The organism is Streptomyces pyxinae, assembly GCF_024756275.1.
In the GTDB taxonomy this organism is placed as follows: Bacteria; Actinomycetota; Actinomycetes; order Streptomycetales; family Streptomycetaceae; genus Streptomyces; species Streptomyces pyxinae.
Window position 1 is genome coordinate 576,716 of sequence record NZ_JANUGQ010000001.1, and the last position, 166,119, is coordinate 742,834.

Sequence of the window (166,119 nt, forward strand, 5' to 3'; positions counted from 1 at the left end):
TGTACGGGTCGTCGACGGCACCGGCGGCCCCTCCTACCGGGCCGATGTGGGCCTGGCCGGGGGGAGGATCGCGGCGATCCGCCGGGCGGGCGAACGCTCCCTGGCCGGCGGGACGACGCTGGACGGCGACGGGCTCGCCCTCTCCCCCGGCTTCATCGACATGCACGCCCACAGCGACCTCGCCCTGCTGCGCGACCCGGCGCACGAGGCCAAGGCGGCCCAGGGCGTGACCCTCGAAGTGCTGGGCCAGGACGGGCTGTCGTACGCCCCGGTGGACGACGCCACCCTGGACCGGGTGCGCGGCGCCGTCGCGGGCTGGAACGGCGGCGGGCCCGGGGACGACTCGGTGGACTTCGACTGGCGGACGGTGGGCGAGTACCTGGACCGGCTGGACCGGGGCTTCGGCGGCCGGGGCATCGCGGTGAACGCCGCCTATCTGGTGCCGCAGGGCACGGTCCGGGCACACGCCGTCGGCTGGGAGGACCGCCCGGCCTCCGCCGCCGAGCTGGACCGGATGCGGCGGCTGGTCGCGGAGGGCCTGGAGCAGGGCGCGGTGGGCCTCTCCTCGGGGCTGACCTACACCCCGGGGATGTACGCGGACGACGCCGAACTCACCGAGCTGTGCCGGGTGGTGGCCCGGTACGGCGGCTACTACTGCCCGCACCACCGCTCGTACGGCGCGGGCGCGCTCCGGGCGTACGAGGAGATGGTGGCCCTCACCCGGGCGGCCGGCTGCGCCCTCCATCTGGCCCACGCCACCCTGAACTTCGGTGTCAACCGGGGCCGGGCGCCCGAGCTGCTGGCGCTGCTGGACGAGGCGCTGGCGGCGGGCGCCGACATCACCCTGGACAGCTATCCGTACACCCCCGGCTGCACCACGCTGGCCGCGCTGCTGCCGGGCTGGGCCGGCGCGGGCGGCCCGGACGCGGTGCTGGCCCGGCTGCGCGACGGGGCCACCGCCGAGCGCGTCCGGGTGGCGCTGGAGGAGACCGGCTCGGACGGCTGCCACGGGGTGCCGGTCGAGTGGGACACCATCGAGATCTCCGGGGTGACCGACCCGGCGCTCGGCTCCCATGTGGGCCGTACGGTGCGGGAGTCGGCGGCGGCACGCGGCGAGAGCCCGTGGACCACCGCCCGCCGGCTGCTGATCGCCGACCGGCTCGGTACGACGATCCTCCAGCATGTGGGCCACGAGGAGAACGTCCGGGCGGTGATGCGGCACCCGGCCCACACCGGCGGCTCCGACGGCATCCTCCAGGGCGCCAAACCGCACCCCCGCGCCCATGGCACCTTCCCGCACTATCTGGGCCGGTACGCCAGGGAGTTGGGCGTACTGACCCTGGAGGGGGCGGTCGCCCGGCTGACCGGCCGCCCGGCCGCCCGGCTGCGGCTGCCGGACCGGGGGCTGGTGCGCGAGGGGTACCGGGCCGATCTGGTGCTCTTCGACCCGGAGACGGTCGCGGCGGGCGCCACCTTCGCGGCCCCGCGCACCCTGCCGGTGGGTATCCCGCACGTCCTGATCGACGGCCGGTTCGTGGTCCGGGACGGCCGCCGCACCGACGTCCTGGCCGGCCGCGCCGTCCGCCGCACCCCCTGGCCGGGCCGGCCCCGCCCCTGACGAGCGGGAACCCGGCCGGCGCCGGGCTTGGACCGGCGGACGCCCCGCTCCTGACCGACCGTACCCCCGGGCCGCCGGGCGCCCCCGTCCCTCGTCCCTCGATAGGCCGGCCCCGACCGGCAGGCCGAGGTGAACGGACGACACTCGGGGGACGGCGGCTCAGAGCGGGCGGTCGGCTCCCGGGTTCGCCGGTTCCGCCGGGTTCGCGAGGCCCACCGGGTCAGCCGGGTTCGCGGGGTCCGCCGGATTCGCGAGGCCCACCGGTCAGCCGGCTCACCGGACCCACTGGCTCCGCCGCATTCGGGGGCCCGGCCGGGTGCTCCACCCCCAGCAGCCGGAGCACCTCGGTGACGACCACCGCCACCCCGCCGCCCGCCATCATGTGGTCGTCGTCCGCCGCGACGGCATGGCGGCCGTGCGGGGACCCGGGCCGCCCGGTGGGCGTGCGCGGCGGTGACCGCCGCCCGGACCCGCTCCCCCATGCCGGGCGAGGTACGACCGGCCGAGACGACCGTGACAGGTGTCTCCCCCAGCTCGGGCGGCGCCGCCTGAAGGGCCCGCAGATCCGGCACCGCCGAGCCCAGTTCGGCCGCCCGGGTACGCATGGCGGCGACCGTGAACCCCCACTCCCGCATATCGGCGGCCGCGTCGGGCGGCAGCGCGGCGAGCAGGCCCCGGCAGGCGAAGGCCAGCAGTCCGAGCCGGGCCGGCCAGGCGCTGACGAGCTGTCCCACCCGCTCCGCCCACCGGGTGGCCGAGGCGAACACCAGCTCGCACGCCTCGTCCGTGGGGTCCACCAGGACCAGCCCGGCGATCCGCCCGGGCCGCGCCCCGGCGGCCAGCCGCACCACCGGCCCGCCCCAGCTGTGCCCGACCAGCAGATACGGGTCCGGCCCGAGCTGGTCCAGCAGATCGCCCAGGTCCTCGGCCAGCCGGGCCGGCGGGCGGGGCGCCGGGGCGGCGGGCGGGGCGCCGGGGCGGCGGCCGAGCCCGCTGCGGTCGTAGGCCACCGCTCGCGCGTACCGGCCCACCGCCGTCTGGAGCGGCGCGGCGCAGGCGAGCGGCGCCGCGAGCCCGCCCTCGAAGACCACGGTCACCCCGGCTCGGCCGTGTCGCCACCGGCGCCGCCGCCACCGACCGGCCCGGCCAGCTCCCGGTAGAACAGCTCCCGGCCGTCCCGCGTCCGAGCCGTCCGCGCGGAGCCCTGGCTGTGCCCGCCGCCCCCGGTGTCGCGACCGGCCCGCCCGTCGCCCCGCTTCTCCGCCACCACGTCGACCTCCCCCGTCTCGCGTTTCCGCGTCTTCGCGTCTTCGTGTCTTCGCGCCGGTACGGCCGCCCCCCCCAGCCGTAAGTAAGGCCCCCTGACTCGCCCTCGCCACAGGGCCCCGGGATCCCCGCGCGTCAGTCCCCCACTCAGCAACCCCCGGCCCGAAAGGCTCCACTCAGCGGTCCTCCGCTCAGCGGTCCTCCGGAAGATCGAGCGCCGCCAGCCAGATCTGGTTCTCGAAGTCACCGTCACCGCACTGCCAGTACCACTGGAGCAGCACCGTCCGGCCGTCCACCCGCCAGGACCAGGACCGGCTGCCGTCTCCGTACCGCAGATACCCCCGGTCCTCCTCCGGCTCGCCGAACCGGGCGGTGAGCGGCGCCACCAGCTCGTCCGTCAGCGCGTGGAAACCCTCGGTGACCCACTCGGACAGGTAGTCGAAGGCGCCCCAGCGCTGCTCGGAGACGTAATAGCTGGCCGGCGTCAGCATCGCCCCGAACCAGCTGTGGTGCTCCAGGTCGTAGGCGTCCGCCTCGGACAGCTCGTACACGTCGTCCTCGCTGTCGAAGATCAGCGAGCGGGGCAGGAAGACCCGGGCCGGTTCGGCGAGCAGCCCGTCCACCAGATCCGCCGGATCGCCGTCCCATGCCTCCGGGCGGTCGGTGTACTCCTCCCGCCCGGGGGCGAGGAACGGCTCCGGCGGCGCGAAGGTGCCCGGCGCCGCCCCGCCCCGCCAGACGACGGCGCCCGAGGCGTCCCGGATGCGGAGCGCGGAGCCGTCAGGCGCGGCCGGCTCCACCCGGCAGATCTCCCGCCCGTCCGGGCCCACCCGGACGACGGAGCCGTCGTGGTCCAGGAAGGGGCAGGTGCCCCGGCCGTTGTCGAAGCCCACCGGCCAGCCCTCCCGGTCGGTGAGCGGCTCCCGGTGGTCCATGGGCAGGCAGGTGCCGTCCGGGCGCAGCACCCCCCAGGGGACGTCCTGGGCCTCGTCGCGGACCAGCGTGGCCCCGCAGGCGTCGAAGTCGTCGGCGTAGGCGTACCCGGGAGTGATCACCGAGGCCCCGGTGGTGTCCGCGAAGCCGTACACCGAGCCGGACCGCACCCGTATCAGCCCGCACCCCACGGCCTCGGAGACGTCGCGGCCGTCGGAGTCGACCATCACCCGCCCCCGCCCGTCGAGCCAGCCCTCGCGGTACCCGCCGGCCGGCGCCTCCAGGAACCACGCCAGCCCGTGGGCGCGGTACGCCGTGAGCCGGTGGAAACGGGGCTTCTCCACCCACGCGCCGGCCCGGTCGATCAGCCCCCACAGCTCGCCCGTCCGCGCCCCGGCGAGGCCGTCCGGACCGAAGGGCCGGACGCCGTCGAAACGGGCCGGCACCACCAGGCGCCCCGACCGGTCCACATAGCCGCACTTCCCGGTGGAGGCCAGCCGGACACCGGCGAGCCCGCAGGCGCTGAACCGGCCCACGGCGGCGTACGGCCCGGAGAGCGCCGGAGCGCCCGAGGGGTCGATCCAGCCGGGCCCGTCCTCGGTGCGTACCACCGCCAGGCCGTGCCTGAATACCGCCGTCTCGGTGAATCGCGCCGATATCACGGGCACCCCGGCCGCGTCGATGTACCCCCAGCGCCCGCCCTGCTGGAACCGTCCACGGCCGTGGTCGTCCAGCGGATGGGCGTACTGCCAGACCGGCGGTGCCACCCACCGCCCGGCCCGGTCCAGATACCCCCACCGCCCCTCGGTGTCGGCGGCGGGCGCGAGGGGACCGGCCGGCCCGTCCCCGGCGAAGGCCCCGACCGCCGTCAGATCCGGCTCCCTGACCAGCCGTCCCACCCCGTCCACCAGGGCGAACCGGATCCCGAACGGCGCGGCGCCCTCGACCGCCACCGGCAGCGGCGGCACGGGAGCGTCGGCCGGGGACGACGGCCCGGCGGGAGACGGGAGAACGGGAGGCCGGGAAGCGGGGGACGGGGCAGAAGGCAGCACGGCACCACTCCTGGAGCAGAGGACGACCCAGGTGTCGTCGTCACAGAATGTAACGGCGACCACTGACAGCGCCGCTCGCCGGCTCCCGCTCCGGCCGCCGCTCCGGCCGCCGGCCTCCGACAGCCCCGGCGACAACCGATGGCCCCGGCGGCCCTGGGGGCACCCCGACAGCCCCGGTGGCCCCGACAGCGCCGCCCGGCCGCGAGCTCCCGGCGCCCCCGGCGGCTCAGGTCCGGGCGTCCGCCCGGTCGGGCACCGGGCGGCGGGGGCCCGGCACCCGGGCACCGTCCGTCGCCGCGCCCTCCCGGCGTACCAGCAGCGCGGCCAGCAGACAGCCGAGCGCGGCCAGGGCGAAGCCGTACGCCGGGGTGTGACCGGACGGCTGGGTCACATAGCCGAGCCCCGCCGACAGCACGGCGAGCAGCCGCCCGCACCGGCCGTCCCAGGCGGTGGCGGCCACCACGGTCAGGCCCCAGAGCAGATACCAGGGCTGGACCATCGGGGAGAGCGCGACCAGCGCCAGCAGGGCCAGCCCCAGACCGTGGACCGGGTCCAGCCGGCCGCGCGCCGACCGCAGCGCCAGCAGGGCGATCACCACCAGGGCCGCCGCCAGGCCCAGCGACTGGACGGCCGACTTCACCGGCTCCGCATCGGTGCCGAGCAGCAGCCGGGCCAGTTGTCCGAGTCCCAGGCCCAGATCGCTGACGGCCGAGAGCGCGGTATGGATGGAGCCGGCCACGCTCTGGGTGCGCAGCCAGCCGAAGCCGGTGCCGGCCAGCAGCGTCGCCGCGCCGGCCACCGCACCCGCCACCAGGCCGGGCCCCAGCAGCCCCAGCGCCACCCGGCGGGCGAGCGGGCGTTCCGGGGCCGCCCGTCCGGCGAGCACCCCGATGAACGGCAGGGCGACCGCCGCCGGGGACTTGACCATCATGGCGAGCCCCACCAGCGCGGCCCCGGCGATCCACCGGCCCCGTCCGGCGAGCACCATTCCGGCCAGGAGCAGCCCGATCATCAGACCGTCGTTGTGGATGCCGCCCACCACATGCGTCAGCAGCAGCGGATTGAGCGCCCCCAGCCAGAGCGCCCCGCCCTCGTCGGTGCCGAGCCGCCGGGCCAGCCGCCGCAACGCCCAGACGATCAGCGCCAGCGCGGCCACCGCGACCAGCCGGAGGCCGAGCACGGCGGGCACGATCGTCCCGCCGGTCAGCCGGGTGACGCCCTCCGCGAGCAGCAGGAAGACCGGCCCGTACGGCGCCGGAGTGTCCGTCCAGTGCCCGCCGACACTCGCCGCGGCGGCCCCGCCGAGACCGTCCGGGTCGAGGACCGAGGGGCCCGCGCCGTACACGTCGTGCCCCTCCAGGACCATCGCGCCCTGGGCGATGTAGCTGTACACATCGGCGCTGTACAGCGGCGGGGCGACCAGCAGCGGGGCCGTCCAGCACACCAGGGTGGTCCGGGCGTGCCGGGCGGCGGCGCCGGTGCGGCCGTACCGCCACCAGGCGACGAGCAGCACGGTGAGCCCGAGGTACGCGAGCCCGGCGGCGGCCACCGTGAGGGCGGTGCCGTGCGGCACCCAGAGGCCCCAGGGGTCCCGGGCGGGCAGTGTCCCGGCGCCCCAGCCGCCCACGGCGACCGCGACGGCCCCCGCCGTACCCATCCGGCGGTACCCACCAGCGCTCCATGCCCACATGACCGGCCAACCTATCCGCCGCCCCCGCGCCCGCCCCAATCCGCACCCCCGGGCTCCGTCCCGTACCCCTACACCACCCCCTTCGCCTCAGCCCGCCCCCGCCCCCCTCTTCACCACCGCCACCACTCCCGTCAGCTCCTGTCCCCACCCTCATCGCCGGCCTCCGTCCGCCAGGACCCGACCGCCGCCGCGAAGCCGCTGTGCACGGCCAGCAGCCCGCCGTCCACCCGGAGCGAGGTGCCGGTGATCCAGGCGGCGTCCCGGGACGCCAGAAAGGCGACCGCCGCCGCCACGTCCTCCGGTTCACCCACCCGGCCGAGCGGATAGACCCGGTCCGCCAGCACGGCCAGCTCCCGTTCGCGCTCCGCCCAGTTCCGGGTGCGGATGGTGCCGGGGTCGACCTGGTTCACCCGTACGCCGCGCGGCGCCCCGTGGCCGGCCAGAGTGCGGGTCAGCGAGGCGAGTCCGGCCTTGGCCGCGCTGTAGGCGTGGCTGCCGAAGTCCTGGAGGCCGTTGACCGAGCCGATGTTGACGATCACGCCCCGCCCCGAGTCGGCCAGGTGGGGCAGGGCGGCGCGGGAGCACCGGAAGGCGCCGCCCAGCGTGGTGTCCAGGTCCCGCTCCCAGGTCTCGTCCGGCTCGTCCTCGAACCGGCGCCGGTCGCGGGTGCACGAGAACGCGTTGTTGACCAGCAGGTCCAGCCGGCCGAAGCCCGCCACGGCGTACGCCACCGCCGCCTCGACCGACGCCCGGTCCCGTACGTCGCAGTGCAGGCCGACCGCGCCGGGGAGGGCGGCGGCGGTCTCGCGGGCGCACGCCTCGTCCAGGTCCGCCAGCAGCACCCGGGCCCCCTCGGCGGTGAGCCGGGCGGCGATGGCGGCGCCGATGCCCCGTGCGCCGCCGGTGACGAGCACGCCGTACCCCGCGAAGCGCCCGCCGGCCGGGGCACCGTCCGGAAAACCCTCCGGAACGCCGTCCGGGAGGTCCGGCAGGGCGGCGGGTACCGGGTCGGGCGGGGGAACGGGAGTCGTCGCCATGCGGCGATCATGTCCCCGGCCGCCCCGTCCGCGCCAGGGTCCGGCAGCCGGACGATGCCGCCCACCGCTCCCCCACCCTCCGCCGGGGCCGGCGTGGCACAAAACACGAGGCGCGCCGGCAGGGGCGGCCGTAAGCTCGCGACATGCAGGTGATCCAGTCGACGAAGCTCGCCAACGTCTGTTACGAAATCCGCGGCCCGGTGCTGGAGGAGGCGATGCGGCTGGAGGCAGCGGGGCATCGCATCCTCAAGCTGAACACCGGCAACCCCGCCGCCTTCGGTTTCGAGTGCCCTCCCGCCATCCTGGAGGATGTCCTGCGGAATGTGGGCGACGCCCACGGCTACGGGGACGCGAAGGGTCTGCTGGCGGGCCGGCGGGCGGTGATGAGCCACTACGAGACCAAGGGCATCCCGCTCTCCGTCGAGGACATCTACCTGGGCAACGGCGTCTCCGAGCTGATCCAGATGTCGATGCAGGCGCTGCTGGACGACGGCGACGAGGTGCTGGTCCCGGCCCCCGACTATCCGCTGTGGACCGCCTCGGTCGCGCTCGCGGGCGGCACCGCGGTGCACTACCGCTGCGACGAGCAGGCCGACTGGATGCCGGACCTGGCGGACATCGAGCGCAAGGTCACCGACCGTACCAAGGCCATCGTCATCATCAACCCGAACAATCCCACGGGTGCGGTGTACGACGACGAGATGCTGCGCGGGCTCACCGAGATCGCCCGACGCCACAATCTGATGGTCTGCTCGGACGAGATCTACGACAAGATCCTGTACGACGGTACGACCCATACGCCGACCGCCGCGATCGCCCCCGACCTGCTGGTGCTCACCTTCAACGGCATGTCGAAGAACTACCGGGTGGCCGGCTACCGCAGCGGCTGGCTGGCGGTCTGCGGCCCCAAGGCGCACGCCTCCTCGTACATCGAGGGGCTCACCATCCTGGCGAACATGCGACTGTGCGCCAATATGCCCGCCCAGCACGCCATCGCCGCCGCCCTGCAGGGCCGGCAGTCCATCGAGGATCTGGTGCGGCCCGGCGGCCGGCTGCTGGAGCAGCGGGACGCCGCGTACGACCTGCTGACGCAGATCCCGGGCGTCTCCTGCGTGAAGCCGAAGGGCGCCCTCTACCTCTTCCCCCGGCTGGACCCGGCGGTCTACAAGATCAAGGACGACCGGCAGATGGTCCTGGACCTGCTGCGGGCGGAGAAGATCATGGTGGTCCACGGCACCGGCTTCAACTGGCACGAGCCGGACCACTTCCGGATCGTCACCCTGCCGAACGCCAAGGACCTCACGGACGCGGTGACCCGGATCGGCACCTTCCTGGACGGCTACAGCCAGCACTGACCCCGCCCCGGGACCCCGGGGCGTCCGGCCCCCGCCCGGCCCATCGTCCCGGAGCCGGCCGCCACCCCGAAACCCAGTTTGGGGATCGACTCAACTTTAGACTGAATCCAATGTAGGATGGCCTCCGGTACGAGAAGGAGGCCGTCCCGCATGTACGAACCGATCCGCACCAAGTCGGTCCACCGGATGGCCGACGACCACGACCGCTACCCCCACCGCTCGCGCGAGGAGGAGCTGGACATCCAGCTCGCCGGCCACCTCGGCGCGCTGCTCGCCGTCACCGACGAGCTGGGCGACGATCCGGCCGCCGAGCGCATCGCCCGGCAGGTGGCCCGGCTGCGCGGCACCCCGCCGGTGCGGCACGCCGGCCTCAGCGGCGCCGGCCCCGCCGCTCTGCACCACCGCGCCCATACGCTGGCCGGCCGCGCCCTGGTGGTCGCCGCCTCCCGCGCCGACACGGCCGCGGCGATCCTGGCCGCCGAGCGCATGGACGCGCACGCCGCCGCACTGGACACGCTCCGTCCGGTCGGCGCCCTCTGATCGGCCCCGGTCCGCGCCCGCGGAGGCGCGCGGACCGGGCGCCAGCCACTCCGGGCCCGCCCGTCCATGGCCCGGGCCCGCCCGCCGCACGTCCCGGGACCGCCCAAGGTCAGGGCAGGCGGAAGGCCCGGCACGGACCGGACCGGACCGGCCGAAGGTCTCGGCACCCGGCACGGTCCCGGACCGGCCGAAGGCCCCGGCGCACCCGGCACGGTCCCGGACAGGCCGAAGGCCCCCGGTGCGGACGACACCGTTGTCGTCCGCACCGGGGGCCTTCCGTGTGCACGCGGCCGGCCGGGATGACGCACAGGTCAGGGCGTGTCGGTCGGCCGGCCGCGAGTCCTCGCGCGGGTACCCGTGAGGCTCCGGGCCGGAGGGGCGCCCTCAAGGCACCCGCCTCCAGGCCCCCGGACCTCCGGGAATCCGGGCGTCAGCCCAGCCGCTCCACCAGCGCCCGGTACTCGTCCCACAGCTCCTTCGGCGTGTGGTCGCCGAAGGTGTTGAGGTGGTCCGGGATGAGGGCGGCCTCCTCGCGCCAGACCTCGGTGTCCACCTTCAGCAGGAAGTCCAGGTCCCGCTCGGGCAGGTCGAGGCCGTCGGTGTCGAGCGCCTCGCGGGTCGGCAGGATGCCGATCGGGGTCTCCACCCCCTCCGCCCTGCCGTCCAGGCGCTCCACGATCCACTTCAGGACCCGGCTGTTCTCACCGAAGCCCGGCCAGACGAACTTCCCCGCGTCGTTCTTGCGGAACCAGTTGACGTAGTAGATCCGGGGCAGCTTCGCCCGGTCCGCGCCCTGGCCGACCTTGATCCAGTGGGCCATGTAGTCGCCCATGTTGTAGCCGCAGAACGGCAGCATGGCGAACGGGTCGCGGCGCAGCTCACCGACCTTGCCCTCGGCGGCGGCGGTCTTCTCGGAGGCGACATTGGCGCCGAGGAAGACGCCGTGCTGCCAGGTGAAGGACTCGGTCACCAGCGGTACGGCCGAGGCACGGCGGCCACCGAAGAGGATGGCCGAGATCGGCACGCCCTTCGGATCCTCCCACTCGGGCGCGATGATCGGGCACTGCGAGGCGGGCACCGTGAAGCGGGCGTTGGGGTGGGCGGCCGGAGTCCCCGACTCCGGAGTCCAGTCGTTGCCCTTCCAGTCGGTGAGGTGCGCCGGGGTCTCCTCGGTCATGCCCTCCCACCAGACGTCGTTGTCGTCGGTGAGCGCGACATTGGTGAAGACCGCGTTGCCCCAGAGGGTCTTCATGGCGTTGGCGTTGGTGTGCTCGCCGGTGCCGGGGGCGACGCCGAAGAAGCCGGCCTCGGGGTTGATCGCGTACAGCCGGCCGTCCTCGCCGAACCGCATCCAGGCGATGTCGTCACCGATGGTCTCGACCGTCCAGCCGGAGACGGTCGGCTCCAGCATGGCGAGGTTGGTCTTGCCGCAGGCCGACGGGAAGGCCGCCGCGACGTACTTCGCCTCGCCCTGCGGCGGGGTGAGCTTGAGGATGAGCATGTGCTCCGCGAGCCAGCCCTCGTCCCGGGCCATCACGGAGGCGATGCGCAGGGCGTAACACTTCTTGCCGAGCAGCGCGTTGCCGCCGTAGCCGGAGCCGTACGACCAGATCTCGCGGGACTCCGGGAAGTGCGAAATGTACTTGGTGGAGTTGCAGGGCCACGGCACATCGGCCTCGCCCTCGGCCAGCGGGGCGCCCAGGGTGTGGACGGCGCGGACGAAGAAGCCGTCGGTGCCGAGCTCGTCCAGGACCGGCTGCCCCATCCGGGTCATGGTGCGCATGGAGACGGCGACGTACGCGGAGTCGGTGATCTCGACACCGATCGCGGAGAGCGGCGAGCCGAGCGGGCCCATGCAGAAGGGGACGACGTACATGGTGCGGCCGCGCATCGCGCCCCGGAAGATGCCCTGTTCACCCGTGAAGATGTCGCGCATCTCGGCGGGGGCCTTCCAGTGGTTGGTCGGGCCGGCGTCCTCCTCCCGCTCGGAGCAGATGAAGGTCCGGTCCTCGACGCGCGCCACGTCGGACGGGTCGGAGGCGGCGTAGTACGAGTGGGGGCGCGAGGTCGGGTCGAGCCTGCGGAACGTGCCCTTGGCGACCAGCTCCTCGCTCAGCCGCTCGTACTCGGCCTCGGAGCCGTCGCACCAGACGACGTCGTCCGGCTGGGTGATCGCCGCGATCTCGTCCACCCAGGCGACGAGTTCCCGGTGGCCGGTGGGGGCGGGGCCAGGGGTGGTGGGGACAGTGGGAGCCGCATTACCGCGCGCCACGATTGCTCCTCCGGTGAGGGTTTTGGTTTGTCTGCCCCGTGGGGGCCGCGACCCGGATGCTTCACTGCTTGTTCCCTCGGCGCTCATCCGGTGCCGACCGCACTCATCTGATCATCATGGTAGGGCGCCCATCTGTCCAGAGGGCCTCTCACGTGAGCATCGCCACTCAAGCCCGGCGAAACACCCGCCGCCCCCGCCCGCGCAACCCTTCACCCGGTCACCCACGTGGCCCCACCGGCCCGCCGCCCTCGCACTCCGCCCGCGCGCGATATCCGTACCTACGAGACCGTAGGTAGCATTCCGGCATGACTGCCGTCGTGTCCGAAGTGACCGAGATAGATCCCCCGCCGGTGAAGCCGAGGCTGCGCGGCTGGTTGCACGCGGGCATGTTCCCCGCGGTGCTGATCGCCGGAATCGTCCTCACCGCGCTGGCCGACTCCGCGCGCGGCCGTCTGGCCTGCGCCATCTATGTCCTGACGGCGTGCCTGCTCTTCGGGGTGAGCGCCCTCTACCACCGGGGCACCTGGGGGCCGCGCGCCACGGCGGTGCTGCGCCGACTGGACCACGCCAACATCTTCCTGATCATCGCCGGTACGTACACCCCGCTCACCCTGCTGCTCCTGCCGGACGCCACCGGCCGGGTGCTGCTGTGGGCGGTCTGGGCGGCGGCGGTCGCGGGGATCGCGTTCCGGGTCTTCTGGGTCGGCGCGCCGCGCTGGCTCTACACCCCCTGCTACATCGCCATGGGGTGGGCGGCGGTCTTCTTCCTGCCCGACTTCATGCGCACCGGCGGCATCGCGGTGCTGGTCCTGGTGATCGTGGGCGGGGTGCTCTACAGCCTGGGCGGCATGGTCTACGGCTTCAAGCGGCCGAACCCGTCACCCAGCTGGTTCGGCTTCCACGAGGTGTTCCACACCCTGACCCTGGCGGCCTTCGTCGTGCACTACGTCGGCATCTCGCTGGTGGCCTACCAGCACTCCTGATCTCTCTCCCCCCGCCGGCCGGTCGCGGTACGCGCGGGGCGCGGCGGCCGCCCAGGCCACCGCGCCCCGCGCGTCCCCTTTCACGGGTACGCGGATTTCACGGGTACCCGGCTCGGCTCACCCGTCGGGCCGGCTCACCCGTCGGGTCGGCTCACCCGTCGATCGGCTCACCCGTCGGGTCGGCTCACGCGTCGGGTCGGCCGCCGGCCAGCCCCCGGGACAGCTCGGCCGGCTCCGTCACGGGTGCCTCGCAGGCGAAGTGGCGGCAGACGTACGCGGCCGGGCGGCCGTCCACCAGCGGCCGGTCCGCGAGCAGCGGGAACTCCTCGCCCCCCGGCTCCCCGAAGGCCACCACCGCCCCCGGCGCGGCACCCAGCAGCGCGGCCCGGTGCAGCTCCCGGGCGGCCGGGTCGTCCGGGGCGCCCACCACGGCCACCTCGCGGGGCCCGTCCAGCAGCGCCTCCGCGACGGCCAGCCCCCAGCCGATGAACCGGGGCGCCCGCGGCCCGAGCGCCTTGACCACCCCGAGCGCCCCCTCGGCGGCGGTGCGGTGCGCCTCCGAGCCGGTGTGCGCGGCGTAGGAGAGCAGCGCCCCGGCGGCGGCGGTCCAGCCGGAGGGGGCCGCGTTGTCGGTGGGGTCCTGGGGGCGGCGGATCAGCGGCTCGGCGTCATGGGCGGTGTCGTACAGCGCCCCGCCCTCGCCGGTGAACCGGTCCAGCACCAGGTCCAGCAGGAATCCGGCGAACTCCAGCCAGGCACCCTCCCCGGTCACCGCGGCGAGCGCCAGGAAGCCCTCGGCCACGTCCCCGTAGTCCTCCAGGACCCCGGCGTTGGCGCCCGCCCGGCCGTCCCGGGAGGTACGGGTGAGCCGGGCGTTGTCGTCCAGGTGGACCCGGACCAGCAGATCGGCCGCCTCGGTGGCGCGCTCGATCAGGTCGGGCCGGCCGAAGCAGGCACCGGCCTCGGCGAGCGCCGCGACGGCCAGACCGTTCCAGGCGGCGACGATCTTGTCGTCCCGGCCGGGGCGGGGCCGCTCCTCCCGGGCGGCGAGCAGCCGGCGGCGGACGGACGCGATCCGCTCGGCGTCCACCGGCCCGGCGCCCTGGGGCAGCTGGAGCACCGAGGCGCCCTCCTCGAAGGTGCCCTCCTCGGTGACACCGAAGTAGTGGGCCGCGTACGCCGCGTCCTCCTCGCCCAGCACCTCCCGCAGCCGGCCGGGCGTCCACACGTAGTACGCGCCCTCCACGTGCCGGCCCGTGCCGTCGTCCGAGTCGGCGTCCAGCGCGGAGGCGAAGCCGCCCTCGGGGGTGCGCAGTTCACGGACCATGAAGTCGGCGGTCTCCAGCGCCACCCGCCGCGCCAGGTCGCTCCCGGTGGCCCGCCACAGATGCGTGTAGACCCGGCAGAGCAGCGCGTTGTCCGACAGCATCTTCTCGAAGTGCGGCACCACCCACTCCCGGTCCACGGAGTACCGGGCGAAGCCGCCACCGAGCTGGTCGTAGATCCCGCCCCGCGCCATCGCCTCGCAGGTGTCGGCGGCCATCTGGAGCGCCCCCTCGGCCCCGGCCCTGGCACCGTGGCGCAGCAGGAACTCGATCACCAGGGTCGGCGGGAACTTGGGCGCCCCGCCGAACCCGCCGTGCCGGGTGTCGTACTCCCGGGTCAGCGCCAGCAGCGCCTGCCCCGCCTCCTGCTCCCCCGGCAGCTCCCCCGCGCCCCCGCCCGCCAGCGACCGCCCGGCCAGCTCGCGCACAATGCTCCCCGCGACCTCCCCGACCTCGTCCCGCCGCTCCGCCCAGGCCCCGGCGACCCCCTGGAGCACCTGCGAGAAGGACGGCATCCCGTGCCGGGGCTCCGGCGGAAAGTACGTACCGAAGTAGAACGGCTCCGCGTCCGGCGTCAGAAAGACCGTCATCGGCCATCCCCCGTGCCCGGTGGCCGCCTGCACCGCCTCCATGTACACGGCGTCCACGTCCGGCCGCTCCTCGCGGTCCACCTTGACCGCCACGAAGTGCTCATTGAGATACGCCGCCGTGGCCTCGTCCTCGAACGACTCGTGCGCCATCACATGACACCAGTGACAACTGCTGTACCCCACACTCAGCAGCACCGGCACCCCCCGCTCCCGCGCCTCCGCAAACGCCTCCGGCGACCAGGGCCACCAGTCGACGGGGTTGTCGGCATGCTGCAACAGATAGGGGGAGGTCTCCCCCACGAGTCGATTCGGCATCCCCCCAACCTATGCCCCCGTCCGCTTCACCCCACCCGCCAGTCAGGAACGGCGTGCCGCGGTCAGGTGGGAGGGGCGTCCGTGGTCGGCGGGCTCACTGGTGGGTTGCCGAATCGGCAGGATGCTCAACAGCCCGCAGCCGTAGGACTTGCCTCTTCCGATTCCCTCCCGCATGGCTCGCCGCAGGGCGGACACGTCGTGGATCTCCGCCTCCCCGTCGAACTGTGCGAGGTGAAATCGGAGGCCCGCGCGTGCGCGGAGTCGGCTGACGAGCGGATGCCGGGGGGTCACGAGCCCGGACTGGAGACGGAGCCCCGCCTTGGCCGCTCGCAACCTCCACCACTCCTCGGCGGCCTCCCCGTGCAGGGCCACCCGCTGCCCGACCCGGCCGCCTCCCGCCGAGGGAACGGCCAACTGTTTCGAAGGATTGGCAGCGATCCGATAGCGCACCCGCATGCCCCCCGCGAGCGTGTCGAGGTACGACTTCAGGTGCAGCACCCCCGTCTCGGCGTATCCCTCGGGCAGGCGTCCGATCTCGGGCTGCACGTGACTCTGCACGAGGACCTGTACCGCGTCTCGCACGGGCTCCGTCCGGTAGAGGGCACCCACGTCGCTGCGGGGGGGTGTCGGAGAGGCGGTCGGGGAAGAGGGACATGACGCGGCGGTGCATCAAGTGGGCGTCATTCAGGTCGTTCAACACGTCCCCTCTGCGCAGATCGGGGGTCAACCGGGTCAGCCAGAGGCTCATACTGTTCCCACCTGTTCGGACATCGAGGTGGCCTCCGGCTGTCGTGGGAGCATCGGAGCGGTCAGAGGGACGTGACCGACACGTACCGCGCGCGTTCCGTGCCGCCGCCGTGCCGAGAATGAGATCGGGTGGTCGTGGCGCAACTCGGCTCCTACGAACACGGGCACGGTGTCGCGCACGGTCCGCAGGTGCAGCGGTGTACCCGCGTCCAGGCGCTCGCGTGCACGGCGCAGCCGCGCTGGACGTGTCTCCAGCCAGGGATGGCCCTCCAGCACGTCGTCCACGTGACCGTCGTGTACCGCACGGCTCTCGTCCGGGTGTACGACGGGAGTACCGGGCGGGAATGCCTTGCGGCCGAGGAACAGGGGCCATCGAGGACGTCTCAGGGCCCGGTACAGGCCACGCACCTCCTCGTCCGCTCCTTCGAGAACCACGAGGAAGAGCGCCCCTGACAGGTAGAACCGCTCGCTGACGACGGTGGCTCCCGCACCGCCTTCGGTGTTGGGTACGTTGGAAACGGTGTGGAAGTCGCGTTCCAGCTCGCCTTCGCGGTCCACCCGAACGCCCATCGACAGTGTGGCGAGTTCCCGAACGCGATCGTCGTCGTCCCTCGCCACGCCGAGGGCCGACGCGAGCAGACCGACGATGCCGGACTTCGTCGGTTCACGGGCCGTGTCCCGGCGGTCGAAGCGGGAGGAGACGCCCCAGGACTGCATGGGAGCGTCGAGGCACAGGATCAGGGTGGACGTCACCGCACCGCTCCTCAAAGACCGGCCGAGCCGATGAGCCCCTCGACGAAGGCATCGATGCCCTTCGCCTCCTGACAACCACGTGGTTGACGGTCGGCGAGCCCTCCGCTCGGATCGAGGGAGCCGTAGTGCACACCGCGCAGCTCCTCGTCCCCATAGAAGTCACGGATCTGATCGAAGTAACCCGCCATGCGCCGGGCGGACGTGTCCATCAGGTCTGCAACGTCGCCGATGGGCGAGAGGAACGCGTTAGCGAGGCTCCACGCCCCGTCCGTGCGTGCGACTCCCAACAGGACGTCGGGGACCGTCGGCGCGGCCATGGAGTTCTGCTTGCCGCGCGGGACGGCGTGGACGAAGGCCCGAAGCCAGGCTCGGACACTGCGGACCAAGAGCGCCTTGTCCTCGGCGGAGAGTTCCTCCGGGGGCACCGATTCCTCACCGAAGAGGTTGCGGAGCAGACGGTCGGTGTCCAGGTTGGCGTAGCGGTAGTGGCAAGCCGCGTTGTAGTCGATGGTGCCCATCATGTCCGCGGCGGGCTCCTCGGCCGGACGCATGTCGTCCATGGCCGTGTAGAAGTCGAACTCGTTGGCCACGGCGTGGGTGGAGATGCTGTGGGCGACCTGGCTGGCGGAGATCACGGAGAAGTCCTGGTTGTCGGCGATCATCCGGCCGAAGAGCGCGATGTCGGCGACCCGGGAGGAGTCGAAGACCTTCCGCGCTTCAATGAGCTCCTTCTGCGTCGGCTTGACCTTGGTCCGTGACGCCTTCTTCGCGTCCGCCTTGCGCTTCTCCTCCTTTTCCAGCGCCTTTTCCAGGATGTCCCAGTGCTTCTCGCAGTAGTCCGCGAGATGCTCCACGGCGGCCGGTCCCACGTACAACAGGTACTCGGACCGCCCCCGGTCCTCGGTCACCCCGAATCCGAACGCCGCCAGCGCCTCTTGGGCCACCAGCTGCGCCCTGCCCACCTCGCACTTGCCGCGCTCAGCGAGGAGAATGCCGGCCCGTTCCGGCAGTTGCTTCGTCCGCCGCCCGATGTCACCCGTTTCCAGGCCGTGTGAGGTGAAGAGCTCACGTGCCGCCCGTTTCAGCGACTGGCTGGAGATCCGGGCCCGGGTGACCCCGCCGAACCGCACTGTCTTCGGCTGTCCGATGTCGTCCCGGTTGAGGTTGCTGACCGGGAAGGACTGGAGCAGGTGGAGCTCAATGATCATTCGTCATCCTGGGTGGTCGAATCAAGGGCCTGGTCGAGCGGGGTGCCAGGGTCGCCGCCCGGCTCGTCGTCCGCCCTCCGGGGCCGGTCGACCGGGTGATGGTGATAGTCGCTGATCCAGCGCAGTCGCACGCGTTGCCGCTCCTTCACCCGGTGATCCGTCTGGTCCGTCGAGAGGAGCACGACGAGATCGTCGAGGAGCCGTCCGTAGTTCAACGGCGTGTGGCTGCCACGCAGGAGTCGCACAGCCTGGCGCACCTGGTGTTCCAGGGCCGCGCCCTCCACGGAAACGAGTTCGGTGAAGCGGCGCTCGACCGAACTCCCCTTCGCCCGTGCGAGAGCCCCGAGGGAACGGGCGAGGGTCGGTGCGTGTGGTCCGCCCAGCGAGCGGGGCAGGGGGTGCAGGGCGAAGAGACCACTCACCAGCAGCCAGACGCCCTGCTCCTCTTCCGGCGGGCCGTACGGGACGACGATCCCGTACGCCTGCGCCTGATGTCGCCCGCCGCTGAAGCCCCGGCGCAGCACGGCGAGCTCCGCACGCCCTCGGGCCACCAGATGCGTGGCGTCCGATTCCCGCGCCGTCGCGAGGGAGTGCAGGTGGGAGACGAACGCGTCACGCCGAGTCCGCCGTTCCTCACGGGCTTCGGTCCGTACCGTCATCGGGCGCTCCTCCTCGCGTCGATTCTCGTCATCCGTGTTCGACAGCTCATGAGACCTCCGTGTACTGGGCGAGGTTCTCGCGGTGACGGTCGCGGAGCCACGTGGCGGCACGGAGGTAGTCCGTGTAGCTCTCACCGGCCGCCAAAAGCTCCCGGTCCCGTCGTCCGACGTCCTCCGCCCAGCGTCGAGCGGCCCGGCCCGCAGTGCCGTGAACGACGTCCGCCCATTCGGTCGCGGCCTGTTCGATCTCGGCGTCCGAACCCACCGAGACGCCGAGACGCCGAACGAGTTCGTTGAAGGGCTCAGCCACCCTCGGCCAGAAGTCGATTTCCAGAGCCGTGCGCCGCAAGGCCGCAGACGGTTTTCCGCGACGGCCGGAGGACGGAGGGGCGAAACTCTGGCGGTAGGTCGTCTCCATCACGCGCAGGGCGTCACGGAGGTTGTCGGCATAGGCGACGGCTTCTCCGATGACGTACCCGATACGGCGATCACGAGCCCGCATCAGGGCGACGGGGGCCGGAACCTCCTCCTCGTACCACGCGACGATGTTCCCGCCGTTCTTCCCCAACTCCTGTCCGAAGACCCGCAGCGTGAACACCGTCGAGTCGGGGATGACGTGCGAACCGTCCACCCTGGACACCGCGAGAGGTCGCAACCGGGCGGGTTCGGCTCCGGGAACCAGTGAGGGAACGAGCTTGTTCTTCGACGCGAGCTTCTTCTCCCCCGCCTTGCCCTGGTACTTACGGCCGGAGCGGCTCCAGCGCGCGACCTCCGGCAACAACAACTCCTGCGTGTACTGCCACACGCCGCGTATCCCCTCCAGCCGAACGGGCACGGTGCGAGCCGGCTTGGAATCCGAGATCCACCGTTCACGGAAGGCAGCCATGGGTTCCACGTCCTGGGACAAGTCACCGTCGAGACGGGTCCCCGGAGTGCGCAGCACACCCACGACCGAAGCCCCCGCGGCCTCCCGGCCGCGGAAGAGCAGCACCCGCCGCGACGGCCAGGTCAAGGCGTCGGTGAGCCCCAGAGGGGGACGCGGCGGGCCCGGATCGGGCCGGTGCACCTCGTCGTCCTCCCAGGCGGGCCGATCCGCAGGGCCGGTACCGGTCGGACGCCCTTCGTCGGGCCGGTACGCGACGAGGTTGAGCAGAAGGGTCCTGCGGAGCGTATCCCCCTCCAGGAGGGCGCATCCGAAGTAGTTGCCCAGAGAGGTCTGTGAAGAGGCCGGGCTCTTCTCGTATCCAGTCTTCTGCCCACCGGTGTCGTACGCCTGCAACGTGACCAGCCAGCGCGCGGCCTCGGCTGGTGACAGTTCCGGCCGTTCGGTGGCGGTGGTGTGGTCGAAAAGGGTGCGGTTGTTGCCGGTGGCCCACGGCGCGACGAGGACGGCGGTGCTCTGGTGCGGTTCGGCATCCTTGGCGGGATTCCACGAGGGACGCCTCGCGAGATCCGGGCACTGCAGGAACGGCCGGTGGGCATCGAACAGATCGAACCGGGACTCCGTGCGCTCCACATAGCGATCGAGCCGACGTCGGAACTCGTCTTCCTCGTCGAGCAGATGTGCTGGGTCGGCCATCCACAGCTCGTCCCAGTCGTCGTCATCGGGGGTGAACGCCCGGTGTAGGAGGGCCAGCACGAGCCGGTGCAGCGCCGCCGTCATCGTCGGGCTGCTGCCGACGAGGCGGCGGTGACGGTGCGCGTTGAGGACGAGGTCGACCAGACTCACGTGGGTGATGTGGTCGGAATCGAGCGGAAGCACTGGAAGCCAGGGTTCGCGCAACAAATCGAACGTCACTCGACCCCTCCGTCTTCTGGAACTGCGGCGCGGGATCAGTGAAGCGAATCCCGGCGCACCGCGCACACGTTCCTCAAGAAATCGCGGCCATCTCGCGCACATTCGGCCAAGAGGCAGCGAGCTTGTCCGAAAATGACCTACCGCCCCGGCCGTGGAGTTCGGTCAGGCCCTGCGGTCCCGGTCGGCTCTATGGCCGCTCTGACGTGTGCCGGTACCAGCACGACCGAATTCCGTGAGGGTCCGCAGACCCCATCTCGTACCCGGTGACATGGGGATGCGGGCCATCAGGGCCTCGCGACCCGCCTTCGGCGTGCCCCTCTCTGCCCGGGCCGCCGCACGTTCCCACTGCTCCTGCCATCCGAGCGGGGAACGCAGTTCCTCGCCGTCGTCGTACACCCTGTCGAGTAATTCCTGTACCTCGTCGGGGCATCGGATCACGTCCCGCTCCCTCAGCACCGCCAACGTGCGAAGAAGGATCGCCTCGTCGTACACGTTCACGGCGTAACCGAAATTGACCGCCTTCCGTCCTGAGCGCGGCTCCGGCACCCGGATGAGGACGAACCGGATTTCAGGCCGTTCGGCGCCCACCCGGTGCCGCCCGATCCGTCCCATCCTCTGGATCAGGCTGTCGATCGGCGCCACCGCGCTGATCATCAGGTCGAAGTCCAGGTCGAGACTGCTCTCCAGGACCATGGTGCCGATCACGACCGATCCCCCGCTCCCAGCCGCTGCGGTCATCGAACCCCGCGGCCCGAAGCGGGCGCGCAGGCGTCCTTCCACCGCGAGCCGCTCCGCCGGACCGAGCCGCCCGTGAATCAACTCCGTCACCACGGTCTGCCCGGCCACGTCCCCCACCGCCCTCCGCAGCGACTCCCAGTCCCTCTCCGCCTCCCCGACGAGGTTGTGCACGATCGCGACGTTCCGACCCCGACGCGCCTCCCGCAAGGCGAGTTCCACGACGTCTTGCCGATCCACCCAGTGCAGCTGGACCAGCCGGTCACGGTTGACGGGGGCGGCGGTGACGCCCACCGCGGACACCGTGCCCCCGACGGAGACATCGGCGGAAAGGATCCGCGGATAGGCGGCCGTCCCCGGGACTTCGGGTTCCGGCAGCTCCCCCACCGACAGCCCCAGGGCTCCCGCCCGCCAGCTGTTCACCAAGGCGTGCTGCTGGCGAGTCGACAGGGTCGCGGACAGGAGCACCACCGGTGTCCGCAGCCCGCCCAATCGGTACAACAAGGTCTCGAACAGAACCCCCGAGTGCACGTCGTAGCCGTGCACCTCATCGAAGATGATCACCTTGCCCGAGAGCCCCGCCAGTCGCACGAAGACGTGCCCCGAGCGAACGGCAGCCTTCAACACCTGATCGACAGTGCTCACCACCAGCGGATTCAGGTGATCGGCCTTGGAGGACAGCTGAGCCTTCGCCTGCGCGTCACTGTCGCACCCGAACTGCTCCGATGCCCCGGAGCCGCCGTCCTCCGCGACGCACTCGGGACACAACGGTGGCGGACCGGCGGCGGACCGCCGGTCCAGGTACTCGCCCGCGGCGCCGTGGAACAGCTTTAGCCGACCCATTGCGTGTCCATCCCACAGCCTCAGCAGTTCGGCGGCAACCTCGTACGCCTGGTTACCGCTCGCCCTGGTCGGCATGGCCACGTGGAACCCCCGCAGATGATGCAGACGGATCATGCAAGCCGCAGCCTGCAAGGCAGCCTTCGTTTTGCCCTCACCGGTCGGCGCGGACAACAGGAACACCCCGAGTCCTCGCTCACCGGCAACCAATTGTTCCAGCCGGGTCTGGAGGTCGCGCCGTTCGGAACTCTGGGGGAACAACGATCCGAAGGAAGTGTCCTCGGGTACCGTGCACGCCTCCCACCCCAAGGACTTGACCTTCGGCTGCTCGGTCGCTGCCACTCCGGCGGCATACGCGGTCATGTCGACGCCCGCACCGGCGTGGGCCACCTCCTTCCGATCGGACGCGACCCAGTCACTGACCGAGGTGAGCGCCGCGAGGGCCAGTTCCGCAGGCCCGTCCATCGTCACCCGCGCCCAGTCGGCCGCACTCGGCTCACCTTCCGAGGTGCGACGCAACCTGCACAACTCGTCGGCCAGCGCCTCCACACGGGTGGCCCAGGTCTCCCCTCCGATCGCACCGCGCTTGTAGGAGACCTGCCGAAGATCGGCCGGGCCCGGAACGTACCCGTGGTGAGCGCCAAGCACGACCCCGATGGATTCGGCAGTCTCCGCCGAGGCGCCCCACTTCACCAGCAGTTTCCGTACGTACAGCGCGCTGATCAGCCCGTGCGCCACATCCGTCCGCGCCCCGGAACTCCTCGGGCCTTCCCGCAACCGGTCGATGGCAGCGTGATCGGACTCTGGCAGCAGCGTCTTGGCGACGTCCGCCCTCACCCCCTGGAAGGTGGGTGAACACTTGCCCAGGTCGTGCAGTCCCGCCAGCCTCGCGGCCCACTCCCGCGCGTCCCCGAGCGGCTCCAGCGCCGCTTCCAGACGGTTCTTGAGATAGGGCCCAAGGCATAGGTCGAACAACTGGTACGCCACTTCCGCGGTGTCCAGCGCATGACAGATGAGGGGGTGCGGCCGGGAACCGTTGCCCAGCTTCCCCCAGATCGGACGGACGTCGACTGGCAGGCGGAATTCACCGTTCGAGAGGGACACGACGCCCACCCAACCAAATGCCGGACGCCTACAGGCGGGAATTCCGCTCCTCACCCCCTACGAACCGCCGCTCCATCAGTCCCGCCTGCTGTTCTCGCGACGGGTCGAGAGGGCTCCCCCGCCATGTCGACCTCGGAGTACGCGGAGCACCGCAAGCCCTCGCTCCCTCACAAACCCTCTCCCTATATCGGAAGAGGCGGCCGGAGTCCGATCGCGGGCCCTGCGTGGCGGCGTGCGGCACCGCCTCACGGAGGAGCGCGAGGCGGCCTACGGCAGGGAGCGGCCGTCGTGGAAGGCGTGCCGACCGAATGCCCTTATCGGGTCTTGCCGGGCCAGTAGCCCCGATCGCGGAGAACCACCCGCTGTCCGCTCGCACGCCGGGTGAGCAGGACCACGGCTCAGCCAATGGCGGCGATGTCCCCGTCGTCAAAATAGATGGCCTGATGCAGGCGGCCTCCCAGGGCTGTGGCGAACCGAGCAAGCACATCCTGGCCCGAGAGGTGGCCGCGCTCGATCTGCGAAACACGCCCTTTGGACACGCCCATCCGGTCTGCGACCTGCTGCTGGGTGAGGCCGCGGGCCCGGCGCAGCTCAGCCAGCTTCCGCCCGGTGACTTGGGCGAGCAACTCCTCCTTGCCCGCCCGGACCGCCTCCTCTCCCCCCGCGCGGGCGACGTGTTCGGCGCGGATGTCCCGCCAGCGTGTGTAGCCGCTCATGACAGTCCTTCCTCTCCCTCGGCCCGCTCCTTGAGGTAAGTCTCGTACCTGGACTCGGCCAGCGGAATCGCCTCGCGGTACCACTCGTTCCAGCGCCCTGATTTGTCGCCGGCGACAAGCAAAATGGTCGACCGCCAGGGATCGAACGCAAACAGAATGCGCACTGTACCCGGCCGAAGTTCCTTCAGGTTGGCCAGGCATGAGCCGTTAATGGTGTCCACCAGGGGGCGGCCGAGGCCGGGCCCGCCTTCGGCCAGGGCGTCCAACGATCGCACCACGCGGGCATGCGTCGGGGCATCAAGGCTGTCGATCCAGTCGCGCACCTCGTCGACCAGGAAGATCTCCCACTCCCCATCCACCCAACGAGTATAGCGATAGCTATACCTTCCGGGGTGGCCATTTCAGGCCGGGGCTCTGGCTTCCGCGACCGCTGCGCCGGGCCGCGCGTATCGGGCCACCGAGCAGCGCGGGGACGCACGCTCCGGTGACCGGCGGACGGTACGACTCCTGGAGCGAGGAGCAGTGCGCGGGCATCGAAATCGTGGACGGGGCGATCACCCGACGCCCCGGCGCGTCCGAGCGGCACAATCGGCTGGCGAGGATGCCGGCCTATGGCCTGGTGGACTGCGCAGTCACAAATGGTCGCGGCACTGGCCTCCGCTCCACGCCGCCCGTCGTCGTGCTGACCTCCGACCGTGACGACTGGTCGAAGCTGTGCGGCGATCGCGTCGTCATCCGAGATGTGTGAGGCCGGGGCGTCGATGTCCGACCCCGCCATACATGCGACCGCGCGAACTTCGGCGTACGGCCCCATGATGTATCGCTCACCGACCGCTGCCCGGCAGGGCGCGTGTACCGGGAGGGAGAGGTGCACGCGGGAGCGGTGGAGGGGGTGGCGCCGGTCGCCGAGATCACCGGCCCGGGCCCCGGTCGCCGGGGTGGCGGCCGGGGCGGGGGCCGGGGTCAGGAGCCGGAGGGGGCGTCCTTGGTGGGGGTGGAGGGGGTGGGGTTCGGGGTCTCGTCGAAGGAGACCCGGCCCATGTGCCGGTTCATCGACTTCATCAGCATCCACACGCCCACCGCCATCGCGGCGAAGACGATGAAGCCGAGCACGCCCGGCGTCACCTTGTTCTGGTCGAGGTCCTTGGCGAGCGGGGCGAGCTGCGTCAGTGCGAGGTCGAGGTGTGCGCTCATATCAGACATTGTCGCGGATGCCCGCGAAGAGGTCGTCCTCGGGGAGGGAAGTGTCCACCAGAGACTTCGCCAGCTCGTACTCCTCGGTGGGCCACACCTCCTTCTGGATCTCCATCGGCACCCGGAACCAGCCGCCGTCCGGATCGATCTGGGTGGCGTGCGCGATCAGCGCCTTGTCCCGGATCTCGAAGAAGTCGGCGCACGGGACATGGGTGGTCAGGGTGCGCTCGGCGCGCTCGAACTCCGCCCAGCGCTTGAGCCACTCCCCGTAGGGCGACTCCAGGCCGCGGGCGAGCAGGGCCTCGTGCAGGGCGACGGTGCGCGGGCGGTTGAAGCCCTGGTTGTAGTAGAGCTTCTGCGGCTGCCAGACCGGCCCGAACTCCTCCTCCGGGTACTTCACGGTGTCGGTCGCGCCCTCGAAGGCCACCATCGTGATCTTGTGGGTCATGATGTGGTCGGGGTGCGGGTAGCCGCCGTTCTCGTCGTACGTGGTGATCACCTGCGGCCGGAACGCGCGGATCGACCGGACCAGCCGGCCGGCCGCCTCGTCCACGTCCTCCAGGGCGAAGCAGCCCTGCGGGAGCGGCGGCAGCGGGTCGCCCTCGGGGAGCCCGGAGTCCACGAAGCCGAGCCACTCCTGGCGGACGCCGAGGATCTCGCGCGCCTCGTCCATCTCCTTGCGGCGCACCTCGTGGATGTTCGCCTCGATATAGGCGTCGCCCTGGAGCTTGGGGTTGAGGATGGAGCCGCGCTCGCCCCCCGTGCAGGTGACGACCAGCACGTCCACCCCCTCGGACACATACTTCGCCATCGTCGCGGCACCCTTGCTCGACTCGTCGTCGGGGTGCGCGTGCACGGCCATCAGTCGCAACTGCTCGGTCAAGGCTCGGTCCTCAGTGATTCGGTCGTGATGTCCTGATACGACGTCCCGGCGGGCGGAACGAGGTGGGGCCACCGCGTGCGGCGCCCCCACGGGCATCACTCCGGGGCGGGGTCGGGCGGCGGGCCGGCGGCTTCTATAGTGACGGAATAGGCGGTCGGATAATTCCGTCGTCGGGCGTACGAACACCCATACGTTGTATGTACGCCCCCCGGGCGACATCCGAACGACGGCCGGACGGCGACCGGACGACGGCCGGTGGTGACCGGACGACGGCCGGGGAGACCGGGCGGCGGCCGGGGAGACCGGGCGGCGGCCGGGGAGACCGGCGGGTGACCGGCGGAGACCGGGCGATGACCGGCCGGGTCGCCGGACGGCACGTACACCGGCGGCGGCCGGCGGGAAGGGACTGACGATGGACGCGGTACGGGACCAGCTCCCCGAGGGCCGGTACGGTCGCACCGCCGACCAGCGCGCCGACCGCACCCTGCGGATCGTCGGGGCGGTGCTCGGCGCCGGGCTGCTCGCGCTCGTCGGCTGGTTCGGTTACGACTACGTGGCGGGCCAGCGGCTCAGCGGCGAGGTGATCAAGTTCGCCGTCACCGGCGACGACGAGGTCCAGGTCCACCTGGAGGTCCGGAAGGACTCCTCGGCCACCGGCTACTGCACCCTCCGCTCCCGGTCCGCCGACGGCGCCGAGGTCGGCCGCAAGGACGTCCGCTTCGACCAGCGGCGGGACCGGATCGACCAGGTCGTCACCGTCCGCACCACCGCCCGAGCCGCCAGCGCCGAGCTGGTCGACTGCACGGCGGACTGACGGCGGACCAGCCGACCGACGGGGTCGCCGCGCCGGCCGGCCGCTCCGCCGGCGGGCCGCCGCCGGGACGGCTCCGACCTGCGGCGATGCCCGGGAAGTGACGTATATCCTCCCCCTTCACCCGCAAAATTGTTAGGCTCGTGGTTTCGCCCATCCAGGGAGGACAATCCTTCTGGGTAGGGCGATGCTTTGTATTTCCAGTACCTACGAGGAGCACCTGTGACCCAGACCAGCGAGAACGTCACCTGGCTCACCCAGGAGGCGTACAACCAGCTCAGGGCCGAGCTGGAGTACCTGTCTGGTCCCGCGCGAACCGAGATCGCCGCCAAGATCGCGGCGGCGCGCGAGGAGGGCGACCTGCGGGAGAACGGCGGGTACCACGCGGCCAAGGAGGAGCAGGGCAAGCAGGAGCTCCGGGTCCGCCAGCTGACCCAGCTCCTGGAGCACGCCAAGGTCGGTGAGGCTCCGGCGGAGAGCGGTGTGGTCGCCCCGGGCATGGTGGTCACCATCGCGTTCGACGGCGACGAGGACGACACCCTGGAGTTCCTGCTCGCCTCCCGGGAGTACGCCAGCTCCGACATCGAGACGTACTCGCCGCAGTCCCCGCTGGGCGGCGGCGTCAACGGCAAGAAGGTCGGCGAGGACGCGGAGTACGAGCTGCCCAACGGCAAGAAGGCGTCGGTACGCATCCTCGACGCCAAGCCCTACCAGGGCTGAGCTCCGCCGGGGCCGGGCATCCCCGGCCCCCGCGACGACGACCCCCGGAGGCCGGGTGCTCACCGAGCGCCCGGCCTCCCGGCGTACGGGGACCCAGACGTACGGGACCGCCCCGGCGTACGGGGACCCAGACGTACGGGACCGCCCCGGCGTACGGGGACCCAGACGTACGGGACCGCCCCGGCGTACGGGGACCCCGGCGGCAAGGTCATCACAGGGGCCACCATCTGGACGCCCCGCCCCGGCATACGTGGACCCTGGCGTACGGGACCGCCCCGGCATAGGGGGCCCCGGTGTACGGGGCCTCCCCCGGCGCCGGGCCGTCAGACCGTGGCCGAGCGGTACCTGCGGACCGCCAGGGTGCGGAAGACCGCGATGATCAGCACCGACCAGATGACGGACGCCCACACCGGGTGCTGCATCGGCCAGGCCCCGGACGCGGAGACGCCCGGGTTGCCGAAGAGCTCCCGGCACGCCTGGACGGTGGCGCTGAACGGGTTCCACTCCGCGACGGGCCGCAGCCAGGAGGCCATCCGGGAGGCGTCCACAAAGGCGTTCGAGATGAAGGTGACCGGGAAGAGCCAGATCAGCCCGCCCGAGGTGGCCGCCTCCGGGGTGCGCACCGAGAGGCCGATCAGCGCCCCGATCCAGGAGAAGGCGTACCCCAGCAGAAGCAACAGCGCGAAGGCGCCGAGCGCCTTGGGGACGCCCTCGTGCACGCGCCAGCCCACCAGCAGGGCGACCACCGCCAGCACCACCATGGTGAGCGCCGTCTGCACCAGGTCCGCGAGCGTACGGCCGGTGAGCACCGCCCCGCGCGCCATGGGCAGCGAGCGGAACCGGTCGATCAGGCCCCGGTGCATGTCGTCGGCGATGCCCGCACCCGCGCCGGCCGTGGCGAAGGTGACGGTCTGGGCGAAGATCCCGGCCATCAGGAACTCGCGGTAGACGGCGGGCGAGGTGGAGGCGCCGATCTGGAGCGAGCCGCCGAAGACATAGCTGAACAGCACCACGAACATGATCGGCTGGATAAGCCCGAAAATCACCATTTCGGGGATGCGGGTCATTCTGATCAAATTCCGCTGGGCGACCACGAGCGAGTCCGCGACCGACTGACGGATTCCGCCACGCGGCACGGGGGCCAGGGACGGCGGGGCGGTGCCGGTGAGGGTGCTCATTTCACACTCTCCTTCCCCGAACTCTGCGGATCCTTCGAATCATTCGAATCCTTTGAATCATTCGGATCGCTGGGACCCTGGGGGCCGCCGCCTCCGCTCCCGCCGCCGGTCCCCGCCCGGGGCCCGGCTGCGGTTCCGGCCCCCGGCTCGGTCTCGGCCGCGTGGCCGGTGAGCGAGATGAAGACGTCGTCCAGGGTCGGCCGGCGCAGGGCCACGTCGTCGATCTCGACGCCCCGGACGTCCAGCTCCCGGATGATCTCGGCCAGCAGCCGGGCGCCGCCCGCCACCGGTACGGTCAGCCGGCGGACGTGCTCGTCCACCGTGACCTCGCCCTTGCCGAAGCCGGCCAGCACGCCGCGGGCCGGGGCGATCGTGTCCCGCTCGCGCACCACCACCTCCACCCGCTCGCCACCGGTCCGGGCCTTGAGCTGGTCGGAAGTGCCGCGTGCGATGACCCGGCCCTGGTCCACGACGCAGATCTCATGGGCCAGATGGTCGGCCTCCTCCAGGTACTGGGTGGTCAGCAGCAGCGTCGTACCGCCGGCCACCAGCTCCTGGATGACCTCCCACAGCTGCTGCCGGTTGCGCGGGTCCAGCCCGGTGGTCGGCTCGTCCATGAACATCACCGGCGGCGCGACCACCAGCGCGGCGGCGAGGTCGAGCCGCCGGCGCATGCCGCCGGAGTACGTCTTGGCCGGGCGGTCGGCGGCATCGGCCAGGTGGAACCGCTCCAGCAGTTCACCCGCCCGGATCTTGGCCGCGCGGGCGGGCATCTGGTAGAGCCGCCCCACCATCCGGAGGTTCTCCCGGCCGGTGAGGTATTCGTCCACCGCCGCGAACTGGCCGGAGAGACCGATGGACCGGCGCACGGCGTCCGGTTCCTTCAGTACGTCGATGCCCGCGACCGTCGCCGTGCCGCTGTCCGGCCGCAGCAGGGTGGTGAGGACGCGCACGGCGGTCGTCTTGCCCGCGCCGTTGGGGCCGAGGAGCCCCAGGACCGTTCCTTCGGGCACATCGAGGTCGACGCCGTCGAGTGCCCTGACGTCTCCGAAGGTCTTCACCAGACCTTCGGCGTGGATGGCGCCTGGCATAACAGTTCTCCCGAGTGGGCGGGTTACGGGCTGCCGCCCCGGACGGCGGGGTCGTCACCGAGCCCCCGGGACGGACGTCCGTACGGCTCCGGGGCCGTACGTCTCCAGACCTCAGCTTGCCGCGTGCGGGCCGGGAGCGCCCGCTCTTTAGGTGATCCGGTCCGCGTTGCCCCCTGCCGCTCCCTGGCCACTCCCGTACCTCTCCCGGGCCACCGGCTCCGCCGCCCGGCCCCGGCAGATCAGGAGGTGACCACCGTGTAACCGGCCGCTCGCAGATCCGCCGCGACCTGCCCGCAGTGCTCGGGCCCCTTGGTCTCCAGCTGGAGCTCCACCTCGACCTCGGCCAGCCCCAGCCGGGGGTCGGTCCGCACATGGGCCACATCCAGCACATTGGCGTCGGCCACCGAGAGCACCCCGAGCAGCGTCGCCAGCGCGCCCGGCCGGTCGGTGAGCCGTACCCGGAGACTCAGATAGCGGCCCGCCGCCGCCATGCCGTGACGCAGGATGCGCTGCATCAGCAACGGATCGACATTGCCGCCGGAGAGCACCGCCACCACCGGCCCCGGCTCGGCCCCCCGGCCGGCGAAGGCCCCGGGATCGCTCAGCAGCGCGGCCACCGGGCTCGCCCCGGCCGGCTCCACCACCAGCTTGGCCCGCTCCAGACAGAGCAGCAGCGCCGCCGAGAGCTCGTCCTCGGTGACCGTACGCACCTCGTCCACCAGCTCCGCGATCAGCGGAAACGGTACGTCACCGGGGCGGCCGACCTTGATCCCGTCGGCCATGGTCGCCGCGCACTCCACGCCCACCGGGCGGCCCGCCGCCAGCGAGGGCGGATAGGCGGCGGCGCTCTCCGCCTGCACACCGACGATCCGCACATCCGGCCGGAGCGCCTTGACCGCCACCGCGATCCCGGCCGCCAGACCGCCGCCGCCGATGCCGACGACAATGGTCCGGACCTCCGGGCACTGCTCCAGGATCTCCAGGCCGACCGTGCCCTGGCCAGCGATGACGTCCGGGTGGTCGAAGGGGTGGATGAAGACCGCCCCGGTCCGGTCCGCGTACTCCTGCGCGGCGGCCAGCGTCTCGTCCACCACGGTTCCGTGCAGCCGCACATCGGCGCCGTACTCCCGGGTCGCGGCCACCTTGGGCAGCGGGGCGCCGACCGGCATGAAGACGGTGGACCGCACCCCGAGCAGCGAGGAGGCGAGCGCGACGCCCTGCGCGTGGTTGCCGGCCGAGGCCGCCACCACCCCGGCCGCCCGCTCCTCGGGCCGCAGGCAGGAGATCCGTACATACGCGCCGCGCAGCTTGAACGAGCCGGTCCGCTGGAGGTTCTCGCACTTGACCAGGACGGGACCGCCGACCAGTGAGGACAGATGCCGGCTGCCCTCCAGCGGGGTCGCCCTGGCCACCCCCGCGAGCATTTTCTGGGCACCCCGGACGTCGTCCAGGATGACCGGGTGCGCGGGCTCGGGCAGGCGGAAGCTCATGTCCGCAAGTCTCGCAGCTCGCCGCGACCGGGTGGCCCGGCCCCGGGAGCCGTTCTCCGGCAGCCACTCTCCGACCGGTCGCGGGCGGGCCGCGGGCCGGGCGTGGTCGGTGGTGGGCCGGTCGTGGGCCCGACGCGGACCGGTCATGGGTCGGATGCGGATGGGCTACGGGCCGGGCGTGGGCCGGTGGCGGGCCGGGTGTCGATTCCGTGCGAAGACCTCGCATCTCCTCATGTCTCATCACGTTCGGCTCGCGTCTCATCACGTTTGCGCAGCGCCGGTACGGAGCCGCACGAGTCCGCGTACTCTGTCCCCCACCAACCGACCACCGCACGAGAGAGCCACCGCAGCCATGCCCACATCTCAGGACATGACGACTGATCTCGACCCCGGTCTCCTCGATGCCCTCCAGCACCAGGTGGCCGTCTTCGCCCGGCGGGCCGAGCAGACCCGCCTCGGCGGTACGGGACAGCTCCGCAACTCCATGGACCGCGCCGCGTATCTGCTGCTCAACCGGCTCGACCAGGAAGGGCCGATGGGTGTCAAGGCGCTCGCGGCCGGCATGGGTATCGACTCTTCCACGGTGACCCGTCAGGTGGCGCCGTTGGTCGACACCGGCCTGGTCAAGCGCACCTCGCACCCGGAGGACGGCCGCGCGGTCGTGCTCCAGCTGTCGCCCCGCGGCCTGGCCCGGCTGGAAGAGGTCCGCACCTCGCGCCGGGCGCTGATGGCGCAGGTCACGGACGGCTGGACGCAGACCGAGCGGGAGTCGTTCTGCACCCTGCTCACCCGGTTCAACTCGGCGCTCTCGGCCCGCCAGGCCGGTCTGCCGCCCGCCGACCCGGAGGCCGGCCCGGCCAGCTGAGCCCGGCAGTCCGGTCCTCCCGGAGCCGTCCGGCCCACCGGTGGGTGCCGGAGTCTTGACCCCGGCCGCCTCCCTGGTCTGCGATGAGCGGGTGGACGTACGGCGGCGGGCGGCAGGCGTACGGCGCGGCCAGGGCTTCGAGGCGTTCGTCGCCGGAGCGGCCGGCCGGCTCGGGCATGCCGCCGCCCTGCTCACCACCGAGCCGCCCGGCCGTGATCCGCGCGCCCGCGCCCTGCTGACCGCCGCGCTGGCGGTGACGTACGCGCGCTGGGACGAGCTGCGCGGCGAGGATCCGTACGACCACAGCCGCCGGGAGCTGGTCGCCAGGTTCGCCCGGTCCGCCTGGCGCCATCACCGGCCGCGCGGCGGGGTGCTCTCCCGGCTCACCCCGCGTGAGCGGCTGGTCGTGGTGCTGCGGCTGTACGAGGGGGTGCCCGAGGAACAGACCGCCGCGCTGCTCGGCCTGTCCGAGCACCGGGTGCGGGCCCATTGCACCCGGGCGGTCACGCTGCTCACCGGCCCCGCGCCCCCGGGTCGCCCGGCCACGCGGGGCCGGGCGACCGCCCGGCGACCGGTGGCCCGGTGAACGGCCGGGAGCGCCGGGAGGAGGAGGTCCGGCGGCTGCTCGCCCCGCCGGGGCTGCGGCTGCCGCCGGACGTACTGCCCGGAGCGGTGGCCCGGGGCACCCGGCTGCGGCACCGCACCAGGGCGCTGCGCCGGCTGCTCTGGCTGCTGCTGGTCGCGGTCGCCGTGGCCTTCGCCGTCTGGGCGGCGGCCACCGAGCCCTGGCACCGGCCGCCGCTGGACGTGTCCCCGGTCTTCACCGGCGGCTGAGACGGCGGCGGACGGGTGCCCATGTACGGACGGCGGCCGCCGGGACACAGGTGCCGAGTACGGGCGGCGGGACACGGGTGCCGAGTACGGGCGGCGGGGCCGGGCACCGTACCGCGCCCGGCTCCGCCGCTGTCCTGCCGTCTCGCCGTCTCGCCGTACGGGCCTATCACCGTACGGGCGTACAAGCGATCCGCCGTACCACCAATTCGCCGTACGGGCGTATCGCCGTACAGAGGTACAGGCGTACAGGCGGGCGCGTCGGTTCAGCCGAGGGCCTGGCGGAGGTCGGCCAGCAGGTCGTCGACGTTCTCGATGCCGACCGACAGGCGCACCAGGTCGCCGGGGACCTCCAGGAGCGAGCCCGCCACGCTGGCGTGGGTCATCCGGCCCGGGTGCTCGATCAGCGACTCCACGCCGCCCAGCGACTCGCCCAGGGTGAAGAGCTTCGCCCGGTCGCAGACGGCGACCGCCGCCTCCTCGCCGCCGGCCACCCGGAAGGAGACCATGCCGCCGAAGTCCTTCATCTGCTTGGCGGCGACCTCGTGGCCCGGGTGCTCCGGGAGGCCCGGGTAGAGGACCTGGGTCACCTTGGGGTGGGCGGACAGCATCTCCGCGATCCGGGCCGCGTTCTGGCTGTGCCGGTCCATCCGGACGGCCAGCGTCTTGATGCCGCGCAGCACGATCCAGGAGTCGAAGGGCCCGGCCACCGCGCCCATGGCGTTCTGGTGGAAGGCCAGCTCCTCGCCGAGCGCCTCGTCGGCGGTGACCAGCGCGCCGCCGACCACGTCGGAGTGGCCGCCCATGTACTTGGTGAGCGAGTGCACGACCACGTCCGCGCCGAGCGCCAGCGGCTGCTGGAGGTAGGGGCTGGCGAAGGTGTTGTCCACCACCAGCTTCACGCCCGCCGAGCGCGCCACGTCGGCCAGCGCCGCGATGTCGGTGATACCGAGCAGCGGGTTGGACGGGGTCTCGACCCAGATCGCCTTCGTACGGTCGGTGAGCGCGGCCCGCACCGCCGCCGGGTCGGAGGTGTCGGCGACCGACCACTCCACACCCCAGCGGGCGGCGACCTTGGCGAACAGCCGGAAGGTGCCGCCGTAGGCGTCGTTCGGGATGACCACGTGGTCGCCCGGGACCAGCAGCGCCCGCAGCAGGCAGTCCTCGGCGGCGAGCCCGGAGGCGAAGGCGAGGCCGCGCCGGCCGCCCTCCAGGGCCGCGAGGTTCTCCTCCAGGGCGGTCCGGGTCGGGTTGGCGCTGCGGCTGTACTCGTAGCCACCGCGCAGCCCGCCCACGCCGTCCTGCTTGTAGGTGGAGACCTGGTAGATCGGCGGGACGACGGCGCCGGTCAGCGGGTCGGCCGTGTTGCCCGCGTGGATGGCGCGGGTCTCGAAGTTCTGGTGAAGGTGCTCGTCGGTCATGAGGCCGAGAGTAGTCGGGCGGCGGGGGTGTCGGTGCCGTCCGGTTCAATAGGCGGTATGGAGACGTTCCTCTGGTTTCTGCTCGTCCTCGGGATGCTCGGCGTGATCGTGGTGCCCTGGGTGCTGCGCCGCCGCGGCGGCATCCGGCTGGCCGCCCCCGGCTCGCCGGACGCCGCCGACCCCGAGGCGTACGGCTTCGTGCGCCAGGAGCGGCTGGACGTACGGATGCCGGGGCCGGACCAGGATCTGCTGGACGTGCTGGACGTGGTGCAGCACACCCAGGAGTGGCGGGCCGCCGCCCAGCTGCTGGCGGGCACGCCCAAGGAGGGCGAGCTGCGCTGGCAGCGGGTGCAGGCGTTCGCGGGCGCCGCCTCGCTGGAGCTGCGGGACCGGCCGGGCGCGGGCGGGGCCTGGCTGCGGGCCTGGCGAGCCGAGGCGCCGAAGGACGCGGGCGGGGCGGCGGTGCACGCCGAGTTCCTGGTGCAACAGGCGTGGAGGTCCTCGTCGGCCGGGCGGGACGACTTCCGGATCATCCTGGAGGAGGCCCGTACGGTCTGCGGCGAGGCCGCGCTGCTGGCGCCGGGCGACCCGGTGCCGTACATCGTGGAGCTGGCCGTGGCGCGCGGCCTCGGATACGGCCATGAGCAGTTCGACCAGATGTGGGCCAAGATCATCGACCGGGCGCCGGAGCACATGGGCGCCCATCTGGCCGCCCTCCACTACTGGTGCGAGAAGTGGCACGGCTCCCGGCAGGACGCCGACCGGTTCGCGCAGTCGGCCGCCGCCCGGGCGCCCCGGGGCTCGCTGCTGGCCGCGCTGCCGCTGTTCGCGCTCTGGGAGCACCTGGACGACATCACCATGGTGCGGGACTTCTACCGGACGGCCGTGGTGTCGAAGGCCATGGACGGCGCGCTCCACGCGGTGCACTCGGCCCGGCCGGACGACCCGATGCTCGCCCACGTCCGCCATCTGCTGGTGCACTTCCTGGTGGGCGCCGAGCGCTGGGCCGAGGCGATGCACCAGCTCGTGCGGGTGGACGGCCATGTGGGGGCGCTGCCCTGGACCCTGAGCGAGGACCCGGCGGCGCGGTACGCGATATACCGGGCGCTGGCCGTCGCCGGCTACGAGGCCAACGGCGGCACCCCGGCGACCCTGCCGCACTGAGGAGACCGTCCCGGGGAGCCGCCCCGGGGTGCGGCGGGCCGTCGCGGGGTGGCCGCGGAACGCTGCGGAGTGCGGGCCGCCATGAGCGGGAGCCGCCGCGGGCGGGGCCCGTCACGAGGCGGAGCGGCCGGACGCGTTCCTCGGCGCGGAGACCGTCGCGGGGATCATCGTGAAGGCCGGCGGGCCGGCCGGTCCGCTGCCCGAGGCCCGGACCGTGCTGCTGGCCGGCGCCGGCGGCTACCTGGGCCGTTTCCTGTGCCTGGAGTGGCTGGAGCGCGTCGACGAGCGCGGCGGCACCCTGGTGAGCACCGGAGACGCCGGACGGGCACCAGGCGTGCGGGTACCGGGCGGTACGCCGAGGACGAGTACCGAGGAGGCGTCGGGGCGCGGGTACCGGGCGGTACGCCGAGGACGGGCGCCGGTTGCCGGAGAACGGCGCCGGACGGCGCGCGCCGGGGTGCGGGTACCGGAATTCCGCGTCCGCCCGAGGCGTTCCCCTCCTGTCCGCCCGCACCATGGAATTCCGCCGACGGGCCCGCGTCCCGCGTTCCGTGTCCGAGAAGGAGACCGAGTACATGCTGTTCGGCCGCACCCCCGTGCTCCCCACGCCCGACCAGGCCCTCCCCGGCCGCGAGACCCCCGGCTTCACCGCCCCCGGCCGGCACACCGTTCTGGGCAACTCCCCGGCCGGGCCGTACCCCGAGGGTCTGGCGGTCGCGGACTTCGGCCTCGGCTGCTTCTGGGGCGCGGAGCGGAAGTTCTGGCAGACCCCCGGCGTCTGGACGACCCTCGTCGGCTACCAGGGCGGCCACACCCCGAACCCCACCTATGAGGAGGTGTGCTCGGGGCTGACCGGCCACACCGAGGCGGTCCGGGTGGTCTACGACCCCGCGGTCGTCCCGTACACCACCCTGCTCAAGGTCTTCTGGGAGGCGCACGACCCGACCCAGGGCTTCCGCCAGGGCAACGACGTGGGCACCCAGTACCGCTCGGCGGTCTACACCCACTCCCCCGCCCAGGCCGCCGAGGCCGACGCCTCCCGCGCCGCCTACCAGCGGGTGCTGACCGATTCCGGCCACGGCGCCATCACCACCGAGATCGCCCCCGCCGACGGCCGCCCCTTCTACCCGGCCGAGTCGTACCACCAGCAGTACCTGGACAAGAACCCGGACGGCTACTGCGGCATCGGCGGCACCGGCGTCTCCTGCCCCATCGGCGTCGCCCGCGCCCAGGGCTGACCCCTCTTCTCCCGGCATCCCCCGCTATCCCGGCGCCCGCACCGCCGACCACACAGGGGCGCCGTTCCCCGGCCACGCCCGGTGAGCGGCGCCCCCGCGCGTGCCCGCACCCGCCGACCAGCGGTGCGGGCGCGGTCACTTCGGCGGGTCGCCCTTGACGATCTTGCCGTGTTCGTCGACCACCACCGTGCTGCGGTACTCGTCCCATGGGTCGCCGGCGACCTGGGGTTCCTTGCCCTCGGGACAGCGGACGAAGCCCTTCGGGGGCTGCTCGTCGCCGGGGACTTCGCTTCCGCCGGTCAGCCTGGTCCGCCCGGAGCGGACGCGTCTGAGTACGCGGACTCGCCCCCACCACCGGCGATCGGCATAGGTGCGATTTACACCTAGCCGTCGGGGTACCCGCCCGGACGTGGGCGTTTCCGGCCGGACCGGCGGGAAACGCACGGGCCCGGTGGCGCCGGGAGACGGCGCGCCGGACTATACGCGGGCGGAGCCGCCCGCAGGACCCCAGGGGCCCGCAGCCCCAGAAGACCACCGAGGGACCCCGGACAGCCCCCACAGACCGAAGACAGACCTCAGACACACCTCAGCGAGTGACGAGACCGCCGCGCCCGGCACCGGCCGGGCGGACCGGGCGGCTCGCCGGAATGGAGTGCCCGCATGTCGGCCTACCGCATTGTCAACCCCGCCACCGGCGAGAGCGTCAAGGAGTTCCCGACCGCGACCGACGCGGAGCTGGACCGGGCGGCCGGGCGCGCTCACCAGGCGTACCTGGGCTGGCGCGGCAGCGAGCCCGCCGAGCGGGCGGCCGCGCTGAACCGGGTGGCGGACCTGTACGAGCAGCGCAAGGACGAGCTGGCGGCGATCATCACCCAGGAGATGGGCAAGCCGGTCAAGCAGGCCCGGGGCGAGATCGACACCGTGATCTCGATCTACCGCTACTACGCCGACAAGGGCCCGGGCTTCCTGGCGGACGAGGAGCTGGAGGTCGTCGCCGGCGGCCGGGCCGTCATCCGCAAGCAGGCGGTCGGCACGCTGCTCGGGATCATGCCGTGGAACTTCCCCTACTACCAGGTCGCCCGGTTCGCCGCGCCCAACCTGATGCTCGGCAACACGATCCTGCTGAAGCACGCCCCGCAGTGCCCGCAGTCGGCGCTGGAGATGGAGCGGATCTTCCAGGACGCCGGGCTGCCGGACGGGGCGTACGTCAACATCTTCGCCACCGACGACCAGATAGCCGACCTGATCGCGGACGAGCGCGTCCAGGGCGTCTCGCTCACCGGCTCGGAGCGGGCCGGCGCCGCCGTCGCCGAGACGGCCGGGCGCAACCTCAAGAAGGTCGTTCTGGAGCTGGGCGGCTCCGACCCGTTCCTGGTGCTCGGTGCCACCGACCTGCGGCGCGTGGTGAAGCACGCCTTCAGCGGCCGGCTGGGCAACGCCGGCCAGGCGTGCAACGCGGCCAAGCGGATCATCGCCCTGGACGAGCACTACGACGCCTTCGTGGAGAAGTTCACCGAGGCCGTGCGCTCCGTGGTCCCGGGCGACCCGACCGACCCGGAGACCTTCATGGGGCCGCTCTCCTCGGAGAAGGCCGTCCAGTCGCTGGCCGAGCAGGTCGAGGACGCCGTCGCCAAGGGCGCCACCGTGCTCACCGGCGGCAAGCGCATGGACCGCCCGGGCGCCTGGTACGAGCCCACCGTGCTGACCGATGTCACCCCCGAGATGCGCGCCTACAAGGAGGAGTTGTTCGGCCCGGTGGCGGTGATCTACCGCGCCGGCTCGGAGGACGAGGCGGTCGAGTTCGCCAACAACAGCCCCTACGGCCTCAGCGCCTCGGTGCAGAGCGACGACGAGGCACAGGCCCACCGGGTCGCCCAGCGCCTGGAGACCGGCATGGTCTTCGTCAATGCCCCCTCCGGCACCGCCGCCGAGCTGCCCTTCGGCGGCGTCAAGCGCTCCGGCTTCGGCCGTGAGCTGGGCAAGTACGGCATGGAGGAGTTCGCCAACCACAAGCTGATCAGGGTGGTGAAGTAACACCGGGACCCGGGTGTCTCCCGGACCCCCGCCACCTTCCGGATCCCCGGGCGCCTTCCGGGCCCCGGCGCCTTCCGGCGAACCCCGGGCGTCTCACGAATCCCCGACACCCCCGGAGCCGCCCGCGCGCACTCACGTGCCGCGCGGGCGGCTCCGCCGTTCCGGTCCGGGCCGGCGGGGTCTGTCAGTGGGCCCGGCTACGGTTTCGGGCATGGTGACGACGGATGACGGAGAGACGGGGGGCCACCCTGCCGCAGGGGGTGACGGGACGGCGCTGGTCGGCCGGATACGGGCGCTGCGGGTCAACACGGCCTCGTCACGGCCACAGCTCTACCAGCCGATCACGCTGCTGTGGGCGATCGGCCGGGCGCTGCGCGGCGAGCCGCGGCTGCTGCCGTGGCGGGAGACGGAAGCCGCGCTGCGAGCGCTGCTGGAGCGCCACGGGCTGCGCGGCGAACGGCCGCGTCCCGACTATCCGGTGCTGGCCCTGCACCGGGCCGGGCTGTGGACGCTGCGGGGCCATCGGGCCGAGGTTCCGACGGCGCACGGGGACGGCAAGCTGCGGCAGTGGTTCGCCCAGAACTCCCCGGACGGCGGCCTGGCCACCCCGGTGCACGAGCTGATGCGGGCCTCGGGCGAGGCCAGGACCGCCGTGATCGGGGCGATCACGGACCGGTTCTTCACCGGCCTGGACGCGACTCCGCTGCTGGCGGACGTCGGTCTCACCGTCGCGACGGTGGCCGATGACGGAGGAAGTGTTCCCGGGAGCCCCGCGAGCCCCGCGCCGGAGGACCCCGCCACCCTGGCCGCCCAGTACCAGCGCTGGTGCGCGCTCGTGGAGAGCCGGGAGTCCGCGACCCGTGGGCAGCGCAGGGAGCGGCTGGTACGGGACCCGATACGGCTGGCCCAGGCCCGCCGGGCGGTGCTGGTGCGCTCGGGCGGCCGGTGCGAGAACCCCGGCTGCGCCGGGCAGCCCGGGGACCGTACGGACCGGGGAGAGCCGATCCTGGAGGTGGACCATGTGGACGGGATAGCGAGCGGCGGGCGCGACCACCCGAGCCGGATGGTCGCGCTCTGCCCCAACTGCCATGCCGTCAAGACCCGGGGCCGCAGCCGGCACGAGTTGCGGGAGCTTCTCTCGGCCGTGGCCCGGGAGCGCCACGAGAGCATGCCGGGAATGGCACCGGTCCGGGCCTGAACCTCGCGGGGGCCGGCGGCGGGGTGAACCTCCGGGGGCGGCTCGTGAGGGTCAGGCGGTGGTGGGGGTGGAGAGGGTGGCCGACTGGGCGGTGCGGATGCGGGCGGCGGTGGTGGCGGGGTCGTAGCCGGGCGGGAGGCCGTCGACGAGGAGGACGTCGCCCGCCATGTGCCGGGTGCGCAGCGGGATCAGCGCCTGGTAGGCCTCGGAGTCGTACCAGGCGCGGGCCGCGTCCAGGGACGGGAAGCCGATGATCACCAGGACGGACGGCCACGCGCCCTCCCGGACCTCCCGCTCGGGCGCTCCGTGGACCAGGAAGGTCCCGCCGAAGGGGCCCAGGGTGGCCTGGACGCGCTCCATGTAGGTGAGCACCTCCTCGGGCACATCGGTGCCGGCGGGCGGGCGCAAATTACCGAGGGCGTAGGCGGGCATGAGGGGCCTCCGTGAGGATTCGGGTGGACCGCCGGGCGGCCCGGGCGGGGCCGGGGATCCGGTGGTGGCCTCATCCTGGCCGGTGGGCGCCGGGCGGTCGATGACCTCCGGGGTAATGGACCCGCCGGAGTGACGGACACGGAGCGCGTACGACAGCGGCGGCTCCGTGGAGCACGTACGACGAGGACGGCCACACGGAGCGCATACGAGTGCGTACGAGAAAGACGGCCACGCGGAGCACGCACGACGAAGGCGGCCACGCGGAGCACGCACGACGAAGGCGGCCACGCGGAGCACGCACGACGAGGACGGCCACGCGGAGCGCGTACGACGAAGGCGGCGGCCTCCCGGGGTGGGAGGCCGCCGCCTTGAGAGCCTGCGGAGCCCATGTCGGCCGTGTCGGCCGTGCCCGCCCGGCCGGCGGGGGCGTCAGACGGCGGAGCCGGCCTTCCAGTCGGCCCACTTCATGTTCCAGCCGTTCAGGCCGTTGTCCGGCTGGACGGTCTTGTCCTTGCTGTTCTTGACCACGACCACGTCACCGACGATCGAGTTGTCGAAGAACCAGGCGGCGGGCTGGCCCGAGTCGCCGGCGCCCTTGACGTCGTTCAGGCCCACACAGCCGTGGCTGGTGTTGCTGGAGCCGAAGATCGAGTCCGGACCCCAGTAGTTGCCGTGGATGAAGGTGCCCGAGGTGGACAGCCGCATGGCGTGCGGCACGTCCTTGATGTCGTACTCGCCCTTGCCGTCGTCGTCCGTGAAGCCGACGGTGGCGCCGTTCATCCGGGTCTCCTTGAACTTCTCGGAGATCACCATCTGACCGTTGTAGGTCGGGTTGTCCGGGGAGCCGGCCGAGATCGGGATCGACTTGACCGTCTCACCGTTGTGCGTGACCGTCATGGTCTTGGTGTTCACATCGACCGTCGAGACCTGGTTGCGGCCGATCTTGAAGGTGACGGTCTTCTGCTGGACGCCTCGGACGCCGTCCGCGCCCTCCACCCCGTCCAGGTTCAGCTTCATGGTGACGGTCGAGTTCTCGGTCCAGTACTTCTCGGGGCGGAAGTCCAGCCGCTGGCCGTTGAACCAGTGGCCGACGACCTCCTGGCCGCTGCTGGACGAGACCGTGATGCCGGCCTGGACGGCCTTGCGGTTGGTGATCGCCTTGTTGAAGTTGATCGACACCGGCATCCCGACGCCGACGGTGGAGCCGTTCTCGGGGGTGAAGTTGCCGATGAAGCTGTTGGCCTCGGAGACGGTGGTGAAGGAGGAGTTCTCGTGCGCCTCGCGGCCCTCGGAGTCCTTGGCACCGGCGGCGATCTTGTAGACCGTGGCCCGGTCCAGCTGCTCGCCGGGCTTCCAGCTCTTGCCGTCGGCGGCCAGCTCGCCCTTGACGGTCTTGCCGTCCGGGCCGGTCATGGTCACCTGGGTGAGCGTGCCGTCGCTGACGGTCACCTTGGCATCGTTGTTGATGCCGGCGTCGGTCGCCCCGTTCTTCGGGGAGATCGTTATTCGGGCCTTCGAGGTCTGCTTCTCGGCGGCGGCGTCCACCTGAGCCTGTGACTTCTGCGTACCGTCGGCGCCACCGGCGTCGGCATCGTCACCGCCGTTGCAGGCCGTGAGCACCAGTACGCCGCCGAGCAGTGCGGACGCGGCCGCGAGACCCCTGCGCCGCTTACTGTCCGTCATCACACGCTTCTCCATCGTCGCCTATTTCTGCCAACATCCAGAACAACACGGATCGCTACCCACTCGGTTCCGCTTACGCGGACGATGTGGGCAACACCACTGACGGACGCGTCCTCCTCCGTACCGGTTCCCGGGCAGCCGCCGGGGAACCGGCCGGTTTCGGCCCCGTGGTGTTCCGGGGCCGCTCCGGAACCCGCGGAGGCGGTACGGGGCCCGCCGCGGCCGGGACTACGTCCGGGGGCCGCCGCCGGGGTGGCCGTACCCGGGACGGCCGGAGCCGCCGGAGCCGTCGCCGCCCCCCGTCCCACCGTACGAGCCGTCGTCCGCCTCGTCGTCCGCTTCGGCGTCCGTCCCGCCGGCCGTCTCCCCGTCCACCTCCCCGTCCGTCTCGTCGTCCACCTCGTCGTCGATCTCGTCGTACGGCTCCTCGTCGAAGTAGTCGCCGTAGTCGCCGTCGCCGTCGACGGTCTCCGCGTCGCCGAAGGGGTCGAGCTCCCAGACGGCGTCGTCGGCGTCCGCGAACGGATCGGCGCCGGCCGTCTCGCTGCCCCAGGAGGCCCGGGCCAGCTCCACCCCGGGGACGCCGGCCACCAGCTCGGACGGGTCGACCAGATAGGCCAGCGCCTCCGCCGCGTCCTCGCGCACCGCCGCCCGCGCCTGGTCCCGTGCGTACTCCTCCTCCGCCGGTTCCGCTTCGACCTGCTCCAGGGCGGCCCGGCTGAGCGCGGCGGGGTCGGTGATCTCCACCACCAGCTCGGCGCGGAGTCGTACATACCGTGATGTTTCAGAAGGGCTCATATGACGGAGCGTAAGGTGCTGCCCGCCCGCGACTTTCCCGCGACCCGCTGAGTTCATTAGCATCGGCGTACACACCAATTTCCCGTTCTCCAAGGGGATATGAATCTGTGTCCGTCGCTCGACGACCCCTTCTCACCGCCACCGCCGCAGGCACCCTGCTCTGCGCGCTCTGGTTCGTACCCTCGGCCAACGCCACCGACGAGGCGCCCGCGGGCGGCACTCCCGACCGGGCCCGGACGGCCGTGACGGATGCCGCCGGTGCCGGTTCCCGTGCCGATTCCGGTTCCGCCGCGCACCGGGCCTCGGACGTGTCGGCGCGCACGCCGGACACGCCGGACACGCCGGCGAACGGCGCCCTGTCGGCCGACGGCGCCGTGTCGGCAGACGATGCCGGCCCCGCCGATGACGACGACACCGCCGCCGCCGGACCGGTGCTGGCCGACACCGGTGCCGTGGACACCGCCCCGTATCTGATCGGCGGCACCGCCTTCCTCGGCATGGGCGCCGGTCTGGTGGCCTTCGCGGTACGCAAGGGGGCGCCGGCCGCGCACTGAGCGGCGGGCGCCCCCTGGGCGGGCCCGGTACCGGCAGCGGTACCGGGCCCGGGTATCCGGCGGTCAGGCCAGCGGGCCGGTGACCTTCTCGACCGCCTCGACCAGCTTCCCGGCCCGTACGAAGGCGTCGGCGGCGTCCAGGTCGGGGGCGAGGAACCGGTCGGGGCCGGGCCCCTGCACCCCGGCCGCGCGCAGCGCCTCGACGGCCGCGCGGGAGGCGGGGGCGGCCGACAGGCCGTGGCGCAGCTCTATGGCGCGGGTGGCGGCGTACAGTTCCACCGCGATCACCCGGTTGAGGTTCTCGACGGCGGTGCGCAGCTTGCGGGCGGCGGACCAGCCCATCGACACATGGTCCTCCTGCATGGCGGAGGACGGGATGGAGTCGGCGGAGGCCGGGACCGCCAGCCGCTTCAGCTCGCTGACGAGCGCGGCCTGGGTGTACTGGGCGATCATCAGCCCGGAGTCCACCCCGGCGTCGTCGGCCAGGAAGGCCGGCAGCCCGTGCGAGCGGTTCTTGTCGAGGAGGCGGTCGGTGCGGCGCTCGGCGATGGAGGCCAGGTCGGCGGCGGCGATGGCCAGGAAGTCGAGGACGTACGCGACCGGGGCGCCGTGGAAGTTGCCGTTCGACTCCACCCGGCCGTCCGGCAGCACCACCGGGTTGTCCACGGCGGCGGCCAGCTCCCGCTCGGCCACCAGCCGGGCGTGGGCGAGGGTGTCCCGCCCGGCGCCCGCCACCTGCGGGGCGCACCGCACCGAGTAGGCGTCCTGGACCCGGGGGGCGGCCTCCTCCTGGAAGTGACCGGTCAGCTCGGAGCCCGCCAGCACGGCCAGCATGTTGGCGGCGGCGGCCGCCTGACCGGGGTGCGGCCGGATGGCGTGCAGCTCGGGCGCGAGCACCTTCTCGCTGCCGAGCAGGGCCTCCAGGGTGAGGGCGGCGGAGATGTCGGCGGAGGTGTAGAGCCGGTCCAGGTCGGCCAGCGCCATGATCAGCATGCCGAGCATGCCGTCGGTGCCGTTGAGGAGGGCCAGGCCCTCCTTCTCGCGCAGCTCCACCGGGACGATCCCGTGCTCGGCCAGCAGCTCGCCCGCCGGGCGCACGGTGCCGTCGGGGCCCTCGGCGTCGCCCTCGCCCATCAGAGCCAGGGCGCAGTGGCTGAGCGGCGCCAGGTCGCCGGAGCAGCCGAGCGAACCGTACTCGTGCACCTGCGGGGTGATGCCGGCGTTGAGCACATCGGCCATGGTCTGGGCGACCTCGGGCCGGACGCCGGTATGGCCGGAGGCGACGGTCTTGAGCCGCAGGAACATCAGCGCCCGGACCACCTCGCGCTCGACCGGCTTGCCCATGCCGGCGGCGTGCGAGCGCACGATGTTCCGCTGGAGCTGGGTGCGCAGCTCATGGCCGATGTGGCGGGAGGCGAGCGCGCCGAAGCCGGTCGAGACGCCGTAGACGGGCTCGGGCTTGGCGGCGAGGGCGTCGACGGTCTCCCGGGCGCGGGCGAGGGCGGCGACGGCGTCCTGCGAGAGCTCGACCCGCGCGTTGTGGCGGGCCACGGCGATGACGTCCTGGGCGGTGGTGCCGGACGGTCCCACCACGACGGTCTGCTGCATACTCATATTCAGCAGCGTACGGACTGAATTCGAACCTGTCACGAGGTCGCCGTACACCAGTTTCCCGGTCGCTCGGACGTCCGGGCGGCGACCGGCCGACCGGGCGACCGGCCGAGCGGAGGCCAGGCGGCTCGGAGGTCCGGCGGCCAGGCGGCCAGGCGGCCAGGCCGGGCGTCGGACTGGCGGGCGGTCGGCGTCAAGCTGCGGGCCGGCCGGCGTCAGCCCCGTGCGGGGCGGCGGCAGATCGCCGCCCGGCCGGACGCCGGACCGAGCCCCACTCGCCGCCGGGCCGGACACCGGACCGAGCCCGGTCCGCTTCCGGAAGCCCAGCCCTGCCCGCCTCCGGGCCGGTGTCAGACCCTGCGCGGGCCGGTGTCATGACCCTGCGCGGACCGATGTCAGACCCTGTGCGGACCCGCGTCACACAGCGGGCGGGGCGTCCCGGAAGCTGCGGCGGTCCCGGGCGGTGGCCGGGGGCGCGTCGGCGAGGCGGAGCACCCCGCCGTCCCGGCCCGCCACCACCGGCTTCGGCAACCGCGCGGCCTTGGCCCGGTACTGCGCCGCGTCGGCCAGCCGGAACAGCCGCCGCGCCGAGCGGACGGGGCCGATCGGGTCGCCGGTCGAGGCGATCCCGCAGGCCACCCCCTCGCCCAGCTCCAGCCCGCCGGCCCGCCGGCACAGCTCGTCCGCGGCGGCCACCACCTCGTCCGCCTCCGGCCCCACGGCGAGCAGGCAGAACTCGTCGCCGCCCAGCCGCGCGACCAGTGCCCCCGGCAGCATCGCCCCGCAGCAGGAGAGCACCGAGCCGAACCGTTCGAGGAGCCGGTCGCCCACCGCGTGGCCGAGGGTGTCGTTGACCCGCTTCAGACCGTTCAGATCGCAGACGACCAGGGAGACGACGGTGCCGTCGGCCCGGTGGCGCTCCACCGCCTCGTCCAGCCGCATGTCCACCGCCCGCCGGTTGGCGAGCCCGGTGAGCGGGTCGGTGAAGGCCAGCTTCCTGACCTCCTCCAGCCGCTCGGTCTGGGCCAGCCCGGCCGCCGCCACCGAGGCCAGGACCCCGGCGAAGTCGGCGTCCTCCCGGCCGAAGACCGGCGCCCCGGCCGGCCGCGCCACATACAGCTCGCCCCAGGCCAGCCCGTGCAGCACGATCGGCGCCACCACACAGCACCCGCGCCCCCGGCGGCGCAGGGCCGCGACCCGCTGGTGGCCGTAGCCGCGCGCACCGGGGCCGGGGCCGTCCGCCGTCTCCACCCAGGCGTGCGGCTCGCCGCCTCCGGCGGCCCAGCGCTCGTGCAGAAACTCGGTGATCTCCGAGAACTGGTGCACCGGATACGTCTCCGCCTCCGGGAACTCCTCCTCGTCCGGCGCCCGCTCCCCGACGTTGACCAGCACCCGCAGCCGGCCGAGGTCCCGCTCCCAGAGCGAGAGCGCCGCGAAGGAGCCGCCGAGCGCGTCCCGCGCGCCCAGCGCCGCCGCCCGCCAGGACTCTCGCGGGGTGTGCGCGGACGCCATGGCCTGCGCCAGTGTCACCACGGCTCGCAGCCGGACATCCTCTCCCATTCCTCAAGCTTAGGGAGCTTCCCCGACTTTTCACCCGTGAGTGCACGGGAGTACTCACGAGTATCCGGAGTCTCCGAGCGTACGCGGAAGAGCCCGGGAGCGCGGAAGTGCGCGGGCGCCCTTCCGTATCCGCGCGCCCGAGTCCCAGCCCCGCACCCCGCGACCGGCCGGGAGAGGTACGGGACCTCACTCCCCCGGCCACTCCGGCGGGCGCTTCTCGTTGAACGCGGCCACCCCCTCGGCCCGGTCGCCGGAGAAGGCGACCGTCCGCCATGCGGCGTCCTCCACCTCGAGACCGGCCCGCAGGTCCAGTCCCTGGCCCAGCCGGAGGGCCCGCTTGGCGGCGCGCAGCCCCACCGGCGAGTTGGCCGCGATCCGCCCGGCCAGCTCCAGCGCCGCCGCCCGGGCGTCCGCCTCCACCAGCTGGTCCACCAGGCCCAGCCGCGCCGCCTCGTCGGCCGGCACCCGGCGCGCCGAGAAGACCAGCTCGGCCGCGCGCGCCGCCCCGACCCGGCGCGGCAGCAGCTGCGTACCGCCGCCACCGGGGATGACGCCCACCGAGACCTCGGGCAGCCCCACCACGGCCGTGGCGTCGGCCACGATCAGATCGGCGGCGAGCGCCAGCTCGAAGCCGCCGCCCAGCGCGAAGCCGTGCACGGCGGCGATGACCGGCATCGGCAGCTCCAGCACCCCGGTGTAGGCGCCGCGCGTGGTGGGGCGCTGGCGCAGCAGCTCGGCGTCGCTGAAGGAGTTCCGCTCCTTGAGGTCGGCGCCCACGCAGAAGGCCCGGTCGTTCGAGGAGGTCAGCACCGTCACCCGGACCGACCGGTCGGCGCCGAGCGCGGCGCAGGCGGCGGCGAGGGACTCGGCCATCGCGGTGGAGACGGCGTTCATCGCCTTCGGCCGGTCGAGCACCAGCTCGGCGATGTGCCCCTCCCCGTGGCGCCGTACCGCGACGAACTCCCCGAAGCGCTGCTCGGACATGCGTGAACCCTCCCGGCCGGCGGCACGTGTGCGCACCCGGATGACCGGCCGTGCGCGCACGCGGACGCGTTAACGATCGTTATCGGGATCGTAGGCGCCGACCGCCCGGCGACGGAAGGCCGACCGGACCACCGGGCGGACCGCTGGGCAAACCCCGGCCCCGGCCGCCGGACCACCGGGCAGACCCGGTTCGGGCCGCCGGGCCTCCGGACAGACCCGAATCGGACCGCCGGACCGCCGGGCAGGGCCGGTTCGGGCCGCCGGGCCGCGGGGCGGCCGGTCGCCGCCCCTCCGGCAGTCCCTCACCGGGGTCTCACGCCTCCCGGCGCCGCAGCTGCCAGGGTTCGATGACGCCCAGGCCACGGACCGGACGCTGCCACATCGGCTGGAGCGCGAAGCGGTACACCGGCGGGGGCTCGCCCTCCTTCTCGGCGCGCGCCGTCTCCTCGGCCACCTGTGCCTCCGAGACCGGCGCCTCGCCGCTCCGGGTCAGCTCCTCCGCGAATGCCCCGTCCACCAGCACGGTGTCCTTCTGCGCTATCGAGGTGAGCCGGCTGGCCAGGTTCACCGTCGTCCCGAATACATCACCCATCCGGGTGGTGACGGTGCCGAAGGCGATACCCACGCGCAGGGCCGGCATCGTCTCGTCATGACGCAGGGTGTCGATGAGGCGCAGCGCGATCTCCGCCGCCGTGCCCGAGTCGTCCGCCACGTACAGGACCTCGTCACCGAGCGTCTTGATCAGCCGGCCGCCGTGCGCCGCGACCAGGTCGGCGGAGGTCGTCTCGAACGCCTCCACCAGCTCGCCCAGCTCCTCTTCCTCCAGCCGGCGGGTCAGCCGGGTGAAGCCGACCAGGTCCGCGAAGCCGACCGCGAGCCGCCGGTCCACCATCTCCTCGTCGTCGGCGGCCTGCACCACCCGGCCGGTGGCGGCCGCCAGCTGCCGCCGCCAGACGTACACCAGGAACTCCTGGAGCTCCGGCAGCAACAGCTCGACCAGCGGATAGGTGACCTCGGTCCGGGTCATCCCGGGCTCGGGCGGCTCGGTCAGCCCCTCCAGGAAGGAATCGATCTGCCACTCGGCCAGCCGGGCGGTGGTCTGCCCGGTGGACCGCGCCACCTGTACGGCCATGGGCTCGCTGAGCAGTCCGGCCTCGACCAGGCCCGCCAGCCGCCGCAACGCCAGCACGTCCGCCTCGGTCAGCGCCTTGGCCTGCCCGATGTCGGCGAAGCCCATGGCCCGCCAGAACCGGGAGGCCAGATCCATGGAGACTCCGGCGGTGCGGGCCGCCTGGAAGGGGGTGTAGCGCCGGTCGGCACCGAGGATGAGCTGTTCGAGCCGGATCGCCAGAGGGTCGTCGGTCGGCTCCGCCGTGTGGTCGACGACATGGTGGGGGGTGGGATACTCGGCCCCGCTCGACCCGCCCGAGTTCGCGTCGTCGACGGTCACCGGCCGCCTCCTGCCCGTTCCCTGCGCACTGCCCTGCCGATCTGTCGGTGGATCGCCTCAACGATACGGCAGGTGTGCGCTGGCTCACGTCCGGGAGAGCCTCCCGGCACGTCCGGACCAGCGCTTTCCGCCACCCCGGGCCACCCCGGCCCCCGCACCCGATCCCTGCCCGACCCTTGCCCAGGGCCACCCCGGCCGCCGCCCCTTGACCCCTGCCCGGGGCCACCCCGGGGCCCGTACGACCACCCCGGGGCCGTACGACCTTCCGGGGCCCGTACGGCCTCCCGGCGACCACCGGGCGGGCGGCGACAGCGGCCGGTCCGGGCGACGACCACCGGCCGGTCCGGGCGGGCGACCACCAGCCGGTCCGGGCGGGCGACCACCGGCCGGCCCCGGCGGCGGCCCCGGCCTCAGTCCTCCACCCGCCGCAGGTGCACGATGTCGCCCGCGCCGACCGCCTCGCGGGTGCCGTCGGCGGTCCGGATCACCAGGCGGCCGAAGCCGTCGAGCGCCACCGCCTCGCCGGTGAGCGCCCGGTCGCCGGGCAGTTCGGCCCGTACCGTACGGCCGAGCGTGGCGCACCCGGCCGCGTACGCCTCCTGGAGCCCCGAGGCCGCGCTGTCCCCGTCGGCGGCCGTCCACCGCCCGTACCACTCCTCCAGCGAGCGCAGTACGGCCCGCAGCAGCGGGTCGCGGTCGGTGGACACGGCGTCGGCCAGCGCCAGCGAGCCGGCCGTCTCCACCGGCAGCTCGTCCTTCCGCAGGGACACATTGATGCCCAGGCCCACCACGACCGCGTCGTCCCCGGCCCGCTCGGCGAGGATGCCGCCGGTCTTGCGCTCCTCGCCGCCGACGGTCACCAGCAGGTCATTGGGCCACTTGAGGCTCACGTCCACCCCGGCCGAGCGGGCCAGCCCGGTGGCGGCGGCGACCCCGGTGAGCAGCGGCAGCCAGGGCAGCCGGGCGGCCGGCACCCGGGGCCGCAGCAGCACCGAGAGGAACAGCCCGGAGCGGGCGGGCGCCGACCAGGCGCGGTCCAGCCGGCCGCGCCCGGCCGTCTGCTCCTCCGCGATCAGCACGGCGCCCTCGGGCAGCGCGTCGGCCCCGGCGGACCGCGCGGCCCGGGCGGCCAGGTCGCTGTTGGTCGAGCCCGTCGCGGCGACCACGTCCAGCGAGGTCCAGAGCGAGCCGGGCCGGATCAGCGCGCGCCGCAGCGCGGTGGTGTTCAGCGGGGGCCGCTCCAGGTCCGTCCAGCGCCCGCCCGCGCCGGACGCGGAGCCACCGGGCGCGGAGCCACCGGGCGCGGAGCCACGGCCGGACCGGCCCGGTCCGCCACCGGACCCACCCGGTCGGTCACCGGAACCACCCGGTCGGTCACCGGAAGGGAAGGGTCCGGCGGCCGGAAAGTCATCTGAGGCCATCATGCAAGCCAGCGTAGGTGTGTTGAACACCGCACTGCCGAACGGTATCCGCGCCGATACGCTACGGCGCAGTAGCCCAGCACCCGTGACCAGGCAGGGAGCCGCATCCCCCATGTCCGAGCCGGCAGAGCCCCAGGACCCGAACCAGGATCCGCAGATCGACATTCACACCACCGCGGGCAAGATCGCTGATTTGCGGCGCCGTATCGAGGAGGCGACGCACGCGGGATCGGCGCGCGCTGTGGAGAAGCAGCACGCGAAGGGCAAGCTGACGGCGCGCGAGCGCATCGCGCTGCTGCTGGACGAGGACTCGTTCGTGGAGCTGGACGAGTTCGCCCGACACCGCTCCACCGCCTTCGGCCTGGAGGCGAACCGGCCGTACGGCGATGGCGTGGTCACCGGCTACGGCACGGTGGACGGCCGCCCGGTGGCCGTCTTCTCGCAGGACTTCACGGTCTTCGGCGGCGCGCTCGGCGAGGTCTACGGCCAGAAGATCATCAAGGTGATGGACTTCGCGCTGAAGACCGGCTGTCCGGTCATCGGCATCAACGACTCCGGCGGCGCCCGTATCCAGGAGGGCGTCAGCGCGCTGGGCATGTACGGCGAGATCTTCCGCCGCAACACCCATGCCTCCGGGGTGATTCCGCAGATCAGTCTGGTGGTCGGGCCCTGCGCCGGCGGCGCGGTGTACTCGCCGGCCATCACCGACTTCACGGTGATGGTGGACCAGACCTCGCACATGTTCATCACCGGCCCCGATGTCATCAAGACGGTCACCGGCGAGGACGTGGGCTTCGAGGAACTGGGCGGCGCCCGCACCCACAACGCCACTTCGGGCGTGGCCCACCACCTGGCGGGCGACGAGAAGGACGCGATCGAGTACGTCAAGTCGCTGCTCTCGTACCTGCCGTCGAACAACCTCTCCGAGCCGCCCGCCTTCCCGGAGGAGGCGGATCTGGCGCTCACCGACGAGGACCGGGAGCTGGACGTCCTCGTCCCGGACTCCGCCAACCAGCCGTACGACGTCCACACGATCATCGAACACGTCCTGGACGACGGCGAGTTCCTGGAGACCCAGGGGCTGTTCGCGCCGAACATCGTGACCGGTTTCGGGCGGGTCGAGGGCTTCCCGGTCGGTGTGGTCGCCAATCAGCCGATGCAGTTCGCGGGCTGCCTGGACATCAACGCCTCGGAGAAGGCGGCCCGGTTCGTCCGCACCTGCGACGCCTTCAACATCCCGGTGCTGACCTTCGTGGACGTGCCCGGCTTCCTGCCCGGCGTGGACCAGGAGTACGGCGGGATCATCCGCCGCGGCGCCAAGCTGATCTACGCGTACGCCGAGGCCACGGTGCCGCTGATCACGGTGATCACCCGCAAGGCGTTCGGCGGGGCCTACGACGTGATGGGCTCCAAGCACCTGGGCGCCGATCTGAACCTGGCCTGGCCGACCGCCCAGATCGCGGTGATGGGCGCGCAGGGCGCCGTGAACATCCTGCACCGCCGCACCATCGCGGCCGCCGGGGAGACCGGGGGCGCCGACGAGCAGGAGGCGACCCGGGCCCGGCTGGTGCAGGAGTACGAGGACACGCTCCTCAACCCGTACACGGCGGCCGAGCGCGGCTACATCGACGCGGTGGTGATGCCGTCGGACACCCGGGCACACGTGGTGAGAGGACTGCGCCAGCTGCGGACGAAGCGGGAGAACCTGCCGCCGAAGAAGCACGGCAACATCCCGCTCTAGTCCGCTCCGTCACCCGTGACACGGTTGCGAGTTCCGAGTTCCGAGGAGGGTCCGCGATGATCAAAGTGGTACGGGGCAATCCGACCCCGGAGGAGCTGGCCGCCGCGCTGGCGGTGGTACGGGCCCGCGCCGCGGCGTCGGTGACCGCCGGCTCCGGTCCGGTACGGGTGCCCCAGGGCTGGTCCGACCCGGCGCGGATCGCGGCCGGCCGGTCCCCTCGCCCGGGCCCCCGGTCCTGGGTCCGGTCCGCCTGGCCCCGGTAGTCCCGGCCCGTCCCGCCACCCCCTCCTGCCCCGCCGGACCCGCCCCCGTGCGCGCCCGGTGGCCGGCCGTCGCGCCCGAGTGAGTACGCGTACTCAGGCGCGGCGCCCGGCCCGGGCAGGAGGATCGAGGGATGCTCTGGTCCGATCCCGACGACGAACCACCCCCCGACATACGGGACATGCAGGCCAAGCTGCGCCGCGCGGGCGTGCTGCTGGCGCTCGCCATGCTGCTCGGGATGCTCGTCGCGGGCCTGCGCTGAGCGGGGCCCGCGCCCGTAGGCCGCCCCGCCCCGCCCGGAGGCCGTACCCATACCCGTACGCGGGCCCTGCGCCGACCGGCGGCTCGTATCCGTGCGCGGTCCTGCGCCGACCGGGGGCCGCACCCGTACGCGGCCTTGTGCCGACCGGCGGTCGTGCTCGCTCGTACACACCCCTGTGCCGACCGGCGGCTCGCGCCGGTTCGCGGCCCTGCGCCGACCGGGGGTCGTGCTCGTACGCGGCCCTGTGACGACCGTCGGCTCACGCACGTACGCGGGGCCCGCGCCGACCGGCGGGTGGCCCGTACCCGTGCGCGCGCTCCCACCCCCGGGCCCCGCTCCCCCGGGCCTGCGGTCACCCCCGGGGCCCCGGCCGTCGGCGGCGGGCACCCGGCCCGTCCGGCCCGCACCGGCCCCTCCGGCGCCCCGCCCCATCAGGCCCGTCCCCCGACCCGTCCGGCCTCGCCCGGCCCGCACCGCCCCTCCGGCGCCCCGCCCGGCCCGCGCCCGGGTCCGTCCGGCGCCGTCCGGTGCCCGTCCCCCTTTCCGTACGATGACCTCCATGACTGCTCAGCCGACCGCCGGGCCCCGCCGACTGGTGCTCGCCTCCGCCTCCCCCGCCCGCCTGGGCCTGCTGCGACAGGCCGGACTCGCCCCCGAGGTGCTGGTCAGCGGGGTGGACGAGGATGCCGTCACCGCGCCCGGCCCGGCCGAACTGGCCCTCGCGCTGGCCGAGGCCAAGGCGGCGACGGTGGCCGCGCTGCCCCAGGTGGCGGGCGCGCTGGTGATCGGCTGCGACTCGGTGCTGGAGCTGGACGGCCAGGCGCTCGGCAAGCCCGCCGACGCCGAGGAGGCCACCGCCCGCTGGAAGGCGATGCGCGGCCGCTCGGGCGTACTCCGTACCGGGCACTGCGTGCATGACACGGCGGCCGGCCGGCGGGTCTCCGCCACCGCCTCCACCCTGGTCCGGTTCGGGGAGCCGACCGACGCCGAGATCGCCGCCTATGTGGCGAGCGGCGAGCCGCTGCACGTGGCGGGCGCGTTCACCCTGGACGGCCGTTCGGCGCCGTTCGTGGACGGCATCGACGGGGACCCGGGCAATGTCATCGGGCTCTCCCTGCCGCTGCTGCGCCGGCTCCTGGGCGAGCTGGACGTCCGGATCACCGACCTCTGGACGCCCGCCGCCGGCTGACCCCGCCGGCGCGACCTCCGGCCGGGTCTCGCCCGCCGGGGTCTCGTCCGCCAGGGTTCTCCTTCACCGGGGGTCTCAGCCGGGCGCCGGGGCGGCGGGATCGGGGGCGTACAGCAGCAGTGAGCCCACGATCAGCCCCAGCACCACCATCAGGAACCCGAACGCCGTCCACCCCACCAGCCCGACCGCCAGCGCGCCCAGCACCCCGTGCGCGATGGCGCAGGCGACCAGGGCGATCCGGGTGGGCCGGCCGGGCACCCGGTCCCGTACGGCCATGAGCACCAGCAGCGCCGCGCAGCAGGCCAGCGCGGCGGCGAAGACCCCGCCCATCGCCCAGGTGGCGTCGGCCGTCAGCCCCGGGTCGAAGCCGCCGAACGACATGTTCTGGTTGGTCACCACCGAGGCGAGCACCGCGTGGACGAAGAGGAGCCCGGCCGCCTCCGCGAGCAGCAGGATCCCGGCCGCCAGAGCTATCGGTCTGCGCGCCACCACGGTCCGCCCCCTGCCTGCCGTCATCAGTACGCCGCCGCCCGCTGTTACCGGTGGTACGGACGACAGCCGGAACGCTACTCAGGGGTAATCGTCCGGGCAAGGGCGCGGCGGCCATGCGGACGGGCGCGGCAACGCCGCAAAGAAACACTCCCCCGTTCGTAGGGACTCCACAAAGAAACAGGAACGTCCGCTGGGTCGCCTAACAGAGACCTGGGCCACACCGGCGGGTTACTGTTCCGATGAGAAGCCCTGCGTAACGTGGCGCGACAAGGGTTTTCCCGACTCGGGTCCGTTCCGACTCACGCTCCGTGTGGGCAAGCTCACCCATGGGGACGGGTCGAGAAGCCGTGTCGGCAGTCCCTAAACTCAGCTTGTTTCAAGGAGGGAGCCATCGTGCGCAAGGTGCTCATCGCCAACCGTGGCGAAATCGCTGTCCGCGTCGCCCGGGCCTGCCGGGACGCCGGGATCGGGAGCGTGGCCGTCTACGCCGACCCGGACCGGGACGCTCTGCACGTCCGCGCGGCCGACGAGGCGTTCGCCCTGGGCGGTGACACCCCGGCGGCCAGCTATCTGGACATCGCCAAGGTGCTCCAGGCCGCGGCCGACTCCGGTGCCGACGCCGTCCACCCCGGCTACGGCTTCCTCTCCGAGAACGCCGAGTTCGCCCAGGCCGTCCTCGACGCCGGGCTGACCTGGATCGGCCCGCCGCCGCACGCCATCCGCGACCTCGGCGACAAGGTGGCGGCCCGTCACATCGCCCAGCGGGCCGGCGCTCCCCTGGTGGCCGGCACCCCCGACCCGGTGTCGGGCGCCGAGGAGGTCGTGGCCTTCGCGGAGCAGCACGGTCTGCCGATCGCCATCAAGGCGGCCTTCGGTGGCGGCGGTCGCGGGCTGAAGGTCGCCCGCACCCTCGAAGAGGTCCCGGAGCTGTACGACTCCGCCGTCCGCGAGGCGGTCGCCGCCTTCGGCCGGGGCGAGTGCTTCGTGGAGCGCTACCTCGACAAGCCGCGCCATGTGGAGACCCAGTGCCTGGCCGACCAGCACGGCAACGTGGTCGTCGTCTCCACCCGTGACTGCTCCCTCCAGCGCCGGCACCAGAAGCTGGTCGAGGAGGCCCCGGCGCCGTTCCTCTCCGCCGAGCAGAACGCGCAGCTGTACGCCGCCTCCAAGGCCATCCTCAAGGAGGCCGGCTACGTCGGCGCCGGCACGGTGGAGTTCCTGGTCGGCAACGACGGCACGATCTCCTTCCTGGAGGTCAACACCCGTCTGCAGGTGGAGCACCCGGTCACCGAGGAGGTCACCGGCATCGACCTGGTCCGGGAGATGTTCCGGATCGCGGACGGCGAGGAGCTGGGCTACGACGACCCGCCGGTGCGCGGCCACTCCTTCGAGTTCCGCATCAACGGCGAGGACCCGGGCCGCAACTTCCTGCCCGCCCCCGGCACCGTCACCACCTTCTCCCCGCCGTCCGGTCCCGGTGTCCGGCTGGACGCGGGTGTGGAGTCCGGCTCGGTCATCGGCCCGGCCTGGGACTCGCTGCTCGCCAAGTTGATCGTCAGCGGCGCCACCCGTGAGCAGGCCCTCCAGCGGGCGTCCCGGGCCCTGGCGGAGTTCACCGTGGAGGGCATGGCCACCGCCATCCCGTTCCACCGGGCCGTCGTGACGGACCCCGCCTTCACCGCCGACCCGTTCCGTATCCACACCCGGTGGATCGAGACCGAGTTCGTCAACGAGATCAAGCCCTTCGCCGCGCCCGCCGACGCCGAGGCGGAGGAGGAGACCGGCCGGGAGACCGTGGTGGTCGAGGTCGGCGGCAAGCGCCTGGAGGTCTCGCTGCCCTCCTCGCTGGGCATGAGCCTGGCCCGGACCGGCCTGGCCGCCGGCGCCAAGCCCAAGCGCCGCGCCGCCAAGAAGTCCGGCTCGGCGGTCTCCGGCGACACCCTCGCCTCCCCGATGCAGGGCACCATCGTCAAGGTGGCCGTCGAGGAGGGCCAGGAGGTCAAGGAGGGCGAGCTCATCGTGGTCCTGGAGGCCATGAAGATGGAGCAGCCCCTCAACGCCCACCGCGCCGGCACCGTCAAGGGCCTGTCCGCGCAGGTCGGCGCCTCGGTCACCTCGGGCGCGGCGATCTGCGAGATCAAGGACTGACCCACCGCGTGTCCTGGGGCCCGCCGGCCGTTCGACCGGCGGGCCCCACGCGTACGCCCCACCGGTGGCATCCTGGAGTCAGGCGGAGGGCAGGAGGACGGCGCCATGACGACCAGCGCGGCCGACACGGCGAAGCGCACCACGGACAGTACGGCCGGTACGACCGACACGGCCGACAGGACCGACGGGACCGACACGGCCGGTACGACCGACACGACCGGTACGGCACCGTGCGGCGGACGGGCCATGCGGGCGGACGCCCGGCGCAACTACGAGCGGCTGCTCGCCGAGGCGCGTACCGCCTTCGCCGAGCACGGCACGGACGCCTCGCTGGAGGACATCGCCCGGCGCGCGGGGGTCGGAATCGGCACCCTGTACCGCCATTTCCCGAACCGCCAGGCCCTGATGAGCGCGGTCTTCCAGGACGCGCTGGGCTCACTGCTGGCGTACTCCCGCGAGTTGGCCGACGCCGACCCCGCCTGCGAGGCGCTGGTCACCTGGCTGCGGGCCGTCATCGCCCACGCCGGTGAGTACCGGGGCCTGGCCCGCGCCCTCATGTCCGCCTCGGCCGACCCCAGTTCGGCCCTGACCCGCTGCAACGACCCGCTCCGCGAGGCCGGTTCCCGGCTGCTGGACCGCGCGGTGACCGAGGGAGCCGTCCGCGAGGGCGTCCCGATCGGTGACCTCATGCAGCTCACCAACGCCATCGCCCTCGCCGCCGAGCAGCACCCCGACGACCCCCGCCTCGCCGACCGCCTCCTCACCCTCACCTACCGTGGCCTCCACCCCTGACCGGACCGGACCCCCTCGGCAGCGGCCGGCTCAGCCCAGGGTGCCGGTCTCCTCCCCCACCATCCGCATGACCTCCTCATGCGTGTACCGGGTCGGTCGGGCGCCGCACGCCATCGAGTAGTGAGCCAGAGCGAGATCGGCGAAGTCCTCGGCCGCCTGGGGGTCCTCGGCCACGTCGATGACGGCCTGCGGCCACCACAGGTTGAGCACCCCGTCGAATTCATCGCCCGTGCTGACCCTGAGCACGTCCTGATAGAACTCCGCCCGCCGGTCCACCCGGAGCGCCTCCCCGACGCCGCCGATGGTCCGCACGACGTTCGGCCCCCGGTAGCCGGTCTCGTCCCCCGCACGCTTCAGGCTGTCCTGCCACATCCCCATGCCCCCGCCTCCCACTGGTCTCCGATCGGGTAACGCGTCACGACGATCCAAGAATGATGTGCTCCGCCCAGGCAGGAGTGGATCTTTCACTCGGGTGAGTGACCATCACCCCTAGCGGAGCGGAGTAGCGTCTCAGGGACGCACAGTGACGGCACGGAGGGTGGAGAGCCTATGAACCAGTCGGCCGACATGAAGACAACAGCGACAACATCGATCGATGAAGGCTCGTTGAAGTCCCGGCGACGATGAGGAAATTCACCGGGCTGGGAGTCACGGCGCTCACCGTCACGACATTCCTGTTCAGCACCGCACCCGTGGCTCAGGCAGTTTCTGCGGCGACCTGGAACAAGACCGTACGCTGCGAGTCCACTGATCCCGAGGGGCGGCATATAGTCACCCGATACGGGGACGCCCATCTCGGCTGGAATCACTTCACCCACCGGCACAACATCCGCGTCTGCAAGATCGTCAATGCCGCCGTCGGCGGTAAGGTCGACCGCGGCGACCACCACGGGCGGCTCGAATACGACGGCGTTGCCGTCAAGACGGGTGGCAAGCCCGAGCAGGCCCGCTTCATCGTCATCGTTCAGTACTCCCGCTACACCAAGGACAAGAAGTACGACGCCGGCCGGGGGCAGACGATCGGTGTCGTCAATGCTTTCTGCCGCAACCAGCCGAACAACAAGTGCCCCGCCTGGATGAACCAGTGACCCCCTCCGAAGACCGGCAGCAGCAGGCAGCCATCAGCCGCCTGCTGCTGTACTACCTCAACGGCCCTCTCGCCGAAGGCTGCCAGTTGCGCGGCGTCCTGCCGGCCCATGGTGCCGTTCGGATCGCCGTCCACGCCGGAGAAAGCGAGGGTGGCGACACGTTCCTCTACGAAATCCCTTACGACACCGTGGCACCTGCCGACATTCCAGGCATCCTTCGCACAGTGTTGTCGGGGACCCAGCTGTACAGCAGTGACGACATCGGCGAAGCGCTCGGAATGACCCTCATTCGCCTCCGCCCGCAACAGATCTCACCGACCCCCGAGCCTGAACAGGGTCAGGCGCTCAATGCCCTTCGCGCCCTGTCCGACCCTGGGGACGACGACAACCCCCTTCTGATCGGCTTCTTGATGAAGGGCAACGGCCTCATGCGCCTCTATGTGCGGCGCCCGGGCCACCTCTCTCTCATCGGCGTCGACATTCGCCTGACCGGTGCGCTCACCGCGCTGACCGCCTCCATTCCCTCTCTGATCGAAGAAGAGGGGCGCCACCGGCCCGCCCCCGACGACCCGCACTGTGATTCTTTCGTGGACCTGACCGACTGGTAGGGGTGGTCACCGAGCGAAGGGCCAGGCATCGGCGTCAAAGGGCCTGCCGAAAGGCCCAGGACGGACGCCCCCTCCCGGTCCGGGTGTCCGGGCGCCGGGGGTCAGCGGCGGCGGAGGTCGGCCACTCGGGCGGGGCGGTCGGGGTCGGGGGGTGCGGGGGTGGGGGTGCGGCGGAGCGCCGGGGCGGGGCGGCGGGTGCCGCGCTGGCCGGGGAGGGGGACGTCCCGGCGGGGCGGCCGGCCCGAGGTGAGGTCCAGGGGGGTGTCGGAGCCGGCCAGCGCCAGTTGGACGCCCTGGTCGGCCAGGGCCTGGAGCTCGGCGACGACGCGGTCGTCGTGGCCGGACGGCTCGTTGGTGACCAGCCGGGTGATCCGGTCGGTCGGCACGGTCTGGAACATCGTGTCGGTGCCCAGCTTGGTGTGGTCGGCCAGCACCACGACCTCGCCCGCCGTCTGGATCAGCGCCCGGTCGACGCTGGCGGAGAGCATGTTGGAGGTGGAGAGCCCGCGCTCGGCGGTGAGGCCGCTGCCGGAGAGGAAGGCGCGGGAGACCCGGAGCCCCTGGAGCGACTGCTCGGCCCCACTGCCGACCAGGGCGTAGTTGGAGCCGCGCAGGGTGCCGCCGGTCATGACGACCTCCACCCGGTTGGCGTGCGCCAGCGCCTGGGCGACCAGCAGGGAGTTGGTGACGACCGTCAGCCCGGGGATCCGGGCCAGCCGGCGGGCCAGCTCCTGGGTGGTCGTGCCGGCGCCGACGACGACGGCCTCGCCCTCCTCCACGAGACCGGCCGCCAGATCGGCGATGGCGGCCTTCTCGGCGGTCGCGAGATGGGCCTTCTGAAGTCCGGTCTCCCGGGCGTACCCGCCCGGGAGGACCGCGCCGCCGTGCCGGCGGTCGAGGAGTCCTTCGGCCTCCAGTGCCCGCACATCACGCCGTACGGTCACTTCGGAGGTCTGGACGACACGGGCGAGCTCCCGGAGCGAGACCGCTCCATTGGCGCGCACCATTTCGAGAATCAGTTGACGACGTTCTGCAGCGAACACGGAACTGACAGTAACGCCAGGTGTCGACCGGCGCGGACCGTTTGCAGCAATATGCGTCCATTAAGAGAATGTGCGAACAGCCGGGACCGCGAAGTGGTATATGCGCGACCATTGCCACCCGCCCGGGGGCGGAGGGCGATCGGCCCGGGGGCGGGCGGTGCGCCCGGGGCCTCCCGGTGGGGCGGGCAACCCCCGGGACGGGAGCGGGAGTTGCCTGCGCGAGGGGCGGCCGCCGGGCGGGCGGTCAGATCTCCGGGTCGGTGTTGCGGGACTGGAGCTGGCGGGCCACCTCGGCGATCGAGCCGGAAAGCGACGGGTACACGGTGAACGCGTTCGCGATTTGCTCCACCGTCAGATTGTTGTCGACGGCGAGCGAAATGGGGTGGATGAGCTCGCTGGCCCGGGGCGCCACGACACAGCCGCCGACCACGATCCCGGTGCCCGGGCGGCAGAAGATCTTGACGAAACCGTCCCGGATGCCCTGCATCTTGGCGCGCGGGTTGCGCAGCAGCGGCAGCTTCACCGCCTTGGCGTCGATCCGGCCCGCGTCCACGTCGGCCTGGGTGTAGCCGACGGTCGCGATCTCCGGGTCGGTGAAGACATTGGCGGAGACGGTCCGCAGATTGAGCGGGGTCACCGCGCCGCCCAGGAAGTGGTACATGGCGATCCGGCCCTGCATGGCCGCCACCGAGGCGAGCGCGAAGATCCCGGTGACGTCACCGGCCGCGTAGATCCCGGGGGCCGAGGTGCGGGAGACCTTGTCGGTCCAGATGTGGCCGGAGTCCTTGAGCCGCACGCCCGCCTCCTCAAGGCCCATGCCGGCGGTGTTCGGGATCGCGCCGACCGCCATCAGGCAGTGCGTACCGCTGATCACCCGGCCGTCCGCGAGGGTGACCTCCACCCGGTCGCCCACCCGCTTGGCGGACTGGGCGCGGGAGCGGGCCATCACGTTCATGCCCCGGCGCCGGAACACGTCCTCCAGGACGGCGGCCGCGTCCGGGTCCTCGCCGGGCAGCACCCGGTCGCGCGAGGAGACCAGGGTCACCCGGGAGCCCAGCGCCTGGTACGCCCCGGCGAACTCGGCGCCGGTGACGCCGGAGCCGACCACGATCAGCTCCTCGGGCAGCTCGTCCAGGTCATACACCTGGGTCCAGTTCAGGATCCGCTCGCCGTCCGGCAGGGCGTCCGGGATCTCGCGCGGGTGGCCGCCGGTGGCGATCAGCACCGCGTCCGCGACCAGCACCTCCTCCGAGCCGTCGGCGGCGGTGACCACCACCTGCCGGGAGCCGTCCGCCGCCTGGGTGCCGTCGAGCCGGCCCCGGCCGCGCACCACCCGGGCGCCGGCCCGGGTGACCGAGGCGGTGATGTCGTGGGACTGCGCCAGCGCGAGGCGCTTGACCCGGCGGTTGACCTTGCCGAGATCGACCCCGACCACCCGGGCGGCCTGCTCGATGTGCGGGGTGTCGTCGGCGACGATGATGCCCAGCTCCTCGTAGGAGGAGTCGAAGGTGGTCATCACCTCGGCCGTGGCGATGAGGGTCTTCGAGGGCACGCAGTCGGTCAGGACGGACGCCCCGCCGAGGCCGTCGCAGTCGACGACGGTCACCTCCGCGCCGAGCTGGGCGCCCGCGAGGGCCGCCTCGTATCCGCCGGGTCCGCCACCGATGATCACGATCCGGGTCACTGGGGTTACGCCTCGCGCTCTCGTCACGGCAGCCCCTCGGACCGGGTGAGCCGGGGGCTCGGGGGGTCTCCCCGATGGTTGGAGTACGTACTCCATTGTCCCGCACGGCCGGAACGGTTTCGCCCTCGGGGGGCCGCATGGCGGAACGTCCCTCTTCGGCCACGGACAGCCGCCCCGCCCGCCCCCGCGAGCGGTCCCCGCCCGCCCGCCGGGGCGATGGACCGGCGGCATCCGGACAGCGCCCACCCGGACGGCTCCCGTACCCTCGACCACATGTCGCTCTACGCCGCGTACGCCGGCAACCTCGACGCGCGGCTGATGACCCGCCGCGCCCCGCACTCCCCGCTGCGCGGCACCGGCTGGCTGAACGGCTGGCGGCTGACCTTCGGGGGCGAGCAGATGGGCTGGGAGGGGGCGCTGGCCACCATCGTGGAGGCCCCGCGCTCCCAGGTGTTCGTCGCGCTGTACGACATCGCGCCGATGGACGAGGACTCGATGGACCGCTGGGAGGGTGTCGGGCTCGACATCTACCGCCGGATGCGGGTACGAGTGCACACCCTGGACGGCGAGGAGCCCGCCTGGGTGTACGTGCTCAACGGCTACGAGGGCGGGCTGCCCTCCGCCCGCTATCTGGGCGAGATCGCGGACGCGGCCGACTCGGCGGGCGCCCCGCACGACTATGTGATGGAGCTCCGCAAGCGCCCCTGCTGAGCCCCCGGGGCCTTTCGGGTCCCGGCGAAGGATTCCGGCCCGTCCCTCCCGCGCGGAGGGACGGGCTTTTCGCTGCCCGGACGCGGGCCGGGGGCCGGGGCGCGAGGTCCGGGCCCGGGGCGGCCGACGGCTGAGGGAAACGCGGCGGAATTCCCGTGCGCCGCCGTCGCGTCAGTGCCGCACGGGAACCGGGCGCGATCCGGGTGAGACCCGAATGAGAGCCGGGCGAGGACCCGGCGAGATCCGGGTGAGAGCCGGGCGAGACTCGGGTGAGGCCCGGGTGAAATTGCATTCGCCACCCTTCCCGTGTGGCGCCCCTCACAGAAGGCGATCACCGCGCTGTCCGACAACGGCCGCTTTTCGTTCGGCAAGGGCGCCGGGCGAAGACGGAAAACGGCGCGGCGAGGGCAGGAAAGGGCTGCTGGGAGCAGTGGTACCACTCATCGGCCACTCATCCGAGTAGGGCGGGCTACCCGAGCAGGCAGTGGCTGAGTGACGGCACGCGCACCTATCGTGAACAGGCAATTCCATTTCCGGTTGCCGGTGTCCGGAATCCGTCCTCGTAAAACTTTTCGCCTGCACGGAAAAGAGAAAGGGATCGCTGTGGCTGCACGCCGCGATTTTCCGCTCACGTCGTACCAGCGTGATATCTGGGCGGTCGAATTCCAGACGCCGAACAGTCCTCAGTTCAATGTCGTGATCGACGAGCGGACCACCGGCCCGGTGGACGCCGCCGCGCTCCGGACGGCGCTCGGCCGGGCGCTGGCCCGGCATGACGTGTTCCGGCTGCGGTTCGGGGAGCGGGACGGCGTCCCGTACCAGTGGACCGCCGACGAGACCACGACGTGGACCACGACCCGGACCACGGACGGCCCCGCCGGTGGAGGCGCCGGCGGGACCGCCGGTGACAGCGGTCCCGGCGAGGCCGTGGCCTGGGTGGATCTGTCCGGGGAGGCCGAGCCGGAGCGGGCCTGGGAGGCATGGCGGGAGGAGTCGTTCACCCGGCCGTTCCCGCTGCTCGGGGCCCCGCTCTTCCGGGCGGCGGTGGTCCGGGAGAGCGCCGGGGTGCTGCACCTCCACCTCAACGCCCACCACCTGATCGTGGACGCCTGGACGCTCAACCAGGTCAGCCGCGACACCTGGGCCGAGTACGCCCGGCTGGTCCCGGGCGCGGGCCCCGCGCCGGAAGAGGCATCCCGGGCACCCTCCTACCGGGAGTTCGCCGCCGCCGACGCGGCCTATCAGGGGTCGCCGGAGCGGGAGGCGGCGCGGGCGTTCCACCGGGCGGCGCTCGACGGGGTGGTCCCGGTGCTCTTCCCGCGCTCCCCCGAGCGGCCGGCCGACGCCGCCGCCCGGCGCGGGCACCACACCTTCACGCTCGGCAAGGATCTGGTCGCCCGGATCCGGGCCGGCGGCTCGTCCCCGTTCGCGTACCTCACCGCCGTCTTCGCGACCTATCTGGCCCGGGTGCACCGCTCGGAGGAGATCGTCCTCGGCGTGCCGTTCCTCAACCGGGTCACCGACGCCGAGCGCGCCACCGCCGGGCAGTTCGCCAACAACCTGCCGCTGCGAGTACCGGTGTCCGAGGGTGCCACCCTGCGGGAGCTGGCCGGGCTGGTACGGGAGCGTACGGGCGCGGTACGGGCGCACGAGCGGCTGGCGCTCGGGGACGTACTGCGCGATCTGCCGGCCGGGACGGCGGGCTCCCGGCAGTTGTTCGACGTGGTCGTCTCCTATCTGCGTTACCCCCGGCCGGCGGCGCTGCCCGGGGCCGGACGGGACACCGTGATCACGGCCCCGGTGCACGAGCAGGACGCGCTCTCGGTGCTGATCCGCGCGTTCGGCGAGGAAAATGAAACGGCCGACACAGCCGACGCGGATCGCGCGGATCACGCGGATAACACCGACACCACCGACACCACCGACGACGCTGAGCTGCGCGTCGAGCTGGACTACGCGACCGACGTCTTCGACGCCGACTTCCCCATCGAGGCGGTCGCCGGCCAGCTGGCGACCCTGGTCCGGGCCGGTCTGGACGAGCCGGAGCGGCCCGCCCTGGAGCTGCCGGTGCTCACCGCCGCCGAGCGGGCCGGGCTGGCCCGGGCGCAGCAGGGGCCGGAGGCCGCGTACCGCTCGGACGCCACCCTGCACGGGCTGATCGAGGAGCAGGCCGCGCGCACCCCGGACCGGGTGGCGGTGACCGCCGCCGACGGCGGGACGCTGACCTTCGCGGAGCTGGAGGCGCGCGCCAACCGGGTCGCCCACGCGCTGCGGGCCGAGGGGGTCACGGCCGGCGACCGGGTGGCGGTGCTGCTGGAGCGCGGGCCGCTCACCGTGCCGGCGCTGCTGGGCGTGCTGAAGTCGGGGGCCGCCTATGTGCCGGTGGACCCCGGCTACCCGGCCGAGCGGATCGCCTTCCTGCTCCAGGACAGCCGGGCCCGGGCGGTGCTGACCGGCCCCGGGGCGCCGGAGCCGGACGTGCCGGCCGGGGTGCCGGTGCTGGACACCGAGCGGCTGGTGGCCGAGGGGCCCACCGACCGGCCGGATCCGGTGGCCGGGCCCCGGGACCTGGCGTACGTCATCTACACCTCGGGCTCCACCGGGCGGCCCAAGGGCGTCATGGTCGAGCACCACTCGGTGATCAACCGGCTGGCCTGGATGCAGCAGCGGTATCCGGTGGGCGACGGGGACACCCTGCTCCAGAAGACACCGGTCTCCTTCGACGTGTCGGTGTGGGAGCTGTTCTGGTGGGCGGTGGAGGGCGCCGGTCTCGCCCTGCTGCCGGTGGGCGGCGAGCGGGACCCGCGCACCCTGCTCGACACCGTCGCCGAACGCCGGGTGAGCGTGCTGCACTTCGTGCCGTCGATGCTGGGGCCGTTCCTGGACCTGCTGGAGGCGGAGCCCGGGCTGGTGGCGCGGGCGGCGAGCCTGCGGCGGGTGTTCTGCAGCGGCGAGGCGCTGCCGGCCGCCCGGGTGGAACAGTTCGCCCGGGTGCTGGGCGGGCTGCCGGACGCCCCGGGGCTGACCAATCTGTACGGGCCCACCGAGGCCACCGTGGACGTGTCGTACCACGACTGCCCCACCGTGCCCGGGCGGCCGGTGCGCCGGGTGCCGATCGGGGCGCCGGTCGCCAACACCGCGCTGCGGGTGCTGGATCCGTACGGCGAGCCGCAGCCGGTCGGGATACCCGGCGAGTTGTGCGTCGGTGGGGTCCAGGTGGCGCGCGGCTATCTGGAGCGGCCGGAGCTGACCGCCGAGAAGTTCACCGAGGATCCGTTCGCCCCCGGCGGCCGGCTCTACCGCACCGGTGATCTGGCCCGGCTGCTGGCCGGCGGCGAGATCGAGTACCTGGGCCGGATCGACGGCCAGGTGAAGATCCGGGGCAACCGGGTCGAGTTGGGCGAGGTGCAGAACGCCCTGGCGTCGCTGGACGGCATCCGCGACGCGGTGGTGGTGGACCACCACAGCACCGACCGGGGCACCCGGCTGATCGGCTACTACGTCCCGCGGGTCGCCGGCGAGGAGCACGACCCGGTGGCGCTCCGCGCGGAACTCGCCCGCTCGCTCCCGGAGTTCATGATCCCGGCGGTCTTCATACGCATCCCGGCCGTGCCGCTGACCCCCAACGGCAAGGCCGACCGGCGCGCCCTGCCGGACCCGGTGGCGGCGGCGCCCGTCCGGCGCGAGCACACCGGGCCGAGGAACGCCGCCGAGGCCGCCCTCGCCGCCGTCTGGTCCGAGGTGCTCGGCGCGGACCAGGTCGGCGTGGACGACGACTACTTCGCGCTCGGCGGCGACTCCATCCTGATGCTGCGGGTGCGCGCCCTGGCCGAGCGGCGCGGCTACCGGTTCGACCTCAGCGATCTCGTACGCAACCCCACCGTCGCCGCCCTGGCGCCGCTCACCACCGCCGGTGAGGCCGGGCCGGAGAGCCCCGACCCGGAGCCGTTCGCCCTGGTCTCCGGGGTGGACCGGGCCCGGCTCGAAGGCCACCGGGACGCCTGGCCGGCCAACCGGCTCCAGCTGGGGCTGCTCTTCCACAGCCGGGTCGAGCCGGACTCGGGCGTCTACCGGGACGTGTTCCGCTACAGCTTCGCCTTCGCCGGCTGGGATCCGGAGGCGTTCACCACCGCCCACCGGCTGCTGGTCGCCCGCCACCCGGCGCTGCGCTCCTCCTTCGACCTCGGCGGTCACGCCGAGCCGCTCCAGATCGTGGACGACACGGTCGAAGGCGCCCTGGAGATCAGGGACCTGCGGGGCACCCCGGCGGAGGAGGCCGAGCGGGCCATCGCGGCGCACATCGAGGAGCGCCGCCACCACCGGTACGTCTTCGAGCAGGCGCCGCTCCACCATCTGCGCGCCCATGTGCTGCCCGAGAGCGTGGAGTTGGTGCTCAGCTTCCACCACGCCATCCTGGACGGCGGCAGTGTCGCCACCCTGATGCGCGAACTCCTCCAGGACTACGCGCACCTGCTGGGCGAGCCGATCGGCGCCGTGCCGGACGCCCCGGTGGCCATGGCCGCCCACCATGTGCTGGCCGAGCGGCGGGTGCTGGAGTCGGCGGAGGCCCGGGAGCACTGGACCGGCTACCTCGCCGGGGCGCCGCAGCTCCAGCCGGCCGGCTTCCGGCCGCACGAGGCGCCCGGCAGCGGGGAGCAGATCACCCGCCGGGTGGATCTGTCCGGCGAACTGGTGGACGCCGTACGGCAGTTCTCCCGGGACCACACGCTGCCGGTGAAGTCCGTGCTGTTCACCGCCCATCTGCTGACCCTGCGGATGTTCTCCGGCCAGGACGACCTGGTCACCGGTCTGGTCACGCACGGCCGACCGGAGCGGGAGGGCGCCGAGCGGGCCGCCGGGCTCTTCCTCAACACCATGCCGGTCCGGGTGACCGGCACCCCGGAGAGCTGGCTGGGGGCCGTCCGGGAGGCGTTCCGCCAGGAGCAGGAGAGCCACCCGTACCGCCGCTATCCGCTCAGCGCCATCCAGGAGGACCTGGGCCACGGCGTGCTGGACACGGCGTTCAACTACATCCACTTCCGCCAGCTGGCCGAGGTGTTCGCGCTGCCCGGCATCACCTCGCTGGACTTCCGCACCTGGGAGGAGACCAACTTCGCGCTCCTGGTCAACGCGGTCACCGAGCCCGACGGCGACGGGATCTGGCTGCGCATGGACTACCAGGGAAGGCTGTTCACCGAGGACCAGGCCGAGCTGTACGGGCGGGCCTTCACCGGCATCCTGGAGCGAGTCGTCCAACACGCCGCCGAGCCGGTGGACTTCGGCTTCCTCGCCGCACCCCTGGGCCCGGTCCCGGCGGCCCGCCCGGCGCCGGACGTGGTGCGCGCCTTCGAGGAGCGGGCCGCCCGTACCCCCGGGGCGGTCGCGCTGGTCCACGGCGACCGGCGCTGGAGCTACGCCGAGCTGGCGGACGCGGCCGACCGGGCCGCCCGGCGGCTGGCCGGGCTCGGCGCGGGTCCCGGCGCCCGGGTGGGCATCGCCATGGAGCGCTCGCCGGAGACGATCGCCGTCCTCCTCGGCGTACTGAAGGCGGGCGCCGCCACCGTGCCGCTGGACACCGCCTATCCGCGCGAGCGGATCGCGGCCATGCTGGCCCAGGCCGCCCCGGTGGCCGTGGTCACCCATGCCACCGACGAGACCGACGCGGCGCACACCGCCCAGCGGCTCGGCGGCGCCGACGGGGCCCCGGTCGTCCCGGCCGCCGCCCTGCTCGACGAAGGCCCCGGCACAGGGGCCGCCGGGTCCGTGACCACCGGAGCCCCCGGAGCCACCGGGACCGGAGCCACCGGGTCCGGGGCCGCCGAGGGCGGGCTGCCGGCGGCACTGGATCCGGAGTCCGTGGCGTATCTGCTCTTCACCTCCGGCTCCACCGGGGCGCCCAAGGGCGTGGAGATGCCGCACCGGGCGCTGGCCAATCTGGTCGCCTGGCAGAACGGTGAGCCCAGCGGTGTGGTGGGCGGGGTCACCGTCCAGTACGCGCCGACGAGCTTCGACGTCTCCTTCCAGGAGATCTTCTCCACCCTCTGCGGCGGCGGCACCCTGCTGCTGCTCTCCGAGGAGCAGCGCCGCGACCTCCCCGCGCTGCTGCGGCTGCTCGACCGGGAGCGGGTGGAACGGCTCTATCTGCCGTACGTCGCCCTCCAGCAGCTCGCGGAGACCGCACAGGCGCTCGGCACCGTGCCCGGCTCGCTCAAGGCGATCCTCTCCTCCGGCGAGCAGTTGCGGATCACCGACGAGATCCGCGCGCTCTGCGCCGCGCTGCCCGGGGTGATCCTGGAGAACCAGTACGGGCCCACCGAGTCCCATGTGGTGACCCGGCACACCATGACCGGGGACCCGGCGGCCTTCCCGCCGCTGCCGCCGATCGGCGTCCCGGTCGACGGGGCCGAAGTGCTGGTGCTGGACTCCCGGATGCGGCCGGTGCCACCCGGGGTGACCGGTGAACTCCACCTGGGCGGTGCCTGCCTGGCGCTCGGCTACGCGGGCCGCCCGGACCTCACCGACGAGCGGTTCGTGGCCCGGCCCGGCGGCGCGCCCGGCGAGCGGCTCTACCGCACCGGCGACCTCGGGTACGTCCTGCCGGACGGCTCCGTGGTGTGCACCGGGCGCTCTGACTCCCAGGTGAAGGTGCGGGGTTACCGGGTGGAGCCGGCCGAGGTCGAGCTGGCCATCACCCGGTTCGCCGCCGACCACCCGGGGCTCGCGGAGGCGGCGGTGGTCGCCCGGCGCCGGGATGGCAACGACTCGTTCCTCGCCGCCTTCCTGGTCGGTGACCCGGACCGGACCGAGCTGCCCCAACTGGTCAAGCAGCTCCGCTCGGTGCTCCCGGACTACCTGGTGCCCTCGCACTTCCAGTGGGTGGACGCGCTGCCGCTCACCCCCAGCGGCAAGCGCGACGACAGGTCACTGCGCGAGCTGCCGCTCACCGCCACCACCGGCTCCGGGGAGACCACGGCACCCCGGGACGCGTACGAGAAGGCGCTCACGGAGATCCTGCGCGAGCTGCTGGGCGTGCCCGGACTCGGCGTGCACGACAACATCTTCGAGCTGGGTGCCACCTCGCTGACCGCGATGCGGCTGGTGGTGCTGATCGAGCAGCGGTACGGAACGGCGGTGCCGCTCTCGGAGTTCGTCGCCGCGCCCACGGTCGCGGAGCTGGCGGCCCGGCTGCGGGGCGGCGGCGCGGTCGCCGGCTTCGACCCGCTGGTGCCGATCCGCACCGGCGGCACCGAGCGCCCGCTGTTCTTCGTCCACCCGATGGGCGGCAATGTCCTCTGCTATGTGCGGTTCGCCGCCCATCTCCCGGACGACCGACCGTTCTACGCCCTCCAGGCGGCGGGCGTGGACGCGGGCACCGAGCCGCTGAGGAGCGTCGAGGAGATCGCGGCCAGTTATGTGGCGCGCATCCGCGAGGTGCAGCCGGAGGGACCGTATCTGATCGGCGGCTGGTCCTTCGGCGGGTTCGTCTCCTTCGAGATGGCCCGGCAACTGCGGGCTCAGGGGCAGGAGGTGCGGCGGCTGGTGCTGCTGGACACCACCGCGCTCAACCCGGGCCGCCGGCTGCGCACCAGCGACGACGCGCTGCTGAGCTGGTTCTTCTGGGAGCTGCTCTGGCTGCGGCGCGGCGGTGACTCGCCGGAGGAGGTGATCCCGGCGGAACTCACAACGCTGGAGGAGAAGTTCGACTTCATCGCGCAGCTCGCGGTGGACGAGGGGGTGCTGCCGGCCGGCGCCACCGGGGCGGTCGTGCACCGGCTGTTCCAGGTGTACGAGGCCAACTGGCGGGCGGCGTTCGCCTACCGGCCCGAGGTGGTGGACCAGGACCTGGTGCTCATCCACGCCACCGAGCCGCTGCCCGAGGTGCTGGACACCATGCACACCGCCATCCAGTCGATGCACCGCGACCCCACCAACGGCTGGCGGGAGCGCACCAGCGGCGAGCTGACCGTGATCGACGTGCCCGGCGACCATTTGACGATCATGGAGGAACCGCATATCGCGCATGTCGTCGAGGTCGTCGCCGGACTGATCGCGGAGTGAGCGGGATGGCGGCGGAAGCAGTGGGAGCAGCAGGAGCGGCGGAGAGCGAAGGCGAGGGGCGCGGCATGAGCGGGAGCACGGAACCCGGCGGGAGCGGTGGACACGGGAGCGGGACCGGAAGCGGCACCGGGCCCGACGGGTACGGGGGCGGCAGACGCGGGAGCGGCACCGGGCCCGGCGGGCACGGAAGCGCCGGACACCGGAGCGGCACCGGAGCCGGCGGGGGCCGGGTGGGTGGCCGCAAGGCCCTGGTCGTCGGGGCCGGTATCGGCGGCCTGACCGCGGCCGCCGCGCTGCGGGACGCCGGCTGGCAGGTCGAAGTCCACGAGCGGGCGACCGAGTTGCGGGCCGCCGGGTCCGGGCTCTCGGTGATGAGCAACGCCATCGGGGCGCTGCGGTCCATCGGGCTCGACCTGGGCCTGGAGAAGCGCGGTCAGGTGCTGGAGTCGTACCACGTCCGCACCGCTCGCGGCCGGCTGATCAGGGAGTTCCCGTTCCCCTCGATCATCCGCCGGCTGGGGGTGCCCAGTGTGCTGATCACCCGGTCCACCCTTCAGCAGGCCCTGCTGGAGGCCGCCGAGGGGATACCGGTCCATCTGGGCTCCGCCGCCCAGGACTTCACCACCGACCCCGCCACCGGCCGGGTCACCGTACGGTTCACCGGCGGCCGGGAGGCCGAGGGGGACGTGCTGATCGGGGCGGACGGCTTCCAGTCAGCGATCCGGCGCCAGTTGGTCGGCCCGGAGCACTCCCGGGACAGCGGCTACATCGTCTGGCTCGCCCTGACGCCGTTCAGCCACCCGCGCTTCACCCCCGGCTCGGTCACCCACTACTGGGGCAGCGGCCAGCGCTTCGGGCTGGTGGACATGGGCGACGGCCTCCTCTACTGGTGGGGCACGAAGAACATGCCGGCCGCCCGCTCGCACAACTGGCGGGGCGGCAAGGACGAGGTGGCGCGGGCCTTCGCCGGCTGGGCCGAGGAGGTGGAGCGGGCCATCGCCGTCACCCCGGAGCGGGACATCCTGGCGGTGCCCTCGCGCGACCGGGTCTTCCTGGAGCGCTGGGGCAGCGGCCCGGTCACCCTGCTGGGCGACGCCGCGCACCCGATGCTCACCAGCCTGGGCCAGGGGTCGGGGATGGCGATCGAGGACGCGGCCGTGCTCGCCCGCCGGCTGCGGGACGCCACCGACATCCCGGCGGCGCTGCGGGCGTACGAGGACGAGCGCCGCGAGCGTACCCGGGCGATGGTGGCCTCCTCCCGCTCGGTCAGCGACTTCGAGCAGTCGGAGAACCCGGTGCGCCGCCCGGTGCGGGACGCCTACTTCCGCTTCATGCCGGACCGGAAGCTGACCGCCACCCTGGAACAGGCGCTCACCTTCACCCCGGAGCCGCCCGCAGGACCGGCCGCGCTCGCGGGTTCGGCCGCGCTCGCGGGTTCGGTGGCGGGTTCGGGTTCGGGTTCGGTGGCGGAGGGGGTCCGATGAGCGGCACGAGCAGCACGAGCAGCACGAGCAGCACGAGCAGCACCACGAGTGTGCCGACGGCAGCAGCACCGGACTCCGGCGCCCGGACCGCCCCGGCGGCCGGCCCCCGGACCGCCGCGCCCGTCCCGTACGGCCGCGCGGTGCTGGTCACCGGGGCCTCCACCGGGCTCGGCCGGGCCGCCGCGCTCCATCTGGAGCGGGCCGGCTTCGAGGTGTTCGCCGGGGTGCGCCGGGAGGCCGACGGCGAGGAGCTCGCCGGGGCGGCCGCGTACGGCCGGGTCGAGGCGGTACGGATCGACGTCACCGACGCGGAGTCCGTCGGCGCGGCGGCCGAGCGCGTCGCCGAGCGGCTGGGCGCCGGCCGGGCCCTGTGGGGCCTGGTCAACAACGCCGGCGTGTGCGTGTCGGCGCCGCTGGAGTGCGTACCGGCGGACCGGCTGCGCTGGCAGCTGGAGACCAATGTGGTGGGCCAGCTCGCCGTCACCCAGGCGTTCCTGCCCCAACTGCGGCGCTCCCGGGGCCGGATCGTCAATGTGACCTCCGGCCTGGGCACGGTGGCGCTCCCCTATCTGGGCGCGTACGCCTCCGCCCAGTACGCCAAGGAGGCGCTGAGCGATGTGCTCCGCCGCGAGCTGCGCGGCTTCGGGGTGTCGGTGAGCGTCGTGCAGCCGGGCGCCATCAAGACGCCGATCTGGGGCAAGGTGGGCGAGGTGGCCCGGGAGGCGCTGAGCCACACCGACAGCCAGGTGGCCGCCCTCTACCGGGCCCGGTTCGAACAGTTCCTGGCCGCCAACGAGCGGGGTGCCGAGGAGAGCCGGACCACCCCGGAGGACATGGCCCGCGCCGTGGCCCGCGCGCTCACCGAGACGCGGCCCCGGGCCCGCTACCGGGTGGGCGCCGATGTCCGCAGGCTGGCGGTGCTGGCCCGGCTGCTGCCGGACCCGCTGCTGGACCGGTACCTCCGCCCGCTGACCGGCTGACCGACTGACGGCCTCCGGGGGGCGGTCGGGGCCGCCCGTCCCCCGCCCCCCGGAGCACCTGGACCCCCGCACACACCGGCCCGTCCGACGGTCTCCCCGCCGGACGGGCCGGTGTGTGTGCGCGGGTGCGGTCAGGGGGTGGCGTGCACGGCCGGGCGGGGGGCGGCCGCGGCGGTGCGTGCCAGAAAGTCCGTGATCAACGCGGCCCAGGCGTCCGGTCGTTCCGCCGCGATGGCGTGACCGCAGTCCAGGGTGGCCAGCTCGGCGCCGGGGATGCCGTCGGCCAGTTCCCGGGAGTGGGCCGGGGTGGTCAGGACGTCCTCCAGCGGCGAGACCACCAGCGTGGGCACCCGGATCGCCGCCAGGTCCCCCGTCACATCGATGGTGGTGAAGAGGTCCAGCTGCCGGTCCGTCCCCGGCGGCAGACCGGCCGCGAAGAGGGCGAGCTGCTCCTCCAGTTCCTCCGGGGAGCGCTCGTCCAGCCAGCTGGCGCCGCCGACCACCAGGGAGAGATAGGCGGCCAGCGTCCGGCTGTCGTCCGTCCGGCCGAGCGCCCGCCAGACGTCGACGACCAGCCGCAGCCGGGCGTTGGGCCGGGCGAAGCCGGAGGACAGGACGAGGGCGGTCACTCGCTCGGGGTGCCGTACCGCCGCCCGGACGGCGACGGTCGTCCCCATCGAGAAGCCCGACACGGCGAAGGTCTCCGCGCCCGCCCGTACCCCGGCCGCCACCACCTGGTCGGCCAGCGCGTCCAGGGACAGCGGGGCGTCCGGGAGCGGGGTGTCGCCGGAGCCGGGATAGTCCGGGCCGATGACCGTGTGCCGACGGGCCAGCTCGTCCAGGACGGGGCCGTAGCTGTCCCGCACGTCGCTGCCGGCGCCGTGCGCCAGGACCAGGGCCGGACCCGAGCCCAGGACCAGCGGGGCGGGCGAGCTGTACTGAGAGGTCGTCATCCGCGCACGCTAACCGGGCGCCCGGCCGCCCCGGTGGGCGTTCCGTCGGTTTCACTGCGGTATGCCCGGCCCCGCTACTCGAACGAGTAGCCGCACCCGCCCGGACGTGCGGGCCGCCCCGGGACGGATGGCCGCCGTACGCCCCGGACCGCGTGGCGGGACCGTACGGCGGGAGTCCGCCCGTCCCGGGACGTACGGCGCGGACCGTACGGCGGTACGACGGGGTCGGCCCGCTCCCCTCGGGGGCCCGGAGCGGGCCGGCCGCCGGTCCCGGTGCGGGTGCCGCCTCAGCGGCGGAAGACGGACGGGTCCAGGGAGACCAGCCGCTTCACCGGGCCCGGCACGAACGCGCCCCGGTCCTCCCGCTCCTCCACCGCCCGCAGCGCCGCGAGGGCCGCCCGGGAGCCGGCGTACCGTACCGGCTCGCCCGGTATCGCGCCGCCCGGGGTACGGGCGAAGGCCGACCCGGACCACTCGTCGTCGGTGCCCAGCACCAGCGAGGCCAGTACCTTGGCCATCAGTTTGGAGGGGCCCACGCCGTCACCGGAGTAGCCGGTGGCGTAGCAGACGCCCGGCACCGAGCGCAGTCGGCCGGCGAACGGCACCGAGGTCACCGCGTACTCGACCGGCGCGGTCCACATCGTGTCCACCGGCACGTCCCGCAGCTCCGGGAAGAGGCGCAGGAACTGGCGGCGCACCTCGCCGGGGCGCAGGGCGCCGCCCCACATGGTGCTCGCGCCCGAGTTGCCGGGGGCCAGGCCGACCCCGCCCTTGCCGAAGACCAGCCGGCCGTCGGCGGTGGTGCGGTAGTAGTTCAGCCGCTTGCGGGCGTCGCAGACCGAGGTGGCGTCCCGCCAGCCGATCGCGGCGAGCCGGTCCGGCACCGGCACCGTCAGCACCGTGTCGCTGGCCACCGTGACCATCCGGTCGGCCAATTCCTCCAGTTGGCCCGCCCAGGCGTTGATCGCCAGCACCACCCGGTCGGCGCGGACCGTGGCGCGCGGGGTCACCGCCAGGGTGGCGCCGTTCTCCCGGCGGAGCCCGGTGAGCGGGGTGTGCTCATGGATCCGTACGCCCTGCTCCAGCGCCACCCGCCGCATACCGCGCACCAGTTTGGCGGGTTGCAGGGTGGCACAGTGCGGGTCGGCCACCCCGCCGTGGTGGGACGGGGTGCCGACCGCCCGGCGCGTCTCGTCCGGGCTCAGCTCGCGCAGCGGCTCCACCCCGGCCCGCGCCAGGTCTTCCAGGGTGGAGTTCCAGGCCCCGCGCTGGGCCTCGGACGAGGCCGCCCAGAGCCAGGGACCGCGCCGGTACTCGGCATCGATGCCGTGCTCGTCGACGAAGTCCAGGATCTCGTCCACGGCGCGTTCGGACGCCTCGCCCAGCCGGCGCGCCTCCGTGAGGTCGCTGATGGCGACCAGGCTGCTGAACCGGGCCCACATCGGCATCAGATAACCGGCGTTGGCGCCGCTGGCACCGCCGCCGCAGACATCGGCGTCGATCAGCACGATGTCGGTGCCGGGGGCCCGGCGCAGAATCTCCAGGGCGGTCCACAGACCGGTGTAACCGCCGCCGACCACGCACACGTCACAACGGGCGTCGCCCTCCAGCGCGGGCGACTTGCCGTCGTCGGGTTCGGCGGCGAAGGCGTCCCGGAGCCAGCCGGTCCGCCGCTCGGGGGCGGGCGCCTGGGCGGGCCAAGTGGTCGGGATGTCCAGCGCGTTCATCTGTCCCTCTCCATCTGCGTGTCCTCACGGTCTTTTCGGTCTTGAGTTCTTGACGGCTTGACGGCTTGACGGCTTTGGTGACTTCGCCGCCCTTGAGCCCTTGACGGTTTCAACGGCCTTGACGGCCTTGACGGTCCTGGTGGTCGTGACGGCCTCCGAGGTCTTCGGGCTCTTCAGGGCAAGGGAACGGCTCAGGGGCGGCGGCGCCGGCCGCGCGGAACGGGCCGGCGGCCGGTGGCGGACGGGGGTAACGGGGCAGCGGGAGTCGCCGGGCCGGCGGGGGCGCGGGGTGCGGGGGCGGCGGGCGCGGGGGCCGCGGCGGTGGGGGCGGGGGGAGAGGCGAGCGGGGCCAGCAGGGCGGGGGCGAGCGGGGCGCCGGGGCGGCTCCCCGGACCGGCGCCCGGGACGGCGGGGGCGCCGGCCGGCGGGCGGTGGTGTTCCGCGACCGCCCGGAGCAGGTCGATACGCGAGTTCACCCCGTAGCCCTTGAAGAGCCGGCGCAGGTGGTAGTTCACCGTGTGCGGAGAGAGCCCCAGCCGGGTGGCCATCTGGCGGTTGGTCAGCCCCTCGGAGACCAGCAGCACCAGCTCCCGCTGCTGCCCGCTGAGCCGGGGACCCCGGGGCGGGGCCGCGCTCTCCGCCGGTACGACGCCCGGGTACGCCTCCGCTGCCGCCGCTCCCCCGTCGCCGGGTCTCTCGCCGTTCCCCTGGCGCACCGGGTCCCGGGGTACCGGCTCCACTCCCGCTCCTACCGCGTCCGCTGGGCCCGGCCGGCCCGCCGAACTCGGCTCCGTCACCGGCCGGGCGCCGCCGAAGCGCTGGGCGTCCCAGGGGCCGGGGCCGTACCCGTCCGCCGCCCCGGGGCCGTACCCGGGCACCGCACCCGGGCCGTACGCGGGTGCCGCGACGGCCCAGGGGGCGCCCTCGCCGCCCGGCTCCCGGAGGTCCGCCGGGGCGTGCGGGCCCGGCCGGGCGGCGCCGGGCGCGCGCAGCAGGGCGACCTCCTGGTGCAGCACCCGCTTGAGCGCGTCCGGCACCACCTCCTGGACGGCGTGGCGCATCAGGGCGCTGTGGAAGACGAGCCGGTCGGCGGAGTGCCGTACGACCCCCGTGGCGCACGCCTCCTCCATGACCGGCAGCAGCGCGGAGAGCGGGCGGCCCAGCATGGCGGACAGCTCGGTGTACTCCACCTCGGCGCCCAGCACGGCCGCCACGCTCAGAAACTGCCGGCACTCCCGGGAGTACTGGCCGAGCGTCGCGCGCACCCGGGCCCGCACGCGGTCCGGCAGCCGGGCGCCGGTCAGTTCGGCCTCGGCGCCGTCGGTGCGGATGGTGCCCTCCTCCCGCATGCCGATCAGCAGTTCGGTGAGCATCCGGGGATGGCCGCCGGCCCGCTCCACCAGCCGGGCCACCGCGGGCCCGGGCGGCACCCCCAGTACGTCCGCCGCCAGTTGCAGCGCGGCGACCGGCCCGAGCGGGCCCAGCACCAGGCGCTCGTACCGGCGGCGCGGGTCCGACAGCAGGGCGCCGCGCCGGTCCTGGCCGGTGTCGGTACGGCGCGCCGCCAGCCAGACCACCCGGTCGCGGTGGACGCCGTACCGGGCGAACGGCCCGCCGACGGCACCGGCCCCCGGGTCCAGATGCTGGAACTCGTCCAGCACCACGAGCACCGGCTCGCCCGGGACGCGATGGGCGGCACCGGTCGGCCCCCGGCGCCCGGACGCCCCGGCCCCCCGGAGCCCGGCGGCGGCGCGGGAAACCGGGCGGGCACCGGCCGGCCCGGCCACGGCGTAGCCCAGCCGCTCGGCCAGCTCCATGGCGGCGCGCAGCAACTGGGTCTTGCCGTAGCCCGGCGGGGCCTCGACCACGATCAGGGCCGTACCGCCCCGGCGGGTGGCGTCCAACACGGCGCCCAGCCGGTCCAGTTCGCACCGGCGGCCGCGCAGCGGGGTATCGCGAGGAGGAGCGAGTGTCGAGAGCATACGGGTGCACTCCCTGAAGGGTCAGGCCGAAGGGGACAGGACAATCACGGAGGAGCGAGCAGCGAGAAGAGCGAGAAGGGCTGACGGAGGAGCGAGCGGCAGCACACGAGCGACCAGCGGAACGGGACGGAGAGAGGCCGGAGCAGGGACCGGACGAGCGCCGGACAAGAGCCGGTACGCGGGCCGGGACGAAGGTCGGCAGGAGGACCGGAACGGGGATCGGGGCAGCCACCCGGCGAGAACGCCCGGCAGACACCCACGGACCCCACAGGCCCCGCGGGCACCGGCAGACATCCACGGACCCCACGGGCCCCGCGGGCACCGGCGGAAACCGACGGACATCAGCAGACATCGGCCGGCCGAAACCGTCGAAAGCGATCCCGCAGTACGGCAACCCGGCGGACCGGCGGCCACGCACCACGGCCGACCCCTACCACGGCCGACCGGCACCACGGCCACGTGCCGGCCCACCGGCCCACCGGCCCACCACCCCGCCGGACCACCCCACCAAGGTTCACTGCCGACCTGCCGGAGTCCCCCGGCAAGTCGCCGGGCCCGCTACCCGGGATCCCGCCGGGCGGCGGGCTCAGCCCGAGGCGCGGTGGCGGCGGACTCCCACGGTGTGGAACCGGCCCGTCACAAAGGCGGCGTCACAGTAGACCGCGCCGGCCGCCGGGTTCATGCCCGTGCCGTGCAGGTCGGAGTAGACGGCGGACTGGGTGATGTACCACTGCCCCATCAGATTGAAGGAGAGCATGACCCCGGCCTCCGCGCAGGCGGCCTCCAGCGCCGCCTCGACCTCCGGGGAGGTGGTCCAGGCGCCGGCCGAGAGGGCGCCCCGCTCCCGGGCGGTACACGCCAGCAGCTCGACACCCGCGGCGGCCGAGTCCACGGCGACCGCGAAGTGCACCGGGCCCAGCCATTCGGCGGACAAGGTGGCCAGGTCCTCCGGGCGGGCGGCGTCCAGCACCACCACGGCGGGGGTGCGCACCACCGCGTCCGGGTGGTCGGGGTGGGCGACGGCGCGCGGGGCCACGGCCACCTCTCCGAGCGCGCCCGACGCGGCCTTCTCCACTCGGGCCAGCACCTCGGGCGAGAGCAGGGCGCCGAGGACGGAGACCGCGGCGGCATCGTCCGCGAGCAGCTCCGCCAGCGCGCCGCCGAGGTCCGCCACCACCTGGCGGAAGGACTTGTGCCCCGCGTCGGTGGCGATGCCGTCCCGGGGGATCAGCAGATTCTGCGGGCTGGTGCAGAGCTGACCGCTGTAGAGGGCGAGCCCGAAGGCCAGATTGGCCAGCATGCCCCGGTAGTCGTCGGTGGATTCGACCAGCAGGCTGTTGACGGCCGAGGTGCTGGTGAACACCCTCGCCTGGGTGGCATTTCGGCGCAGCCAGTCACCGAAGGCGGTGGTGCCCGCGTAGTCCACGATCCGTACGTCGGGGTGGACCGCGAGCCGGCGGGCCAGTCCCTCGCCGGGCCGTTCCGGAGCCAGGCACACCAGATTGGGGTCGAAGCCGGCCTCGGCCAGCACCTCCCGGGCGGTGCGTACGGTCAGTGCCAGCGGCAGCACGGCACGCGGGTGCGGTTTGACCAGGACGGGGTTGCCGGTCGCCAGCGAGGCGAACAGACCCGGATAGCCGTTCCACGCGGGGAAGACGCTGTTGCCGATCAACAGCGACACTCCGCGCGGCCGGAGGGTGAACGTCTTGTCCAGCACGAAGGGTTCGCCGTCCGGCATCGGTTTGCTCCACACGAAGGAGCCGGGCAGCCGGGTCTGTTCCTCCACTGCCTGAGCCACGGCTTCGAGTCCCCGGTCCTGGGCGTGTACGGCTCCGGCGTGGAAGGCCATGACCGGGTTGTGGCCGCTGGTGTGCTCGGCGGCGAGGGCGAACTCGTGCGAGGCGGCGTTGATCCGGGCCAGGATCTCCGCGCAGACGGCGGCCCGTGCCGTCACCCCCGCCTCCCGCCACGCCGGCATGGCCTCCCGCATGGCCGGGAGCAGCGTGTCGGGGTCGTGGTGCGGGTAGGCGATCGCCAGTTCGGGTCCGTACGGCGACCGCTCGCCGCCGTCGGCGGGGGCCGGCCCGACGAGGCCGTCCCGCCCCGGCTGGCCGAGGTCGAGGACCTGTCCGCGCAGCGCCGCGAGGGCGGCCCGGGCGCCGGCCGCGGCACCGGGGCCGTAGGCGTCGGTGTCCTCCGGGTAGGGCGACCAGTGCGCCCGGGTGCGCACGGTCTCCCGGGCCCGGTCGAGAGTCGGCCCGTGCCGGTGCGTCAACTCCCGCACGTAGGTTGCCGGATTCCGCCGCCCCCCGGCGGCGGTCACTGTGCCGGACGTTCCCATACCCGCGTTCCTCCCCCTGGTTCCCACGGTCACGTGGTCGCGCCCGAGTCACGCCTCAACCGCGTCTCGGTGGCGTCTCAATGGACTGAACGATGACCATTCATTCACAGCAAGGGGTGCACGAGGCAAGAGTTAATTTTAAATGTGCATAAACACGTAAAGTTCCAGCCATAATTTGACAGATACCCCGTGTCGCGAGTGACAGCACACCGGGCCGCCGTCCGGCAGGTGCCGGGAGCCGTTCGCAGGTCAGGCCGACGCGCCGGCAGGGCAGGGGGGAGCGGCCCGGTGGCCGACGGGGGAGTAACGGCCACCGGGCCGGACCGGCCGGTTCGCCGGCCGGTCGATCGGGCCGGCACACGGCCGGCCCGACGGCGGGGGGTTCGACTACAGGTTCGGGTTCGAAGGGGGCCGCCGACCGGCGGCCGGGGATCTCCGGGTATCGGAGCCCGGCCGCCCGGCCCGGCCCCCGGCTCAGCCCCCGGAGCCACCCCCGGAACCGGCGGGCGCGGCACCGGCGGGCGGCGTGGCGGCCACCGAGGGCACCCGCCCGAGCGCGGTGACCAGCAGGGCACCCAGCGCCAGCGCGCCGCCCAGCCACAGCACCGACCGGGTGCCGAAGCCGTCCACGACCCGGCCGCCCGCGAAGGCGCCCAGCGCGATGGCCCCGTTGAACACGCCCACGAACAGGGAGGTCACGCCCTCCCGGGCCTGCGGGGCGGCCAGCGCCAGCCAGGTCTGGGTGCTCACCGACACACCGCCGTAGGCCAGGCCCCACACCACCAGCAGGATCGCGGCGCCCGCCACGGACAGCCCGAGCAGCGGGACCAGCAGCACCGAGGCGGCCAGCGCCGCGCTGAGGAGGAGCAGGGTCCCGCGCACCGACCGGCCCACCCGGGCGCCGACCAGGAAGTTGCCCGCGATGCCGGCGATTCCGTACACCAGCAGCAGGGTGCCGATCATCGAGGCCCCGACCCCGGAGACGTCCTCCAGGATCGGCCGGACATAGGTGTACGCGGCGAAGTGGCCGGTCACCAGCAGGGCCACCACCGCGAGTCCGGTGGCCACCCGGGCGTTGCCGAACAGCCGCATCACCCCGCCCAGCGCGACCGCCTCCTCGGCGGGCAGCGGAGGCAGCAGTACGGCCATGGCGGCGGTGACCACCAGCGCAAGACCGGCCACGGCGAGGAACGCCTCGCGCCAGCCCGCCAGTTCACCGATGTACGCGCCGGCCGGCACACCGAGCACCGAGGCGATGGCGATACCGCTGAAGATCATGGAGGTCGCCGGTCCGGCGGACTTGGCCGGAACCAGCCGCATCCCCAGACCGCCCGCGAGCGACCAGACGCCGCCCATGCCGATGCCGATCAGCACCCGGGCCACCATCATGACCGCGAAGTTGGGCGACCAGGCGGCCAGCACATTGGCCGCCGCCAGCAGCACCATCAGGGAACAGAGCACCAGCCGCCGGTCGATCCGGCCCACCGCCGAGGTGACCAGCGGCGCGGAGAAGGCGCCGACCAGACCGGTGACGGTCAGCGTCAGTCCGGCGGTGCCCTCGCTCACCCGGAGCGAGCCGCTGATCGGTGTGAGCAGGCCCACCGGCAGCATCTCCGACGTGACCACGGTGAAGGTGCCGGCCGCCACGGCCACCACCGCGGGCCACCCGCTCCTCGCGGATCTCCCCGGCGCGGGCGCCTGTACGGACAGGTCGTCAACTTTTGCCATGGCTCAAGCCAACTCCGGGGCCCGGACGGGAACAAGCGCGAAGTTCTCATGCTTCCATGAGGTGAGCTAATCGAACGACGGCGTGACCGCGCGTACGGCCGGCGCGGGACCCGCCACTGGGGAGGGGCACCACCATGGCAGTCACCGGCCCGGAGACCACCGGCACCGCCGGCACCGTCCGCACCACCACCGGCACCACCGCCGGCACCACCGCCGGGATCACCCGCACCGCCGCCGGCACCCCCCGCACCACCGGCGGGGAGCACACACCGGCGGGCACCGTGGAGATCCGGGAGCTGGAGTGCTTCCTGGTCCTGGCGGAGGAACTGCACTTCGGGCGGACCGGACAGCGGCTGTACGTCTCCCAGGGCCGGGTGAGCCAGCTGATCCGCGCCCTGGAACAGCGCATCGGCGCCCGGCTGGTGGACCGTACCAGCCGACGGGTCCAACTGACCCCGCTCGGCGCGGACTTCCTCGGCGCCCTGCGCCCTGCCTACACCGCCCTGCGCGCCACCGTCGAGAACGCCCGCGCGGCGGCCCTCGGGGTCAGCGGCCCGCTGCGGATCGGCTTCCAGGGTGTGTTCGGCTACGGATTCATGGATGTGGTCGGGGAGTTCGAGGAGCGGTATCCCGAATGCGCCACCCGGATCACCGAGTTGCCGCTCTCCGATCCCTTCGGCCCGCTGCACCGGGACGAGGTGGACACCGCCGTGGTGCTGCTGCCGGTCGAGGAGCCGGCGCTGGTGCTCGGTCCGGTCTTCTCCCGCCAGCCGCAGTATCTGGCGGTCTCCCGCCGCCATCCGTTCGCCGGCCGGCCGGTGGTGGACGCCGAGGAGCTGGCCGGCTCACCGCTCGTCGGGGTGGCCGCCCCGGCGCCGGAGTACTGGCGCGAGGTCCAGGCCCCCACCCGTACCCCCTCCGGCGCCCCGGTCCCCCCGGGCCCCGCGGTCGGCACCCTCCAGGAGGGCCTGTCCCTGGTGGCCGCCAACCGGGGCGTGATGCTGCTCTGCCACCCGACCACCGAGTACCACCACCGCCGCGACGTCGCCTATGTCCCCGTCACCGGCCTCCCCGAGTCCGCCCTCGGCCTGGTCTGGCGCGCCGACCGCGAGAACGCCCGCGTCCGCGCCTTCGCCGAAGCGGTGGCCGGGGCACTGGACTAGTCCGGTCAGGACACCCTGCCGCAGGTCGCCCGGGTCCGGGCCCCGGCGCGGTTCCGGGCGGCCAGGTCGGCGTTGAGGGCGGTGGCGAAGGCGCACCAGAGGGCGTACGGCACCAGGGCCCGGGCCGCCGTCCGGTCGGAGCGCGCGGTACGCCGGATCAGCTGCACGTTGCTCAGGTCGAGCAGCAGGGTCCCGAGCAGCCCGGCCCGGATGCTGCGGCGCCCGAAGAAGAGGTGGTTCCAGGCGGTGTCGAGCGCCAGGTTCACCGCGAGCGCGGCACCCAGGGACCGCCGCTCGCCCGGCGGCCGGGCCCGGAGCAGCGCATGGCCGGCCGCCCAGGCGATGCTCGCGTACAGCGGCGTCCACACCAGCCCGAACACCGGGGGCGGCGGCTGCCATGGCGGCTTGTCCAGGGAGCGGTACCAGTCGCTGTCCGGGTCCACCGCCCGCGCCCCGGCGACCGCCGAAGCCGCCACCGCCACGGCACCGGCCGCGTACGTCCGGTACGCCTCGCGTGCCCGATGCGCCCCGGGGACGCCCGGCCGGCCGGCCCGCCTCCGTACCGCCACTCCGGCACCTCCTCCGTGCAGCCCTGCGGTACGGGTGCCCCGCCCGGCCCGGCTCAGGCCCCCGGCAGGGGTACCCGGGCGCCCGCGCCGCCGCCCGGGCTCCTCACCGCCGCCGGGGGCGCGGGATGAGCGTCCGTACGGGGCCGGGGGCCGGGGCGCGGGCGCCGGACGGGTGCTCCGTGCCGCGCCGGGGGCCGGCCTCGGCCGGGTACTCCCAGACCGCGTCCAGCCGCCTGCCGTCCGGGGCGGCCGAGAAGGTCAGCCGGTCGGCACTGCACAGCGCCAGCCGGAGCCCGGGGACCCCGGCTCCCCCGCCGCGCGGCCGCGACCGGGCGGCGCTCCCGGACCCCTGCGGCCCCTCCGGTCGGTCCGCGTTCTCCGCGTCCTCCGTGCCGTCCGTGCCGTCCGCGCCTTCGATGCGTACGCGTACCAGCTCCCGCTCGGCCCATACGGCCAGCCGCCAGCCGCCGCTGTTCCGCTCGGCCTCACCGACCAGCTCTCCGACCACCAGCCGCACACCCTCCAGGTCGGCGGCGGGGCAGTGCTCACTCACGTACTCCCCGGTCAGCGCCCGGGCATCGGCCGTCGAGGCATCCTCCGAGTGCAGGGTCAACATCATGCAGTCGCCTCCTCACGTCCGGGAGCGGCTACCCGCACCCGGGCCGGAGAAGGGAGCCACACCCGCGATTCACCCTCCCGGGGGACCGAACAGGGCCCACTGGACCACGGAGTCCAGCCGGGCCACGGAGTCCAGCCGGACCACGGGGACCGGGGCCTGGCCACGAGGTCACCGGGCCACCACCGATCCCACCGGCGCGACTGCCTCCCGAGCCCACCGGCGCGGCAGGCCCCCGGGGCAGCGGCCGGCCCCCGGGGCGACGGAGTCCCCCCGGCAGCCACCCGGTCGCGGGAGACGACGCGACGTCGTGGGAAACGACAAGACAACGATCCCGTGTCCGTCCGCGCCGCCATCTACGCGCGTAGGCGAAGGAGCGCTAGGCTCGGGTGCGTACTGCACTCTTCCGGGACGCCGCCCGGACCCCCGGCAGAGACGGCCGGGTGACCTTCGCGAGGCGAGAGACTCTTGAACGCTATTGCCGATCCCCACGCCGCCGCCGACGAGGCCGCCGCGCGCCTGCGCGAGCTGACCGGCGCCGAGACCCACGACGTCGCCCTGGTGATGGGCTCCGGCTGGGCTCCGGCCGCCGACGCGCTGGGGACGCCCGAGGCCGAGTTCCCGGTGACCGAGCTGCCCGGCTTCCCGCCGCCGGCCGTGGAGGGCCACGGGGGCAAGATCCGCTCGTACCGGATCGGTGAGAAGCGCGCGCTGGTCTTCCTGGGCCGTACCCACTTCTACGAGGGCCGGGGCGTCGCCGCCGTCGCCCACGGGGTGCGCACCGCCGTGGCGGCCGGCTGCAAGACCGTCGTCCTGACCAACGGCTGCGGCGGGCTGCGCGAGGGCATGCGCCCCGGTCAGCCGGTGCTGATCAGCGACCACCTGAATCTGACGGCCGCCTCCCCGATCGTCGGCGCCAACTTCGTGGACCTCACCGACCTCTACTCGCCGCGGCTGCGGGCGCTCTGCAAGGAGGTGGACGCCACCCTGGAGGAGGGCGTCTACGTCCAGTTCCCCGGCCCGCACTACGAGACCCCGGCCGAGATCAACATGGTCCGGGTGCTCGGCGGCGACCTGGTCGGCATGTCCACCGTCCTGGAGGCCATCGCGGCCCGTGAGGCGGGTGCCGAGGTGCTCGGCATCTCCCTGGTCACCAACCTGGCGGCCGGCCTCTCGGGCGAGCCGCTCAACCACGAGGAGGTCCTCCAGGCCGGCCGTGACTCGGCGGCCCGGATGGGCGAGCTGCTCACCAAGGTGCTCAACCGCCTCTGAGCGGCCCCGCCCGCTCCCGTTCGCGCCCGGCCGCCGCAGGACCGGGCGCGTACGGAGGCCCGCACCCTCCCCCGGGCACGGAACCCGAGCACGGGACCCGGGTACGGAACCCGGGTACGGGACCCCGTACCGGATCCGTGCACGGATGTCGCCCGTACGGGCTCGTACGGGGGAGTCCCCGCGTACGAGCCCCGTCCCACCCCCCATCTGACCTGAGAGGCACAACACCGTGGCGCAGGAGCTGATCGCGCGGGCCCAGGCGTGGCTCGCCGAGGACCCGGACCCGGAGACCCGCGAGGAACTGGCCCGGCTGATCGAGTCGGCACAGGGCGCCGAGGGGACGGCCGAGCTGGCCGCCCGCTTCGCCGGCACGCTGCAGTTCGGCACCGCCGGGCTCCGTGGCGAGCTGGGCGCCGGGCCGATGCGGATGAACCGGTCCGTGGTGATCCGGGCCGCCGCCGGGCTCGCCGGCTACCTCAGGGCCAAGGGCCAGGCCGGCGGACTGGTGGTCATTGGCTACGACGCCCGCTACAAGTCGGCCGACTTCGCCCGGGACACCGCCGCCGTGATGACCGGCGCCGGGCTGCGGGCCGCCGTGCTGCCCCGCCCGCTGCCGACGCCCGTACTGGCCTTCGCCATACGGCATCTGGGCGCCGTCGCCGGTGTGGAGGTCACCGCCAGCCACAACCCGCCGCGCGACAACGGCTACAAGGTCTATCTGGGCGACGGCTCCCAGATCGTGCCGCCCGCCGACGGCGAGATCGCGGCCGAGATCGACGCGGTCGGCCCGCTGGCCGGGGTGGACCGCCCGGAGAGCGGCTGGGAGACCCTGGGCGACGAGGTGCTCCAGGCGTATCTGGAGCGCACCGACGCCGTGCTCGCCGCCGGTTCGCCGCGCACCGCGAAGGTGGTCTACACGGCCATGCACGGGGTCGGCAAGGACGTGGTGCTGGCCGCCTTCGAGCGGGCCGGCTTCCCCGCCCCGGTGCTGGTGGCCGAGCAGGCCGAGCCGGACCCGGCCTTCCCGACCGTGGCCTTCCCCAACCCGGAGGAGCCCGGCGCCATGGACCTGGCCTTCGCCACCGCGCGCGAGGCCCGGCCGGACATCGTGATCGCCAACGACCCGGACGCCGACCGCTGCGCCGTGGCCGTGCCCGACCCGGCGGCCGGGGGCGGCTGGCGGATGCTGCGCGGCGACGAGGTGGGCGCGCTGCTCGCCGCGCACCTGGTGCGCAAGGGCGCGACCGGGGTCTTCGCGGAGTCGATCGTCTCCTCCTCGCTCCTCGGCCGCATCGCGGAGGCGGCCGGGGCCGGGTACGAGGAGACCCTGACCGGCTTCAAGTGGATCGCCCGGGTGGACGGTCTGCGGTACGGCTACGAGGAGGCGCTCGGCTACTGCGTCGACCCCGAGGGCGTACGCGACAAGGACGGCGTGACGGCCGCGCTGCTCGTCACGGAGCTGGCCTCGGAGCTGAAGGAGCAGGGCCGTACCCTCTCCGACCTGCTGGACGAGCTGGCCGTCACCCACGGCCTGCACGCCACCGACCAGCTCTCGGTACGCGTCGAGGACCTGAGCGTCATCGCGGACGCCATGGCCCGGCTCCGCGAGCAGCCGCCGGCCGAGCTGGCCGGGCTGACCGTGGCGAGCGCCGAGGACCTGACCAAGGGCACGGCCGCGCTCCCGCCCACCGACGGCCTCCGCTACCACCTGGCGGGCGACTACCGGGCCCGGGTCATCGTCCGCCCCAGCGGCACCGAGCCCAAGCTCAAGTGCTATCTGGAGGTCGTCGTCCCGGTCGCCTCCCGGGACGGGCTGGCCGACGCCCGCGCCCGCGCCACCGGCGTCCTCACCGCCCTCAAGCGCGACCTGGCGGCAGCCGCCGGAATCTGACCCCGGGCAGCTCGCTTCTCGTACGGGCCCGTCAGGAGGACCTCCTCCCGGCGGGCCCGTACCCGTACCGGGCCCGTACGGGTACCGGGCCGCTCCCGGCCGGTTCAGGCGGTCGCGGCGGCGGCCCGGTCCAGGCGGCGGAGGGCCAGGAGGCCGCCGGCGCCCGGGAGGAGGGCGAGCAGCCGGACGGGGAGCGAGGCGCGGTCATGGCGCCGGACGGCGGCGACGGCGACCAGGTAGGCACAGCCGTGCAGCGGGCCCAACAGGGTGGCCAGGGCCGGGAGATGGACGGTGCACAGGTTGGCCGGCAGCAGGGCGAGGGAGACCAGCTCGGTGGCCGCGGCGACGCGGAGCAGTGGCAGGGGTTCCCGGGGGTTCGCAGGTTCCACGGTCAGGCTCCGGTGGTCGAGCCGGGGCGGACGATCATCAGTACGGTGACGGCGGCCCAGAGCAGGTTGAAGACGCCGGTCAGCATGGCCAGCCGGCTCGCCGCCAGGCGGCCCGGGGCCTCGTCGGCGGCCGGGGTCGCGACGGGGCTCGCGGAGCCGAGGCTTCCAGGCCCGGGGTCGGCGCGGCCGGGGCTCCCGGGCCCGGGGCTCGCCGTCCGGCGGCGGTCCGGAGCCTCGGCGGAGCCCGGGGCCTCGTCGGCGGCCGCGGGGCCGGGGCTCCCGGGCCCGAGGCTCGCGCGGCCGGGGCTTCCAGGCCCGGGGTCGGCGGGCCCGGAGCTCGCGGGGCCGGGGCTCCCGGCGCTGGCGGCTCCCCCCGCGACGGCCCCCTCAGCTCCCCCGGCGACTGTGGCGGCCCCCTCACCACCCCCCGCGCCCGGCGCACCGGCGGCCTCCGCGCCCGGCGCACCGGCGGTCGCCAGGGCCAGCGCCTGGGCGGGCAGGATGCGGAAGGCGAGCAGCGCGGCGGCGAGGGCGGTCAGCGCCATGGAGACGATCAGCCAGGTGTCCCCGAGCACCCCCATGCCGCTCGCCGTGGCCAGGCCGAGGAGCGGGACGGCGAGGCCGAGGTACGCGTAGACCCGGCAGATCCGGTGGAGCAGCCGCAGGGTGGTGGCGGAGGCGCCCGGGTCCTCCCCCGCCCGGCGGAGCGCGGCCGGGAACATGCTGGCCGCGACCGCGACCGGCCCGACCGCCAGGATCGCCGCCACCACATGGAGCGAGAGCAGCAGCTTGTTCACAGCCGCGCCTCGGGACCGGCCGCGCGCCAGACGATGCCCCGGCGCTCATGGGCGAACAGCTCCTCGACGGCGTGGGCGATCCGGGGGCCGGACTCCCGCTCCAGCAGATGCAGGGCCAGGTCGAGCCCGGAGGTCACCCCGGCGCCGGTGACCAGGTCGCCGTCGTCCACCACCCTGGCCCGTACGGAGTGGGCCCCGGCGGCCGGGAGATCGTCGGCGGACAGATGGTGGGTGGTGGCGTACCGGCCCTTCAGCAGCCCGGCGTACGCCAGGATCACCGAGCCGCCGCAGACCGTGGCGACCGTGGTGCCGGGGTCCGCCATCGCCGCCCCGAGCAGGGCCGACAGCTCCGTCTCCACGGCGCGGCGGAGCCGTACGGAGAGGTACTCCCCCGCCTCTTCACCCTCCTCGGGCTCACCGAGCCGGCCGGAGGCGCCGGGGACCAGCACCAGATCGGCGCGGGCCGGGTCGAGCGCGGCGGTGGCCCGCAGCGTCAGGGGCCCGGAACCGCTGGGCACCTCCCGGGGCCCCTCGGCGGAGACCAGCTCCACGGTCACCGCCCCGCCGGTGGCGGCGCCGCCCGCGTGGAAGACCTCGTAGGGGGCGACGACGTCGAGCGGGTCGAAGCCGTCGAAGAGGACGATCTGGATGTGCGGCATACGGGTCCCTCCAGTGGCGTACGCGGGGCGTACGGGTGCTCGCGGATGCGGTGCGGCGGACGTACGGACCCCGGGGCGGCGGGAACCGAGGGGCCGGTCCGGGGACGACGGTAGGCGCCGGACGGCCGCCCGCCCAGTGGCAGGATCGCCAGCTTTCAACGGGATAGTGACAGGCGGGCGACGCACCGCGATGCCGGGCGTTCCGGCCGCTCAGGCGGGTTGGCGAGCGGTCGGCGGCCGGATACGTTCTGGCCATGCACACCGTCGCCGTCCTCGCTCTCGACCAGGTGATCCCCTTCGATCTCGCCACCCCGATCGAGACCTTCTCGCGCGCCCGGCTCCCCGACGGCCGGCCCGGTTACCGGATCCGGGTGTGCGCCGAGCGGCCCGAGGTGGCGGCGGGCGCGTTCGCACTGCGGGCGCCGTGGGGTCTGGAGGGACTGCGGGACGCGGACACGGTGATCGTGCCGGGCACGACCGCCCCGGTGCCGCCGCTGCCTGCGGCCGTACGGGAGGAGCTGCGGGCCGCCGCCGCCCGGGGCACCCGGATCGCCTCCATCTGCGTCGGCACCTTCGTGCTGGCCGAGGCCGGGCTGCTGGACGGACTGCGGGCCACCACCCACTGGATCGCCGCCGACCAGCTGGCCGCCGCCTACCCGGCGGTGGAGGTCGATCCGGACGTGCTGTACGTCGACAACGGACAGATTCTGACATCCGCCGGCGCGGCGGCCGGGCTCGATCTCTGTCTGCACATGGTCCGCCGGGACTACGGCTCCGCCGTGGCCGCCGACTCCGCCCGGCTGTCCGTGATGCCGCTGGAACGCGAGGGCGGCCAGGCGCAGTTCATCGTCCACGACCACTCCCCCGCCCCGGCCGGGTCCGCCCTGGAACCGCTGCTCGACTGGCTGCGCGAGAACCTGGCCCGGGAGCTCTCCCTCGCCGAGATCGCCGCGCACGCCGGGACCAGCACCCGCACGCTGATGCGCCGCTTCCGCGAGCAGACCGGCACCACCCCGCTCCAGTGGCTGCACCGGGCGCGGGTGCGGCAGGCCCAGCATCTGCTGGAGACCACCGATCACTCGGTGGAGCGCATCGGCGCCCAGGTCGGCTTCGGTTCCGCGACCGCCTTCCGGGACCGGTTCAAGCGCACGACGGGCGTCAGCCCGGTCACCTATCGCCGGACCTTCGGCTGACCGCCGTACGGTCGGCTGACAGTCGTCGGCTGACAGTCGTCGGCTGACAGCTGTCCACAGTTGTCACTCGACACCCGCCCAGGCACGGGCCCGGACATGCTCCGGCCGGGTGAATCCGTACGCCGTCCGCCGCAGCGTTCCGGTGGGCGGCGGGGACGCGCCGGGAGGGTGAAGGCGGGTGCCGGGGCCCGGGGTCCCGGGTTCCGGCACCCGTACCGCAGCCGAGTCCCCGGAGCGTCCCATGCCCTCGGTGATCACCGACCGGCCCGCCGTCCCCGCCTCCCGGCGACCCGCGCCGGCGGGCGGCCCGCCCGGGCGGAAGCGGCCCGCGCGGTCCCTCCGGTACGCCGCTCCCGCACTGCTCGGGTACCTGGCGGTGCGGCTGTCCGGGCTGCTGGTGCTGGCCCGCTGGGCGCACCTCAAGGGCCATGGGCTGCGCCCGGTGCTGGCGGGCACCTGGGACTCGCGCTGGTACCTGGACATCGCGGCCCACGGCTACACCGACCGGCTGGGCACCGCGCTGGACGCCAACAATCTGGCGTTCTTCCCCCTCTACCCGGCGCTGATCAGGGCGGCCTCGGCGGTGACGCCCGGGTCTCTCGGATCGCCCGGGTCGCCCGGGTCGCCCGGGTCGCCCGGGTCGCCCGGGTCGCCCGGCGCGGTGGCGCTGGTGCTGGCCGTGGGGTGCTCGCTCGCCGCCGCCTGGGGGATCTTCGCGGTGGGCGACCGGCTCTGCGGCCGGCGCGCCGGGACGGCGCTCGCGGTGCTGTGGGGCGCGTCGCCGGTCGGCGCGGTCCAGTGGATGGCGTACACCGAGTCGCTGTTCACCGCGCTGGCCGCCTGGGCGCTCTACGCGGTGCTGGCGAGGCGCTGGGGGTGGGCGGCCGGGCTCGCGGTGGCGGCGGGGCTCACCCGGCCGACCGGGATCGCGGTGGCGGCGGCGGTCGCGGCGGCCGGACTGGTCGCGGCGTACCGGGCACCCGGCGGGACCGCCCGGCGGGGGCCGCTGCTGGCCGCGCTGACCGCGCCGCTCGGCTGGCTCGGCTACACCGGCTGGGTGGGCGCGCGGCTGGGACGCTGGGACGGCTACTTCGCGGTGCAGCGGCTCTGGCGCAACCAGTGGGACGGCGGCGCCGTCACCCTGCGGAACCTCCGCGAGCTGCTGCTGTACGACCGGACCCCGCAGCTCTTCCTGGTGCTGGTGTCGGTGGTGCTGGCCGGGTCGGTGGCGCTGTATCTGCTCTGTCTGGCCGACCGGCAGCCGCTCGCCCTGCTGGTCTTCTGCGGGGCGCTGCTGCTGGTGGTGCTGGGCAGTGGTGGGGTCTACTTCCCGCGCGCCCGCTTCCTGCTGCCCGGCTTCCCGCTGCTGCTGCCGGTCGCGGTGGCGGTGAGCCGCGCCCGGCCACCGGTGGCGCTGCTGGTGCTGGGCGCGGCGGCGCTGGTGTCGGCCTGGGCGGGCGGCTGCATGCTGCTCGTCTGGACGGGACCGCCGTAGAGCCGCCCGGCCCGTGGGGTCCCGCCGCTCAGCCGAGCGCGAGCAGCACCACGAGAAGCAGGCCACCGGCGAGGGCCGGGCCGAGGATCTCGTACGCCCAGCGCACCCGTACGGTCCCCTGCGCGCCCGGGCGGTCGGCATTCCGCTCGGCCAGGTCCCGCAGCTCGGTGATGGTCCGGTCCGCCTGGGCCGTACGGGCCTGGACGTCGGTCACGTCGGCGGTGACCGGGGTCCGGCCGTGCGGGTCGTCCTGGGAGGCTCGCGCCTGGAGCCGGGCGGCCCGCTTGCGCTGGCGCAGCGAGACCGGGACGGCCCACAGCTGGAACTTGCTGCCGTCCCGCAGCAGCACCTCGCTGGAGTACCCGGCCCGTACGTCGGCCACCCGGGCCCACGGCAGCACGATGTCCCGGAACGGGTTGCGCACCCGCAGCCGGTCGTCGTTGGCGAAGACGGCCGGCCGGAAGGTGAAGGCCACCACGAGCGGCACCACCAGCAGCAGCCCGGCCAGCGCCAGCCAGGGCGTCCGCCCCGACCCCCGGATCAGCCCGTCCACCGCGAACCAGCAGGCCAGCGCGAGCATCAGCCCGCCGCCCACCATGCCGGGCACCGACCGGTAGGACCGGTCGGCGTACACCGGCTCGGCCGGCTCGGCCGGCTCGTCGGGACTGGAATCCGGGCGGCCACTCGTCATGCCCCCGATTCTGCCTCACCCCCTCCCACCCCCTCCCGGCAACCCGGACCGGCGCCGGCGGCCGGCCCCGCCCCGGACCCCCGGCGAGGCACCGACCGTGCTCGGTCCCCGCCACCCCCGGAGGAGTGGCGGGGACCGGTCGCACCGGGGCGGTCAGTGGCGGGTCATGGCGACGAAGGTCGTCCAGGCTTCGGCGGAGACGGCGAGGGAGGGGCCGGTCGGGGTCTTGCTGTCCCGGACCGGGACCGTGCCGTGCGAGGCGGCGAGGTTGGTGGCCACCTCGACGCAGACGCCACCGTTCTCGCTGTAGGAGGACGTGAACCAGCGGGGGGATGCGTTCTTCACGGGATGCCCTTTCGCGACTGGTCGAGCGCCGGCACCGGGGCCGTCCGAGTGAGCGCCCCGGTCTGTGGCCGATGGTAGGACGCGAAAGCCCCCGCCACTCCCGAAAGGGGAACGGCGGGGGCTCAGCAGGCCGAAACGTCAGCCGCGCACCATGCCGACGAAGGAGGCCCAGGCGCCGGCGGAGACCGCCAGGGACGGCCGGCTCAAGTCCTTGGAGTCCCGGACCGGGACCACGCCGTGCGTCGCGACCAGGTTGGCGGCCACCTCGACGCACTGGCCGCCGTTGTTGCTGTACGAGGACTTGAACCAGCGGGGGGATTCGGTGTTCACGTGGTGCCCTTTCGCAACTCTTTGATCAATGCCACGGATTCGGACTGGGAGAGCGCATTGGCCTGCAACTGATGGTAGTCCGTCAGCAGCGGCACGATGAAGTCACTGTCTCGTTCGAGATGGCCTCGGTGCGCGGACTCGGCGTACGACGCCAACGAGCGGTCCGGCATCGTCAGCAAGGTGACCGGCAAGTCAAACGGGCGATCGGCTCCCATCCCGAACGGGGCCACCTGGAGCACCGTGTTGGGCAGCGCGGCGAACTCCAGCAGCCGGTCGTACTGCTTCCGCATCACGGCCGGGCTGCCGACCGGTCGGCGCAGACAGCTCTCGTCCAGCACCGCCGAGATCAGCGGGGGCGGGGTCCGCTCCAGGCTGGCCTGCCGCTGCTCCACCAGCCTTATGCGCTCCTCCGCCTGCTCAGGGGTGATCGTCTTCCGCCTGACGGCGCTCTCCGCCAGCTCCAGCGCGTACTCCCGGATCTGGAGCAGTCCCGGGATGACACCGACCTCGTACAGCCGGATCTCCGCCGCCTTGGCCTCGCGCTCCAGGAACCCCGGAAGCCCTTCGATGAGGGTCGCGTAGCGGACGCCCTTGCTCATCTGCTGGAACTTGGTCCCGGTGCCGAGCGCCCGGTCCATTTTGCGAGCGAAACGCAGAGTAGGAGGCCGACGACCAGTTTCCACGGCGGAAATATGCGTCCCCGAACAGCCTCCCTTGGTACCCACCTGGTCCTGGGTCAGGCCCTGCGCGTCCCTGGCCTCGCGCAACTTCGCCCCGAAGCGCGCCTGGGGCGATTCCTCGGGCTCCAACTCCTTGCGGTTCACCTGCGACCACCTCACTCTCCGAGCACCCAACGCAAGTTGAAGACGGTCCGACCGTAGTCCAACCTGAGTGCTCCCGGTAGTGAAATCACTACGGAGAGGAGTGGGCTTATGTGTGCGGACGATTACCCGGATGGAGTACCCGAGCCCCCGCAACTCCCGCTTCCCGGAACCCTCATGGTGGACCTGGTCCGCGATCGGGTCGGTGAGTTCCGGGGCGAGGAGTGCGGGCGCTGGTTCCTGCGGCCGATGGGTGGCGGGGTCGAGTGGACCGCCGACCCCGCCGACGTACGGCCGGCCAACCCGGAGCAGCGCATAAGGGCCAAGACGGCCCGCGCCAACGCCCGTTCGCGGGGTGAGGTGCTGTGACCCGCCACCGCTTACGGCCCCTGCGCCGCCGGGCCCGCGTCCGCGCCGTGCTGGCCGCCAACCTCGCCGCGTACTGCCAGGAGAACGACATCGACCTCCTGGCACGGATCTTCACGGACCCGGCCCCGGACTCCGGCCCACCGCCCAGCCGTTGGGAGACCCTGCGGCTCCGGGCGGACGACCTCCGCAGCCACCTCCACCACTACCGGGCGCGGCTGCGGATGGCGGTCCGCTGGTGGTGCACCCCACCCGCCAGACGCCGGGAGATCGAGCGCGCGGCGGCGGCGATGCTGTCCCGGCTGCCACCCACATGAACCCGGACACGGACACGACGAGTGCGGAGCCGGCCATCTACTGGTGCGAGGTCGCCGCCGAGGGCCCGGTCTACAGCACGGGCCGGGTCGTCCGGTACGTCCTCGGCACCTGGCAGACCCTCTCCCCGGTCCTGGCCCTGCGCTGGCTCCGCGGCGAGGCCCGCCGCATAGCCGACCGCCTCGACCCCGACCCCGCGTGTGCCGCCTGGGTCACCGAGGCCATGCGCCAACCGGTCACCCCGGTCCCCGACTGCCCCGCCGAACTCCGCGTCTGGGCCGCCGACCCGGCCGACCAGCGCGCCGCCCGCGCCCACCTCAAGGCCGGCGTACCCCTGACCGTCACGGTCCCCGACACCGACTGCCGCTACACCCTCACCATCCGCCCCCTCCACCTCCCCGCCCCCGCCCGCCGCCACTGGTGGCAGCGGGCCCACTGACACCCCTCCGGGCAGCGACAACGGATCCCGCCGCCCGGAGGGGCCCACCCCCCCGCCCGGCCGCCGTCAAGGGTCGGCGGCCGGGCGGGGCCGTACGTGCGGGGTCGAGGCCGGGGCCCCGGGGGCGGTTTTCGGGTCGGGTCCGGACCGTTGCCGTTCTGTGTTCGGGCGGGGGTGTACAGGAAGCTACGCGCGTAGATATGCTCCCCTGGTGACCATGCCCACTACTGCCAACGCATTCGCTGACGTGACCGCGTCCGACAGCACACTGCGGCGCTTCCTGCACGGGCTGCCCGGTGTCGACCCCGTCGGTCTCGAAGCGCGCGCCGCGTCTCTCGGTACCCGCTCGATCAAGACCACGGCCAAGGCGTACGCCATCGACCTGGCCATCTCCATGATCGACCTGACGACCCTGGAAGGCGCGGACACCCCGGGCAAGGTCCGGGCGCTCGCCGCCAAGGCCGTCAACCCCGATCCGACCGACCGCACCACTCCCCGTACCGCCGCGGTCTGCGTCTACCCCGACATGGTGGCCACCGCCAAGGCCGGCCTGGCGGGCACGGACGTGAAGGTCGCCTCGGTGGCGACCGCCTTCCCGGCCGGCCGGGCCGCGCTCGACGTGAAGCTGGCGGACGTGCGCGACGCCGTCGCCGCCGGGGCGGACGAGATCGACATGGTGATCGACCGCGGGGCCTTCCTCGCCGGTCACTACCTGAAGGTCCACGAGGAGATCACGGCCGTGAAGGAGGCCTCGGGCGCCGCCCGGCTGAAGGTCATCTTCGAGACCGGCGAGCTCTCCACGTACGACAACATCCGCCGCGCCTCCTGGCTCGGGATGCTGGGCGGGGCGGACTTCATCAAGACCTCCACCGGCAAGGTGGCCGTCAACGCCACCCCGGCCAACACCCTGCTCATGCTGGAGGCGGTCCGCGACTTCCGCGCCCAGACCGGCATCCAGATCGGTGTGAAGCCGGCCGGCGGCATCCGCTCCACCAAGGACGCGATCAAGTTCCTGGTGCTGGTGAACGAGACGGCCGGTGCCGACTGGCTGGACAACCACTGGTTCAGGTTCGGCGCGTCGAGCCTGCTCAACGACCTGCTCATGCAGCGGCAGAAGCTGGCCACCGGACGTTACTCCGGCCCCGACTATGTGACGGTGGACTGATCACCATGGCATCCGCATTCGAGTACGCGCCCGCGCCCGAGTCCCGCGCGGTCGTCGACATCAAGCCGTCGTACGGGCTCTTCATCGACGGCGAGTTCACCGACGCCGCCGACGGCCAGGTCTTCAAGACCGTCTCCCCGTCCACCGAGGAGGTGCTCTCCGAGGTCGCCCGCGCGGGCGCCGAGGACGTGGACCGCGCGGTGGCCGCCGCCCGCAAGGCGTTCGAGAAGTGGTCGGCACTGCCCGGCGCCGAGCGGGCCAAGTACCTGTTCCGGATCGCCCGGCTCGTCCAGGAGCGCTCCCGCGAGCTGGCCGTCCTGGAGACCCTGGACAACGGCAAGCCGATCAAGGAGACCCGGGACGTCGACCTGCCGCTGGTCGCGGCGCACTTCTTCTACTACGCGGGCTGGGCCGACAAGCTGGACCACGCCGGATACGGCGCGAACCCGCGTCCGCTGGGCGTGGCCGGCCAGGTCATCCCGTGGAACTTCCCGCTGCTGATGCTGGCGTGGAAGATCGCCCCGGCGCTGGCCACCGGCAACACCGTGGTGCTGAAGCCGGCCGAGACCACCCCGCTCTCCGCCCTGTTCTTCGCGGACATCTGCCGCCAGGCGGGACTGCCGAAGGGTGTCGTCAACATCCTTCCCGGATACGGGGACGTGGGCGCCGCGCTGGTCGGCCACGAGGGGATCGACAAGGTCGCCTTCACCGGCTCGACCGCCGTCGGCAAGGAGATCGCCCGCACGGTCGCCGGCACCCGCAAGAAGCTCACCCTGGAGCTGGGCGGCAAGGGCGCCAACATCGTCTTCGACGACGCACCGATCGACCAGGCGGTCGAGGGCATCGTCAGCGGCATCTTCTTCAACCAGGGCCAGGTCTGCTGCGCCGGCTCCCGGCTGCTGGTCCAGGAGTCCATCCAGGACGAGCTGCTGGACGCGCTCAAGCGCCGGCTCACCACCCTGCGGCTGGGCGACCCGCTGGACAAGAACACCGACATCGGCGCGATCAACTCCGCCGAGCAGCTCGCCCGGATCACCGCGCTCGCGGACACCGGCGAGGCCGAGGGCGCCGAGCGCTGGTCCCCCGCGTGCGAACTGCCGTCCGCCGGTTACTGGTTCGCGCCGACGCTGTTCACCAACGTCACCCAGGCGCACACCGTCGCCCGGGACGAGATCTTCGGCCCGGTCCTGTCGGTGCTGTCCTTCCGCACCCCGGACGAGGCCGTCGCCAAGGCCAACAACAGCCAGTACGGCCTGTCGGCCGGCATCTGGACCGAGAAGGGTTCCCGGATGCTCGCCGTCGCGAACAAGCTGCGCGCGGGTGTCGTCTGGGCCAACACGTTCAACAAGTTCGACCCGACCTCGCCGTTCGGCGGTTACAAGGAGTCGGGCTTCGGCCGCGAGGGCGGCCGCCACGGCCTGGAGGCGTACCTCGATGTCTGAGTCTTCTCGTCTGAGCGTCCTCAAGACCTACAAGCTGTACGTCGGGGGGAAGTTCCCCCGCAGTGAGAGCGGCCGGGTGTACGAAGTGACGGACCACAAGGGCACCTGGCTGGCCAATGTCCCGCTGTCGTCCCGCAAGGACGCCCGGGACGCGGTCGTCGCGGCGCGCAAGGCGTTCGGCGGCTGGTCCGGCGCCACCGCGTACAACCGGGGCCAGGTCCTCTACCGGGTCGCGGAGATGCTGGAGGGCCGGCGGAACCAGTTCGCCCACGAGGTGGCGCACGCCGAGGGGCTCTCCAAGTCGGCCGCCGCCGCGCAGGTCGAGGCCGCCGTGGACCGCTGGGTCTGGTACGCAGGCTGGACCGACAAGATCGGCCAGGTGGTGGGCGGCGGCAACCCGGTCGCCGGACCGTTCTTCAACCTGTCGACGCCCGAGCCGACCGGCGTGGTCGCGATCGTGGCCCCCCAGGAGTCGTCGTTCCTGGGCCTGGTCTCGGTGATCGCCCCGGTGATCGCCACCGGCAACACCGCCGTGGTCATCGCCTCCGAGCGGTCCCCGCTGCCCGCGCTGGCCCTCGGCGAGGTGCTGGCCACCTCCGACCTGCCGGGCGGGGTGGTCAACGTGCTGTCCGGCAAGGCCGCCGAGCTGGGCGCCCCGCTCGCCGCGCACCAGGACGTCAACGCGCTGGACCTGACCGGGGCGGGCCCCGAGCTCGCCAAGGAGCTGGAGATCGCCGCCGCCGACAACCTGAAGCGCGTGCTGCGCCCGGGCCCGGCGGACGCGGACTTCACCGCCGACCCGGGTACGCACCGGCTGACCGCGTTCCTGGAGACCAAGACCGTCTGGCACCCGACGGGCTCCCTGGGCGCCTCGGGTACGGCGTACTGACCGGTCTGACCGTCCTGACCGGTGTCCGGCGCACTGATCGGTCTGACCGGTCTGATCGGTGCCCGGCGTACTGATCGGTCTGATCGGTGCCCGGTGTACTGATCGGCGCGCCGGTCGGGTGCTGACCCGTGTACCGGCTCGCGCCTGCGTGCGCTGACGTGCGCCGGTGTGTGCCGAACGGCGTGAACGGCCCCGTCGCCCCTCCGTCCGGGGGCGGCGGGGCCCTTCTCGTATCCGGGGCGTCGGGCGGGACGGGCGGTCAGCCGCCGAGCAGCGGGCCCACGAGCGGGAGCGTCCCGGGACTGGTCAGGGTGCCGGTCACCGAGGTGGTGTTGAACGCCGGGAAGTCCGCGACCTGGGTGCCGACGCCGTTGCTCAGCGGGTCCGTACCCGTGCCGGCCAGCGGGTTGATCCTGATCTCCCGTACGGTCTTCACGGCCGACGGCACCACCGCCACCCCGCCCTCCAGCGCGCCCTGTACCGCCGCCAGCACGTCCAGGTTCCGCGGCGCGGCCTGGGCGGTCCCGCCGGTGGCGCCGAACGCGGCCCCGAGTGCCGTGAGGGTGAGCCCGGCCTTCAGCAGTGAGCGCGGCGTACGTCGTGCCATGGGTGCCATGGGAGTTCCCAACTGTCGGTCCTGTGGTCCTGCGCGTCCCGCGCCCCTGCCCGGCTTCGTGTTCCCCGCCGAGAGGGGGCCGCGAGGTGACGAGTCCGGGACGCAGCGTATTTGACATGTGACGCTCGATACCAACGAGTGCCCCGAGGGGTCCCCCGACCGGGGCAATGCCTCACACTGGTGTCCCGTGAGTGCGCATCCCCTTCCGACCCGTGTCGTCCTGCTCACGGGTCCCTCCGGCTCCGGCAAGTCCTCGCTCGCGGCCCGTACCGGCCTGCCCGTCCTGCGACTGGACGACTTCTACAAGGAGGCCGGCGACCCCACGCTGCCGCTCGTGCCGGGCAGCACCGACGTCGACTGGGACTCGCCGCTCTCCTGGGACGCGGACGCGGCGGTGGCCGCCATCGCGGAGCTGTGCGCCACGGGGCGGACTGCGGTGCCGGTGTACGACATCGCCACCAGCAGCCGGACCGGCCGGGACGCGTTCGACATCGCCCGCACCCCGCTCTTCGTCGCCGAGGGCATCTTCGCCGCCGACATCGTGGCCCGGTGCCAGGAGCTGGGCCTCCTGGCCGACGCGCTCTGTCTGCGCGGCCGGCCCGCCACCACCTTCCGCCGCCGGCTGGTGCGGGACCTGCGCGAGGGCCGCAAGTCGGTGCCGGTGCTGCTGCGACGCGGGTGGCGCCTGATGCGCACCGAGCGGTCGATCGTGGCCCGGCAGACCGCGCTGGGCGCCCATCCGTGCCAGAAGGCCGAGGCACTGGGCCGGCTGGCCGCCGCCGCGGCCGGCCGGCACCGCCCGCCGGCCGCCCCGGGCGGCGTGCCGGAGGCGGGTGCGCCGGGGGCGGGTGCCCCGGGAACGAGCGGCACGTCCGCCGGTGCCTCGTCCGGCGGCGTGCCGTCCGACGGTGTCCCGTCCGCCGATGTGCCGTCCGGCGGTGTCCGGTCCGGTGGTCTTTCCGTGCCCGGTCTGTCACCCGCGCCCGCCGGCCCTTCCGTGGCCGGTCTGACGCCCGCCCCTGCCGGCCCTTCCGTGGCCGGTCTGTCGTCCGCGCCCGCCGGTCCTTCCGTGGCCGGTCTCTCACCCGCGCCCGCCGGTCCTTCCGTGCCCCGGCCGCGTTCGGCGGAGGCGGACCCGGGGGTGGTCGCGGACGCGGCCCCCGAGGTGGCCGGCGCGGCGGCGGCGGCCGAGCCGGCCTAGCGGTCACCGCCGTACGCGCTACGGGGCCGATACGTGGCCGACACGGCCCGTGCCTCCCCCGCACGGCCCTGCTCCGGGCCGCCCCGAGCCACCGGTTCCGTACGGTTCCGTACGGGTGTACGAGTCCTGCCACCACTGGCGGGCGGCCCCCTTGCGGGGCGCGGGAGAATGGGGGGTGGCCCGCGAAGCAGGGTCGGGCACGGACGGCCCAGCCGGACGCAGCCGAGCGCGGACGTACGAAGGAGACGGGCACATGGCGGAAACCGAGCGGAACGAGCAGCGGCGGCTCAGGCCGGCGCCCCTGCTCTTCGAGCCCGCGGAGGCCGCCGGCGACCCCGAGCACTTCTTCGACCTGGAGTCCATCGAGGACCCCCGTGAACTGCTCACCCGGTCCACCGAGCTGACGCTGGCGTTCCGCGCGGCGACCGACCGGGCGGTGGAGTTCCAGGCCATCGCGGCGGCCCAGCTGGCCGACCCGCGCCGGTTCGACCGGCTCACCGACGCCGAGATCGGGGAGCGCGCCGAGTGGACCGAGGACTACGCCAAGAAGATGGTCGAGTTCGGCCGGGACCTGCTCCGCGACGGCGGGCGCGACGGGGACGACTGAGCCGCCCTCCGGCGCTCGACCGGGCTCCGCCTCCTGAACAGATACCTCGCGAACAGATGATCGGGTAATCGATCGGCATATGCGGGGCGCAAGATACCCCCGCGCGACGCGCCGTGTCCCGGTTTTCGGTAACCAGAAGCAGCCGAAACGTCACAGCCGGTACACCTGGTTGTCATGAGTACCTGGCTGCGAGACGACACCCCGCTGGACACCGCTCACGCGCACGCCTACGCCGAGCCGGACGACCGTCCCGGCACCCTCGGGGACAGCGGGGACGGCGGGGGCGGCGGGGCCCGTGAGCAGCGGACCGGCGCCCTGGCCCTGCTGGCCGAGGAGGACAGCCGTCGTACCGCCCAGGTCACCGCCGCCGGGGCCGACTGGCTGGTCTCGGCCGCCCCGCGCCCGCGCGCCACGCTCGCCCTCTGGGACGCCCGCCCCGCCGCGCCCGCCGCGCTGCCCTGCGGCATGGCCTTCGACGTGGTCAACCTGGAGTCGGTCTTCGGTCGCCGGGTGCTCGACCGGCTCTGGTCCGAGGGGCCAGGATCCGGGCCGGTCGCCGTCCACCGGGGCCGCATGCTGCTCTTCGCCGCCGCCGGCACCGCCCAGCGGCTGCCCGCGCTGCTCCACTGGGAGGAGTGGGGCGAGGCCGTCCCGCCGCCGCTCTGCCACGGCATTGGTGACGCGGTGACGGTGCCCCCGCTGCTGCCCGGCGCCCCGGGCGCCCCGCGCTGGGTGGTCGCCCCGGACACCCGCCACCCGTGGCTGCCGGGGCCCGAGGTACTGCTGTGGGCGTGTGTGCGGGCGGCCCGTACGCTCACCGGTGCCACGGGTACGGGTATCGGATTTTTCTCCCGCCGACCAGGATGCTAAGGTCTACGACGTCAGCAGGCGCCGCTAGCTCAGTTGGTTAGAGCAGCTGACTCTTAATCAGCGGGTCCGGGGTTCGAGTCCCTGGCGGCGCACCGACGGAAGAAGCCCCTCGCGCAAGCGGGGGGCTTCTTCGTTTCTCCGCCGAGCCCGGGGCGGGGCGGTCCCCCGGAGGCGGGGCCGCGCGAGGCGGGATGCGGGGCCCGGGGTGGGGCGGCCCGGGGTGCCGTGACCGGCTCAGGCGCCGTCCCCCGGATCGGCCCCGGGCGCGGGCTCCGGGGAGATCCGTACCGTCCAGCCCCCGGCGGCGGTCCGGTCCGCGACCGCCACCCGGACGCCCTCGCCCCGCACCGTGAAGGTCTCCCCCACCCCCAGGGGCGCGTCCGCCAGCGGTGGGTAGACCGAGCGGCCCTGGCAGGCGGCGGTGCCCGGGTGGGCGTCGACCACCTCGACCGGGCCGCCGCCCGAGGCGGCCTCGGCGCGTACCCGGTAGATCAGCACCCCCTCCGTACAGGTGGTCCGGTCGTTGCCGGTGGCTCCGCGCGCCTCGATGGCGAGCGCCGTGCGGGGGCCGGTCCTGACCACCGCCAGCCGGGTCCCGGCCGACGCGCCCGGCCGCGGCGCGGCGGAGAGCGGCTCCAGGGTGACGAAGCCGCCCTCGGACGCCCGTACGCAGCGGATCTGGCGGCGGTCGAGCCAGCCCAGCTTCCACTTGTGCCAGCCGAAGAGTTCGGGCGCCAGCGCGAACTGGCTGCCCATGACGTCCCAGTCACCCACATAGGTGTCCCAGTCGCCCTTGCCGTCGGCGGGCCGGTGGTAGAGGTCCGGCAGGTCGAAGACGTGCCCGGTCTCGTGGGCGAGCACATTGCGGTCCGGCGGGTGGCGCTCGAAGAGCGTGACCACCCGGTTGATCCGCGTGCCGTCGGCGCGCAGCGGCCGTTCCAGGTTGACGACCTTGGTGGCGTCCGAGTCCACGCCGGGCGCGTCCGGGTCCGCGACCAGGTAGACGATGTCGTACCGGGAGAAGTCGACCACCGGATCGGCGGCGGCGACCGCGTCACGCAGATAGGTGATGCGCCGGTCCGGCTCCCAGTCGCGCCGTATGGCGTACGCGGTGGAGGGGCGCGGCATCCGCACCCACCCGGGCCGTACATGGGGCCGCAGCGAGAAGCGGCCGTAGGAGGCGCGCGCGAAGTACTGGCTGGTGGCCGGGAAGTGGTCGGCGGCCAGGTCGGCGGTGGGCAGGCGCGGCGCGGAGTCCGGGAAGGAGAGGAAGACCATCACCGCGTCCAGCGCGCGGGTGGGCCGCGGGTAGGCGCCGTCCCAGCTGTCGAGCCCGAGGGAGTGGTGGGCGCCGGTACGGGGCAGGGCGCAGGGTTCCCGGGTCGGCACCCCGGCGGCGGGGCCGGTCGCGAGGCCCGTGGCGGCGATCGCGGCCAGCGCGAAGAGGCCGGCCGCCGTGGAGCGCAGGCCCGGCAGTCGCCCTCCTTCGGGTGGCTGGGAACCCTCCACGTCGACCTCCGGGTGCGGGATGCGGGGCGTCCCACCACCCTGTGACGTTTTGTCGCCTTTCGCCCTGTTCCAGTGCCCCACACGAGTGAAGGCCGGACCCCTTCGCGGCTGTCACTCTCCTCACGTACAGTCACTAATGATCAGCGGTGCACCGCACCCCGCCAGACCTGCGCAGAAACGATCGGCCACGATCGGGACGGCCCCCCGCGCCCACCGGGGAACCGTCCCGAATGGCGGCGGCGCTGGAACGGTCAAGGCGACTGCCTCTATGATCGGCCTACTTCCTGGGCTGACCATCCCGGCCAGATCTGTACGTCACAACTGCCCTGCAACGGAGCCAGCAGTGAGCGGAACCTTCGAAGGACCGGGAACCAAAGCCGGCGCACCGCCCGGCACCGACCACACAGCGATCACCCAGCGTCACGCCACGGGGATGGTTCGCCTCTCCCCGGCCGACGCCCGGGCCGTCGGCGACCTCCCGCCCGCCGACGGCACCGCGCCACCTCCCCCCGGTGGCCCGCCCCCGCAACCGCCGCCGTCACCGGGGGCGGGCGACACCGCCATGGGCCCGATGGGCGGGCCGTCCGCCGCCCCCATGGGTGGCCCGCCCGCCGCCATGGGTGGCCCGCCCGCCGCCCCCACCCGGAGCACCACCGGTACCGCTCCCGGTACCGCCCCCGCCCCCACCGCTCCCCCCTCCGCCTACTCCCCCTTCTCCGCCGAGGCGCACGACTACCGGGCCGCCTTCAACGTCGCCCAGCTCGCCATGGCCGTCGTCAACCCCGACGGGCTGGTGGTCACCGCCAATGACGCGCTCGCCGCACTGCTCGGCACCGACGCCGCCGCCCTCCGCGACCGCCCGGCCGCCGACCTGATGGAGCTGGACGCCGACGGCCGGGCCTCGCACGCGTACCGGGAGGTGCTGCTCGGGCGGCGTTCCCGCTTCCGCTGCACCCGGCGGCTCAAGCACACCGACGGCCGGGCGGTCTGGGCCGAGGTCACCGTGGCGCCCGTGCCGGAGAGCCCCCGGGTCCTGCTCTCGGTCGCTGACATCACCGAACGGCATGAACTCCAGGCGCGGTTGCGCCACCTCCAGATGCACGACCCGCTGACCCACCTCCCCAACCGGGCGCTGTTCTTCGAGCGGTTGACCGCCGCGCTGGACAACCTGTCCTACGACCATGGCGGATCAGGGCGGATCGGGCTCTGCTACCTGGACCTCGACGGCTTCAAGGCCGTCAACGACACCCTCGGACACCGGGTCGGTGACACCCTGCTGAGCGCCGTGGCCGCCCGGCTGACCGAGTGCGCCGAGGCCGGCGCCGAAGAGGGCGGCGGGCACCTGGTGGCCCGGCTCGGCGGCGACGAGTTCGCCATCCTGGTGGAGGACTCCGCCGGCACCGACCAGCTGGCGGCCCTCGCCCGGACCGTACTCGCCGCCGTGCAGCGGCCGTTCGACCTGGCCGGGCAGCGGCTCTCGGTCTCCGCCTCCATCGGCGTGGTGGAGCGGGCGGCGGCCGGCACCACCGCGACCGGGCTGATGCAGGCCGCCGACACCACGCTGTACTGGGCGAAGGCCGACGGCAAGGCCCGCTGGACGCTCTTCGACCCGGAGCGCAACGCCCACCGGATGACCCGCCAGGCGCTGGCCTCCAGCCTCCGTCCGGCCGTCGAGCGGGGCGAATTCGTCCTGGAGTACCAGCCGCTGGTGGGCATGGCGGACGGCGCGGTGCACGGCGTCGAGGCGCTGGTCCGCTGGAACCACCCGCAGTTCGGTCCGCTGCCGCCGAATCGGTTCATCGGGATCGCTGAAGAGGACGGCTCCATCGTCCAGTTGGGCCGCTGGGTGCTGCGCACCGCCTGCCGCCAGGCCCGCGCGTGGCAGCGCGACCACCCCGGCGGCCGGCCGCTCTTCGTCAGCGTCAATGTCGCCGTGCGGCAGGTGTGGGACTCCGATCTCGTCGCGGACGTGGACGCGATCCTCACCGAGACCGGGCTGCCGCCCCGGCTGCTGCAACTGGAACTGACCGAGTCGGCCGTGATGGGCTCGGCCGGCCGGCCGCTCCAGGCCCTCCAGGCCCTCAGCGACATGGGCGTGCGGATCGCCATCGACGACTTCGGCACCGGTTACTCGAACCTCGCCTACCTGAGCCGCCTCCCGGTCTCCGTCCTCAAACTGGACGGCTCCTTCGTGCGCGGCTTCCGCTACGAGGACGGCGACCATCCCAACCCGGCCGACGAGGTGATCGTGGAGGCCCTCGTCCAGCTCGCCCACCGCCTGGGCCTCACCGTCACCGCCGAGTGCGTCGAGACCTCCGGCCAGGCCGCCCGCCTGCGCCGGATCGGCTGCGACACCGGGCAGGGCTGGCTCTACTCCCGCGCGGTGGCCCCGGAACGCATCACGGAGCTGCTGAGCGGGGGGTGAGGCAGGCCCACCGGCGCGCGGACCGGCGGGGTCAGCGGGCGGAGCCGCCCTCCGCCGCCACAGCGCAGCGGGCGTCGCCGTGCGCCTTCTCGGCGGCGAGCTCAGCGAGGCGCCGCAGATCCGCGACCCGGTCGTCCGGCACCGTGTACTGCAGCGCCACCGTGGTGCTCAACCGATAGGGCCCGAACGGGATTTCATCCTCGGGCACGCACGCGGAGTTGATCGCCGCGAGTCTTCTGCCGCTGAAGGCCCGCCGACCGGCGTCGAACGCCTTCACGTTCCGCTCCGGCTCGTCGTAGTTCTCCCGGACCTCCGTCTGCCACTGGTCGAGTGTCTCCCCGGCCCTCAGCTCGGTGCGCACACTCATCAGCCGGCCGTCGTCCCCGTTAATGAAGCACGAGGTGTCGAAGTTGGTGTCATGGCCGGTACGGGGTGAGGCGGTGAGATGGTCGCTGAAGGAGTACTCGGAGGAGTCCGGCAGCAGTCGGTTAAGGAGACCGGCCGCCTCCTCGGGGTCGCCGAGCGACTCGCAGACGTCCTTGGCCCCGATCGTCCCGCGCCCGCCGAAGGGCGGGGCACCGGTCGCGTAACTCACCACACCCCACCCGGCGATGAGCACCGCGGCCGCGGCAACAGCGAGGGCGATGCGCTTCTTCACTGACACTGACGTCATGGCGCCTACTTGTCCTTCTCCAGCTCCGAGGGAACGCCTTCGCCCCGCATGAAATCGGAGACGTTGGTCTTGGCGTTGTTGAAACCGGCCTCGGCGCCGGCGGCGACCTGGTCCACGATGTGCGGCGACGGGGATCCGGACTTCTCGCCCGCCCGGCGAGCAGCGTCTTCGACCAGTGTGTAGGTCGACTCGCGAGTGCCGTTGATCTCTTCGCCGTTGCGGTAGATGACCTTCTCCGTGTTGTCGCGCATCAGGCCCTCGGTGAGGCTGCCGATGACCTCGCCCGCCACCGTCTCCGCGACGGTGCCGGCGATCGCGCCTCCCGGACCGGTGGCCGTCGCGGTGGCGGCGCCGATGCCCATCCCCACGATGCTCTGACCCCACTCGCCGGCCTTGGTGATGGCGTCGTTGAACTTGGCGTCCTTGTTGCCCGCGTCCAGCTCGGCGGCGTAGGCGCGGCCGGCGCCAAGAGTCCCCTGGATCTCACCGGCGACCGTCGCGGTGTGCTTGATGCCGACCTCCAGGTTTTCCGTGGGCGAGAACTTCGGGTCGCGGATGAACGCGTCGGGGTGCGCGAACTGGTACTCCATGGTGGCTGCCGTATAGGCGTGCTGGCCGATGGTGAGGGCCGCGTAACCCTCGGGGTTCTGCCCCACGGTGTACAGGAAACGGGTGATGTCCTCCTCGCTGAAGCGGGCGACGGCGCCGGCCACCGGGAAGAGCCCGCTCTCATCGGCCGAGCCCGCCCGGAACGACCGGTGGATGTCCGCCATGTACTCGGCGGACATCTGGCCGAGGCTGTCGGACATGTAGCCGTGGTCGGTCAGCCGGGAGGGCTCGCGGGAGACGGAGTGGACGACGGCCTCGTACAGCTTGGCCTGCTCCGCCGAGTGCGCGAGGGTCTCGCGGGTCGGCAGCTCGCCCGCCGGGTGGCCGGTGGTCGCCGCCTCCAGCGCGGCGGCGAGGTAGTTCTTGCCCGAGATGCTCTCCTCGCCGTCGGAGTCCTGGTCCGCCACCCACTCCCGGTCCTCGAAGAGGTACTGGAAGTTGGTGCCCTTCTTCTCCTTGCCGTCGTCGTCCTCTCCGACGAACTCGGAGTTGAAGAACGCGGTGGCGGCGTCCGGGCTGTTGGAGAGCGCCTTCATGTAGCCGGTCATCGGGTCGAAGCCGGAGTCCGTGCCGGTGGTGTTCAGATGGGGCCACATGCCGCCGCCGCGGTAGCCCCAGATCTGCTCGGGGCGCAGTCCGTTGCGGACGCCCTCCTGCTCCCTGGCCGCCATTCCGTTGCCGTAGCGGGTGAGGAAGTCGTCCTCGTAGTCGCCCCAGCGCATGAGGTTGCTCATCGCGACATAGCCGGACAACCCGCCCGAGCCGCCCACGGGCTTCTCGACGGCCTGGAGCATGTCCAGTTTCCACCGGGACATGTCCGGGCCGGCGCTCTGGGTGGCGTTGGCGAGGGTCAGGCCCAGGTTCTTCTGGAGCTCCTCGTAGTGGTCGACGCGCTTGCCGTCGGCGGGGAAGTCCCGGCTGTTCGGGTCGTTCACCTTCGCCCAGAAGTCCAGGACCCCCTGGGCACCGAGGTCGTGGGCGAAGGTGACCGCGAAGAGATCGTCGTCGTGGTAGGTGGTCAGACCCTGGAGGAGGGTGTCGAACTCCGCCTCCGTCAGGTCGCCCGGGTTCTTCCTGGCCAGGGCGGCGAGCTGTCCGGCCTTCGCCATGGCGTCGGCCGCCTGGTCCCGGTCCCGGTAGGACGCGTCCCCGAAGCCCTTGTCGGCCTGCTCCACCAGGGCCCGCAGCACCTTCGCCGCGGTGCTGTCGCTCTCGGCGGCCTGGTCGAGGATGCGCTGCACCTCCTCGCGGACGCCGTCGACCTCGCTCTGCTCGACGTCCTCGCCGGCCGCGCCCTCGGCGGCCCGGACCAGGAAACCGGCGCCCGACGGCAGCACGGAGATGTGGCGGTCCCGGGCGCGTGAGAGGGCGTCGTCGAGCTGGCCCTTGAAGCCTTTCAGCTCTCCGAGGGTGTCGCGGACGATGTTCCGGATGGAGGTGGCCTGGGTGTGGGCGTCGGTGAACTCACCGACCGTCTTCCCGATGAACTTCCGGCCGACGGCCGAGTTCACTCCCTGCCAGTCGGCCTTGTCGGCCGTCGCCCGCAGCCCGTCGTCGGCGGCCTTCTCCAGCCGTTCGAGGTTCTTGACCAGGGTGTCCCAGTCGGTCGACGCGGCGTCGAGCGCGGTGAACTTGGCGTGCAGGAGCGTGTCGAAGTCCATTACTCGGCCGCCTTCTTGGCGTCGTACACCGTGTTGTGCCCGCCGGGCGCGCCGGCCCGCTCGTCAAACCCGGCGTCCAGCGCGGCGATACCGCTCATCTGCCGTTCGATGAAGACCTCGTCGCCGGCGTGCGCGTTCTTGGTGTAGTCCATGTGGTTGGAGATCTGCGCGCAGGCGTCCATGAGGTCCGCGAGCGAGGACGACCAGCTGAGGGAGACCTGGGTCAGCGCGCCGCCCAGCTCGAAGCCCTGGGCGGCCAGGTCGGTGCCGGCCGAGTCGGTGGTGCGCTCGGCCACCCGGCCCTCCCGCCACAACCGGTTGCAGAGCTCGAAGGCCTGGTCACCGATCCGGGAGAGATGCTGGTTGGAGACCTTGAGGTCGCCCTGGGGGTTGGTGGCCAGGCTCTTGCCGTCGCCGGTCTCGTCGGGCACCCGGTTCAGCCGCATTCGCGTCGACTGCCGTTCGCCGGCGGCCGACTTGAGCTGTTCCCACTCGTCCCACGCCATGGTGCGCTCTCCCCTCTTCGGCGGTCATTCTGCTACGAGGGGAGACGGGTGATCGAACGGTTGCGGGGAGCGGGGGTATTCGGAGCGCCGCGGCGCTACCGGACCGGGGCGGGGGCGCCCGTGCCGGTGTCCGGATCGGTGCCCGGGAGGCCGTAGGCGTCCGCGATCAGGGTGTGGCTGCGCAGCCGGGCCTCGCCGCTGTGCACATTGGCGGTGAGCATCAGCTCGTCGGCGCCGGTGCGCTTCTGGAGGTCGTCCAGACCGGAGCGCACCTCGTCCGGGGTGCCGTGCACGATGTCGGCCAGCCAGCCGTCGATGAACTCGCGCTCGGCCGGGGCGTATCCGTACGACTCCGCCTCCTCCGGGGTCGGAATGAGACCGGCGCGGCCGGTGCGCAGCCGGAGCATGGCGAGGGCTCCGGTCAGGACCTGGCGGCGGGCCTCCCGGGCGTCGTCGGCGGCGAGGGCGGCGACCCCGATCAGGGCGTACGGCTCGGCCAGGACGGCCGAGGGGCGGAAGGACGAGCGGTAGAGGTCGAGCGCCGGAATGGTGTTGCGGGCCGAGAAGTGGTGGGCGAAGGCGAACGGCAGCCCGAGCGAGCCCGCGAGCCGGGCGCTGAAGCCGGAGGAGCCGAGCAGCCAGACGGACGGCCGGCCGGGCGGGCCCTGCACCGGGCCGGGCACGGCGTGGATCCGGGCGTACGGGTGGCCGTCCGGGAAGTCGTCGTCCAGGAACCGGACCAGCTCGGCCAGTTGGCGCGGGAACTCGTCGGCGCCCTCGGAGAGCCGGTCGGTCCGGCGCAGCGCGGCGGCGGTCGCCCCGTCGGTGCCGGGCGCCCGGCCGAGACCGAGGTCGACCCGGCCGGGGGCGAGCGCCTCCAGGGTGCCGAACTGCTCGGCGATCACCAGCGGGGCGTGATTGGGCAGCATCACCCCGCCGGACCCGAGCCGGATGCGCCGGGTGTGGGCGGCGAGGTGGGCCAGGATCACGGCCGGCGAGGAGGAGGCGACCCCGGGCATCGAGTGGTGCTCGGCCACCCAGTGCCGGTGGTAGCCGCGCCGCTCGGCCAGCCGCGCGAGCGCCACGCTCGTGTCGAGCGCCGCTCGGGCGGTGCCGCCCCGGCCGACGGTGACCAGGTCCAGTACGGAGAGGGGCACGGGCGCGTTTCCGCTCGCCGTGGCCCGAATCGCGTCGTCGCTCACCGGTGGTCGATCCTCCTGCGCGGAAACTGCGGACTCGTGCGGTACGCAGGGGTAACAGGAGGGCGTCTCCGGTTATTCCCGGAGGCTGTATCTCGGAGACCCCCGCCTCGGAGACTCCTGCCTCGGAGACTGTGGGCGCGCCCGGAGGCTGCGCGGCGCGATGATCGCGCCGATGATCGCGCCGGAGGGGTGGGCGTTCGGTGGTGGCCCCCGGGGCCTGTGCGGTGGTGGCGCCTCCGGCTGTCCGGCGGGTGCCCGGGGGTTGGCCGGTGGCCGCGCCCGGAGGCTGACCGGTGATGGTGCCCGAGGCTGTGCGGTGGTGGCGCCTCCGGCTGTCCGGCGGGTGCCCCCGGGGCTGGTCCGACGGCCTCGCCCGGGGGGTTGACCGGTGGCCTCGCCCGGGGGTTGACCAGGGGTGGTGCCCGGGGCCGTCCGGCGGGGCCCCGGGGGCTGACCGGTGGCCGCGCCCGGGGGCTGACCGGTGGTGGCGCCCGGGGTAGCCCGGCCGGGAATCCCGGGGCTTGCCCGATGGCCGCGCCCGGCGGCTGGCCTCCGGAGGGCTCCCCGGGGGCCAGGGGCCCGGAAGCCAGGGGCCCGGGGGCCCGCCGGCGGCCGTTTACGGGGGCCCCGGGGAGCGTCCGTGGTCGTTCCACGGGGCTCCCGGGGGGATCCCCGCCGACGGGTCTCGGACACCCGTTCGGCTGCTACTCCTTGCGGGCGAAGAGGGCGCCCAGCTCGGTGGACCAGGCGCCCCGGCGTTCGGCCAGTCGCAGACCCTCCCAGAGGGTCACCTGGTTGGCGGTGAGCACCGGCTTGCCGATCGCGGCCTCCAGCTCCGGGAGGAGGGCGACCGTGGACAGCGCGGTGTCCGGGACCAGGACCACCTCGGCCTCCGGGTGGTCGGACGCGCGGACCAGCTCCACCACGTCCCGGGGCTCCTCGGCCTCCGGGGGCGGGACCACGGCGCCGACGGTGCCGGTCGTCCCGGCCGGTTCGAGCACCCGTACGCCGGCCTCCGCCAGGAAGCGGGTGAACCGCACCAGCTCCTCCGGCGACTGGCCGGATGCCACCGCGACCCGGCCCGCGCCCAGCTCCCGTACCGCGTGGACGAAGCCGAAGGCGGTGCTGGACGCGGGGAGCCCGGCCGCCAGCGCGAGGGCGCGGATCCGCTCCTGGCCGCCCTCCCAGCCGTGCGTGGCCGAGCCGTCGGTGTCGGCCCAGACGACCGCCTCGGCACCGGACAGCCGCAGCTCCTCGGTGCCGGCCGCGAGTCCGCCCTCCGCGGCGAGGACGTCCTGGCCGGGCCGGGTGTGGACGATCGGCACATTGACGCCGTTGAGCAGCGTCTCCATGCGCGGATAGTCGTCCTCGGCTGCGGAGTGCCCGGGGTAGAGCAGTCCGACGGTCGTCATCTGCGCTCCTCCTGTCCTCGGATTGTCCCTGGAGTGTCCGGGGCGTCTGAGGTGTTCGGTCACCGTGACGGCTGCCCCCTCGGAACCGCCCCTAGTCCTCCGGCGGGCCTCCGGCACCCCGGGTGGCCCCCTCGGGATCCGGACAGCCGGGCGGCGGCGAGGGCCCCGGGGGCCCGGGGGACGGGAACCCCGGAAAAGCCCGTACGGCATATGCCGGAGCCGCGTACCGGCGCGCGACGGCCCACCGAGCGCCCGGGGAGCGCATCATTCTTGCCAACAAGCCATCCGGAAACGACCCTTGGCGGCTATCGTGGTACGGAAGCCTCCGGTCACGATCTGGTAGGGGGGAACCGTGGCGCTGAAGCCCGAGCCGACCGCGCCGTTCCACTCGGTGCAGTACGCCTTGCGCGTGCTTGAAACGATCTCGCGTCACGCGGGCGGAGTGGACGACACGCAGATCGCGCGCGAGACCGGGCTGCCGACCGCCCATCTGCGCTCCATGCTGCTGATGCTGCGCCGCGAGGGATATGTCGAGCAGATCGCCGACGGCGCCTACACGGTCGGGGATTCGCTGATCCTGCTGGGCTCGGGCGTCACCCGCCGGGAGGCGCTCCAGAGCAAGCTCCAGGAGACCCTCACCGAGCTGCGTGACTCGGTGGGTGCGGCGGTCTACATCAGCCGGTACATCGACGGCGAGGTGAAGATCACCCAGATGGCCGACGGACCGCAGGCGCCGAAGGTCAATGAGTGGGTCGACTTCCGCTCGGCGGCCCACGCCAGCGCGGTCGGCAAGTGCCTGCTGACCCAGCTCGATCTGAACGGGCGCCGCGACCACATCTCCCGCCACAAGATCGCCCGGCTCACCTCGCGGACGATCACCAGCGAGCGGGTGCTCTTCTCCAAGCTGGACAGCCAGCCGCCGACCGTCCCGGTGCTGGACCTCCAGGAGTACGCGGTGGGTACGGTCTGCGCGGCGGTGCCGCTCACCGCCGGCTCGGCGGTCGGCTGCCTGGCGCTGTCGATGCCGATCGAGCACGCCCACCGGCTCCGGTCGGCCGCCGACACCCTGAACCGCGGGGCCGCCCCGGTCGTGCTCTCGCTCGCCCTGTGAGCCCGGCCGCCGCACCGGACGCCCCGTGATTGTGCCGGTCTCGCGCCGGGGCGGCGGGTGGTCAGGAGCACCCCCGGGCACCAGGTATTATTAACTCTGTCAGCAGGCGCCGCTAGCTCAGTTGGTTAGAGCAGCTGACTCTTAATCAGCGGGTCCGGGGTTCGAGTCCCTGGCGGCGCACCGACGGAAGAAGCCCCTCGCGCAAGCGGGGGGCTTCTTCGTGCGCGCACCGGCCGGCGGAACCGGCACACGCGCCGGGGCGGCGGCTCACCGCCCCGGGGGCGCGAGGGCCCGGGGGCCGGTCTCAGAACTGCACGTCGGAGCAGGCGTAGAAGGCGTTGGCCGTGTCCGCGACCGTCCAGACGGCGAGGATCAGGTGCTTGCCGGACTTCCCGGCGGGGATCGTGCCCTGGTGGGAGAGGGTCGCCGGTGGCTGCTTCCCGCCGTAGGGGATGGTCAGGAAGGGCTGCGGGTCCAGCGCGGCCCGGGTCAGCGGCTGGCTGGGGTTCCAGCCGTTCTTGGTGATGTAGTACCGGAAGTCGCTGGTGGCGTGCCGGGCGGTGAACTGCCACCGGAAGGTGTAGCTCTGGCCGCCGGTCACCCGGGTGGCCGGCCAGCCGCCGTTGCGGGGGTCGTCGAGCTGGGCGAACTCGCTGTGGCCGCCCGAGCAGATCTTGCCGTCGGCGGGCCCGGCGGCGGGGAAGCCCTTGAGCCCCTCGACCGACTGGGGCTCCCACTGGATGTTGCCGCAGCCCGTCACCGTGCCGTTGGCACAGAGCTTCTGGCGGCTGATGGGCAGATCGGTGTAGCCGTGGCTGCTGGCGCTGCCGGTGGCGAAGAGGGTGGCCCCGGCGACTCCGAGGGCCACCAGGGTCGCGCCTATCTTCTTTCGCATGCTGTCGCTCCTGGGAAACGTGGGGGTGGTGGGGAGGTGGGGGTGGTGGGGAAATGGGGAAGGCGGGTGCCCGCGAGAGGGGTGGCCCGTGCCGCCGGGGGGACGTTGTGGGGATCGGCGACGACGGGCCGGTACGGGGACGGGGGCACGAGTGCGGGACTGGGGCGGGGCTGTCGCGGGTGGGGTTCGGGGACGGCTGCGCATATGCGGGGACTGCGGGAACCACGGCGGGGACCACCGAGCTCCGGTCTAGACCAAGTCCCAATGTATGGATGCCGGTTGAACATGTCCATACCAATCACGGGCCTTCCACCGGACCGGCGCGACCCGCGCAGAGGGCGACCGTCAGATCCTTGACCAGCGTCTTGCGGTCGTAGTCGTCCAGCTCGACCAGACCACGCGTGGTCAGCCGGTGGACCATGCCGTCCACGGCGTCCACCACGGAGGTGAGGACGGTGTCCCGGTGCTCCGCCTCGATCGCGGCGATCCGGCGCCGGCGCATCGCGGCCGCCAGCTCGGGGGCGTACTCGATCCGGGTGGGCTGCGCCGAGAAGACGTCGATCCCGACCGGGGCGCACTCCGCCGCGAGCATCCGGGTGAGCGCCGCCCCCACCGCCTCGGCGTCCCGGAGCGTCGGGGTGTCCTCCCGGAAGGCGTCGGCGGGCAACTGGGAGAGCACCCGGGCGAGTGCCGCCTCCACCTGTTCCCGCAGGTACCGCTCGTGGTCCGCCACCCCCAGCACCGCCCGGACGGTGTCCCGGAGCCGCCACACCACCAGGGCCACCACCCGGAGCGCGGTCCCCCGGGCGTCGACGGCGGGCAGCGGCTCGCTGCGCCAGTGCCGGAGCCGTACGTCGACCCGGCGGCGCAGCAGCAGCGGGCTCACCCACATCAGACCGGTCCGGCGCACGGTGCCCCGGTAGTCCCCGAAGAGGGTGAGCACCCAGGCGTGCCCGACCCGGCCGCGCCCCAGGCCGCCGAAGGCGATCAGCATCACCAGCACCCCGGTGGTCAGCAGCACCCAGCGGGCGAGCGGGATGCCGTGGTACGGCGGTGAGGACAGGCCCAGCATGACGGTGACCTCCTCGGGCACCACGCCCGTCCACCACAGCACGGCCGCGCAGCCGGCGAGCCCGAGCACCCCGGCGGCCACCCCGGCCGAGCCGGGCAGCGCGGTACCGGGCCGCTCGACGAGGGCCGGGTCGGGCGCGGGCCCGGGGCGTACCGGGGCCGGAGCGGCCACCGTCGGCCGGGCCGCCCTCGGCACCGCACGGCGCGGCACCGCCACCCGCCCCCGGCCGCTCTCCCGGGGCCGCGCCGCCTCCCACGGCCGGGTACCCGGTACGGCCCCTGCGGCGGGGTGCTGGTCGTCGTCCCGGAAGAGCAGATGGACCGGGATGGGGCCGGTCGTCTCGTTGCCGATCACCGGGACCCGCCGACCGGCCGCCCGGCCGCCCTCGCCGTCGGTACCGGGTCCCGTACCGGCGTCGCCGGGAGCCGTCACCGGCTCGGCGGAGGCGGTGGTGCCGGGGGCGGGCCGGGGGGCCGGCCGGTCACCGGCCGGGGCGGCGGGGGCGGGGCCGCCGGGAGGTGGGGGATCCGCCGGGGAGGCCGCACCGCTCGGGGTCACCGTGTCGTCCATCGCCGCCGTCTCCCTCTCCCGTCCACGCGCCTCATCGCTCCCCGCCTCTCGTCCCCCGTCCACGCGTCTCATCGCTCCCCGCTCCCCGTCCTCCGTCCCCCGCCCACGCGCCAGATCGCTCCCCGCGTCCCCCGCCTTCCGTCTCCCGTCCACGCGTCTCATCGCTCCCCGGCTCCCGCCCCGCTCCTCCTGGTCCCGTCCGGGTCCTCCCGGCCGGCCGGTCACCGGAACAGCCGCCGCCAGGTCTCCGGCCCCGGGTAGCCGTCGGCCGCGCCGCCCCGCCAGCCCTGGGCCCGCTGGAACGCCTCGACACCGCGCCGGTCGGCCTCGGTCCAGGCCCGGCCGGGACCGTTCGGGTAATGGGCGCCGAACCCGCGTTCCACCAGCCGCCGGCCCAACCGCTCGACGTGCTCGTTCACCTGGCCGGGCCGGAAGTAGCCGCGCCCCGGGTAGGGGGGCGCCGACGCCTGCGGGCCCGGGTGGCCGGTGGCGCCCCCGGCCACCGCCCCGGTCACGCCGTTGGCCACGATCCCCGTCGTGCTCCCGGTCGCGGCCCCCGTCACGCCCTGGATGTCCCGGCCCGTGCCGGTGACCAGCAGCCGCCAGGTGTCCGGGCCCGGCAGCCCGTCCGCCTCCGCCCCGGTCCAGCCCTGGGCCCGCTGGAACGCCTGGGTCGCCAGGCGGTCCGCCTCGCTCCACAGCGGTCCGGGCCCGGAGGCGTAGAACCGCGCCCCGCCGCGCTGCACCAGCATCCGGCCGAGCCTGGCGACATGGGCGTTGTTGGCACCCGGGCCGAAGGCGGCCGCGCCCGGGTAGGCGTCGGCGGAGCCGGCGGTGGCACCGGTCGCGGGCGCCCCGGCGGCACCGGCGCTCAGGCCCTGGTAGCGGTAGGCCACATAGCGGTCGGAGTTGCTCCAGTACGCCATGGGCGTGGCCTGGTACCGGGTGTGCGGCTTGACCTGCTCGTACGCGTAGTACTGGGCATGGGTGGCGTCGACCCAGCCGCCGAAGATCGTCACATGGGAGCCCGTGGTCGGGTCGGCCGGGTTGTGGAAGAGCAGGATGTCGCCGGGTTCGAGCGCCGCGCGTTCGATCCGGGTGCCGAAGCGGTCGAGGGAGCCGGTCCACTCGTTGCCGGGGAGCGCCCACGCCATCGAGACATAGCCGGAGCAGTCCTGGCGGTAGCCGTCGGTCCAGTACGAGGTCATCGAGTACGGCACCTTCGCGGCCAGCCAGGTCTTGGCCCGCTCGATGATCTCGGCCCGGGTCAGTTTCCGCAGCGCGTGGGACGGGGCGGAGCCGTGCCCGGGCACCGGCCCGGACCCCGGCCGGCCGTGCAGCGGGCCGGTGCCGCCCTGCGGGGTGGAGCCGTCGTCGTCCGCGCCGGGCGGGTCGTCGCCGTCGGTCCCGTCGTCCGCGCCCGGCGGGTCGTACGGGTCGGCCCATGCGGGGGCGGGTGCGGGGGTGGTCGCGGGCGCGGGTGACAGATGGCCGATGTTGTCATCCGTACCGCTCCCTGCGCCGTCCCCCTGCTGGGCGGGCATTTCGTGGTACGGGTCGGCCGCCGGGGGCGGCGGGTCGGCCGGACGGGTGGCGGCCCGGGCGGCGCCCCCGCCGCCTCCGCCGGCGCCGAGCACCACCCCCGCCGCCGTCATCAGGACGAGCACCCGCCGGGCCCCGCGGGCCGCCGGGTGGCCGCCCGCCCGCGCGGGCCTGCCGAGGGCCAGCTCACGCCGCTGCCGGGCGCAGCCCGCACAGGAGCAGTCGGCGGCGGGCTCGTACTCCTCGAAAACCGGACCGGTCATCTGTGATCCCCTCCACATGTGTCAGGGTCGCGCTGGGAGGCCCGCAGGGGCGAGAACGCGCCAAGAGAGCGAATAAAAGGCATCTTGACGGCTGAAAAGTAAAAAACGACCATCCGACAGGCCGAGGGGCGGAGGGATCGACCGCCCGGGTGGCGACCCGGGCGGTCGGGAGCACCCCCGGAGACCCTGTAAGGTTTTCCTTGTCAGCAGGCGCCGCTAGCTCAGTTGGTTAGAGCAGCTGACTCTTAATCAGCGGGTCCGGGGTTCGAGTCCCTGGCGGCGCACGACACGAGCGAGGCCCCTCACCAGCAGGTGAGGGGCCTCGCTCGTATACCGTTGTCGCCACCGTGCCGCCACGCCATCGCGCCATCGCCGTCGTGCCGCTGTCGCCGTCGCACCGCGCTGCCGCTTCGGGGGTCAGCGGCCGGACGGGGCCGGGCGGGTGCCGGTCAGATAGGCGGAGACCACCACGTTCGCCGTGTAGTGGCCGGCCGCCCGGTCGAAGGTGCCGCCGCAGGTGATCAGGCGCAGCTCGGCCCGGCCGGCGGCCCGGGGGCCGTAGACCTTCTCGGGCTCGAACTCGTCCCGGGCGAAGACCCGCACATCGTCCACGGTGAACTCGCGCACCGAGCCGTCCGCGCCGCCGACCTCCACCCGGGCGCCGGGACGCACGGAGCTGAGCCCGTAGAAGACGGCGGGCTCGGTGGTGGTGTCGACATGGCCCACGAGGAGCGCGGCGCCCGCCGCGCCGGGCCGGGTGCCGGAGCCGTACCAGCCGACCGTGCCGGGCCGCTCGTACGGCGGCGGGTCGACGGCACCGTCCTGGTCGAGCCCCCGGGGGACGACCGGTGCGCCGACGCCGATCGACGGGATCGCCACCCGCTCGGGGACGGCCCCCTCGACGGGTGCGAGGGGCGGCGGCAGCCGGGCACCGAGCGGACGGCCGACGGCGGCCACATCCCCGGTGGCGGGATCGGAGAGGCCGGCCGGGCCCGCTCCCCCACCCTTGCCCCAGAGCCAGAGCGCCAGCAACAGGGCGGCCCAGGCCACCCCGGTGATCAGCCGGCCGCGGCCGGGCGCTTCGCCGTCGGCGGCGGCCGCACCGGCACCGGTACCGGAGGCCACGGTCAGTCCGTGTCCGAACGGCGCCGACTGCGGGCGGAGCGATAGGCCACGGCGACGGCGGCCACCCCGGCGAGAACCAGTCCGATCACCGTGTGCGGGGTGCCGGGGCCCCGCTCGTCGGCGGCGAGGGTGGCCGCGGTGCCGCCACCACCCGCCTTGACGGGAGCGGTGGGGACGGCGGACGGGACCGGCACGGCCGGCACGCCGGGCACGGTCGGGGCGCCCGACGGCTTGGCGGCGACCTGGACGGTGCCCGCCTCGTGGTGGGTGCGGCCGTCGCAGTGCACGCTCACCGGATAGGTGCCGGCGGCCAGGCCGGAGGCGACCGTGGTGTCGCCGTACAGCGGCCGATCCTTGCCCTCCCGGCCGGACGACAGCTTGGCGTCGGCCACGAACGCCTTGGACGTGGCCACCCCGTGCTTGCCCTTGCAGCCGTGGACCTGGACGTCCACGTCCCCGCCGGGCGCGGCGACGGCCGGATAGACGGTGGCCCGGACCTTGGCGTGGCCCTCGTCCTCACCGGCGTACACCGCTCCGGCGGCCGGCCCGAGCACCAGTACGGCGGCCGCACCGGCGGCACGGAAAGCAAGCAGTCCTGAACGCATCGTGAACCTCCCATGAGGAAGATTCACCCCGATTGCCGCTTTTCGCATCCGCTGTGGACGGCCATTCGCCGCAGTGCCGCCCGGCACGGCGCTGACCTGCGCCGACCCGCCGCATCCGAGCCGCCGGCGCTCCCCCGAACGGCCCTGCCCGCTCCTCGGAGCCGTACGGCTCCGCTCAGACGCGCTCGACCAGATCCGCGATGGAGTCCACCACCGTGGAGGGCCGGAACGGGTAGCGCTCGACGTCCGCCGGGGTGGTGGAGCCGGTCAGCACCAGGAAGGTCTCCATGCCGGCCTCCAGACCGGCGAGCACATCGGTGTCCATCCGGTCACCGATCATGGCGCTGGTCTCGGAGTGGGCGCCGATGGCGTTGAGCCCGGTGCGCATCATCAGCGGGTTGGGCTTGCCCGCGAAGTACGGGTCCCGGCCGGTGGCCTTGGTGATCAGCGCGGCCACCGAGCCGGTGGCGGGGAGCGGTCCCTCGGTGGACGGGCCGGTGTTGTCCGGGTTGGTGCAGATGAACCTGGCCCCCTCGTTGATCAGCCGGATCGCCCTGGTGAGCGCCTCGAAGCTGTAGGTCCGGGTCTCACCGAGCACCACGTAGTCCGGGTTCTGGTCGGTGAGGACGTACCCGATGTCGTGCAGCGCCGTCGTCAGCCCCGCCTCCCCGATCACATAGGCGGTGCCGCCGGGCCGCTGGTCGTCCAGGAACTGCGCGGTGGCGAGGGCGGAGGTCCAGATGTTCCCGGCCGGCACGTCGAGCCCCATCCAGGAGAGCCGGGCGTGCAGGTCGCGGGCGGTGTAGATGGAATTGTTGGTGAGCACCAGGAACGGCCGCTCGCGGTCGCGCAGCCGCTTGAGAAAGGCGTCGGCGCCGGGGATGGGCACGCCCTCGTGAATGAGGACGCCGTCCATGTCGGTGAGCCAGGATTCGATCGGCTTGCGCTCTGCCATGGGGCGGATACTCCTGCCGTACAGGTCGTGCGTACCGGTGCGTACGCGCGTACAGGGGGCGCCGCGACAGCGCTGTGGCGACGGCCCCCAGCCTAGGGTCTTTCGTTTGGATCAGGCTGGATGAGTGAGCGGCGGCTGGTGCCATGGGGCATCCCCAGGCCCCCAGGGCCGAGGGGAGGCATCGCAAGGCGGAGGATGGGGGCACCTCCCGGCCGAAGGCTGGGGGAGGGTCCCTGCGGAGCAGCGGCGACCGACGACAACTCCCCCGGACGAAGTCTGGGGGAGTGCGGTGCCCTGGGGGCACCTCCCGGCGAAGCTGGGGGAGCGTCGGGAGCCCAGCAAGATCCGAACGACAGGCCCTGAGTCAGGACGGCCGGATTCCGACCCTGCCGATCTACCGACCGCGCCCGGCCCGTTGCGGCCCGGTCAGCCCGCGAGTCCGGCGAGGCGGGTGGTGAAGCTGAAGCGGTCGCCCCGGTAGAGGGTGCGCGACCGTTCCAGCGGACGGCCGTGGCTGTCCCGGGAGAGCCGGTGGAGCAGCAGCATCGGCAGCGCGGGCGAGGTGCCGATGAGCAGTGCCTCGCGCGGAGTGGCCAGCACCGTCTCGATCCGCTCCTCCGCCTCCCCGAGGCCGACACCCCGCCGTTCGCGCAGATACGAGTGGAGGGACGCGCCCGGGTCGAAGTCGGTGTCCAGCTCCGGAGCCCGGTCCACGGCGACATAGGTGCTCTCGAGACCGGCCCGCTCGTCGCTCGCGAGCAGCACCCGCTCCAGGTGCCAGACCGGCTCCCCGGCCCGGGTGCCGAGCTCCGGGGCGAGCGCCTCCGGGCACGGGAACCGCTCCAGCGCGACCAGGGCGCGGCCGGCCGGGGCGCCCGGCCTGCGGGGCCCCTCGGCGTGGCCGGCCAGGGAGAGCGGCTGCTTCAGCCGGGGGCCGGCCACCACGGTGCCCCGGCCCTTCCGCCGCAGCCGCCCCTCCAGCAGCAGTTCCCGCAGGGCCTGCCGGAGGGTCTCGCGGGAGACCGCGTACCGGACGGCCAGTTCCCGTTCGGCGGGCAGCGGGCTGCCCTCCCCCAGTTCCTCGATGAGCGCGGCGACCCTGGCCTTGACCGTGTAGTACTTCGGGACGCGTCCGTGCTCCGGGATGCCGGAACGGACGGGCGCGCCGGGCGGCTGACCGATCGAAACGTCCACGTGTCGGATGGTGGCAGACATACCCGTACGGGCGGGTGAACGCGGTATGTCGGATGGCCGGGAATGCCCCGGGCCCCGCCTGAGCGAGCCGCGCGGCAGGTGCCGGTCTGTGCCCGGGCCGGTCTGTGCCCGGGCCGGTCTGTGCCCGGGCCGGTCTGTGCCCGGGCCGGTCTGTGCCCGGGCCGGTCTGTGCCCGGGCCGGTCTGTGCCCGGGCCGGTCTGTGCCCGGGCCGGTCTGTGCCCGGGCCGGTCTGTGCGGGTCCGTGCCGGCCGGCGGTCAGTCCTTGCGGCCGCGCAGCCGGGCGGCGAGCAGCAGGGCGCCGGCGCCGAGCAGGACGACGGCGGCGGCGCCGACCCCGATGGCCACCAGATCGCGGCCGGTTCGCGGCAGTTCCCCGGCGGTCTCGTCGACCGGGTCGCCGTCCGCGAGGACGAAGCGGTACGCGTCCGATTCCCCCACCCAGTCCCCGTCCCGCCCCCGGCGCTGGACGATCGCGGCGGCGGCGGTGACCTCGTCCGGCCGGGCGTCCGAGGTGAAGGCGAGCCGCACCGGGACGGTGACCGTGCCGTGCGCGGGGACCGTGAAGCCGGGCAGCCCGTCGTCCAGGACCCCGACCAGTTCATTGCGGTCGGTCTGCTCGAAGGTGACCGGCCGGGAGCGGGAGCTCTCCGTCCCGGGCCCCTCCGTCCTGTCCCCCTCCGTCCTGGAGTCCTCCGGCCGGGAGCCCTCCGCCAGGGGCTGGAACTCCAGCTGGATCTGGGCCGGGCGGAGGGAGCGGTCCCGGTCGGTGAGCACGACCACGGGGTGGATGTTGCGGCAGGGCTGGGCGGTGGTGTTGGTGAGCTCCACGCGCCAGGTGCGGAAGCCGCCGCCGGGCTGATAGCTGTCGGGGCCGCCGGTGATCCGGGTGCCGATGGGGAAGGTGGTCGCGGCGACATCGCCGCAGGCGGGCTCCCGCTCCGGCACGGCCACGACGGCCGGCGGGCGGTTCTGGCCGGTGCGCGGTGCGTCTCCGGGGGTTCCGTGCGCGGCGCCGGCCGGGCCGAGGGGCGCGAGGAGGGCGGCGGTGGCGGTGGCCGCGGTGGCGAGGGCGGTACGCAGACGCATGGAGCACCTTTGCCGGAGCAGGCGGGGACAGTCGTGCGCCGAGAGCCTCCCCCGGCGGACGCTCGCCATCGCACGCCGGGCCGCGCTCTCCCTCGTACGGCCCCATAAGTCCACCCGATCAGCCGACGGTCTGATGAACACCCCCGAGGCGGGTGAGCCCGGCGGACGGGGCCGGTGGACGCGCGGCCCCCTGGACGGGTCCGATGGATGCCTCCGGTGGACGACCCCGGTGGGGACGGCTCCGGTGGAGGGCTCCCGTGGACGACCCCGGTGGACGGCCCCCTGGACGACTCCGGTGGACGCCTTCCGTGGACGACCCCGGTGGACGGCTCCCGTGGACGACCCCGGTGGACGGCTCCCGTGGACGGCGCGGGGTGGGACCGGGCGGCCACGGGCCCTACTGCCCGAAGACCGGGGCCAGGATCAGCTGGGCCGCCCCCTCGGCCACCGGGTGCGGCGCCTCGTCCGCCAGGGCGACCGGGACCGGGGCGGCGCCGCTCCGGCGGGCCCGGTCGTCGAGGACGGCGGCCACTCCGCGTACGAAGGTCCCGGCGTCGGCCGCCACCACCCGGCCGCCCAGCAGCACCCGGTCGATGTCGAGCAGGCTCACCAGATTGGCCGCGCCCGCGCCGAGCACCCGGGCCGCCCCCGCCCGGTCGCCGCGCGCCACCGCACCCAGGCAGAGGGCCTCCAGACAGCCGCGTCCGCCGCAGGAGCAGCGCGGCCCGTCGAGTTGGACGGTCTGGTGGCCGAACTCGCCCGCCCCGGTCCGCGCCCCCCGGTGCAGCACCCCGTCCAGCACCAGTCCCGCGCCCAGGCCCGTACCCAGATGCAGATAGGCGAACGAGTCCGCCGCCCCGCCGCGCAGCGCCAGGCCCAGCGCGGCCGCGTTGGTGTCCTTGTCCAGCACCACGGGCAGCCCGAGCCGCTCGGTCAGGGTCGCCCGCAGCGGGAACCCGTCCCACTCGGGGTAGCCGGTCACCCGGTGCGGCACCCCCGCCGTGTGGTCCAGCGGCCCCGGCATGGCCACGCCCACCCCCAGCACCCGGCCGCCCCGGACCAGCGCCGCCCGGGCTTCCACCCCCGTCGCCGTCCCGGGCCCGACCGCCGTCACCATCTCCGTCACCGCCGTCACCAGGGCGTTCGTCACCTCGGCCGGTCCGGCGCCCAGGTCGAGCGGCGCGGACCGGGCGGCGACCGGCGTCCCGGCCAGATCGACCAGCACCGCCGTCAGCTCGTCCCGGTCCAGGTGCAGTCCCACCGCGTGGGCGGCCTCCGGGACCAGCCGGAGCAGCGTCGGGGGCTTCCCGCCGGTGGAGGCGCGGCGCCCGGCCTCGGCGGCCAGCCCCTCGTCCCGCAGCCGGGCGGTGATCTTGCTGACCGCCTGCGGGGTGAGCCCGGTGGCCCCGGCCAGCTCCCGCCGGCTGATCCCGCCCGGGCCCGCGCTCCGCAGCAGACCGAGGACGAGCGCGGTGTTGTGACTGCGCAGGGCCGGCAGGTTGCCGCCCGGTCGGCCGGGGCGGGAGGCGAAGGGACGGCCGGCGGCGGAGGCGGGTCCGGAGGAGCTGTTCACCATCCCAGTGTCGGTGCCCGCTTGCACTAACGCAACAGCGTTGCTTAAGTGGCGGACATGCATACCGGTACCTCTCCCTCACCCCATACCGCCGACGCCGCTCCTGCCGACACCAGGGGCGATCTCCGGGTCGGCCTGGTCGGGTTCGGCCTGGCGGGCTCGGTCTTCCACGCCCCGCTGATCGCCGCCACCGCGGGCCTGACCCTGGACACCGTGGTCACCGCCAGTCCCGAGCGCCGGGAGCAGGCCGGCACCGAGCACCCGGGTGCGCGGTTCGCGGACGCGCCCGAGGAGTTGTGGGACCGGGCGGACGAACTCGACCTGGTGGTCCTGGCCTCCCCCAACAAGACCCATGTCCCGCTCGCCACCGCCGCCCTGAAGGCCGGCCTTCCGGTGGTCGTGGACAAGCCACTGGCCGGCACGGCCGCCGAGGCCCGCGAGCTGGCGGCGCTCGCCGAGGAGCGCGGGCTGCTGCTCTCGGTCTTCCAGAACCGCCGCTGGGACAACGACTTCCGCACCCTGCGGCAGCTGGTCGAGCGGGGCGAGCTGGGCGAGGTCCAGCGCTTCGAGTCCCGGTTCGAGCGGTGGCGGCCGCAACCCAAGGGCGGCTGGCGGGAGTCGGGCGCGCCCGAGGAGATCGGCGGTCTCCTCTACGACCTCGGCAGCCATGTGGTGGACCAGGCGCTGGTGCTGTTCGGCCCGGCGGTGCGGGTCTACGCGGAGTCGGACGTGCGCCGCCCGGGCGCCGAGGCCGACGACGACACCTTCCTGGCGATCACCCACGCGGGCGGGGTGCGCTCGCATCTGTATGTGAGTGCCACCGCCGCCCAACTGGGGCCGCGTTTCCGGGTGCTCGGCTCGCGCGCCGGCTACGTCAAGTACGGTCTGGACCCGCAGGAGGCGGCGCTCCGGAGCGGCGAGCGCCCGGCGCCCGGATCCCCCTGGGGCGTGGAGGACGAGTCGCTGTGGGGCCACCTCGGCGCGGGCGAGTCGCCGCTGACCGGCGGCGGCCGTGCGGTGCCCACGCTGCCGGGTGACTATCCCGCCTACTACGCCGCCGTGGCCGCCGCGCTCCGGGACGGCACGCCCCCGCCGGTGACCGCGCTGGAGGCCGCCGCCGCGCTGGACGTCCTGGAGGCCGCGCGCCGCTCGGCCCGCGAGGGTGTGGCGGTGACGCTGTGACGGCCGCCCGACCCCTCCCGACGGAGCCCTCGGTGCCCGAACTGGAGGCACAGCAGGCTCGATTGGCGCTCCCCCGCTTCACCCACGAGGACGCCTGGGCGCTCGGCTCGCTGCTGGTGGAGCTGGCCCGGGAGCGCGGTGCGCCGGTGGCGGTGGACATCCGGCGGGGCGCCCAGCAGCTGTTCCACTGCGCCCTGCCCGGCTCCAGCGCCGACAACGACGCCTGGATCGACCGGAAGCGCCGGGTGGTGGAGCGGTACGGCGAGAGTTCGCTGCTGGTCGGCGCGCGCTTCCGGGCCAAGGGCCGCACCTTCGAGGAGGGTTCCCGGCTGGACCCGGACACCTATGCGGCGCACGGCGGCTCGTTCCCGCTCACCGTGGCGGGCGCGGGTGTCATCGGCGCGGTCACCGTCTCGGGCCTGCCCCAACTGGCCGACCACGCCCTGGTGGTGGAGGCCCTGGAGCGTTTCCTGGCCGGGTGACCCGGGGTGGCTCCGGGTGGCCCCCGGGCCCCCCGGGCCCGCCGGGCCCGCGTTCGGTGGCGCGGGGCGGTCTTGGGCGGGCGTCGGCAGGGTGCCCGGCGGTACGGCTCCGAGGGCGGGGAGGACGCCCCTCGGAGCCGTACGGCTTCACTCCGGAGCGGGACACGGGGCCGGCACCGGACCGCCGGGGTCGGGCCCCACTCCGGCCCAAACGACCCGGAGCCGGCACCCGACCACCGGGGTCGGGCCGCGCTCCGGTCCGGACGGCCCCGGGGCCGGCACCCGACCACCGGGGACGACCCGCGCTCCGGTCCGGGCGGCTCGGGGCCGGGGCGGGTCCCGGTCGCCGGCTAGGCGGCCTTCAACTCCTGGCGCTGGCGGCCCAGTCCGGGGATCTCCAGCTCGACCACGTCCCCGGCGCGCAGATACGGCCGGGGTTCGGGCCGGCCCTGGGCGACGCCGCCCGGGGTGCCGGTGTTGATGATGTCACCGGGGTGGAGGGTCATGAACTGGCTGATGTAGCGCACCACTTCGGCCACCGGGAAGATCTGGTCCGAGGTGTGGCCGTGCTGCATCGGCTCGCCGTTCACCCAGAGCCGCAGCTCCAGCGCCTGCGGGTCGGGCACCTCGTCGGCGGTGACCAGCCAGGGCCCCAGCGGGTTGAAGGTCTCGCAGTTCTTGCCCTTGTCCCAGGTGCCACCGCGCTCGTTCTGGAACTCCCGCTCGGAGACGTCGTGCGCCAGCGCGTACCCGGCGATGTGCGCGAGCGCGCTCCCGGCCGACTCCAGATAGCGGGCGGTCCGGCCGATCACCACCGCCAGCTCGGCCTCCCAGTCGGTCTTCCGGCTGCCGCGCGGCACCAGCACGGTGTCGTCCGGCCCCACCACGGTGTCCGCCGCCTTGAGGAACAGCACCGGTTCGGACGGGACCGGAGCCCCAAACTCAGCTGCGTGGCCGTGGTAGTTCAGCCCCACGCACACCACCTTGCCGATCCGGCCGACCGGCGGCCCGATCCGCAGCCCGGTGGCGTCCAGCGCGGGCAGCACCCGGGCCGCGGCGGCCGCCCGGATCCGGTCGAGGGCGGAGGCGTCCGAGAGCAACGGCCCGTCGATGTCCGGGACGAGCGCGGAGAGGTCCCGCAGCGTCCCGTCCGGATCGAGCAGCGCGGGACGTTCGGCCCCCGCGGGCCCGACACGCAGCAGCTTCATGGTCTTCTCCCTGTGGTCGGAGTGGAGCTCCGGCCGATGGGGTGCGGCCATCGGAGGATCGGCCGATCCTCCAGGGGCCGCCCCGCCCCCCGCAAGACCCGGTTCACCCAGTGGACCCTTACCGGGCGGTAGCCGCCTTGCCGGGATCACCGGGGGTCCCGGGCCCGCCGGGCTCGCCGGTGACCCCGGGCGCGCCGGGCTCGCCGCGGGGCTTCCGGTACAGCACCGCGCGCTCGGCGGCGGTCCAGGTGGTGCTGGTCACCACGTACAGCGCCGCCGCCAGCGGCACCACGGCCACCGTGACGAGCGTCCCGAACGACAGCAGCGGCATGAACCGGGCACCCGGCATCCCGGCCACCGGGAGGTCCGCCAGCTCCCGCTTGGCGCGCCGGTACGAGTACGTCGCCACAGCCGCCACCAGCGCGAAGAGCCCCAGGTAGACCAGGCCGGCCGCGCCGAGGGGCCCGCCGTCCCCGAGCGCGTCCGCCCACCGGCCGCCGAGCGGCGCACCCAGCAGCTGGTGCCCGCTCGTCCGCCCGCCGCCGAACAGGTGGAACATCAGCAGGAACGCGGGAACCTGGAGCAGACTCGGCAGCACCCCCGCGAAGGGCGACACCCCCTCGTCGACATGCAGCTTCCGCACCTCCCGCGCCAGTCGCTCGGGGTCCTTGGCGTGCCGCTTCCGCAGCTCCGCCATGCGCGGCGCCAGCCGGGCGCGGGCCCGCTGGCCGCGCGCGGCGGCCCGGGAGAGCGGCAGCAGGGCGAGCCGGACCAGCGCGGTGAACAGCACGATGGCGGCGGCGGTGGCGGAGGCCGGGAAGAACGGCTGGAGCAGCGCGGAGAGCTGCTCCAAGAGGGAGGCGAAAACGGACATGGCTGAGCCCTCCGGGGGTCTCGTCGTAGGCGACGCGACGTACGCGACCGGGCGTGCGCGAGGGCGCGGGTGCGGGCGCGGCGGGCGTGCCCGACGGGGCATGCGCGACGGGGCGTGCCCGACAGGGCGTACGTCTCGGGGAGTGACGAACTGCGGGTCGACACACGACGGACGGCGCGGGGCCACACGGAGGCACCGGGCCTGCGCGGGCGGCACGCCCTGGGAAAGCCCGGAGAAGCCCCAAGTCCCCCAAGCGCCCCGGGAGCCCTGCGGGCAAGGGGGCGAACGGGCGGGCGGGCAAGCGGGCGATCAGTGGAGATCTCGCGTCCGGGGACGGCGAACGTCCGGACGCGGGGCCCCTACGCGGCCGTCGGAAGCGGCCGTCCGGGGGCTCGGGGACGGCGGCGACCGGAGGCGTCCGGATCGCGCTGGGGCAGGAAGGCCGTGCGTTGCTCCCGGTCACGGATGGCCGTGCGCACGCGCTGCGGCGGCACCACCGGGATCGTACGGGCACTGACCAGGGCGCAGGCGACGAGCGCGGCGCCGGCGGCGGCGGTCGCGGCGAGCGCGAAGGCGGTGGACAGGGGGCTGCCGTCGATCAGCAACAGGCCGGCGAGCAGCAGCAGCACCGGCCCGGTGGACCTCAACAGCTTCACCATCGCCTGCCTCCTCTCCCTCGCTCCGGCCCCCCGGGTCACGGGGGGCCGCACCGGCCACCGTCCGGGTCCTTGCGGGCCGCCTCACCGGTCCCTCGACAAGAACCCCGACGAGTGATTCCCGTCTGCCCTGATGGACGCTCAACATACTCCTCGGGTTCCCGATACTCCTCGGGATTCCGGGCGAGCACCTCCTCGTCGGAACGTTCGTCACGGTCGCGCGGACCGGCCCGGGTGACGGCCAGCGCGACGGCCAGGTTGAGTGCCAGCGCGACCACCCCCGCGTTGACGCCCCACACCGGGTCGCGCCCGGTGAAGACCAGCCCGCACACCAGGGCCACTCCGGCCACCAGGCCGCTCACCGCGCCGGCCAGGGTGAGCCGCCGCCAGACCAGGCCGAGCAGCAGCATGGGCAGGAACTGGGCCATCCCCTCGTACGAGACCAGCGAGAGCCGCACCAGGGTGGTGGGCGCCGCATAGGTCATGATCAGCGCCAGTCCGCCGGCCACCACGACCACCAGCTGCGCCGCGCCCTTCTCGCGGTGCCGCAGCCGGGGCACCAGGGAGAGCACGCTCCTCCCCCACATGGTGCCGATGACCAGCATGAACACGGCCATGGGCACGATCGAGGAGAGCGCCGCCGCCACTCCGATCAGCCCGACCGCCCAGGCCGGCAGCGAGTCCGTGACCAGCCGGAAGAGCGCGAGGTTGGAGTCGGCGCCGGTGAGCCCCGGCACCACGAACGCCGCCGCCAGCCCGAGCAGCATCGGCACGAAGAGCAGCACGTTGTAGGCGGGCAGCCAGATGGCGTTGCGGCGCAACGCGTCGGCGGAGCGGGCGCCGAGGTAACCGGCGACGGTGGTCGGGAAGATGACGACGGTCAGCGCGTTCAGCACCGTCGTCGAGGCGAACCAGGCGGTGCCGTACTGGCCGCCGTGGCCGGGCAGGGTCAGCCGGTCCGGCTTCTCGGCGACCAGCCGGCCGAGGAACTCCCCGTACCCGCCGAAGTAGTGCACCGGGACGTAGACCGCGAGGAAGGCCAGGGTCAGCACCACCAGGGCGTCCTTGAGCGCCGACACCCAGGCGCTGCCGCGCAGCCCGCTGACCACCACGAACGCCGTGGTGACCAGGAAGGCGAGGAAGTACGCGGTGTCGAGCCCGACCGCCCCGTAGGAGACGGTGGCCAGCACCACGCCCATGCCGGTGATCTGGAGCTGGATGTACGGCAGCAGGAAGACGGTCGCCAGCACCGCGACCGCCGCGCCCAGCCAGGGCCGCCCGTACCGGTGGGCCACCATGTCGGTGATCCCGACCAGCCCGTGGCGGCGGGCGTACCCCCAGAGCAGCGGCCCGACGACATACCCGACCGCGTAGCCGCAGGACATGTAGGCGACCACATAGAGCACCGGAGCGCCGTAGTTGTAGCCCCAGCCGGCGGCGCCGAGATAGCTGGAACTGGTGTAGCCCTCGCCGGCCATCAGCACCCAGATGAAGACCGCGCCCAGGCTCCGGCCGCCCACCGACCACTCGGCCAGCCCGCCGGTGCCGCCGCCCCGGCCACGCACCGCCAGCAGCCCCACCAGCACGGCGCCGGCCAGGAAGACCCCCACCACGGAGGTCGCGACCACCCCGTTCATCGCTTGCCGCCCGGCCTTCCGCCCGCGCGGCGGCCCCGGTGGGCGAGCCCCACGGCGACCGGGGTGACCACCGTCGCCCCGAACAGCCAGAGAAACAGGAACGGCACTCCGCCGATCACCGGCTCCACCCGGTTCACCAGCGGCAGGGCCCCGGCGAAGAGCACGAACGGGACGAGGAGCCACCACAAACGGGACCTTTGTCTGATCACGACCGGACCCTAACGCGCACGCACAGCAGTACGGTATTGCGCATGCGCCCCGACACCCCTGCCGATCACAGCATGGACCACGGCCCGGATCACCGCCCGGATCGCGGTCCCGGACGCGGAGCCGCCGACGGTTTCGGTCGCGGAGCCGGCCGGGGTCCGGTTCGCGGCCCGGGCCGCGGGCCCGGCCACGGACCCGGTGGCGATCCCGGCCACCGGCCCGGCAACGGTCCTGAGCACGGGCCCGGCAAAGGCCCCGAGCACGGCCCCGACCACGGTCCTGATCACAACCCCGACCACGGCCCTGATCACGGCCCTGATCATGTCGCGGAGACCGAGCGCCTGTTGCGCACCGCGGGGCAGTACCCGGGCGACCGGGAGCCGCTGCTGCTCCGGGCCGCCGCCCATCTGGAGCTGGCGGGCGACCGCCCCCGGGCGACCGTCCTCTACGACGACCTGCTCTCCGGCTCGCCCGAGAACCCGCAACTGATCAAGGCGCTCAAGGCCGCGAACCTGTGGGAGTACGGCCACGAGGCCGAGGCCCGGGCCATCCTGGACGGCATCCGGGCGCTGCCCCCGGCCGACGCGGGTGCCTGGCAGGTCGCCGCCGAGGCCCTGGAGGCGCACGACGAACTGGAGGCCGCCCAGGAGGTGTTCAGCCGTGCCGTCGAGGCGCTGGTGCCCTCGGCGGACGACGAGGTGCCGTACCCGGCCCAGTCGTTGCTGGCCGGGCGGCACCGGGTGCGCCGCCTGCTGGGCCTGGGCCACGACGACCACGACGTGCTGGCCGACCGGCTGCACCGGGGCACGGTGCCGCTGGACGAGCTCCACGACCCGAAGCGGGTCTGGGCGCTCGGCTCGTCGGACCCGGCCGAACTGGCCGCCGAGATCACCCGGCTCCGCAGCGAACTGGGCACCTACCGGACGGCGTTGTCGCGGCCGTTCCCGGTGGCGCTGCTGCTCTGGCCGACCGGTGAGCTGGCCGAGCTGCTGGCCGCGTACCCGGAGCTGGAGTCCGAGTACCCGACGCACGCGGAGCACCTGGCCGGCATCGAGGCCGCGCTGCGCGAACTGGCGGCCGCCGGCACCCCGAACCTGGGCGTCGTCCGTGGCACGGTGCCGTCGTACGAGGCCTTCGCCGCCTCCGAGGCCGCCTCGCCGGCCAACCCGACCCTGCTCCCCCAGTACGCCACGACCCTCGCCGCGCGTGGCCGGGCGACCCCCTGGCCCCCGCTCCGCACCGCCCCCTGCTGGTGCGGCTCGGACCGCCCCTACGCCCAGTGCCACGGCACCCCCTGACCGACCCGGTTCAACGCACCCGCCCCCCACTCCCCCACCCTCCTCTCCCCCACTTCTCCCAAACCCCTCACACCCCCTCCCTCACCGGAGTACATTCGTCCGCACCCCCCACACCGCTGTCACGCGCCTGCTGTCACGCGCCCTGAGGGGGACCCATGACCAACGCCTACGCCCAGCCGCCCGCCCCGCGCCCGCTGCACAAGATGAAGCGGGTCTGGGCGGGCGGCCTGCTGCTCCTCCTCATCGGCTCCGGCTGCGGCGCCCTGACCAACGAGTCCTCGGCCTCCACCGCCAAGGCCGCCCCCGCGGCCACGGTGACCGCCACAGCGACGGCCACCGTCACCGCCACCCCGCGCCCGGCCCCCGCCGTCACGGTCACCTCCACCCCGGCCGCGGCACCCGCGCCCACCGTCACCAGGACCGTCCGCGCCACCACGACCGTCACCACCACCCACGAGGCCCCGGCCGAGGACTACACCACCTCGGACGACAGCGGCTCCGACGCCTCCTCCACCTACTACAAGAACTGCTCCGCCGCCCGAGCCGCCGGCGCCGCCCCCGTCCACCGCGGCGACCCCGGCTACGGCCCCCACCTCGACCGCGACGGCGACGGCACCGGCTGCGAAAGCTGACCGGCCCGCTTCAGGCCCCCGGTGGGCAGGGGCTGCTGCCACAGCGCACCGGGGACCTTTCCTATGCTTCTCTCAGTCGTCTCTTAAGGGCAGTGCGCCCCATCGCGGAGGAGCAAGCGAGTTGACCCTGTTCGATTCCCAGGACCTCTTCCAGACGGATCATGGCGATCCACAGGTGCAGTTGGTCCGCCAGTACTTCATGACGAAGGATCCGGACGGGAGCCGCTTCGCCCAGATACTCCGCCGCACCATCGATCAGCTACTCGACGGAGAGAACACGGGCCGTTATGACTGGAACGATCTGCACAAGACCGAAAAGACCCATGCAGGGACACTCGTAGAGATCAACCTGCTGCGGGAATTCGGACTGGCCAGCGGAGATGACCTGGACTACCTTATCGAGGGTATAGAGGTAGACTGCAAGTTCTCACAGACCGAATACGGCTGGATGATCCCCCCAGAGGCACTGGGAGAGATCTGCCTGGTCGTGTGGGCAGACGATCACAAGAAGATCTGGAGCGCGGGATTGCTGCGCGCGGACAAGCAGAAGCTGACCATGAGCGGGAAAGTCACCAAGCGGGGAAACCGGGACGGGAAATTCAGGCTGACGCGGCAGCACCACACGATGGTGACGTGGATCTGGTACCGGCAGCCTTTGAAGGAAAACCTGCTGCTGCATCTCGACAGCGAGCGGCGAACGGAAATCCTCTCCAAGCCTTCCGGCCAGCAGCGGGTAAATGAACTATTCCGGAAAGTCCTCCAGAAGCGGATCGACCGCAATGTCATCCGGACACTCGCCCAGCAGTCGGACTACATGGCACGCGTGCGGGACGACGGGGGGAGGTCCCGGGCCCGGCCAGCCCTCCGCCCCGAGGGAATCATCATCACCGGCGAGGCAGCGAGCCATCGGGCTGTCGCCCAGGCGCTCGGCGGCCCCGTTCCGCAGCGCGGTGAATTCGTGAGCTTCCGGGTAGCTCCAGCGCTGCCGGAAGGCGAAACCCGCCCGGCCGCCGAGATCGGAGGCTCCCTCTGGGTAGCCGTCGAATGCACCGAGCCAACACCCGCAGCAGCACCTGTCCTTCCGCCCCGCTAGGCCCCCTGAAGCAGGAATCGCTATGTCAGACGAGTGGCAGCCGCCCGCAGGATCGTGGGCGTCCTCAGCCGCGCGGCGCCGCAACATGCAGGCCATTCGCAGCCGGGACACCAAGCCAGAACGCACGCTCCGCCAGATGCTGCACGCGCAGGGCCTCCGCTACCGCGTGGCCGCCAAACCGCTGCCCGGCCTGCGCCGGACAGCGGACATCGTCTTCAGGCCCACCAAGGTCGCGGTCTTCGTGGACGGTTGCTATTGGCACGGCTGCCCCGAGCACTACATAGCGCCCCGGACGAACTCCGGCTACTGGTCAGAGAAGGTCGCGGGCAACATGGCCCGCGACCGTGACACCGACCGCCGCCTGGCCGAGGCCGGCTGGACCGTGCTCCGCTTCTGGGAGCACGAGTCAGCTGAGCAGTGCGCGAGCACTGTTCTCAGCGTCGTCCTCGAGCGTCGGAACCGTCTCCTGGAGGGGAAGCTCCGCAGCGACGAGTGACGGGTCATCCTCAGGCTCGAAGTCCGGACTCGGGTCCTCCCACACTGGCCCGGTCCGGGAGAGCGCTTCCCTGATGCTCTCGCCCACCGCCTCGGCGACAGGTGGCGGGAAGGCATTCCCCACCTGTCGGTAGCGGGCCGTCTTTCCTCCGCCGACGAAATTCCAGTCATCAGGAAATCCCTGAATGAGCTTGGCCTGGTCGACAGTCAACTTGGGGCCTGTTTTCAGGTCACCCAGGTCGCGCCCCGGGTCCACCATATCCGCTTCGTCATTAGCAACGCCCATGGCGTCTACGCCGAGCTCGCCCCAAGCCTTCTTCGCACGGGTGGGACCCAGGTCTGCACCACCATGCCTTTTGGACCCCCCGACCAGGGTGGGCGCCACGCCGCCGAGCCGCGCCCTCTCCTCCCACTTCTTGAACCGGGGAGAGTCCGAACCCCCGAGACGCCTCTTCATCGAAGGCTCCAGAACTTCATAAACAGTTTCGACCCTCCCCCGGGGCTCGGGCCAGTCGAACCCCCGGTACTGGTCTTCACGGATGGCGACCAGGATCGCACGAGGTCGGAGCTGGGGCACTCCGTAGTCCCTCGCTTCAAGCACTCGCCAGCCGCAAATCACATATCCGGCCTTGCGGAGCCGGTTCTTGATGTGATTGCGATAATAGAGAAACTTATGTCCCGGCTCGACAAGCCCTCGGACATTTTCGATCATAACCGCACGGGGCTTAAGCTCTTCCACAAGGTCGAGCATTCGAGGGAAGAGATCTCGCTCATCTTCCCGGCCAAGCTGGAGCCCCGCAGATGAGAAAGGCGGGCAAGGGACTCCACCAGCGAGGAGATCAAGGTCACCGGGCCTGATACTCCTTTTCCCCGAATCCTCCCCGCGTCCACCATCACCCATCGAGGATTCTTCATTATCCGGGAGAACGCCCGGTGCAACCAGAACCTCATCCAGAGGACGGAATTCCTTGACGTCGCCTTCCCGGATGAGGCAATGCTCTTTCTCCCATTGCCACTCCGGCCGATTCTGCACATTGTGGCGCAGGGTGGCGGCAGCATGCTTGTCGATCTCAACAAGAGCGAGGTGCCGGAAGCCAGCTCGGTGAAGCCCCACGGCTTGGCCACCGGCACCCGCACAGATCTCAATTGAGGTCAGCTTGCGGTCGGCTTCCATTGGCTCCTCCAGGTGCGGCGTGACTCGGACGCGCAAGTCTCGCACTCACCACTGACAGCAGCCCACAGGCTGCTCTCGCGCAACACCCGGACGTCAGTCACCAGAGGTAACACACTCTACGCGACGCGCTAGAGCCTACAGTGGGCGGAGCCGTCGCGTCACCGCCGCGCCAGGGCGTCGGCACATGCTCGCGTCAGAGCAGCTTCCGTTCTCGCATGTCCCCACAGCCTAAGCAGTCAACGGTTCCTCATCTCGCCCCGGCTTGGGCCCTACCGCGGCCGCCACCAGGGCAAAGCCCTCATCGGTGGCCCACCTCGCAGATCCGTCGGTGTTCCCGTCGTTCCCTTGTCCTGACGTCGACGCCCCTTCGGCCAGCAGCAACGCTGGCAGTCCCCCCTCCGGCCGGGCCGGCTTTGACGGCAAGTGATCCCTCGCATCACGGGGCTATCAACTTTCGCGATCTGCCCCCGGGCTGACCAGCCCCCAGCTAGTCTTGCGCCATGGCAGACAGCGCAGGCCCTGTGATCGAGGCAACTCCGGAGTCCGAGGATCCTGAAGAGAGTCAAGTCCCTACCGAATCAGACGTTCTGGATTTTGAAGGCGAGGAAATCGATCGGGAGCCGATTCGAGCAGACGACGCTCTCCGGTACTTCGGGGCGGACTTCGACGTGGACGGCCTAGTCAAGCGATTGGACAACGGAACCTTCATAATCCCCACTTTTGAACCGCTTGCAGCGGATGATATCGCAGGATTCGAGGGTTTCCAGCGAGGTCTCGTCTGGAAAAAGAAGCAGATGGACAGATTTATCGAATCTATCCTGCTTGGTTACCCTGTCCCTGGAATCTTCCTTGTGGAACTACAGGATCGACGATACCTAATCCTTGACGGTCAGCAGCGCCTCACTACGCTTCAAGCATTCAAGACAGGACAATACCGGTCAACCCGCGGCCTCAGCAGGTTCGCGTTGAGATATGTAGGAGACGAGTTCAAGGGACACACATACCAAAATCTGGAACCTACCTCACAGCGCCTCTTCGATAATACTTTCATTCAAGCAACTATCGTCGTCCCAAAGGGGGCAGAGGGTAAGCGAGGCGTTTATTCTCTTTTTGAAAGAATTAACAGCGGTGGAACTAACCTGAAGCCGCAGCAGATCCGCGTCGCCTTGTACGCGGGCGCAACCGTAAACTTTGTGCGCGACTTGAACCAGAATCCAAACTGGCGAAACCTCTTCGGCCCTCATAATCGAGACTTGAAAGATCATGAGCTAATTCTCCGTGCGATCTCACTCGCGCCTACTGCGCGAGGTTCTCACGTATTCCGCCCTCCGATGGCACGATTCCTTAATGACTATCTTGAAATCAATCAGGATCAACTTCCTCACAACGCGGAAGTAATCAAGGAAACTTTCACGTCGGCAGTCCGGCTTCTCGATGAGGCTCGCGGGCGCGAGGCACTTAGAATTCGAGGCACCCAAGTAAATGCCGCCCACACAGACGCAGTTCTAGTGGGACTCATGTTCGCTCTGAACTGCGGCCACGAGATTACAGCTCCGCAGGTTGACGCAGCACTGAGCCGTCTTCTCGCCAACTCTAAGTATCAAGATGCGGTATCCGAAAGCACCTCTCACACCGAGCAGGTAAGTGCGCGCATTTCCTTGGCTAGTAAGGCATTTCAAGGGGAACCTCTTGCCAACGAATCGGAGTAGCGCCCGCACTCGGGTTCTTTCCATGAAGTCAGAACTGGACTCCTCGTACAATCGATACAGGGCAGGCTTGACTGCAGTAGACATTCCTTTGCAGGAGGATCTGCACAAGTACATGTGCATCCGTCTGTCTGGCTACCTTGAACAGTTGATGTTCGAGGCAATAAGCGGCTTCGTCTCCAGTGCGACTGGAGGACCGGCTAAGAATTTTGCCATGTCTTTTTACAAGAAAGCCCCAAACCTGACTCCAGACGCTTTGGAAAAACTGATTGGACGGTTTGGGGATCCTTGGAAGACGGACCTAGACGATTTCCTTTCGGCAGATGAGCGCCGGAACTCACTGGGTGCGCTTATGGCCGTGCGGAACAAGGTCGCGCACGGCCATAGCTATAGGGGAGGGCAACTCAACGTCGCAACCTACAAGAGGCTCGTGGATGACATCCACTCATGGGTAGTCATACGCATGCTCGTCCGGTAACGAATTCATCCTCAGAAATACCCAACCAGTCGTTCGCTGGCTATCAATTAAGGCCGAGTCCAGACGTATTTCCACCGCGCCTGCTTGGGCGAGGGGCTCACCCAAGCAGGCGCGCACACGCCAAGCCCTCCACCGCCACGCGCGGCACCGGGCGGTGGGTGCGGTGGACGCGGACGTAGGCATGGGTGCGGGGGGCGCGGTCGGTGGAGACCAGGACGTCGACATGGGGGAGGTCGGTGGGCAGGGTGCCCTGGTGCAGGGCGAGGGCGGCCGGGCCGGTGAGGAGGGCGTCGGGGCCGGCGTAGAGGAGGGCTCCGCGCAGGCGCTGGCGGAGGGTGGGCGGCTCGGTCCGGAGCAGGATCACCCGGGGCAGCAGTCGCCGCCAAGGGCCGGCCGGGCGGCAGTGGGTGGCGATGACCGAGGCGGCACAGCCCAGGTCCATCAGCTGGTGAACGGTCGCGACACCGTCCTGGGCGGTGACCAGCGGGTCGGCCGCGAGCGTTTCGGGGGTGGGGAGCACGAGGGAGTCTGTCTCGCGGGGGCGGTACGTACGCGTGGGCGGGGCCGCTGTTACCAAGTGATGGCAGGAAGGGTTCTGCATCACCCTCAGTGACTACCTGCTGTAACGAGTACGTCACAGTAAGCTTTCTGCGTCTCGGTGCGCTGGGATCTTGGAGCACGTCACGGTCCTGTGCGAGCAACGGAGCCCCTGTTGAACCGAGTTGTGAAGTGCGTCCAGACGGTCCTGGCAGCCGGCGGGCTGATCGCCATGACGGCGGAGCCGGCGGCGGCGAGCGCGGTGGGGTACGCGAAGGTGGTGGGCGTCTGTTACGAGTTCCGGGGACAGAACGTCTGCGCGCCGGTGACCACGCTGGGCCACTACATCCAGGGTTCGGGGAAGCGGATCACGCGGCAGGAGGCATCGGTGCAGGATGTCGCCGGCGGTGACACAGCGGGCGGCAAGTGGTGCAACTGGCGCATCGACTGGCGGTACGTGGACAGCAATGGACGCGCCTACCAGGTCAGCAGGGGGAAGGCCCACTACCGGTGCGACTGGCTCGGCTCGATCGGCCGTGTCGACAAGACCAGGCGGACGTTGAAGCACTACGGCAAGGCATGTGCGGACTTCCACGCGGGAGGCAAGAAGCGTGCCTCCCAGTGCCACTACATCACCAAGTGAAGAGGGGGTCTCATGGCCGACGGCCCGTTGAACTCGGCGCAGTCACGGACTCTGCGATGGATGTTGATCGTCTGTTTGAGCGGCATGGTGGCGGGCCTGGTCGTACCGGTTGTCCTCGGCGTACTGCTGCCCGACTCGCTCTACCAGGAGCTGTCGGACCAGGTTCTGTTCTGGGTGATCGCGACGACCACCCTCGTTCTCTGCGTGCTCGTCGGGGTTCGGGGGCGGCGCAGGCGTGCGGGGCGGTCGCGTTAGCCTCGGGCTGACGGACAAGTGGCGGAAGAAGGGCGGGTGCGGTGATGGTGCGGGTTCCGGCGGCGGTGGTGGCGGCCAGTGGACTGGTCGGAGGGTACGCGGTGGCGCGGTGGACGAAGCAGCGGCCGCTCGGCGGGGTGGCGCTGGCGGCGGCGGGGGCGGTGGCCGCGCGGGAGTGGCGGAGGAACAGCGGGAACGGGGCGGCGGCAGGGCTGAGCGCGGCGTATGTGGCGGCCTTCGCCGGGTCGCATCCGCTGGCCAAGAAGGTCGGGGCCTGGCCCGCGGTGTTCTCGGTGGCGGGCGCGATGGCGGCGGCCTCGTGGGCGGTGGACCGGAAGAAGCGCTAGGCGCCGATCGCCGCTGAACGGGGCGGCGGGGCCGTACGTACGAAGGACGCCTCCCCCGAGGCGGGTGGGCGCCCGGCCGGGCGGGGACCGGGTGCCCGCCCGGCTCACGCGCCGCCGAGGGCGTGCGACAGGGTGTAGATCAGCAGACCGGCCAGGGCGCCGACGACGGTGCCGTTGATCCGGATGAACTGGAGGTCGCGGCCGATGTGGGCCTCGATCTTCCGGGAGGTCTGATCGGCGTCCCAGCCGGCCACCGTGTCGGTGATCAGCGAGGTGATCTCGGTGCGGTACGTCGAGACCACGTAGGCCGCGGCGTCCTCCAGCCAGCCGTCGGCCTTCGCCTGGAGCCGGGCGTCGGTGGCCAGGCGGGTGCCGAGGCGGATCAGGGAGGCGCGGGCACGCCGGCGCAGCTCGCTCCGCTCGTCCTCGGCGGCCGAGAGGATCATGGCGCGGACCGAGGACCAGGCCGAGGCGATGATGTCCTGGACTTCCGGCCGGGCCACCAGCTCCGACTTGAGGCGTTCCACCCGGGCGCGGGTGTCGGTGTCGCCCTGGAGATCGGCGGCGAAGTCCGAGAGGAAGCGGTCCAGGGCGCCGCGCGCCGGGTGACCGGGCATGTCCCGCATCTCGGTGACGAAGCGCAGCAGCTCCTTGTAGACCCGCTCCCCCACCTTCTTGTCGACGAACCGGGGCGTCCAGCCGGGCGCCCCGCCCTGGACGGCGTCCATCACGAAGCCGGAGTGGGTCTCCAGCCAGTCGTGGGCGCGGGCGCAGACGAGGTCGACGGCCCGGTGGTGGGCGCCGTCGGAGACGACCTTCTGAAGGGTCTTGCCCAGGCCGGGCGCGATCTCCGCGGCCTCGGCCCGGCGGGTGACCGCCTCTCCGACGACCGCCTGGACGTCCCGGTCGCGGAGCACCGTGAGCGCGCCGCGCAGGGCGGTGGAGAGCTCGGCGGTGACCCGGTCGGCGTGGGCGGGCTCGGCGAGCCAGGCGCCGACCCGGCGGCCGACGGCGAGGGCGCCGAGCCGGGTGCGTACGACACCGGTGGAGAGGAAGTTCTCGCCCACGAAGTCCCCGAGGGAGGCCCCGAGCTGGTCCTTCTTGGTCGGGATGATCGCGGTGTGCGGGATCGGCAGGCCCAGCGGCCGGCGGAAGAGGGCGGTGACGGCGAACCAGTCCGCCAGCGCGCCCACCATGCCCGCCTCCGCCGCCGCGGCGACATAGCCGGGCCAGCCGGTGATCCCGGAGTTCCGCGCCCAGGTGGCGAGGACGTAGATGAGCGCCACCAGGAGGAGCAGACCGGTGGCGGTGGCCTTCATCCGGCGTACGCCCCGGCGCTTCTCCTCGTCGGCGGGGGTGTAGGAGAAGGCGGCGGGCGCGGACGGGCCGGGTCGGCGCGGGGCGGGCCCGCCGGCGGGCGCCGCCGGTTCGTCGGTCGTGCTCGTACGGTTCATGCGCTTCACCCGTCCGCCTGCCCCGGGGTCGTCGTCCCCGTCGTTCGTGGTGGTGGTCTGTTGTCCGGAGTCCGGAGTCCGATGCCTGGTGATCGGTGTCCGGTGCTCCGGGCCCGCTGGTCGGGGTCCGGTGCCACCCCTGTCCGGTACCCGCGCCGGCCGTCCGGTGTCCGATCTCCGGCGCTTGATGTCCGGTGTCCGGTTATCCACCTGTCCCTCTGTCCCCGTGTCTCACGGACTCCCGGGGCGCACACCGAGTTCCCGGGACGGGTTTCCCGGCGGCTCCCCGGGGCGGGGTCAGTCGGTGAGCTCCTTGCCGGGGCGTTCACCGGGACGCTCGCCGGATCGTTTGGCCGGCCGCTTGTCGCTCTTTCGGCGCTTGCGGACCACGCCGACGCCGCCCATCAGGGCGAAGCCGGTGATCGTGACACGCGGCGAACCCGGGGCGCCCTCGCCCGAGCCCCGGTCGTCGAAGCCGCCCATCAGGCCGAAGCCGCGCACCTCGACGTCCAGGTCCGGCGGTACGGTCACCTGGATGCCGCCCATCACGGCGAAGCACCGGATCACGGTGTGCCCGGCCTCGAACCGGGCGTCGCGCAGGTCGATCTCGCCGCCCGCCTGGAGGACGACCGCCTTGAAGTCCCGGGCCACCGTCCATGTGCCGCGCCGCCCGAAGCCGCCCCAGAAGGCGAAGGCGCCGCGCGAGGTGGCCGGACCGCCGACCAGACCGGAACGGGCCGGGTACGCCCCGGGGGCCGGAGCGGTCGTCTCCGTCTCCGGAAGGTCGCGGACGAGCGGCTCCAGCTCACCACGGGTGCGGGCCGCGTAGGCGGCCTCCAGCCGCTGTTCGAACTCCGGCATGTCCAGCCGGCCCTCGGCGAGGCCGTCCCGCAGCCGCTCGGCGATCCGCTCGCGTTCCGCGTCCGACGCCCGCATCTCGGGCAGTTCGCTCGTCATGCGAACAAGGTTAGTCAGGTCGGCGCGCCGGGGTTTCCCCGCCGGTGACGGCGGCCTCCCCGGGACCGGCCGGGCCGTCGGCGGCTCCGGGGACGGGCGCCTGTCCCTCGCCGTACATCCGGGCGATCACCGCCTCGATGTCGGGCTCCCGCACCGACAGGTCCACCAGCGGGTACTCCGCCGCCAGCCGGGCCACCAGTGGGGCGGCCGACCGGGCGGCCGGGAAGACCAGCCACTGGCGCGGGCCCTCGACCCGTACCGTACGGGCGCCGTCCAGGACGATCGGCGGCAGCTCGCGCTCCAGGTCGACCACGAGGGTCCGCTCGCTCTCGCCCACCTCGTGGAGGCCGCTCAGGGGCCCGTCGTACATCAGGCGCCCGTGGTCGATGACCATCACCCGTGAGCAGAGCTGCTCGATGTCGGTCAGGTCGTGGGTGGTGAGCAGCACCGTGGTGCCGCGCTCGGCGTTCAGGTCGCGCAGAAAGCCCCGGACCCGGGCCTTGGACACCACGTCCAGACCGATCGTGGGCTCGTCCAGGTACAGCACCTCGGGGTCGTGCAGCAGGGCCGCGGCGATGTCACCGCGCATCCGCTGGCCCAGCGACAGCTGGCGGACCGGCACGTCCAGCAGGGCGCCCAGGTCGAGCAGCTCCACACAGCGGTCCAGGTTCTCCCGGAAGCGGGCGTCCGGGACCCGGTACATCCGGTGGACCAGCCGGTAGGAGTCGCGCAGCGGAAGGTCCCACCAGAGGGTCGTACGCTGCCCGAAGACGACCCCGATCCGGCTCGCCAGCCGGGTCCGCTCGCGGGACGGGTCGATGCCGGCGACCCGCAGCCGGCCGGCGCTGGGGGTGAGGATGCCGGTCAGCATCTTGATGGTGGTTGACTTTCCGGCGCCGTTGGGGCCGATGTAGCCGACCATCTCGCCGCGCCCGACCTGGAAGCTGATGCCGTCGACCGCGCGGACCTGGTGTTTCTCGCGTCGCAGCAGACCCGCTCCGCGGCGTACCTCGAAGACCTTCTCGACCTGGTGGAGGTGGATGAGGGGAGGCCGGCCGCTCGGTGGTGTGCCGTCCGGGTGCTCGTCGTCCATGGGGTGCTCGGCTCCCTGTCGGGTGGGGGGGGGACGGATGCGGATGGAGATGGAGGCGGGGATGGCGGCGAGGGCGGGGTGGGCGGGGTCAGCTTCCGGTGGAGCGGTACGCGCGGAGGCCCGCCCGCCAGAACAGGGCCGCCGGAACGCACAGCGCCGCCGCGACCAGCGGGGAGAGAAAAGCCGACCAGGCGGGCAGCCCGGCCGGGGCGGCGCGGCCCAGGACGTACAGGGCGGGCACCCAGTTGACGAAGGCCAGCGGGACCACATAGACGACCCCGCGCACCAGTTCACCGGCGAAGACGCTGGGCGGGTACTGGAGCAGGGTGTTGCCGCCGTAGGTGAAGGCGTTGACCACCTCGGCGCCGTCCTGCGCCCAGATCTGGAACGCCGCCCCGGCCACCATGACCGAGCCGAACAGCACGCCGCCGGTCACCACCATCACCGGCACCAGCAGCACCTTCGGCAGCGTCCAGGCCACGTCCAGCAGCGCCAGCGACCAGACCAGCACGACCAGCCCCTGGGTGATCCGCCCGAGCCGCCGCAGCGCGAACCGGTCGGCCGCCACCTGGGCCAGCACCGGCGCCGGCCGGACCAGCAGCGTGTCCAGGGTGCCGTCCCGGACCCGGCGGCCCAGCCGCGACACCTGCCCGAGCAGCAGATCGGCCAGCCCGAAGGAGGTGCTGGTCGTCCCGTAGAGGAAGGCGACCTCGGCGAAGGAGAAGCCGCCCAGGCCCCGGACATGACCGAACATCAGCAGGATGACGACGAAGTCGAGACCGGTCGTGACGAAGTTCGACAGCAGGGTCATCGCGAAGGAGAAGCGGTACGTCATCGTGGACCGCACCCACATCGCGGCGATCAGCGCGTAGGCGCGCAGCCCGTCAGCCACCCTGGACCACCACCCGGCGGGTCGCCACGGCCTGGAGCACCCGGCCCCCCGCCAGCAGCACCAGCGCCCAGCCGGCCTGGAAGGCGTACGCCTCCGCCAATCGCGCGCCGGTCCGCCGCTCCAGGAAGACATCGGCCGGCACCTGGAGCGCCGATGACCAGGGCAGTGCCCGGGCCACCTCACCGAGCGTGCCCGGAAAGACGGTGAGCGGCAGCAGCATCCCGGAGAAGAAGAGGCCGGACAGCCAGGCCACCTGGACCACCCCGGCCCCGTCCAGCAGCCAGAAGGCGCTGAGCGCCACCAGATAGCCGATGGCGAAGTTGACCAGCACCCCGAGCGCCACCGAGAGCAGGAACGCCGCCCAGGTGAGCGGGTTCCGGGGCAGCGCCAGCTCGAAGGCGAGCGAGCCGACCGCCATCGGCACCACGCCCCGGGCCAGCAGCTGGAAGGCGGCCCGGCCGTAGACCGCCGCGAGCCACCAGAGCTGGAGGTCGGCGGGGCGGTAGAGATCGACCGCGATGTCGCCGGTCTTGATCCGCTCGATCAGCTCCTCCTCGAAGCTGCTGCCCATCAGTCCGGTGGTGGCCAGCAGCGCCTGGCCGATCCAGACGTAGGTGAGCGCCTCGGACATGTCGTAGCCGCCGAGATGGGGACGTTCGTCCCAGAGGGCGACATAGGTGTACGCCAGGATGAAGCCGAAGACGGTGTTGGTGAACATCCCCGCCACGGTGGCCATCCGGTAGGTGGCGTGCCGCCGGAAGCCGCCCGCCGCCACGGCCGCGTAGAGCCACATCACCGCATCGTCGCCCTTTCCCTGGTCATGGGCGGCCCCTGGTCATGGGCGGCCCCTGGTCATGGGCGGCCCCTGCTCATCGGTGGCCTCTCCGACGGCCGGCCGGCCCCGGTCCGGCAAAGCCGCCGAGCGTAGCCGGGCCGGGCCGACCGCGCGACCGCTTTTCGGGCCCGGTGGGGGCGTCGTGGGCTGCGGCGGAAGCGCGTGGGGATGCGCGGAGGCAATGGGAGCGCCCGGGGAGCGTGAAGAGTGCGGACCGCGCGTGGGGGCGAGCCGGGCCGAGCGGGGTCGGACCCGGCCGGGTTCGGGCGGGGCCGGGATGCGCCGTTGCCGGGGACACGGCGGAGTGCGGTGCAGTATGGGGCCTGATGTGCGAATCATCCCTTTTGTTACTGATTGGGGCGGAGAACATGCGCGACAAGTCCTCCCGGCCCGGCTGGGATCCACGCGATCCGACGCCGGACGGGGCGCCCTCCGGCTCCGCCCCGCGCCGCACCCGCCGCCAGGAGCGCCGTGCGGAGCGGAAGGCGAGGCGGCGGCAGCGGCGGACCGGCTGGCGGCGGCTGCTGCCGACCTGGCGGATGGTGCTCGGGGCCCTGTTCCTGGGAGTGCTGCTGGTGGCCGGGGGGTTCGTCGCCGGCTACCACCTGGTCGGGATCCCGCCCGCCAACGCCGCCGCCACCGCCCAGTCCAATGTGTACCTCTACCGCGACGGCACCCCCATCGCCCAGTCCGGGGCGGTCAACCGGGAGAACGTGCCGCTGGCCGAGATCCCGGCGGCCGTCCGGCACGCGGTGCTCGCCGCCGAGGACCGGGACTTCTACACCACGCCGGCCGTCGACCCGGGAGCGATGGCGCGCGCCGCCTGGAACACCGTCACCGGGAAGGGCACCCAGGGCGGTTCCACCATCACCCAGCAGTACGTCAAGAACTACTACCTGGGCCAGGAGCGGACCCTCACCCGCAAGGTGAAGGAGTTCTTCATCGCCCTGAAGCTCGGCCGGGAGAAGTCCAAGGACGAGATCTTCGAGGGGTACCTGAACACCAGTTACTACGGGCGCAACGCGTACGGCATCCAGGCCGCCGCCCGCGCCTACTACGGCACCGACGTCCAGCGGCTGGGCGAACAGACCACCGGACGGGACACGGGCGGCCGGGCCACCGGACGGGACACGGCCGGGCAGGCCGCCGGGCGGGAGGTGGACGGGCAGGCCGCCGGGCGGGGCGCGTATCTCGCCTCGCTGCTCAACGCCCCCAGCGCGTACGACATCGTGGCGCATCCGCAGAACCGCCCCCGGGCGCTGGCCCGCTGGAACTACGTGCTGGACGCCATGGTCAAGGAGCAGTGGCTGGAGCCGGCCGAACGCGCCGCCACCCGCTTCCCGGCGCCCGGCAAGGCGGTGCCCGCGGACAGTCTCTCCGGTCAGCGCGGCTATCTGCTGGGCGCCGTCGAGGACTACCTCACCGGCGAGGGCCTCGTGGACGAGCGGACCCTGGCGGCCGGCGGCTACCGGATCACGACCACCCTGGACCGCGTGAAGCAGGAGTCGCTGGTCAGGGCGGTGACCCAGCAGGTGACCGACCGGCTCGACGCCACGAGCGCGGCGGACCGGAACGTCCGGGTCGGCGCCGCCTCGGTGGAGCCGGCGACCGGGCGGGTGGTGGCGCTGTACGGCGGGGTCGACTACACCCGGCAGTACGTCAACAACGCGACCCGCCGCGACTACCAGGTCGGCTCCACCTTCAAGCCGTTCGTCTTCGCCGCCGCCGTGGACTCCGGGGCCGCCACCCGGGGCGGCGAGCCGATCACCCCCAACACGGTGTACGACGGGACCAACAAGCGCCCGGTGCAGGGCTGGAGCGGCACCCCGTACGCCCCGGCCAACGAGGACGGCCGGAGCTACGGACCGATCACCGTACGGGAGGCCACCGACAAGTCGGTGAATGCGGTCTACGCCCAGCTCGCCGTGGACGTCGGACCGGCGCGGGCCCGGTCCACCGCCGTGGCGCTCGGTCTCCCCGCCACCACCCCGGATCTCACCGCGACCCCCTCGGTGGCGCTGGGCACGGCGACGGCGAGCGTGCTGGACATGGCGGAGGCGTACGCGACCCTCGCCAACCACGGGCGACACGGCCGGTACACGCTGGTGGAGAAGGTCGAGAAGGACGGCTCGGTACGGGCGCTGACCGGCCGGGCGGAGCGGCAGGCGGTCAGCAGGCAGGCGGCCGACACCACCACCTCCATGCTCCAGAGCGTGGTCCAGGCCGGCACCGGCACCGCGGCGCGGTCGGCCGGGCGGCCCGCCGCGGGCAAGACCGGTACGGCCGAGGAGGACCGGGCCGCCTGGTTCGCCGGCTACACGCCCGACCTGGCCACGGTGGTGGCGGTGCTGGGGCAGGACCCGAAGACGGGTGCCCAGCGGCCGCTGTACGGGGCGCTGGGCGCCGCCCGGATCAACGGCGGCGGCGAACCCGCGCGGATCTGGGGCCAGTACACCCGGGACGCGCTGGCGGGGAGCCCGGTACGCCACTTCGACCTGGTCCTGGCCGAGGGCGCCGGCCCGGCGGAGGAGCCGCACCCCCGGTCCTCCCCCGGCGCCACCGACTCGCCCGTCCCGGACGGTGACCGGCAGCCGGGCGACGGGCAGCGGAGCCGTACCCCCGGCCCCGGGCGCCCGGAGGACGGCGGCGGCGCCCCCACGGCGCCGGGCGACGGTCAGGTGCCGGGCCCGGACACCGGCCGGGAGCAGCCCGCGCCCGACCCGGACGGCGGCACCGGCACCACCACCGGTGTCCCGGGCGACATCGGCGGGGGCGGGCACCAGGATCCGGATGCGGGCGACACGGGCGCCGGGGACACCGGGCCGGGCATGGGCCCGGGCGCCGGTCCCGGCGGGACGGCCACCGGTGGCCCGGCCGGGACGTACCGGCCTCCCGGGACGCACGGCGGTACGGGTTCCGGGGCGGCACTGCCCGCCGGGACCCGACCGGCCGTCGCACGACCGGCCGGGAGCGCGGCCGGCCCCGGGGAGACCGCTCCGGCCGGTGGCACCGGGCCGGCCGACGGTGGCCCCCCGGCCCGGGACAGCGCTCCGGCCGAGGCCGTCGATGCGATCGGGGACATCCTCCGGGCCGGGGCAGCCGCCCTCGGGAGATGACACCGGGCGGTCCCGGGGCCCGGGCGGGGGCGGCCGGGTCGGTGCCCCGCCGCGGCACCGGGGGCCGGAGCGGGCGCCGCGGTGGTGTGCGGGGACGGGTGGTGTGCGGGGACGGCCGGATCAGTGCCCCGAGGTGGCCTTGAGGCCCACCACCGCGACCAGCAGCAGACAGACGAAGAAGATCCGGGCGGCCGTCGCGGGCTCCCCCAGGGCGACCATGCCGACCACCGCCGCCCCGGCCGCGCCGATGCCGACCCAGACGCCGTAGGCCGTACCGATCGGCAGCGTACGGGCGGCGTACGACAGCAGCAGCATGCTCGCCACGATCCCGGCGCCCGTGCCCACGCTCGGCCAGAGCCGGGTGAACCCGTCGGTGAACTTCATCCCCACCGACCAGGCCACCTCCAGCAGACCGGCGGCTATCAGCAGAACCCACGCCATGACGGCACCTCCAGAACACGGGACACGGAGACATACGGTGTGCGTCGTCTTTGCGTGACCCGGTACGGCGCGTCTCGTCGGGGTCCGGCCAGGGTACCCGCCCCCGGTGACACCGGGACGGCGGCGGCCCGCCCCCGGCGGCGGCCCGGGAGCCGAAACGCCGGAAGCGGGGAAGGGGCCCGGGGGCATCCGGGGCGGCGGCCCCGACGGGCCAGAGGGAGTCAGAGGGGGCAGAGGTATCAGAGGTAGAGGCCGGTGGAGTCCTCCGAGCCCTCGAACCGGTCGGCCGCCACCGCGTGCAGATCGCGCTCGCGCATCAGGACGTAGGCGACGCCCCGCACCTCGACCTCGGCGAGGTCCTCGGGGTCGTACAGCACCCGGTCACCGGGCTCCACGGTCCGTACGTTCTGCCCGACCGCGACCACCTCGGCCCAGGCCAGCCGGCGGCCGACGGCGGCGGTCGCCGGGATCAGGATGCCGCCGCCCGAGCGGCGTTCCCCCTCGGGGATGTCGTTGCGGACCAGAACCCGGTCGTGCAGCATCCGGATGGGCAGCTTGTCGTGGGTGTTCTCGCTCACGCCGGAAATTTACCCGCCCCCGCGCCGCTCCGGGGAAGCCGGGGCGGGGCCGGGCGCCCGGCGCACCGGCGCCGGGGCCGGGCCGGGGCCGGGGCCGGGGCGGGGCCGGTCGTCGCACCCGGCGCTCGCACCCGGCGCTCGCACCCGGCCGGCGCGAGCGGCTCAGCGCTTGCGCTTGCGGCCGGCGGTCCTGATCGCGGCCGCCTTGGACTTCTCGGTCTTGCGGCCGGTGGTGACGAGCAGGCCGACCACGCCGACCGCCAGCAGGGCCACCGGCAGCACCCGGTCCAGCCGGGGGGCGCCGTCCTCGTCGGTGAAGCGCGACTTCGCACTGGTCACCGCGCGGTTCACGGCGACGAAGGCGCGGCCGGCGGTGTGGTCCACGGTCGAGGCGACCTTGGCCTTGGCGTCTCCGATGATCGTGCTGGGGTGGAGCCGTACGCCGATCTCGTCGAGCGTGACGGCGAGCTGCTCGCGCCGGCGGACGATGTCCGCCTCGATCTGCGCAGGGGTCCTGGCGTCCGACACCGCGCTGCCTCCGTGATCTGGTCCGGTCATGTCTGCGCACAGTCTGTCAGCTCGATGGCCCGGGGACTGTCCGAGACCCCCATTAGGCTCGGGGGAACCCGGAGAATGCCCGCCCCGGCGGCTCCGGGAAGCATCCGGCCCGGCGGATCCGGGGAGCACCCGCCCGGCCCGGCGCCGGGAGCCCCACGGAACGTCCGCCGTGCCGTCCCCCGGCACGTCCCAGAATTCGGAGAGCCCATGAGCGAGCGACTGCAGCCCGGCGACACCGCCCCCGCCTTCACCCTGCCCGACGCGGACGGCAAGGACGTCTCGCTCGCGGATCACCGGGGCCGCAAGGTCATCGTCTACTTCTACCCGGCCGCACTGACACCCGGCTGCACCAAGCAGGCGTGCGACTTCACCGACAACCTGGAGCTGCTGGCGGGCGCCGGGTACGAGGTGATCGGGGTGTCGCCGGACAAGCCGGAGAAGCTGGCGAAGTTCCGGGAGCAGGAGAACCTGAGGGTGACGCTGGTCGGCGACCCGTCCAAGGCGGTGCTGGAGGCGTACGGCGCCTTCGGCGAGAAGAAGCTGTACGGGAAGACGGTGACCGGCGTCATCCGCTCCACCGTCGTCGTGGACGAGGAGGGCAAGGTCGAGCGGGCGCTCTACAACGTCAAGGCCACCGGCCATGTCGCCAAGATCATCAAGGACCTGGGCATCTGAACCCGGGCCCCGCGTCCGGCCGCTCGGCTGTCCGGCCTTCCGGTCGGACGGCTGTCCGGGCATCCGGGCATCCGGGCGTCCGGCTGCCCGTCCGTCCGGCTGCCCGGTTCCGTCTGTTCGGCCGTCTTGGTGCGTGTGACACGTGTGCCCCATGTGACACAGGACACGAATGTGACCGAGGTCCCACTTGCCGGGGCCCCGGTTTGTCGCCACGGCGACTGAGCAGAAGCGCCCCTTGGAATCCGGGCGGACAGGCCCAGGACCCCAGGGAAAGGAAACGCGTCTCATGGCGGCCACCGGGCAGGAGCAGCAGCAGACCGCCGATCCGGCGGCGGTCAGACGGCACCCCGGACTCTTCCGGGCGATCCACCGGCGCAAGAACCCGAAGCTGCGGCGGACGGACATCACCGTCACGGACGAGGCGGCGGTCAAGCGGGCCGTGAAGGCGGCGGCACTCGGCAATGCCATGGAGTGGTTCGACTTCGGGATCTACAGCTACCTCGCCGTCACCATCGGCCATGTCTTCTTCCCCTCCGGGAACGACACGGCGCAGCTGCTCTCCTCCTTCGCGACCTTCGCCGTGGCCTTCCTGGTCCGCCCGCTGGGCGGTGTGGTGTTCGGCCCGATGGGTGACAAGGTGGGCCGCAAGAAGGTGCTCGCGCTCACCATGATCCTCATGGCGGTCGGCACCTTCGCGATCGGGCTGATCCCCTCGTACGCCTCCATCGGCTACTGGGCGCCGGCGCTGCTGATCTTCTTCCGGCTGGTGCAGGGCTTCTCGACCGGCGGTGAGTACGGCGGCGCCTCGACGTTCATCGCGGAGTACGCCCCCGACAAGCGGCGCGGATTCTTCGCGAGCTTCCTGGAGTTCGGCACCCTGGGCGGCTATGTGGGCGCCGCCGGTCTGGTGACCGTGCTCACCGCCTGGCTGGGTGACGACACCATGGAGTCCTGGGGCTGGCGGCTGCCGTTCCTGGTGGCCGGGCCGCTGGGTCTGGTCGGCCTCTATCTGCGGATGCGGCTGGACGAGACGCCCGCCTTCCAGAAGCTGGAGTCCGAGGGCGCGGCCGAGGCGGCCGACTCGGTGGAGACCACGGCCAAGGGCGATCTGACGAGGATCTTCCGCGACTACTGGCGGACCCTGGTGCTGTGCATCGCCCTGGTGGGCGCGTACAACGTCAATGTCTATCTGGTGCTGACCTACCTCCCGACCTATCTCTCCGACGAGCTGGGCTACAGCGCCACCCATGGGCTGCTGGTGTTGCTCGTGGTGATGGTCGTCCTGATGGCGATCATCAATCAGGTCGGCAGGCTCAACGACCGGTTCGGCCGGAAGCCGCTGCTGATGGCGGGCATGCTCGGCTTCCTCTTCCTGTCGGTGCCGGCCTTCCTGCTGATCGGGATCGACGGCTTCGTGCCCATCACCTGCGGCGCGCTGCTGCTCGGGCTGTCGCTGGTCTGCCTGCTGGCCACCATGTCGGCGGCGCTGCCCGCGCTCTTCCCGACCCAGGTGCGGTACGGCTCCCTCTCGGTCGGCTACAACATCTCGACCTCGCTCTTCGGCGGTACGGCTCCGCTGGTGGTCACCGCGCTGATCAGCGTGACCGGCACCCGGCTGATGCCCGCCTACTACTCGATGGGGGCGGCGCTGATCGGGGTCGTCACGGTGCTCTGCATGAAGGAGACGGCCCGGCAGCCGCTGGCGGGCTCGCCGCCGTCGGTCGGCACCCCGGAGGAGGCGGCCGAGCTGGTGCAGGCGCAGACCGCCGAGCCGAAGTTCTGAGCGAGGTCGTCCCGGGCGGGAAAGCGCTGCGCGGGAAAGTGCGCTGAGCGGGAAACGGCAGGGGCGGTCCGGCGGCTCGGGGCGCCCACTACGATGGGGACGCGCGCGGCCGTGGTGGAACTGGCAGTCACGCTGGGTTTAGGTCCCAGTGGGGTAACACCCGTGAGGGTTCGAGTCCCTCCGGCCGCACCACGCGATACGAGGAGGGCCGCCCCCGGTGACCGGGGGCGGCCCTCCTCGCGTACGTCCACCGGCGTGTGGCGCCGGTCCGTCGGTCGGCGGGTGATCAGCCGGCCAGCACCTCGCGGAGGACCGGGACCAGGGCGCGGAACGCCTGGCCCCGGTGGCTGATGGCGTTCTTCTCGGCCGCGCTCAGCTCGGCGCAGGTCCGGGTCTCGCCCTCGGGCTGGAGGATCGGGTCGTAGCCGAAGCCGCCGGTGCCGGCCGGGGCGGTGCGCAGGGTGCCGCGCAGCCGGCCCTCCACCACCCGCTCGGTGCCGTCCGGCAGCGCGAGGGCGGCCGCGCAGGCGAAGTGCGCGGCGCGGTGCTCGGGGGCGATGTCGCCCAGCTGGGCGAGCAGCAGCTCCAGGTTGGCCGGGTCGTCGCCATGGGTGCCGGACCAGCGGGCCGAGAAGATGCCGGGTGCCCCGCCGAGCACGTCGACGCAGAGCCCGGAGTCGTCGGCGACGGCGGGCAGCCCGGTGGCTTGGGCCAGGGCGTGCGCCTTGAGCAGGGCGTTCTCCGCGAAGGTGACCCCGGTCTCCTTGACGTCCGGGATCTCGGGATAGGCGTCCGCGCCGACGAGTTCATGGTCGAGCCCGGCGTCGGCCAGGATGGCGCGCAGTTCGGTGATCTTTCCGGCGTTGCGGGTGGCGAGAATCAGGCGGGTCATGATCCCCAGTATCCCGGGCACGCGCGACCGCGCCCCGCCCGGGTGCGGACACGCACGGGCCCCGCCCGGGTGCGGACACGCGCGGGCCCCGCCCGGGTGCGGACACGCGCGGGCCCCGCCCGGGTGCGGACACGCGTGGGCCCCCGGAGCACGGTGGCCCCGCCTGACCCGGACGGGCCGGGGGCGCTACGGGGCGCAGACCTTGGTGATCTCGGCGGCGGCGCCGGTGACCCCGGAGATGTCGGGGGTCGTGTCCCCCTGGTCGGCGGCGGTGCGGACGTTGGTGACGGCCGTCCGGAGGTCCTCCACCGCCTTGGCGAGATCGGCGTCCCCGGTGCTGTTCTTGAGGGTGTTCAGCTCCTGGTCGATGTCATCGAGCGACTGAGCCAGTCGGGTCGGGTCGTCGGTGGCGGTGGAGACGGCCGTGGAGAGCCGGTCGACGCTGGTGGCGATGGCGTCGGCGGTCTTGACGCAGTCCATCGCCCGGTCGAGCGTCGCGCAGCCGGCGGTCCCGCCCAGGGCGAGCACGGCGGTGACGGCGACGAGGGTGGCGGCGGTACGGCGGGCACGGCGGCGCATGACGGGGTCCTCCCGGTCCGGACGGGCGGACGCCCCGTGGGCACGCGCGTCCGTACCGGTGCAGACGCCCCCGGGCCCCGGGTGGTTGCCGCGCCGGAGGGCCGTACCCGGCGCCGGGCCGGGACGGCCCTACCGGCCGCGGGGCCTCCGGGCGGCCCGTCCGGCGCCTCGCCCCCGACCGCCCCCGGCCGGGTGTTCCGGCCACCCCCGCCCGGGTGCCTCCGCTACAGCGTCCCTTCCAGGGCCTCCCGCTGGAGGGCGGCCAGGTCGGCGCAGCCGCCGGTGGCGAGGTCGAGCAGGGCGTTGAGCTCCTTGCGGTCGAAGGGCTCGGCCTCGGCGGTGCCCTGGACCTCCACGAAGCGGCCGTCACCGGTGCAGACGACGTTCATGTCGGTCTCGGCGCGCACGTCCTCCTCGTAGCAGAGGTCGAGCAGCGGGGTGCCGTCCACGATGCCGACCGAGACGGCGGAGACGGTGCCGGTGAGCGGCTTGCGGCCGGCCTTGACCAGCTTGTTGCGCTGGGCCCAGGCGACCGCGTCGGCCAGCGCGACATAGGCGCCGGTGATGGCGGCGGTACGGGTGCCGCCGTCGGCCTGGAGGACGTCGCAGTCGAGCACGACGGTGTTCTCACCGAGGGCCTTGAAGTCGATGACCGCGCGGAGCGAGCGGCCGATGAGGCGGGAGATCTCGTGCGTACGGCCGCCGATCTTGCCGCGCACGGACTCGCGGTCGCCGCGGGTGTTGGTGGAGCGGGGCAGCATCGAGTACTCGCCGGTGACCCAGCCCTCGCCGCTGCCCTTGCGCCAGCGCGGCACGCCCTCGGTGACGGAGGCGGTGCAGAAGACCTTGGTGTCGCCGAAGGAGATGAGGACGGAGCCCTCGGCGTGCTTGCTCCATCCGCGTTCGATGGTGACCGGGCGGAGCTGTTCGGGGGTGCGGCCGTCGATTCGAGACATGGGAGGAGCCTAATGGGCGTACGCGGAGCCCCGGGCCGGCCGGCGGTCGGCCCGGGGCTCCCCGGGGGTGGCTCACCTCAGCTGACGCGAGCTCACATCATGTCTTCGATGTCGGCCGCGATGGGGTCGGCGTCGGTGCCGATGACGACCTGGATGGCGGTACCCATCTTGACGACGCCGTGGGCGCCGGCGGCCTTCAGGGCGGCCTCGTCGACCAGCTCAGGGTTGACGACCTCGGTGCGCAGGCGGGTGATGCAGCCCTCGACCTCTTCGATGTTGTCGATGCCACCGAGCCCGGCGACGATCTTCTCAGCCTTGCTGGCCATGTGTGTCTCCCTGTTCCTGAAGCAGTTCCGCACGGGGCTGCCGCCCACCGCGCCGCCCGCCCGGGTGCGTGCCCCGCGCGAGCACGGGGCGGGCAGGGCACCACGAGCCGGGTCCGCGATGTCACGGTAGCTCACGGTTGGCCCAGCTGTACGAGCGCGGTACGGCTCCGTCCCGAAGGATGGCGATCACCGGTTCCCCGCCCGACGGCCGGGTTTCCGGGAGCGTACCGCAAGTGGTCTACACCAGTACGTCCGGGACGACCGGACGAGGCCCGCACGACCGGCGGCGCCCGCACGACGTGCGGCACCCGAACGACTGACGAAGCCCGAACGACTGACGGAGGCCGCCGATGAGCACCGAGGGAGCGGCAGCGCCGGGCAGGTCGCGCCGGAGCGGGATCTTCCAGGGTCTCCAGAAGGCCGGCCGGAGCCTCCAGCTCCCGGTGGCGGTGCTGCCGGCGGCCGGACTGCTGGTCAGCCTCGGCAATCTCTTCGCCGCGTATCTGCACGGACCCTTCTGGGACCGGACGTCCAAGGTGCTGATGACCGGCGGCACGGCGATCCTGGACGGGGCGTTCGGGCTGCCGCTGCTCTTCTGCATCGGGATGGCGATCGGCTTCGCCAAGAAGGCGGACGGCTCCACCGCGCTGGCGGCGGTGGTCGGCTTCCTCGTCTACCACAACGTGCTGACCGCGTTTCCGCGCGCCGGCACGGTGACGGCCGACGTCCCGGAGGGCGTACCGCAGAACCCCGGGGTGCTGGGCGGCATTCTGATCGGGCTGCTGACGGCGGTGGTCTGGCAGCGCTACCACCGGACCAGGCTGGTGGACTGGCTGGGCTTCTTCAACGGCCGCCGGCTGGTGCCGATCCAGATGGCGTTCCTCTGCGTGGTTCTCGGGGTGCTCTTCGGACTGCTCTGGGAGCCGGTGGGCGACGCGCTGACCTGGTTCGCCAAGCAGTTGATCGAGCTGGGCGCCTGGGGCACCGGCATCTTCGGACTGGCCAACCGGCTGCTGATCCCGATCGGCATGCACCAGTTCCTGAACACGTTCTTCTGGTTCCAGGCGGGCGAGTACACCAAGGCGGACGGCACGGTGGCGCAGGGCGACCTGACCCGGTTCTTCGCCGGGGACCCGACGGCCGGGCAGTTCATGTCCGGGTTCTTCCCGATCATGATGTTCGGCCTTCCGGCCGCCGCGCTGGCCATCGCGCACTGCGCCCGGCGCGAGCGGCGCAAGGAGGTGACCGGGCTGATGGTCTCGGTCGCCCTCACCTCCTTCGTCACCGGGGTCACCGAACCACTGGAGTTCTCCTTCATGTTCGCGGCGCCGCTGCTCTACGGACTGCACGCGGTCCTGACCGGCGCCTCCATGGCGATCACCTGGGCGCTCGGGGTGCACGCGGGCTTCAGCTTCTCGGGCGGGCTGATCGACTACGTGGTCAACTGGCACCTGGACACCCGGCCCTGGCTGATCATTCCGATCGGCCTCTGCTTCGCCGTCGTCTACTACACGCTCTTCCGGCTGCTGATCACCCGGCTGGACCTCCCCACCCCGGGACGCGAGCCGGCCGAGGAATCGACGGCTACCGAGCGCGACGCGACCAAACCGTGACCTGATCCCCGGACACGGACGAGTGCGGCTCCGCCGGCCCCACTTGCCCGGGACAGACCAACACATACAGCGGGAAGAGGCTCCCGGACCGCTCGGTCCGGGAGCCTCTTCATATGTTCATTCATGATCACGGAGCGTCCACAATGCGTGGATGCGAGGTCACGAATTTGAAGGTTCCTTATCTATAGCCCACCATGCTAAAACTGGTCTACACCACACATTGGTGTAGACCACATGGCCACGCCATGTTTCCTGAGACGCCGCCGTCCCCCGCTTTCCTTCCCTGTCCCCGGGCGGCGCCTTGCCCACTGGAGGAAGTGTTATGAGTACGGCCACCGCTCCGGCGGCGCCCACGAAGAAGTGGAGCCACGGGCTGCTTCAGGGTCTGCAGAAGGTGGGGCGCAGCCTTCAGCTGCCCGTCGCGGTCCTGCCGGCCGCCGGCATCATGGTCCGCCTCGGCGCCGACGACGTCTTCGGCAAGGACGGACTGGGCTGGGACAAGGTCGCCGCCGTCTTCGCCAACTCCGGCAGCGCCATCCTCGGCAACCTGCCGCTGCTGTTCTGCATAGGCGTGGCGATCGGCTTCGCCAAGAAGGCGGACGGCTCCACCGCGCTGGCCGCCCTCGTCGGCTTCCTCGTCTACAACAAGGTGCTGGAGGCGTTCCCGGTCGCCGAGGCCGTCATCAAGGCGGGCGAGGACGACCCCGCCAAGTACAACAACCCCGGGGTGCTCGGCGGCATCATCATGGGTCTGCTCGCCGCGGTGCTGTGGCAGCGGTACTACCGGACCAAGCTGGTGGACTGGCTCGGCTTCTTCAACGGCCGCCGGCTGGTGCCGATCATCATGGCCTTCGTCGGCCTGGTCGTGGGCGTCTTCTTCGGTCTGGTCTGGGAGCCGATCGGTGAGGTCATCAGCGACTTCGGTACGTGGATGACCGGTCTCGGCTCTGTCGGCGCCGGACTCTTCGGCGGTATCAACCGGGCGCTGATCCCGGTCGGCATGCACCAGTTCGTCAACACCGTCGCCTGGTTCCAGATCGGTGACTTCACCAACGCCGCCGGCGAGGTCGTGCACGGTGACATCACCCGCTTCCTGAACGGCGACCCGTCCGCCGGTATGTTCCAGGCCGGCTTCTTCCCGATCATGATGTTCGGTCTGCCGGCCGCCGCGCTGGCCATCGCGCACACCGCCCGCCCGGAGCGCCGCAAGGCCGTGATGGGCATGATGATCTCGCTGGCCCTGACCTCGTTCGTCACCGGTGTGACCGAGCCGATCGAGTTCTCCTTCATGTTCATCGCGCCGCTGCTGTACGTGCTGCACGCGATCCTGACCGCGATCTCGATGGGGCTGACCTGGGGCCTGGGCGTCCACGCGGGCTTCAACTTCTCGGGTGGTCTGATCGACTACCTGCTCAACTGGAACCTCGCCACCAAGCCGTGGATGATCATTCCGATCGGCCTGGTCTTCGCGGCGATCTACTACACGGTCTTCCGCTTCGCCATCGTCAAGTTCGACCTGCCGACCCCGGGCCGGGAGCCCGAGGAGGAGGTCGAGGACCTCACCAAGGCGTGAGCCCGGGCGGCGCCGCCGCCTGAGAGCACCGGGCCCCGGACCCGTACGTACGTCCCGTACGACGGTTCCGGGGCCTTCGCCGTGTCCTGGTCGCCGTACCCGGGGCGGCATGCCCCCGGGCACCGTGCCGCCGGGCGCCGGGCACCGAGCGGGGGGGCTCAGAGCTGGTAGACCGCGCCCGGGCGGGCCAGTTCCACCGGGCCGTCGAAGACGGCGCGGGCATCGGCGAGATTGCGCTCGCCGTCGGTCCAGGGCGGGATGTGGGTGAGCACCAGCCGGCGGGCCCGGGCCCGGGCGGCGTGGATACCGGCCTCCCGGCCGTTGAGGTGCAGCCCCGGGATGTCCTCCTTGCCGTGGGTGAAGGACGCCTCGCAGAGGAAGAGGCCGGTCGAGTCGGCCAGCGCGTCCAGCGCGTCGCAGACCCCGGTGTCGCCGGAGTAGGTGAGCGAGCCGCCGCCGTGCTCGATCCGGATGCCGTACGCCTCGACCGGGTGCTCCACGGGAGCGGTACGCACCCGGAACGGGCCGATCTCGAAGGCGTCCGGGCCGGGGGTGAGGGTCCGGAAGTCGAAGACCTCGCTCATCGCCTTCTCGGACGGGACGTCGTCGTACGCCGTGGTCAGCCGCTGCTCGGCACCCTCGGGCGCGTACACCGGGAGCGCGGGGGCGCGGCCGCCGTCGTGGCGGTAGTACCGCGCGACGAAGTAGCCGCACATGTCGATGCAGTGGTCGGCGTGGAGATGGCTCAGGAAGATCGCGTCGAGGTCGTACAGACCGCAGTGGCGCTGCAGCTCGCCCAGGGCGCCGTTGCCCATGTCGAGGAGCAGCCGGAAGCCGTCGGCTTCTACGAGGTAGCTCGAACAGGCCGATTCCGCGGACGGGAACGACCCCGAGCAGCCGACGACGGTGAGCTTCATGGAGCGTGAACCTCCGAGGAAGGAAGCCGTGAAGGCGCTGGCAGGGGAGGTCGTGCGATCCGTCGAGCGTACGGTGCGTGAGCGCCCGTCGCTCCTCCACAGTGGCGCGTTGTGAAGGAACTCACCTGCGCTGTCACCGGTTCGGGGGGCGCGCGGGTGTTGTGTAGCGTCCGGCGCATGGACACGTTCTGGTGGTGGGCGCTCGGCGCCGTGGTACTGCTCGCGTTCCTGGTGACCCTCGTCGACGGCCTCGGGCGCGGCGGCCGGCCACCGGCCCGGAGGCGCCGGCCGGCCGGGCGCACCCGGCCGCCGGGCCGCCCGGCCGGGACCGGGACGGCGCGCGGGACCGGCGCGCGCCCCCGGCCGGGCGAGATCTGGTGGGCGCTGGTCCCGTACGAGGACGGCCCGGGCGGCAAGGACCGGCCCTGTCTGGTGCTGGCGGTGCGGGGCGGCCGGGCCTGCGTCGTCAAGATCACCAGCAAGCACCACGACGGGCGCCCGGGGGTCATCGCCCTTCCGCCCGGAGCGGTCGGCGACGCCCGGGAGCGGCCGAGCTTCCTGGAGACGGACGAGCTCAGGGACGTACCGCTCGGGGACTTCCGCCGCCGCGCAGGCACCGCGGGCCCGGAGGTCTGGGAGCGGGTCCGCCACCTGTCCCGCTGATCCGCCGCCTGTCCCCCCGACGGCACGCGGACCCGCGTCGCACCCGCGGGCGGGCGGGACCGGCCATCCGGGCCCGGCGGACGCCGGACCGGAGGCCGGCCGGGTCGCGGGGCGGCCCTCGGGCAGCCGGGAGCCGGCCGGGTCCGTGCCCGTGCCCGTAAGCGGGTGGACCGGCGCCACGGGCCCGGGCGGTACGGGCGCGAGCCGGACCGGCGCGGGATGGCCGGGGCGGGGTGACCGGCGCGGGGTGGCCAGCCCCCGGAGACAGCCCCGGACGGGCCCGCGCCGACCCACGGGCGGGGCCCGGCCGACTGGGCCGGCCCCGAGAACAGACCCGGCCGGCCGCACGGCGGGGGCCCGCCCGGTCCTGCGGCATGGCGGCACGGCCCGCCCCGGGACCGGGCCCCGCTGCGGGCCCGCCCCAGAACCAGGTCCAGCCGGAACCTGGTCCAGCGGGCCCTGCGGGATCAGCCCCCGGAGCCGGCCGCCCGGGACCGGACACCGGGAGCGGCCGCACGGCACGAGGTCATGCCCGGAACCGGTCGTACGGGTCGGTCCGGAACCGACCGGGCGGCGACGGCCCGGACCGATCCGGCGGGGTCGGACCGGTTCCCGGCCCACCCCAGAACCTGGAGCCCGGCCGGCCGGGGTCGGCTCCCGGGCCGACCCGGCGGGCGGGTCAGGCCCAGAGCTGGCCGTGCAGGGCCTTGACGGCCTCCTCGGTGGTGGCGGCCGTGTAGACGCCGGTGGAGAGGTACTTCCAGCCGCCGTCCGCCACCACGAACACGATGTCGGCGCTCTCCCCCGCCTTCACCGCCTTCTTCCCGACGCCGATCGCGGCGTGCAGCGCGGCGCCGGTCGAGACGCCCGCGAAGATGCCCTCCTGCTGGAGCAGCTCCCGGGTACGGGCCACCGCGTCGGCCGAGCCCACCGAGAACCGGCCGGTCAGCACGGAGGCGTCGTACAGCTCCGGCACGAAGCCCTCGTCCAGGTTGCGCAGCCCGTAGACCAGGTCGTCGTAGCGCGGCTCGGCGGCCACGATCCGCACCCCGGGCCGGTGTTCGCGCAGATAGCGTCCGACGCCCATCAGGGTGCCGGTGGTGCCGAGCCCGGCCACGAAGTGGGTGATCGTGGGCAGGTCGGCGAGGATCTCCGGGCCGGTGGTGGCGTAGTGGGCGCCCGCGTTGTCCGGGTTGCCGTACTGGTAGAGCATCACCCAGGACGGATTCTCGGCGGCCAGCTCCTTGGCCACCCGGACGGCGGTGTTGGAGCCGCCCGCCGCCGGGGACGGAATGATCTCCGCGCCCCACATGGCGAGCAGCTCCCGCCGCTCCCGAGAGGTGTTCTCGGGCATCACGCAGACCATCCGGTAGCCCTTGAGCTTCGCGGCCATCGCCAGCGAGATGCCGGTGTTGCCGCTGGTGGGCTCCAGGATGGTGCACCCGGGGGTGAGCCGGCCGTCCCGCTCGGCCCGCTCGATCATATGGAGCGCGGGGCGGTCCTTGACCGAACCGGTCGGGTTGCGGTCCTCCAGCTTGGCCCAGACGCGCACCTCGGCCGAGGGCGACAGGCGCGGCAGGCGGACCAGCGGGGTGTCGCCGACCGCGGCGAGCGGGCTCTCGTAACGCATGCGCGCCGCTCAGCGCATTCCGCCGGCCACGGCCGGAAGGATGGTGACGCTGTCGCCGTCGGAGAGCTTGGTGGAGATGCCGTCCAGGAAGCGGACGTCCTCGTCGTTGAGGTAGACGTTGACGAACCGGCGGAGCTGGTCGCCGTCGACGATCCGCTCCCGGATGCCGGTGTGCCGGGTCTCCAGGTCGGCGAAGAGCTCGGCGAGCGTCTCCCCGCTGCCCTCGACGGCCTTGGCGCCGTCGGTGTAGGTGCGGAGGATGGTCGGGATGCGGACCTCGATGGCCATGGCGTGGGCTCCTGTCGGGCGGGAGGCGGGACGGACGGTCGGGTGACGGTCGGTCGGAGGTGCGGGACGGCGGGGTGCGGGGCGGGTGCGGGACGGCGGTGCGTGCGGCGCCCGCCGACCGGGCCGGCGCACTGATGTGCGGGGCGTACGGTACGCGCGGGCGCCCGGTCGGTGCCCGGTGGGCCGGAACGGCCGGCGGCGGGTCGCACCGGGCCCGGACGGCGGTCCCGGGGTGCGGGACCCGGGGCGTCAGGCGGCGCCGCGCGGTGGACAGAGCGCGGCGGCCAGCCGGCAGAGGTCCACATGGAGCCGCGCGACGAGCAGCACGCCGCCCGGCGCCTCTTCGTCCATCTCCGGCACGTCCGGTGAAACCATGCGGTCATCGTAACGATTCCCGGTCCGCGATCCGGCCCCCGATCTCGGATACCGGGACGGCCTCGACCGCGATCCGGACAAAGGGAGGCCGCGACCGGTCGAGGAAGGGCGGAGGGGCCGTGGACGGCGGGACCGCGGCCGGCGGGACCACGGACGGCGGGCGCGCGCCGGAGGGATCAGCGGGATCAGTACGCCTCCACGACGTGTATCTCCTCCTCGGTGACGACCCCGTCCACGATCCGGTACGAGCGGAACTGGAACGGTCCGGCGTCGTCGGCGTCGGCGGTGGAGACCAGGACGTAGTGGGCGCCGGGCTCGTTGGCGTAGCCGACATCGGTACGGGACGGGTACGCCTCGGTGGCGGTGTGCGAGTGGTAGATGACGACCGGTTCCTCGTCCCGGTCGTCCAGCTCGCGGTAGAGCTTCAGCAGATCCGCCGAGTCGAACTCGTAGAAGGTGGGCGACCGGGCCGCGTTGAGCATCGGGACGAAGCGCTCCGGGCGGTCCGAGCCGGCCGGCCCCGCCACGACGCCGCACGCCTCGTCCGGATGGTCGGCGCGGGCGTGCGCCACGATCTGGTCGTACAGGACCCGGGTGATGGTCAGCATGCGGATCAGGATAAGCAGACGGGCCCATCCGTACCGAGGAGTGGTACGGATGGGCCCGCATGCCGGACAGCGGGGCGGTCGCGCCCGTCGCGCCCGTCGCCGTCAGCGCTTGAAGGCGGCGCCCTCCGGGTTGCGCTTCTTCAGGACCAGGTAGGAGACGCCCATGATCAGCGCCCAGAGCGGGGCGCAGTAGAGCGAGACCCGGGCGTCCTGGTCGATGCCCATCATCACGATCACCATGAAGATGAAGAGCAGGGCGAACCAGCTGGTGTACGGGGCGCCGGGGGCCTTGAACTCCGACTGCGGCAGCTCGCCCCGGTCGGCCTTGGCGCGGTACCGGATCTGGGCGACCAGGATCATGATCCAGGCCCACATGCCGGAGATGGTGGCGAAGGAGACGACCTTGTTGAAGGCGTCACCGGGCCACTGGTAGTTGATCCAGACGCCGACCAGCATCAGCGCGGCGGAGACCGTGGTGCCGATGAGCGGGGTGCCGGACTTGGTCAGCTTGGTGAACGCCTTGGGGCCCTGGCCGTTGAGCGCCAGGTCGCGCAGCATCCGGCCGGTGGAGTACATGCCGGAGTTGCAGGAGGAGAGCGCGGCGGTGAGCACCACGAAGTTCACGATCGCGGCGCCGACGCCGAGGCCCATCTTCTCGAAGGCCGCGACGAACGGCGAGACGCCGGGCTGGAACTCGGTCCACGGCACCACGGAGAGGATCATGATCAGGGCGCCGACGTAGAAGACCGCGATCCGCCAGGGCACGGTGTTGATCGCCTTGGGCAGCGTGGTCTTGGGGTCCTTGGACTCGCCCGCGGTGACACCGACCAGCTCGACCGCGAGGAAGGCGAACATCACGATCTGAAGGGTCATCAGCGTGCCGCCGATGCCCTTGGGGAAGAAGCCGCCCTCGGACCAGAGCATGGTCACCGAGGCGGTGTCACCGGCGTCGGAGAAGCCGATGGTGAGGATGCCGGCGCAGATCAGGATCATGCCGATGATGGCGGTGACCTTGACCATGGAGAACCAGAACTCCAGCTCACCAAAGAGCTTCACGGAGATCAGGTTGGCGGCGTACAGGATGACCGTGAAGACCAGTGCCGAGACCCACTGCGGAATGTCCCACCAGTACGTCATGTAGGTGGCGGCCGCGGTGACCTCGGTGATGCCGGTGACGACCCAGAAGAGCCAGTACGTCCAGCCGGTGACGAAGCCGGCGAACGGGCCGATGAACTCGCGGGCGTACTCCGAGAAGGAGCCGGAGACCGGGCGGTACATGAGCAGCTCGCCCAGCGCCCGCATGATGAAGAAGATGACCAGGCCCGCGATGGCATAGGCCAGGATGAGGCTCGGGCCGGCCTTGGAGATGGCCTTGCCCGCGCCGAGGAAGAGCCCGGTGCCGATGGCTCCGCCGATCGCGATCATCTGGATCTGGCGGGCCCCGAGACCTCGCTGATACCCCTCGCCCTCGCCGGACGCGGTTTCCGCGGCCCCACTGCCGTCGTGCTCTGAGTCGACCTGCACTGAGGTCATGGTGATGCGCCTTTCTCCACGCTGATCCGCGTCGCGCGCAGCTCTGCGCGGAACAGCGGATCAGGTCCTGATCCCCCCGGATATGGATGGAGTGCCACCGGCGGTCTGCCGGCCCCAGCGCACCCGGCTGACAGGGGTGGCGTCACCGGGCGGTCGTGAAGATGTATCACGCTCGCAACACTGATCGAAGGGCAAGGATGTGACGCACCACACAAGGAAAAGCGGACAGAAGGTGCGCTATCCCCACACAATGGGGCTTCCTGGTAATCCGATCGTTATACGGATTTGAGTGTCCGCTGAGCGAACACCCGATCACCGCGCGTACCGCCCTTCACGGCGACCCGGGAGCACACCGCAGTCGCTCCGGCGGTGCCTGCCGGGGTCGCTTCGGCAGCGCCCGCCGGGGTCGCTCCGGCGGCGTTCGCGGACTCACCCGGCGGCATCCGCCCGGGCCGCTCCGCCGGCATCCACCGGGGTCCCTCCCGCAGCAGGCCCGGGGTGCTCCGGCTGACCCCACCGGGGCCGCCGGGGTCAGCCCAGCAGCGTCTCGACCAGGGTCTCCTGGAGCGCGCCCAGCCAGAGGTACGCCATCACCATCGGCTTGCGCGGATCGGAGTCGGGCAGCCGGTAGAGCTCCTCGCCGCCGTCCTCGTCGCTGACCTCCAGCCGGGTGCCGATGGTCAGCCGCAGGTCGTTGAGCGCGCCCAGCCAGCGGCGGGAGTCGTCCCGGGTGAGCTCCAGGACCGCGCCGGCGCCGTCCACCACGGCCAGCGCGTCGAGGTTCCGCACCACCGCGAGCGCGTCCTCGCGCTTCCGGGTGCGCAGATCGTTCTCGGTGAAGCGGCGGAACTCGGCCGAGGCGGCGCGCAGCTCCTCGTCCGCGTTGCTGTACGCGTCCGGGAAGAGCCGGGCCAGCGCCGGGTCGGACGGCGGCTCGCTGGGGCCGTCGCGGAAGAGCGCCGCCAGCGGGTCCTCACCCTTGGCCGGCTCGTCGCCGGGACCGATCAGTTCGAGGAGCTGCACGGCGAGCGACCGGAGGATCGCGATCTCGACCTCGTCCAGCGGCACACGCGCGCCGCCACCGGGCACGGGCTCGAAGTGGCCGCTCATCCGTTGCGGTCCTGGGAGAGCGTGGCCCAGAGCCCGTAGCCGTGCATCGCCTGCACGTCCCGCTCCATCTCCTCGCGGGTGCCGCTGGAGACGACCGCCCTGCCCTTGTGGTGCACGTCGAGCATCAGCTTGTGCGCCTTGTCCTTGGAGTAGCCGAAGTACGCCTGGAAGACGTAGGTGACATAGCTCATGAGGTTGACCGGGTCGTTGTGCACGATCGTCACCCACGGAACGTCGGGCTCCACGACGGCGAAACCCTCGGGGGCGGACTCGGTGCGTTCGATCTCTGTGGGAGCAACACTCACTCGGTCCATGCTGCCACTTGGGCCCCCGCACCGCACAAACGGCCCCCTCTCCGACCCCCGCCCGACCAGGCCGCCGAGCCGGCCGGGACCCGGCGCGGAGCCCGGCACCGGGCTCGCCGGACCCGCCCCGGACCGAGAAATCGTCAACTTGACGAAATTAGGGGTAGCATCTGCGCCATGAACGCTGTGGATCTCGGGCTGCCGGTGGACGTGCCGTCGACCGCGCTCTTCACCGACCAGTACGAACTGACCATGCTGCGGGCCGCGCTGCGCGGCGGGACGGCCGACCGGCGCTCGGTCTTCGAGGTCTTCACCCGCCGGCTGCCCGAGGGGCGGCGGTACGGCGTGGTGGCCGGCACCGGACGGGTCCTGGACGCCGTCGAGAACTTCCGCTTCGACCAGGGCGTCCTGGAGTGGCTGCGGGAGCGCGAGATCGCGGACCCGGAGACCCTGGACTGGCTGGCCGGCTACCGCTTCCGGGGTGACGTCTGGGGCTACCCGGAGGGCGAGGTGTACTTCCCCGGCTCCCCGGTGCTCCGGGTCGAGGGCTCCTTCGCGGAGTGCGTGCTCCTGGAGACCGTGGTCCTGTCGATCCTGAACCATGACTCGGCCATCGCGGCCGCCGCCTCCCGGATGTCGTCGGCGGCGGGCGGCCGGCGGCTGATCGAGATGGGCGCCCGGCGCACCCATGAGCTGGCCGCGGTGGCCTCGGCCCGGGCCGCGTACGTGGGCGGTTTCGACTCCACCTCCGACCTGGCGGCGGGCTTCCGCTACCACATCCCGACCGTCGGCACCTCCGCCCATGCCTTCACGCTGCTCCACGACACCGAGCGGGACGCCTTCCGGGCCCAGGTGGACTCGCTGGGCCGGGGAACGACCCTGCTGGTCGACACCTACGACGTGGCCGAGGCGGTGCGGGCCGCCGTGGAGATCGCGGGCCCGGAGCTGGGCGCGGTCCGCATCGACTCCGGCGACCTGCTGCTGGTCGCCCACCGGGTGCGGCAGCAACTGGACGAGCTGGGGGCGCGGGACACCCGGATCGTGGTGACCTCGGACCTGGACGAGTACGCCATCGCCTCGCTGGCGGCGGCGCCGGTGGACGCGTACGGGGTGGGCACCCAGCTGGTCACCGGCAGCGGCCACCCGACCTGCTCCATGGTCTACAAGCTGGTCGCCCGCGCCGGCTCGGCGGACCAGGACGCCCCGCTGGTCCCGGTCGCCAAGAAGTCCATGGGCGCGAAGTCCTCGCGCGGCGGCCGCAAGTGGGCGGCCCGCCGGCTGGACGCGTACGGGGTCGCCGAAGCCGAGGTCGTCGGCACCGGCCCGGTACCGGAGGAACTGGCCGACCGCGGGCTGCTGGTCCAGCTGGTCAAGAACGGCGAGGTGGTCGGCCGGGAGCCGCTGGAGGCCGCCCGCGACCGCCATATCGCCGCCCGGGCCGCCCTGCCCATGTCGGCCCTCCAGCTCTCGCGCGGCGAGCCGGTGATCCCGACCGAGTACGTCTGAGGAGCCGCCGAGGAGCCCCGCCGGGGCGGGAACGGGACGGGAACGAGTACGCCCCGGCCCGGCCCAGGGGGACAGCAGGGGCTTACACCACCGGGCCGGGAAGCCGTACGGCCATCGGGTGGCCGCACGCCCGCCCGACCGGGGGCGCACGGGCACCCGGGGGCGCACGACACGGACGCTCCGGGCCGTCCGCCGGGGCGCACACCGGTCGCGCCGCCCCCGGTACGGGCCCGGGGGCGCACGCCCCGGTCCGGGGCGCCTCGGCGGCCCTCTCCCGCTCGGCGTGGCGAGTCTCTAGGCTCGTGCCATCCCCGCCCGGACCGTCATCGCCCCGGAGCCGCCCTCCCCCGAACCCCACCCGCCACCCCGCCGCCTCCCCACGCTCGGTG

146 protein-coding genes, 4 tRNA genes, 6 pseudogenes and 1 riboswitch (1 of these 157 running past the window's edge) are annotated in these 166,119 nt (G+C 73.1%); of the genes and pseudogenes, 65 read left to right on the plus strand and 91 right to left on the minus strand.

All coding sequences use genetic code 11. The annotated features are described in order from the left end of the window. Window positions 1-1,618, plus strand: the 3' portion of a protein-coding gene (locus tag NX801_RS02405; RefSeq protein ID WP_258785031.1) for an N-acyl-D-amino-acid deacylase family protein. It extends 20 nt beyond the left edge of the window; 1,618 of the gene's 1,638 nt are visible here — the last part of the coding sequence; the start codon falls outside the window, past its left edge; it ends in the stop codon at window positions 1,616-1,618. Window positions 1,619-2,388: 770 nt separating this feature from the next. Here the strand turns inward: NX801_RS02405 and NX801_RS02410 are convergent. The 5 genes and pseudogenes from NX801_RS02410 to NX801_RS02430 all read right to left on the minus strand — a co-directional run. Further along, window positions 2,389-2,715: pseudogene (locus tag NX801_RS02410) on the minus strand (alpha/beta fold hydrolase); the annotation flags it as partial. Next, window positions 2,712-2,888, minus strand: coding sequence for a hypothetical protein (locus NX801_RS02415; protein WP_258785032.1), 177 nt, complete (start codon window positions 2,886-2,888; stop codon window positions 2,712-2,714). The pseudogene NX801_RS02410 and the gene NX801_RS02415, both read right to left, overlap by 4 nt. 187 nt (window positions 2,889-3,075) lie before the next feature. Next, window positions 3,076-4,785 carry a WG repeat-containing protein gene (locus tag NX801_RS02420; protein ID WP_258785033.1) on the minus strand — a complete coding sequence of 570 codons (1,710 nt, stop codon included), beginning with the start codon at window positions 4,783-4,785 and terminating at the stop codon, window positions 3,076-3,078. A gap of 310 nt (window positions 4,786-5,095) precedes the next feature. Further along, entirely contained in the window at window positions 5,096-6,559 is a 1,464-nt protein-coding gene (gene mptB / locus NX801_RS02425) for a polyprenol phosphomannose-dependent alpha 1,6 mannosyltransferase MptB (protein ID WP_258785034.1), read from the minus strand. A gap of 131 nt (window positions 6,560-6,690) precedes the next feature. Then, window positions 6,691-7,596: an SDR family NAD(P)-dependent oxidoreductase gene (locus NX801_RS02430; RefSeq protein ID WP_258785035.1), complete on the minus strand. Its 906-nt coding sequence runs from the start codon at window positions 7,594-7,596 to the stop codon at window positions 6,691-6,693. Window positions 7,597-7,739: 143 nt separating this feature from the next. On the opposite strand from NX801_RS02430, the gene NX801_RS02435 reads away from it, so the two are divergent. Together NX801_RS02435 and NX801_RS02440 are read left to right on the plus strand one after the other, a co-directional pair. Beyond that, window positions 7,740-8,951, plus strand: a complete 1,212-nt coding sequence (locus NX801_RS02435) for a pyridoxal phosphate-dependent aminotransferase (protein WP_258785036.1) — start codon at window positions 7,740-7,742, stop codon at window positions 8,949-8,951. Between the two features lie 150 nt (window positions 8,952-9,101). Next, window positions 9,102-9,491, plus strand: coding sequence for an SCO4983 family protein (locus NX801_RS02440; RefSeq protein WP_258785037.1), 390 nt, complete (start codon window positions 9,102-9,104; stop codon window positions 9,489-9,491). 430 nt (window positions 9,492-9,921) lie between these two features. Here NX801_RS02440 and NX801_RS02445 read toward each other — a convergent pair whose 3' ends face one another. Beyond that, window positions 9,922-11,763 carry a phosphoenolpyruvate carboxykinase (GTP) gene (locus NX801_RS02445; protein ID WP_258785038.1) on the minus strand — a complete coding sequence of 614 codons (1,842 nt, stop codon included), beginning with the start codon at window positions 11,761-11,763 and terminating at the stop codon, window positions 9,922-9,924. A 305-nt stretch (window positions 11,764-12,068) separates the two neighbouring features. Here NX801_RS02445 and trhA point away from each other — a divergent pair, with 305 nt between their 5' ends. Then, window positions 12,069-12,746, plus strand: coding sequence for a PAQR family membrane homeostasis protein TrhA (gene trhA / locus NX801_RS02450; RefSeq protein ID WP_258785039.1), 678 nt, complete (start codon window positions 12,069-12,071; stop codon window positions 12,744-12,746). A gap of 184 nt (window positions 12,747-12,930) precedes the next feature. Here trhA and NX801_RS02455 read toward each other — a convergent pair whose 3' ends face one another. The 9 genes and pseudogenes from NX801_RS02455 to NX801_RS02495 all read right to left on the minus strand — a co-directional run bounded on the left by NX801_RS02455 (window position 12,931) and on the right by NX801_RS02495 (window position 23,895). Then, window positions 12,931-14,976 carry a thioredoxin domain-containing protein gene (locus NX801_RS02455; protein ID WP_258785040.1) on the minus strand — a complete coding sequence of 682 codons (2,046 nt, stop codon included), beginning with the start codon at window positions 14,974-14,976 and terminating at the stop codon, window positions 12,931-12,933. Between the two features lie 42 nt (window positions 14,977-15,018). Next, window positions 15,019-15,588 (minus strand): annotated as a pseudogene (locus NX801_RS02460) (type I-E CRISPR-associated protein Cas6/Cse3/CasE); the annotation flags it as partial. Between the two features lie 132 nt (window positions 15,589-15,720). Beyond that, window positions 15,721-16,476, minus strand: coding sequence for a type I-E CRISPR-associated protein Cas5/CasD (cas5e, locus tag NX801_RS02465; RefSeq protein WP_258785041.1), 756 nt, complete (start codon window positions 16,474-16,476; stop codon window positions 15,721-15,723). Window positions 16,477-16,487: 11 nt separating this feature from the next. Beyond that, on the minus strand, window positions 16,488-17,684 hold the full coding sequence (gene cas7e, locus NX801_RS02470; RefSeq protein ID WP_258785042.1) for a type I-E CRISPR-associated protein Cas7/Cse4/CasC: 1,197 nt from the start codon (window positions 17,682-17,684) through the stop codon (window positions 16,488-16,490). Continuing rightward, entirely contained in the window at window positions 17,681-18,343 is a 663-nt protein-coding gene (gene casB, locus NX801_RS02475; protein ID WP_258785043.1) for a type I-E CRISPR-associated protein Cse2/CasB, read from the minus strand. The genes cas7e and casB overlap by 4 nt, the downstream gene beginning before the upstream one ends. Before the next feature lie 46 nt (window positions 18,344-18,389). Then, the gene (gene casA, locus NX801_RS02480; RefSeq protein WP_258785044.1) at window positions 18,390-20,141 is read right to left on the minus strand and encodes a type I-E CRISPR-associated protein Cse1/CasA; all 1,752 of its coding nucleotides are present in this window, start codon (window positions 20,139-20,141) and stop codon (window positions 18,390-18,392) included. 162 nt (window positions 20,142-20,303) lie between these two features. Then, the gene (gene cas3, locus NX801_RS02485; protein ID WP_258785045.1) at window positions 20,304-22,820 is read right to left on the minus strand and encodes a CRISPR-associated helicase Cas3'; all 2,517 of its coding nucleotides are present in this window, start codon (window positions 22,818-22,820) and stop codon (window positions 20,304-20,306) included. A 398-nt stretch (window positions 22,821-23,218) separates the two neighbouring features. Beyond that, on the minus strand, window positions 23,219-23,536 hold the full coding sequence (locus tag NX801_RS02490) for a helix-turn-helix domain-containing protein (RefSeq protein ID WP_258785046.1): 318 nt from the start codon (window positions 23,534-23,536) through the stop codon (window positions 23,219-23,221). After that, the gene (locus NX801_RS02495) at window positions 23,533-23,895 is read right to left on the minus strand and encodes a type II toxin-antitoxin system RelE/ParE family toxin (protein ID WP_258785047.1); all 363 of its coding nucleotides are present in this window, start codon (window positions 23,893-23,895) and stop codon (window positions 23,533-23,535) included. Before NX801_RS02495 ends, NX801_RS02490 begins: the two co-directional genes overlap by 4 nt. A gap of 296 nt (window positions 23,896-24,191) precedes the next feature. On the opposite strand from NX801_RS02495, the pseudogene NX801_RS02500 reads away from it, so the two are divergent. Next, window positions 24,192-24,284, plus strand: a pseudogene (locus NX801_RS02500) (DNA-binding protein); the annotation flags it as partial. 215 nt (window positions 24,285-24,499) lie between these two features. Here the strand turns inward: NX801_RS02500 and NX801_RS02505 are convergent. Then, complete coding sequence (locus NX801_RS02505; RefSeq protein ID WP_258785048.1) at window positions 24,500-24,739, minus strand: hypothetical protein; 240 nt, start codon at window positions 24,737-24,739, stop codon at window positions 24,500-24,502. Next, the gene (gene mca / locus NX801_RS02510) at window positions 24,732-25,613 is read right to left on the minus strand and encodes a mycothiol conjugate amidase Mca (RefSeq protein ID WP_258785049.1); all 882 of its coding nucleotides are present in this window, start codon (window positions 25,611-25,613) and stop codon (window positions 24,732-24,734) included. Before mca ends, NX801_RS02505 begins: the two co-directional genes overlap by 8 nt. Before the next feature lie 412 nt (window positions 25,614-26,025). Between mca and NX801_RS02515 the strand changes: the two genes are divergently transcribed. After that, window positions 26,026-26,427: a DUF4307 domain-containing protein gene (locus NX801_RS02515; RefSeq protein ID WP_258785050.1), complete on the plus strand. Its 402-nt coding sequence runs from the start codon at window positions 26,026-26,028 to the stop codon at window positions 26,425-26,427. A gap of 219 nt (window positions 26,428-26,646) precedes the next feature. Next, window positions 26,647-27,144: a transcription elongation factor GreA gene (gene greA / locus NX801_RS02520; RefSeq protein WP_258785051.1), complete on the plus strand. Its 498-nt coding sequence runs from the start codon at window positions 26,647-26,649 to the stop codon at window positions 27,142-27,144. Window positions 27,145-27,467: 323 nt separating this feature from the next. Here greA and NX801_RS02525 read toward each other — a convergent pair whose 3' ends face one another. The 3 genes from NX801_RS02525 to ilvA all read right to left on the minus strand — a co-directional run bounded on the left by NX801_RS02525 (window position 27,468) and on the right by ilvA (window position 30,903). Then, the gene (locus tag NX801_RS02525; protein WP_258785052.1) at window positions 27,468-28,322 is read right to left on the minus strand and encodes an ABC transporter permease; all 855 of its coding nucleotides are present in this window, start codon (window positions 28,320-28,322) and stop codon (window positions 27,468-27,470) included. Then, window positions 28,319-29,413, minus strand: coding sequence for an ATP-binding cassette domain-containing protein (locus tag NX801_RS02530; RefSeq protein ID WP_258785053.1), 1,095 nt, complete (start codon window positions 29,411-29,413; stop codon window positions 28,319-28,321). The genes NX801_RS02525 and NX801_RS02530 overlap by 4 nt, the downstream gene beginning before the upstream one ends. Before the next feature lie 239 nt (window positions 29,414-29,652). Continuing rightward, window positions 29,653-30,903: a threonine ammonia-lyase gene (gene ilvA, locus NX801_RS02535; RefSeq protein WP_258785054.1), complete on the minus strand. Its 1,251-nt coding sequence runs from the start codon at window positions 30,901-30,903 to the stop codon at window positions 29,653-29,655. A gap of 352 nt (window positions 30,904-31,255) precedes the next feature. Here ilvA and NX801_RS02540 point away from each other — a divergent pair, with 352 nt between their 5' ends. The 3 genes from NX801_RS02540 to NX801_RS02550 are packed head-to-tail and all read left to right on the plus strand — an operon-like array spanning window position 31,256 to window position 32,602. Beyond that, on the plus strand, window positions 31,256-31,768 hold the full coding sequence (locus tag NX801_RS02540) for a MarR family winged helix-turn-helix transcriptional regulator (protein ID WP_258785055.1): 513 nt from the start codon (window positions 31,256-31,258) through the stop codon (window positions 31,766-31,768). 55 nt (window positions 31,769-31,823) lie between these two features. After that, entirely contained in the window at window positions 31,824-32,354 is a 531-nt protein-coding gene (locus tag NX801_RS02545; protein WP_428986042.1) for a sigma factor-like helix-turn-helix DNA-binding protein, read from the plus strand. Next, window positions 32,351-32,602, plus strand: coding sequence for a hypothetical protein (locus tag NX801_RS02550; RefSeq protein WP_258785056.1), 252 nt, complete (start codon window positions 32,351-32,353; stop codon window positions 32,600-32,602). Before NX801_RS02545 ends, NX801_RS02550 begins: the two co-directional genes overlap by 4 nt. Before the next feature lie 263 nt (window positions 32,603-32,865). On the opposite strand, the gene NX801_RS02555 is transcribed toward NX801_RS02550, so the two are convergent. Continuing rightward, a complete protein-coding gene (locus tag NX801_RS02555; protein WP_258785057.1) occupies window positions 32,866-34,020 on the minus strand; it encodes a cystathionine gamma-synthase in 1,155 nt (384 codons plus the stop codon). A gap of 57 nt (window positions 34,021-34,077) precedes the next feature. On the opposite strand from NX801_RS02555, the gene NX801_RS02560 reads away from it, so the two are divergent. Then, window positions 34,078-35,184, plus strand: a complete 1,107-nt coding sequence (locus tag NX801_RS02560; protein ID WP_258785058.1) for a hypothetical protein — start codon at window positions 34,078-34,080, stop codon at window positions 35,182-35,184. A gap of 575 nt (window positions 35,185-35,759) precedes the next feature. After that, window positions 35,760-36,422: a peptide-methionine (S)-S-oxide reductase MsrA gene (gene msrA, locus NX801_RS02565; protein ID WP_258785239.1), complete on the plus strand. Its 663-nt coding sequence runs from the start codon at window positions 35,760-35,762 to the stop codon at window positions 36,420-36,422. A 135-nt stretch (window positions 36,423-36,557) separates the two neighbouring features. Here the strand turns inward: msrA and NX801_RS31115 are convergent, their stop codons facing one another. Next, on the minus strand, window positions 36,558-36,866 hold the full coding sequence (locus NX801_RS31115; RefSeq protein ID WP_487403413.1) for a hypothetical protein: 309 nt from the start codon (window positions 36,864-36,866) through the stop codon (window positions 36,558-36,560). Window positions 36,867-37,082: 216 nt separating this feature from the next. Between NX801_RS31115 and NX801_RS02570 the strand changes: the two genes are divergently transcribed. Beyond that, window positions 37,083-38,456 (plus strand): NAD-dependent succinate-semialdehyde dehydrogenase, encoded by a 1,374-nt coding sequence (locus NX801_RS02570; protein ID WP_258785059.1) that lies wholly within the window; start codon window positions 37,083-37,085, stop codon window positions 38,454-38,456. Window positions 38,457-38,667: 211 nt separating this feature from the next. Beyond that, window positions 38,668-39,654 (plus strand): HNH endonuclease signature motif containing protein, encoded by a 987-nt coding sequence (locus NX801_RS02575; RefSeq protein WP_258785060.1) that lies wholly within the window; start codon window positions 38,668-38,670, stop codon window positions 39,652-39,654. A 51-nt stretch (window positions 39,655-39,705) separates the two neighbouring features. On the opposite strand, the gene NX801_RS02580 is transcribed toward NX801_RS02575, so the two are convergent. The 3 genes from NX801_RS02580 to NX801_RS02590 form a co-directional block, all read right to left on the minus strand. After that, window positions 39,706-40,086, minus strand: coding sequence for a DUF1330 domain-containing protein (locus NX801_RS02580; protein WP_258785061.1), 381 nt, complete (start codon window positions 40,084-40,086; stop codon window positions 39,706-39,708). Window positions 40,087-40,515: 429 nt separating this feature from the next. Continuing rightward, on the minus strand, window positions 40,516-41,784 hold the full coding sequence (locus NX801_RS02585; protein WP_258785062.1) for a L,D-transpeptidase: 1,269 nt from the start codon (window positions 41,782-41,784) through the stop codon (window positions 40,516-40,518). 213 nt (window positions 41,785-41,997) lie between these two features. After that, window positions 41,998-42,567, minus strand: coding sequence for a hypothetical protein (locus NX801_RS02590; protein ID WP_258785063.1), 570 nt, complete (start codon window positions 42,565-42,567; stop codon window positions 41,998-42,000). 107 nt (window positions 42,568-42,674) lie between these two features. On the opposite strand from NX801_RS02590, the gene NX801_RS02595 reads away from it, so the two are divergent. Next, window positions 42,675-43,121 (plus strand): hypothetical protein, encoded by a 447-nt coding sequence (locus NX801_RS02595; protein WP_258785064.1) that lies wholly within the window; start codon window positions 42,675-42,677, stop codon window positions 43,119-43,121. Window positions 43,122-43,184: 63 nt separating this feature from the next. On the opposite strand, the gene hutH is transcribed toward NX801_RS02595, so the two are convergent. The 5 genes from hutH to NX801_RS02620 all read right to left on the minus strand — a co-directional run bounded on the left by hutH (window position 43,185) and on the right by NX801_RS02620 (window position 50,150). Beyond that, window positions 43,185-44,729, minus strand: a complete 1,545-nt coding sequence (gene hutH / locus NX801_RS02600; RefSeq protein WP_428986046.1) for a histidine ammonia-lyase — start codon at window positions 44,727-44,729, stop codon at window positions 43,185-43,187. Between the two features lie 420 nt (window positions 44,730-45,149). Then, the gene (locus tag NX801_RS02605) at window positions 45,150-46,292 is read right to left on the minus strand and encodes a GGDEF domain-containing protein (RefSeq protein ID WP_258785066.1); all 1,143 of its coding nucleotides are present in this window, start codon (window positions 46,290-46,292) and stop codon (window positions 45,150-45,152) included. A 186-nt stretch (window positions 46,293-46,478) separates the two neighbouring features. Further along, complete coding sequence (locus tag NX801_RS02610) at window positions 46,479-47,276, minus strand: enoyl-CoA hydratase/isomerase family protein (protein WP_258785067.1); 798 nt, start codon at window positions 47,274-47,276, stop codon at window positions 46,479-46,481. A gap of 313 nt (window positions 47,277-47,589) precedes the next feature. Continuing rightward, window positions 47,590-48,726 (minus strand): adenylate/guanylate cyclase domain-containing protein, encoded by a 1,137-nt coding sequence (locus NX801_RS02615; RefSeq protein ID WP_258785068.1) that lies wholly within the window; start codon window positions 48,724-48,726, stop codon window positions 47,590-47,592. 410 nt (window positions 48,727-49,136) lie between these two features. Beyond that, entirely contained in the window at window positions 49,137-50,150 is a 1,014-nt protein-coding gene (locus NX801_RS02620; RefSeq protein WP_258785069.1) for a biotin--[acetyl-CoA-carboxylase] ligase, read from the minus strand. Between the two features lie 109 nt (window positions 50,151-50,259). On the opposite strand from NX801_RS02620, the gene NX801_RS02625 reads away from it, so the two are divergent. The 4 genes from NX801_RS02625 to NX801_RS02640 all read left to right on the plus strand — a co-directional run bounded on the left by NX801_RS02625 (window position 50,260) and on the right by NX801_RS02640 (window position 53,600). Beyond that, a complete protein-coding gene (locus NX801_RS02625; RefSeq protein ID WP_258785070.1) occupies window positions 50,260-51,888 on the plus strand; it encodes an acyl-CoA carboxylase subunit beta in 1,629 nt (542 codons plus the stop codon). Window positions 51,889-51,944: 56 nt separating this feature from the next. Continuing rightward, window positions 51,945-52,151: an acyl-CoA carboxylase epsilon subunit gene (locus tag NX801_RS02630; protein ID WP_258785071.1), complete on the plus strand. Its 207-nt coding sequence runs from the start codon at window positions 51,945-51,947 to the stop codon at window positions 52,149-52,151. Window positions 52,152-52,282: 131 nt separating this feature from the next. Continuing rightward, window positions 52,283-52,411 (plus strand): morphogenic membrane protein MmpB, encoded by a 129-nt coding sequence (gene mmpB, locus NX801_RS02635; RefSeq protein ID WP_258785072.1) that lies wholly within the window; start codon window positions 52,283-52,285, stop codon window positions 52,409-52,411. Window positions 52,412-52,970: 559 nt separating this feature from the next. Next, window positions 52,971-53,600 carry a Maf family protein gene (locus NX801_RS02640; RefSeq protein ID WP_258785073.1) on the plus strand — a complete coding sequence of 210 codons (630 nt, stop codon included), beginning with the start codon at window positions 52,971-52,973 and terminating at the stop codon, window positions 53,598-53,600. A 75-nt stretch (window positions 53,601-53,675) separates the two neighbouring features. On the opposite strand, the gene NX801_RS02645 is transcribed toward NX801_RS02640, so the two are convergent. Next, on the minus strand, window positions 53,676-54,092 hold the full coding sequence (locus tag NX801_RS02645) for a hypothetical protein (RefSeq protein ID WP_309505767.1): 417 nt from the start codon (window positions 54,090-54,092) through the stop codon (window positions 53,676-53,678). 393 nt (window positions 54,093-54,485) lie between these two features. On the opposite strand from NX801_RS02645, the gene NX801_RS02650 reads away from it, so the two are divergent. Then, complete coding sequence (locus NX801_RS02650; RefSeq protein WP_258785074.1) at window positions 54,486-56,240, plus strand: acetyl/propionyl/methylcrotonyl-CoA carboxylase subunit alpha; 1,755 nt, start codon at window positions 54,486-54,488, stop codon at window positions 56,238-56,240. A gap of 246 nt (window positions 56,241-56,486) precedes the next feature. Then, complete coding sequence (locus tag NX801_RS02655; RefSeq protein ID WP_258785243.1) at window positions 56,487-57,032, plus strand: TetR/AcrR family transcriptional regulator; 546 nt, start codon at window positions 56,487-56,489, stop codon at window positions 57,030-57,032. Between the two features lie 30 nt (window positions 57,033-57,062). Here NX801_RS02655 and NX801_RS02660 read toward each other — a convergent pair whose 3' ends face one another. Continuing rightward, on the minus strand, window positions 57,063-57,410 hold the full coding sequence (locus NX801_RS02660; RefSeq protein WP_258785075.1) for a hypothetical protein: 348 nt from the start codon (window positions 57,408-57,410) through the stop codon (window positions 57,063-57,065). Between the two features lie 245 nt (window positions 57,411-57,655). Between NX801_RS02660 and NX801_RS02665 the strand changes: the two genes are divergently transcribed. Together NX801_RS02665 and NX801_RS02670 are read left to right on the plus strand one after the other, a co-directional pair. Next, window positions 57,656-58,120 (plus strand): hypothetical protein, encoded by a 465-nt coding sequence (locus NX801_RS02665; protein ID WP_258785076.1) that lies wholly within the window; start codon window positions 57,656-57,658, stop codon window positions 58,118-58,120. After that, a complete protein-coding gene (locus NX801_RS02670; RefSeq protein ID WP_258785077.1) occupies window positions 58,117-58,728 on the plus strand; it encodes a hypothetical protein in 612 nt (203 codons plus the stop codon). The genes NX801_RS02665 and NX801_RS02670 overlap by 4 nt, the downstream gene beginning before the upstream one ends. Window positions 58,729-58,829: 101 nt before the next feature. On the opposite strand, the gene NX801_RS02675 is transcribed toward NX801_RS02670, so the two are convergent. Together NX801_RS02675 and NX801_RS02680 are read right to left on the minus strand one after the other, a co-directional pair. Then, window positions 58,830-59,735, minus strand: a complete 906-nt coding sequence (locus NX801_RS02675) for a DeoR/GlpR family DNA-binding transcription regulator (protein ID WP_428986047.1) — start codon at window positions 59,733-59,735, stop codon at window positions 58,830-58,832. A 280-nt stretch (window positions 59,736-60,015) separates the two neighbouring features. Beyond that, window positions 60,016-61,455, minus strand: a complete 1,440-nt coding sequence (locus tag NX801_RS02680) for an NAD(P)H-quinone dehydrogenase (RefSeq protein WP_258785080.1) — start codon at window positions 61,453-61,455, stop codon at window positions 60,016-60,018. 273 nt (window positions 61,456-61,728) lie between these two features. Here NX801_RS02680 and NX801_RS02685 point away from each other — a divergent pair, with 273 nt between their 5' ends. From NX801_RS02685 to NX801_RS02700, 4 genes are all read left to right on the plus strand, one after another. Further along, window positions 61,729-62,166, plus strand: a complete 438-nt coding sequence (locus NX801_RS02685; RefSeq protein WP_258785081.1) for a gamma-glutamylcyclotransferase family protein — start codon at window positions 61,729-61,731, stop codon at window positions 62,164-62,166. Window positions 62,167-62,769: 603 nt separating this feature from the next. Continuing rightward, window positions 62,770-70,224 carry an amino acid adenylation domain-containing protein gene (locus tag NX801_RS02690; RefSeq protein ID WP_258785082.1) on the plus strand — a complete coding sequence of 2,485 codons (7,455 nt, stop codon included), beginning with the start codon at window positions 62,770-62,772 and terminating at the stop codon, window positions 70,222-70,224. 230 nt (window positions 70,225-70,454) lie between these two features. Beyond that, window positions 70,455-71,708: an FAD-dependent monooxygenase gene (locus NX801_RS02695; protein WP_258785083.1), complete on the plus strand. Its 1,254-nt coding sequence runs from the start codon at window positions 70,455-70,457 to the stop codon at window positions 71,706-71,708. After that, window positions 71,705-72,688 carry an SDR family NAD(P)-dependent oxidoreductase gene (locus NX801_RS02700; protein ID WP_258785084.1) on the plus strand — a complete coding sequence of 328 codons (984 nt, stop codon included), beginning with the start codon at window positions 71,705-71,707 and terminating at the stop codon, window positions 72,686-72,688. Before NX801_RS02695 ends, NX801_RS02700 begins: the two co-directional genes overlap by 4 nt. Window positions 72,689-72,819: 131 nt before the next feature. Here NX801_RS02700 and NX801_RS02705 read toward each other — a convergent pair whose 3' ends face one another. The 5 genes from NX801_RS02705 to NX801_RS02725 form a co-directional block, all read right to left on the minus strand. After that, window positions 72,820-73,641 carry an alpha/beta fold hydrolase gene (locus NX801_RS02705; RefSeq protein WP_258785085.1) on the minus strand — a complete coding sequence of 274 codons (822 nt, stop codon included), beginning with the start codon at window positions 73,639-73,641 and terminating at the stop codon, window positions 72,820-72,822. 287 nt (window positions 73,642-73,928) lie between these two features. Next, window positions 73,929-75,368 carry an NAD(P)/FAD-dependent oxidoreductase gene (locus NX801_RS02710; RefSeq protein WP_258785086.1) on the minus strand — a complete coding sequence of 480 codons (1,440 nt, stop codon included), beginning with the start codon at window positions 75,366-75,368 and terminating at the stop codon, window positions 73,929-73,931. Between the two features lie 191 nt (window positions 75,369-75,559). Continuing rightward, window positions 75,560-77,350 carry a LuxR C-terminal-related transcriptional regulator gene (locus NX801_RS30665; RefSeq protein WP_309505768.1) on the minus strand — a complete coding sequence of 597 codons (1,791 nt, stop codon included), beginning with the start codon at window positions 77,348-77,350 and terminating at the stop codon, window positions 75,560-75,562. A 586-nt stretch (window positions 77,351-77,936) separates the two neighbouring features. Continuing rightward, window positions 77,937-79,691 carry a phenylacetic acid degradation protein PaaN gene (paaN, locus tag NX801_RS02720; RefSeq protein WP_258785087.1) on the minus strand — a complete coding sequence of 585 codons (1,755 nt, stop codon included), beginning with the start codon at window positions 79,689-79,691 and terminating at the stop codon, window positions 77,937-77,939. Between the two features lie 474 nt (window positions 79,692-80,165). Beyond that, the gene (locus NX801_RS02725) at window positions 80,166-81,347 is read right to left on the minus strand and encodes an MFS transporter (RefSeq protein WP_258785244.1); all 1,182 of its coding nucleotides are present in this window, start codon (window positions 81,345-81,347) and stop codon (window positions 80,166-80,168) included. Window positions 81,348-81,553: 206 nt separating this feature from the next. On the opposite strand from NX801_RS02725, the gene NX801_RS02730 reads away from it, so the two are divergent. Next, the gene (locus NX801_RS02730; RefSeq protein WP_258785088.1) at window positions 81,554-82,582 is read left to right on the plus strand and encodes a LysR family transcriptional regulator; all 1,029 of its coding nucleotides are present in this window, start codon (window positions 81,554-81,556) and stop codon (window positions 82,580-82,582) included. 5 nt (window positions 82,583-82,587) lie between these two features. On the opposite strand, the gene NX801_RS02735 is transcribed toward NX801_RS02730, so the two are convergent. Together NX801_RS02735 and NX801_RS02740 are read right to left on the minus strand one after the other, a co-directional pair. Beyond that, window positions 82,588-83,151: a TspO/MBR family protein gene (locus tag NX801_RS02735; RefSeq protein WP_258785089.1), complete on the minus strand. Its 564-nt coding sequence runs from the start codon at window positions 83,149-83,151 to the stop codon at window positions 82,588-82,590. A gap of 103 nt (window positions 83,152-83,254) precedes the next feature. Further along, window positions 83,255-83,770 carry a hypothetical protein gene (locus NX801_RS02740; RefSeq protein ID WP_258785090.1) on the minus strand — a complete coding sequence of 172 codons (516 nt, stop codon included), beginning with the start codon at window positions 83,768-83,770 and terminating at the stop codon, window positions 83,255-83,257. A gap of 465 nt (window positions 83,771-84,235) precedes the next feature. On the opposite strand from NX801_RS02740, the gene NX801_RS02745 reads away from it, so the two are divergent. Together NX801_RS02745 and NX801_RS02750 are read left to right on the plus strand one after the other, a co-directional pair. After that, window positions 84,236-85,039: a purine-nucleoside phosphorylase gene (locus tag NX801_RS02745; RefSeq protein WP_258785091.1), complete on the plus strand. Its 804-nt coding sequence runs from the start codon at window positions 84,236-84,238 to the stop codon at window positions 85,037-85,039. Window positions 85,040-85,268: 229 nt separating this feature from the next. Then, window positions 85,269-86,930 (plus strand): phospho-sugar mutase, encoded by a 1,662-nt coding sequence (locus NX801_RS02750; protein ID WP_258785092.1) that lies wholly within the window; start codon window positions 85,269-85,271, stop codon window positions 86,928-86,930. Between the two features lie 104 nt (window positions 86,931-87,034). On the opposite strand, the gene NX801_RS02755 is transcribed toward NX801_RS02750, so the two are convergent. Genes NX801_RS02755 through NX801_RS02765 form a run of 3 tightly spaced genes read right to left on the minus strand, consistent with a single transcriptional unit; the run spans window position 87,035 to window position 88,775 of the window. Continuing rightward, window positions 87,035-87,319 carry a DUF3817 domain-containing protein gene (locus NX801_RS02755; protein ID WP_258785093.1) on the minus strand — a complete coding sequence of 95 codons (285 nt, stop codon included), beginning with the start codon at window positions 87,317-87,319 and terminating at the stop codon, window positions 87,035-87,037. A gap of 2 nt (window positions 87,320-87,321) precedes the next feature. After that, window positions 87,322-88,116 (minus strand): protease, encoded by a 795-nt coding sequence (locus NX801_RS30965; protein ID WP_428986049.1) that lies wholly within the window; start codon window positions 88,114-88,116, stop codon window positions 87,322-87,324. Next, on the minus strand, window positions 88,113-88,775 hold the full coding sequence (locus NX801_RS02765; protein ID WP_258785094.1) for a DJ-1/PfpI family protein: 663 nt from the start codon (window positions 88,773-88,775) through the stop codon (window positions 88,113-88,115). Before NX801_RS02765 ends, NX801_RS30965 begins: the two co-directional genes overlap by 4 nt. A gap of 254 nt (window positions 88,776-89,029) precedes the next feature. Here NX801_RS02765 and NX801_RS02770 point away from each other — a divergent pair, with 254 nt between their 5' ends. Next, window positions 89,030-89,968, plus strand: coding sequence for a GlxA family transcriptional regulator (locus NX801_RS02770; protein WP_258785095.1), 939 nt, complete (start codon window positions 89,030-89,032; stop codon window positions 89,966-89,968). A 241-nt stretch (window positions 89,969-90,209) separates the two neighbouring features. Next, window positions 90,210-91,463 carry a hypothetical protein gene (locus NX801_RS02775; protein ID WP_258785097.1) on the plus strand — a complete coding sequence of 418 codons (1,254 nt, stop codon included), beginning with the start codon at window positions 90,210-90,212 and terminating at the stop codon, window positions 91,461-91,463. A gap of 28 nt (window positions 91,464-91,491) precedes the next feature. On the opposite strand, the gene NX801_RS02780 is transcribed toward NX801_RS02775, so the two are convergent. The 4 genes from NX801_RS02780 to NX801_RS02795 form a co-directional block, all read right to left on the minus strand. Then, window positions 91,492-92,154, minus strand: coding sequence for a PH domain-containing protein (locus NX801_RS02780; protein WP_258785099.1), 663 nt, complete (start codon window positions 92,152-92,154; stop codon window positions 91,492-91,494). Between the two features lie 153 nt (window positions 92,155-92,307). Then, window positions 92,308-92,499: a DUF397 domain-containing protein gene (locus NX801_RS02785; RefSeq protein ID WP_258785100.1), complete on the minus strand. Its 192-nt coding sequence runs from the start codon at window positions 92,497-92,499 to the stop codon at window positions 92,308-92,310. Between the two features lie 138 nt (window positions 92,500-92,637). Beyond that, window positions 92,638-92,829, minus strand: coding sequence for a DUF397 domain-containing protein (locus NX801_RS02790; protein ID WP_258785101.1), 192 nt, complete (start codon window positions 92,827-92,829; stop codon window positions 92,638-92,640). Next, window positions 92,826-93,653, minus strand: a complete 828-nt coding sequence (locus tag NX801_RS02795) for a helix-turn-helix domain-containing protein (protein WP_258785102.1) — start codon at window positions 93,651-93,653, stop codon at window positions 92,826-92,828. Before NX801_RS02795 ends, NX801_RS02790 begins: the two co-directional genes overlap by 4 nt. Window positions 93,654-93,761: 108 nt before the next feature. On the opposite strand from NX801_RS02795, the gene NX801_RS02800 reads away from it, so the two are divergent. The 6 genes from NX801_RS02800 to NX801_RS02825 all read left to right on the plus strand — a co-directional run bounded on the left by NX801_RS02800 (window position 93,762) and on the right by NX801_RS02825 (window position 98,266). Continuing rightward, a complete protein-coding gene (locus tag NX801_RS02800; RefSeq protein ID WP_258785103.1) occupies window positions 93,762-94,019 on the plus strand; it encodes a hypothetical protein in 258 nt (85 codons plus the stop codon). Beyond that, window positions 94,016-94,333, plus strand: coding sequence for a hypothetical protein (locus NX801_RS02805; RefSeq protein ID WP_258785105.1), 318 nt, complete (start codon window positions 94,016-94,018; stop codon window positions 94,331-94,333). Before NX801_RS02800 ends, NX801_RS02805 begins: the two co-directional genes overlap by 4 nt. Continuing rightward, window positions 94,330-94,770: a hypothetical protein gene (locus tag NX801_RS02810; protein WP_258785106.1), complete on the plus strand. Its 441-nt coding sequence runs from the start codon at window positions 94,330-94,332 to the stop codon at window positions 94,768-94,770. Before NX801_RS02805 ends, NX801_RS02810 begins: the two co-directional genes overlap by 4 nt. Window positions 94,771-94,987: 217 nt before the next feature. Beyond that, a complete protein-coding gene (gene deoC, locus NX801_RS02815) occupies window positions 94,988-95,935 on the plus strand; it encodes a deoxyribose-phosphate aldolase (RefSeq protein WP_258785246.1) in 948 nt (315 codons plus the stop codon). A 5-nt stretch (window positions 95,936-95,940) separates the two neighbouring features. Next, entirely contained in the window at window positions 95,941-97,377 is a 1,437-nt protein-coding gene (locus tag NX801_RS02820) for an aldehyde dehydrogenase family protein (protein WP_258785107.1), read from the plus strand. Continuing rightward, window positions 97,370-98,266 (plus strand): aldehyde dehydrogenase family protein, encoded by an 897-nt coding sequence (locus NX801_RS02825; protein ID WP_258785108.1) that lies wholly within the window; start codon window positions 97,370-97,372, stop codon window positions 98,264-98,266. The genes NX801_RS02820 and NX801_RS02825 overlap by 8 nt, the downstream gene beginning before the upstream one ends. A gap of 259 nt (window positions 98,267-98,525) precedes the next feature. Here NX801_RS02825 and NX801_RS02830 read toward each other — a convergent pair whose 3' ends face one another. Then, window positions 98,526-98,882, minus strand: a complete 357-nt coding sequence (locus NX801_RS02830; protein ID WP_258785109.1) for a hypothetical protein — start codon at window positions 98,880-98,882, stop codon at window positions 98,526-98,528. A gap of 118 nt (window positions 98,883-99,000) precedes the next feature. On the opposite strand from NX801_RS02830, the pseudogene NX801_RS02835 reads away from it, so the two are divergent. From NX801_RS02835 to NX801_RS02850, 4 genes and pseudogenes are all read left to right on the plus strand, one after another. Then, window positions 99,001-99,693: pseudogene (locus NX801_RS02835) on the plus strand (uridine kinase); the annotation flags it as partial. A 643-nt stretch (window positions 99,694-100,336) separates the two neighbouring features. Continuing rightward, window positions 100,337-100,690, plus strand: a complete 354-nt coding sequence (locus NX801_RS02840) for a hypothetical protein (RefSeq protein ID WP_258785110.1) — start codon at window positions 100,337-100,339, stop codon at window positions 100,688-100,690. Between the two features lie 174 nt (window positions 100,691-100,864). Next, a pseudogene (locus tag NX801_RS02845) lies at window positions 100,865-101,588 on the plus strand (hypothetical protein). Continuing rightward, window positions 101,579-101,652: transfer RNA gene (locus NX801_RS02850), tRNA-Lys, on the plus strand. The pseudogene NX801_RS02845 and the gene NX801_RS02850 overlap by 10 nt, the downstream one beginning before the upstream one ends. Window positions 101,653-101,794: 142 nt before the next feature. Here NX801_RS02850 and NX801_RS02855 read toward each other — a convergent pair. After that, entirely contained in the window at window positions 101,795-103,069 is a 1,275-nt protein-coding gene (locus tag NX801_RS02855; protein WP_258785111.1) for a M6 family metalloprotease domain-containing protein, read from the minus strand. A gap of 595 nt (window positions 103,070-103,664) precedes the next feature. Here NX801_RS02855 and NX801_RS02860 point away from each other — a divergent pair. Further along, a complete protein-coding gene (locus NX801_RS02860) occupies window positions 103,665-105,494 on the plus strand; it encodes a putative bifunctional diguanylate cyclase/phosphodiesterase (RefSeq protein WP_258785112.1) in 1,830 nt (609 codons plus the stop codon). Between the two features lie 31 nt (window positions 105,495-105,525). Here NX801_RS02860 and NX801_RS02865 read toward each other — a convergent pair whose 3' ends face one another. The 5 genes from NX801_RS02865 to NX801_RS02885 all read right to left on the minus strand — a co-directional run bounded on the left by NX801_RS02865 (window position 105,526) and on the right by NX801_RS02885 (window position 111,557). Then, window positions 105,526-106,167: a hypothetical protein gene (locus tag NX801_RS02865; RefSeq protein WP_258785113.1), complete on the minus strand. Its 642-nt coding sequence runs from the start codon at window positions 106,165-106,167 to the stop codon at window positions 105,526-105,528. 5 nt (window positions 106,168-106,172) lie between these two features. After that, a complete protein-coding gene (locus NX801_RS02870) occupies window positions 106,173-108,437 on the minus strand; it encodes a DUF6571 family protein (RefSeq protein WP_258785114.1) in 2,265 nt (754 codons plus the stop codon). Beyond that, window positions 108,437-108,943, minus strand: a complete 507-nt coding sequence (locus tag NX801_RS02875; RefSeq protein WP_258785115.1) for a hypothetical protein — start codon at window positions 108,941-108,943, stop codon at window positions 108,437-108,439. The genes NX801_RS02870 and NX801_RS02875 overlap by 1 nt, the downstream gene beginning before the upstream one ends. 95 nt (window positions 108,944-109,038) lie before the next feature. Continuing rightward, window positions 109,039-110,145 (minus strand): LLM class flavin-dependent oxidoreductase, encoded by a 1,107-nt coding sequence (locus NX801_RS02880; RefSeq protein ID WP_258785117.1) that lies wholly within the window; start codon window positions 110,143-110,145, stop codon window positions 109,039-109,041. Between the two features lie 704 nt (window positions 110,146-110,849). Beyond that, complete coding sequence (locus NX801_RS02885; RefSeq protein ID WP_258785118.1) at window positions 110,850-111,557, minus strand: aspartate racemase/maleate isomerase family protein; 708 nt, start codon at window positions 111,555-111,557, stop codon at window positions 110,850-110,852. A 352-nt stretch (window positions 111,558-111,909) separates the two neighbouring features. Between NX801_RS02885 and NX801_RS02890 the strand changes: the two genes are divergently transcribed. Continuing rightward, on the plus strand, window positions 111,910-112,668 hold the full coding sequence (locus NX801_RS02890; RefSeq protein WP_258785119.1) for an IclR family transcriptional regulator: 759 nt from the start codon (window positions 111,910-111,912) through the stop codon (window positions 112,666-112,668). 106 nt (window positions 112,669-112,774) lie between these two features. Further along, a tRNA-Lys gene (locus tag NX801_RS02895) sits at window positions 112,775-112,848 on the plus strand. Window positions 112,849-112,972: 124 nt separating this feature from the next. Here the strand turns inward: NX801_RS02895 and NX801_RS02900 are convergent. From NX801_RS02900 to NX801_RS02910, 3 genes and pseudogenes are all read right to left on the minus strand, one after another. Continuing rightward, entirely contained in the window at window positions 112,973-113,563 is a 591-nt protein-coding gene (locus NX801_RS02900; RefSeq protein ID WP_258785120.1) for a lytic polysaccharide monooxygenase auxiliary activity family 9 protein, read from the minus strand. 298 nt (window positions 113,564-113,861) lie between these two features. After that, window positions 113,862-115,169 (minus strand): annotated as a pseudogene (locus NX801_RS02905) (SPFH domain-containing protein); the annotation flags it as partial. A 257-nt stretch (window positions 115,170-115,426) separates the two neighbouring features. Further along, window positions 115,427-117,010, minus strand: a complete 1,584-nt coding sequence (locus NX801_RS02910; protein WP_258785123.1) for a peptidoglycan-binding protein — start codon at window positions 117,008-117,010, stop codon at window positions 115,427-115,429. A 210-nt stretch (window positions 117,011-117,220) separates the two neighbouring features. Here NX801_RS02910 and NX801_RS02915 point away from each other — a divergent pair. Further along, window positions 117,221-117,294, plus strand: a tRNA-Lys gene (locus NX801_RS02915). 133 nt (window positions 117,295-117,427) lie between these two features. Here NX801_RS02915 and NX801_RS02920 read toward each other — a convergent pair. The 6 genes from NX801_RS02920 to NX801_RS02945 form a co-directional block, all read right to left on the minus strand. Next, window positions 117,428-118,141, minus strand: a complete 714-nt coding sequence (locus tag NX801_RS02920; protein ID WP_428986048.1) for a class F sortase — start codon at window positions 118,139-118,141, stop codon at window positions 117,428-117,430. Continuing rightward, complete coding sequence (locus tag NX801_RS02925) at window positions 118,138-118,740, minus strand: hypothetical protein (RefSeq protein ID WP_258785125.1); 603 nt, start codon at window positions 118,738-118,740, stop codon at window positions 118,138-118,140. Before NX801_RS02925 ends, NX801_RS02920 begins: the two co-directional genes overlap by 4 nt. A 175-nt stretch (window positions 118,741-118,915) precedes the next feature. Further along, the gene (locus NX801_RS02930) at window positions 118,916-119,695 is read right to left on the minus strand and encodes an HAD-IIA family hydrolase (RefSeq protein WP_258785126.1); all 780 of its coding nucleotides are present in this window, start codon (window positions 119,693-119,695) and stop codon (window positions 118,916-118,918) included. A gap of 426 nt (window positions 119,696-120,121) precedes the next feature. After that, complete coding sequence (locus NX801_RS02935; RefSeq protein WP_428986043.1) at window positions 120,122-120,910, minus strand: GntR family transcriptional regulator; 789 nt, start codon at window positions 120,908-120,910, stop codon at window positions 120,122-120,124. A 256-nt stretch (window positions 120,911-121,166) separates the two neighbouring features. Next, complete coding sequence (locus tag NX801_RS02940; RefSeq protein ID WP_258785128.1) at window positions 121,167-121,997, minus strand: hypothetical protein; 831 nt, start codon at window positions 121,995-121,997, stop codon at window positions 121,167-121,169. 397 nt (window positions 121,998-122,394) lie between these two features. Further along, complete coding sequence (locus NX801_RS02945) at window positions 122,395-123,573, minus strand: ROK family transcriptional regulator (protein WP_258785129.1); 1,179 nt, start codon at window positions 123,571-123,573, stop codon at window positions 122,395-122,397. Window positions 123,574-123,627: 54 nt separating this feature from the next. Between NX801_RS02945 and NX801_RS02950 the strand changes: the two genes are divergently transcribed. Both NX801_RS02950 and NX801_RS02955 read left to right on the plus strand, forming a co-directional pair. Next, window positions 123,628-124,752: a Gfo/Idh/MocA family oxidoreductase gene (locus NX801_RS02950; protein ID WP_258785131.1), complete on the plus strand. Its 1,125-nt coding sequence runs from the start codon at window positions 123,628-123,630 to the stop codon at window positions 124,750-124,752. Then, entirely contained in the window at window positions 124,749-125,234 is a 486-nt protein-coding gene (locus NX801_RS02955) for a heme-degrading domain-containing protein (protein WP_258785132.1), read from the plus strand. Before NX801_RS02950 ends, NX801_RS02955 begins: the two co-directional genes overlap by 4 nt. A gap of 350 nt (window positions 125,235-125,584) precedes the next feature. On the opposite strand, the gene NX801_RS02960 is transcribed toward NX801_RS02955, so the two are convergent. The 5 genes from NX801_RS02960 to NX801_RS02980 form a co-directional block, all read right to left on the minus strand. Next, window positions 125,585-126,442, minus strand: coding sequence for a fumarylacetoacetate hydrolase family protein (locus NX801_RS02960; protein ID WP_258785133.1), 858 nt, complete (start codon window positions 126,440-126,442; stop codon window positions 125,585-125,587). A 118-nt stretch (window positions 126,443-126,560) separates the two neighbouring features. After that, window positions 126,561-127,316, minus strand: coding sequence for a YidC/Oxa1 family membrane protein insertase (locus tag NX801_RS02965; protein WP_258785134.1), 756 nt, complete (start codon window positions 127,314-127,316; stop codon window positions 126,561-126,563). 359 nt (window positions 127,317-127,675) lie between these two features. Beyond that, window positions 127,676-127,975: a DUF6412 domain-containing protein gene (locus tag NX801_RS02970; protein ID WP_258785135.1), complete on the minus strand. Its 300-nt coding sequence runs from the start codon at window positions 127,973-127,975 to the stop codon at window positions 127,676-127,678. 35 nt (window positions 127,976-128,010) lie between these two features. Beyond that, window positions 128,011-129,609, minus strand: a complete 1,599-nt coding sequence (locus NX801_RS02975) for a sodium:solute symporter family protein (RefSeq protein ID WP_258785136.1) — start codon at window positions 129,607-129,609, stop codon at window positions 128,011-128,013. Beyond that, window positions 129,606-129,818, minus strand: a complete 213-nt coding sequence (locus NX801_RS02980; protein WP_258785137.1) for a DUF3311 domain-containing protein — start codon at window positions 129,816-129,818, stop codon at window positions 129,606-129,608. The genes NX801_RS02975 and NX801_RS02980 overlap by 4 nt, the downstream gene beginning before the upstream one ends. Window positions 129,819-130,160: 342 nt before the next feature. On the opposite strand from NX801_RS02980, the gene NX801_RS02985 reads away from it, so the two are divergent. The 4 genes from NX801_RS02985 to NX801_RS03000 all read left to right on the plus strand — a co-directional run bounded on the left by NX801_RS02985 (window position 130,161) and on the right by NX801_RS03000 (window position 133,335). Continuing rightward, entirely contained in the window at window positions 130,161-131,114 is a 954-nt protein-coding gene (locus tag NX801_RS02985) for an SEC-C domain-containing protein (RefSeq protein ID WP_258785138.1), read from the plus strand. Between the two features lie 155 nt (window positions 131,115-131,269). Beyond that, a complete protein-coding gene (locus NX801_RS02990; RefSeq protein ID WP_258785139.1) occupies window positions 131,270-131,746 on the plus strand; it encodes an excalibur calcium-binding domain-containing protein in 477 nt (158 codons plus the stop codon). A gap of 121 nt (window positions 131,747-131,867) precedes the next feature. Then, window positions 131,868-132,839 carry a NaeI family type II restriction endonuclease gene (locus tag NX801_RS02995; RefSeq protein ID WP_258785140.1) on the plus strand — a complete coding sequence of 324 codons (972 nt, stop codon included), beginning with the start codon at window positions 131,868-131,870 and terminating at the stop codon, window positions 132,837-132,839. 22 nt (window positions 132,840-132,861) lie between these two features. Then, on the plus strand, window positions 132,862-133,335 hold the full coding sequence (locus NX801_RS03000) for a very short patch repair endonuclease (RefSeq protein ID WP_258785141.1): 474 nt from the start codon (window positions 132,862-132,864) through the stop codon (window positions 133,333-133,335). On the opposite strand, the gene NX801_RS03005 is transcribed toward NX801_RS03000, so the two are convergent. Next, window positions 133,246-134,508, minus strand: a complete 1,263-nt coding sequence (locus tag NX801_RS03005) for a DNA cytosine methyltransferase (protein ID WP_258785142.1) — start codon at window positions 134,506-134,508, stop codon at window positions 133,246-133,248. The genes NX801_RS03000 and NX801_RS03005 overlap by 90 nt on opposite strands. A gap of 500 nt (window positions 134,509-135,008) precedes the next feature. Here NX801_RS03005 and NX801_RS03010 point away from each other — a divergent pair, with 500 nt between their 5' ends. Both NX801_RS03010 and NX801_RS03015 read left to right on the plus strand, forming a co-directional pair. Beyond that, window positions 135,009-136,217, plus strand: coding sequence for a DUF262 domain-containing protein (locus tag NX801_RS03010; protein WP_258785144.1), 1,209 nt, complete (start codon window positions 135,009-135,011; stop codon window positions 136,215-136,217). A gap of 22 nt (window positions 136,218-136,239) precedes the next feature. Beyond that, entirely contained in the window at window positions 136,240-136,692 is a 453-nt protein-coding gene (locus NX801_RS03015) for a HEPN domain-containing protein (RefSeq protein ID WP_258785145.1), read from the plus strand. A 97-nt stretch (window positions 136,693-136,789) separates the two neighbouring features. On the opposite strand, the gene NX801_RS03020 is transcribed toward NX801_RS03015, so the two are convergent. Then, window positions 136,790-137,212, minus strand: a complete 423-nt coding sequence (locus NX801_RS03020; RefSeq protein WP_258785146.1) for a hypothetical protein — start codon at window positions 137,210-137,212, stop codon at window positions 136,790-136,792. A 192-nt stretch (window positions 137,213-137,404) separates the two neighbouring features. Here NX801_RS03020 and NX801_RS03025 point away from each other — a divergent pair, with 192 nt between their 5' ends. From NX801_RS03025 to NX801_RS03035, 3 genes are read left to right on the plus strand one after another with little or no spacing between them, the layout of a single operon-like run. Further along, window positions 137,405-137,872 carry a hypothetical protein gene (locus NX801_RS03025; protein WP_258785147.1) on the plus strand — a complete coding sequence of 156 codons (468 nt, stop codon included), beginning with the start codon at window positions 137,405-137,407 and terminating at the stop codon, window positions 137,870-137,872. A 60-nt stretch (window positions 137,873-137,932) separates the two neighbouring features. Beyond that, a complete protein-coding gene (locus NX801_RS03030; protein WP_258785148.1) occupies window positions 137,933-138,127 on the plus strand; it encodes a hypothetical protein in 195 nt (64 codons plus the stop codon). 44 nt (window positions 138,128-138,171) lie between these two features. Beyond that, window positions 138,172-138,474, plus strand: coding sequence for a hypothetical protein (locus tag NX801_RS03035; RefSeq protein WP_258785149.1), 303 nt, complete (start codon window positions 138,172-138,174; stop codon window positions 138,472-138,474). Window positions 138,475-138,578: 104 nt separating this feature from the next. Here NX801_RS03035 and NX801_RS03040 read toward each other — a convergent pair whose 3' ends face one another. The 5 genes from NX801_RS03040 to NX801_RS03060 all read right to left on the minus strand — a co-directional run bounded on the left by NX801_RS03040 (window position 138,579) and on the right by NX801_RS03060 (window position 143,663). Then, window positions 138,579-139,928 carry a DUF445 domain-containing protein gene (locus tag NX801_RS03040; RefSeq protein WP_258785150.1) on the minus strand — a complete coding sequence of 450 codons (1,350 nt, stop codon included), beginning with the start codon at window positions 139,926-139,928 and terminating at the stop codon, window positions 138,579-138,581. Window positions 139,929-140,225: 297 nt separating this feature from the next. Next, window positions 140,226-140,885 (minus strand): DUF1707 SHOCT-like domain-containing protein, encoded by a 660-nt coding sequence (locus NX801_RS03045; protein ID WP_258785151.1) that lies wholly within the window; start codon window positions 140,883-140,885, stop codon window positions 140,226-140,228. Window positions 140,886-140,895: 10 nt separating this feature from the next. Continuing rightward, window positions 140,896-141,978 carry an ABC transporter ATP-binding protein gene (locus tag NX801_RS03050; RefSeq protein WP_258785152.1) on the minus strand — a complete coding sequence of 361 codons (1,083 nt, stop codon included), beginning with the start codon at window positions 141,976-141,978 and terminating at the stop codon, window positions 140,896-140,898. An 88-nt stretch (window positions 141,979-142,066) separates the two neighbouring features. After that, entirely contained in the window at window positions 142,067-142,831 is a 765-nt protein-coding gene (locus NX801_RS03055; protein ID WP_258785248.1) for an ABC transporter permease, read from the minus strand. A gap of 31 nt (window positions 142,832-142,862) precedes the next feature. After that, a complete protein-coding gene (locus NX801_RS03060; RefSeq protein WP_258785153.1) occupies window positions 142,863-143,663 on the minus strand; it encodes an ABC transporter permease in 801 nt (266 codons plus the stop codon). Between the two features lie 410 nt (window positions 143,664-144,073). Here NX801_RS03060 and NX801_RS03065 point away from each other — a divergent pair, with 410 nt between their 5' ends. Next, window positions 144,074-146,821, plus strand: coding sequence for a transglycosylase domain-containing protein (locus tag NX801_RS03065; RefSeq protein ID WP_258785154.1), 2,748 nt, complete (start codon window positions 144,074-144,076; stop codon window positions 146,819-146,821). 120 nt (window positions 146,822-146,941) lie between these two features. Here the strand turns inward: NX801_RS03065 and NX801_RS03070 are convergent, their stop codons facing one another. The 3 genes from NX801_RS03070 to NX801_RS03080 form a co-directional block, all read right to left on the minus strand. Further along, on the minus strand, window positions 146,942-147,262 hold the full coding sequence (locus tag NX801_RS03070) for a DMT family transporter (RefSeq protein WP_258785155.1): 321 nt from the start codon (window positions 147,260-147,262) through the stop codon (window positions 146,942-146,944). Window positions 147,263-147,300: 38 nt separating this feature from the next. Next, window positions 147,301-147,367: riboswitch (guanidine-III (ykkC-III) riboswitch) on the minus strand. A gap of 134 nt (window positions 147,368-147,501) precedes the next feature. Beyond that, window positions 147,502-147,840 (minus strand): GroES family chaperonin, encoded by a 339-nt coding sequence (locus NX801_RS03075; RefSeq protein WP_258785157.1) that lies wholly within the window; start codon window positions 147,838-147,840, stop codon window positions 147,502-147,504. A 162-nt stretch (window positions 147,841-148,002) separates the two neighbouring features. After that, window positions 148,003-148,368: a DUF3618 domain-containing protein gene (locus tag NX801_RS03080; protein WP_258785249.1), complete on the minus strand. Its 366-nt coding sequence runs from the start codon at window positions 148,366-148,368 to the stop codon at window positions 148,003-148,005. A gap of 237 nt (window positions 148,369-148,605) precedes the next feature. Between NX801_RS03080 and bcp the strand changes: the two genes are divergently transcribed. The 3 genes from bcp to NX801_RS03095 all read left to right on the plus strand — a co-directional run bounded on the left by bcp (window position 148,606) and on the right by NX801_RS03095 (window position 151,048). Beyond that, entirely contained in the window at window positions 148,606-149,073 is a 468-nt protein-coding gene (gene bcp / locus NX801_RS03085; protein WP_258785158.1) for a thioredoxin-dependent thiol peroxidase, read from the plus strand. 286 nt (window positions 149,074-149,359) lie between these two features. After that, window positions 149,360-150,856, plus strand: a complete 1,497-nt coding sequence (locus tag NX801_RS03090) for an MFS transporter (RefSeq protein WP_258785159.1) — start codon at window positions 149,360-149,362, stop codon at window positions 150,854-150,856. Between the two features lie 105 nt (window positions 150,857-150,961). Next, window positions 150,962-151,048, plus strand: a tRNA-Leu gene (locus NX801_RS03095). A 94-nt stretch (window positions 151,049-151,142) separates the two neighbouring features. Here the strand turns inward: NX801_RS03095 and rdgB are convergent. The 4 genes from rdgB to NX801_RS03115 all read right to left on the minus strand — a co-directional run bounded on the left by rdgB (window position 151,143) and on the right by NX801_RS03115 (window position 153,609). Then, on the minus strand, window positions 151,143-151,748 hold the full coding sequence (rdgB, locus tag NX801_RS03100; protein WP_258785160.1) for an RdgB/HAM1 family non-canonical purine NTP pyrophosphatase: 606 nt from the start codon (window positions 151,746-151,748) through the stop codon (window positions 151,143-151,145). Between the two features lie 186 nt (window positions 151,749-151,934). Further along, window positions 151,935-152,327, minus strand: coding sequence for a hypothetical protein (locus NX801_RS03105; protein ID WP_258785161.1), 393 nt, complete (start codon window positions 152,325-152,327; stop codon window positions 151,935-151,937). 224 nt (window positions 152,328-152,551) lie between these two features. Beyond that, entirely contained in the window at window positions 152,552-153,283 is a 732-nt protein-coding gene (gene rph, locus NX801_RS03110) for a ribonuclease PH (RefSeq protein WP_258785162.1), read from the minus strand. Window positions 153,284-153,375: 92 nt separating this feature from the next. Then, the gene (locus tag NX801_RS03115; protein WP_258785164.1) at window positions 153,376-153,609 is read right to left on the minus strand and encodes a PTS sugar transporter subunit IIB; all 234 of its coding nucleotides are present in this window, start codon (window positions 153,607-153,609) and stop codon (window positions 153,376-153,378) included. A gap of 350 nt (window positions 153,610-153,959) precedes the next feature. Between NX801_RS03115 and NX801_RS03120 the strand changes: the two genes are divergently transcribed. Both NX801_RS03120 and NX801_RS03125 read left to right on the plus strand, forming a co-directional pair. Beyond that, window positions 153,960-155,222, plus strand: a complete 1,263-nt coding sequence (locus NX801_RS03120) for a PTS transporter subunit EIIC (RefSeq protein WP_258785165.1) — start codon at window positions 153,960-153,962, stop codon at window positions 155,220-155,222. A 322-nt stretch (window positions 155,223-155,544) separates the two neighbouring features. Then, window positions 155,545-156,795, plus strand: a complete 1,251-nt coding sequence (locus NX801_RS03125; protein WP_258785167.1) for a PTS transporter subunit EIIC — start codon at window positions 155,545-155,547, stop codon at window positions 156,793-156,795. A 158-nt stretch (window positions 156,796-156,953) separates the two neighbouring features. Here NX801_RS03125 and NX801_RS03130 read toward each other — a convergent pair whose 3' ends face one another. After that, window positions 156,954-157,712: an MBL fold metallo-hydrolase gene (locus NX801_RS03130; RefSeq protein WP_258785250.1), complete on the minus strand. Its 759-nt coding sequence runs from the start codon at window positions 157,710-157,712 to the stop codon at window positions 156,954-156,956. A gap of 177 nt (window positions 157,713-157,889) precedes the next feature. Between NX801_RS03130 and NX801_RS03135 the strand changes: the two genes are divergently transcribed. Continuing rightward, the gene (locus NX801_RS03135; protein ID WP_258785251.1) at window positions 157,890-158,375 is read left to right on the plus strand and encodes a type II toxin-antitoxin system PemK/MazF family toxin; all 486 of its coding nucleotides are present in this window, start codon (window positions 157,890-157,892) and stop codon (window positions 158,373-158,375) included. 679 nt (window positions 158,376-159,054) lie between these two features. Here the strand turns inward: NX801_RS03135 and NX801_RS03140 are convergent. The 7 genes from NX801_RS03140 to clpS all read right to left on the minus strand — a co-directional run bounded on the left by NX801_RS03140 (window position 159,055) and on the right by clpS (window position 164,233). Next, window positions 159,055-160,005: a PLP-dependent cysteine synthase family protein gene (locus NX801_RS03140; RefSeq protein WP_258785169.1), complete on the minus strand. Its 951-nt coding sequence runs from the start codon at window positions 160,003-160,005 to the stop codon at window positions 159,055-159,057. 9 nt (window positions 160,006-160,014) lie between these two features. Next, window positions 160,015-160,293 (minus strand): MoaD/ThiS family protein, encoded by a 279-nt coding sequence (locus NX801_RS03145; protein WP_258785171.1) that lies wholly within the window; start codon window positions 160,291-160,293, stop codon window positions 160,015-160,017. A gap of 249 nt (window positions 160,294-160,542) precedes the next feature. Continuing rightward, window positions 160,543-160,668 carry a putative leader peptide gene (locus NX801_RS03150; RefSeq protein WP_258785173.1) on the minus strand — a complete coding sequence of 42 codons (126 nt, stop codon included), beginning with the start codon at window positions 160,666-160,668 and terminating at the stop codon, window positions 160,543-160,545. 185 nt (window positions 160,669-160,853) lie between these two features. Next, window positions 160,854-161,276, minus strand: coding sequence for a M67 family metallopeptidase (locus NX801_RS03155; protein WP_258785175.1), 423 nt, complete (start codon window positions 161,274-161,276; stop codon window positions 160,854-160,856). A 102-nt stretch (window positions 161,277-161,378) separates the two neighbouring features. Next, window positions 161,379-162,809: an amino acid permease gene (locus tag NX801_RS03160; RefSeq protein WP_258785177.1), complete on the minus strand. Its 1,431-nt coding sequence runs from the start codon at window positions 162,807-162,809 to the stop codon at window positions 161,379-161,381. 531 nt (window positions 162,810-163,340) lie between these two features. Next, window positions 163,341-163,919 (minus strand): DUF2017 domain-containing protein, encoded by a 579-nt coding sequence (locus NX801_RS03165; RefSeq protein WP_258785179.1) that lies wholly within the window; start codon window positions 163,917-163,919, stop codon window positions 163,341-163,343. Further along, window positions 163,916-164,233 (minus strand): ATP-dependent Clp protease adapter ClpS, encoded by a 318-nt coding sequence (gene clpS, locus NX801_RS03170; RefSeq protein ID WP_258785182.1) that lies wholly within the window; start codon window positions 164,231-164,233, stop codon window positions 163,916-163,918. Before clpS ends, NX801_RS03165 begins: the two co-directional genes overlap by 4 nt. 168 nt (window positions 164,234-164,401) lie before the next feature. Here clpS and NX801_RS03175 point away from each other — a divergent pair, with 168 nt between their 5' ends. Then, window positions 164,402-165,730 carry a nicotinate phosphoribosyltransferase gene (locus NX801_RS03175; RefSeq protein WP_258785184.1) on the plus strand — a complete coding sequence of 443 codons (1,329 nt, stop codon included), beginning with the start codon at window positions 164,402-164,404 and terminating at the stop codon, window positions 165,728-165,730. Window positions 165,731-166,119: the final 389 nt, after the last annotated feature.

Coding starts and splice junctions, on each gene's coding strand:
- bcp (WP_258785158.1), top strand. CDS start 148,606: ATGAGCGAGCGACTGCAGCCCGGCGACACCGCCCCCGCCTTCACCCTG.
- NX801_RS02515 (WP_258785050.1), top strand. CDS start 26,026: ATGGACGCGGTACGGGACCAGCTCCCCGAGGGCCGGTACGGTCGCACC.
- NX801_RS02860 (WP_258785112.1), top strand. CDS start 103,665: ATGGGTGGCCCGCCCGCCGCCATGGGTGGCCCGCCCGCCGCCCCCACC.
- NX801_RS02555 (WP_258785057.1), bottom strand. CDS start 34,020: ATGACCGACGAGCACCTTCACCAGAACTTCGAGACCCGCGCCATCCAC.
- NX801_RS02590 (WP_258785063.1), bottom strand. CDS start 42,567: ATGAGCCCTTCTGAAACATCACGGTATGTACGACTCCGCGCCGAGCTG.
- NX801_RS02870 (WP_258785114.1), bottom strand. CDS start 108,437: ATGGACTTCGACACGCTCCTGCACGCCAAGTTCACCGCGCTCGACGCC.
- NX801_RS02970 (WP_258785135.1), bottom strand. CDS start 127,975: ATGGTGAAGCTGTTGAGGTCCACCGGGCCGGTGCTGCTGCTGCTCGCC.
- NX801_RS03015 (WP_258785145.1), top strand. CDS start 136,240: ATGAAGTCAGAACTGGACTCCTCGTACAATCGATACAGGGCAGGCTTG.
- NX801_RS03005 (WP_258785142.1), bottom strand. CDS start 134,508: ATGGAAGCCGACCGCAAGCTGACCTCAATTGAGATCTGTGCGGGTGCC.
- NX801_RS03065 (WP_258785154.1), top strand. CDS start 144,074: ATGCGCGACAAGTCCTCCCGGCCCGGCTGGGATCCACGCGATCCGACG.
- NX801_RS02620 (WP_258785069.1), bottom strand. CDS start 50,150: ATGATGGCCTCAGATGACTTTCCGGCCGCCGGACCCTTCCCTTCCGGT.
- NX801_RS03140 (WP_258785169.1), bottom strand. CDS start 160,005: ATGCGTTACGAGAGCCCGCTCGCCGCGGTCGGCGACACCCCGCTGGTC.
- NX801_RS02575 (WP_258785060.1), top strand. CDS start 38,668: ATGGTGACGACGGATGACGGAGAGACGGGGGGCCACCCTGCCGCAGGG.
- NX801_RS02455 (WP_258785040.1), bottom strand. CDS start 14,976: ATGCCGAATCGACTCGTGGGGGAGACCTCCCCCTATCTGTTGCAGCAT.
- NX801_RS02490 (WP_258785046.1), bottom strand. CDS start 23,536: ATGAGCGGCTACACACGCTGGCGGGACATCCGCGCCGAACACGTCGCC.
- NX801_RS03000 (WP_258785141.1), top strand. CDS start 132,862: ATGTCAGACGAGTGGCAGCCGCCCGCAGGATCGTGGGCGTCCTCAGCC.
- NX801_RS02585 (WP_258785062.1), bottom strand. CDS start 41,784: ATGGAGAAGCGTGTGATGACGGACAGTAAGCGGCGCAGGGGTCTCGCG.
- NX801_RS03040 (WP_258785150.1), bottom strand. CDS start 139,928: ATGAACCGTACGAGCACGACCGACGAACCGGCGGCGCCCGCCGGCGGG.
- NX801_RS02525 (WP_258785052.1), bottom strand. CDS start 28,322: ATGAGCACCCTCACCGGCACCGCCCCGCCGTCCCTGGCCCCCGTGCCG.
- NX801_RS02435 (WP_258785036.1), top strand. CDS start 7,740: ATGCAGGTGATCCAGTCGACGAAGCTCGCCAACGTCTGTTACGAAATC.
- NX801_RS02830 (WP_258785109.1), bottom strand. CDS start 98,882: ATGGCACCCATGGCACGACGTACGCCGCGCTCACTGCTGAAGGCCGGG.
- NX801_RS02730 (WP_258785088.1), top strand. CDS start 81,554: ATGGCAGTCACCGGCCCGGAGACCACCGGCACCGCCGGCACCGTCCGC.
- NX801_RS02820 (WP_258785107.1), top strand. CDS start 95,941: ATGGCATCCGCATTCGAGTACGCGCCCGCGCCCGAGTCCCGCGCGGTC.
- NX801_RS03165 (WP_258785179.1), bottom strand. CDS start 163,919: ATGAGCGGCCACTTCGAGCCCGTGCCCGGTGGCGGCGCGCGTGTGCCG.
- cas7e (WP_258785042.1), bottom strand. CDS start 17,684: ATGATCATTGAGCTCCACCTGCTCCAGTCCTTCCCGGTCAGCAACCTC.
- NX801_RS02950 (WP_258785131.1), top strand. CDS start 123,628: ATGCATACCGGTACCTCTCCCTCACCCCATACCGCCGACGCCGCTCCT.
- NX801_RS02430 (WP_258785035.1), bottom strand. CDS start 7,596: ATGGCGACGACTCCCGTTCCCCCGCCCGACCCGGTACCCGCCGCCCTG.
- ilvA (WP_258785054.1), bottom strand. CDS start 30,903: ATGAGCTTCCGCCTGCCCGAGCCCGCGCACCCGGTCATCCTGGACGAC.
- NX801_RS03035 (WP_258785149.1), top strand. CDS start 138,172: ATGGTGCGGGTTCCGGCGGCGGTGGTGGCGGCCAGTGGACTGGTCGGA.
- NX801_RS03050 (WP_258785152.1), bottom strand. CDS start 141,978: ATGGACGACGAGCACCCGGACGGCACACCACCGAGCGGCCGGCCTCCC.
- rdgB (WP_258785160.1), bottom strand. CDS start 151,748: ATGACCCGCCTGATTCTCGCCACCCGCAACGCCGGAAAGATCACCGAA.
- NX801_RS02770 (WP_258785095.1), top strand. CDS start 89,030: ATGCACACCGTCGCCGTCCTCGCTCTCGACCAGGTGATCCCCTTCGAT.
- rph (WP_258785162.1), bottom strand. CDS start 153,283: ATGTCTCGAATCGACGGCCGCACCCCCGAACAGCTCCGCCCGGTCACC.
- NX801_RS02925 (WP_258785125.1), bottom strand. CDS start 118,740: ATGCGTTCAGGACTGCTTGCTTTCCGTGCCGCCGGTGCGGCCGCCGTA.
- trhA (WP_258785039.1), top strand. CDS start 12,069: ATGACTGCCGTCGTGTCCGAAGTGACCGAGATAGATCCCCCGCCGGTG.
- NX801_RS02675 (WP_428986047.1), bottom strand. CDS start 59,735: ATGGTGCGCGCCAATGGAGCGGTCTCGCTCCGGGAGCTCGCCCGTGTC.
- mptB (WP_258785034.1), bottom strand. CDS start 6,559: ATGTGGGCATGGAGCGCTGGTGGGTACCGCCGGATGGGTACGGCGGGG.
- NX801_RS02865 (WP_258785113.1), bottom strand. CDS start 106,167: ATGACGTCAGTGTCAGTGAAGAAGCGCATCGCCCTCGCTGTTGCCGCG.
- NX801_RS02740 (WP_258785090.1), bottom strand. CDS start 83,770: ATGATGTTGACCCTGCACTCGGAGGATGCCTCGACGGCCGATGCCCGG.
- NX801_RS03060 (WP_258785153.1), bottom strand. CDS start 143,663: ATGTGGCTCTACGCGGCCGTGGCGGCGGGCGGCTTCCGGCGGCACGCC.
- NX801_RS02630 (WP_258785071.1), top strand. CDS start 51,945: ATGATCAAAGTGGTACGGGGCAATCCGACCCCGGAGGAGCTGGCCGCC.
- NX801_RS02875 (WP_258785115.1), bottom strand. CDS start 108,943: ATGGCGTGGGACGAGTGGGAACAGCTCAAGTCGGCCGCCGGCGAACGG.
- NX801_RS02665 (WP_258785076.1), top strand. CDS start 57,656: ATGAGGAAATTCACCGGGCTGGGAGTCACGGCGCTCACCGTCACGACA.
- NX801_RS03090 (WP_258785159.1), top strand. CDS start 149,360: ATGGCGGCCACCGGGCAGGAGCAGCAGCAGACCGCCGATCCGGCGGCG.
- NX801_RS03105 (WP_258785161.1), bottom strand. CDS start 152,327: ATGCGCCGCCGTGCCCGCCGTACCGCCGCCACCCTCGTCGCCGTCACC.
- NX801_RS02610 (WP_258785067.1), bottom strand. CDS start 47,276: ATGTCCGAGCAGCGCTTCGGGGAGTTCGTCGCGGTACGGCGCCACGGG.
- NX801_RS02605 (WP_258785066.1), bottom strand. CDS start 46,292: ATGGGAGAGGATGTCCGGCTGCGAGCCGTGGTGACACTGGCGCAGGCC.
- NX801_RS02800 (WP_258785103.1), top strand. CDS start 93,762: ATGTGTGCGGACGATTACCCGGATGGAGTACCCGAGCCCCCGCAACTC.
- clpS (WP_258785182.1), bottom strand. CDS start 164,233: ATGGACCGAGTGAGTGTTGCTCCCACAGAGATCGAACGCACCGAGTCC.
- NX801_RS02930 (WP_258785126.1), bottom strand. CDS start 119,695: ATGGCAGAGCGCAAGCCGATCGAATCCTGGCTCACCGACATGGACGGC.
- NX801_RS02540 (WP_258785055.1), top strand. CDS start 31,256: ATGCCCACATCTCAGGACATGACGACTGATCTCGACCCCGGTCTCCTC.
- NX801_RS02975 (WP_258785136.1), bottom strand. CDS start 129,609: ATGAACGGGGTGGTCGCGACCTCCGTGGTGGGGGTCTTCCTGGCCGGC.
- NX801_RS03030 (WP_258785148.1), top strand. CDS start 137,933: ATGTTGATCGTCTGTTTGAGCGGCATGGTGGCGGGCCTGGTCGTACCG.
- NX801_RS03160 (WP_258785177.1), bottom strand. CDS start 162,809: ATGACCTCAGTGCAGGTCGACTCAGAGCACGACGGCAGTGGGGCCGCG.
- NX801_RS02965 (WP_258785134.1), bottom strand. CDS start 127,316: ATGTCCGTTTTCGCCTCCCTCTTGGAGCAGCTCTCCGCGCTGCTCCAG.
- NX801_RS02640 (WP_258785073.1), top strand. CDS start 52,971: ATGACTGCTCAGCCGACCGCCGGGCCCCGCCGACTGGTGCTCGCCTCC.
- NX801_RS02530 (WP_258785053.1), bottom strand. CDS start 29,413: ATGCCAGGCGCCATCCACGCCGAAGGTCTGGTGAAGACCTTCGGAGAC.
- NX801_RS03055 (WP_258785248.1), bottom strand. CDS start 142,831: ATGTGGGTGCGGTCCACGATGACGTACCGCTTCTCCTTCGCGATGACC.
- deoC (WP_258785246.1), top strand. CDS start 94,988: ATGCCCACTACTGCCAACGCATTCGCTGACGTGACCGCGTCCGACAGC.
- NX801_RS03155 (WP_258785175.1), bottom strand. CDS start 161,276: ATGCTGACCATCACCCGGGTCCTGTACGACCAGATCGTGGCGCACGCC.
- NX801_RS03010 (WP_258785144.1), top strand. CDS start 135,009: ATGGCAGACAGCGCAGGCCCTGTGATCGAGGCAACTCCGGAGTCCGAG.
- NX801_RS02705 (WP_258785085.1), bottom strand. CDS start 73,641: ATGACGACCTCTCAGTACAGCTCGCCCGCCCCGCTGGTCCTGGGCTCG.
- NX801_RS02910 (WP_258785123.1), bottom strand. CDS start 117,010: ATGACCGGTCCGGTTTTCGAGGAGTACGAGCCCGCCGCCGACTGCTCC.
- NX801_RS02570 (WP_258785059.1), top strand. CDS start 37,083: ATGTCGGCCTACCGCATTGTCAACCCCGCCACCGGCGAGAGCGTCAAG.
- NX801_RS02660 (WP_258785075.1), bottom strand. CDS start 57,410: ATGGGGATGTGGCAGGACAGCCTGAAGCGTGCGGGGGACGAGACCGGC.
- NX801_RS02935 (WP_428986043.1), bottom strand. CDS start 120,910: ATGTCTGCCACCATCCGACACGTGGACGTTTCGATCGGTCAGCCGCCC.
- NX801_RS02560 (WP_258785058.1), top strand. CDS start 34,078: ATGGAGACGTTCCTCTGGTTTCTGCTCGTCCTCGGGATGCTCGGCGTG.
- casB (WP_258785043.1), bottom strand. CDS start 18,343: ATGACGGTACGGACCGAAGCCCGTGAGGAACGGCGGACTCGGCGTGAC.
- NX801_RS02710 (WP_258785086.1), bottom strand. CDS start 75,368: ATGAACGCGCTGGACATCCCGACCACTTGGCCCGCCCAGGCGCCCGCC.
- NX801_RS02900 (WP_258785120.1), bottom strand. CDS start 113,563: ATGCGAAAGAAGATAGGCGCGACCCTGGTGGCCCTCGGAGTCGCCGGG.
- NX801_RS02625 (WP_258785070.1), top strand. CDS start 50,260: ATGTCCGAGCCGGCAGAGCCCCAGGACCCGAACCAGGATCCGCAGATC.
- NX801_RS02825 (WP_258785108.1), top strand. CDS start 97,370: ATGTCTGAGTCTTCTCGTCTGAGCGTCCTCAAGACCTACAAGCTGTAC.
- NX801_RS02960 (WP_258785133.1), bottom strand. CDS start 126,442: ATGAAGCTGCTGCGTGTCGGGCCCGCGGGGGCCGAACGTCCCGCGCTG.
- NX801_RS02655 (WP_258785243.1), top strand. CDS start 56,487: ATGCGGGCGGACGCCCGGCGCAACTACGAGCGGCTGCTCGCCGAGGCG.
- NX801_RS03175 (WP_258785184.1), top strand. CDS start 164,402: ATGAACGCTGTGGATCTCGGGCTGCCGGTGGACGTGCCGTCGACCGCG.
- paaN (WP_258785087.1), bottom strand. CDS start 79,691: ATGGGAACGTCCGGCACAGTGACCGCCGCCGGGGGGCGGCGGAATCCG.
- NX801_RS03125 (WP_258785167.1), top strand. CDS start 155,545: ATGAGTACGGCCACCGCTCCGGCGGCGCCCACGAAGAAGTGGAGCCAC.
- NX801_RS02945 (WP_258785129.1), bottom strand. CDS start 123,573: ATGGTGAACAGCTCCTCCGGACCCGCCTCCGCCGCCGGCCGTCCCTTC.
- NX801_RS03045 (WP_258785151.1), bottom strand. CDS start 140,885: ATGACGAGCGAACTGCCCGAGATGCGGGCGTCGGACGCGGAACGCGAG.
- NX801_RS03120 (WP_258785165.1), top strand. CDS start 153,960: ATGAGCACCGAGGGAGCGGCAGCGCCGGGCAGGTCGCGCCGGAGCGGG.
- mmpB (WP_258785072.1), top strand. CDS start 52,283: ATGCTCTGGTCCGATCCCGACGACGAACCACCCCCCGACATACGGGAC.
- NX801_RS02775 (WP_258785097.1), top strand. CDS start 90,210: ATGCCCTCGGTGATCACCGACCGGCCCGCCGTCCCCGCCTCCCGGCGA.
- NX801_RS02685 (WP_258785081.1), top strand. CDS start 61,729: ATGTCGCTCTACGCCGCGTACGCCGGCAACCTCGACGCGCGGCTGATG.
- NX801_RS02940 (WP_258785128.1), bottom strand. CDS start 121,997: ATGCGTCTGCGTACCGCCCTCGCCACCGCGGCCACCGCCACCGCCGCC.
- NX801_RS03150 (WP_258785173.1), bottom strand. CDS start 160,668: ATGGTTTCACCGGACGTGCCGGAGATGGACGAAGAGGCGCCGGGCGGC.
- NX801_RS02840 (WP_258785110.1), top strand. CDS start 100,337: ATGGCGGAAACCGAGCGGAACGAGCAGCGGCGGCTCAGGCCGGCGCCC.
- NX801_RS02810 (WP_258785106.1), top strand. CDS start 94,330: ATGAACCCGGACACGGACACGACGAGTGCGGAGCCGGCCATCTACTGG.
- NX801_RS30665 (WP_309505768.1), bottom strand. CDS start 77,350: ATGCTCTCGACACTCGCTCCTCCTCGCGATACCCCGCTGCGCGGCCGC.
- NX801_RS02700 (WP_258785084.1), top strand. CDS start 71,705: ATGAGCGGCACGAGCAGCACGAGCAGCACGAGCAGCACGAGCAGCACC.
- NX801_RS03135 (WP_258785251.1), top strand. CDS start 157,890: ATGGACACGTTCTGGTGGTGGGCGCTCGGCGCCGTGGTACTGCTCGCG.
- hutH (WP_428986046.1), bottom strand. CDS start 44,729: ATGCAGCAGACCGTCGTGGTGGGACCGTCCGGCACCACCGCCCAGGAC.
- NX801_RS02990 (WP_258785139.1), top strand. CDS start 131,270: ATGACCAACGCCTACGCCCAGCCGCCCGCCCCGCGCCCGCTGCACAAG.
- NX801_RS03115 (WP_258785164.1), bottom strand. CDS start 153,609: ATGGCCAGCAAGGCTGAGAAGATCGTCGCCGGGCTCGGTGGCATCGAC.
- NX801_RS02505 (WP_258785048.1), bottom strand. CDS start 24,739: ATGTCTGATATGAGCGCACACCTCGACCTCGCACTGACGCAGCTCGCC.
- NX801_RS02780 (WP_258785099.1), bottom strand. CDS start 92,154: ATGACGAGTGGCCGCCCGGATTCCAGTCCCGACGAGCCGGCCGAGCCG.
- NX801_RS03145 (WP_258785171.1), bottom strand. CDS start 160,293: ATGGCCATCGAGGTCCGCATCCCGACCATCCTCCGCACCTACACCGAC.
- NX801_RS02580 (WP_258785061.1), bottom strand. CDS start 40,086: ATGCCCGCCTACGCCCTCGGTAATTTGCGCCCGCCCGCCGGCACCGAT.
- NX801_RS02440 (WP_258785037.1), top strand. CDS start 9,102: ATGTACGAACCGATCCGCACCAAGTCGGTCCACCGGATGGCCGACGAC.
- NX801_RS03130 (WP_258785250.1), bottom strand. CDS start 157,712: ATGAAGCTCACCGTCGTCGGCTGCTCGGGGTCGTTCCCGTCCGCGGAA.
- NX801_RS02765 (WP_258785094.1), bottom strand. CDS start 88,775: ATGCCGCACATCCAGATCGTCCTCTTCGACGGCTTCGACCCGCTCGAC.
- NX801_RS03070 (WP_258785155.1), bottom strand. CDS start 147,262: ATGGCGTGGGTTCTGCTGATAGCCGCCGGTCTGCTGGAGGTGGCCTGG.
- msrA (WP_258785239.1), top strand. CDS start 35,760: ATGCTGTTCGGCCGCACCCCCGTGCTCCCCACGCCCGACCAGGCCCTC.
- NX801_RS02885 (WP_258785118.1), bottom strand. CDS start 111,557: ATGACGACCGTCGGACTGCTCTACCCCGGGCACTCCGCAGCCGAGGAC.